Source organism: Streptomyces sp. NPDC091287, assembly GCF_044768525.1.
Taxonomy (GTDB): Bacteria; Actinomycetota; Actinomycetes; order Streptomycetales; family Streptomycetaceae; genus Streptomyces.
Map to the genome: position 1 here is coordinate 108,669 of NZ_JBIVUV010000005.1, position 221,702 is coordinate 330,370.

Consider the following 221,702-nt stretch of genomic DNA (forward strand, 5'->3'; position numbering starts at 1 on the left):
CCGGACGCCCGGGCCACCCCGTCCGGTGCCAGTGCTCTATGCGCCAGGACAGCCGCCGGGGCCACAGCGGGGTGGCGGGCAGGTGTTCCACCGGTATCCAGACCGGGGTGCCGCCGTAGTTGTCCAGCGTCTCGGGCCGGCCGATCTCGCCCGTCGCGGACACGGTGAAGTAGTGCTCGCGGCGTCCGCCCTTCCAGACGCGCGCCACCTCGGGCCCCACGGTCCCGGCCAGCCCGGTCTCCTCGTCGAGCTCGCGCACGACGGCCGCTTCCGGGGTCTCGCCCGCCTCGACCCCGCCGCCCGGGATCTCGTAGTACGGCGCGCCGTCCTCCTCGAAGCGGATCAGCAGCATGGCCCCGTCACGGATGACGATCGCCCCGGCCCGCACCCGTACCGGCGCCACCGCCGCGGGATCCTCCAGGGCCACCGGGCCCTGCGGGGGCGTGCCTTCCGCCCAGGCGCGCAGGACCCTCTCCGCCGTCCCGGTGGGCCGGATGCGCGCGTGCACGGCCTCCGCCAGGGACAGGGCGGCGCGCGGCGCACCGGGATCGCGGGAGCGCCCGTCGGGAAAGACGTAGTGCAGGCCCTCGGCGTCGTACCGGGGCTCCAGGACCAGCTTGTCGGAGTCGAACCGGACGGTCACCGCGCGAGGTTCGGCAGTCATCGACGGAGGCTAACAGCGCACCACGGCCGGCGGCTGCCGGAATGCCCTCGTCCGGGCAGGGCCGGACCTTACAGTCGCCGGATCGGAACAGCTGCCGGATCGGAACAGCTGCCGGCTCGGGACGGTCACCGGATCGAGTCCCGGTCCACGCCCATCGGCCAGGAGGCCCGCCATGGAACCGTCCACCACCCACCCAGGCACCGGCGAACGCCACGACCTGCTGGCCATGGTCGTCGACCAGCGCACCAACTTCCTCTACACCGTCGCCGGACTCACCGATGAGCAGGCCCGCGCCCGGTCGACGGTCAGCGAGCTGACCCTCGGCGGACTCGTGAAGCATCTCGCGGCGACCCAGCGGAGCTGGCTCTCCGTGATCGACGGCACCGCCGCCCCCGAGGTCGGCTGGGCCGACCTCGACCCGAACGGCAACCGGATGACCGACGACGAGACCCTCGCCGCCCACCTCGACGCGTTCCACGCCGCGGCGGAGGCCTTCGACCGCGCTGTCCGCGAGGAGCCCGATCTCGACCGGGAGGTCACGCTGCCGCGATACCCCTGGTCACCGCCGCAGCCCCTCGTCCGGACCGTACGGCACGTACTGCTGCACGTGTTCCGCGAGATCGCCCACCACAGCGGTCACGCCGACATCGTGCGCGAGGCGCTCGACGGGGTGAGCACCACCGAACAGATGGCGAAGGCGGCCATGGGCGGCGAGTGACGGGCGGCCGGGGTGACGCGATGCGCGTCACCCCGCGCACCCCGCACACCCCGGGCAGAAAATCATGCAAGCACGCTTGATTGTTTCCTGGTGCGCTGCCATGCTCCTGGGCACCACACCCGGTCCCGAGGGGAGCGCACGTGTCCGCTGTCGTAGCCGTGATCGACGATCTGCGCGAAGAGAGCGACGAACTCGACGCCCTGGTAGGGGAGTTGGGCGCGCCCGGCTGGCGCGGGCCGACCCCGGCCGAGCGGTGGACCGTGGCCCACCAGATCGCCCACCTCAGCTGGACCGACGAGGTCGCGCTGCTGGCGGCCACCGAGCCGGACCGGTTCGGGGACGAGGTGGTCAAGGCCCTCGCCGCGCCCGAGACCTTCGTCGACGAGGCGGCCGAAGCCCTGGTCGCCGCCCATGACCCGGACGCCCTGCTCGCCCGGTGGCGGGAGGGGCGGCAGCGGCTCGACAAGGTCCTGAGGGACGCCCCGGCCGGCACCCGGATCCCCTGGTACGGGCCGCCGATGAGCATCGCGTCCATGGCGACCGCCCGGCTCATGGAGACCTGGGCGCACGGCCAGGACATCGCCGACGCCCTCGGGGTGACCCGGGCCCCCACCACCCGGCTCCGGCACGTGGCGCGGATCGGCGTCCGGGCCCGGAACTACGCCTACGGGGTACGCGGGATCGCCGCGCCCGAGGAGGAGTTCCGCGTCGAACTCCACACCCCGGACGGCGAGATGATCACGTACGGACCGGAGGAGGCCGCCCAGCGGATCACCGGCCCGCTCCTCGACTTCTGTCTCCTGGTCACCCAGCGCGCCCACCGGTCCGACCTCGCGGTCACCGCCGAGGGACGCGAAGCCGACCAGTGGCTCTCCATCGCCCAGGCGTTCGCCGGCCCTCCCGGACCCGGCCGCCCGCCCCGCGCGGAGCGGGACGGTCACCGGTGAGCACCGCTCCCGGCCCCGCGCCCCTGCGGATCGGCAACGCCTCCGGCTTCTACGGCGACCGCTTCGACGCGCTGCGCGAGATGCTGACCGGCGGCCCCCTCGACGTCGTCACCGGCGACTACCTCGCCGAGCTGACCATGCTCATCCTCGGCCGGAGCCGCCTCAAGGACCCGGACAAGGGGTACGCCACCACCTTCCTGCGCCAGTTGGAGGAAGGACTCGGCCTCGCCCACGAGCGCGGGGTGCGGATCGTAGCCAACGCGGGCGGCCTCAACCCGGCCGGACTGGCCGACGCCGTACGGCAGTTGGCGGAGAAGGTCGGCGTTCCCGTCACCGTCGCCCATGTCGAGGGCGACGGTCTGCCCGTCCCGGACGGGTTCCTCACCGCCAACGCCTACCTCGGTGGCTCCGGGATAGCCGCCTGTCTGCGGGCCGGGGCGGATGTCGTCGTCACCGGCCGGGTCACCGACGCGGCCTTGGTCACCGGGCCCGCCGCCGCCCACTTCGGCTGGGGCCCGGACGACCTGGACGCGCTCGCCGGCGCCGTGGTCGCCGGGCACGTCCTGGAGTGCGGTACGCAGGCGACCGGCGGGAACTACGCGTTCTTCCGCGAGCACGACGCCCGCCTTCTTTGCCGCCCCGGCTTCCCGCTCGCCGAGATCCACGCCGACGGCTCCTCGGTCATCACCAAGCACGACGGCACGGGAGGGGTCGTCGACGTCGGCACCGTCACCGCCCAACTCCTCTACGAGACCGGCGGGCCCCGGTACGCGGGCCCCGACGTCACCGCCCGCCTCGACACCGTGACGCTGACCCCGGACGGCCCGGACCGGGTCCGTATCGACGGCGTACGCGGCGAGGCCCCGCCGCCCACCCTCAAGGCGGGGCTCACCCGGCTCGGCGGCTGGCGCAACGAGGTCGTCTTCGTCCTCACCGGCCTGGACATCGAGGCCAAGGCGGACCTGGTGAAGGACCAGTTCGCCGACGCCCTGGCACGGGCCGGCGGGCGCCCGCCGGCCGAGGTGCGCTGGGAGCTTGCCCGGACCGACCGTGCCGACGCCGACACCGAGGAGCGGGCCAGCGCCCTGCTGCGGCTCGTCGTCCGCGACCAGGACGCCGACGCGGTCGGCCGGGCCGTCTCCGGGGCGGCCGTGGAGCTGGCCCTCGGCAGCTACCCGGGCTTCCACGTCACCGCCCCGCCCGGAAAGGGCGCGCCCTACGGGGTGTTCGAGGCCAGGCCCGTACCGGCGGCGGGCGTCGAGCACACCGCCGTACTCCCGGACGGCCGCAGAGAGGTGCAGGAACCCCCCGCCCGCACCCGGGAGTTGGCCGAGCTCGACGCGCCGCCGCTCCCCGAGCCGTATCCCGTCGGCACCCCCACCCGGCGCGCACCCCTCGGCCTGATCGCGGGCGCCCGCAGCGGCGACAAGGGCGGCGACGCCAATGTGGGCGTCTGGGTGCGCGACGACGACGCCTGGCGCTGGCTGGCGCACGAGCTGACCGTCGAGCGGCTGAAGGAACTCCTGCCGGAGACCGCCGCTCTGAGGGTCGTGCGCCATGTGCTGCCGGGCCTCCGCGCCCTGAACTTCACCGTGCACGGCCTCCTGGGCGAGGGCGTCGCCGCCCAGGCCCGTTTCGACCCGCAGGCCAAGGCGCTGGGGGAGTGGCTGCGGTCCCGGTCGCTCCCCGTCCCCGTACCGCTGCTGGAAGGCGTCCCCCTCCCGGAGGTGACCGCATGACCGTCCTGCCCACCGGGCTCGACACCAACAGCCCGGAATACGAGACCAATCGGGCCACCATGATGGAGAAACTCGCCGAGTTGGAAACCGAGCACGCCAAGGCGCTCGCGGGCGGCGGCGAGAAGTACGTCGCCCGGCACCGGAAACGCGGCAAGCTCCCGGCCCGCGAGCGCATCGAACTGCTCGTCGACCCCGACACCCCGTTCCTGGAGCTGTCGCCGCTGGCCGCCTGGGGCAGCGATTACGCGGTCGGCGCCTCGCTCGTCACGGGGATCGGGGTGGTGGAGGGCGTCGAGTGCCTCATCACCGCCAACGACCCGACCGTGCGCGGCGGGGCCTCGAACCCGTGGACGCTGAAGAAGGCCCTGCGCGCCAACGAGATCGCCTTCGCCAACCGGCTCCCTGCCATCAGCCTGGTGGAGTCGGGCGGGGCCGACCTGCCGTCCCAGAAGGAGATCTTCATCCCGGGCGGGGCCCTCTTCCGTGACCTCACCCGGCTCTCCGCCGCCGGAATCCCCACCGTGGCCGTCGTGTTCGGCAACTCGACGGCCGGAGGCGCGTACGTCCCCGGCATGTCCGACCACACGGTGATGATCAAGGAGCGGTCCAAGGTCTTCCTCGGCGGACCGCCCCTGGTGAAGATGGCGACCGGCGAGGAGAGCGACGACGAGTCCCTCGGCGGTGCCGAGATGCACGCCCGCACCTCCGGGCTCGCCGACCACTTCGCCGTCGACGAGCACGACGCGATCCGACAGGCACGACGGATCGTCGCCCGGCTCAACTGGCGTAAGGCACACGCTGATCCGGGCCCCGCCGAGCCGCCGAAGTACGACGAGGACGAGCTGCTCGGCATCGTGCCCGGCGATCTGAAAGCGCCCTTCGACCCGCGCGAGGTCATCGCCCGGCTGGTCGACGGCTCGGACTTTGACGCGTTCAAACCGCTGTACGGGACGAGCCTGGTCACCGGCTGGGCGCGGCTGCACGGCTATCCGGTCGGGATCCTCGCCAACGCGCAGGGTGTTCTCTTCAGTGAGGAGTCCCAGAAGGCCGCCCAGTTCATCCAGTTGGCGAACCAGCGCGACATCCCGCTGCTCTTCCTCCACAACACCACCGGCTACATGGTCGGCAAGGAGTACGAGCAGGGCGGCATCATCAAGCACGGCGCGATGATGATCAACGCGGTCGCCAACTCGAAGGTCCCGCATCTGTCGGTCCTGATGGGGGCGTCCTACGGGGCCGGCCACTACGGCATGTGCGGGCGCGCCTACGATCCGCGCTTCCTCTTCGCCTGGCCGAGCAGCAAGTCCGCCGTCATGGGGCCGCAGCAGCTCGCCGGGGTCCTGTCCATCGTCGCCCGCGCCTCCGCCGCCGCCAAGGGGCAGCCGTACGACGACGAGGCGGACGCCGGGCTGCGGGCGATGGTGGAGCAGCAGATCGAGGCGGAGTCGCTGCCGGTGTTCCTGTCCGGGCGGCTGTACGACGACGGGGTCATCGACCCGCGCGACACCCGGACCGTCCTCGGCATGTGCCTGTCCGCGATCCACACCGCACCGGTCGAGGGCGCCCGCGGCGGCTTCGGCGTCTTCCGGATGTGACCGCCCATGAGGCCCACGAGGAACCTTCCGGATGTAACCCGCCCATGAGGAGTGACGTGATCCAGACCCTGCTCGTCGCCAACCGGGGCGAGATCGCCTGCCGGATCTTCCGTACCTGCCGTGACCTGGGCATCACCACCGTCGCCGTGCACTCCGACGCGGACGTCGGCGCCCTGCACGTACGGGAGGCCGACCTCGCCGTACGCCTGCCGGGCGCGGCCCCCGCCGACACGTATCTGCGCGGCGACCTCGTCGTGGCCGCCGCGCTGGCCGCCGGGGCGGACGCCGTGCACCCCGGGTACGGCTTCCTCTCCGAGAGCGCCGCCTTCGCCGCCGCCGTGCAGGACGCGGGCCTGGTGTGGGTGGGCCCGCCGGTGAAGGCCATCGAGCTGATGGCGTCCAAGACCCGGGCCAAGGAGCTGATGGCCGGGGCGGGAGTCCCGTTGCTGGCCCCCGTGGACCCGGCGACGGCCGGGGAGGACGACCTGCCGCTGCTGCTGAAGGCGGCGGCGGGCGGCGGCGGACGCGGCATGCGGATCGTCCGCGCACTCGGCGCACTTCCGGGCGAACTGCTGGCGGCCGCCGCCGAGGCCGCGTCCGCCTTCGGGGACGGCGAGGTCTTCGCCGAGCCGTACGTGGAACGGGGCCGGCACGTCGAGGTCCAGGTGATGGCGGACGAGCACGACACGGTGTGGGCGCTCGGCACCCGGGACTGCTCGCTCCAGCGCCGCCACCAGAAGGTCATCGAGGAGGCCCCCGCCCCGGGCCTGGACGACGCCCTGCGCACCCGGCTCCACGAGGCGGCGGTGGCGGCGGCCCGGGCGGTCGGCTACCGGGGCGCGGGGACCGTGGAGTTCCTGGTCTCCGCCGAGGGACGCCCGTACTTCCTGGAGATGAACACCCGCCTCCAGGTCGAACACCCGGTCACGGAAGCCGTGTTCGGGCTCGACCTGGTCGCGCTGCAACTGCGGATGGCGGAGGGCGAGCCGCTGGAGCCGACGCCCCCGTCGCCGTCGGGTCACGCGGTCGAGGCCCGGCTCTACGCCGAGGACCCCGCCCGTGACTGGCAGCCGCAGACCGGCGCGCTCCTCGCACTGGATGTGCCGGACGCGCCGGGCCTGCGCCTGGACACCGGGTACACCGGCGGCGACACCATCGGCGTGCACTACGACCCGATGCTCGCCAAGGTGATCGCCCACGCCCCGACCCGCGCCGGGGCCGTCCGGCTGCTGGCCCGCGGACTGGAGCGGGCCCGGATCCACGGCCCGGTCACCAACCGCGACCTGCTCGTACGGTCGTTGCGCCACCCGGACTTCGCTGCGGCACGCCTGGACACCGGGTTCTACGACCGGCACCTGGCTGCCCTGACCGCCCCGGCCCCCGGCCGGAACCCGGCGACGGCCGCCCTCGCCGCGGCCCTGGCGGCAGCCGTCCGCACCACCGCCTCCGGCGGCCCCGCCCCCACCCGCTTCGGGGCCTGGCGCAACGTGGCATCGGGGCCGCAGGTCAAGCGCTACCGGAGCGAGCCCGACGGGACCGAGTACGAGGTCGCCCACCGCACCCCGCGCACCGGCGTCCCGGAACCGCACGACGCCCCGGGCGTCCGGGTCCTCGCCGTCACCCCGGACCGGGTCACCCTCGAAGAGGGCGGTGTGGCACGGCACTTCACGGTCACGGCGGACCGCGACCGGGTGTACGTGGACACCGGGGCCGCCTCGTACGCCTTCACCGCCCTGCCCCGCTTCACCGACCCCGCCACGCACACCGAACCGGGCTCCCTGCTCGCCCCGATGCCCGGGACCGTCGTCCGCCTCGCGGAGGGCCTGGCCGCCGGGGTCCCCGTCGAGGCCGGGCAGCCGCTGATCTGGCTGGAGGCGATGAAGATGGAGCACCGCATCCTCGCCCCCGCCTCCGGCACCCTCACCGCCCTGCACGCCGCCCCCGGACTCCAGGTCGAGGTCGGCGCGCTGCTCGCCGTGGTCCAGGAGGACCCGGCCGCCATCCCCGTACCGGAGGAGACCGCATGAGCACCGCCCGCACCGCCGCCGGCACCGTCCTCGAAACCGAAGAGCACCAGGCCCTGCGCGCCGCCGTCGCCGCCCTCGGCAAGCGGTACGGGCGCGACTACATGACCACCGTCATCCGCGAGGGCAACCACACCGACGAGCTGTGGGCGGAGGCCGCCAAGCTCGGCTACCTCGGGGTGAACCTCCCCGAGGAGTACGGCGGCGGAGGCGGCGGCATGGCCGAACTCTCCATCGTACTGGAGGAGTTGGGAGCGGCCGGCTCGCCCCTCCTCATGATGATCGTGTCGCCCGCGATCTGCGGCACGGTCATCGCCCGCTTCGGCACCGACGGACAGAAGCGGACGTGGCTGCCGGGCCTCGCCGACGGAAGCCTCACCATGGCCTTCGGTATCACCGAGCCCGACGCCGGCTCCAACTCCCACCGCATCACCACCACCGCCCGCCGTGACGGCACGGGCCCGGACGCCGACTGGCTCCTCACCGGCCGCAAGGTCTTCGTGTCCGGCGTCGACATAGCCGACGCCACGCTGATCGTCGGCCGCACCGAGGACGCCCGCTCCGGGAAGCTGAAGCCCTGCCTGTTCATCGTCCCGCGCGACGCCGAGGGCTTCGGCCGGAACCAGATCGACATGGAACTCCACGCCCCCGAGAAGCAGTTCGAGCTGGTCCTGGACGACGTACGCCTCCCGGCCGACGCCCTGGTCGGCGACGAGGACGCGGGCCTCCTCCAGCTCTTCGCGGGACTCAACCCCGAACGGATCATGACGGCCGCGTTCGGCATCGGCATGGGCCGCTTCGCGCTCGGCAAGGCCGTGGAGTACGCCCGTACCCGCCAGGTCTGGAAGGCCCCGATCGGCTCCCACCAGGCCATCGCGCACCCGCTCGCCACCGCGCACATCGACCTGGAGCTGTCGCGCCTGATGATGCAGAAGGCGGCCCGGCTGTACGACGAGGGCGACGACGTCGGGGCGGGCGCGGCGGCGAACATGGCGAAGTACGCGGCGGGCGAGGCGTGCGTGAAGGCGGTCGACCAGGCCGTGCACACCCTCGGCGGCAACGGACTGACCCGCGAGTACGGCCTCGCGTCCCTGATCACCGCGTCCCGGGTGGCCCGGATCGCCCCGGTCAGCCGCGAGATGATCCTGAACTACGTCTCGCACCAGACGCTGGGCCTGCCGAAGTCGTACTGAGCCTTTCCCGATCCGCTTCCGTCCGACCTCTCCCCATCCCTCCCCCACAGGGGTGATTCTGACCCTCCACACCCGCACGGCGTCCCGCGCCGCCACCCGGGCGGCGCGGGCATCCGCGACGACAGGGGACCGCCATGGTGTTCCGCAGCGAGTACGCAGACGTACCGGCCCTCGACACGCCCATCCACGACGCGGTCCTCGGCGGGGCCGCCGGGTTCGGTGACACCGTCGCCCTGATTGACGGAACGAACGGCGCCTCCCTCACGTACGCCCAGCTCGACGGCTTCCACCGGCGCATCGCCGCCGCGCTCGCCGAGGCCGGTCTCCGCAAGGGCGACGTCCTCGCCCTCCACAGCCCGAACACCATCGCCTACCCGGCGGTCTTCTACGGGGCCACCCGCGCCGGGGCCTCCGTCACCACCGTCCACCCGCTGGCCACGCCCGAGGAGTTCGCCAAACAGCTCGCCGACAGCGGGGCCACCTGGATCGTCACCGTCTCCCCGCTCCTTCCCGCCGCCCGCCGGGCGGCCGAACTCACCAGCGGCATAAGGGAGATCTACGTCTGCGACCAGGCGGAGGGCCACACCTCCATCCTGGACATGCTGTCCTCCACCGCCCCCGAGCCTACGATCGCCATCGACCCCGGCGAGGACGTCGCGGCGCTCCCGTACAGCTCCGGCACGACGGGCACGCCCAAGGGCGTGATGCTGACGCACCGCTCGATCGCGACCAACCTGGAGCAGCTGAGACCGTTCATCCCGATGGGCGAGGGCGACCGCATCCTGGCGGTGCTGCCGTTCTTCCACATCTACGGCCTCACCGCCCTCATGAACGTCCCGCTCCGCTGCGGCTCCACCGTCGTCGTCCTGCCCCGCTTCGACCTGGCGCAGTTCCTGGAGGCCATCCAGACGCACCGGATCACCGGCCTGTACGTGGCCCCGCCGATCGTGCTGGCCCTGGCGAAGCACCCGCTGGTCGGGGAGTACGACCTCTCCTCGCTCCAGTACGTCGTCAGCGCCGCCGCCCCGCTCGACGCCGACCTGGCCGCCGCCTGCTCGGCCCGCCTGGGGGTGCCGCCGGTGCGGCAGGCGTACGGGATGACGGAGCTGTCGCCGGGGACGCACGTGGTGCCGCTCTCCGCCGAGCGGCCGCCGCCGGGGACGGTCGGCAAGCTGCTGCCGGGTACCGAGATGCGGATCGTGTCGCTGGCGGACCCGGCGAAGGACACGGAGGAGGGGGCGGACGGCGAGATCCTCATCCGCGGCCCCCAGGTGATGAAGGGCTACCTGGGCCGCCCCGACGCCACCGCCGACATGATCGACGCGGACGGCTGGGTGCACACCGGGGACGTCGGGCGGGTCGACGCGGACGGCTGGCTGTTCGTCGTCGACCGGGTCAAGGAGCTGATCAAGTACAAGGGCTACCAGGTGGCCCCCGCCGAGCTGGAGGCCCTGCTCCTCACCCACGAGCACCTCGCGGACGCGGCGGTGATCGGGGTGTACGACGCGGACGGCAACGAGGTCCCGAAGGCGTTCCTGGTCCGGAGCCCGGCGGCGGACGGCCTGACGGTGGAGGACGTCCTGGCGTACGTCGCCGAACGCGTCTCCCCGTACAAGAAGGTGCGGCAGGCCGAGTTCGTCGAGGCGGTGCCCCGGGCGGCGTCCGGCAAGATCCTCCGGCGCGAGCTGCGCGACCGGGAGAAGACGGAGGAGAAGTGACCCTGATCGACAGGCTCTGCGACCGGGGAGTGGCGACGCTGACCCTGGACTCGCCGGCCAACCGCAACGCGCTGTCGGCCGCTCTGGTGGGCGAGCTGCGGGAGTCGCTGGCGCGGTGCGCCTCGGACGACACCGTACGGGCGGTGCTGCTCACCCACACCGGCACGACGTTCTGTGCCGGGGCGGACCTCAAGGCGCCGCCGGACCCGGAGGCGTTCGTGGCCCTGATGCGGGAGATCGTGGCGCTGCCCAAACCGGTCGTGGCCCGGGTGGCGGGCCATGTCCGGGCTGGCGGCCTGGGCCTGTTGGCGGCGTGCGACATCGCGGTGGCGGGCCCGGCCTCGACCTTCGCCTTGACGGAGTCCCGCCTCGGCCTGGCCCCGGCGGTCATCTCCCTCACCCTGCTGCCCCGCCTGGACCGCACGGCGGCGAACCGCTACTACCTCACCGGTGAGCGCTTCGACGCGGCGGAGGCGGCCAGGATCTCGCTGGTCACGGTGGCCGCCGAGGACGTCGACCAGGCACTCGTCCCCATCCTGGACGGCCTGCGCCGAGCCTCGCCGCAGGGGCTGGCCGCATCGAAGGAGCTGGTCACGGCTACCGTGCTGAGGAGCTTCGACCAGTACGCCGAAGACCTCGTCGCCCGATCCGCCGCGTTGTTCGCCTCCGACGAGGCGAGGGAGGGGATGACGGCCTTCCTCGAACGACGGGACCCGGCATGGGTGCGGTGACACCTTCCAGCCCTTTGAGATCCGCTCACGCGCCGAAGCAGGACCGCAGCCGGGCGACCCGGCAGCGGCTCCTGGAGGCGGCGGTGGCCTGCCTGGCCGAACACGGTTGGGCGGGCTCCACCGTCTCCGTCGTCGCCGAGCGGGCCGGCGTCTCGCGCGGCGCGGCCCAGCACCACTTCCCGACCCGCGAGGACCTGTTCACGGGGGCGGTGGAGTACGTCGCCGAGGAACGCTCCGCCGCCCTGCGCGCGCTCCCCGTCCAGGGCCGCGCCGCGGTGGTCGCGGCCCTGGTCGACCTCTACACCGGCCCCCTGTTCCGGGCCGCGCTCCAGCTCTGGGTCGCCGCCTCCAACGAGGCCCAGCTCCGCCCGCGCGTGACGGAACTGGAGGCGCGGGTGGGCCGGGAGACGCACCGGATCGCCGTCGAACTCCTGGGCGCCGACGAATCCCGGCCCGGAGCGCGCGAAACGGTCCAGGGCCTCCTGGACATGGCCCGCGGCCTCGGCCTCGCCAACCTCCTCACCGACGACGCCGCCCGGCGGGCACGGGTGGTGGCGCAGTGGGCGGCGCTGGTGGAGGAAGGGCTGAGGTGAGAGCCCGGACGGGGCTCCGGGGCGTCCTCAGGAAGCGGCCGGGGTGGCCGGCTCCTGGGAGGCGCTGCCGTCGTAGACGTGGTCCGGGGTGGCGATCTGCGTGACCGCGCGGGCGAGCAGAGTGGACGGCTCCTGGCCATCGCTGAGGGAATCCGTGTTGATCATGATGACCATGGTGGCCTTCTGCGCGGGCAGGTAGACGGTGACGGTCTCGTACCCCGGCAGGGAACCGTTGTGCCCGATCCACCCGTCGGCGTCGAAGATCCCCAGACCGTAGCTGAGCCCCGGGAAGCCGGTCGGCAGGGTCTTGAGCCGCTGCGCCTGGGTCGCGGGGCTCAGCAGCTCCCCGGTGGCGACGATCTTGGCCCAGCGGCGCAGGTCGTGCAGATCGGAGATCATCGCCCCGGCGGCCCATGCCCAGCTGGGGTTCCAGTCCGTGGCGTCCTCGGTCTCGCCGCTCAGCGTCTGGTCGGTGTAGCCGCGGGCGTGCGGCTCGGGGAACTCGGCCCCGGTCGGGAAGAGCGTGTTGTGCAGGTGGGCGGGGCGGAGCACCCGCTCGTGGATGACCTGGCGGAGCTCCTGACCGGTGACCTTCTCGATCACCAGGCCGAGCAGGACGAGGTTGGAGTTGGAGTACTGGAACTCCGCACCCGGCTTGAAGGTGTTCTTGTGCTTCATGCCGTACGCGAGCACGCCCCGCGGGGTGAACGAGCGGTACGGATCGCTCAGCAGGTCGTGCACGAAGTCCGCGTCGGCGGTGTACGGGAACAGGCCGCTGCGCATCCCGGCGAGCTGGCGGAGCGTGATCCGGTCGCCGTTGCGCACGCCGGAGACGTAACGGGAGATCGGGTCGTCCAGCTTGACGAGCTTGTCGTCGACGAGTTGGAGCAGCGCGGTGACCGTGAACGTCTTGGTCTCACTGCCGATCCGGATCCGGGTGTCGGCCGACATCGGCTCACCGGTGACCTTGTTGGCGACGCCGTCGGCGTGGACGTAGCTGCCCTTCCCCGGCATCCACAGCCCGACGACGGCGCCGGGGATACCGGCCTGCTCACGGACGTCCGCGATGGCCTTGTCCAGCCTGGCGGTCAGCTCGGGACCGAGACCGCCGGGCGGACAGTCGTCCTGGCCGTGCCGGTCGTGTCTGCCGAGATGGTCGTTCCCGTGGTGCTGAGCGTGCTGATCGTGCCGGTCGAGGCCTGCGGCGTGGACCGCCTGGGCGGGAGCCACGGCCATCGGGGCCAGTACGGACGCCGCGAGCAGCATCGCGGCGTACAGACGTCGGGTGGGGGATCGTCGTCGCATGGGGGGCCTCTTCCGGACCGGGAGGGGGGAGGGGAGCGGAGCGACGGCAACGACACCACCCGGCCCCCGGACTCCGTACCGCATCCCGGCCGCGCCCTGCGAAGTCCACTCGTTCGGAGCCGCGCGGCACGGAGCCCTCGGGGCCTTCGGGACGGGCGGCGTTGAGGCCGTCGGGACCGGCGTCGGGCGGCGTTGGGCCGGTGTCAGCCGGAGTCGGACGGGGTGCGGTCCCGGGGCTCCTCACCGGCCGGAACCGGCGTCGCCTGGTGGTAGTACATCCGCCACGACGCCTCCCCGGCCCGCCTGCGCCACAGCGAACTCCGGCGGGCCCGGTCGCCGCCGATGACGGTCTCGTACGTGAGGTGCACCAGCCCGGGCCCCAGCACCACTCCGGTCATACCGGAGGGCTCGTAGCGCGGGCTGTCCGCGCCTCCGCCGTCCAGGTCGGGGAGGGCGATGAGCATCTCCTCGTACGTCCACCGCCTTCCGGAAGCCCCGATCTCGACGAACTCCGGGTCGAGCAGTGTCTCGGCGATGGACCGGGAGAGACGGACGGCGGGGTCCATCAGCCGCAACTCGCCGTCGATCGCCGCACTCACGTCTTCGTGTTCCTGACTCATTCGGCCATCGTCGCCGACGAGGAGGCCCGGGCGGGCGTCATCCGTCCCGGACGCCGTGAGCGTCAGGAGAGCATGGCGGCCCGGTCGGACGCACTCCGCAGGACGCAGAACTCGTTGCCTTCGGGATCGGCGAGGATCGCCCAGCCCGAACCATCGGGATTTCGGTGATCGCCGACGAACGTGGCGCCGAGCTCCAGCAGCCGTTCCACCTCCTGATCGCGCGAGGTCTCCGGGCGCAGGCACAGATGGAGTCGGTTCTTGATCGTCTTGGCCTCGGGCACCTGATTGAAGTGCAGCACCGGGCCCTCCGCCAGCAGCACCTGAGCCTCCCGGACACCCGGCCTGTCCTCCGGGTGCAGCGGACGCCCTGTCACACCGCTCCAGAACCGGGCCAGCTCATAAGCATCCGCACAGTCGATCGCCACGTTCTGCACTACCGAAACCATGCGCTCCAGCCTTCCTGATCTCCACGCCGAACGCCACCGAGCTGTGCCCATTCCTCGTGCGCGAGCAGCAGTCCGTTCGCTGCCGCCGATGAGGCCCTCACTCCTCGGCGGGGCGGCGGTAGGTGTTGATCAGGACGCCGGACGGTGTCGGCCGCATTGCGGTGAGGGACAGGCGACGAGGGCTCCTGCCATCGGCGAAGAGCCGCTTCCCACCGCCCAGGAGGAGAGGGAAGACGAGCAGCCGGTACTCGTCGACGAGGTCGTGCTCGCTCAGGGTCGCGAGCAGCTCTCCGCTGCCCAGCACCACCGTCTCGCCCCCGGACGCGGCCGTGATCCGCCTGATCTCCGCCACCGGATCGGCCCCGAGGAGGGTGGAGTTCGCCCAGCCCAGCTCCTTGAGCGTGCGGGAGGCGACGTACTTGGGCATCGCGTTCATCGCGGCCACAGCGGGGTCGTTCAGGTCGGCGTACGGCCAGGTGGCGGCGAAGATCTCGTAGGTCCTGCGCCCCAGGAGCAGAGCGCCGGCACCGGCCGTGGCCTCGCTCATGAACCGCTCGACCACCTCGTCGACGTACGGCAGCACCCAGCCGCCCTGATCGAACCCACCGTCCCGATCCTCGTCGGCCGAGAGGACCGACTGCATGACGCCGTCCAACGAGACGAAGTTGACCACGACCAGCTGACCCATGTGTTGCTGCTCCTGTCCGTGCGCGCGGTTGCCTTTGTGCGGTTGCTCTCATCGATGCTGACCGCACGCGGGACCGGGACTCATCGGTCACGGCGTCGCGGGTTACGGCTTCCTTCACACAGTGCGGTGCATGCCCACCGAGGCCGGTGCGGTCTCGCGGAAGCCGAACTTCTTGTAGAGATGCCGGGCGTCGCCGTCGGCGATGAGGGAGACATAGGCGCCGGTCGGGGCCCGGCGCTCCAGTTCGCCGATCAGCTCGGCCATGATGCGCTTCCCGAGCCCACGCCCCTGATGTTCGGGGAGGACACAGATGTCGACGACCTGGAAGAAGCAACCGCCGTCGCCGATCACCCGCCCCATACCGACCGGTTCACCGTCGTGGCGGACCTGAACCGCGTGCCAGGTGTTCGGCAAGCCCAGCACCGCTGCCTCGGAGGGCATCGCGCTAAGTCCCGCCCCGGGGCGCAGCCGCAGGTAGGTCTCGACGGTAGGCAGCTCGACGGACAGTTCGTAAGGGTCATAGCTCATCTGCATGCATTACATGCTAAGGGAGTCCGGCAGGCGCCACCCGAAACGGGTGGTGTGCGGGGGGCGACGGAACCGGGTAACGTCTTTGTCATTCCAGACGCCGATTTACGAGTGAGCGCGTGATGGGCCGCCGCTGACGTCCTGCCGACGTCGCCGCCCGTCCCCCACCGGTGAATCCGTAGATCACTTCACATCACTACCGGGAGAACCCGTGACCGTGAGCAAGAACATCAACAACCCTGTGGGCCAGGGTGGCGGCCAGCGCAAGAAGTTGTCCCGCGCCGAACGGCAGAACAACGGTCCGCACCGCAATCTCGACCGTCGGAGCGCCGCCGACCAGAAGGCGGAGCTGGTGCGCAAGATGCGCGAGAAGACCGGCGCGGCCGAGGGCACGGGGCAGTCGGGCGACGACACCGCCCAGGGCTGACGCACCGCCGCCGCAGCGGCACCGGACGGGGGCAGGGCGGCACCGCACGGGACAGGGCGGCACCGGACGGGGCAGGGCTTTCTGCGCCCGGCGGCCACCGAGTGATCGTTCGTCTTCGCGCGGCGTTCTGACTGAACGCCGCATTCCGATTGTTCGGCGCACCGGGGAAACGTAGCGTCGCGATCATGGGATCACCGATCGGAAACACCACCGACCAGGCGCCGGCGAACCCGGCCGCCACCGATGACATGCTGGCCACTCAGCCGATCGGCTACTGGAGCGGCCTGGCCCATGCGACCGTCACGCGGCATCTGCGTGACGCGATGGCCAGGATCGACGTCACGCAGCCGCAGTACTGGGTACTCAACAGCGTGAACGGCGGCGGCCCCGCGGCGCCGAGCCGCGAGGAGGTCGTTGACCGGCTGACGCACCTTGCCGACGGGCCGCACGAGATCGCCAGGGTCGTGGACCAACTGCTGCACCGTGCGTGGCTCAACCTCGAACTGCATGATGCCCGGGTCGGGTTGGTGTACGGGGCTCCAGCCCGGCAGGGCCCTCGGGGCAGCACGGGACGGGAGTCCTCGACCGTGAGCGCGGGCCGCTGGATGCGAGGGGCTGATTACCTCGGAGGTAATTGATGCCCTCCGTGAGGCCGCCTACCTTCAGCCTTGTCCGGAGGCCCCACGGAGGGGCCGCTTCCATCCGGGCAACTCCCTGGTGCACGAGAGGAAGACGACCATGACTTCGACGCAGTACGACGGGGTTACCTCCTACGCGAGGGCGACGGGATCCGACGGTTTCGCGAGGCTGGCGCTCAAGCTGGACGCGGTGGTCACCGGCCTCAACGGCATCGCGTACCTGGCACTCGCCACGGTCCTCGACTCCTTCTTCGGCGTCACGACGGCAGTCCAGTACCCGATCGGGGTGTTCCTGCTCCTCTACTCGCTGGGAGTGCTCGCCATCGGGACGCGGAAGGAGATCAACCGCACGGGGCTGGCGGCGGTCATCGTGGCGAACCTGCTGTGGGTTGTGCTGAGCCTGGTGGTCGTGATCTCCGGTGTGCTGTCCCCGACCGGCGTCGGCACGGTCTGGATCGTGCTGCAGAGCCTGACCGTCGGCGGCTTCGCAGCCCTCCAGTACGTCGGGCTCAAGCGGATGTGAGCGGGATCTTGAAGCCACGAGCAGCCGGTGGCACGCTCTCCCCCCATGATCGATGAATTCGCGAAGGACAACCTGCACAGGAGACTGCGACGGGACCGTGCGGCGCTGCTCTGGAAGCTCGACGGCCTGTCCGAATACGACGCCCGCCGACCTCTGACAGCGACCGGGACCAACCTCCTCGGCCTGGTCAAACACGTGGCCACCGTCGAGGCCAGGTACTTCGGCGAGGTCTTCGACCGCCCTTCCCCGGAACGGCTGCCCCGGTGGCAGGACCACGACGGCAGCGATCAGTGGGCGGCCGAGGACGAGACCCGCGAGCAGATCATCGGGTTCTGCCGGCGCACGTGGGAACACTCGGACGCGACGATCGACGGGCTTCCGCTCGACGCCCCCGGCCACGTGCCGTGGTGGCCGCAGCCTCACCACAACACGAACCTGTTTGCCGTCATGGTCCATGTCCTCGGCGAGATCAACCGGCATACCGGGCACGCCGACATCCTGCGCGAGGGCATCGACGGCCGGACCGGGGTGCGCGCCGAGCACGAGCAGCGGATCGACGAGAAGGCCAGGGCGGCCTACTGCGCGAAGATCGAGCGGGCCGCCAGGACGGCCGCACCGATCAAGGCCTAGGAAGGCATCTCCATCGGTAGGGGCGACCTGGCTGGTGGGGCCGGACGCCTGCCGAATCGGGCGCCGGAGCTTGACCCTGCTGCGAGACTTCCGGCATGGATATGGGGCGTGAGTCGCGGTGGGAAAAGGATGCGATGTCGGTGGAGATCGCCTTTGCCCTGGTGACCGCTGCTGCCCTTGCCGCGGCGGTCTTCGCCGTCGCGCTGACCCTCACTCTCGTCTTCGACCTCTCCGATGCTGCGTCCAAAGGCGTACGGACTGGGGGAGCCCTGGCCGGAGGGGCGGTCGGAGTATGGCGTCTGGTGCGGGTGCTGTATCGCTTCGACGTGGAGCGCCGTAAAGGCCACTGACGGCAAGGACCGATCCGTAGCCCGACGACGGCATGCTGTCCTGCCGGCGCCCCCCGCGTAGGTGCCGCCGGCTGTCGCAGGAGAAGACGCCAGCCCCGCCGGGTCTCGTCGCCGGTGGTGGGCCCGACCAGCTCGGCTTCGCCTCCGTACGCGTTCTCCAGTCACAGCCGGGCCTTGGCCACCGCCGCCTGTAGGCGGCGGTGGCGTACCACGGCAAGGAGGATCGCCGCGGCGAGCGCGTAGCGAAGGGCCTGGCCGCTGAGGACGGGGTAGTCGGCGATCGTCGCCGAGACGGCCGTCGAGGTACCGACGAGCAGCATCGCGACGGCGGCCCCCGCGGCGGGAACCGTGGAGGAACTCATGCCGCGTGCTCCTTCGGCTGCTCGACGGTGCCCGCGGGGCTGAGGACCTTGCGGGTGACACGCTCGGCGAGGGCGGCGACCAGAGTGCGCGGCCGGCGCGGCAGCAGGTGTGCGGCCAGGGCGTTGCCGAGTCCGGGGGTGACGTAGCCGCGGTCGCGGTCGAGTGCGCGCAGAGCGGCCCGTACGACCGGTTCCGGTGTGGTCATCGAGCCGTTGACGGCCGCCCTGCGGGTGCCGATGGCCTCGAAGAAGGGGGTGTCGACCGGGCCGGGGCACAGAGTGAGTACGCGGATGCCGCGCCCGCGGTACTCCTGGCGCAGGGCGAGGCCGAAGTTCAGTACGAAGCCCTTGGCTGCGCTGTAGACGGCGAAGTACGGGGAGGGCTGGAAGCCCGCGGTGGAGGCGACGTTCACGACCGCGCCCGTGCCGTGCCGCAGCATGGCGGGGAGCAGTGCGTGGGTGAGGCCGACGAGCGCGACGACGTTGACCATCAGTTGGTCGTGGTCGCGGTCCGCGGCGATGTCCTCGAAGCGGCCGCACGTGCCGAATCCGGCGTTGTTGACCAGCAGGTCGACGCTCAGGCCCCGGGCGGCGACGCTGTCGGCGATCCGCTGGGCCGCCTCGGGCTCGGCGAGGTCCTGGACCAGGACGTGGGCGCGGATGCCGTGCTCCGCGGCGAGGCGCTCGGCGAGGGCGGTGAGCCTGTCCTCGGAACGCGCCACCAGGACCAAATCGTGCCCGCGGGCGGCGAGCTGCGCGGCGAACTCCGCCCCGAGTCCGGATGAGGCACCGGTGATGAGCGCTGCACTCTGCACGGGGGGTCTCCTTCGTCCGTTGAGTAGATAGGGCAAGAGAGTATCCAATGACCCGTTAATTGCAACAGTGTAGATGCAGTTAAATCTGTTACGGCCCAGTGGTGTAACGTTTCGACGGTCACGTAGAGGAGTGGGAGGCGCCATGGGTGAGACAGCGGCACGGCCCTTGCGAGCGGACGCGGAACGCAGTGTGCGCGCGATTCTGGAGGCAGCCGAACGCGTCCTCTCGGTGGATCCCGGCGCGTCGATGGAGCAGATCGCGACTGCCGCGGGGGTGGCCAGGACAACGATCCACCGGCGCTTCGCCCATCGGCAGGTATTGATCGACGCCTTGGCCGCGTCAGCCGCCCGCCGACTCGTCCAAGCCGTGGAGGACGGCAGGCCGGACACCGCCCCTCCCCTGGTGGCACTCCACCGGATCACGGCCAATGTGCTGGAGGTGAAGGGCGCCTGGGCGTTCGCCCTGGAACTTCCGGCCGATCCCGGCAGCGAAGCGGCCACCCTCCACGAGGACATCGGCCGACGCTGCATCACCGTGCTGGAACGAGCCCGGGCGGAGAAGCTCATCGACGAGGCGGCCGACCTCCACTGGCTGCGGCGGGTCTACTACGCGCTCCTCGGGGAGTCACTGCGCGGAAGCCCGGACGACACCGGCATCGACACCGACACCCTCGCCGCCCGCATCATCGACACCTTGCTGCACGGCGCGGGCCCACGCGCCTGAACCGGCCGCCTACCGGTCACTCACCGTCGCCAGCGTGGCGCTCCCCGCACGAGAGACCTGGTCAGGGTGCGGTACATCGCTCCGGGTTTCGTGGAGTCCGGGTGGCGGAAGGCGGCGACCTTGAGTCGACGGATCTCGTCGCGGTGGTGTGCGATGTCCCGGGTGCGGTGGACCAGCGGGATGTCGGCCCAGGGCAACTTCTTGACCTGGGCTAACAGGCCGGGGTGGTTCTTCTTGACGATGGCGAGGTAGTGGGCGCCGCGTCGGCGGAGGTAGGTGCCGTGGGCGTGCTGCGTGTGCGGGGCATCGCCGGTCAGGACCGTGTGGGTCAGGTCGATGGTGTCCAGCAGGGGTGCGAAGGCGGGGATCTCGTTGCTCTTGGAGTCGACCTGCCGCTGGGCCGAGCCCACGCCGTGGTGGTCATCGCTGCCAGGAGTTGGATCGCCGTGGTGGTGGCGGTGCGTGAGCCGCGGATGGTCTTGCCGTCGACATGGTGGGGTAGCCGTTCCAGCCCGGAGGGCGTGGGAGATGTTGGAGAGGCAGGCGCGGTCTCGCTCGGTTCTCATGGGTCTCGACAACCACATGGTCACCGGCACCGTGCCTGCACTGTTTCCCGGACCCACCCGCCACGAACAGGGGCGTGACGTCACGTCACGGACGGGACCGGCGAACCGGACCAATCCTCTTTCCTGGGCGGCCAGTTGCCTGTGGCTTGTAGGGCCATGTATTCCTCTGTCGGCGGGAATGTAGGGGCGAAGTGCGCGGCGGATCGGTCGTGCGGGACCACGATCACGGCAGAGAAGGGGGCCTGAGTGAAATCCCCTGTTTCGATGTGCTCCTTGAAATCGAAGCAAACGGTCCAGCCGTAGTCGAAGAGAATCGCTGATTCCGGAAGTACCACCACGGAATCTGCCTTGTCTGGATAGGCAGTTCTCTTGAGGAACTCAGCTGCCGCGGTGATCGCTTCGTTTTTGGTTACCATCCAGGAAGCTCCATTGCGATAGGGGATCTGCCCGATGACGTCGTCGAGCAGACCCTCGCCCTGCTCCACCAGTTCAAACGGCTCGCCTGAACCGCTGGGCGGGAACCATCTCGACGACGCGCTCGCGGCAGCACTCACGTCAGGGACGACACACCCGCAAGGGTAGACCGCGTTCTCAGGGGGCCTTGAGCAAGTCACGGAGGGCGGCGACGTATGCCCCGATGTCGCGGGCGCCCGCCGCTGCCTCGGTGGTACCGACCGGGGAATCGGCCGACCCGGAGTGGTGGGCGGCGCGGCAGGGGCGGCAGAGTCCGTCGGGGAGGGCCTCGGGGCGTCCGGGGGCCCCGCAGTCGGTGCACTCCACCAGGACGCGGCGGGCGGGCGCGTCGGGCGGGGCGTGCTCGGCCGGAAGCCGGGGCGGGATCTTGTCGGCGAGTCGGCGGCGGACGAAGCCGACCGGGGAGTCGACGCGCGCGGGGAGCCCTGCGGTGAGGGCGGCGGTCAGGTAGTCGGCGTCGACACCCCGAGCGAGCCACTCCGCAGCCTGCGCCTCCAGCGCGGCGCAGTCGTCGGTGGAGAGCCCCAGACGGTGATCCGTACGGCCGAGCCGGGCCAGAGCGAGGTAGGCGGGAGAGCGGGGAGGTGTTGGTGCCGTCGAGTCCGTCGAGTCCGTTGGGCCTGTCGGTGCCGTCGCCGGAGAAGCGGTCTGGGCCGAGCCCGGCGCGGGTGCCGTGTACGGAGGGTCGGCCGGAGGGCGCTGGTGCGGTACGGAGGTGGGGGCCGGGGCCTCCGCAGGCTCTGCGGCCCCCGGGGTGGCGTCCGTGCGAGGTGGCTCCGGCGACTCCCGGACGGCTTCTTCTCGGGACCCCTCCGGCAGCGCGGGAGGCGGCGGGGCGTCGACCGGAACCCAGGGCGGCGGAGGGGCGGTGGCGGAAGAAGCCGTCACTTCGGGTGCGGGATGGGCGGCCAGGGCGGCCTGTTCCGTCGCGAGGTACGCGTTCCACCACTCGTTGTCGCGGGCGGTGCGGGACCAGAAGGTGCGGAAGACCCAGCGGGTCTCGTCGCCCGCGCCGATCGGGCACCGGACGCGCCGTAGGTGCCCGGCGACGGACAGGCCGGTCAGGGACGTGGACACGGCCTGCTGACCGTAGAGCGGGAGCTGTTTGGCCAGGGTCTTCACGCTCATCGCGGCACCCTCGGGGAGGTGGTCGATGAACCCGGCGACGTACCGCTCGCGGGTCGGCAGGAGAGCGAAATCGTGCTGTGTACGGGCCTGTTGGTCCGGCGCGGAGCGTTTGCCGTAGCCGGGCTTGGCCATCGGGTACGCGGCGGAGAGTGCGGGGGCGGGCAGGGCGGAGCTAGTGTGCTGGGTAGCCACGGGATCGACTTTCTCTCGATCGTGCGGTGAGACCCCGGCCTGGTGCTTCCAACACCGCGTCGGGGTCGCTTGGTTCTCGCACCGTAAGCAGTGCGGACGGTCCGCTGCAAGCTGCCGCGAATAGTCATACTTGCTGGCCGTCACGGGGGTGGGGAGGTGAGGGAGGTTTTCCCAACCCCCTCTTCTAGCGGCTTCACCCGCCCACGATCTGAGCTATACGGCCGCTCGCTGATCTTGTTCTCGGCGGAGCACGGGCCGGGGCGGTGGAGGTGGGCCGGGGCTCGGTGGCTACTCTCTCTCCGTCGACCCGGGGCGAAGGGAAGCAGTCTGTGCGAAGCGCCGTCGTGACACCCGAGGGTGGCCGGATCCGCTGGGTCGAGCTGCCGGGACAGGAGCCGTCGCGCGTCTACGTCCATGGTCTGGGCGCCACGTCGCCGGCCTACTTCGCGGAGGTGGCTGTTCATCCTCTGCTCGCCGGACGTCGATCGCTGCTGATCGACATGCTCGGACATGGCATCAGCGATCGGCCGACGGACTTCGACTACACCCTGGAATCCCACGCCGATGCCCTCGCCGCAGCCCTGACCGGCGCGGGTGCCACGGGCGCCGAGCTGATCGCGCACAGCATGGGGGGCTCGGTGGCTGTCGTCCTGGCCGCCCGACACCCCCAACTGGTCTCCCGCCTGGTCCTGGTCGACGCCAACCTCGACCCGATTCCGCCCTCACCCGGCTCCACGGGCAGCAGCGGGATCGCCGCGTACTCCGAGGAGGAGTTCCTGGCGGGCGGCTGGCAGGAGATTCGGGACCGGGCCGGTTCCCACTGGTGGTCCACGATGCGCCTGGCAGGCCGGGAAGCCCTGCACCGCAGCGCGGTCCACCTCACCCGAGGCACCACCCCCACCATGCGCGAGCATCTGCTGGACCTGAAGATTCCCCGCACCTATCTGCTGCCCGAGTCCGACGGCCCGCTCCCGGGCGCCGACGCGCTCATCGAGGCCGGGGTGTCCGTGATCCCGATCCCGGACTGCGGGCACAACATCATGCTGGACAACCCGGAGGGCTTCGCCCGCGCCACCGCGGCGGCGGTTGGCGAAGCCCTCCACGTCCTCACTCCTCGCGCAGGCTCATGACCAGCTCGCGGGGCAGCCCATGGGTGTCGTGGAGGTAGTGGAAGTCCTCCTCGGTCAGCGGTCCTTGGAACCGGGGCTTGGCGAGCACCCCTCGGCCGCGCTCCAGGAGCCCGCGGAACCGGTGCTCCTCTTCGAGCAGCATCCGGAGCACGTCGCCCGGGCGCAGGTCCTGCCGGAAGTGGTCCAGGGTGTGCTCGACCAGTTCCTCCGGCAGGTCCCCCACGCTGTGCGAGGGATCTTCGCGGCACAGCAATGTGAGTACCCGTCGTACCAGGCGGCGCAGCACGTAGCCACGCCCCGTGTTGGCCGGGCGTACGCCGTCGCCGAGTACCACGACGGCCGAGCGCAGGTGGTCGCAGACCAGGCGCAGGGACGGTTCGTCCAGCGGCCAGAGGGCGGGCACAAGGCGGCGCCAGGGGGTGAAGACGTCGCAGTCGAAGACGGACGACTTGCCCTGGAGCAGGGAGGCCAGCCGCTCCAGGCCGAGGCCGGTGTCGACGTTGCGCTGGGGGAGCGGGACGAGGGAGCCGTCACCGAGCCGGCGGTGGGTCATCGTGACGTGGTTCCACACCTCGACCCAGCGGTCGTCGCGGGTGGGCGTCGACTGCGGCGGGCCTTCGCCGGTCCACAGGAAGATCTCCGAGTCGGGGCCGCAGGGGCCGGCCGAGTCGTTGGGCCACCAGTTGTCCTCCACGGTGAGTTCCACGGGGACGCCGAGGCCCTGCCACAGGTCGACGGAGGCGGTGTCCGGCCCGGTTCGGCCGTCACCGGCGAAGGCGGTGGCGTGCAGCAGACCGGGATCGATGCCCAGGCCCTCGGTGAGCAGCCCGTACCCCCAGTCGAGACTGAGCGGGCCCCCGTAGTCGCCCAGCGACCAGGTGCCGAGCATTTCGAAGACCGTCAGATGGGTGGCGTCCCCGACCTCGTCCAGGTCCGTGGTGCGCAGGCAGCGCTGTACGTTCACCAGCCGTCGGCCCAGCGGGTGGGGGCGGCCCTCCAGATACGGCGTGAGCGGGTGCATGCCGGAGGTGGTGAAGAGTACGGGGTCGCCGTCGGGCGGCAGCAGGGTCGAGCCGGTGATGCGGCGATGGCCGCGCTCCTCGTAGTACTCGACGAACGTGCTGACCAGCTGGTCCGTACGCATGGGTGTGGCTCCTTCGCGTCGCAGCGGGGAGGCACCGGAGAACGGGACCGTTCGGTCACCCGGCCGGGGCCAGAGGCGCCACGGCACTGCCGACGGACCGTTTCCGGTCGCCGGGGGGAGAGTGAAGGTCAGGCGGCGGCAACCGGCGAGCTGGTCGCTCGCGCGGTCGCGGTGGTGCTGAGGCCGGTGACGTTCATGCGGCCGAGCCTAGCTCGCCCCGGCCACTGGGGCACGTGAATTCAGCGGGGGTAGCTCGCCCCGGCCACCGGGGCACGTGAATTCAGCGGGGGTAGCTCGCCCCGCCCACCGGGGCACGTGCATTCAGCGGGGGTGGGGAAGGGCGGGAGATGGGTGCCCGTGCCGTTGGCGGGCGACGGGGCTCAGGTCCTGCCCTCGGCCGGCCCCCGCTCCGGTCCCTGGCGGGCCCTCAGGTGGGCCCGCTCGCCCTGGTGGCCGAAGAGGACCAGGAGTTCCACCGTCCGGTCGTCGTCGGGGCCGAGCCAGTGCGGCACGTGGGTGTCGAACTCGGCGGCCTCGCCCGGCTTCAGGACCAGCGTCCGTTCGCCCAGGATCAGCCGCAGCCGCCCGGCCAGTACGTACAGCCACTCGAAGCCCTCGTGGGTCCGCAGGGTCGGCTCGGTGTCCGGGCCCGGCGGGATCAGCAGCTTGTGGGCCTGGACGCCGCCGGGGCGGCTGAGCGGTACGTAGGTGAGGCCGTCGCGGGTGACCGGGCGGAGGTGGATGCGCGGGTCGCCCGTGCGGGGCGCGCCCACCAGTTCGTCCAGCGGTACCGCGTGGACCTCCGCCAGCGGCAGCAGCAACTCCAGCGTCGGCTTGCGCGTGCCGCCCTCCAGGCGGGACAGGGTGCTCTCGTTGATCCCGGTCCGCTCGGCCAACTCGGCGAGGGTCATCCCGTGCCTGCGCCGCAGGTCGCGGAGGCGGGGGCCCACCGCGGCCAGGACGCCGTCCTTGGTGTTCCCGGGCGTCTGTCCTGCTGCGTCTTCTTCGGCTGCCATGTCTGCCAGGTTGCCGAAACGGCATGGGAGCTTGCAAGGGCGGCAGGCCGCAGCGCACCTTCCTGTGCAGCGGGGCGGCTCGTCCGGAGCGGCCTCCACGGGCACGAAGGGAACAGCCATGAGCAGCGACACCACCGGCGTCACCGACTCCGCCGCCTTCTGGGAGAACCACTACTCCGGCGTCGACGCACAGTGGGGCACCCGCCCCAACGCCGTCCTCGCCGAGGTCGTCACCGCCCTGGCCCCCGCGCCGGGCGGCGGCGGACGGGCACTGGACCTGGGCTGCGGGCACGGCGGCGACGCGCTCTGGCTCGCCTCGCTCGGCTGGGACGTCACCGCCGTCGACGTCTCGTCCACCGCCCTGGGCCGGGTCGCCGCCGGGGCCGCCGCGGCCGGGCTGACCGACCGCGTCCACCCGAGCCGGCACGACCTGGCCCGGACCTTCCCCGACGGGACCTTCGGCCTGGTGACCGCCAGCTATTTCCACACCCCTGTGGAGATCCCCCGCGAGCAGGTGCTCCGGCGCGCCGCCGAGGCCGTCGCCCCCGGCGGCCTGCTCGTGCTGGTCGAGCACGCCTCGCTCGCCCCCTGGTCCTGGCGGGACGGCCACGAGGACGTACGCTTCCCCGCCCCCGACGACGTACTCGCGTCCCTGCGGCTCGGCGACGGGTGGCGGACCGAGCTGTGCCACGCGCCCCGGCGGAGCGCCACCGGGCCCGCCGGCGAGACGGCGACCGTGACCGACAACGTCATCGCCGTCCGACGCGCCGAGACCCGGGACTGAGGCGCCCACCCGGACCGCCGCGGCCAAGAGGCCGCGTTCGGGCGTGGCAGGCGGACATCCGCCGGGCCCGGGTCAGGCAGGAGCGAGTTCGGCTGCCCCGAAGGAGACGCTGAACCGGGCGCACCAAATGCTCACGCCGGTGAACTCGTCGAGGTCGACGCCGGCCGGCAGGGCGTAGTTCTGGTCGCCCTTGTTGCCTTTGAGCTTGCCGAGGCTCTCGTACGCGCCGTCGTCGAACACGCTCCAGCCCGCCCTGCCCGCCTTCACCGGAGCGTCGGTGATCCAGACGTGCAGATCGGGGCCGTTGCTGGTGTCCAGGCCCTCCAGGCGCAGAGTGCGCGAGCCGTCGGGCAGCCGGACCACCTTGACCGTGCCGGTCGTGCGGTGCTCGTGGCTGATCAGCTCACCGGTTGCCAGGGTCTCCGGTCCCGGCGGCGCCGTGGACCGGGAGGCGCCGGGGGAAGGCGGCGCGGTCTCCGGCGGGGCGGTGGGGACGGCCAGTTCCTCGCGTACGGTCTCGTCCTGCCACAGCTTCCAGGGCTGGAACCAGTACAGTCCCGCGCTCACGGCCAGCGTGGCGGCGACCAGCGCGCCGGCGAGCACCGGCCCGCGCGATCGCCGTCGCTTCGGAGCGTCCGCGCGCTGCGGATCGTGCGTGGTCATGGTTGCCTCTCTTGGGGCCTGCCGGGTGTCGGGTGCGGGCCGTAACCCGGTGTGCATCGGGACGGGAAGGACGCCCGCGCGCCACCGGACCCAGTAGACGCGCCCGAACAGGGACCACCAGGGTCTTCGTATGCCGACGACGATTCCCGGGTTGTCGCCTTCCCGGTAGTGCAACACCTTGTCACCGACCCGTAACGCGACGGGTGCGGGCGTCCCCGACACCCGAGCCGGGGGCGTCGGGGTGGCGCTGTGGCAGGGGTCGTCGGCGCCGCTGGACTCGGTGAGGGGCATGGAAATCACCCTACGAAGGTGAAGTGGGCATAACGGACTTCCAGTTCTTACGAAAGCGGAACGTCGACGGCTGGACCAGGGCCGAACGCACCGGTCGCCGCCGACCGGTGCGAGGCTGGGACCATGCAGACACCATCGCCGGACGCCGGGCTTCGCGTGCTCGTCGGGGACGACGGCCCGACCGTGGCCGAGGCCGTCGCGGGACGCCCGGGCCGCGTCGGGTACGAGGTCACCCGCGCCGACGACGGACCGGCGGCCCCGGAGTGCGCCGCGCGGCACCGGCCCGGCCGACCGGGGCACTCGACGACGACCGAAGGCTGACGGACCCGTGCTGGACATACTCATCATCGCCCTGCTGGCCTTCCTGGGCGCCGCGGTCGCCGGTCTGCTCGGCGCCCTGGCGCTGCGGCTCCTGCGCCACCGTTCCCTCGTGGTCACTCTCGCCGTCGTCGCGGCCGTCGCGGTCCTCGCGATGCTGCTCGGAACCCTGGCCGTGGCCTGGGAGATGTTCCTGTCGCCGCACGACCTGAACGTGATCGTGATCGTCGTGGCGATGGCGGCCGTGGTCTCGCTGGCCACCGCGCTGCTGCTCGGCCGCTGGGTGGTCGCCCGCAGCCTGGCCCTGACCGAGGCGGCCCGCTCGTTCGGTGACGGTGGCAGCTTCGCCGCGCCCGCACGCGCGGCGACCGCGGAACTGATGGCGCTGAGCGCGGAGCTGGAGTCCAGCAGCGCCAAGCTGGCGGAGTCGAGGGACCGTGAACGTGCCCTGGAGGCGTCACGGCGAGAGCTGGTGACCTGGATCTCGCACGACCTGCGTACCCCGCTCGCCGGTCTGCGCGCCATGTCCGAGGCACTTGAGGACGGTGTGGCCACCGACCCCGACCGCTATCTGCGCCAGATCCGCTCCGAGGTCGAACGCCTCGACACCCTGGTCGGCGACCTCTTCGAGCTGTCCCGCATCCACGCGGGTGCCCTCGTTCTGAGTCGCGCCCGGATCTCCGTCTACGACCTGGTCGCCGACGCCATGGCCGGGGCCGACCCGCTCGCCCGGGAGCACGGAGTGCGCCTGGTCGGCGAGGCGGTCGACCGGGTGCCGGTGGAGGTCGACAGCAGGGAGATGAGCCGCGTCCTGGGCAACCTCCTCGTGAACGCGATCCATCGCACTCCCTCCGACGGCACGGTCGCGGTGGCCGCGCGGCGCACCGACGGTGGTGTCGTCCTGTCCGTCACCGACAGGTGCGGCGGTATCCCCGAGGATGAGCTGCCACGCGTCTTCGACACCGGCTGGCGCGGTAACCACGCCCGTACGCCGCCGGCGGGAGCAGGGCTCGGCCTGGCCATCGTGGCGGGCATCGTCGAAGCCCACCAGGGGCGGGCCGCCGTACGCAATGTGACGGGCGGCTGCCGCTTCGAAGTCACCCTGCCCGCGGCACGTCCTCGGGGGTGGCCGCCGGAAGCTCCGCCACCCGGTCCTCCGCCCCGATGTTCCGGGTCTGTTCCGCCACCCACTCGGGGCTGATCGCCGGAGTCCGGCCCGGGGCCGGGTCGTTGACGAACAGGCAGAACGGGTGGCCCACCGGGTCGAAGAGCACCCGTACGTCGGGCTGCGGCTGGAACTCCGCAGGTGTCGCGCCCTCCGCCACCGCATGGGCCACGCCCGTCTCCAGGTCCGTCACCTCGAAGTCCAGGTGCAGCATCATCAGCTGGTCGCCGGGGGACGCGGGCCAGACCGGAGGCACGTAGGCCTTCTCCGTCTGGAAGCCCAGGCCGGAGCCGCCGCCGGGCGGGAGGAGCTTTACCCAGCCCGGCTCCTCCTGCACCGGCTCCCACCCCAGGAGGCGGCGGTAGAAGTCAGCCAGCTCCGCCGCGTCCGGGGCGTCGAGCACCGTGCTGGAGAGGGTCAGGGACGGTCGGGGGGTGGTCACGGTGAGCCTCCTCGCTCCGGAGATGAGCCGGAGATGAGCCGGGGATGAGCCCCGGGGATGAGCCGGGATGAGCCGGGGACGTGCCGGTACGCATACCCCGTACCGGCGCGATCACCAGCCGCGAGCCCCCGCGTCCGTCCGCCCCCTCACCCGGCGATGTCCGCGTACCCCTCGATCTCGCGCGGGTTCCGCGTCCCCGGGCCGATGTACGTCGCCGACGGGCGCACCAGGCGGCCCGTGCGCTTCTGCTCCAGGATGTGCGCCGACCAGCCCGCCGTACGGGCACAGGTGAACATCGACGTGAACATGTGCGCCGGGACCTCCGCGAAGTCCAGCACGATCGCCGCCCAGAACTCCACGTTCGTCGCCAGGACGCGGTCCGGACGCCGCGCGTGCAGCTCCTCCAGCGCCGCCTTCTCCAGCGCCTCCGCCACCTCGTAGCGCGGGGCGGCCAGCTCGCGGGCCGTGCGGCGCAGGACGCGGGCGCGGGGGTCCTCGGCGCGGTAGACGCGGTGGCCGAAGCCCATCAGGCGTTCGCCCCGGTCCAGGGCCTGCTTCACGTACGCGCTCGCGTCGCCCGTACGCTCGATCTCCTCGATCATGCCGAGGACCCGGGACGGGGCGCCGCCGTGCAGCGGGCCCGACATCGCGCCCACCGCACCGGACAGTGCGGCCGCGACGTCCGCGCCCGTCGAGGCGATGACCCGGGCCGTGAACGTCGAGGCGTTCATGCCGTGCTCGGCCGCCGACGTCCAGTAAGCGTCGACCGCCTTCACGTGTTTCGGGTCCGGCTCGCCGCGCCAGCGGATCATGAACCGCTCCACCACCGACTGCGCCTTGTCGATCTCGCTCTGCGGCACCATCGGCCGCCCCTGACCACGTGCCGACTGGGCGACGTAGGACAGCGCCATCACGGCCGCCCGCGCCAGGTCGTCGCGGGCGGTCGCCTCGTCGATGTCCAGCAGCGGCTTCAGACCCCAGACGGGGGCCAGCATCGCCAGCGCCGACTGCACGTCGACCCGGATGTCACCGGAGTGCACGGGGAGCGGGAACGGCTCGGCGGGCGGCAGCCCGGGGTTGAACGCCCCGTCCACCAGCAGGCCCCACACGTTTCCGAACGAGACATGGCCGACGAGATCCTCGATGTCGACCCCGCGGTAACGGAGCGAACCGCCTTCCTTGTCCGGTTCGGCGATCTCCGTTTCGAACGCGACGACTCCCTCAAGACCGGGTACGAAGTCGGACATCAGGCGGCTCCCTCAGTTCGGCGGGCGGCGGGCGGGCGGCAGACCCGGTTCGGCGGCCGTGGCGTACGGAGTGTGCATGTACCCGAAGGCGCGTGCGTGTACCCGGGAGGCCGCCGCTGTGCGAAGACCACAGGGGCCTGCCCCAAGATATTGGCGGGTTCCCACGGAGCGGGGAAGCGTGACATCCGGCACAGGACTCCATTTCGGCGGTGCGTGGTTACGGGCCCTCCCCGCCGGGCACACTCCGCCGCTGCGGCAGGATGGGCCTGTGCCCACACCAGAAGATTCCTGGGGATCCCTCCCCGACGATTGCACCACCGATCCGGCGGCGATGCGCGAGCAGTACCGCTCGGAGGACTTCACCGAGCGCGACCTCAGCCCCGATCCGATGGACCAGTTCGCCCGCTGGTTCCGCCAGGTCGCCGTCGGCGGGGTGCTGCACGAGCCCAACGCGATGATCGTCTCCACCGCCGCCCCGGACGGCCGCCCGTCCTCGCGCACCGTGCTCCTCAAGCAGTACGACGACCGGGGCTTCGTCTTCTTCACGAACTACGACTCCCGCAAGGGCCGCGAGCTGGCCGCCAACCCGTATGTCTCGCTGCTGTTCCCCTGGCACCCCATGGCCCGCCAGGTCATCGTCACCGGCACCGCCCTGCGCACCTCCCGCGAGGAGACCGTGGGTTACTTCCGCACCCGCCCGCACGGCTCCCAGCTCGGCGCGTGGGCCAGCGCCCAGTCCACCGTCGTCGGCTCCCGCGAGGAGCTGATCCGCCGGTACGAGGAGCTGGCCGCCCGCTACCCCGAGGGCGAGAAGGTCCCGGCCCCGCCGCACTGGGGCGGCTTCCGGGTGGTGCCCGAGACGATCGAGTTCTGGCAGGGGCACGAGAACCGGCTGCACGACCGGCTGCGGTACGTGAGGGAGGGCGACGAGCCGGGCGCCGGAAAATGGCGCGTGGAGCGGCTCTGCCCGTGATCCGCACCCCGCGGGCCCTGAGGCGTGCGGGAGGTCGTGAGAGGGCCGGCCGGAAAACGCAGAAACCCGCAGGCTCTGGTTCCTCCGTGCACAGAGGAGCCGGCCGGACTTACCGGCGAGCCTGCGGGTCGGTGACTGCTTGGGATTGGCCGGCGTCCGGCCATGCACTGCAAAAGAGTGCGACGACGGGCGTCAGCCCGCAGTCACCTCACGAGTCCGAGAAGAAATCACTTCCGGAACACCTCCTTTCCTGTGTGCCCACAGACTAGGAGCGTCCCGGATCCCGGTTCAAGCTATTTATCCGGCGACTTCTCCTCGCCCGTCCGACCGCCCCGTTCTAACCGCCTGCCCCTTCACCGTCTACCCACCGGTTTTCCCACCGGTGCTCGTCAGGCCCAGTGCTCCCCGGGCCTTCCGCAGGTCGACGAATGTGAACCCGGTGGCCTCCCGTCCGTCCTGCGCCGGGGTGGCGCTGCCGTCCTGGACGACGAGCAGGCCGCCCGGGTACCGGCTGCCGAGCGGTTCGGATCGCACCGCCGCGCCGTCGCAGACCTCGGACCCGTCCAGCGTCGCCGAGGCCGCCGTCACGCGGAAGCCGCCCGCGTACCGAGGGATGGCCCGGTTCTCGCGGCCGGCCCCGTTCTCGCGGCCGGTCCGGATGGCGTAAGCGGCGAAGGTGTCGTCACCCTGGCTGGAGGCCAGCAGATAACGGTCGCCGTTCCGCTCGGGGAGCAGGGTCAGCCCCTCCACGTCGGCCGAGATCCGGGTGCCGCCGAAGCCCGGGTCCTCACCGGGGGCGCACTCCTCGCTCTCCTCGTCGTACGTCCCCGGCACGCCGTACTCGCGGACCTTGTCGACCAGCACCGGCTTCCCCCGCAGGTCGGCGGGGATCCGCCAGATGCCCACGTCCTCCTGGCCGGCGTAGAGCGTGCCGTCGGCAGGGTCGACCACCATCCCCTCGACCTGGGGCAGTTCGCCCGGTTCGCCGCACGGCGTCCAGGACGTGCCGTCGGGCAGCCGGAAGGCGGAGGGCAGGTCGAGGCTCCGGACCTTGCGGTACGCCACGGTGCCGGACCGGGTCGGGAGCAGTTCCAGCAGCGCGACCGAGGTGCGGTTGCGCCGGCTGGCCAGGGCGTACGAACGGCCGCTGCGGCGGTCCGTCCAGGTGGCCAGGCCGTACGCCGTCGCCTGCTCGTCGACCTCGTCCTGATCGGCGGAGAACACCCGGGGCGCGGCCGGGTCGGTGACGTCGGTCAGCGGGCCGCCCGGCCGGGACGGGTCGATGCGGTGGATACGCAGCCGGTCGTGCCCCCGGTCGGAGGTGACGGCCAGGTCCGCCGTCCCGCCCGGGGACAGCCGCAGTCCGTGCACCAGGTCGACGTTGTTGAAGCGGCCCGGGGCGTCGTCGGGGCCCGGCGCGGCGGGCGCGGGCAGCGACTGCACCAGGCGGGCGTCCAGGTCGTAGACCCGCAGCCCGCCCTCCTTGGCGGTGGCGATCACCAGGCTGTCGTCCGGGGCGGCGGGATCGCGCCAGATCGCGGGGTCGTCCGCGTTGGCGTTGCCGCCCTGCTCGTCGTCGTACAGCGTGGCGGTCTCGGCGCGCGGGGTGACGGCGGGGAGCGGCCCGGGGCCGTCCTGCCGGGCGGCGGGAACCAAGGGCGTGGCGGGGACCAGGGGCGCGGCGGGTGCGGGCGCGGCGGCGACGAGTGTCGCGAGCGCGGCGCAGACAGCGAGGGCGGTCGTCGTCGCCGTCGCCGTCGGACGTGCGGTGCGGAAGGGCGTCACGGAGGAGCTCCTTGCGGTCGAGGGTCGGAGGAGCGGGGCCGGGGGCGGCGGGGAGAGGCAGAGCGGGCGGGCGGGGCCGTGCGGGCGGGCAGGGCTGTGCGGGCGGGCGGGGCTGTGCGGGCCGGGAGCGACCGGGGCCGCAGCGTGCCGAGATGCCCGAGGCGACGCCGAGGCGACCCGAGGCGTGCGAAGACGACCCGAGGCGTACCAAGGCGGGTGCGAGGGCGGGTGCGAGGGCGACCCAAGGATGGGCGGGGCCGGTGGACTCCGTGTGACGTCGTCACCACGCACCGCCGTGCCGCCGGTGAACTCCCCACGCCGGAGGGCTCGACGTGGACCGGCCGCCTTCGCGGTGTGGCGCGAAAGCGAGGGGAAACGATCGGGAGTCCACCGGTGGGGAAACGATTTCGGCGAAGTTGATGTGTGCTGGGTCACGTTCGAGTTGAATGGTCTGACGTGCAGCAATACACGCGGCGACGCGTGGGAAAACGGCCGACACGTGTCGCGGGGGGTGCGGAGTGGGTGCTTTCAGCAGCAGCGGGACCACCGACGAGCTCGGGCCGGACGAGGATTCCGGCGGCGGGCCGCCCGGGCGCTCCGCGGACCCCGGGTCCCCGGCCGGCGAGGGCGCGGCCCCCGGTGAGCCTCCCGGGTCCGAACTGCTGGCGGCTTTGCTCGACGGCATGGACGCCGCGCTCTGCGCGTTCGACGCGGCCGGCACGGTCACCCACTGGAACCGCGAGGCCGAACGCGTCCTCGGCTGGACGGCGCGCGAGGCCGTGGGACGTGCCGGCTTCGCGGGCTGGGCGGTGCGCAGGGCCGACGCGGACGAGGTACGGGCGCGGCTGATGTCGGCCATGGACGCGCCGGGGCGGCAGGTGCACGAGTTCGCGCTGCTGCGCAAGGACGGCGGCCGGGTGCTGGTGCGGACCCAGTCGGCCGGGGTGCGCGGCGCGGACGGGAAGCCGGCCGGGGTCTACTGCGCGTTCAGCGAGGTGCACGCCCAGATCGACCTGGAGCGGGCCATCGCGCTGAGCGAGGCACTGCTGGAGGACGCGTCCTGGGGCGTGGTCCTCGTCGACGTCGACCTGCGTCCGACGGTCGTCAACGCGTACGCGGCCCGTGCGCTCGGCGGGGGCCGCACCGCTCTCCTCGGCCGTCCGCTCGGCGAACTGGTGGTCCAGGGCGTCGAGGAGCTGGAGGCCGCCCTGCACCATGTGCTCGCCGAAGGCGCCCCGACCGCCCCGGCCGAGCTGTGGGTGACCCTGCGGACTGCGGAGGGCGAACGACGCCGGTGCTGGCGCAGCGGGTTCCTGCGGCTGGCCTCGCCGCTGACGGAGGAACCGGTCCCGCTCGGGGTGGGGTGGCTGTTCCGGGACGTCACCGCCGCGAAGCTCGCGGAGCAGGAGGCCGACCGGCTGCGGTTCCGGACGAGCCAGCTGCACCGGGCCGCCCGTACGGCCTCCGAGTGCGAGGACCCGATGGAGGCGGCGACCTCCCTGCTGGACTACGCGCTCGCCGGGTTCGCCGACCACGTCCTGGTCGACCTGGTGGCGGGCGGCCCGACGGCGGACGGGCGCCTGGTGCGTACCGCCGGAACCCCCTCGGACGGGCCCGGCCCGTGTCTGCCGGTCGCGGGCGGCTCCACCCCCGTCCGCTACGGCCCCGGCCACCCGGCCCTCCAGGCAGTCGAGCGCACCGGCTCGGTCCGTACGAGCGCGGGCGCCGGGGTCTCCGGAGGGCAGGCCTGGGCGATCGAGCGCCGCTGGCCCGGGGATGCGGCCCACGCCCTGTGCACCGTGCTCCGGAGCCGGGGCCGGACGCTGGGCGTGCTGACGTTCCTCCGCACGGCGCACCGGTCCGCCTTCGAGCGCCCGGACGCGGCGTACGCGGAGACGGTCGCGGCCCGGGTCGCGGGAGCGGTCGACCTGGCGCAGGTGACGGCGGGGGCGTAGACGGTCTCCCACCGCACGCCGCCACCGGCCGGCCAGGTCCCTCGTAGCCGTCCTCACGCCGCGTGCAGCGCCAGGGTCGGGGAGAGGCGGGACGCCCGGACCGCCGGATACAGGCCCGCCACCGTGCCGATGACCAGCGTCGCGCCGAAGCCGCCGCCGACCGCCCACAGCGGGACCACCCAGGGCAGCCCGCCGGAGTGCGCGTACACCCCCGTCGCCGCCGCGCCCAGTGCCACGCCCGCCAGGCCGCCCAGGCCGGACAGCATCAGCGATTCCGTGACGAACTGGATGCGGATCTGTCCCCGGGTCGCGCCCAGCGAGCGACGCAGACCGATCTCGTACCGCCGCTCCAGGACCGAGATGATCATGGTGTTGGCGACTCCGACGCCCCCGACGAGCAGGGCGATGCCGCCCAGACCCAGCAGCAGGCTGCTGAACGCCCCCTCGGTCGCCGCCTTCGCACGGAGCGCCGCCGAAGGATCGGTGACCTTGACGTTCTGCGGGTTCCGCGGGTCGACCGTCGCCGCCATCACCTTGCGTACGTCCTGCACGGCCGCGTCCGTCGAGCGCTCGTACACCGACGTCGGGTGGCCCTCGAAGTCCAGCAGGCGCTTCGCGCCCTCCCAGCCGACCAGCGCGGAGCGCTCGATCTCCGGGGCGAGGGGGAGCGGGGCGAGGATGCCGACGACCGTGAAGTTCCGGTCGCCCAGCCACACTTGCTGCCCCGGGGCGGTGATGCCCAGGCGCTCCGCCGACACATGGCCGAGGACGACGGAGGGGTAGCGTCCGGTCGCGGCGTTCAGCCAGCTGCCGCTGCCGACCTCGCCGCGCAGTACGCGGAGCAGGTCACCCGTCGTCGCCTTGACCGTGATCCCGCCCGTATCGCCCTCGTCGATCTTCTCGTTGCGGCGTACGGTCGCCTCCAGGTCGGCCGTCGCACCGACGTCCCTCACGCCCTTGATCCGGCCCACCATGCCGACCGACTCCTCGGGCAGCTCCACCTCCTCCCCGGCGAACATCGACTCACCCGGGGAGGCGACGAGGAGGTTGGTGCCCAACTTGTCCAGTTCGCGCAGCAGTTGTGCCTGGCTTGAGGCGGAGATGCCGACCACCGAGATCATCGTGGCGATGCCGATGGCGATGCCCAGCGCGGAGAGCACCACGCGCATCGGCCGGCTGCGCAACCCCGCCGAGCCGACGTGGGCCACGTCCCTGGGGCCCAGCCGGGCTGCCTTCAGTCGGCCCCTGCCCGCGCGGCTCACAGGCCCGCCCCCGTCACCACGGACGGTACGGAAGAAGGATTCCGTACGTCCGCGACCACCTGGCCGTCCCGGATCCGCACTTCGCGCGGCAACTCCCTCGCGATCTCCGTGTCGTGCGTGATGACCGCGATCGTGGCCCCCTCCCGGTTCAGCGCCCGCAGCAGTTCCATCACCGCCGCCCCCGACTCCGAGTCGAGCGCCCCGGTCGGTTCGTCGGCCAGCAGCAGCGCGGGCTCGCCGACCACGGCCCGGGCGATGGCGACCCGCTGCTTCTGGCCGCCCGACAGCTGGTGCGGCTTGTGGTCGAGGCGGTCCGCGAGCCCGACCCGGTCCAGGGCCTCGGCCGCTCTGCGGCGGCGTACGGAGCGGGAGAGGCCGGAGTAGAGCAGGCCTTCCGCCACGTTGTCCCGGGCGCTGACGCCCGGCACCAGGTGGAACGCCTGGAAGACGAAACCGACGTGCTGGGCCCGCAGCGCGGAGAGCCTGCGGTCCGAGAGCGCCGCCACGTCGTGGCCCGCTATGTGGACGGAGCCCGCGGTGGGGCGGTCCAGGGTGCCGATGATGTGCAGCAGCGTGGACTTGCCGGAGCCCGAGGGGCCCACGATGCCCAGGAGTTCGCCCTCCTGGACGGTGAGGTCCACCCCGCGCAGCGCGGCGACCGGGCCCGGGTACTCCTTGGTGACGCCGGAGAGGGCGACGACCGTACGAGAGCCGGGGCCCGTGTCCGTACCGACGTAACGGCTCATATCTTCGGCACCCCGACCTTCGCGCCCTCGCGCAGACCGCCGCCGGACACCTCGACCCGGCCCTCGGCGAACATGCCGAGCTCGACCTTCACCTCACGGACCGTGCCGCCCTGGACGACCTGGAGGCCGAAGCCGCCGCCGGGCAGGGCGAGCAGCGCGTTCACCGGGACGGTCAGGACGTTCTCACGGGTCTCGCCCGTCAGGTTCACCGTGACCGGCGACTGGTCGAAACCGCCGACCTCGTCCGGATCGTCGAAGGATACGGTCAGGGTGACCTTGGGACTGTCGTCCTGCGGATCGTCGCCCGGCTTCGCGGTCCGACCGACCGAGGAGACCTTCCCCGGCGCGGTCGTGCCGTCCGGCAGGTCCACGGTGACCTTCGTGCCCACCTTCGCCAACTGGCTCTCGGCCACGTCCAGCAGGAACGTCACGATGCGCTCGGAACCGGTCGTTTCGAGGACCGGGGCGCCGGGCTGGGCCTGTTCGCCCACGCCCGCCCCGATGCTCTTGATCCGGACCTTCCCCGGGGCGAACGTGATGTCCGCAGGACCGACCTTCCCGGCCTGCTTCGCGTCGTGGGACTTCTGCCAGCGCTTGACGGCCGCCGCCGTCAGCTCGGTGTACTCCTCGTCCGGGGTGAAGCCCGTGTAGCCCAGCTCCGCGAGATTGCGCTCCAGCTGCTCCACGTCCCGGCCCTTGTCACCCGCCTCCAGCGTCCGGTACATGGGTCCGGAGCCGTACATCAGGCGCACCGGCCGACCGTCGATCTCGTACAGCCGCTCGTTGCGCTCCACGGCCGAGCCGGTGCGCGGCGTCCAGGTCATGGTGCCCACCGCGCCCGCGTTGATCTTGCGCTCCTTGTCGTAGCCGAGCGTCCCGTCGGCCTGGGCGCTGTCGCGCAGATCCCCGCGCTCGACCGGGGCGGTGGCCGGGGGCAGCCCGGGGTTCTTCGCCTCCCCGCCCTCCTCCCGGCCGCCGAGCTGGGTGAGTGCGAGGGAGCCGGCGGCCACGGCGAGGACCACCGCTGCTGCCGCCACGGCCCGTCCCCGCCTCATCGGCCGACGCTTTCGCACGCCTTGTTGGCCTTCTCGAACTTCTTCATGTCCTTCGGCTTCAGCGCGGGCGCCGCCTGCATCGCTCCGCCGTCGAACTTGGGGTCGGGCATGTCGAAGCCGTTCTTGCGCATGCACCGGGCGAAGGCGACCATCTTGTCCTTCTCCGCCTGCGTCAGCTCCTTGGCCCCTCCGCCGACCGCCTTGTCCTCGCAGGCCTTGAACGCCTTCTCCATCTCCTTCTTGTTCATGGAGCCGCCGTCGATGGTGATGCCGACACCGTCCTGGCCCGGCTTCGGCTCGGGGATGTCCAGGCCCTGGTCACGGAGGCACTTTCGGTGCTCCAGCGCCTGGTCCTCCTTCGTCTTCTTGCTGCCGGAGGCCGATCCACCGTTCTTCGTGCCGCTGCCGTCGCCGGAGCACGCGGTGGCCGTCAGAGCGAGGGCGGCGGCGATGACACAGGCGGTGGCGATGCCGCGGCCCCGCGAACGCGCGGCGGTCCGGCGGGAAAGGGTCTGGTCCATGGGGGCTCCTCGTCGGTTGCTGACAGGCCGGTTACGTCGGTCACGTCGGCCCGAGCGTGCGCGAGGACGCTGTTTCGTTTCTCTCAGCCCGGATGCTTACACCGACGAAACATCGCTTTCGGGTACACAGGGCCCATGCGCGTGCTGGTGGTGGAGGACGAGGAATTCCTGGCGGAGATGATCGCCGAGGGGCTGCGCCGTGACGCCGTCGCCGTGGACATCGCCCCCGACGGGCGGGCGGCGCTGGAGAGGCTGCGGTTCGGCGCGTACGACGTGATGATCCTCGACCGCGATCTGCCGGGACTGCACGGCGACGAGGTGTGCCGCCGCGTCGTCGACCTGCGCCTGCTGACCCGGATCCTGATGCTCACCGCCGCGGGGACCGTACGGGACCGGGTGGCCGGCCTCGGGCTCGGCGCCGACGACTACCTGACCAAGCCGTTCGCGTACGACGAACTCCTCGCCCGGGTCCTCGCCCTCGGCCGCCGCGCCCGCCCAGCCCTGCCGCCCGTCCTGGAACGGGCCGGACTGAGGCTGGACACCGCCCGCCGCCAGGTCTGCCGCGACGGGCGCTTCCTCTCCCTCTCCCGCAAGGAGTTCGCCGTGCTGGAAACCCTGCTGCGGGCCGAGGGCGCCGTCGTCAGCGGTGACGACCTGATCGAGGAGGTGTGGGAGGAGGACACCAGCTACCGCACCAACGCGGTCCGCGTCACGCTCTCCAAGCTCCGCGCCAAGCTCGGCGCGCCCCCGGTGATCGAGACGGTCCCGGGCGCCGGCTACCGCATCGGGGATACCCCCGAGGCGGGTACGGGGAGCGACCGGTGAACAGCGAGCGCGCCCGTATCGCCGCGCTGTACGGCGGCCTGCTGGTCATGGCCGGCGTCCTGCTCATGGCCATCGTCTACCTGCTGGTCAGCGAGGGCGTGTACGCCAGCATCGGCACCGCCGTGGCCCCGGCGGTCCCCGCCTCCCGGATGGACGCCTCCGTCACCGCCCCCATGCTGCCGTCGTCGGACTGGGCGCGGGCCACGACGCTCGAACCCGGCCAGATCGCGGTCGCGCGGAAGGTCAGCACCGCCGCCGGGGACGCCGCGCTCAGCCAGTTGCTGACCGTCTCCGGGGTCTCCCTTGCCGTCTACTCCGCGCTCTCCGTCGCCCTCGCCTGGTGGATGGCGGGCCGGGTGCTGCGGCCGGTCGGCGTCATCACCGCCCGCGCCCGCCGGCTGTCCGGCAGCAACCTGCACGAACGCCTCGCGCTGAAGGCTCCGCCCGGCGAGCTGAAGGAGCTGGCCGACACCTTCGACGGGATGCTCGACCGGATCCAGGAGCTGGTCGCCGCCCGGCAGCGGTTCGCCGCCAACGCCGCCCATGAGCTGCGCACCCCGCTCGCCGTGCAGCGGGCCGCCGCCGAGATCGGGCTCGCCGACGATCCGCCGCCCGAGAAGGTCGCCTGGATCCGGGACAAGCTCATCGACACCGCCACGAGCAGTGAGCGGCTCATCGAGGGGCTGCTGCTCCTCGCGGTCTCCGACGAGGGCCTGCGGCGGCGGGAGCGGGTCGCCCTGGACGAGACCACCACCACGGTCACCGAGGCGCTGGCCGCCGAGGCGAAGGAACGGTCCATCAGCGTCGAGGTGACGGCCCGGCCGGTGACGGTCGAGGGCGACGCGGTCCTGCTCGACCACCTCGTGCACAACCTGGTCGCCAACGCGCTGCGCCACAACCACCCCGGCGGGACCGTACGGGTCCGGGTCGGGCCGGACGGACTGGAGGTCGCCAACACCGGGCCCGTGGTGGACCCGGCGACCGTGCCGCTGCTGTTCGAGCCGTTCCGCCGTGCGCGGGCCCGCCGCCACGCGCCCGGCGAGGGCGCGGGCCTCGGGCTCTCCATCGTGGCGTCGGTGGCACGGGCGCACGGCGGGGACGCCGGCGCGAGCGCCAACCTGGGCGGGGGGCTGACGGCCCGGGTCGTGCTGCCGACGCGCCCCCCGGAGGCCCGGGCGCAGGGTCGGGACACCGGGCGGGTCCCGGCGGCAGGGGCTCAGTGGCGGTAGAAGATCCGGTCCCGGTACTCCGTCATGACCCGGCCGTTCCACTCGTGGCCGCCGTCGACGTTGCCCGAGCGCAGCATCGGCGGCTCGATGCCCCGGGCCACCAGCTGCTCGACGGCGGCGGCCAACATCGCCTGCATGATCGCGCTGGTCACCACGGTCGAGGCGGGGGCGAAGGGGGCGTCGACGCCGGGGGCCGTCAGCTCCGCGTCGCCGATCGCGATCTTGCTGTCCAGGACGATGTCGCAGTGGTCGCGCAGGAAGCCGCCCGAGGCGTGCCGGGAGCGGGTGCTCTCCGCGTACGCGACCGAGGTGAGGCCGATGACCTTCAGTCCGAGGGCGCGGGCGTTCTGCGCCATCTCGACCGGCAGGGCGTTGCGCCCGGACAGCGAGACGATCACCAGGAGGTCCCCGGCGGTGGCGGGGCTGGAGTCCAGGACGGCCGAGGCGAGCCCGTCGACCCGCTCCAGCGCCGAGCCGAGCGTGGCGGGCATGACGTCCACGCCGACCACGCCGGGCACGGTGAGCAGGTTCATCAGCGCCAGGCCGCCCGCGCGGTAGACGACGTCCTGGGCGGCCAGTGAGGAGTGGCCCGCGCCGAAGGCGAAGAGCCTGCCACCGGACTCGACGGTGTCCGCGACGGCCGCGCCGGCGGCGGCGATGTTGTCCGCCTCCTCGTCCCGCACCCGCGTCAGCAGGCCGATCGCCGCATCGAAGAACTGACCGGCCAGCTTGCTGTCGCTCATCGGGGGAGCCCTTTCGACGGGGGATGGGGCGGTGCGGGAATGCCGGTGCCGCCGATCACGTTGCGGTCTGGACCAGTGGACTGTCAATAGCGCCCTGTGGCCCCGGCCGCACGCATTTCCCCCGGATTCCTCCCCCGCCTTCCTCCCGTCTTCCGCCGGGGCGGCACGGTTGTCGGCGCTATGCGTCAGAATTGGTGCAGGGCCATCGCACGACGTTTTCTAGTCACAGCATCGAGGGGCACGAATGTCCGGACTGATCGACACCACGGAGATGTATCTCCGCACCATCCTCGAACTGGAAGAGGAAGGCGTGGTCCCCATGCGCGCCCGCATCGCCGAACGGCTGGACCAGAGCGGTCCGACCGTCAGCCAGACGGTGGCCCGCATGGAGCGCGACGGACTGGTCCAGGTCGCGGGGGACCGCCATCTGGAGCTGACCGAGGAGGGCCGCCGCCTCGCCACCCGCGTCATGCGCAAGCACCGGCTCGCCGAGTGTCTGCTCGTGGACGTCATCGGCCTGGAGTGGGAGCAGGTCCACGCCGAGGCCTGCCGCTGGGAGCACGTGATGAGCGAGGCGGTGGAGCGGCGGGTGCTGGAGCTGCTGCGTCACCCGACCGAGTCGCCGTACGGGAATCCCATCCCGGGCCTGGAGGAGCTGGGCGAGAAGGCCGGGGCCGACCCGTTCCTGGACGACTCCATGGTGAGCCTGGCCGAGCTCGACCCGGGCACGGAGGGCAAGACCGTGGTCGTGCGCCGGATCGGGGAGCCGATCCAGACCGACGCCCAGCTGATGTACACGCTGCGCAGGGCCGGGGTGCAGCCCGGGTCCGTCGTCAGTGTGACCGAGTCGCCCGGCGGGGTGCTGGTCGGCTCCAGCGGGGAGGCGGCCGAGCTCGACTCCGAGGTCGCCTCGCACGTCTTCGTCGCCAAGCGCTGACCCGGCTTCCGCCCGTTGCTGACGCGTTCGTCGCCCCGTATCGGCCCGGTGGCCGACCGTGTGTCGGTCGCGGCAACACAACCGTGATGTGTGCTTGCCGATTTCCGTCCGGAACGCCAGCGGCCGGACGCGTCACATGCCAGGCTGAGGCCAGGCAGAGGACCTGAGGGTGTCGGCCGGCTCCGGCCGGCACGGTCGGGGAGGGAGCAGGGAATGCGCCCGTCGTACCAACACGCGCACCGCACGGTGCCCGGCGCGCTTCTCAACGCCCTGAGGAATGCCCTGAACCCGGCAGGTGCGGGGCGGTTCGCGCTGCGGCCTGCCATCGTTGTCGAAAGTGTCGGGCGCGGTGCCAGGACAGGGGGCGGCCCCGGCGTCCGAAGGCGCCGGGGCCGTTCCTCCCCTGTGCTGACCTGGAGCCCCGAGCTCTCAAGGTCAGTTCCCGCGGGCCCCTGTCCCCGAGCGGCCCGCCTCCCGCTGAAGATCTCCCCAGGCCGGTCGGCATCAATCCTCAACGGGTGTCACTCGAACGTGGGGTCTTCGGTGGCGGAGCCTCATTTTCGAATAAGAGTTCGATAGCCTGGCGGGGTGCGACCACACGGTGATCGAGGACCAGAAGGGGGTGCCAGGACTATGGTGCGGCGCATCGATGTGACCGGAACCGACGGCGTACGCCTCGCGGCATGGGAGTTCGCCGATCCGCCCAAGGGGCGCGCCGAAGCGGACACCGCGCCCGGGGTCTTACTGCTGCACGGGCTGATGGGCCGGGCCTCGCACTGGGCCCCGACCGCCCGCTGGCTGTCCGAACGGCACCGCGCGGTCGGCCTCGACCAGCGGGGCCACGGCCGCAGCGACAAGCCCGCCGACGGCCCGTACACCCGCGACGCCTACGTCTCCGACGCCGAGGCCGCGATCGAACAGCTCGGGCTCGGACCCGTCACCGTCGTCGGCCACGCCATGGGAGCGCTCACAGGCTGGCAGCTCGCCGCCAAACGCCCCGACCTCGTCCGTGCCCTCGTCGTCTGCGACATGCGGGCCTCCGCCCTCGGGGCGGCCTCCCAGCGCGAGTGGAGCGACTGGTTCGACTCCTGGCCGCTGCCCTTCGCCACCCTCGCCGACGTACGGAAGTGGTTCGGCGAGGACGACCCCTGGGTGGAGCGGCCGAACCCCTCGCGCGGCGAGTTCTACGCGGAGGTGATGGCCGAGCGGGAAGACGGCTGGCGCCCCGTCTTCTCCCGCCACCAGATGCTCCGCACCCGCGCCACCTGGGTCTTCGACGCCCACTGGGAGGAGCTGGCCCAGGTCCAGTGCCCCGCGCTGGTGCTACGCGGCCTCGACGGGGAGCTGGGCCGCGCCGAGGCCCAGGAGATGGTCCGGGTCCTGCCCCGCGGCCAGTACGCGGAAGTGGCGGACGCGGGCCACCTCGTCCACTACGACCAGCCGGAGGGCTGGCGGGCCGCGGTCGAACCCTTCCTGGAACAGCTGAGGGCTGTCCCGTAATCCGAGGGCAACCGGGACGACCGCGAACCGGTCTCCCCGTAGCCCCGGCGGATCGGACCGGAACCGGCCGGACCGGCGGACCTGACCGGCCCGGCAGCCCTCGGCCCTCAGCCCTTGCTGACCGCCGCCAGGATCTCCGGCAGCCGGGCCGCCGTGCGCCGCGCGGCGATCCGCAGCCCCACCCACCCGACGAGCGCCCCGTACACGAGCCCGCCCGGCACCAGGAGCCACAGCGCGTCGTGGTGGTCCGTGACGTGCATCCAGACGGTCGGCGCGATCACCGGCGCGGCCAGCAGCGCGGCGGCCACCATCCCGCCGAGGATGGAGATCCAGGCCAGGCCGCCCTGCCCCGGCACCACGTTCTTGAACGCGCCCTCCTGCGGAATCGAGTACGGGAACAGCGCCGAGGCCACCGCGCCCGTCGCCAGCATCGAGCCCAGCAGCGCGAACGACAGGCCGAGCGCCCCCGGCAGCGCCTGCCAGTCGCCGATCACCGCCGCCGTCACCGCACAGACGAGCAGCGTGAACGGCAGGGTGAGCAGCAGCAGGACCAGCGCCCGCGCCCGCAGTTCGACGTACGCGTCCCGGGGCGAGGAGATCGTCAGCGCCACCATCCAGAAGGCCGAGGTGTCCTGGCCGAACTGGTTGTACATCTGCATGCCGAGCATCCCGGCGGCGAAGCACGCGAAGTAGACCGAGCCGGTGCCCTGGACCGCGTTGAGCAGCGGCACGATCGCCCCGACCGCCAGCGCCGTCACCCAGGCCGCCTTGGTCTTCGGGTCCCGGGCCACGTACCGCAGGCTGCGCTGCATCACCGTCGCGGTGCGGCCCTCCGGCAGCAGCGCCGACAGACCGCCCCGGCCGGACTCCTTACGGGCCGGCTCGGCCGCCGCCAGGGTCGAACCGTCCGGCGAGGTCATCAGCCTCACCAGGGTCCGCTGCCACATCCACATCAGCGCCGCCAGGGCCACCACCGTGATCAGGAGCTGGGCGACCGCGACCCCGTACGCGCCGTCCGAGGCCGCGTCCACCGACGCCACGGCGGAGGCGCCGGGCAGCCAGCGGACCACGTCGCCCGCCGGTTCCAGCGTGGACAGCCCGCCCGCCCGACCGAGCCGCTGCGCGCCGAAGTTGACGAACTGGATGCCCACCGCGATCACCAGCCCGCTGAGCACCGCGAGGTCGCGGCCCTTGCGGGAGTTCAGCAGCCGGACGTTGGCCGTGGCCACCGCCCGGGACAGCGCCACGCAGAGCAGCATCGTCAGCGGGACCGCGAGCACCGCGAACACCACGCCCGCCGCCCCGTGCGCCAGCGCGATGACCGAACCGACCACCAGGCACAGGGTGAACAGCGGGCCGATGCCGATCATCGAGGACACCAGCAGGGCCCGGATCAGCGGCTCCGGCCGCAGCGGCAGCATCACCAGCCGGGTCGGGTCGAGGGTGTCGTCACCGCTCGGGAAGAACAGCGGCAGCACCGCCCAGCCGAGCGCCACGACACCGGTCAGCAGCACCACGACGGTGCCCGCGTGCGCGTTGCCGCGCAGCAGCACCAGGCCGAGCACCTGACCCGCGGCGAGCAGCAGCGTGAAGACCAGGGAGGTGATGAACACCGCCTTGCGCCCGGAGGACTGCCGCAGTCCGTTGCGCAGCAGCGTCAGCTTGAGCCGGACGAAGACCGGGGTCAGGCCCGTCGTCGGCGCCGCGGGGACGGCCGAGGTGACCGGGGCGTCCAGCACGCTCATCGGGAGCCGCCCAGCCAGTCGAGGGAGTCGCCGGCGTCCCGGCCGCCCGCGCCGACCAGTTCGAGGAAGGCGTTCTGCAGCGAGGGGGCGTCGCCGCGCACCTCGGCCAGTGTGCCCTGCGCCTTGATCCGGCCCGCCGCCATCACGGCGACCCAGTCGCACAGCGACTCGACCAGCTCCATCACATGGCTGGAGAAGACCACGGTCGCCCCGGACCGGGTGTAGCGCTCCAGCACCCCCCGGATGGTCTGCGCCGAGACCGGGTCGACGCCCTCGAACGGCTCGTCCAGGAAGAGCACTTCGGGGTTGTGGAGCAGGGCCGCCGCGAGCCCGATCTTCTTCCGCATGCCGGTCGAGTAGTCCACGACCAGCTTGTGCTGCGAGCCCGCGAGATCCAGCACGTCCAGCAGCTGGGTGGCCCGCTTGTCCACCTCGTCCCCCGGCAGGCCGCGCAACCGCCCGTTGTAGGCGAGCAGTTCACGCCCCGAGAGCCGCTCGAACAGCCGCAGCCCCTCCGGCAGCACCCCGATCCGGGACTTCACCTCGACCGGGTCCGTCCACACGTCGTGGCCCGCGACCTCGATCTTTCCCAGGTCGGGCCGCAGCAGCCCGGTGACCATCGAGAGCGTCGTCGTCTTGCCCGCCCCGTTGGGTCCCACCAGGCCGATGAACTTCCCCGCGGGCAGCTCCAGATCGATCCCCGCGACGGCGACCTGATCCCCGAACCGCTTCCACAGCCCCTGTACGCGGACGGCGGGCCGCGCCTCCTGGGCACCGCCCGCCGCGTCTGTCTCCGCGTCTGTCTCCACGCCTGTGTTCGTACGTGCATCTGCCCGGTCCGGCATGGCACAGCCTTTCGATATCCCCATAGATGGGGACCACCCTACGAAAGGGCTGACCGGGGCCCCGGGAGACGCCGTCCGGGCTCTTTACGGAACGCGCGTACGGGCGTCGGCCGCCTCGCGTGCGCAGGCGTACGCCAGCGGGGTGATCAGCTCGTCCACATCGGGCAGCCAGCGGTTGGCATGGGTGGGCTTCCGGGCCCACTGCACGGCACCCCGGGCGCCGACCCGGGTGGGCGGTGCGGCGACGTAGTGGCCCTCGCCGCGGCCGGTCAGGTCGATCGCCTCGGCGTTCCAGCCGAGCCCGCGCACCAGCTCGGAGGCCTTGGCGGCGGCGCCCGGCAGCACGAAGAACAGCATCCGGCGGTCGGGTGTGCAGGTGACCGGGCCCAGCGTCAGGTCCATCCGCTCCATCCGGGCCAGCGCCAGGAACCCCGCGGACTCCGGGACCTCCAGCGCGTCGAAGCTCCGGCCGGTCGGCAGCAGCACCGAGGCGCGGGGCTGCCTGCTCCACATGCGCCGGGCGGCGGCCCCGCTGCCGGTCGCCCGGCCCGCCCAGTCGGGTCGGTCCGCGTGGGCCCCCGGCAGGGCGCAGCCGACGTCGCCGCACGAACACCGCTCCCCGCCGCCCACCGCCTCCAGCCAGGTGCCGGGGAACACGTCCCAATGGCGCTCTTCCGCATACCGCACCGCGGCGTCGAGCAGATGCTCGCCGCGCTGCTGAGGGACCTGCGCGGCTTCCGTGACTCCCATGGGCTCTTCCACGCCCAGCACAACTCCCGCCGTCACCTGGGGTTACGGCCTCCCCTGAACCGGGGCCCGGCGCATTGACCTCGCACGCGGGGCGCATCGGTGCACGGGCGGGGGCGCGCGTGAGGCGTCGCACCGAAGGGCGGGTAACCACCTCCAGGACCGCCGCCCAGGGCCGCTCCCGGACCTCCGTGACGGTGCAACGCGCCATGGCCGTACCGAATGCCGATGGAATATGCGCATTTCTTGAGTATGTGACGGGCAGTGATCCCTTCCACCGATCACTGCACATAACCGATGTTTCAGGGGGACATATGGCTGCAAGGCCTCTCGTAGCCCGCCAGCCCAACGAACGGCTCCAGACGCTCATCCAGGAAGCCGCCTGTTCCAACGCGGGCCTGGCGCGCCGCGTGAACATGGTCGGGGCCGAGCGGGGTCTCGATCTGCGCTACGACAAGACCTCCGTGGCCCGTTGGCTGCGGGGGCAGCAGCCCCGGGGCCGGGCGCCGGGGATCATCGCCGAGGCGCTCGGCCGCAAGCTCGGCCGTACGGTCACGATCGACGAGATCGGCATGGCCAACGGCAAGAACCTGGCCTCCGGCGTCGGCCTCCAGTACGCGCCGACCGTCGCCGGGGCCGTCGAGCAGGTCTGCGAGCTGTGGCGCAGCGACGTGGGCCGCCGCGATCTGCTCGCCGGGTCGGCGGTCGCCGCGTCCGCGCTGGTCGAGCCCAGCCGGGACTGGCTGATCTCGGGCCCGGACGCACAGGTCGAGCGGACGGCGGGGGCCCGGGTCGGGATGTCCGACGTCGAGGCGGTGCGGGCGATGACCACCGCGCTGACCGACCTCGACCACCGCTTCGGCAGCGGCCATGTGCGGCCGGTGCTCGTGCACTACCTCAACAGCGTGGTCTCCGGCCTGCTTTCGGGGGCGTACCGCGAAGAGGTGGGGCGGCAGCTGTTCGGCGCGGTGGCCCGGCTCGCCGAGCTGGGCGGCTACATGGCGGTCGACACCGGCCAGCCCGGCCTCGCCCAGCGCTACTACATCCAGGCGCTGCGGCTCGCGCAGGCGGCGGGCGACCGGGCGTACGGCGGCTATGTGCTCGCCGCGTCGATGAGCCATCTCGCCGCCCAGCTCGGCAACCCCCGCGAGATCGCCCAACTGGCCCGCGCCGCGCAGGAAGGGGCCCGAGGGCATGTCACGCCCCGCGCCCAGGCGATGTTCTACGCGGCCGAGGCCCGGGGGCACGCGCTGCTCGGGGACGCCAGGACCTGCCACGCGGTGTCGGGGCGGGCGGTCGCCGCGCTGGAGCAGGCGGGCCCGGAGTCGGGGGACGACCCGGTCTGGATCGCGCACTTCGACGCGGGGTATCTCGCGGACGAACTGGCCCACTGCCACCGGGACCTGGGGCAGCCGGAGCAGGCGGCCCGGCGGGCGAAGGAGGCGCTGGCCGCGCTTCCGGAGACCCGGGCCAGGCGCCGGGGCATCGCGCTGGTGCTGCTGGCCTCGGCCCAGGTGCAGCAGCGGGAGGTGGAGCGGGCGTGCCACACGGGCACCCGGGCGATGGAGCTGCTGGCGACGGTGCGCTCCAGCCGGGGCGCCGAATATCTCGACGACCTCCAGCAGCGGCTCACGCCCTACGGTGAGGAGCCAGCGGTGCGGGAGTTCGGCGAGCGGCTGGAGCTCCAGGCGGCTTGAGGACACGTGGTCGCCGATGCGGTCCGGGCCGTGTTCGTGGCGGTCCGGCCGTTAACAGCGTCGCGGGGCGGCGGGGTGTTACCGGCCCTGTGAAGGGGTCGTGAGGGGCACCACGCGCTTGGCGGAGGCGGGTGACCACCCGATAGCGTGAGCCGACGGTTCCGTAGGTTCACACGTAGGAGTCCTGGTGACGCAGAGCGGACAGGGCGGCGAGCACGAGCTCCCCGCCGCACGACCCGCGCACGAGGGTGTCGTGCTGCCTGCCGACGGCGGAGCCCCCTGGACCCCCGGGGCGGCGCCCGGGCCCGGGCAGGGCGGGCAGCAGGGCGAGCAGGCGGCGCCCGCGGGCGGTCAGCCGTGGGGCCGGCAGTGGGGGCCGCCGGAACCGCAGCAGCAGCCGGACGGGGGCTACGGCTACCCGCCCGCGCAGCCCCTGCCGCCCGCGCAGCAGTCGCCGGGCCCGGAGGCGTACCAGTCGGGCCCGGAGGCGTACCAGCAGCCCGGGGCGTATCAGCAGCCTCAGCAGCCGGGTGCGTACCAGCAGCCTCAGCGGCCCGGCTCCTACCAGCAGCCTCAGCAGCTGCCGCAACAGCAGTCCCAGCAGCAGCCCGGCGCGTACCCGCCGCAGTACCCCCAGCACCAGCAGCAGCACCAGCACCAGCAGCACCAGCAGCCTCAGCCTCAGCCGCCCCAGCCCCAGCCGTACGCGCAGCCGCTGCCGCCGGAGGCAGGGCCGGGTGCTCAGGGCGGGCAGGGTGTTCCCGGCGGTGACGCGGACGCCACGCAGTACATCGCGCCCGTCCCGGGCGGTCCCGGCCCCGTGGGGCCCTCGCAGGGCGGCGGGGACGCCGACGCGACCCAGTACATACCCCCGGTGCCCGGAGGGGCCCCGTACGGGATCAGGCCGGGCGCGCCGGGGGACCGGCAGCCGCCCGCGGAGTTCGACAACCTGTTCCGTTCCGAGGAACCCGCGGGCGCCACGCAGCAGATGCCGCAGTTCGACGCGGGGCAGCAGCCCCCGTCCCCGTACCAGCAGCAGGGCTATCAGCCCCAGCAGCACCAGCAGCAGCCCCAGCAACCCCACCAGCCCCAGCGGCAGCCCCAGGGCGGCCAGTTGCCGCCGCAGGCGCCCGGGGGCTACCAGTCCGGCCTCCAGGGCTTCCAGGGCCGTGCGGAGCAGGACGGGCCGGTCCCGCAGCAGAGCGGCGACGCCCCGCGTCGGCGGTCCGCGCATGTTCCGCTGATCGCCGCGGTCGTCGTGGGCTGCGCCGTCATCGGACTCGGCGCGGGCGCGCTGCTGAGCGGCGGCGACGATTCCGGTGAGGACGACAAACAGCCGGTCGCCTCGCAGAGTTCACCGGTCACGGAGCCCACCGCCAAGGCGGCGCCCGATCCGGCGAAGCCGCAGGCCGAGGCGCTGGACAAGCTGCTGGCCGACAGCAACAACAGCCGGGCGGCGGTGATCAGCGCGGTCGAGAAGATCAAGTCCTGCAAGGACCTGGACCGGGCCGACGCCGACCTCAAGGGCGCCGCCCAGCAGCGCCGTGACCTGGTGACCCGGCTCGAAGGGCTGTCCGTGGACAAGCTCCCGCAGAACGCGGAGCTGACCGCCTCGCTGAACCGGGCGTGGAAGGCCTCGGCGGCGGCCGACGAGCACTACGCGACCTGGGCGCGGCAGGCCAAGAAGAACAAGTCCGTCTGCAAGGGCGGCCAGGCCCGGTCGACGAGCGAGACGGCCAAGGCCAACCAGCAGAGCGGGGTCGCCACCCAGGCCAAGCGCGAGGCGTCCAAGCTCTGGAACACGATCGCGGCGAAGTACGGCCTGACCAAGCACGGGTTCACCGAGCTCTGATCCAGCCGGGAGGCGCTAGGTCGTGTCCGCAAAGTCTCGTCTGGCCCACGACGCCTGGCACGCACTCTCGCGGCGTTGCCGAAATGCCCGAGTAGCTCCGCTACTAGGACACTCCGGCGCCTTGCGAGAGCACGCACCAGACGCCGCGGGCCCCGCCCAGAGGGCGGACGACGATACTTTGCGGACACTCCCTAGCTGCGCGGGGCGTCCGTCAGGGCGTCCGAGACGTCGACGAAGCCCTTCTTCTGGGCGGTGAGCCGGCCCTCGCGGACCACTTGGAACGTCACCTTCGTGTTGACGATGCGCGGGTAGCTCAACGTGCCGACCAGGTCCTCGAAGCGCCAGCGGAGCGTCGGGGTCAGGCCGCCGGTGTCGACCTCGACGCCCCGGTTGAGGGTGGCCACGACCCGGCCCGGGGTGACCTTCTCGTCGTCGATCGCCCGGACGGCCGCCCGCAGCGCCGTGTACGCGATCCAGGTCGTCTGCACGGCGGTGTCGTCCGGGTCGATGCGGTTGTCCCCGAAGGCGTACTCACCGATCACCTCGCGCATCTCCTTCCAGCGCGCGTTCCTCGCGTCCGGGTACCAGCCGGTGACGTAGGCGCCCTCGAAGGGGCTGTTCGGGCCGCCCGTGCGGTCGATGAGCGGCTGGCTGACGCTGCCCAGCACGGAGGAGATCCTGACCTGCTCGCCGTCCGGCTCCAGGCGGCGGAAGGAGTCGAAGAACGTCTCCGTACGGGCGCCGAGCACCGCCGTCACACAGCCGCCGTCGGACCGTTCCAGCGCCTGCGCGGCCTGCTCGTCGTAGGACGTGGCGTCCAGCGGGGCCAGGATGTCGGTGGAGGCGGGCCGGTCGGCGGCCATCAGCCCGTTGTTCAGGAGCGGCGGCATGCCGTCGCCGCCGATCGAGTCGGGCCGCACCAGCGAGACCCGCTCGCAGCTGCGGCTCAACTGCTGTCCGTGACCGGCCAGCAACGCCGGCTGGCCACCGTTGACGGGGTACGAGAGGTAGCTGCTGAACTCCTCGGTGGAGGCGCCGTAGCCGCCGATGTACGGGACGCCGCCCGCCTCCAGCGCCGGCATGAAGCTCTGGCCGTGGCGGCTGTACGAGCCGACGACGGCGGCCACCTTCTTCTCGACGGCCTCCCGCGCGCACCGCTCGGCGCCCAGCGGGGTGTCGGCCTCGTCGCAGACGACCACCTTCAGCTCGCGTCCGTCGATGCCGCCGGTGTCGTTGACCCAGCGGGCGTACGTCTGCGCCATGGCGGGCACCCCGGCCATCTTCACCGCGTTGATGTCCTCCGACCGGTCGGGCGCCCACGTCATCACGGTGACGGGCTCCCTGGACCCCCCCGAGGCTCCAGGGAGCACACCGCAGCCGGACAGCAGCACCGCCCCCGCCGCCGCCGCGCTGATGACGCCCGGGAAGGGGCGGGAAAAGGTGGGGCGTCGCCGTCCGGTCATGGACCTGAACCCTTCCGGGCACCGGGTAACTGCGCGGTGTGCCGTTCTCAACGCGCGGTGACGTCCAGGTGAATTACGGGGGCCTGTGCGGGGGCGCGGTGAAGGAACGTACGATCGACGACCGTGCAGCAAGGTTCGGAGAACTCTTCCCGTCGCGGCCGTCGCTCCTCCACCATGGGCGGCATGCCGCTCACTGACATGCCGTGGTGGCGCTGGCGCACCAACGTGCGCTCGGCGCTGCACATGCTCTCCGACCCCGCCTTCCACCACGAGTGCTGGCTCGCCGGCCGGGAAGGGTACGGGGACGTCACCGACGCCGTGTACCGCCTGGTCGAGGACACCTGGCTCGACAACTGGTCCGCCGAGAAGTACGTCGGCACCATATTCAGGGACTCCGCCGAGGCCGCCGCCGTGGACGCCGCCGCCCTGCGGGTGCTGCGGATCATGCACCAGGTCGGTGCGGACGCCCCCGTCTCCGCCTATCTGGAGCACCACGGCTGGCCCGAAGCCGTCCACGCGGCCCGCGAGGCCCATGTGATGCTCGCCACCAACGACGCGGAGGATCCGGACATACCGCCCCGATCGCTGGATGTCATCCGCATGATGACCAGGGCCGCCTGACCACGGGGCGGGTGTGGCACCCTACGAGGATGACCGCGCCGCAGCCCGCCCCCTCCGCCGCCTCGGACGCCGCCGCGACCGAGCAGTACGTCCTCACGCTCTCCTGCCCCGACAAACAGGGCATCGTGCACGCCGTGTCGAGCTATCTCTTCATGACCGGCTGCAACATCGAGGACAGTCAGCAGTTCGGGGACCACGACACGGGTCTGTTCTTCATGCGCGTCCACTTCTCGGCCGACGCCACCGTGACGGTGGACAAGCTCCGCGCCAGCTTCGCCGCGATCGGGGAGGCCTTCCGGATGGAGTGGCAGATCCACCGGCCCGCGGAGCGCATGCGGATCGTGCTGATGGTCAGCAAGTTCGGCCACTGCCTCAACGACCTGCTGTTCCGCTCCCGCACCGGAGCGCTGCCGGTCGAGATCGCGGCCGTCGTCTCCAACCACACGGACTTCGCCGAGCTCGTCGCCTCGTACGGCATCCCCTTCCGGCACCTCCCGGTGACGAAGGACAACAAGGCGGAGGCCGAGGCGCGACTGCTGGAGCTGGTCCGCGAGGAGGACGTCGAGCTGGTCGTCCTGGCCCGCTACATGCAGGTCCTCTCGGACGACCTGTGCAAGCAGCTGAGCGGCCGGATCATCAACATCCACCACTCGTTCCTGCCGAGCTTCAAGGGCGCCAAGCCCTACCACCAGGCGCACGCGCGCGGGGTGAAGCTGATCGGCGCGACCGCGCACTACGTCACCGCCGACCTCGACGAGGGCCCGATCATCGAGCAGGAGGTCGAGCGCGTCGGTCACGGCGTGACGCCGGACCAACTGGTCGCCATCGGCCGGGACGTGGAGTGCCAGGCACTGGCGCGCGCGGTGAAGTGGCACGCGGAGCGGCGCATCCTGCTCAACGGCCGCCGTACGGTGATCTTCGCGTAGGACCCGGCGCCGTTCGGCGGGCCCTACAGCCGGCTGAGCGAGGCCGTCGCGAACAGCACGTCGCGGATGGCCTCGCGGTCGCCCTCCTGGCCCGCCGCCGCTTCCACCGGCGAGATGTGGCCCGCGGCGAGCCGGCAGAACTCGACCCCGTCCAGGGCCACCTGCGCCACCGTGCGCTCGGGCGAGCCGAGGGCGGCCGGCGAGTCCAGCGGGATGTACCAGTCGCCCCCGCCGTGGCCCTCGATCTCCAGATGGACCGAGCGGCCCGGCGCACCGGCCGTGACGAGCTCCTTCGCGGGCCCGGCCAGTCCGGCGCGGCGGCGTCCCGCCATGGCGGCCGGAAGCAGCCGGGCCGCCAGGTCGATCATCCGGTGCAGATGGGCCGCCGTCGGGGCCTGGTACGGATAGTCGACGGCGTCGGCGATGTCCCCGCCGTGCACCCAGCACTCGAAGGCGCGGTCCAGCAGCGCGTCCGGGAGCGGCAGGGCGAAGGCCCCGTAGGAGACGGAGGTCTCGGCGACGTTCCGCCCGGCGAAGGACGCCGTGCGGATCAGCTCGTGGCTCTGGGCCCGCCAGGGCTCGCGGACGGCCCGGGTGGGCGGCCGGTGCGCCGCCGACCAGTACCTCTCGGTGCGCTCGGAGGGGCCGAGCAGCGCCTCGCCGCCGCCGAGCGGGTCGTCGAGGCCGAGCGCGGCGGACAGCAGCCCGTCGACCGCCATCAGATGGCCGATCACCCCGGCCACCGTGGTCCTGCGGGTGACCTCGCGCTCCTCCTCGAACCACCGCAGGCGCACCGGCGCGTGCCACTCCGAGTCCCCGATGTCGCGGAGCAGCGCGTCGAGCCGGGCGGTCTCGGCGTCGTACGCGGCGGCGTACTCCGGCACCGGGATCCGGGCCGGCCGACGGCCCAGGCAGCCGTCCATCACCCGGGACCGGAGCGACGGATCGAGATCCAGGGAGCCGTCGGTGTGCAGCAGCCCCACCGCGTCCCGCAGCCGCAGCGCCTCGTCCGCGCACGGGGCGCACACGGTGAGGTGGTCCTCCACGGCGGCGGTCTCCTCGGCCGAACAGGCGGACAACGCCCAGGCGCCGAGGAGGGCCTTGAGGACCCGGTGGGGGAGGTCGAGGCCCGAGGCGGAGGCTGAGGCGGAGACGGAGGTCATGAGCGGCTCCGGGAGGGCCTGTCCGGGGGCGGCCTCTTCCGGGGCGGCCTGTTCCGGGGCGGCCTGTTCCGGTCCGCCCTCTTCCGGCACGGACTCCAGGTCGAGGTCGTCCGCCGCCCCGCGCGGGCCCGGTATCCGGCGGGCGCCGCGCACCTCCTCCTCACGTCCCTCGCTCTCGCGTCCGTCGCCGCTCACCGGACCCGTCCGTAACCGGGTGGCGAGGCCCCTTCGAGCGGGCGGGCGTTCGCCGTGGAGAGCAGTTGCAGCCCCAGCCTGAGCCGACGGCGCGCCTCGTCCTCGGTCACCCCGAGGTCGGCGGCCGTCTGCCGGTAGTCCCGGCGATGGACGTACGCCAGCTCCAGGGCCTGCCGCAGCGGCGCGGGCATCGAGGAGACGATGTAGTCGGCGCGGGCGGCGGCCGTGGCGCTGCGCACCCGCCGCTCCAGCTCCTCCGGGTCGGGCGCCGCGCCCTCGCCGTGCTCCGCCGCGTACGAGGAGACCGCCGTGCGGCGCAGCCGCTGGACGGACTGGCGGTGGGTGAGGCGGGCCACCCACGAGCGCATCGAGCCCTGCTTCGGGTCGTACGCCTCGGGGTTCTCCCAGATCTGGGCGAAGACCTCGCGGGTCACCAGGTCGGCGGCGTCCTCGTCGTCGAGCATCCGGTGCGCCTGGCTGTGGACGAGGGCCGCGAACCGGTCGTAGAGCTCGCCGAGCGCCGCCGCCTCACCGCAGGCCAGCCTCTGCTGCATCCTGCGGTCCCAGCGGGGTGCTGTCTCCTTCGCCATGAACCCCCCAGTCCCCGGCCCTGTCCACCCGACTCCGTGATCCACCCTGTGCCCGTGAGGACCGAATGTAGTCCGCCGGGCGGGCGGTGCACGCGCCTTTGCGGCAACTCTCTTCCCGCGGCGCGTGGCCGACGACGGTAGTCGATTTTCGGCCCGGATGCCCGTGCTGTCCGCTCGCTGTCGGCTTGCTACCCGCTCTGAGCAGCGGAAACGGTCCGAAGTGCTCCTTTCACCGGAAATCTCCTGGGCGTCGGTCGGCGCGCCGGTGTTTCATGGGGGTGCGGTTGGGCAGCCGCGAGGAGGAACGGAAACTTCCGGATTGCCGGGAGCCCCGGAACGAGAGGTCCAGTCGCGTGACCCTGAAGGTGGACGAGGCGGAGCAGGGCTCCTGGACCGTGCTGCGCATGAGCGGCGAACTTGATCTGGTGACCTCACCCGTCGTGCGCCAGTCCGTCCACGAGGCGGTGGCGGAGGGGCAGCACGATGTGGTGCTCGATCTGTCCGAGGTGTTCTTCTGCGACTCCAGCGGCGTCGGTGTACTGATCGCCTCGCGCCGGCTGATGAAGTCCTGCGGCGGCCGGCTGCGGCTGATTCTCCCGGCCCGGGGCGCGGAGGACGGTTCGCACGTCAACAAGGTGCTCGGGGCGCTCGGGGTGCGCCGGCTGTTCGACGTCTACCCGGACGCGCGGTCCGCCACCGACGAGGAGTGCAGGCCGCTGAGCGCCTGAAGCGGCTGCCTCCGATGCGAGGTTGTCACACAGGAGGCGCTGCTCGGTGACACGTGAGCGTCCCGGGCGTCGTACGCTCCCCGCATGGACAGCGCAGAGTACGAGCGAAAGATCGCGCACCGCTTCGCAGCCTTCGACCAGGACGGCAACGGCTATATCGACCGTGCCGATTTCAACGCCGCGGCGGCCCGTCTGCTCACCGAGTTCGGTACGACGGCCCGCTGCGACAAGGGCCAGGCGCTCTACACCGGTGCCGAGGCCTTCTGGCAGGGCATGGCGGGGATCGCCGATGTGGACGGGGACCAGCGGGTCACCCGTGAGGAGTTCGTGGGCGGGGCGGTGAAGCGGCTCCGGGACAATCCCGGGCGGTTCGCCGAGATCGCCCGCCCGTTCCTGCGGGCGACCATCGCGGTCGCGGACGGCGGGAACGACGGCAGGGCGTCGGTGGCGGACGTGGAGCGGGCGCTCCGGGTCCTCGGGGCCAGCGGCGAGATCGCGGGCATCGCCGCCCAGAGCCTGGACACGGACCGGGACGGCCTGATCGCGGAGAGTGATGTGGTGGCGGCGTTCGCCGTGTACTTCACGGTGATCGAGCCGGACGCGTAGTGATCCCGGGCGTTACGGGGACGGCCCACCGCTCCCGTGACGCCCGCCGCCCTCGCCCGTGACGCCCGCCGCCCCCGTGCCGGCTGTGGCACCCGGCTCCGCCCGCCTCGTCGGCCTCACCCGCCGAACCGTTCCCGCAGCCGGTACTTGAGCACCTTGCGCAGCGTCTCGTTGCGGGGCAGTGCGTCGAGGACCTCCAACTGCTCGGGCACCTTGTGGACGGACAGTCCCGCTTCCCGCAGATGGGCGGAGAGCGCGGCCAGGGTCAGGGGCGGTGCGCCCGGCGGCTGTTCTACCACCGCGCAGACGCGTTCGCCGCGCTCCGGGTCGGGCAGCCCGATGACCGCCGCGTCGGCGACGGCGGGGTGCGTGTGGAGCAGGTCCTCGATCTCCTTGGCGGAGATGTTCTCGCCCTTGCGGATGATGATGTCCTTCAGCCGGCCGGTGAGCGTGAGGTGTCCGCTCTCCTGGAGCCGCCCCAGGTCCCCGGTGATCAGGAACCCCTCGGCGTCGAAGGCCGCGGCGGAGGCCCCGGCGTCCAGATAGCCCCGGCAGACCGCCTCCCCGCGCAGCCGCACCTCGCCCTCGGCGCCGTACGGGAGGGGCTTGCCGTGTTCGTCGGCGATCCGGATCTCCATGCCCTCCGGGGGCCGTCCCTCGGTCAGGGCCAGGTGGTCGGGGGTGTCGTCCGGGGCGCCCATGGTGATCATCGGGACCTCGGTCATGCCGTAGCCGTGGGTGAGCCGGACCCCCATCTCCCGCACCACCGCGTGGTAGACCTCCGGTGGTTTCGGCGCTCCGCCGCCCGCCAGCAGACGGAGGGTCGGGATGAGCGGCCGGTCGGGGGCCTTGCGCTGTTCGGCCAGGAACATCGCGTAGAAGGCGGTCGAGCCGCCGGCCACCGTCACCCCGTGCCGCCGGTACTCCGCCAGCGCGTCCGGCAGCGCGAACTGCTCGAACATCACCGCGGGGAACCCGTACAGCAGCAGCATCACCGTGTAGTCGGGCCCGGCGACATGGGCGTACGGGAACGCCATCGAGCCCACGTCGTCGGCGGAGAGCTTCAGGGCGTGGGCGAGACAGGAGCCGCCCGCGATCAGGGAGCGGTCGGTGTGCAGGACGCCCTTGGGGTCGGAGGTGGTGCCGGAGGTCCAGTAGATCCAGCGGACCTCCTCGCCCGAGGAGGGGGCGGGCGGGGGCGGCAGGACCGTCGGGTCGCCGTCGGGGAGGGTGTCGTACGCCTCGAAGACCCGTGGCGGGTCGGCGAGTTCACCGACGATCCGCTCGGCCATCGCCGTGTGGTCGAAGCCGCGCCACACGCCGGGCACGGCGAAGAACGCCGCCCCCGACTCGCGCAGCGCGAACCGCACCTCGCGGTCCCGGTAGAACGGGATGACCGGCGTCTGAACGGCCCCGAGCCGGGTCAGGGCGAAGGAGAGCAACGCCGTCTCCAGCCGGGTCGGCAGCTGCCAGGCCACCACGCTGCCCGCCCGCACGCCCATCCCGTACAGCCCGGCGGCGACCCGCTCGGCGCGGTCCCTCAGCTCGCCGAAGGTCAGGCGCCGGTCCTCCTGGAGCAGGACCGGGCGGTCGGGGGTGAGGGCGGCGCGGCGTTCGATCAGCTCCCAGAAGGTGTGGGAGGCGCCCAGGGCGTGGGCGGATGCGGTCACGTCGTTCACGGCGGTCACAGCGGTCCCTCCGAACTGACGGCCAGTCAGATAATGCGGAGAGCGTAGGGCTCCGCGCCTTGTCGGTCCAGGGGTGCGGGGCTAGCCTGAGTGCCGCAAGCGAATCTGACGGGCCATCAGAAATGCACCATCAGAGATGCACCATCAGAAATCCATCATCAGAGATCCATCGGAACATGCCCGCACCCGGGACCTCGCCGGGGGCGCCGGAGGGGACGACACCATGACGGATACGGAACTGCCTCGGATCGTCAGCGTCGACGACCATGTGATCGAGCCCGCGCACCTCTTCTCCACCTGGCTGCCCGCGAAGTACCGCGAGCGCGGGCCGCAGCCGCTCACCGCGGGCATCGGGGAGCTGGCGTACACGGGCGGGAAGTACGTCATCACGATGGACCCGGACGGGCCGCCCACCGACTGGTGGATCTACGAGGACCTGAAATTCCCGTACAAGCGGAACATCGCCGCCGTCGGCTTCGACCGCGACGACATGACCCTGGAGGGCATCACCCGCGCCGAGATGCGGCCCGGCTGCTGGGACCCGGCCGAACGCCTCAAGGACATGGACCTCAACCATGTCGAGGCCTCGCTCTGCTTCCCGACCTTCCCGCGCTTCTGCGGGCAGACCTTCGCCGAGGCGCACGACAAGGAGGTCGCCCTCGCGTGCGTGCGCGCCTACAACGACTGGATGGTCGAGGAGTGGTGCGGCGACAGCGGCGGCCGGCTGATCCCGCTCTGCATCATCCCGCTCTGGGACATCGGCCTCGCCGTCGCGGAGATCAGGCGGAACGCGGCCCGGGGCGTCCGCGCGGTCACCTTCTCCGAGATCCCGACCCACCTAGGGCTGCCGTCCATCCACACCGGCTACTGGGACCCGTTCTTCGCCGTCTGCCAGGAGACCGGCACGGTCGTCAACATGCACATCGGCTCCAGCTCCCAGATGCCCGCCGCCTCCCCGGACGCGCCGCCCGCCGTGCAGGCCTCGCTCTCCTTCAACAACGCGATGGCCTCGATGATGGACTTCCTCTTCAGCGGGGTCCTGGTGAAGTTCCCGGCGCTGAAACTGGCGTACAGCGAGGGCCAGATGGGGTGGATCCCGTACGCCCTGGAGCGCGCCGACGACGTCTGGGAGGAGCACCGCGCCTGGGGCGGGGTGCGCGATCTGATCCCCGAGCCGCCGTCCACGTACTACTACCGGCAGATGTTCTGCTGCTTCTTCCGCGACAAGCACGGGATCGCCTCGCTGGACGTCGTCGGCCGCGACAACGCCACCTTCGAGACCGACTACCCGCACGTGGACTCGACCTTCCCGCACACCAAGGAGGTCGCCCTCGACCACGTCAAGGGACTGGACGAGGAGACCGTCCACAAACTGATGCGCGGAAACGCGATCCGGATGCTCGGCCTGGACCTGGACAAGTAGGCGGGGCGGCGGTGGATCTCGCGTACACGGAGGCCGAGGAGGAGTTCCGGGGGCGGCTGCGGGAGTGGCTGGCCGGCGCCCTCCCCGGCCTGCCCCCGAAGCCCTCGCCCGACGACTGGCCCGCGCGCCGGGCGTACGACACCACCTGGCAGCGGATGCTGTACGACGCCGGGTACGCGGGCCTGCACTGGCCGGTGGACGCGGGCGGTCGGGGCGCCACCCCGACCCAGCACCTGATCTACCTGGAGGAGACGGAGAAGGCCGGGGCCCCCTACGTCGGGGCGAACTTCGTCGGGCTGCTGCACGCCGGACCGACCGTCGCCGCCGAGGGCACGGCCGAGCAGCGGGCCCGCTGGCTGCCGCCCGTGCTGCGCGGCGACGAGATCTGGTGCCAGGGGTTCAGCGAGCCGGACGCGGGCTCCGACCTGGCCGCCCTGCGCACCCGGGCGGTGCGCGACGGCGACTCCTACGTGATCAGCGGCAGCAAGATCTGGACCTCGCACGCCGAGGTCGCCGACTGGTGCGAGCTGCTGGTGCGCACCGATCCGGACGCGCCGAAGCACCGGGGGATCAGCTGGCTCGCGATGCCGATGGACGCCCCCGGCATCACGGTCCGGCCGCTGCGGACCCTGGCCGGGTCCACGGAGTTCGCCGAGATGTTCCTCGACGAGGTCCGGGTGCCGGCGCGCAACCGGGTCGGGGCCGAGAACGACGGCTGGCGGGTCACCATGGTCACCCTCTCCTTCGAACGCGGCACGGCCTTCGTCGGCGAGGTCGTCGCCTGCCGCCGCACCCTGGACGCCCTCGCCGACGAGGCCCGGCGCAACGGGCGGTGGGACGACGCGGTGCTGCGCCGGCGCCTCGGCAGGCTCAACGCGGAGTTCCGGGCCCTGTGGCGGCTCACCCAGTGGAACGTGGCGGAGTCGGAGCGGACGGGCCCAGTCCCCGGCACCGGCGGCTCCGTCTTCAAGCTGCGCTACTCCGGGGCCCGTCAGGAGCTGTACGAGGCGGCGGCGGAGGTGCTGGGGGCCGACGCGTTCGACGTCGACCGGGAATGGGTCCTGGACCGGCTCTCGTCCCTCTCGTACACGATCGCCGCGGGCACCTCCCAGATCCAGCGGAACATCGTCGCCGAGCGCATCCTCGGTCTGCCGAAGGGGCGCTGAGGCCACCGTGGACTTCCAGCTCTCGGACGACCAGCGGGCCCTGAGGTCCGGTATGCGCGACCTGCTCGACGCGGTGTTCGACCGGGGCCGGCTGCGGGCGGCGGTGGAGCGGGGCGGGGCCCTGGACCGTTCGCTCTGGCGGGAGCTGGGCGCGGCCGGCTTCTTCGCGCTCCGGCTGCCGGAGGAGGCGGGCGGGGTGGGCCTCGGGCTGCCCGAGGCGGTGCTGCTCTTCGAGGAGGCGGGCCGGGCGCTGCTGCCGGGCCCGCTGGTCGCCACCCACCTGGCGGCGGGCCTGGTGAAGGGGGCCGCCGAGGGCGAGGCGGTGGTGACGGCCCTGGACGGGGACCTGCCGGTGGCCCACCTGGCGGAGGCGGACGCGGTGCTGGTGGGCGCCGACGCCCTCGTAGGGGAGCCGCTGCGCGCCTTCGTCGCCGCCGCCCGGCCCGTACGGTCGATGGACCCGCTCACCCCGCTGCACCGGACGGGGGTGAGTACGGGAGCCGCGGGGGCGCGAGCGGTGTCGGGGCCGGCGGGTACGCGGGCTGTGACGGAGCGCACTACGGCGCACGCGGAGCGGATTCGCTTCGAAGGGGCGCTGCTCATCGCCGCCGAACAGCTCGGCAGTGCCGCCCGGACCACCGAGACGGCCGTTCAACACGCCGGGGACCGACAGCAGTTCGGATCGCCCATCGGATCGTTCCAAGCGGTCAAACACCTCTGCGCCGACATGCTCGCCCGCACCGAACCGGCCCGCGCCGCCGTGTACGCGGCCGCCGTGACCGGCGACCCGGTGGAGATCGCGGCGGCCAAACTCCTCGCCGACGAGGCGGCCGTACGCAACGCGCGCGACTGCCTCCAGATCCACGGCGGGATGGGCTTCACCTGGGAGGCAGATGTTCACCTCCACCTGAAACGGGCCTGGCTCCGGGCCGCGGCCCGGCTCGACGGGGCCGCGGCGGAGGAGCTCCTGGCCGCCGGCCTGGGGGCCGCGCGGCCGCATTCCGGCAGCTCGGCGGCGCCCGGCGGAGGAGCCCCGGAAGCAGGGGGCGGAGGGTGACGCAGCGCAGCCGTGCGGCGTCGACACCGGCTTCTGTCCTTTGCGTGATTCGTCACCGGGTGGAGTCGGTGTCCCGCTCGGGTACGCTCCGTGGGATGCGAGTGGTTCTGGAACCGGGCGATCCGGGGGCGGCCTGTGCGGCGGCCCCGGTCCGGGGCGAGGGCTCTCGTCGGAGATGTGCCGGGCCTGCCCGAAGAGCGTTTCTCGCGGTCTCTGCGCGCTCCTGTTCGACTCCCCGCAGCGTGCGTCGCACAGTATGCACCACGCGTACTCCTTCGCGCTGGAATATGCCCGAAGCGCTTGTTGCGGTGACTGTACGTCAACCATGCTGTCGCGTAAGGGAATCACGTTCCGTGACCCTGAGGAGGCGCGAGGCGATGTGTCCGCCGGTTCGGATGGTGTGAGCGGTGCAGGTGCTTCAGGTTCAGCTGGAGGTCGGTCCGGATCCCGCGGAAGTGGGGCGGGCCCGTAGGTGGGCGCGGTCGCGTCTGGTCGGTTCCGGGATAGGGGATGACGAGCCTCTCGCGGAGACGCTCATCCTGCTGATCTCGGAGCTGGTCACCAACGCCGTCGTCCACACGGGCTGTCCCGCGGTGCTGCGGATGCTCTTCGGCGGGTCCGGGGCGTCCGGCGCGGCAGGGACCGTCCGGGTCGAGGTCGCGGACGCCAGCGACCGCCCGCCGCTCCAGCGGCACGCGGAGGGCGACGACACGGGCGGCCGGGGCCTGGAGCTGGTGGACGGCCTCGCGGACCGCTGGGGCTGGCTGCCGGAGGGGGCCGGGAAGCAGATCTGGTGCGAGGTCGACCGGAGCGGCCCGGTGCGGCTCCCGGAGGCGCCCTCGGGCGTCGGCCAGGGCGGCGAGGCGTACGAACCGCCCTCCCGCCTCTTCACGAACCTGGCCTGAGCCCGATCTCTTCCCTGCCCCAGTCTCTGTCGCTTTCCCTACCCTCTTCCTCTTTTTCCTCTTCCTCTTCCCCTTCCCTTTCGCGGAGGCCGTTCACAGGATCGCCACCGGGGCGACCGGCGAGCCGGTGGCCCCGGCGAACGGCTCCGGTGACGCGGTGAGCAGGAAGGCGTGCCGGCCCTCCTCCGCGCAGGCCTCGGACAGCGCCTCCAGGTTCCAGTTCTGGCCCTGCGGCATGCCCATCTCGACCAGATGCAGCGCGTGCACCGGCATCCACAGGTCCTCGATCTCCGGCGGGAAGATCTCGAAGGTCAGGGTGTCGTTGGCGACGGCCGCGACATCCCGGGCGTGGAACCACTCGGGCGTGCGCACCGAGAGCCCCGGCGACGGATAGCCGTACGCCTGCCGGTCCCCGGCCAGCGCGAGACGCACCTGCCCGGTCCGTACGAGCACGATGTCCCCGGCCCGTACGCGTACGCCCCCGAAGTCCTCCGCCGCGGTCAGGTCGTCCGGCGTCACGGCGTGATCGCCGGGCAGCCGGTCCACCCCCCGGGCGCGGGCCACGTCCAGCAGCACCCCGCGCGAGACGAGGTGCTCCACGGTGGCGATCGAGGAGAACCGGGCCCCGCCATGGGCGGTGATCGTGTCCGCCGGGCGGCCGTTGTAGATCTTCCCGCTGTGCGAGACATGGGTCAGGGCGTCCCAGTGGGTCGAGGCCTGGAGCCCCATCGTGACGGCGTCGTCGCTGGTGGCGACCGTGCCGGGGCCGAAGATCTCCTGGTTGATCTGGACCATCGTGTGCAGCGGATTGATCCGGCCCGGGATGAGTCCGCTCTGCACCCCGTCCTGTTGGAGCGGCAGCGCGAGCGGTATCCGTCGGCCGGTGCGGACGGTGGCGACGGCCTCGCGCACGACGGCGTCGGTGATCAGGTTGAGCGTCCCGATCTCGTCGGCCCCGCCCCAGCGGCCCCAGTTGTTCACGCGCTTCGCGATCTCGTGGAACTCGGCCGGCAGGGACATGGGGACCTCCTGGGTCTTGTGCCGGAGCATCTGACTGCCCGTAAAATCTAACGGTCCGTCAGAAACCGCGGGAAGGGGCCGGGCATGGGGAACTTCTTGGCAGGCAGGGTGGTCGCCGTGACAGGGGCCGGCCGGGGCATCGGGCGGGCGGTCGCGCTCGCCGCGGCGGGAGAGGGGGCGCGGGTCGTCGTCAACGACTACGGAGTCTCCGTCGAGGGTTCCGAACCGACCAGCGAGATCGCCCGGTCCGTCGTCAAGGAGATCGAGGCGGCGGGCGGCGAGGCGGTCGCGGTCGCCGACGACATCTCCACGATGGCGGGCGGGCAGCGGATCGTGGACACCGCGCTGGCGGAGTACGACCGGCTCGACGGGGTGGTCTGCGTGGCCGGGATCCTCCGTGAGCGGATGCTGTTCAACATGTCCGAGGAGGAGTGGGACCCGGTCCTCGCCACCCACCTCAAGGGCACGTTCACGGTCTTCCGGGCCGCCTCGGCGGTCATGCGGAAGCAGGAGGGCGGGGGCACGCTGATCGGCTTCACCAGCGGCAACCACCAGGGCAGCGTCTCCCAGGCCAACTACAGCGCGGCGAAGGGCGGGATCATCTCGCTGGTGCGCAGCGCGGCGCTGGGCCTGCACAGGTACGGGGTCACGGCGAACGCGGTCGCGCCCGTCGCCCGGACCCGGATGTCGGCCGGCGTGCCGATGGAGCTGAAGGAGATCGGGGAGCCGGAGGACGTGGCGGCCCTGGTGGTCTACCTGCTCAGCGAGCGGGCGCGGGCCGAGCGGATCACCGGGCAGGTGTACACGATCGCGGGCCCGAAGATCGCGGTCTGGGCCCAGCCGAGGGAGTTGCGGGCGGCGTACGGGGAGGAGCCCTGGACCCCGGAGAGGATCGCGGACTTCCTGCCGGGGACGGTGGGGGTGGACCCGATGCCGATGCTGGCGCGGCTGGAGGAGATGGCGGCGGCGAGGTCGGGCGACCGGCCGAACGCGCCCAGCCCCTCCGGCGACTGAGGAGCGGGACCCGAGCCATTCAGCCTTTCCGGCGGGCTGGAGATGGCGCCCCGGTCCTCAGAGGCTCGGCCGAGCACATGCAAGCCCCTCCGGCGATTGAGGAGCGGGGGTCCGGGGGCGGAGCTCGGGGGGGGGGGGGGGGGGGGGGGGGGGGGGGGGCGCCGCCGGGGGGGGGGGGGGGGGGGGCGCGCCCCCCCCCCCCCCCCCGGCCGCGGGGGGGGGGGGGGGGGGGGGCCCCCCCCCGGCCCCCCCCCCGCGCCCCCCCCCCCCCCCCCCCCCCGCGGGGGGGGGGGGGGGGGGGGGGGGGGCCCCCCCCCCCCCCGGCGCGGCCCCGGGCCCCGGTCCTCAATCGCCGGACGGGCTTGATCAGGGGCTCCGCCCCCGAACCCCCGGTCCTCAATCGCCGGACAGGCTTGATTTCTGGAGGCACGTATGGACTTCCGTACTGAGGTGGACTTCCGTACTGAGGCGCGCACCTGGCTGCGCAGCCACCTCGCCGACACCCCCGCTCCCGACCCCCGCACGTGGGAACGCGAGCTCGGGCGCGCCGGGTGGATCGGGATCGGCTGGCCCGGCGAGGACGGGGAGAGTTACGGCAACCGCCGGGCCACCCTCGCCGAACAGGTCGTCTGGGCCGAGGAGTACGCCCGCTCCGCGGCCCCCGCCCGGATCGGCCACATCGGGGAGAACCTCCTCGCCCCGACGCTGATCACGTACGGCACCGAGGAGCAGAAGCAGCGCCATCTGCCCCCCGTGGCCCGGGGCGAGACGCTGTGGTGCCAGGGGTACAGCGAACCGGGCGCGGGCTCCGACCTCGCCGGGGTGCGCACCGCCGCCGTGCCGGACGGGACCGGCGGTTACGCCGTGACCGGGCAGAAGATCTGGACCTCGCTCGCCCTGGACGCCGACTGGTGCTTCGTCCTCGCCCGCACCGACCCCGGATCCACCCGCCACCACGGGCTGTCGTTCCTGCTGGTGGAGATGGACCAGCCGGGCCGGATCGAGGTGCGGCCGATCCGGCAGCTGACCGGGACCAGCGAGTTCAACGAGGTGTTCCTCGACGGGGCGCGGGCCTCGGAGGTCGTCGGGGGCGAGGGCAACGGCTGGCAGGTCGCCATGGGCCTCCTCGCCCTGGAACGCGGGGTCTCCACCCTCGCCCAGCAGATCGGGTTCGCCGAGGAGCTGGACCGGGTGGTCGCCGCAGCCGTGGCGAGCGGGGCCGCCGACGACCCGGTCGTCAGGGCCCGGCTCGTCCGGCAGTGGGCGGAGCTGGACACGATGCGCCGCCACGCCCTGCGCACCCTGGGCTCCACCGGCGACCCGGGCGCGCCCAGCGTGGCGAAGCTGCTGTGGGGCGGCTGGCACCAGCGGCTCGGCGAACTGGCCGTGCAGGTCGCGGGCGAGGCGGGGGCCGTCGGCCCCGAGCCCTGGTCGGAGCGGCGACCGTACGAACTCGACGGCGCACAGCACCTGTTCCTCTTCAGCCGGGCCGACACCATCTACGGCGGCTCCGACGAGATCCAGCGGAACATCATCGCCGAGCGGGTGCTCGGCCTACCGAGGGAGCCCAGATGAGAGGCGTCGTCTTCGACGGCACACGGACCGAGGTCGTGGACGACCTGGAGATACGGGACCCGGGCCCCGGGGAGGTGCTGGTGGCGGTCGCCGCCGCCGGACTCTGCCACAGCGATCTGTCGGTGATCGACGGCACGATCCCCTTCCCGGTCCCCGTCGTCCTCGGCCACGAGGGCGCGGGCGTGGTGGAAGCGGTCGGGCCCGGCGTCGGTCACGTGAGGCCCGGTGATCACGTCGCGCTCTCCACCCTCGCCAACTGCGGGGCCTGCGCCCAGTGCGACCGGGGGAGGCCGACCATGTGCCGGAAGGCCATCGGGCGGCCGGGGCGGCCGTTCTCGCGGGGCGGGAAGCCGCTGTACCAGTTCGCCTCCAACTCCGCGTTCGCGGAACGCACGGTGGTGCGGGCCGTCCAGGCCGTGAAGATCCCGGACGACCTGCCCCTCACCTCGGCCGCACTGATCGGCTGCGGGGTCCTGACCGGCGTCGGGGCCGTCCTCAACCGGGCGAAGGTCGGCCTGGGCGACACCGTCGTGGTCATCGGGACCGGCGGCATCGGGCTCAACGTGCTCCAGGGCGCCCGGCTGGCCGGTGCGCTCACCGTCGTCGCCGTCGACAGCAACCCGGCGAAGGAGGCGGTGGCCCGGCAGTTCGGCGCCACGCACTTCCTGACGAGCGCGGAGGGTGTGCGCGACATCCTGCCCGACGGGGCCGACCACGCCTTCGAGTGCGTCGGCCGCACCGAGCTGATCCGCCAGGCGATCGACCTCCTCGACCGGCAGGGGCAGGCCGTGCTGCTGGGCGTACCGGCGGCGAGCGCCGAGGCGTCGTTCCTGGTCTCCTCGATGTACCTGGACAAGTCGATCCTCGGCTGTCGCTACGGCTCCGCACGGCCGCAGCGCGACATCGCCCTGTACGCGGACCTCTACCGAGAGGGCCGGCTGCTGCTGGACGAACTGGTCACCGAGACGTACCCGGTGGAGGACTTCGCCAAGGCGGCCGACGACGCGCACCACGGGCGGGTGGCCCGGGGGGTCCTGGTCTTCTGAGCCGCGTCTTCTACGGGTGCCCCTGGGCCGAGGCGCGAGGGCCTCGGGGCGCGGTGTCCGCCGAGGGCCGGAACGTACGCCGGTAGGCCGTCGGCGGCACGCCCAGCGCCGCCTGGAGGTGCTGGCGCAGCGAGGTCGCCGTGCCGAAGCCCGCGTCCCGGGCCACCTGGTCGATGGACAGGTCCGTCGACTCCAGCAGGTGCCGGGCCCGTTCCACCCGTTGCTGGGTGAGCCACTGGCCGGGGCTGATCCCGACCTCCTCGCGGAAGCGGCGCGTGAACGTCCGTACGCTCATCGCCTCCTGCTCCGCCATGTCCCGCAGCAGGATCGGCCGGTCGAGACGGGCCAGCGCCCAGGCCCGGGCGCCGGTGGTGGTCGCGAACTGCGGCTCGGGGACGGGGCGGTGGATGTACTGGGCCTGCCCGCCGTCCCGGTGCGGGGGCACCACCGTGCGGCGCGCGATCTCGTTCGCGACGGCCGTCCCGTGGTCGCGCCGCACCAGGTGGAGGCAGAGGTCGATCCCGGCGGCGACCCCGGCGGAGGTGAGGACGTCGCCGTCGTCGATGAACAGGACGTCCGGGTCGACGCGGACCTGCGGGAAGGTCCGCTGGAAGTGGTCGGCCGATGACCAGTGCGTGGTGGCGGGGCGGCCGTCGAGGTAGCCGGCCGCCGCCAGGACGTAACTGCCGGTGCAGATGGAGACCATCCGGGTGCCGGGCCGGACCAGGGCGAGCGCGGCGGCCAGCTCCTCGGTGAGCCGGCCCTCCTCGAAGACCGGTCCCAGCTCGTAGGAGGCGGGGATGACCACCGTGTCGGCGGTGGCGAGCGCCTCCGGGCCGTGCTCCACGAGGATGGAGAAGTCCGCGTCGGTCCGGACCGGGCCCGGCGGGCGGATGGAGCAGGTCACCACGTCGTACAGCCTCCTGCCCTTCCCGCCCGCCTCCGTGCCGAGACTGCGGCCGAAGATCCGCTGCGGAATACCCAGTTCGAAGGGGAGCAGCCCGTCGAGGGCCAGAACGACGACGCGGTGCTCCACGAAGACCTCCTCGAAGATCACAGGAAATTGCAGTAGTGGTATAGACCACAAGCTGGTACAGGTTAGCGACGTGATGGAGAAGCCGACAGAGCGCGCGTCCATTCCCGACGCCGCGTGCGACACCCGAACGACCCCGACCCCGACCCCGCTCCCGGACCCGAACCCGCTCCGGACGCTGCCCCCGCTCGATCCCGGCGGACCGGGCGGCCCCGCCGGGACGGGCCTGGGCGCCGGGTCGTCCTTCGGTTCGGCCCCCGGCCCCGCGCGGCTCTGGAACCGTAACTTCCGCTACTTCTTCGTGGCCCGTACGGTCGCGCTCTTCGGCGACGGCATGATCCCGGTGGCCCTGACAGCCGGGCTGCTGGGCGCGGGGCGGCCCGCCTCCTCGGTCGGCTTCGCGCTCGCCGCCTGGATGGGGCCGCTGGCGGTGTTCGTCCTGTTCGGCGGGGTGCTCGCCGACCGGTTCACCCCGCGCCGCATGATGATCATCGCTGACGCCCTGCGGCTGATCGGCGCCTCCGTGCTGGCCGTGACCTTCGCGACGGGCAACCCGCCGCTGTGGGCGGTGTACGTCCTCAGCTCGGTGGCCGGCGTCGGCGCGGCGCTCTTCCAGCCCGGGGTCGCCTCGACCGTGCCGCGCGTCTCCACCGACGTCCAGCGCGCCAACGCGGTCCTGCGGGTCGCCGAGGCGCTGATGACCATGGCCGGGCCCGCCTTCGCCGGAGTGCTCGTCGGCCTGGCCAGCGCCGGCGCCGTCTACGCGGCGAACGCGGCGACCTTCGCGGTCTCCGGGGTCTGCCTCTTCCTGATGCGGCTGGCCCCGGCCCCGCACGACGACGCGGCGCGCGGCACGTTCGCCGCGGAACTGGTCGACGGGTGGCGGGAGTTCCGGGCCAGGTCCTGGCTGTGGGGAGTGATCGCGGTCTGGACGGTGTACGGCTTCGCGGTCCTCGGCCCGATGCTCCCGCTGACCGCCGTCCTGGTCACCGAGGCGCACGGCTCGGGGGCGTACGGAATGCTGATGGCGGTGAACGGGGCGGGCAGCGTCGTCGGCGGACTCCTCGCCCTGCGGCTGCGCCCGTCGCATCCCCTGGCGGCGGGGGCGGTGGCGCTGCCGCTGGTGGCGGTGAGCCTGCTGGTGCTGGCGCTCGGGATGCCGGTGCCGGTGCTGGCGGCGGGGCAGTTGCTGGCGGGCGGGTCGGCCGCGTTCTGGCTGGTGATGTGGTCCACGACGGTCCAGACGCACGTCCCGCCGGAGGCCCTGAACCGGCTGCACGCCTACGATGTGGCGGGCTCGCTCCTGATGGTCGCGGCGGGCCGCGCTCTGGCGGGCCCGGTGGCCGAGGCGGTCGGGGCGCCGGAGTTGCTGGGGGTGGCGGCCGTGATCAACATGGGGGTGGTGGCGGTGCTGCTGGTGGCCCGGCCGATCCGGCAGCTCAAGAGGATCGGCCTCGGATGAGGGCCTCGGCCCGGCCCCCGGAGCACGCGGACGATTCCACGACGCGACGCCCCTCCACGGCCCGCCCCTCCACGGCCCGCCCCTCCACGGCCCGTGCGGTCGCGGCGGGGGCGGCCGTCGTCACCGTCGCCGCGGGCCTGGCCGTGCGCGCCGGGGCGGACGGCGCCTTCGCCAAGTACGCGGGGAGCGCGCTCTACACGGTGCTGCTCTGCACCCTCGTCGCCTTCTGCGCGCCCCGCGCGCGGCCGGCCGTGGTGGCCTGGGCGGCGCTCGGCCTGAGCTGGGCGGTGGAGTTCGCGCAGCTCACCGGCGTACCGGCGGAGTGGTCGGCGCACAGCACGGCGGCCCGGCTGGTGCTCGGCTCGACCTTCAACCCACCGGACCTGCTCGGGTACGGGGTTGGTGCGGCGGCGGCCTGGGCCGTTCACACGGGGGTCCGGCGGCGCGCTCCGCGTTAGCCTCGGGCTTTCACGACATGTCTGCGTCGAGGGCGGCGGCTGGGCCGGGGGTGCCCCAGGCCAGGGGCGTACTGCTGGTCGAGACCGTCCGCAAGCCCGGCTTGGACACGGCGATAACGGCGGCGCCGGCCCCGTGGCGGCAAGCTTGGGCGGTGCCGTTGCAGGCAGAAGCGCGCTGGATGTGGCCCTACCCAATGTTTCTGCGGCCGGCCGCCCCGGCTGACGCAGGTCGATACGCTCGGGACCATGACTGAATTTGTACAGGTGTCGACAGCAACGCCGACTCGTGAGCAGGCAGTTGCCCTTGCAGGCCCCGCAGTCCAGCAGCGGCTGGCGGCAGGGGCCCAGATCGTCGGTCCCGTCACGAGCGTGTTCTGGCACCTGGAAGAGTTCGGCACCGGCGAGGAGTGGCAGCTGCTGCTGAAGACGACTGCTGACCGGTACCCGGAGCTGGAGGCGTACCTCCTGGAGGCACATCCGTGGGATAACCCGGAGGTCTGCGCCGTGCCCATTGCGGCCGGTGCCGACAGGTGCCTGACGTGGATCCGGAAGTCGGTAGCCCGTCACTAGGCGGCTGTGCTCTCCAGGAGTTCACGGACTGCGGGGAGGCCGGCGTGCGGGCGCAGACGTTCGATCAGCGGGACGAGACGCTGCGCCGGGCGTTGAGATGCGACCCCACGGGCAAGGGTGGCCGCGCGGCCGACGTGCCGCGCGGCCACCTCGACCTCGTCGGCGGCGAGGTAGGCCTGAGCCAGCCAGGACAGGTAGAGGGACTTGTCGCGCGCGTGGTCGTCGCTGTACTGGCCGAGGGCGCGGGTGAGGGCAGGGACGGCGCGGAGCGGTCGTCGAAGCTCCGTCCAGCAGCGGCCGGTCATGATGTCCAGCTCGACGTGGTCGACCCAGGCCGCCCAGTCAGGCTGGGGCTCGTCCTTCTGCGTGCTGTCGAGAGCCTCATGGGCCGCCTCCAGTGCACGCTCCGTGCCCCCGATCTGGCCGTCGACAGCGCAGGCCCAGGCGTGGCGCTCGTGCAGCAGCGCGCGGACGGTGGACGGGGTCCGAGCCGTGATCGTGGCACAGGAAGCCTCTGCGACGGCTACGGCAGCCTGTCGATCGTCGGGTCCGATCTTGTAGGCGAGGAACGCGAGCGCGTTGCCGTAAAGGTCCGCGTCCCGGGCTTCGCGCGCGAGGTCGCGGCTCTCCTCGTACAGGTCCACCGCTTCCCGAGTACGGCCGCCGTCGAATGCGGACCATCCCGCCTGCTGTGCCTGCTCGGCAAGGAGCGCCGTCGCCCTCTGGCGCGCATCGTCGGTGAAAACGGACGCGCGCAGAAGGGACTTGGTGCGCTGGACCTCCGCGAGGTACACCCGATACGTGTCGCCACCGCCGAGGTATATATCGAGGCGCCGGAGGCGGGCTGCCCGCGCGCGAAGCTCCTCAACGTAGACCGGGGTGATTCGGTTCGGTGGCTCCGGGTGGTGCAGGGCGGGGAGCGCTGCGGCGAGGCCGGTGGCGGTGGCTGCCTGGAGGATGGTTCGACGTCGCACGTGCGGTCCGATCTCTTCACTGGAATGACCAGGAGAGTCCCCCTCCCAGGGGCGGGGAGCCAAGCCGAGCACGCGCCCTGGGACGCGTAATGCGTCGGCGATCTGGACGATCTTCTCGAAGGTCGTGATGCGCCCGCGGCCCTTGGCGAGTTCTCCCACGCGATTCGGCTTGATGTCGCACTCCGTGGCGAGCTTGGAATACGAGATACCCGCGTGCTCGCGCGCGAGACGGAACACTGCCCCGAAGTCATGACTCACCAACGCGCGGTGCATCTCCTCCTGGTCGACGAGGTCGCGCGGTAGAGCTGTCGGCGGCTGGTAGGTCATTCGGCTCTCCTGCCTGCTCGTCCCACTGTGCACGGGGGACGCCCCCGGGGTGTACCCATCATGGGTACACCCGCCATGGGCAGGCGGGGCTCTCGCAGGAAAAGGACTCTCGGACGTCAAGGCCCCGGGAGCGGTGACGCCCGCCTACCCGGGGCGACGACTGACTAGGAGTCGCCGTGCGTGAGAGTACTCATTTCCGTATCGCGGAGTTGACGCGATGACTGATCTGACTGGAAAGGGCGCGTTGGCACGGGAGCGGACGCTCGCCGGCGAGCACTGGCTGCTGGGGGCGGCTTCGTCGGTCCGGGCGGCACGAGCCGACTGGGCCGAGAACGGCACCACGTTCCTGACGCCCGGTGCCCTGTTCGGCGCAGTCCTCGTCCGGGCCGCCGTGGTGCACGCCGCGCTTCTCCTGGACGACCCGGTCAAGTGCGCTGCTCCGTTGCGGACGCGCCTGGGTGGCGGGCCGGTCTTCTACGCCGAGCAGAAGTTTGGCCGAGAGGCCGGCTACGTCGCCTTGGTCCCAGCATCCGTGGCCATGGTGTGGAGTGTCCCCGGCTCCGTGACGCACCACCGCAACGCGCTCCTGCAGATCCCGGCCCCGGGGAACGTCCGCTCCGATCAGGGTGCTGCGTGGTGGGTGGTGCCCCTGGACGGCCCCGGGGTGCTGTGCGACCCGCAGCCGTTCGCCACCCTGATCAGCCACGGTCATGGCGTCCTCACCGGCAGCCTGGGCGGCGGCCGTGGTGCTTGAGACGCTGCTTCGCGTGGCCGTGCCCGTGGTGTCGACACCCCCGGCGGTCCCCAGACGCTCGTCCAGAAGGATCGGAGCGCTCGTCATGATCGAGACAGGGGCGGGCCGGGTGCCCGCGTACACCGAGACGCTGCCGAGAGTCGCCGACTCCGTGCACCGGGCGCGGCACCTGGTGCGCCTGGCCCTGGACGTGTGGGGCTTACCGAGTTGCAGGAAGACGCCGAGCTGGTCGTCAGCGAGCTGCTGACGAACGCCGTGCTCCACACCCGCCGGGGGGACTCGGTCCGGGTGACCGTGACCCGACTCGGGGAAGGGCGGGCCCGGGTCGCCGTGGTCGACCTGTCGAAGGACCGGCCGGCGCCACGTGATGCTGGTGGCGATCAGGAGTCCGGGCGGGGCCTGGAGATCGTGGAGGCGCTGAGCGGTGGCCAGTGGGGTGTCGACCTCCAGCTGTGGGGGAAGTGCGTGTGGGCCACGCTCAGCCTGGAGTCCGAGCCTGATGAGTGAGCGAACAGCACAGGTCCTGTACTGGGCGGCCCTGGCCTCGCTCCTCACGGCGATCTGTCCAGGCACCTCCCAGAACGAGCCGTACGTGGCCCGGCTGCGCCGTGCGCGGCCGACACCTGAACGCGATGGACGGAGCGGTTGATGACGCTGACCACGAGCGGGGACACAGCGGTGAACGCAGAGCAGCTGTATGAGGCGAGCCGGAGGGCGATCACCCTCACGGTTGATGACCTCTGGCCGGGCCGTGGCGCTGTCCTGGGGCCGCAGTGCCCGAGCGTCACCTCCTACGTCTGCCCGGTGACGGTCGACGGCGAGGTGATGTATGCCAAGTACAGCTGGCTGGGTTCGTCGCTGGTGTCGATCCTGCGCGGCGCGCGAGGGGCGTGGGACGACGTCTTGGAGGCACAGCATCCGTTCACCAAAAGCGCCGACTCGGTAACACGAAGGGAGTACCAGCACCTGGAGTTCCTGCGGGAGCTGGGCCGCCCCCGGGTGTGCGAGGACGCCGAGTTCCGCGCAGGGGTCTTGTTCACCAAGGCGGTGCCGGGGACGACGGTTGCGGAGGAGCTCACCGCGCGACCGTGGGACACGGCCGTCTTGCTGGACTCGGTTCTGCTGTCGCTGAAGGAGCTGCACGGCGACCCGGGGGCGAGGTATCTGCGGGGGGCGTGGCCGATAAACGAGCGCAACATCGTGGACGTGTTCTTCCGGAAGTTCAAGGGCCCGAACGCAGGTGGGTACGTCGCCGACCTCGGCCGGGACAGCGGGTTACCGGAGGGTGAGCGCCTGGTGGTCGTGGGCCTGGTCGAGAACGCGGTACGCCGCCTGCTGCGGCTCACGGCCGCGCTCCCCGCCCGGCACCGGACTGCCGTGTTCGGGGACCTCAAGCCCGAGCACGTCTTTCTCGGCGGCCACCGGCTGACGTTCATCGATCCGGCGCTCCAGTGGGCGGCCGGACCGCAGCCCGACGTGGCGAAGCTCTGCGGCCGAACTCTGATGCTGGCCCTGTGCCACCACGAGCTGCGCGCCGAACAGCAGATCACACAGGGGGTGTTGAACACCTTGAGCCACCACCTCGCAGGGCTGACCAAGACGGATCGGGCCGAGCGGCTGCGTGAGATCATGGTCCTGTGGCTGATGGACACCACGAACTACCTGACGTCGTGCCTGAGTGCTCCGTCTGGCCTCCCCCTGTCGGCCCATCAGCGGGCGCTGACCTCAAATGGGCGTCGGATCGCGACGGTCGTGGACCGGGTCAGCGGCCTCCTCATCGGGTCGATGACGGGACTCGGCCTGATCGACGCCATCTTCAACGAGGTTGAGCACACCACTCAGGAGCTGCGGTGACCGGGCCGGTGGTGGGAGTCGTCGGCGCGGGCGCGGTCGGTCAGGCCCTGGCAACCAGCCTGGTGTCGTTGGCGCTTGCCGAGCGACTCGTCGTCGTGTCCAGGCGGGAGGAGCAGACGCGCGGGCTGGTCGCCGATCTCCAGGACTTGGCCGTGGCCGCCCGGTCGCGCACTCAGGTCGAGGCCGGCGAAACCGCGGATCTCCGCGGGTGCGACGCCGTCGTGGTCACCCTGCGCACCGACTTCACGAACACGAACGCCCGGGACATACGGCGCGGCGGTGCCACGGCGAACGCACCCGCGGTAGCCACCCTGGCCAAGGAGCTGCACGGGTATCAGGGCGCCGTCCTCGTGGTCACCAACCCGGTGGACCTGATGGCCCGCCGCTTCGCCCAGGTGTCCGGGTGCGCTCGGGTCTACGGGATCGGATCGAACCTCGACTCGGCCCGGTACCGGCTGCTCCTGGCTCGGTTCGCCCAGATCTCCCCGGAACGGGTCGAGGGCCACGTGATCGGGGAGCACGGCGACCGTGCGGTGCCGTGCCTGTCCACCACGACCGTGGACGGCCACCCGGTGACGGCCCCTGCCCGCGCGATCGTGGAAGACCTCCAGCAGCGTCCCGCGCTGATCCGGGCCGGGATCTGCCGCACGCGCTGCGGCCCCGCCGGTGCTGTGCTGTCGACGCTCCGCAAGGTCCTCGGCCTGGTCGACGGCATCGAGGAGCTGTCCGTCCCGTACGGGGACGTGTGGCTAGGCATCCCGATGGACTTCACCGGGGGCGTGGCCACCCCGCGCCTTCCCGCACTCACTCGTCACGAGCTTCTGCGTCTGGACTCTGCGGCCAGCAGTCTCCGCGACGCCTACACCCACCTGCCTGCCCCGACCGAGAGGACCCCCGCATGATCACCGCTACCCGGCTGGAGGCCGCTGCTGCGGCCGTCACCGTCATGAGCAACCGATCGGAGGTGACGGACTGGGCGGCCCGGTACTTCGGCCAGTGGTGGAACGCCTCCTCCATCGAGGCCGCCACAGTGTGCGCGGGTGCTGTCCTCGTAGCGGACGTCGACCCGGAGGCGTACGCGGCGCTGACCCTCCTGGTCCACGACGGGCGGCACACGGAAGAGGTCGAGTACGCGCGGCACCGGATGCTCGTGGCCCGGGACGGCGAGGACATCATTGCGACGTCGCCGGACGAAGCGATCGCGTACCGCAGCAGCCCCGTCTCCGGCCGGCTCGCGCTCACCGGCGTCGGCGTGATGGAACTCTCCCTTGCCGCCGCGCGCTTGGCCCGTGAGGTGATCCGGGGTCAGCTCCTGCGGGACGGGTGGGCGGTGCTTCACTCCTCCGCGGTCGTACGCCCGGAGGACGGGGCGACGCTCCTTGCGTTCGGCGGGAAGGGCGCGGGGAAGACCACGACGGCCCTGCTGTTCGCCTCGTCCGGTTGGCGGCTCCTGGCCAACGACCGGGTGCTGGTCCGGCCGACCGGTATGCGGGGCGTGGAGGTGGTGCCGTGGCCGTCTGCCGCTGCTGTCGGCCTCGGCCTGTTGGACTCGTTGGGGTGGAGTGCCGCTGCGAGCGGCCACGTGAAGGTGGGCGGAGCCTTCCACCCGACGCAGCACGACGCGGTGACGGCAGCACTCCTCGCCGGCGACTTCACGCCGCTGTGGGAAGACGAGAAGCGGCGGGAGAAGAAGGTCCAGGTGTTCCCGGACCAGTTCGCGAGCCTGTTCGGGGTCGAGCTGGCCACCGGCGGCCGCGCTGCTGCGCTCCTCTTCCCTCGGGTCGACGCCGAGTCCTCGCCCGATGTGGTCGGAGGTGCGGTGCACACGTTGGGGGACGACGACTTCATGAGCGGTGCCACGGAGGACCGCTACCCCGACATCTTCGAGCTGGCCGGGGGTGTGGACGGTGGCGGGCGGCGAAGCGCTCGGGATGAGGTATCGGCCCGGCTCGCCGTACTGCCTCATCAGACGATCCGGCTGAGCCACGACGTTCCGGCGAGCGTTGCCGCGCTCCGGAAGGTCGCAGAAGCGATCTGACGCCCGACGCAAAGCCCAAACAGACTCCCGCCCTCGGTCGCGCTGCGGTCGCCGCGCGGCCGGGGTGCGGGCTCCATCGGACTACACGACGATCGACGGAGGACAGGATGACCATCGCAGCTCAGCCGCCCACCCTCGCCCGTACCAGCGACCCGGAGCAGACCCTCAACGCCGTGGCGCCGCACATCGAGCACCTGACGGTGAACGTCATGGACGGCGGCCCACTGTGGGAGCGGGAGATCGCCCTGCTCCTCCGGGACAACACCATGGTCAGGAACATGGCCGAGCGGATCCTCGGCCAGGCCGTGGCGTACACCGTGTGCGCCATGGAGAACCCGGACGTGCACCTGGGTGTCGGGAAGCTCGTCGACATCGGGGTGCATCAGCTCATCCTCGACACCCCGATCTACTGGGCGCTCTGCAAGGTGCACAACGGTGGGACGTACAAGCACCACGCCCCGTTCATCCAGCGCCGGTCTGACGGCCTGTGCCTGCGTACCGCGGACTTCCTCGCGGCCGACGGCTGGGACGTCGACGCCGAACTGTGGGAGATCGACGGAGCCGACTGCTCGCCGTGCGACAGCAAGGTTCCCGACAGCCACTGACCCGGGCTCCAGCCCTCTACGCTCGCCCCTGCTCTCCTCTCGCGGCGGAGGGCAGGGGCCCTTCCCCGTCAACCCATCGAGAGAGGCACTGTGCCCGCACGACACGACATCGCAGCCGAGACCGAGCTGTGGGACACCTACGCCGGCTCCGCGTTCCAGGACGACATGGAACCCGCCTTCTGCTGGACGCAGTACGCCGGGCACGGCCCCGGGCCGGAGCTCCTCGGCGATCCGGCGACGGCGCTGGAGATCGGTTGCGGCACCGGCCGGGCGCTCGCCCTCCTCGCCGGGCGCGGGATCAAGGCGACGGGCATCGACCTGTCCCCGGTCATGGTGGGGAAGGTGACCGAGAGATGGGCCGGTACCGGGGCCGACTTCATCTGTGGCGAGGTGCTGGAGATGCTCGCCGCCGACACCGCGACCTACGACACCGTCTACTCGATCTTCGGTGCGGTGTGGTTCACCGACCCGGCCCGCCTGTTCCCGCTCGTCGCGGAGCGGCTCCGGCCAGGTGGGGTGCTCGCGTTCTCGCACCCGCCCGCGATCCCCGGGGCATACGGGCCGCAAGGCATGTACAAGGGCGGGTTCGCAGGGAAGGCGATGTTCACCTACCGGTACAGCTACACGCCGCGACGCTGGACGGGCTTCCTCGAGCGGGCGGGCTTCCGAGACGTCGACGCCCGGGTCCTCGATGCCCCGGAGGCCGGGCACATCGGGACGCTCCTGGTGACCGCACGTCGCTGACCGGGCCGGAGCGGAGCGTTCAGTGGAGGCTCGCAGCTGTGGGCGGCGGGCGAGGATGCGGAGGTCACGGACGATCCGCTGCGAGATCGGACGCTGGCGAGCGCCCCAGGCGGCGAGCAGGGTGGCCTCCTTCTGCTCGGCCAGGCCGGGGAGGGCCGCCCGCCGACGAGGAACCAGTCGTGGCCCGATCCCTGCGAACCGTGCCCTCCGGGCCACTCGTCACGAAGCGGGCGGGCCGAGAAGCTGGTCCATGTGACAGAAACTGTGGAAACCGCCGCGCGGGACGACCGGCGCCCGCCCCGCGAGAAGCGTCGACGTCCCCGCGTCCACCGGGCGTGGATCGTCGCCGCCGTCACCTTCGTGACGATCATCGGCGGTGCGGCGTTCAACTCCCTGCCCGGGCTGCTCATCAACCCGCTCCACGACGCGTTCGGCTGGACCCGGGGCGAGATCGGGCTCGCGGTCTCCATCGACATGGCGTTGTACGGGCTGACCGCGCCGTTCGCCGCCGCGCTCATGGACCGCTTCGGCATCCGGCGGGTGGTGGCGATCGCGCTCACCATGGTGGCGGCCGGGGCGATCGCCAGCGTCTGGATGACCGCCTCCTGGCAGCTGATGATCTACTGGGGACTCCTCGTCGGCCTCGGCACCGGGTCGATGACGATGGCCTTCGCCGCGACCGTCACCAACCGGTGGTTCGTGGCCCGCCGGGGCCTGGTCACCGGCATCCTCACCGCGGCGGGGGCCTCCGGGCAGCTCGTCTTCCTTCCGCTCTGCGCCTGGATCGTCGACAGACACGGCTGGCGACCCGCCTCGGTCACCGTCGCCCTGGCCGCCCTCGTCGTCGTCCCGTTCGTCTGGCTCCTGATGCGCGACCACCCGGCCGATGTGGGGCTCGCCCCGTACGGCGGGGACTTCGTGTCCAAGCCCGCGCCGGTCCGGGGCGCCGCGCGCCGGACGGTGCGCGTGCTGTTCGACGCGGCCCGCACCGGCCCGTTCTGGCTGCTGGCGGGTGCCTTCGCGATCTGCGGGGCCTCCACCAACGGCCTGATCCGCACCCACTTCGTCCCGTTCGCCCACGACAACCACATGCCCGTCGTTGTGGCGGCCTCGCTGCTCGCGGTGATCGGGGTCTTCGACGTCATCGGCACGATCTTCTCCGGCTGGCTCACCGACCGCTTCGACGCCCGCAGGCTGCTCGCCGTCTACTACGCGCTGCGCGGGATCTCCCTGCTGTTCCTGCCGTTGCTGATCGGCCCCGAGGTTCAGCCCCCGATGATCTTCTTCATCGTGTTCTACGGGCTGGACTGGGTCGCCACGGTCCCGCCGACACTGGCGCTCTGCCGCGAGCAGTACGGCGACGACAGCGCGATCGTCTTCGGCTGGGTGCTGGCCTCGCACCAGGTGGGCGCGGCGGTGGTGGCGTTCCTCGGAGGGGTCGCGCGGGACGTGTTCGGCGGGTACGACGTGGTCTGGTACGCGGCGGGGGCGCTGTGCGCGATGGCGGCCCTGATGTCCCTGGTGATCCGCCGCCGCGCCCCGGAGGACGCGGGCGGGGTCCCGGGCCGGGCGGAGCCGGTGGACGCGGGCGGGCTCAGCGGCTGAACCGGCCGAACGCTCCCCGGTGGAACAGCAGCGGCTCCCCCTCGTCCGCCGCCCCCAGCGCCTCCACCCGGCCGACCACGATGAGGTGGTCGCCGCCGGTGTGGACGGCGTGGATGCGGCAGTCGATCCAGGCCGGCACGGAGTCCAGCAGCGGAGACCCGGTCGCCGGGGCGCCCTCGTGGGCCACGCCCGCGAACTTGTCGGCGCCGCTCACCGCGAACGCCCGGCACAGCGCGCCCTGTTCCGCCCCGAGGATGTTCACGCAGAACGCCCCCGCGCGGGCGATGCGCGGCCAGGTCGTCGACGTACGGGCGACCATGAAGGACACCAGCGGCGGGTCCAGCGAGAGCGAGGCGAAGGACTGGCAGGCGAAGCCCGTCGGCCCGTCCGCGTCGCGGGCGGTGACCACGGTGACGCCGCTGGCGAAGTGCCCCAGCACGCGCCGGAATTCGGCCGGGGCGACGAGCAGCCGCTCATCGTCCCGGACGGCCCTCAGGTCCGGCCGGGGCAGCGCCTCGGGCGGTGCCCCGGCCGGTGTCCCCGGTGCGGCTGTCGTGGCGGCGCCGACGGACCTGAGGTACCGGACGGCGGTGGCGGCCATGCCTGCGTGTCCCATCACGCCGTCCATTAGAGCTGACGGTTCGTCAGATGTGAACCCGTGCGGCCGTTCGGGCCGGATGGGGCCGACAGGGCCGGGCGTCAGGCTCCGGAGCGCCGGGCGTAGTGGCGCTGTGCCTTCGCGCGGTTGCCGCAGCCCGCCATGGAGCACCAGCGGCGCGTCCCGTTCTTGGAGACGTCGTAGAAGTGCAGGACGCAGGCGTGGTTCGCGCAGGGGCGGATGCGGTCGGGCCGGTCCGCGATCAGGCGCAGCCAGTTCTCCGCCGCGTACCAGGCGGGGGCCCAGGACGGATCGTCCACCTCCACCGCCGACGCCGGCGCCCCGTCGGGCCCCAGCGTGCGGTGGACGCGCCCGTGGGAGAGAACCTCGTTCAGCCGGTCGGCGCTCTCGGGGGTGGCCGGATCCTGACGGGCGGCCGAGGCGGCCAGTGTGTCGAGCGCCGTCCGGGCGAGGAGCAGCCGGTCCAGGGTGGCGCGGCCGGCGGTCGGGGTGGGGGCCGGCCCGAGCTGTCCGCGCACCGGAGGGCTGTTCAGCCAGACGGTCAGGCCGGCCACGGAATCCAGCAGGTCGTGCGGGCCGCCCCCGTCGATCCAGCGGGTGTTGAGCAGGTCGAGGGCGAGCGGCTCGCCGGTCAGTGGCCGGGGGTCCGCGCCGGGGGGATGGGACACGGCTGGACTCCTTCTGTCGCGCGGGAGGGGGTGGCGGGCCCGTCAATCATAACCGGCCAAATGAAGATCACCGGTTGACCTGGTTCGATCTAACCCTCAAACTCGATCTCAGTGGTTACGAGATCTCCTCGCGACCCTGAGTGGAGGAGTGGGATCGATCATGGGCAAGGCGAAGAACCTGTCGACCGGCCACGTCGGCCTGAACGTCACCGACCTGGAACGCTCGGCCGCCTTCTACCGCGAGGTCTTCGACTTCGAGGTGCTGGCCGAGGGCAAGGACGCCGATCGCCGCTGGATCTTCCTGGGGCGCGACTCCCGGCTCATGGTGACCCTGTGGCAGCAGAGCGAAGGCACGTTCGCGACGGCCCTCCCCGGCCTCCACCACCTCTCGTTCCAGGTGGACTCCGTCGAGGAGGTGCGGGCCACCGAGGAGGTCCTGCGCGGGCTGGGCGCGGAGTTCGCCCACGAGGGCGTCGTACCGCACGGCGAGAGCGGCACCTCGGGCGGCATCTTCTTCACCGACCCCGACGGCATCCGCCTGGAGGTCTACGCGCCGACCGGGGCCGACCCGGCGGACGCACCGACCGCAGGTGCTCCCACCTGCGGCTTCTTCTAGGCGCCTGCGGAACGGAAAGGCAGGGGGCAGGACCATGAGCGGATATCACCGGGGTGAGGTCGCCGTGCAGGAGCGGGCCGGGCTCGCCCGGCGGGCGGCGAGCGCGGGGCGGGCCATCCGCTCCGACATCCCCGAGGTGGCGGCGGACTTCCTCGCGCAGCAACCCTTCCTGGTGGTGGGCGGCGCGGACGACCGGGGGCGGATCTGGGCGACCCAGCTCACCGGTGAACCGGGATTCCTGAGCGTTCCCGCGCCGGACACCCTGGCCATCGGGGCCCTGCCGTCGCCCGGCGACCCGCTGGCGGGTCTGCTGTCCGGAGCCGGCACGGACGGGTCCGCCCCCGCCCGCGTCGGCATGCTCGCCATCGAACCGGCGACCCGGCGCCGGATGCGGATGAACGGCCGGGCGGTCCGTGACGGGAACGGGCTCCGCGTCGACCTCGACCAGGCCGTCGCCAACTGCCCCAAGTACATCCAGGAGCGTCGGCACCGCCGGATCGCGCCGGGCGAGGAGACCGGGCAGCGGCCCACCGTCACGGACGGCGACGCCCTGAGCCCCGCGCAGCAGGAGGCGCTGCGGACCGCCGACACCTTCTTCGTCGCCACCGCCTCCGACCGGGGCGACGCCGACGCCTCGCACCGGGGCGGCAACCCGGGCTTCGTCCAGGTGCTCACACCCCGGCTGCTGCGCTGGCCCGACTACGCGGGCAACGGCATGTTCCTGACCCTGGGCAACCTCGAACTCCACCCGGCCGCCGGTCTCCTCGTGCCCGACTGGGACACCGGGGCCTCCCTCCACCTGACCGGCACCGCCCGCACCGTCTGGGACGGGGACGCGGTGGCGCGGGTACCGGGGGCGGAGCGGCTCGTGGAGTTCGAGGTCACCGCCGTACGGGAGATCGCCGCCGCCTCCCCGCTGCGCTGGTCGGAACCGGCCTTCCACCGCTTCAACCCGCCGGTGGCCGGCTGATCTGATCCCCACGGCCGGGGACGCCTCTCTCAATGGCCCCGGTACTCCGGCGCGCGGCGCTCGACGAAGGACGCCACGCCCTCGTTGGCGTCGCGCGTGGTCATGTTGATCTCCTGGGCCGCGGCCTCCGCCGCGAACGCCGCGGCCCGGTCGCCGTCCAGCGAGGCGTTCACCAACTGCTTGGTCAGAGCGAGGGCCCGGGTGGGGCCGGCCGCCAGCCGGCCCGCCCACTCCTTGGCCAGGACCTCCAACTCCCCGCCCGGCACCGTGCGGTTGACCAGGCCCAGCCGCTCGGCGTCCGCCGCGGTGAGGGCGTCCCCGAAGAACATCAGCTCCTTGGCGCGCTGCGGGCCCACCAGCCGGGGCAGCAGATACGCGCCGCCGCCGTCCGGGACGAGCCCCCGGCGTACGAAGACCTCGACGAACTTCGCCGTGTCGGCCGCCAGGACCAGATCGCACGCGAACGCCAGGTGCGCGCCGATCCCGGCCGCCGTCCCGTTGACGGCGGCGATCACCGGCTTCTCGCAGTCCAGCACGGCGGCGATCAGCCGCTGCGCCCCGAGCCGGATCGTCCGGGCGACGTCCCCGGGGACCCGTTCGCGTGTCGGGGCCGGGGTGCCGCGCAGGTCGGCGCCCGCGCAGAAGCCGCGGCCGGTGGCGGTGAGCACGACGGCCCGTACGGCGGGGTCGGCGGAGGCCTCGGCCAGCAGGGCGATGATCCGCTCCCGCTGGTCCCAGGTGACGGCGTTCATGACCTCGGGCCGGTTGAGGGTGATCCAGGAGACACCGCCGTCGAGGAAGTGCAGGACGGTCGCGTCCGGGGGAGCGGCCTCCGCCCTGTCCGGGGGAGCGGCCTTCTGGGGAGCGGCCTCCGCCCCGTCCCGGGGAGCGGACTCCGTCGCCTCCCCGCTCACCGGCACACCGCCAGCGCGTCCAGGGCCACCGCGCCCTGCCCGCGCCCCAGCACCACCAGCGGGTTGATGTCCAGCTCCGTCAGGTCGTCGCCCAGCTCCAGGGCCATGCGCTGGACCCGCAGCACCACTTCGACGAGGGCGTCCACATCGACGGGGGGCCCGCCGCGCACCCCCTCCAGCAGGGCCCGGCCGCGCAGCTCGCCCAGCATGTCCCGGGCCTGCTGCTCGCCGAACGGCGGCACCCGGACCGCCGCGTCGTGCAGCACCTCCACCAGGACCCCGCCGAGCCCCACCGTGACGGTCGGGCCGAAGAGCGCGTCGTGGGTCACCCCGACCATCATCTCGACGCCCCGGTCGATCATCTGGCAGACCAGGATGCCGTCCAGGTCCACGGACTCGTACCGGGCGATGTCGGTCAGCTCGCGGTAGGCGTCGCGGACCTGACTGGCCGAGGTGAGGCCGACCTTCACCAGGCCCAGCTCCGTCTTGTGGGCGAGCCGGGGCCCGGAGGCCTTCATCACCACCGGGTAGCCGACCGGGCCGGCCGCCCGGACCGCCGCCGCCGCGCTGGTCACCAACTGCTCGCGCGGCACCCGGATCCCGTACGCGCGCAGGAGCTGCTTCGCCGCGTGCTCGCTGAGCTGCTGTCCCGGCCGCAGCAGACCCCGCGCCTTGCGGAAGGAGGGCGACGGGGTGCGCGGGGCGTCCTCGAAGGGGGAGCGGTAGCGGTCGGTGAAGCGGTGGTGGTCCAGATAGGCCTTCACGGCGGTGACGCAGTTGCGAGACGTACGGAAGGTGGCGAGCCTGGAGGAGCCCAGCAGGGTGGTGCGGTAGGCGTCCTCGGTGCCGACGGGGGAGCCCCAGATCACGCAGACCAGCTTGTCCGTGGCCTCCGCCGCGTCCGCCAGGTCCTGGGCGAGCCGGTCGCTCATCGGGGGGAAGGGGCCGGTGATCGGGCAGATCAGCACCCCGACCGACGGGTCCGCGAGGATCGCGTCGATGATCTTCCGGCCGCGCCAGTCGCCGACCGGGTGGCCGCCGTTGTCGATCGGGTTGGCGACGTTCAGGTAGCCGGGTATCCAGGTGTGCAGCTCTTCCTGCTTGGCGGCGGAGAGGGCGGGCAGCGAGAGCCCCGCCGCCGTCGCCAGGTCCGCGAAGTGCGCGCCGGTGCCGCCGGAGATCGAGTACACGGCGATCCCCTCGGCCTGCGGTGGCCGGGCCCGGGCCAACAGGGCGGCGGTGTCCTGGAGTTCGTCCAGGCCGTTCACCCGGATCACCCCGAACTGTCGCATCGCCGCGTCCACCACGTCGTCCGCCCCGGTCAGCTTGCCGGTGTGCGAGGCGGCGGTCCTGGCCCCGGCCTCCGTGCGGCCCACCTTGACGGCGACGACGGGGACCTTGGCGCGGGCGGCCCGGTCGGCTGCGAGCAGGAAGGAACGGCCGTCCCTGAGCCCCTCGACGTAACAGGCGATGGCTCCGACCTCGGGGAGCTGGGCGAAGTACGCGAGGAAGTCGGCGGTCTCCAGATCGGCCTCGTTGCCCGTGGGGGCCCAGTGGGAGAGCCGGATACCCAGCTCCTGGAGGGCGTGGAGCGGGCGGCCCTGGTGGCCGGACTGGGTGATCAGGGCGATGGCGGGGCCTTCCAGGTCCTCCCGGAACCTCTCGAAGGCGTTCAGATTGGTGTTCGGCCCGAGCAGGCGCAGCCCGGAGCGTTCCACGGCCGCCGCCAGCCGGGTCTGGGCCTCCGCGCCCGCCTCCCCGGTCTCGGCGAACCCGGAGGCGAAGGCGACGGCGAAGGGCACCTTGGCCTCGCCCAGCTCCTCGATCACCGGGAGCGGGTCGGCGACCAGCAGGACCGCGAGGTCGACCGGCTCGGGCACGTCGGCGACCGAGGGGAAGCAGTCCCGGCCGAACACGGTCCGCCGGGTCGGGTGCACCGGGTGCAGCCGGGCCCCGACCCGGTCGGCCCAGGCGATGAGCTGCCGGGTGATGCCGGTGTTGGGGCGGCCCTCGGCGTCCGAGGCGCCGACGACGGCCACGGACCGGGGCCGGAAGAAGCGGTCCAGGTCGGGCACGGGCAGGTGCAGCGGTCGCCCGCTGACGTCGAGGCCGCCCCGGGCCGAGGCCGTGGGAAGGCTGACGACGGCGGCGTGCGGCTCCTCGCCGCAGGCCACCACCCGGGCACGGAAGTCGGTGGTGAGGGTGCCGTGAGTCGATCCAAGCATCGTTCCGCCCACTCCTGCTCGATGGCCCACCGGTGAACAGGCGGGGCCGGCCGGTTTGCTGACACACTGTCAGTTTACTGAACTGACGCTGCGTCAGGAATGGGTGTGCAGGCAAAGGCTCGTGGGAGCGCCGGTCGGCTGTGCGGGCTGAGCCTCTCGTGGTCACGGAGAGGCATTCCGTGGCGTAGGGTGGTGTTTACCGACGCGGGGTGGAGCAGCTCGGTAGCTCGCTGGGCTCATAACCCAGAGGTCGCAGGTTCAAATCCTGTCCCCGCTACTGAAGAACACGGCTGAGGCCCGGATCCCTGTGGATCCGGGCCTCAGCCGTGTTCCGCCACGGAACGCCTCGCCTCCGCCGGACGCTCGAACATTCCTTCCGGACGCTGAGTCATGGGCAGGGGCCGCCCCGCCGGGTGAGGCTGGTGCCATGACCAGGACGCACATGACTCAGACACCTACGACATCCACGCGGGAACCCGTACTCGTGACCGGCGGCACCGGCAAGACCGGCCGCCGGGTGGTGGCCCGGCTCCGTGAGCTGGGGGTGGAGACCCGGGCGGCCTCGCGGTCCGGCGACACCCCGTTCGACTGGGCGGACCCCACCACCTGGGCGGCCGCCCTGGACGGGGCCGCCGCCGTCTACATCACCCCGCTCGACGCCTCGCCCTCCCCGACGCCCGCCTTCGTCGAGCAGGCCGTCGCGAGCGGGGTGCGGCGGCTGGTGCTGCTCTCGGCCCGGGGCACGGACGAGCCCGGCTACTTCGGCCCCGGTTACGAGGACGGCGGCCCGCACGGCGAGGGGGAGCGGGCCGTACGCGCCTCCGGGGCGACCTGGACGATCCTGCGGCCCGGCTGGTTCGCCCAGAACTTCAGCGAGGGCGTCTTCCTCGACGGCGTACGCGATGGCGAACTGGCGCTGCCCACCGGGGACGGGAGGGCCGCGTTCGTCGACGCCGACGACATCGCGGCGGTGGCCGTCGCGGCGCTCACCGAGGACGGTCACGCGGGCCAGGAGTACGGGCTCTCGGGCCCCCGCGCGCTCGGCATCGACGACGTCCTGGACGAGATCGCGAAGGAGACCGGGAAGCGCGCCGCGTACGTCCCCGTCGACACGGCCGCCTTCCGTGCCGGGCTGGTCGCCCAGGGCTTCACGGACGAGGAGGCCGGCCTCTGGACGGACGCGCTGAAGCCGATCACCACGAGCCGGGAGGCGCCCGTCCTGGACGGGGTGCGCCGGGCGCTCGGCCGGGAGCCGCGCGACTTCGCCGTCTTCGTCCGGGACGCGGCGGCGCGGGGTGTCTGGGGCTGAGCCCCTCGGCATCCGGGGGGCCGATCTCCCGACGCGGGCGTGCCGGTGACCGGCGAGTCGTACCCTTCGCACATGCGTGCTGGGTGGGTGGGAGCCGTTCTGACGGCGGGGCTGGTGCTGTGGTTCGGCTGGGGACTGGCCGGGCTGGTGGACGTGGGGTGCGACTGGGACGCCAGGGGCTGCCGTGTCCCGGACGGGGGCGGTACGTACTTCGCCGCGTTCATGGCCGCGCCCTGGCCGCTGGGAATCATGGTCAAGGCGGGGTTCTACCGAAAGGACTGGCGCCGCACCCTGGGCTACCCGGCCGGCGCGGTCGCGGGGGCGGGGGTCGCCCTGGGCATGGGCACTTCCGCCGGCCACTGGGTCGTGGCGATCCTCCTCGTGCTGATCGGCGTCCTCGTTCCGTGGCTGGCCCGGTACAACACCGAAGCGGCCCGTGAGGTCAGGCGCCTGGAGCGCGAGCGCCGCGCGCGCGAAGAGCGGCGGGAGCGGGCGCGGGTGCGGAGGAGGGAGCGCCGACGCGAACGGCGGAGGAGCCGGAGCAGCGCAACGTAACGGCAGCCGGCCCGCCCACGCGCCCCGTCGTAGCGGCTGGCTCGCGGCTCACGCGCCCCGTCGTAGCGGCCGGCTCGCGGCTCACGCGCCCCGTCGTAGCGGCCGGCCCGCCTCCCCTCAAGCCGCAGGGGCGGCCGGCTCGCCGCCCCCTCACCCCGCCGGGGCGGCCGTCTCCACCGGGTCGGCGGCCGCGGCCGCGCGCCGGAACGCGGTCGGGCTCTCGCCGCGCAGCCGCTTGAACGCCGCGCTGAAGCCGAACGCGTCCGCGTAGCCGACCCGCCGGGCCACGGCCGCCACCGTCAGCTCCGGGCGGGTCAGCAGGTCGGCCGCGAGCGTCATCCGCCATGCGGTCAGATAGGCCACCGGGCCCTCCCCGACCAGCTCGGTGAACCGCTTCGCCAGGGTCGTCCGGGAGACCCCCGCCCGGACCGCCAGCTCCGCCGTCGTCCAGGGATGCGCCGGGTCCGCGTGCATCGCCCGCAGGGCCGGCCCCGCCACCTGGTCACCGAGCGCCCCGTACCACCCCGGCGGATCTGCCTCCGGCCGGTCGAACCAGTCGCGCAGCGTGCACACCAGCAACCAGTCCAGCAGCCGGTCGAGCACGATCTGCTCGCCCGGCCGCCCGCCGCCGATCTGCCCCTCCAGGTAGTCGCGCATCGGCCCGCAGTCCTGCTCGTCGGGGACCACGAGGGCCGGCGGGAGCGCCTGGAGGAGCCGCTGGGGCACCTGCGCCCGCACGTCGTAGGTGGCGGCCAACAGCACGGTGGGGAAGCCGGGTTCGGATCCGGACCCGGGTCCGGCCTCCGGTGCGGGAGCGGTGTCGCGGGCCACGCCCCTGCCCACCTCGCGTACGCCACCGGACCGGCCCGGCCCCGTACCGTCCGCCGGGTCGTCGGTGAAGACGAACGGGGCCGGACCGCGGACGATCGCCGCCTCGCCGACCTCCACCCGCAGCGGTTCGCCGCCCTCCGGCACGATCCAACCCCCGCCCCGCATCGGCAGGCACAGGGTCAGATACGCCCCGTCGGTGAACCGCACCGACCACGGCGCGAGCAGCACCGATCGGCCGAACACCGCGCCACTGCCCCGCACGCCCCGCAACAGCTCGTCGAACACGTCCATGACGCAACTGTAGGCAGAGCGGGCCGTGCTCCGGACGCTCACCTATGCACGGCGGACGGACGCCCATGGGTCCGGCGGGTCCGCCGCGATGGACTGGGCCCATGACGACGAAGAGCACGCACCTCGGTCCGTCCGGGATCCTCGTCCTCGGCGGCACCGGCAAGACCGGCCGCCGGGTCGTGGACCGGCTGCGCACCACCGGAACCACCACGGTCCGCCCCGCCTCCCGCTCCGGCGAGGTCCGGTTCGACTGGACCCTCCCCGACACCTGGGAGCCCGCCCTCGCCGGGGCCGAGGCGCTCTATCTGGTCGCCCCCGACGACCCCTCCCCCGTAAGTGAGTTCGTGACCCGCGCCGAGGCCTCCGGGGTCCGCCGCTTCGTGGTCCTGTCCGGCCACGGCATCGAGCACGCGAAAGAGGGCTTCGGCCGGGGCATGGCGGCGGCGGAGGACGCGGCCCGGGAGTCCGGGGCCGAGTGGACCCTGCTGCGCCCCAACAACTTCTTCCAGAACTTCGACGAGGACCTGTGGCGGGCCCCGCTCCGCGAGGGCCGCCTCGGCCTGCCGATCGGGGACGTCCCCGAACCCTTCGTCGACGCCGACGACGTGGCGGCGGTCGCGGTGGCCGTCCTCACCGAGGACGGCCACGCGGGCCGCACGTACACACTGACCGGCCCCCGCGCCCTCACCTTCGCCGGGGCCGCGGAGACCATCGCCCGCGCGACCGGCCGCCCCGTCCGCTACGAGGAGCTGAGCCCCGGGGCGTACCGTGCGGAACTCCTCGCCCAGGGATGGCCGGAGGCCGCCGCCGACTCCCTGGGCGCGATGTTCGCCCTGCACCGGGCGGGCCACTCGGCCGAGGTGACCGACGGCGTCCGCCAGGTGCTCGGCCGGGAGGCGGCGGACCTGGAACCGTGGGCGCGGCGCATCGCGGCCACGGGGGTGTGGGCGTAGGCCGGGGCCGACATGGTCCGCCCCGGTCCGACCCGGGTCGCCCGGTTACGCGAACTGGCCCACCTGGTAGCCGCCGGCCGGCTGCTGGAGGATGACGTTCAGCCGGTTGAAGGTGTTGATCAGCGCGATCAGGGAGACCAGGGCGAGGAGCTGCTCCTCGTCGTAGTGCTTGGCGGCGTTCGCCCAGACGTCGTCCGGGACCCCGCCCGCCGCGTCCGCGATGCGGGTGCCCTGCTCCGTCAGCTCCAGCGCGGCGCGCTCGGCGTCGGTGAAGACGGTCGCCTCCCGCCACGCGGCGATCAGGTTCAGGCGCAGCGAGGTCTCCCCGGCCGCGGCGGCCTCCTTGGTGTGCATGTCCAGGCAGCCGCCGCAGCCGTTGATCTGGCTCGCGCGGATCTTCACCAGCTCCTGCGTCGCCGCGGGCAGCGTCGTGCCCTCGACGACCTTGCCCGCCGAGACCAGGTGCTTCACGAGCTTGCCGGTGACCGGGCTGGCGAAGGCGTTGAGTCGGGCGTTCATGGTGTGCTCCCTCTGCTGTCGTCCGTGGCTACACACACAGGACGGAACAGGCCCCGAGGATGTGACATCCGGGGGAGGGGAGTGACGGGCGTCACCCGGAGGAGCGGTGGGGGAGGCCGCTCATGCCCGGGGCGGGGGATTCAGTTCCGCGAGGGCGGCCTCGGCGCGGTCGGCGTGGCCCGAAGCGTGGCTCTTGGCCCGTGCCCGGTTCAGGTGGTGCCCGGCGGCGTCCAGGTCGCCGCGGAGCCGTGCCGCGTGTCCCAGCCCGACCTCGGCACGGATCTCGCCCGCGCTGTGGGCGCGTTCGGCCGACACGGACAGCGCGCGCTCGTACAGCTCCGTCGCCCGCTCGGCGAGGCCGCCCGCCAGCGCGCTCCTGCCGAGCCGGATCAGCGCCTCGACGACCTCCGTCCACAGACCGAGTTCCTCGGCCATCAGGAGACCTTCCCGGTGCAGCCGTTCCGCCCGTACGCGCTCACCCCCGCGTTCGGCCGCGAGCGCCAGGGCCTGGGTGGCCCGCAGCCGGCCCCAGCGGTCGCCGGCCTCCACGAACAGCGCGGCGCCCAGCTCCGCGGACGCGTCCTCGCCCGGGGTGTGGCTCGCGAGCTCGACCAGTGCCGCGGCCTCGCCCCAGCGGTCCCGGGCGGCGCGCGCCCCGGCCAGACCCGCCGCCACCAGCCGGCACCCCTCGCGGTGGTGGCCGGCGCCGGTCAGCCCGGTGCCGACGAACCACTGCAGCCGGGCTCTCAGCACGGGATCCTCGACGCCGGCGGTGGGGTCCCCGCCCCCCGGGGCCGCTGCCGCACCGGGCTCCGATGTGCGCAGCTCGATACCGGCCAGCCAGGCCCGTGCCGCCACGCGCGCGGCCGGGGCGGACTCGCCCCCGGCGGCCAGCGCCGTCCGGAACGACCTGCGGGCCTCGGTGAGCCGGCCGCGCAGGAACCAGTACCACGCCTGCGCGTTCACCAGCCGTACCGCGTATCCGGCGGTGTCCTGGGCGACCGCGAGATCCAGGGCGCGGCGCAGGTTGACGGTCTCCGCGTCGAGGCGCTCCAGGCCGCACCGCTGGTCCGGGCCGCGCAGCCGCTCGCTCTCCCGCTCGGCCAGCTCGGCGCAGTGGCGTACGAACCGGGCGCGTACGGCGGTCTCCTCGCCGGCCTCCACCAGCCGTTCGGCGCCGTAGGCGGCCACGGACTCCAGCAGCCGGAACCGGTCTCCCTCACGGACCACCAGCGAGCGGTCCACCAGCCGGGACAACAGGTCGGGGATCCGCCCGGCGCCCAGCCCGGCGTCGGCGCAGACCGCCTGGGCGGACGCCATGACGCAGCCGTCGGCGTGCACGACCAGGCGTCGCAGCACGGTGCGCTCGTCCTCGGTGAGCAGCTGCCAGCTCCAGTCGAGCATGCCCCGCAGCGTCCGCTGGCGGTCCGGAAGTCCGCGCACCCGGACGTCGGGCCGGGCGAACCGGTCGTCCAGGCGGGCGGCGAGCTCGTGCGGGCTCAGCGTCCGCAGCCGGGACGCCACGAGTTCCAGGGCGAGCGGAATACCGTCGAGGCGACGGCAGATGGTGGCGACGGCCTCCGCGTTGTCCGCGTCGAGGACGAAGCCGGGCGCCGCCGCCGCTGCTCGTTGCACGAACAGTTCGACGGCGCCGGCCTTGGCGATCGCCCGCGGATCGGTGTGGTCCGGCAGCGTCAGCGGCGGCACCGGATGGACCACCTCGCCGGGGATGTCGAGGGGTTCCTGGCTGGTGAGCAGGAGGTGTGCCGCGGGAACGGCCGACAGCACGGCGCCCGCGAGCACGGCGACCGGCTCGACGAGGTGCTCGCAGTTGTCCAGCAGGATCAGCAACCGCCTGTCGGCCACGGCCCGGCAGAGCCAGCCCACCAGGTCGTCCAGATCCGGCTCCGTCGCCGCGGTGTCGCACAACCCGAGTGTCGTGATGACCCGTTCGGCGATGTCGTCCGGGGCCGACGTGGCGCCCAGCCCCGCCAGTTCGACCAGCCACACCCCGTCGGCGAACCGGCCGAACGCGTCGCGTGCCGCGGCGACCGCCAGCCGTGTCTTGCCCACTCCGCCGAGGCCGGTGAGGGTGACGAGACGGGTGTTCCCGCCGGGGGCCAGTCGGGCCAGGACCCGATCGGCCGCCTCGCGCCGGCCGATCAGCGGAGTGAGCGGGGTGGGCAGGTTGGTGCGGCACGACAGCGATCCGACGGCGGGTGTGGCCAGTTGCGTCTCCTGGCGCAGGATCGCCTCGTGCAGTGCGGCGGCTTCCGGACCGGGTGACGCCCCGAGCTCCTCGGCGAGTTGCCGCCGCAGGTCCTGGAAGCTCCGCAGGGCGTCGCCCTGTCGCCCGGCCCGGTACAGGGCGCGCATATGGGTCATGCGCAGCCGCTCGCGCAGCGGGTGGCGCCCCACGAGTGTCCCCAGCTCCGCCGCCAGCGCGGTGTGTTCGCCCCGGGCGAGGCGCGCCTCGGCGTGGTCCTCGACGACGTTGAGGCGCAGCTCCTCCAGCCGGGTGATCTCGCCGCGGGCGAACAGGGACTCGGCCACATCGGCGTAGGCCGGGCCCCGCCACAACGCGAGCGCTTCGGCGAACAGGTCGGCCTGGACCGCCGGTTCCCGGTGGGCGCGGGCGCGCTCGGCCAGCTCCTGGAACTCCAGGGCGTCGACCGTGCCAACCACGTCACGCACGTCACGCACGTCGTTCACGTCACGCACGTCACGCACGTCACGCACGTCACGTACGTCGTCCGCGAGCAGCAGCCGGTAACCGGCGGGCTCGCGGACCACCCGTTCCCGGCCCAGTACCCGGCGCAGCTGGGAGACCTTGGTCTGGAGCGTGTTCGCCGAGCCGCCCGGCGGGCAGCTCGGCCACAGGTCCTCGATCAGGCGGTCCGCCGGCACCGGCCCGCCGCCGTGGACGAGCAGATTCGCCAGCAGGGCGCGGACCTTCGCTTCGGGAACCCTGACCGGCCGCCCCTCGGCGTCCCAGACGGCCAGTGGGCCGAGCACCCCGTAACGCATGGCCGGAGTCTAACGCCGGTCCGCATGGCCGGGCCCGGCGCCGGACGACCGTCAGGAAACCGTGCGTGGGGGTCGGCACTGTGGCGCGTGCACGTTGCCGAGACGCGAAACGCAGGGGAGTGCCATGAGGACAACGTCCGTACGCGGAGCGGGTGCCCGGGAGTGGGGAGGACTGGCCGTCCTCGCGCTGCCCACCGTGCTGCTGGGCCTCGACGTCACCGTGCTGTACCTGGCCCTCCCGTCGCTGGCGGAGGATCTGCGGCCGTCCGGTACCCAGGAGCTGTGGATCATGGACGCCTACGGCTTCCTGATCGCCGGCTTCCTGCTCACCATGGGCACGCTGGGGGACCGGATCGGCCGTCGCAAGCTGCTGATGATCGGAGCCGCGGCCTTCGGTGCCGTCTCGGTGCTGGCGGCCTGGGCCACCAGCGCCGAGCTGCTCATCGTCGCGCGTGCGGCCCTGGGGATCGCCGGGGCCACACTGATGCCGTCCACGCTGGCCCTGATCAGCAACATGTTCGCCGATCAGCGGCAGCGCTCCCTGGCCATCGGGGTCTGGGCGACGAGCTTCGCGCTCGGTATGGCGCTCGGGCCGGTGGTCGGCGGAGTGCTGCTGGATCACTTCTGGTGGGGTTCGGTGTTCCTCCTCGCGGTTCCGGTCGCGATCGTGCTGCTGGTGGCCGCTCCGGTTCTGATCCCCGAGTACCGGGCGCCGCGGAGCGGCCCGTTCGACCTGCTCGGCGTCGCGCTCTCGCTGACCGCGATCCTGCCGGTGGTCTACGCGGTGAAGCGGTTCGCCGAGGACGGCCCCGACGGATCCACGATCGCCGCCGCGCTGACCGGAGTCGTCTTCGCGGTGCTGTTCGTCCGGCGCCAGGCCGGGTCGGCGAACCCGCTGCTGGACGTGCGCCTGTTCGCCGACCGGACCTTCAGCGCCGCGCTGAGCGTGCTGCTCGTGGGCCTCGTCGGCGTCGGCGGCTCGATGCTGCTGATCACCCAGCAGCTCCAGTTCGTCGAGGGGCTGCCTCCCGTCGAGGCGGGCCTGTGGATGGGGCCGCCGGCCCTGCTGATGTTCCTGGCGGCGATCGGGTCACCCCTGGTGGCCCGCCGGGTGCCGCCGGGGATCGTGGTGGCGGCCACCCTGGCGCTGTCCACGGTCGGTTACGTGCTGCTCGCCCTGGTGGACGCCTCGGACGGCATCGCCCCCATGGTGATCGGTTTCGGCCTCGTCTACCTCGGGCTCGGGGCGATCGCGGCCCTGGGCACGGACCTGGTGGTCGGCGCCGCACCGGCGGAGAAGGCGGGCTCGGCCTCGGCGATGTCGGAGACCGTGCAGGAGCTGGGCCTCGCGCTGGGTGTGGCGGTCCTGGGCAGCCTGGCCACCGCGGTCTACCGCGACCGGATCGACGACGCGATGCCCGCCGGTGTCCCGTCCGAGGTGGCCGACGTCGCGGGCGACAGCCTCGCCGGCGCGGTCTCCTCGGCACAGCGGATGCCCGCCGGCTGGCTCGACCACGCCAAGGAAGCGGCCACCAGCGGGATGAACACCGCGATGGTCGTCGCCGCGGTGTGCACCCTGCTGCTCTCGTTCGTGTCCGCCGTCGTGCTGCGGCGCGTCGGCGTCATCGGCGGCGGCGACGTGCCGGAGACCGACGGGGAAGACCCGACGACCGACGGGGAAGACCCGACGACCGACGGGGAAGACCCGGCGGAAACGGCCCTGTCGGAAGCATGACCGGGGCTGTGCCCGCCCTCCGGTCCACGGCACGCGCCCCGCGGCACAGGTGCGCGGGGCTCTCAGCGCGACGCCCGGGCCACCCTCTTCGCGATCTTCTCGGCGTCCAGGGCCATTTCGCGGAGCATCCCGCTGATCGGGTTGGTGAAGCCGGTGAAGTAGAGCCCCGGGGCGCCCTTCGGTGAGCGTCCGCCGTGGGCGACCGGGCGGCCCCGCCCGTCCAGGACGTCCAGGTGGCCGAGCAGCGGCTCCAGCGCGCGGTCGTAGCCGGTGGCGGCGATGACGGCGTCCGGGGTGAGGCGGGTGCCGTCGGCCAGGACCACCGTGTCCTTGTCGAAGGAGGCGACCGTCGCCACCGGGGTGACCGCGCCGGTCCTGACCGCGTCGATCAACCCCACGTCCTGGACCGGGATCGCGCCCTGGCGGACCCGGGAGTACAGGCCGGTGTTGGGGCGGGGGAGGCCTTGGGCGGCCAGGTCGGGCACGGCTATCCGGCACATCACGGCCCCCGCGCGGTCGACGAGCCGCACCGGGAGGCGGCGGACCAGGATGCCGGTGGCCTGGGCCGGCCAGCCCGCGGTGGAGCGGCGGACGATGTGCGGGACCGTCCGGACCGCGATGCGCACCCGGGAAGCTCCGCCCTCCGCGAGGTCCGCGGCGATCTCCGCGCCCGTGTTGCCGATGCCGACGACCAGGACGTCCCGGTCGGCGTACGGGGCCGGGGCGCGGTACGCCGCCGCGTGCAGCAGTTCGCCCGTGAACGTGTCGCGGCCCGGCCAGTCGGGGATGCGCGGGGTGTGGTTGAAGCCGGTGGCGACGACGACCGCGCGGCCCCGCAGGACCCGCCCGCCCGTCGCTGTGAGCTGCCAGTGGCCGGAGCCGTCGGGGGCCTGGTCGATCCTTGTCACCTCGACGCCGGTGACCACTTCCAGCTCGTGGTGCTCGGTGTACTTCTCCAGGTACCGCACCACGTCGTCCCGGCCCACCCAGCGCCCGAACCTGCGAGGCATGCGCAGCCCCGGCAGCGCCGACCAGCGGCGCGTGGTGTGCAGGTGCAGCCGGTCGTAGTGGCCGCGCCAGGAGGCGCCGACGCGGTCCGACTTCTCCAGGACCACGGTCCGTACGCCCCGGGCGCGCAGCGCGGCGGCGGCGGCGAGGCCTCCGGGGCCGCCGCCGATCACGTAGACGGGGCGGTCGTCCGTACGGTCGGTGAGGGCGGCGGCGTCACTGCCTGTGGGGGACGGGCTGTTGGGCATGGTTCGGAGCGTAATCGTCCGCTCTGTTGATGGGTCTCGGTCAAGAGCGAAATCGATTGCGAATTGATCACGGGCGGGGGTCGGTTGATCACGGGCGGGGGCCGGGGGCGGTCAGAGCCGCTGCCAGCGCCTCGGCCCGGGCGGCGGCGACGGCCGGTTCGGCGCCGGTCGCGGCGACCATGGCCCACCGTCGCGGTACGCAGGCCACCGCCTCCAGCAGGGTGCCGGGCACCGCCTTGGACCGGGCCGTCGCGGCCATCTGATGGAGCGTCCGGTCCGCCGGCGGCAGGAAGACGCGGGTGGCCGCGTACGGCTCGTCGATCCCCTGTTCCCGGGCGCGGTCCCGGAAGGTGCGCAGGCTCTCGGCGCCGTGCGCGGAGAGGTTGAAGTCGATCGCCCCGACGAGGAGACGGTCGCCGAACGCGCCGCCGAGCCAGCCCACGGCGAAGTCGATGCCGCCGGTGACCAGTCCCCCGTGGCTGCCGTCCGCGACGCTCTCCGGGCCCTGGAAAGCCGCGCGGACGGCCTCCAGCGCGGCGCGGACGGTCCGGTAGGCGTCCCGGGGCAGCCCGAGAGCGGTCCAGCCGGCCTCGTCGACGTAGTCGTTGCCCCGCCAGGAGTAGCCGTCCAGCATCTGGAGGGTCAGCCCTTCGGCGACCTGCCCGTGGCGGATGTGCCCGGACGGCACGACCGGGACGCGGCGGGCCGCCGGGGAGCCGGGCCCGGGGGTTCCGGTGCGTGAGGAGCCCGGCGCGGCCTCCTCGTCGCCCTCCTCGTCGCCCAGGGAGACGGTGAGGAAGGTGACCCAGGCCTCCAGGAGGTGGTCGTCCCCGACCGCGTGCGCGGTCCGGGCCTCCGCGGCCAGCCGGCCGGTGTCGGCGAGGTCCAGGTTTCCCACGATGCGCGCCCCGTCACCCGCGTCCGCGGGCTTGAGCGCGGCCCGGCTCAGGCCGTACCGGGTGCGGAGCAGGGCGGCCGCGTCGAGCACGCCGGCCACGAACGCGTCCCGGTCGACGCCGGTGCGGGCGATGGTGTAGCCCGGCAGGACCGGGACGGTCAGCCCCAGCCGCTGATGGGCCCGGCCGAGCCGCTGCTCGGCGGCGAGCAGTTCCTCGGGGGGCAGTTCCAGCGCGGACGCGGGCATCGCACGGGCGGCGGCCACCGTGGGGTGGATGTGGTTCTTCCGGTTCCACTCGGTGGCGACCGCCGGGCTGTTGGCGTCCGTGGCCAGCTCGGTCAGCCCGGTCCTGCGGAGCAGCCAGAGCAGGAAGATCTGCGTCTCCACGTCCAGCGCGTACAGCCGGACCACCGCGTCGGGCCGGTCGCGCAGCCAGTCGATGACGTGACGCAGGGGGGTGTCCGCCCGCTCCTCGTGGGCCTCCGCCATCAGCAGCAGGGCATGGGTCAGGTAGTAGTGGTCCAGGTCGCCGATGTCGACGGCGGGGACGCCCCGGAGCGCCGCGGCCTCGGCCCAGGGCGCGGTACGGCCCAGGGTGAGGTCGTCGGGGGTCCCCAGATACACCGATCGGGCTTCGACGTACGTGGTCACGTCGTGGGGTTCCTGACCGCTCAGCAGAGCGGCCAGGTCCCCGTCGAACGCCTTGAGCAGGGGCGTGGTGGTGTGCAGCAGGAGCGACGGGGCGGTGCTGCCCGGCTGGGCCCGGTACGGCCGCACCACCTCGCCGGCGGCCCTCGCCACGGCCGCTGTGTCCATGCCGAGAAGCCGTTTGGCGCTCTCCGCGACCCGTGTCCCGTCCCAGACCCGGTGTCCGGTGAAGAAGCCTTCCCAGCGTGCCTTTCCGCCGTCCGGTGCGGAGCAGACGGACGCGGCGACGGGTGAGAGCACCGTTTTCCCTTTCGGCGATGACGTTTCCGGTTTCCCGGGCTCCGGCTTCCCGGTTCCTTTGCATTCCAGGTTTCCGGGTTTCCCGGTGTTCCGGTGTTCCGGTGTTCCGGTGTTCCGGTGTTCCGGTGTTCCGGTGTTCCGGTGCGGTCCGTCAGTTGCGGACCGTGGTGAATACCACCGTCACGTAGGGTAGCTCGAAGGTGTTGCCGCTTTTCAGTTCCGGATGCACGGTGGCGAGTTCACGTATACGTTCCTCGATTTCCCGGCGGCGGTCCGGAGAGGACGTCAGGTAGTACGACCGTGATTTTATGAGCGTGATGAGGGACTCGATCGTCTTCGGCTCCGAGTGCGGGAAGAATCCCTGTTCGACGGCTCCGAAATCCGGCCCGAACGTGGGATCGCGCAGCCAGCCGGTGAGCCATGCGGTGTCCTGGGCCCGCAGCGCCTTCAGCGCGCCGTGCAGCATGATCGCCGCGGGGGTGCGCGGGTCGGTCCCGGTGTCCTCGTCGGCGAGGATCCCGGACAGATCCGCCGACCAGGGGACCTCTTCGTCGCGGAGGTTCCAGAGGGTCGCCAGGACTCCGCCGGGGCGCAGTACCCGCGCTATCTCGGCGTGGGCGGGGGCGGGGTCGAACCAGTGGTAGGCATGGCTGACCAGCACCGCGTCCAGGCTGGCGTCGGGCAGCGGGATGCTCTCGGCGCTGCCGGCCAGGGCCACGGCCCCGGGGGCGGTGGCGGTGATGCGGTCGCGCATCGCGGCGTCCGGCTCGACCGCCCGGGTGCGGTGCCCCTCGGCGGCCAGGACCCGGGTGAGCAGGCCGGTGCCCGCGCCGAGGTCCAGCACGTCCCGCGGTTCGGTCCCCAGGACCCACCGGACGCTCTCGACGGGATATCCCGGCCGGGTGGTCTCGTAGGCGTCGACCCCGTCACCGAAGGAACTGCCTCGCTGCTGCCATGCTTTCGTGTCGGCCGTGGCTTGTTCGTCCGTCATTCGGGGAGCCTCGCATCCTTTTGTCCGTAGAACATACGGAGTCGGTTCGGGTGATAGTCGATGTGCATCGGGTGGCTTTCCCCGCGAAGTGCCGCGGCCACCGCCTCGGCGGTCACGGGGGCCTGGGCGAATCCGCCCGTGTTGTGACCGCCGGTGATGAGGAGGAGCCCGCCTCCGGCGGTCCTCGTGGTCTCGAAAACCGGAAGGCTCGAAGCGGTCCAGGGCCGCACGCAATATCTTCTGCTCCGCTCCAGCAGGCCGGATCGGCGGGCCTCGTCGAACGCGTCGGGGAAGAAGGAGGAGGCCGTGTCCTCGACCGCCGCGTAGAGCGCTTCGAGCTGTGTCGGATCGAGGTTGTCCGGGTCGGCGCCCGTCCAGCCGTAGCCCGATCCGACGGTGAGGAGGGAGCCGCCGTCCGGCCCCTCGGTGACGGTGACGTTGGCGTCGGCCGCCGTGTGCCCGCTCCTGGTGATCTTCAGGGAGTTCCTCAGCCCTCGGCCGGGATCGGGGAGGGTGAGCCAGGCGCCGACCATGCCGTGGATCAGCCCGGCGGAGGCGGTGCCGCGCAGTAGCGCCTCCCCGTAGGCGCCGGGGGAGAGGACGTAGTGGTCGGCGCGGACCGTCTCACCGTCGCGGCAGCTGATCCCGTCCGGCGCGCCGCCCTCGCCCGGGACGAGGGCGGCCACCGGCCGCCCCCAGTGGAAGACCGCACCCGCCCGCTCGGCCGCGTCGGCCACGGCGCCGAGGAACCGGTGCACCTGCACGGTGAACCCGTTCACCTCGATGCCGCCGACGAAGGACCCCGCCCGGTGCGCCGCAGCCAGCGCCGGGTGCCGGGCGCTGATCCGGTCGGCGGACAGGATCTCGAAGTGCCGTTCGTGGAGGGAGCGTTGACGCGCCACATGGGCTTCCAACACGTCCTGATCGCTGTAGACCCGCAGGATGCCCTCCCGCAGGCCCACTCCGTCGAACAGCTCCGGAGCGTCGCGCCGGAGCTCCCGCCACAGCCGGTCGGACGCGAGGTTGTAGCCGAGGACGTCCTCGGTGAAGGACCGGGCCAGCCAGTCGGGCACCCGGGCGTTGTCCTCGGTCCAGGCCCGCTCCGCCGGTCCGAGGCGGGCCAGGTCGGCCAGGCCCCAGCCCTGGTCCTTCACCGGCTGGGCGAAGGGCGGGGGCCCGCCCCCGGGGCTCCCGAAATAGCCGTCGGCCTCGGTGAGCGTGAACATCCGGGCGTCGCCGCCGCCCCTGCTGCATCCGAAGGATGTCCACGGCGCGTCGGACCGGGGGTCGGGGCCGCTGTCGTAGAAGGTCACGCGGTGACCGGCCCGGAGCAGCCGCAGCCCGGTCAGCAGGTTCACCACGCCGGCGCCCACCAGGACGACCGAGGCCGCTTCCGGTCGGACGGCGCCGAGGTGCCCGGCGAGCACCGGGCCGACCCGCTCGGCCAGAAAGCGGCGTTCGGCCGTGGCGAGCGCCCGTGCGTAGAGGTCCGCCGGAGGCTCGGCCGCCCCGGCCGACGGGCACGCGGTCACGCGTAATCGGGATCCGGCCGGTCCGGCCCCGGGTAATCGGCGGGCGGACGGGCGGCGGGCGCGCGCGGTGCTCCTTCGTGTTCCGCCCGGTCCGGCTGCCCGGTCCAGGAGGACGACGACGAGAGGGCGCTCTCCCGCCGCCGCACCCCAGGCGGCCGTCTCGGCGGCCGCGGGCATGGACCGGGTGAGCAGGACGTCCGGCCGGTCCCGGGCCAGCGCCCGACCGCGGAGGGCACCCGGCCGAGCCCCCAGCGTGGGGCGGTGCAGTACGTGGGCGCCGCTCAGCAGCGGCTCGACGGAGGTCGGCACTGGATGATCCAGCAGAACCAGCAAGGGGCCTCCTCTGCAGGCTGGTTGGTCAGTTTCCAACCGGTCGGGCGGCGAAACGCCGAGGGGGCCCGGTGGCCGGATTTACGGCGTACTACGTCTCGGAATCCCGAGACCGGGCCGTCCGCGCCGCGTGTCACGGCCGGCGCCGAGCGGCGCCCCCACATGCTCCCGGCACGTGCCACGCCTGGACGCCGGGTGCGGGTGCGGGGGCGGTGTCCGGGGTGGAGGCCGAACCTCGCCCTCCCCCTTGCGCCGGGCCCCCATGTCCGCTGAACTGACGTACCGTCAGAAACATTTCTCCGGAGGCCCGATGCGGACGATCTGGCTCAGCGGCGCCGAATGGCTCGCCGTCCTGCGCATAGGCCTCGGCCTGTGGTGGCTGGAGAGCTGGCGGCACAAGGACAAGAAGGGCTGGTTCGAGCGCGGCACGGGCATCGCCTGGGCGGCGGACGTCGCGGGCAAGCATCGCTGGGGAGTGGTGCGCACGGGCTTCCGGCGGGTCGTCGAACCGCGCCCGAAGGTGATGGCGTACCTCGTCGTCTACGCGGAACTCGCCCTCGGTCTCGGCCTGGTGGCGGGATTTCTGACCCCGGTCGCCCTCGTCGCCGGCCTGCTCCTCAACCTGCTCTACCTGGTCCTGATGATCCACGACTGGGCCGAGCAGGGACAGAACGCGATGATGGCGCTGATCTCCCTGGTGGCCCTGTTCGCCATGGCCTGGCAGACCTGGTCCCTGGACTCCGCCCTCGGACTGTTCCCGTGACCCCGCGGCGCGCGGCGCTCCCGCGCTTCGACCTCCCCGAGCCGGACGCCTTCACCCGCCCCTACTGGGACGCGGCGGCGGAGGGACACCTGCTCCTGCGCCGCTGCGGCGGGTGCGGCCGGGCCCATCACTACCCGCGTGAGTTCTGCCCGTACTGCTGGAGCGAGGACGTCGGGTGGCAGCGCGCGAGCGGGGAGGCGACCCTCTACACCTGGTCCGTCGTCCACCGCAACGACCTGCCGCCCTTCGGCTCCCGCGTCCCGTACGTCGCGGCCGTCGTCGACCTCGCCGAGGGCCCCCGGATGATGACGGAGATCGTGGAGTGCGCGCACGCCGACCTCCGCATCGGACGGCGGCTGACGGTCACGTTCCGGGAGGGGAGGGGGGACGGCGGGGAGGCCGTACCGGTCTTCCGGCCCGCCGCGGGCTGAGGGCCCCCGAAGCCGGATGGCGGTCGCGACGGACTGATCACAACCCCGGCGCGCCCCACACCGGGAACCACCGGGACAGGTCCTTCTCCACCCGGAGGTCGTCCCCGAGGACGCCCCGCACCTGGAGCTCCAGTTGGTTGTCCCGCTTCTCGGCCTCGCCGGGGAGCGGGGCGAACGGGTAGAACGTGCCGCGCTTGTAGAGGTAGACCAGCGCCAGCGACCGCCCCTCCGCGCCCTCCGCGGCCTCCGCGTCCCGGAAGCCGATCAGCGAGCACAGCAGGTGCGGGCCGAATCCGCCGTCCTGGAGCAGGGTGTTGACCGCGTGGAGGTCGTTGACCAGGGCGGCGGAGTCGTCGGCCGGGTGGCGGGCGAGCAGCCAGGTGTAGCCGTACGCGTCCCGGCTGAACTCCACCGGGATGCCGCCGCGCTCCGTGTCCGCGTCCAGCAGTTCGCGTACGCCCTCCTGGAGCCGGGCGAAGCCGCCGCCCTCCACGCCCGCGAAGCACACCGAGCCCAGGCCGGTCGGGGTGAAGCCGGCGGCGGCCTGGAGGGTGAGGGCGGCGGAGGGGACGGCGAAGAGCTGGTCGAGGTCGGGGCGGACCGGTTTGCTCCGGCCGAGGATCGCGTCGAGCAGGCCCACGGGCGTCACTCCTCTTGTCTGCGTCAGCGGGACAGGTCGGCGGAGATGCGGGAGAGCTGGTCCAGGCGCTGCTCCAGCGTCGGATGGGAGGAGAACAGCCGGCCCAGGCTCTCCTTCGCGGAGAACGCCGGCATGAAGTAGAACGCGTTGTACGGCTCCGCCTTCCGCAGGTCCTCGGTCGGGATGCGGGCCATCTGCCCGCTGACCTTCGTCAGGGCGGAGGCGAGCGCGGAGGGCCGGCCGGTGAGCAGGGCGGCGGCCCGGTCGGCGGACAGCTCGCGGTAGCGGGAGAGCAGCCGGGTCAGCAGGAAGCTGATCGCGTACACGACGGCGCTGATCAGCGGGATCAGGAGCAGCAGGATGCCCGCCGGGTCGTTGCCGGGCCTGCTGCGGGCGAACCCGCCCCACAGGGCGATACGGGTGACGATGCCCGCCAGCACCCCGAGGAACGAGGCGATCGTCATGACGGCCACGTCCCGGTGCGCGACGTGCGACATCTCGTGGGCGAGGACGCCCTCCAGCTCCTCCGGCTCCAGTCTGCGCAGCAGGCCCGTCGTCGCGCAGACCAGGGCCGTCTTCTCGCTCCGGCCGGTGGCGAACGCGTTCGGTACGTCGCTCTCGGCGATGGCCACCTTGGGCTTCGGCATGTCCGCCAGCGCACAGATCCGGTCGATGGTGCCGTGGAGCTCGGGGGCCTGCTCGGGGGTGACCTCGCGGGCCCCCATGCCGTACGCGGCGATGCGGTCGCTGAACCAGAACTGGGCGATGAAGAGGCCGCCCGTGATGATCAGGATGATCGGCCAGGAACCGCGCAGGGCCGCGAGGAGCACGCCCACGAAGACGACGTACAGCAGACCGATCAGGAACATGGTGGTGACCATGCGACCGGTCAGGCCCCGGTCGGGGGCGTAGCGCGAACGGGCTCGTGGCATCGGTGCCTCCCAACAGCTCACCTCTCACCTGACTCCCATAGTGCCCCTTTACGGTGAGAACCGGATAAAGGTGCTGTCTGCACCGGTCGCGGGGCGGACGGCTCGGGGGCCGCCCGCACCGGTCGGCGGCGGAACGGGCTCGGGCCGCGCACCGGTCGCGGCGGAACGGCTCGGGGGCCCCGCGCCGGTCACGGCCAGAGCAGCTCGCGCGCCCAGTCGCCGTCCTCCTGGCGCCGGTAGCGCAGCCGGATGTGCCGGCGCCTGGCGTCGCCCTGGAAGAACTCGACCTCGGCCGGTTCGACCACGTACCGGGTCCAGGTCGGAGCCTCCGTGTCCGGTTCCGCCCGGGCCCGGTCCCAGGCCGCGTCCGCCGCCCGGTGCAGCTCCGCCACGGAGCCCACGACCTCGCTCTGCGCCCCGGTCAGCGCGGCGGCGAGCGCTCCCGTGGACCGGGCGTGCAGGTCGGCGTGGCTCTCGGCGGGCGTGCAGCGGACGACGGGTCCCCGGACCCGTACCTGCCGACCCCGCGCGGGCCAGTAGAAGCCGAGCGCGGCGTGCGGGCGGACGGCGAGCTGGTGGCCCTTGGCGCTGGTGGCGTGGGTGGCGAAGTGCCAGCCCCGCTCGTCCGCGTCGTGCAGCATCAGCGTCCGTACGTCGGGCAGCCCCTCGGCGTCGGCGGTGGCGAGGCTCATCGTGTGCGGCTCGGCCTGCCCGGCGGCCACGGCCTCGGCGAACCAGGTGTGGAAGAGGGGGACCGGGGTGGGCGGGGCAGACGCCGGATCGAAGGACGGCAGCTCGATGTCCCAGACGCGCTGGGCATGCAGGAGGTCGCGGAAGCCGGGGGAGGGAGGCCGTGCGGCGGCGCTTTCGTCTGTCATGGGTCCATTGGATCCCATGCCCCACCAGGCCCACCGGCCACCGCGGCGACACCCCCGTGCCGGGTCACTCACCCCCGCTGTGCCGGGTCACTCACCCCCGCCCCAGCACCACCGTCCCCGACGAGCAGAACCAGCCGCCCGTCCCCGAGGCCACCGCCAGCTCCGGGCGTCCGCCCCCCGGCCGGCGCACCTGGCGCTCGCCGGCCTCGCCGCGCAGTTGCCGTACCGCCTCCACCAGCAGGAACAGCCCCCGCATCCCGGGGTGGCAGGCGGACAGGCCGCCGCCGTCCGTGTTCACCGGGAGCTCGCCGCGCAGCCCGGTGCGGCCCTTCTCGACGAACGCGCCGCCCTCGCCCTTCGCGCAGAAGCCCAGGTCCTCCAGGGTCACCAGCGTCATGTACGTGAACGCGTCGTAGATCTCGGCCAGGTCGATGTCGGCGGGCCGCACCCCGGCCCGTTCGAAGGCCAGGCGGCCGGAGACGGCGGCGGGCGAGACCGTGAAGTCCTCCCACTCGGACATCGTGGAGTGCGAGACGTGCTCCCCGGTCCCCAGGATCCAGACGGGCCCTTTCGCCGTGTCGGGTACGTACTCCTCGGCGGCCAGCAGCACCGCGCAGCCCCCGTCGCTGCGGATGCAGCAGTGCAGCTTGGTGAACGGGTCCGCGATCATCGGGCCGGAGAGGACGTCGTCGACCGTGATCGGGTCCCGGAACATCGCCTCCGGGTTCGCCGCCGCGTTCGCCCGTGCCGTCACCGCCACCTCGGCGAGCTGTTCCAGCGTCGTGCCGTACTCGTGCATGTGGCGGCGGGCGGCCATGGCGTACTTGGCGATCAGCGAGTGCCCGTACGGCACTTCGAACTGCGCCGGCCCCCGCGCCCCGAACGACAGGTTCGAGGTGCGGCGGCCCGCCTTGATGTCGGCCCGCGCCGTCGATCCGTACACCAGGAGCACGGCACGGGCCCGGCCCGCGGCGATGGCGTCCGCAGCGTGGGCGGCCATGACTTCCCAGGTGGCGCCGCCCACCGCCGTGGAGTCGACCCAGGTGGGCCGCAGCCCCAGATACTCGGCGACCTCCACCGGGGCGAGTGTCCCGAGCCCGGCCGAGGCGAAGCCGTCGACGACCGAGCGGTCGAGGCCGGAGTCGGCGAGGGCGCGGCGGGCGGCCTGGGCGTGCAGGGCGTACGGAGTGGCGTCGTCGACACGGCCGCAGTCCGCGAGCGCCACGCCGACGACGGCGACCTTGCGCGGACGGCGGGAGGCGGCCGGGGCGGAGCGGTTCGGGGCGGCGGATGCCTGGCGGGAGGAAGCCGGGCCGGGGGGAGCCGGGTCGGGGGAAGCCGGGGCTGGGGAAGCGGGGTCGTGGGAAGCCGGGGCTGGGGCCATGAATCTGACGGTACATCAGATAGTGGTGGTCGCCGCAACCGTTCGCGCACGACGGCTTCCCCCGTCCACGGGTGTGCGGGACTCTGGGAATTACCGCCCCTCGCACCTAACATGACGGATCGTCAGATCCGGGGCTGGCCGTCGGCCCCTGGGTGGAAGGAGCCCGCAGATGGACGCCGCCTTCACCGCGGAACAGCACGAGATCCGCCGCACCCTGCGCGAACTGCTCGCCCGGAGCGCGGGCCCCGACGCGATCCCCGCCGCCGTGCGCACCGCCGAGGGCTACGACCCCGCCCTGTGGCGCAGGCTCGCCGGGGAGCTCGGGCTGCCGGGCCTCGCCGTCGCGGAGGAGTACGGCGGGGCCGGGTGCACGGCCACCGAGCTGGCCCTCGCCTGCGAGGAGACCGGGCGCGCGCTGCTGCCCACACCGCTGCTCGCCACGGCCGCCCTCGCCGCACCCCTGATCGCCGCTCTCGGCACCCCGGACCAGCGGGCCGCCCTGCTGCCCCGGATCGCCGGGGGAACCCTGACCGCCGCCCTCGCCGTCCCCGGCGGCTCGCTCGCCATCGCCCTCGGCCTCACCGGTGACAACGCCGACGGGGCCTGGGCGGGCGGCGGCCGGGCCGGCGGCATCCAGGCCCGCGGGCCCGGGGAGGACGGCGGCCGACGGCTCTACGGGGAGGCCGACCGGGTCCTGGACGGGCACAGCGCGGGGCTACTCCTGGTCGCCGCCCACGCCGGGGGCTACCCGCGCAGCCGTACGCTCCTGTTCCTGGTCGACTCCGGAGCGGCGGGGCTGGCACGCACCCGGCTCACCGCGCTCGACGAGACCCGCCCGCTGGCCCGCGTCGAGCTGCGCGACACCCCGGCCGAGCTCCTCGGCGCGGACGACACCGCCGACGCGGCCGCCGCGCTCGCCGCCGCCGGACGCACGGCCGCCGCGATCCTCGCCGCCGAGGCGGTCGGGACGGCGGCGAGCGCCCTGGAGCGCACCGTGGAGTACGTGAAGGCGCGCGAGCAGTTCGGCAGGGCCGTCGGTTCGTTCCAGGCCGTCAAGCACCGCCTCGCCGACCTCTACGTACGCGTCGAGGCGGCCCGCTCCGCCGCGTACCACGCCGCCCGGGACCCGGAGGCCGGACCCCTCGCGCTCGCCCAGGCCCTGGAGGCGGCCCGGATCACCACCGGTGAGGCCGTCCAGCTGCACGGCGGCATCGGCTTCACCTGGGAGCACGAGGCGCACCGGTATCTGAAGCGGGCGGCGGGCGACGAACTGCTCTTCGGCCCGGTCCACCGGCTGCGCGACCACGCGGCGCGGCGGGCCGGACTCTTCGGGACCGCCGCCGCGCCCCGGCCGCCCGTCGGCATCGCGTACGGGGCAGGCGTCTGATGGACCACTCCCGCTCCCGCGCCCCCGTACCCGCCCGTGGTGTGCGTCTGGTCCAGAAGGTCTCCTCGACCCGCGCCTTCGGGCGGATCGCCCCGCACGTGGTCCCCGCCCTGGACCGGGCCGTGCACCGGCTCACCCGGGGCAAGGTGCTGCTCAGTGCCCGGATGCTGCCGGGGCTCGTCCTCACGGTGCCGGGGGCGCGCACGGGCCGGCCGAGGACCACGCCGCTGGCCTGCATGCCGGAGGGCGAGGTGGAGGGCAGCTGGATCCTGGTCGGCAGCAACTTCGGGCGCCCGGGTCACCCCGCCTGGACCGCGAATCTGCTGGCCCGCGGGGGCGAGGCCGTCATCAACTGGCGCGGCCGGGACATCCCGGTGCGCGCGAGCCTGCTGGAGGGCGAGGACCGGGAGCGGGTATGGGAGGCCGCACTCGCGTTCTGGCCGCCGTACGCGGCGTACCAGCGGCGGCTGGAGCGGCAGATCCGACTGTTCCGGCTGGAGCGGCGGTAGCGGCGGGCAGGGGGCCCCGGCGGCTCCTCCGGGAACGGGGCAGGGCGGTCCCCGGCGCGGCCCCTCCTCCGGGAACGCCGACGGCGGACCACCCGCAGGGGCGCGTGGGTGGTCCGCCGTCGGTGAGACAGGACGTGGGGCGTCCGGGTGGGCGGGTGCCCGCCCGGTGGCGTGGGGCGTCCGGGGCCGGTCGGCCTCCGGTGCCCCGGGCCGCCTACTTCGTCGGCTTCTTGCCGGTGATGCCGAGGTGCACCAACAGGGCGAGGTTCGGCCGCAGTTCGGCCTGCTTCACACCCCAGGTGGTGAAACCCTTCTGGTGCGAGGCGACCGCGGCCAGCATCGCCACCAGGGAGCCCGCCATCGCCGCCGGACTGATGTCCTTGTCGACCTTGCCCTTGCTCTGGAGCTCCTTCACGGAATCCGTGAGGGAGTTGGTGACCGAGTTCAGGATCTTCATACGGATCTTGTAGAACCGCTTGTCCCCCTCGGCCGCTCCGAGGTCGATCACGCGGAGGATCGCGTCGTTGTGCCGCCAGAAGTCGAGGAATCCCTCGACGAGTTGTTCGGAGGTGGTCCAGCCGGCCTTGCCGACCCAGGAGCGTCCGGCGACCAGTTCGGTCAGTCCGGCGCCCTCCTTGGCGACCTCCTCGGCGATTTCGAGGACGGCGCCCTCCACGTCGGGGAAGTACTGGTAGAAAGTCGCGGGTGAAGTCCCGGCCTTCCGGGCGACGTCGATGACTTTGACGTCCCGGTACGGCGAGGAGCTGAGCATCTCGCTGAGGCAGTCGAGCAGCTTCTGCCGCGTCGCCTGACCGCGTCGACCGGCCACGCGGCCGTCGACGGTGCGTACTTGTCCTGTCATGCCGTCAGCTTACCGAGGGGTGATGGGAGCGCGATTCGGCCGACTGCAAATGGGGAACGCCGCAGGACCGGCGGGGTGCGCAGCGGCGATGAGCGGCGTTTTTCGGCCGCCGTGCGCGAGGGCTCGGAGCCCGGAGCGCGGCCGGGGTGAGGCCGGGGTGAGGTCAGGCTCGCAGCCGGAGTAAATGTTATCAACAGCCTGTGGACAACTTCGGTGGACAACTTTCGTCCACATGGTGAGAGTGCCCTTCATCAATCGGTCAAAGGTTTCCTTTAGGTGCGTCCGGGGCGCGCGGGGCCGGACGCGACGTTACGTTGACTGTGACGGGCGTCACTGCTACGGAAGGACCCGGTCCCATGGCCGCATTCGCGCATTCCGCGCCGTGCTGGGCGGACGTGCAGCTCTCCGACCTCGAAGCGGGCAAACGCTTCTACGGCGGGCTCTTCGGCTGGACCTTCCGGGCCGGCGACGGCATGCCCTTCGCGGACGCGCTCAGCGACGGCCGCCTCGTCGCCGCCCTCGCCGCCAAGAAGGACGGCCGGATGCCCACGGCCTGGGGCGTCTACTTCGCCACCGACGACATCCGGGCCACCGTCGCCGCGATCCGCGAACACGGCGGCCAGATCATCACCGACCCCGTACGGGCGGGGCGCGCCGGGATCGTGGCGCAGGCGGCCGACCCCGGGGGCGCCGTCTTCGGGCTCTGGCAGCCGGAGGAACGCGCGGGCTTCGAGAAGCAGAACCACCCCGCCTCCTTCTGCTGGACCGAGGTCTACACCCGGCAGCCGGACCGGGTGGACCCCTTCTACGAGAAGGTCTTCGGCTTCCACGGCACCGACCTGGACGAGGCGGGCCACGACGTCTCCGGCGACTCCGAGGCGCTGGTCGACTTCCGGATGTGGTCCCCCGAGGGCGTCGAACCGGGCCCGGACACCGCTGTCGGCGGACGCAGCGTCATCACGGACGCGTTCCCGGCCGAGATGCCGAGCTACTTCCTCGTCTACTTCGCCGTCGCCGACTGCGACGCCGCCGCCGAACTCGCCGTACGGCTCGGCGGCCGGGTGGCCCAGCCGCCCTTCGACATCCCCTACGGGCGGATGGCCGTGCTGCACGACGACCAGGGGGCCGCCTTCGCCGTGCTGGAGCCCGGCGAGCCGCGTCCGTAACCCCGGCTTCCGTACCCGTCGGCCCCCTTCCGCACCCCGGTGTGGGGGGATACCGCCCGAAGTGACATGAGACACCCCCATCCGCCCCCGGGTTCGCAACCGGGGCCCGGGCCAGGAAGAATCGGGGTGCGTACCGCCAGGTGATGCCCAGTGGTGAGACCCTGCACAGGGCGCGCTGCGCAGTGCGGGACCAGACCGGGCGGTAATTCGCGGACTTCGTCGCCGAGGTCCGTTTACGGGGAGGTGGCAGGCAAGTGGTGGAGCAGCTGACGCAGCACGACCCGAGACGGATCGGCCCGTTCGAGGTGCTGGGACGGCTCGGGGCCGGCGGCATGGGGCTGGTCTATCTCGCGCGGTCGGCGTCCGGCCGACGGGTGGCGATCAAGACGGTGCGGACCGAACTCGCCGAGGACCAGCTCTTCCGGGTCCGCTTCACCCGCGAGGTCGAGGCCGCCCGTGCGGTCAGCGGCTTCTACACCGCCGCCGTGGTCGACGCCGACCCGCGGGCCGCCGTGCCCTGGCTCGCCACCGCCTATGTGCCCGCACCCTCGCTCGAAGAGATAGTGAACGAGTGCGGTCCCATGCCGACCCAGGCGGTGCGCTGGCTGGCCGCCGGCATCGCCGAGGCCCTCCAGTCCATCCACGGCGCGGGCCTCGTCCACCGCGACCTGAAGCCGTCCAACGTCCTCGTCGTCGAGGACGGCCCCCGGGTGATCGACTTCGGCATCGCGTCCGGCGTCTCCAACACCCGGCTGACCATGACGAACGTCGCCGTCGGCACACCCGCGTACATGTCGCCCGAGCAGGCCCGGGACTCCCGCAGCGTCACCGGGGCCAGCGACATCTTCTCCCTGGGCTCCACGCTCGTCTTCGCCGCCACCGGGCACGCCCCCTTCCACGGGGCCAACCCGGTCGAGACGGTGTTCATGCTGCTGCGCGAAGGCCCCGACACCGAGGGGCTCCCCGACGACCTGCGGCCGCTGATCGAGTCCTGCATGCAGATGGACGCCACCCAGCGGCCGAGCCCCGCCGACCTCCAGGCCCAGCTCGCCCCGCACCTCTTCGCCTCCGGCAGCGACGACAGCGGCACGGCCTCGGCCTGGCTGCCGTCCCTGGCCACCGCGATGATCGAGCGGCGCAGGGGCGGCGGGCGCACCGCGCCGCCCGCCCCCGCGGCGCCCCCGCCCCCGCCGCGGCAGCCCCCCAGGGCTCCGGAGCGGGACACGGCCTGGCGCAGCGGGGCGGATCTGCGTTCGCCCTCCCCGCTGTCCTCGCCCTCGCCGCTGTCCGGCGCGTCCGGCCCGGCCGGGGGCCGTTCCGCCGCCCCCGACGGCGGGCCCGTCCAACTGCCCGGCGCAAAGGTGCCGATCGGCCCCGGTCCGCGTGCGGGGGAGGGGCGCGGGGCCGCCGCCGCACACCCGGCCGCCGCGACCGGCTGGGTCCGGCCGCCCGCCGGAGTGAACGGTTCGTCGGCGGTCACGGCCCCCACCGCACCCGTCCCGGCCCCGGCCGCCGCCCCGGACGGTGCGGCACCCGCCCCCGACCGCTGGCGGCCCTGGCGCTTCCGCATGTCCAACGACGTGTGGGGCACTCCCGTCGTCTCCGGCGACCTGCTGTACGTGACGTCCTTCGAGGTCCACGCGCTGGACGTGGGCAACGGCCGACGCCAGTTCAAGACCCGGGACGTGGCCTGGGCGATGGCCGTCGAGGGCGGCAGGATCCACGCCTCGGACGGCCCCTCGCTGTACGCGCTGGACGCCACGACCGGCGCCGAGCAGTGGCGGCTGGCGACCGACGCCTGGGTGTACGCCCTCAAGGCCGACCGGGGCACGGTCCTGACCGCGACCCGGGGCGGCGGCGTCCAGGGCTGGGAGGCGTCCAACGGCGAGAAGCTGTGGGAAGTCACCGGTGCGCAGAGCGACTTCGAGACGGCGGAGGCCGGCCCGGTCATCCACGACGGCACGGTGTACGTCTGGCAGGACGCCCGGTTGCGCGCGCTGGACGCCCGTACGGGCATCGAGCGCTGGTCGTACCCGATCGGCGACGCGGCCTCCTGCGGCGGCGTCCCCGTCCGGGTCACTCCGGCCCCCGACGGCTACGTCTACATCGCGGCGGGCACCCGGGTGCTGGCGGTGGAGACCGGCTCCGGCCGGGTGCGCTGGCACTTCGAATCGCCCGCGGTCTTCCTCTCGCCGCCCGCGTTCGCGCCGGGTCCGGCGGTGACCGGCGGCGGGGTATACCTCGCGGACTACCTCGGCACGGTGTACGCGCTGGACGCGACGACCGGCAAGGACCGCTGGCGGATCGCCACGGAGGCCCGCTCCTCCATCGAACCGGTGCTGGTCGCGGTGGGCAACGTGCACGTCGGCAGCGGCAGCGCGCTGTACACCCTGGACGCGGTCACCGGCACCCCGAAGTGGCGCTTCGCGGCGGGCGGCGACGTGGTGGGCTCCCCGGTGGTGGCGGACGGCCGCGTCCACTTCGGCTCGGCGGACCACGTGCTCTACACCCTGGACGCGGCGGGCGGCCAGCTGCGCTGGAAGCTCGCGACGGGGGGCGAGATCACGGGGTCGCCCGTGGCGCAGGCGGGCGTGGTCTACGCCTGCAGCAAGGACCGCTGCGTGTACGCGCTGGACGCGCTGAAGGGAACGGGCACGGGGAACAGGGCCCGGACCTGATCCGGGTTCTGTCCTCAAGCGCCGGACGGGCTCGAAGGATGTCCTCAAGCGCCGGACGGGCTTGATTTCAGCCCGCCCGGCGCACACCCACCCAGCCCGTCCGGCGTTTGAGGACGGAACCCTCGACGGGTGGCCGTCATCCCTGCGGCGGCCGGTGCGGGTGCGGCGGGTGTACCGGGTCTCGGGGGTCGGCCTCCCTCGGCGGCACCTGGGGATAGGACCGCGTACGGGGGTCACGGGGGTCGGGCCCCGTGTACGGGTCCACCTCCGGCTCCGGCCACGGCGACGTCTGCACGGACATCCCCGGCTCCTGCGTCGGCGGCCAGGTGTCCACCTGATCCGCCCCCGGCGCGGCATACGGCTCCACCGGCTCCCGCTCCCGCCGGCTCCGCCGGCCACGCCCACTCATCAGCAACGCCCCGATCAGCATCAACAGCCCGCCCGCCAACGCGTTCACCACGCCCACCTGGAGCCCGGACCCGTCCCCGGCCACCACCAGCGACCCCGCGGCCTGCCCCTGGCGGACCATCCACAGGATCGTGAAGCCCAGCACCACCAGACCCGCGACGGCGACCACGAGCCGCGAGCGGAGCACCACGCCCACGATCACCAGCAGCGCCGCGGCGAGGAACGGCAGCAGCATCGAGACCAGTACCCCCGACTCCGCGGCGGTGATGCCTCCGAAGAGGTCCTCCACCCGGTAGTCCTGCCCCGCCCGCCCGGCGTACCAGTCGCGGAACGGGCTCAGCACGGCCGAGGCCGCCCCGGCCAGGGCGACGAGGGAGCCGAGGACGTTGCGGATCATCGTCAGCCTCCAGGGCGCGTCGTCCCGCGTACACGGGCATCCCCCGCAGCCGACGCTACGCCGGGACGGTCACCCCCGCCACGCGGACGATGACGGGACCGTGACAGGGTCATGACTTGGACATGGGGTCGCGTGCGGCATGCTGAGGGTGACGACGCACGCCATCGGCGCGACGTACCGGCAACGAAACTCAAGGGGGGCTGCATCCATGATGCGGCGACAGACGAAGCTCGCGGCGGTCCTGGTCGTGGTGGTGCTCGCGCTCACCGGGTTCTCCACCTCCACCAGCGGCGGCAAGGGCAAGAGCGGCAAGAGCAGCAGCTCGGGCGGCGGCTGCTCCAGCTCGAAGAAGAGCAACAACGGCTACCGCGACACGGACTACAACGACGACTACGACGACTCCTCGTCCTCCTCCGGCTCGTCCGGCTCCTACGGAACCCCGACGCCCACCGCGTCCGACGCCCCCGCCGTCCGGGTGATCCGCTGCGCCGTGCCGCGCAAGGGCAAGCGCAAGGCGGTCACCTCGTCGCTGGTCGAGGTGCGGTCGAACTACCCGGGCACGCAGGCGTACGAGATCGACGTGCGGTTCGTCGACGGCCTGGGCAACACCGTGGACACGGCCGAGGCCACCACGATCCTCGACGTCGACGAGGTGGACACCCTCACGGTGCGGATGGAGAGCCCCGGCAAGGTGTCCCGGGTGAAGCGCTGCGTCGTGACCGCCGAGGCGGTCTGACCCGGCTCCGGCCCTCAGGCCAGGGGAGGGCAAGGGCAGGGGACAGGGTGCTCACCGCACCCGCGGCTCCCCACCCCCGCCCCGCCCCTCGAACAGCTCCGCCTGCCGCTCCGGGGGCAGATTGCCCAGGGCGATCAGCGCCGGGGCCTGGGACATCGCCTGGGTCCTGGCCGCCTCCTTCGCGGACCACACCGCCCGGACCGTGCCCTGCACCGCCTCCGTCGGGTAGCGGGCGATCACCGTCGCCGACCGCATTGCCGCCGCCACCGCGCCGCCCGGCTCCGTCACCTCGCTGACCAGCCCGATTTCGTACGCCCGTCCGGCGCTCAGCCGTTCCGCCGTGCCCATCAGCGACATCCGGGCGACCTCCCCGAACGGCATGCGCTGGGCCATCGCGATGGCCTCGTACGCCGAGACCATCCCGTACGTCGTGTGCGGGTCGAAGAAGGTCGCCTCCCGGGACGCGACCACGAACTCCGCCTCGCCCAGCAGATAGAACGCCCCGCCGCACGCCATCCCCTCCACCGCCGCGATCACGGGCTTCCACAGATCGTTCGCCTTGGGGCCGATCCGCAGGAGGGGATCGTCGACGGCGTACGGGGACGGGGGCTGCGGTACGGTGACGCCCCGGTCGATCCCCGTACAGAAGGCACGCGTCCCGGACCCGGTGAGGACGACCGCCCGCACCGACTCGTCGTACCGCAACTCCCGCCAGAGCGCGGCGAGTTCCGCGGCCGTCTCCAGGTCGATCGCGTTGAGTTTCGCCGGTCGGTCCAGGATGACGAGCGCGACCCCCGTCCCCTCGTCCCGCTCGAAGCGCAGGGCCATCCGCTCACCGCTCCAGGAGCCAGCGGACGAGCGTGACACCGCCGCCGGGCCCCACCGGGCAGAACGCGGCCCGCACCGGAGCCCCGATCCGCAGCCGCGCCGGATCCACCGAGTTCAGCGGGGCGTCCGGGGCGGCGACGACGTTCCCGGCCAGCCGGATGTGCGGGGCCTCCGACAGCTCGACCAACACCGCGTTGTACGGGGCATGTTCGGCGTAGGCGGGGAGCAGCGGCGGATGCGGGACGACGTACGACCAGAGCCGGCCGCGCCCGCTCATCTCCCGCCACTCGCTCTCGAAGGACCCGCAGTGCGGGCAGCAGGGCCGGGGCGGGAAGCGCAGTTCGCCGCAGGCGGGGGAGGCGCAGGCCTGTACGCGCAGTTCGCCGCGTGCGGCGTACTCCCAGAAGGGTGCGCCGTCCTCGTCGGGGACGGGAAGCAGCAGGGAATCGTTCACGGCCATGTCCTCAACTCCTCAGCAGTACGGCCGACGTCGGTACGCCCTCACCGGCGGTGACCAGACAGGTGGCCGCGTCGGGAACCTGGGCGGTGGAGGTGCCACGCAGTTGTTTCACGCCCTCGGTGATGAGGTTGAAGCCATGGACGTACGCCTCGCTGAGTCCGCCGCCCCCGGTGTTGATGGGGAGCCGCCCGCCGCTCTCCAGCGCCCCGCCCTCGGTGAACGCGCCGCCCTCACCGCGCCCGCAGAAGCCGTAGCCCTCCAGGGAGAGCGGGACGAGCGGGGTGAACGCGTCGTAGATCTGCGCCACATCGACGTCGTCGGGCCCGAAGTCGGCCTGCTTCCACAGCTGTCGGGCGGCGGTCCAGGCGGGGCCGGTCAGCGGGTCGTCGTTCCAGTAGTTGACCATCCCGTGGTGCTGGGCGGGCAGTCCCTGGGCGACGGAGTGGAGGTAGACGGGCTTCCGCCGGCAGTCGCGGGCGCGTTCGGCGGAGACGATCACGCAGGCCAACGCCCCGTCGGTCTCCAGGCAGTTGTCGAAGAGGCAGAGGGGTTCGCTGATCCAGCGGGAGGTCATGTACATCTCGCGGGTCAGCGGGCGGTCGTACATGATGGCGGCCGGGTTCTGGTTGGCCCGGTTGCGGCAGGCGAGCGCCACGTTGAAGAGATGGTCGCGGGTGGTCCCGTACTCGTGCATGTAGCGCCGGGCCAGCATGCCGATCTCGTCGGCGGGCCGCAGCAGTCCGTAGGGGCGGGTCCACTGGGCGGGCGTGGGGAGCTGGACGGCGGTGTTCTTCCACGGCCGGGGCCCGGAGCCGCGTTTGCGCGACCGCCAGGCCACGCCGACGCTCGCCTGTCCGGTGGCGACGGCGGCGGCGAGGTGGGCGAGCGTGGCGCAGGAACCGCCGCCGCCGTAACCGACCTTGGAGAAGAAGGTGACGTCCCCGGCGCCGATCGCCTTGGCGACCTCCACCTCGTCGGTCTCCTCCATCGTGTACGAGGCGAAGCCGTCGACCTCGGCGGGGGCGATGCCCGCGTCGTCGAGGGCCGCCAGGATCGCCCGGCAGGCGAGGGTCTTCTCCGACTCGGGGAGCCGTTTCGCGAACGCCGTCTGCCCGATCCCGGCTATCGCCGTCGCGTCCTTGAGCGTTGCCATCCGCTGACCTCCCGCACCGTCGCCCCTGCTGACAGCGGCAGAGGCTACCGCTAATCTGACGGATAGTCAGCTAGTGCGGCGGCAGGAGGGCGCGTGATGCGAGGCGACGAGGAATGGGGCAGCATCCCGGAGCTGGTGCGGGCGGCGGCGCGGCGGTACGGCTCCGCCGAGGCGGTGGCCGACGGCCGTACCCGGCTCTCGTACGCCGAGCTCGGCGAGCGGGTGGAGCGGGCCGCGGCCGCGTGCCTCGCCTCCGGTGTGGAGCCGGGGGACCGGGTGGCGATCTGGGCCCCGAACACCCCGGACTGGATCGTCTCCGCGCTCGGGGCGGTGACGGCCGGCGCGGTGCTGGTCCCGCTGAACACCCGCTTCAAGGGCACGGAGGCGGCGTACATCCTGCGGCGCAGCCGGGCCAGGCTGCTGTTCGTCACCGGTACGTTCCTGGGCACCTCGTACGTGGCGTCGCTGCGGCGGGCGGAGGTGCGGCTGCCGGACCTGGAGCGGGTGGTGGTCCTCGCGGACACGGCACCCGAGGACTACACGAGCTGGCCGGACTTCCTGGCGGCGGGGGAGAGCGTCCCGTCCTCCGCGGTACGGGAACGGGCCGCCGGCATCGCCCCCTCGGACCCCTCCGACATCGTCTACACCTCCGGTACCACAGGCCGCCCGAAGGGTGCGGTGATCACCCATGCGCAGACGCTCCGCGCGTACGCGATCTGGAGCGACCTGGCGGGCCTGCGCGAAGGCGACCGCTACCTCATCGTCAATCCCTTCTTCCACACCTTCGGCTACAAGGCGGGGATCATCGCCTGTCTGATGCGGGGGGCCACGATGGTGCCGCAGCCGGTGTTCAACGTGGACACGGTGCTAGCGAACATCGCGGCGGAGCGGATCTCGGTCCTGCCCGGCCCGCCGACCCTCCACCAGTCGCTCCTGGACCACCCGGCACGCGACGCGCACGACCTCTCGGCCCTCCGCCTGGTCGTCACCGGCGCGGCGGTGGTCCCCCTCCAGCTGGTGGAGCGCCTGCGCGAGGAACTCCGCATCGCGACGGTCCTCACCGCGTACGGCCTTTCCGAGGCGAGCGGCATCGTCACCATGTGCCGCCGGGGCGACGCGCCGGAGGTCGTGGCCACCACGTCCGGCCGCGCGATCCCCGGCACCGAGCTCCGCGTCCTGGCGGAGCCGGGAGCCCCGGGCGAGGTCCAGGTCCGCGGCTTCCACGTGATGGGCGGCTACTTCGAGGACCCGGACACGACGGCCGCCACGATGACCGAGGACGGCTGGCTCCGCACCGGCGACGTGGGCGTCCTGGACGCGGCGGGGAACCTGCGGATCACGGACCGGATCAAGGACATGTTCATCGTGGGCGGCTTCAACGCCTACCCGGCCGAGATAGAGCAGCTCCTCGGCCTCCACCCGGACGTGGCCGACGTCGCGGTCATCGGCGTCCCGGACCCGAGGCTCGGCGAGGTCGGCAAGGCCTACGCGGTCCGCCGCCGGGGCGCGACGCTCACCGCGGACGACCTGATCGCCTGGTCCCGCCGCGAGATGGCGAACTTCAAGGTGCCGAGGGCGGTGGAGTTCCTCCCGGAGCTGCCGCGCAACGCGAGCGGCAAGGTGGTGAAGGGGGAGCTGCGGGGGCGGTAGACCTCGGGTTGCGGACGTTCGTTCGGATTCGCTGCATGGGGTGAACGAGGAGGGCGTCGCGACCCTCGTGGCGGTATGGTCGAGGGTATGGCAACCAAGAAGTACACGGTCACCCTGCCGGAGGAGCTGGCGGAGGAGATTCGCAGCGAGGTGGGCCCCGGCGCGTTCAGCGCGTATGTCACGCGGGCCATAGAGCGACAGCGCGAACATGACCGGCTGGGGGAGCTGGTCTCCTGGATGCAGGACAAGGACGGCCCGCTCACCGAGGAGGAGCAGGCCGCGGCCGCCGCGGAGCTGCGCGACATCGAGCGGTGGTTCGAGGAACGGGAAGCCGACGGCCGTGGCGATCAGGCGGCTGCCGTCTGATGAAAGACATCTGCTTCGTCCTTGACAGTGAGGCGCTTTCCAGGATCGCGCTGCGGGATCGCACGTTCACGGGCATCCTGACGAAAGCCCACCAGTCGGGCATCCGGGTGGTGACCGGTTCCATGACGCTCATTGAGGCGTATCACGGCAAGATCCGCATGCCGGCGTGGAACTGGGCGATGGCACGGGTGGTCGTCGAACCTGTCACCAAGGACATCGCCGACGAGGCGATCCGTCTCCTGCGCGATGCCGGACTGCACGGCCACAAGTACGCCATCGACGCCGCGCTCGCCGCGATCGCGAACCGTCAGCCGGGCCGGACGGCGCTGTTCACGTCCGACGTGGACGACCTGGGGAAGCTGTGCGGGGCGAGGGTGCAGCTGAGGAAGGTGTAGTGGCCTGGATTGTCAGATCTTCTCCGCCGTCACGCGAGGGTGGTCGGTGGTGAGGAGCCCGATGTCCTCGACATCGGACGTCAGAATCGTGACCCGGCCCGGGTGCGCCAGGGCGGTCGCACAGAGCAGCGCATCGATGGCGTACTTGTGACCGTGCAACCCGGCGCCCATGAGCAGGGTTGCGGCGGACTGCGCGATGGCTTGGCTGACCGGTTCGACGCGCAGGCGTGACAGTGTCCACGAGAGTGCGGCGGGGTTGATCCGCGGATGGATCACCTCGACCAGAACCACTGCCGAGGTGATGACCGGGATGTCGGCGTTGTGGGCTGCCTCCAGCCATTCCTGAACCTCTCGGTTCCGGTGGACGGCCTGCGCGAGTCCTTCGCTGTCGAGGACCAGCGCACCGCTCACGCGGCTGCTCCGGCCTCGGGCGGGTTGCTCGTCAGCCTGGCGCGCTTGTCGGCCACCGAGGTGGGGTCGGCAGGCCCGTTGGTCTTCTCGAAGTCGGCGAGGAGCTCGTCCAGGCCGTCCCGCTCGATCTGTCGCTGTGCGGCCATTTCGAGATAGGCCGAGACGCCGCGTTTGCCGACCCGCTCGCGGATCGCGTGCAGGGTACCGGCGGTGAGGGAGACGGAGATGCCGCTGCTGGGGCCGTCTCCGGGGGACAAGTCGAGGGCTTCCGTCATGCGTTTACTATAGCATTTTCAATGCTACACGGCCCCGGGCGGGTGCTTCGGGGCGGAGGCGGAGATGGTGCGCAGAGGGGTCTGAACGCACCTGTGGGCAAGCCCCTCTGCGCGTTTCGCTCAGGTGGCGTGCTGGTCCTGCGTGGTGGCATCGCCGCCGGTCGCGTGCTGGTCCTGCGTCGTGACGGGGGTGCCGCCGGTCGCGTGCTGGTCCTGCGTCGTGACGGGGGTGCCACCGGTCGTGTGGCTGTCGGCCAGGGCCGGTGAAGCAGTACCGAGGCCGAGGGCCACCGCGAACGCGGCGGCGACTAACGTCTTCTTGGTGCGGGTCATTCCCACTCCTGTGGTGTAGCGAGCTTCTGGACGTGAAGTGACGCTAGTGACAGGGGGGGGCGATTGCGGTACCCCTGTGGCGGGAAGCGGTCGAACGTTGGCGCGATTACGTGAGCAGGTCGTTCCTGGACATGCTGCGGCCGCGGCGGCTCCCCCTCGGTGCCACCGCGGCCGCTCCCCCGTTCCCCGTCGGGAAGGTCTAGGCGGGCTCGCCCGTCGCGTGGTTGTCGAGCGGCTTGACCGTGCCGCCGGTGGCATGGTTGTCCAGCGGCTTCAGCACACCACCCGTCGCGTGGTTGTCCTGAGTCGTGGCTTCCCCGCCGGTGGCGTGGTTGTCGAGCGGCTTCACGACCGGCTTCTTCTGCGCATCGCTCATGGTGTTCTCCAGCTCCCTGAATGGCTGTGCTCGGACTCGACGAGCCCGCCCGGCAACTCCCCCGTCGGGTTGCCGGGCGGGTGTCGTTCGGCCGTTCAACCTACCTTTTACGGCCGAGGCCGACCCGTCTGCCCCCCGACGCGACGGAACGACTGGAACCACCATGTCGGGGCGCGATAAACGAATGATGAACGCCTCGCGGGCTCAGGCGGGCAGCGTCAGCGCCAGCAACTTCCGTACGGCTTCGACCTCCGCCGAACCGAGCGCCTCGTATATGTCCAGCGCCTCACGCCAGCACACCGCGGCCCGTCCCGGCTGGCCGATGCCGTTCAGCGCCTGGCCCAGGACAGTGAGGACGTTGCCGCGCCGCCACTCCCCGCCGATACCGCGCAGCACCGCGAGCGCCTGCTCGGCCTTCGCGGCGGCCTGTGCCGGAAGCCCTGCGGCCAGATCCACCTCTGCCAGACGGAAGGTCGCCATCCCCTCCCAGAGGCGCTGCCGGCTGTCCCGGAACACGGCCAGCGCCGCGTGGAGCTGTTCCGTCGCGTCGGTGAGCCGCCCGCTCTGGGTGAGGGCGAGCCCCAAGGCGTACCGGCCGTTCGCGCCGCGCAGCGCGTGGCCCAGTTCGTCGTATATGTCGATGCCCTGCTGGGCCAGGGCCACCGCACTGGCCGTGTTACCCACCGCGAGGTGGATACGGGAGAGGTTGCACAGGGCGCTCGCCTCGCCCGGGCGATTGCCATCGGCCCGGAAGTTGGCGATGGCCTTTTCGAGGTAGGCCTCGCCCTCCGCGTGGCGGTTCTGGTACAGCGCGATGATGCCGAGGTCGTTGGGGGCCCAGCAGCTCGGCAGTGGATCGCCCACCGCGTGGGCGAGCCGCATGGCACGCTGCGCGTCCCGCTCCGCCTGGTCGAACCGGCCCGCGACGAGACGGGCGTTGGTGAGGGTGATCAGCGCCCGCCCCTCGGCCCGCGCGTCGTTACTGGACCGGGCCAGATCGCGCATGGTGATCGCCGCCGCCTCGTACTGCTTGGAGTTCGCGCCCGACTCCGCGAGGTCCTTGGTGGCCCAGAGCAGGTCGACCGCTCGGCGTACCCCTCCTGCCCCCGACGCCTGACGTACGCACGCGAGCAGGGAGTTGGCCTCCGTGTAGAGCCAGTCCTGCGCGGTGTGCCGGTCGGCGAAGGTCAGGCCGCTGTACTGGGTGGGCTCCCGATGGTCGGCCAACCGATCCCCCGGCCGCTCCAGCGCGTACACCCCCGCCGCCGTGGCCAGATAGAAGTCCAGCAGCCGCGACAGCGCCAGCTCCCGTTCCACCGGCGGCTGTTCGTCCCGCTCGGCGCACGCACGCGCGTAGAGGCGTACCAGGTCGTGGTACCGGTAGCGGCCCGGGGCGGCGGACTCCACCAGGCTCGTGTCGACCAGGGCCTCCAGGAGGTCCTCCGCCGCGTGCGGGTCCAGGTCAAGCAGGGCCGCCGCCGCGGCCAGGGAGATGTCCGGGCCGTCCGCGAGGCCCAGGAGGCGGAAGGCGCGGGCCTGGGCCGGTTCCAGCTGGCCGTAGCCGAGTTCGAACGTGGCCTTCACCGCGAGGTCGCCCGCCTGGAGCTCGTCCAGACGGCGGCGCTCGTCCGCGAGCTTGACGGCGAGGACCGAGACCGTCCAGGTGCGGCGTGCCGCCAGGCGCGAGGCCGCGATACGGATGGCCAGGGGCAGGAAGCCGCACGCGGCCACCACGTCCAGTGCCGCCTCGCGTTCCGCGCCGACCCGTTCCGCGCCGACGATCCGGGTGAAGAGCTGGAGCGCCTCCTCGGGCGACATCACGTCCAGGTCCACCAGATGCGCCCCGGCCAGGTCGACCATCCGTACCCGGCTCGTCACCAGCGCCGCGCACCCCGGCGTACCGGGCAGCAGCGGGCGGATCTGGGCGGCGTCGTGGGCGTTGTCGAGGAGGATCAGGATGCGGCGGCCGTCCAGCGTCGAGCGGTACAGCGCGGCCCGCTCGTCCAGGGTGTCGGGGATCGCCGAGTCCGCCGTGCCGAGCGCCCGCAGGAACGAGCCGAGGACCGTCTCCGGCTCGGCCGCCCGCGCCCCCGCGCCCTGGAGGTCGACGTAGAGCTGCCCGTCGGGGAAGTGCCGGCGGGCCTGGTGGGCGACGTGCACGGCCAGCGTCGTCTTGCCGACGCCGCCGATCCCGGCGACCGCGGAGACGGCCATCACCGAGCTCTCGGCGGTGGCCAGCCGGCTGCCCAGCTCGGACACGAACGCGGACCGGCCGGTGAAGTCCGGCACCGTGGCGGGAAGCTGCGCGGGCCGCAGCGGGGCGGGCGCGGGGGCCGGCTCGTCCGCCGGGCGCGCCAGTTCCTCGTCGGCGCGCAGGATCCGCTGCTGGAGCTGGGCCAGTTCGGGGCGCGGGTCGACGCCCAGCTCCTCCGCGAGGAGCCGGCGGGTGTCCGCGTACACCGCGAGGGCCTCGGCCTGCCGGCCGCTGCGGTACAGCGCCACCATCAGCAGCTCGCGCAGCCTCTCGCGCAGCGGGTGCGCGGCGGTGAGCGCGGTCAGCTCGGAGACGGCCTCCGCGTGGCAGCCGACCTCCAGGTCCAGGTCGAGCCGCGCCTCGGTGAGCTGGAGCCGCCACTCCTCCAGCCGGGTCCGCTGGTTGTCCGCGTACGGGCCCGGCACCGAGGCCAGCGCCTCGCCGTCCCACAGGCCCAGCACCTTGTTGATCAGGGTGCGCGCCTGGCAGCGGTCACCGGCCGCGCGGGCCTTCTCCGCCTCGGCCGCCAGGTCCTGCGCCAGTGTCAGGTCGAGCGCCGAGCGGTCGGTCCGGATCGCATAGCCGCCGGACTCGCTCACCAGGGTGTCCTGGCCCAGGATCTTGCGCAGCCGCGAGGCGTACGTCCGGATCGTGGCCAGCGCCTGCGAGGGCGGGTCCTCGCCCCAGAACGCGTCGATCAGCTCGCCCGCGGTGGCCGTCCGGCCCTCGCGCAGCAGCAGCGCGGCCAGCAGGGCACGCTGCTGGGGCGAGCCGGAGGAGAGCAGCTCCGAGCCCCGCCAGGCCCGTACGGGGCCGAGCACGGTGAACCTGAGGGCGTCCGCCGTAACCGGTTCCTCCGGAGCTCGCTGCTCCGGTACGCGCACGCGTGGCCCGTTGTCACGGTCCATTGATGCCCCCTGTCCTGCTCGCCTGCCGGTCCCGCTCGTCTGCGGATCCTGCCGGTGCTGCCCGCGTCCGTATGTCCGCCCGTGCGTCGAAGTGCGGTATGCATCCGGATGGCGCGGTACCGCTGGTATCGCGCTCAACAGTCTGCCTTGTCTCGGGCGGACTCGTCAGCAGTGGGTGACGCTCTGCACAAGCCCTCGACAACGATTCGGGAACCGTGCCGCGTGCCGTGCCCTCGCCATGAGCCATGTCAATGCGCGCACGGTAGCTGACGGTTCGTCAGATCGACGCTACCGTGGAACGCATGGAGACCTTCCCGAAGATCATCTCGGTGGACGACCACACGGTGGAGCCCGCTCATGTCTGGCGGGACCGGCTCCCGTCCAGGTACGCGGACTCCGGGCCGCGCGTCGTCCGCGCACCGCTGAAGGAAATGACCTTCATGGGCGGCAAGTTCGCGCCCGTGATGGGGGCGAAGGGCGACGACGGGCCGGTCGGCGACTGGTGGGTGTACGAGGATCTGCACCGCCCGCTCACCCGCCTGGACACCGCCGTCGGCTACGACAGGGACGAGATCAAACTGGAGATCATCACCTACGAGCAGATGCGGCCGGGCTCGTTCTCGGTGCCGGAGCGGCTCGCCGACATGGACGTCAACCACGTGCAGTCCGCGCTCTGCTTCCCGACCTTCCCCCGCTTCTGCGGGCAGACGTTCACCGAAGCGAAGGACCGCGAACTGGGGCTGCTCGGCGTGCGCGCGTACAACGACTGGATGGTGGAGGAGTGGTGCGGCCCCGAGGCGCACGGCCGCCTCATACCGCTCACGCTCGTCCCGCTGTGGGACGCGGAGCTCGCCGCCGCCGAGGTCCGGCGCAACGCGGCGCGGGGCGTGCGCGCGGTCGCATTCTCCGAGATACCTCCCCATCTCGGGCTTCCGTCCATACATGCGGACGACTGGGATCCGTTCCTGGCGGCCTGCGACGAGACGGGCACCGTCATCGCCATGCACATCGGTTCCTCGTCGAGGATGCCGTCCACCTCCGCCGACGCCCCGCCCGCCGTCGGCTCCACCATCACCTTCGCCAACTGCTGCTTCTCGATGGTCGACTGGCTGATGAGCGGCAAGTTCGAACGCTTCCCCAACCTGAGGATCATGTACGCGGAGGGGCAGATCGGCTGGATCCCGTACATCCTGGAGCGCGCCGACGTGGTCTGGGAGGAGAACCGGGCCTGGGGTGGCGTCGCCGAGAAGGTCCACCGGCCGCCGTCCGAACTGTTCGCCGAGCATGTCCACGGCTGCTTCTTCGACGACGCCTTCGGGCTGAAGAACCTCGACGCGATCGGCGTCGGCAACGTGCTGTACGAGACGGACTACCCGCACTCCGACTCCACCTGGCCCCGCTCCCGCGAGGTCGGCGAGGAGCAGATGGGCCACCTGGCCCCGGACGTCGTCGACCGGATCGTGCGCGGCAATGCGATCGAGCTGCTGGGGCTCACGGAGGACGGGCTGTGGGCGGGGGCGTGACGCCTGGGCGTGGGTGCGCGTCGCGTACGGGGGTGAGCCGCCGCCCCTCCCCGTACGCACCGGATCAGGCCTTCGCCACCGGCTCCTGGAGCTCCGTCACCCACTGCTCGCGGTCCGGCGGGCACTCCAGGTTGACCTCGCGGGTGTAGCCGGTGGAGCGGTAACCGTTGGCGTCCAGCCAGCGGGCCAAGGTGTGGGTCGTCGACAGGACGTCGTCCATCGCGCCCCGGTGGACGATCGTGGCCGCATCGAACGGCGGCAGCTCCACCACCCGCACCTCCGTGTCCCCGACCGCACCCACCGGGGCGGACACCGTCACCCCCGCGTGCACGACGATCGCGCCGCCGCCCTCGGGGGCGTCCTCGTAACGTGCGATCCCGGGGCCGGTGGGCCGGAGGCCGGCGCCCTGAAGGAGCGGGAAGAGCCGCTCGTACAGCGGGCCGATCACCGGCCCGATGTCCTGCGGCTGGTAGCTCGCGGCCGTCCCGGTCAGCTCGGCCACCCGGACCGCCGGTACGGCTCTGATCACGACGTCGTCAGCAGGCATGTGCCCCTCGCTCTCGATCGACCGGAGCCTCGCCTCGACCCGGGCCAGCCGCGCCGACGCGGCCGCCACCGCCTCCGCCAGCTCCGCCCGGCGCAGCCGCAGCATGCCGCGCAGCTCCTCCGGGCCCACCCGCTCGTCCAGGACCGCCCCCACTTGCTGGAGCGTGAAGCCGAGGTCCTTGAGCGCGATGATCCGGTTGAGTTGGGCGAGCTGGGCCGCGCCGTAGAGGCGGTAGCCGGTGGCGGGGTCGGTGCGGTCGGGGCGCAGCAGTCCGATGGCGTCGTAATGGCGCAGCATCCGGGGCGACACCCGTCCGTACCTGGCGAAGTCTCCGATGGTCAACATGATGGCTCCCACTGCACCCCTTCACACGGGGTCAAGGTCAAGCCCGATCCCGGGGAAGCCGCCGTCGCTGGCCGACGCCTTCGCGGGCTGCCCCTTCGCGGAGCGCTGCCCGGACGCCGAACCGGAGTGCGCGACCTGGCGGCCCGAGCCGGTGGCCCTCGCGGACGGCGGTACGGGCTCCGCCTCCTGCCGCCGGCTGCCCGAACACGTCCCCGTACCGCAGATACCGCAGATATCGCAGATTCCGCAGAAGGGCCCCGACCGATGACGATCCCCTCAGGGCAGGACCCCGCGCCGCTGCTCGCGGTCGAGGGGCTGCGCAAGACGTACCCGCTGCCCGGAAAGGGCCGCCTGACCGCCGCCGACGGCATCGGCTTCACCGTCCCGGCGGGCGGTTCGCTCGGGATCGTCGGGGAGTCCGGCTCCGGCAAGACGACCGTGGCCCGGATGCTGGTGGGCCTGGTCCGCCCGGACGCCGGAACGGTCCGGGTCGCGGGCCGGGTCCGGGGACTCACCGCCCCGCGCGGCAGGGCGGCCCGGCTGGCCCGTGCGCGGGAGATCCAGATGGTCTTCCAGGACCCCTACCTCTCGCTCGACCCCCGGCTCACCGCCCGCCGTTGCCTCACCACGGCGCTGCGGCTGCACGGCCGGCCGGCGGAGCTGGCCGACGGCCTGCTGGACCGGGTGGGTCTCGGCGCGCGCGAGGCCGAGGCCCTGCCGCACGGGCTCTCCGGCGGCCAGCGGCAGCGCCTGGCCATCGCCCGCGCGCTCGCCGTCGACCCGAAGGTGCTGGTCCTGGACGAGGCGGTGGCGGCGCTCGACGTGTCGATCCAGGCCCAGATCCTGCACCTACTCGACGGGATCCGCCGGGACACCGGGGTCGCGCTGGTCTTCGTCAGCCACGACCTGGCGGTGGTGCAGCACATCACTGACGAGGTCGTGGTGATGCGGCGGGGAACAGCCGTCGAACAGGGCCCGACCGCCGAGGTGCTCGCCGACCCCCGCGACCCCTACACCCGCCTGCTGCTGGCCTCGGTGCCGCGCGCCGGCTGGGACCCGGCCGACGCGGTCGCCGCCCGGTCCGCCGTGGCCTGACGGATCCGGTCGTACACGGATCCGGTCGCACACAGGCAGGAGCCCCGTTCCTCCGCCGAAGCGGGGGAGCGGGGCTCCTTGGGTACTGCTATGAACGGCCGCGATCGACCGACCCGGGCAACTAGGCCGGGGTGACGTTCTCAGCCTGCGGACCCTTGGGTCCCTGAGTGACGTCGAAGTTCACGACCTGGTTCTCCTCGAGGGAGCGGAACCCGGACGCGTTGATCGCGGAGTAGTGAACGAAGACATCCGGGCCGCCGCCGTCCTGGGCGATGAAGCCGAAGCCCTTTTCAGCGTTGAACCACTTGACGGTTCCGGTAGCCATAAGCCCTCCTTGGGCCAAAGGGTTGCCCTGCTCCAGAACCTGCAAACAAGTCTGAAAACTACAAAAGCCTGCGGGTTACATGCTCCGCAGGCTCTGTACTGCAAGGGAAACCAAACTGCAACTTGCGGGCGAGCCTAGCACGCAGTCTCCGGCGAGCGGTAGAGGGAAAGATCACTTCACCCGAATGTTTGACGGCCCTCCCCGGGCTCCGGCGGGAGGCCCCCGGAAAGGGGGCGCGGACCGGGGTGCGAGCGGGGCGTGGGACGGGGCGTGCGGGCCCCGGTGATGCTCGCGGGCGGCTGCGGGTCTAGCCTCGCGATGTGGACAATTCAACCGTCTCCCCCCGTGAAGGCGACGACGACCGTCGCAGTCGGCCCCGCGTCGGCCACATCCAGTTCCTGAACTGCCTCCCGCTGTACTGGGGTCTGGCGCGGACGGGAACCCTGCTCGACCTGGAGCTCTCCAAGGACACCCCGGAGCGGCTCAGCGAGCAGCTGATCAGGGGGGACCTGGACATCGGCCCGGTCACCCTCGTGGAGTACCTGCGCAACGCGGACGACCTGGTGGCCTTCCCCGACATCGCGGTCGGCTGCGACGGGCCGGTCATGTCCTGCGTGATCGTCTCCCAGCTCCCGCTGGAGCAGCTCGACCGGGCCCGGGTGGCGCTCGGCTCGACCTCCCGCACCTCGGTGCGGCTGGCGCAGCTGCTGCTGGCCGAGCGCTACGGCGTCCGGCCCGACTACTACACCTGCCCGCCCGACCTGGGCCTGATGATGCAGGAGGCGGACGCCGCCGTGCTGATCGGCGACGCCGCGCTGCGCGCCAACCTGCACGACGCCCCCCGGCTCGGGCTCCAGGTCCACGACCTGGGCCAGATGTGGAAGGAGTGGACGGGGCTGCCGTTCGTCTTCGCCGTCTGGGCGGCCCGCAAGGACTTCCTCGCCGCCCACCCCGAACAGGCGGCCCAGGTCCACCAGGCGTTCCTGGCCTCCCGGGACCTCTCCCTGGAGGAGGTCACCAAGGTCGCGGAGCAGGCGGCCCGCTGGGAGGCCTTCGACGCGGAGGTGCTGGAGCAGTACTTCACGACGCTCGACTTCCGCTTCGGCCCGGACCAGCTGGCCGGCGTCCGCGAGTTCGCCCGTCGCACGGGCCGGGACACCGGTTACCCGGCCGACGTCCACGTGGAGCTGCTCGGCGACTGAGCGACTGAGCGACTGAGCGGCTGAGTGGCTGGGCGGCTGGGCGGCTGAACCGGGGAATGGAGGGAATTCCCTTTCCGTACCCGTAAAGGGAATGGGAGAGGCCGTGCAACAACACATTCGCGCCTTTCCCCGGGGCGAAAAGATCCCCTCCTGACCGGAGAAGGGGGAATGGTCCGGCCGTTTCCCGGTGACCGCGCCGTTGGCGCCCCCTAGGCTTCGGTCCGGGTCCGGACCGTCCACCGGGTTTACCGTCCACGGGTTCACCGTCCGCAGGGTTCACAGGGGGAGTCCATATGCAGCCGCTGGAAGCGGGCGAACCGCGCACCATCGGTGCCTACCGGCTGCTCGGCAGGCTCGGTGCGGGCGGTATGGGCCGGGTCTATCTCGGCCGCAGCGCGGGCGGGCGCACGGTCGCGGTCAAGGTCGTCCACCCCCACTTCGCCCTCGACGAGCAGTTCCGCGCCCGGTTCCGGCGCGAGGTGGAGTCCGCCCGGCGCATCGGCGCCCAGTGGACCGCCCCGGTCCTGGACGCCGACCCGGACGCCCCGGTGCCCTGGGTGGCCACCGGATACGTCGCCGGGCCGCCGCTCTCGCAGGCGATCACCGAGCACGGCCCGCTGCCCGAACACGCGGTGCGCACCCTGGGCGCGGGGCTCGCCGAGGCCCTCGCCGTCGTCCACGGGCAGGGCATCGTCCACCGTGACGTGAAGCCGTCCAACGTGCTGCTCGCCCTCGACGGGCCCCGCCTCATCGACTTCGGCATCGCACGGGCCCTCGGCGCGACCGTCTCGCTCACCTCCACCGGGGTCTCGGTCGGCTCGCCCGGCTACATGGCGCCCGAGCAGATCCGGGGCCGGGACGTCTCCGGCGCGGCCGACGTCTTCTCGCTGGGCGCGGTCCTCGCGTACGCGGCGACGGGCGCGGCCCCCTTCCCGGGCGACTCCTCCGCCGTACTCCTCTACAAGGTGGTCCACGAGGAACCCGAACTGGGCGACCTGGAGGGCGAACTGCGCGAGGTGGTCGAGGGCTGCCTCGCCAAGGACCCGGCGGCCCGGCCCGTCCCGGCCGATCTCGCCCGGGTGCTCGCGCCCGGCGGGGCGGCGGCGATGGTGGCGGGCGGCTGGCTGCCGGGCGGGCTGGTGCGCGAGGTGAGCCGGTCCGCGGTGGCGCTGCTGGACCTGGAACCGCAGGACGCGCCGGTCCAGTCGGGACCGGTGCCGTTCAGCAGCGCGTCGCTGGGGGCGCTCCCGGGAACGGCCGCACCGAGCAGGGGCGGGCAGTTCGGCCCGCCCGCCCCGGGCCCGCAGGATGCGCCGTACGGGACACCCCGTCCGCAGGAAGCGGCACAGGAAGCGCCACAGGAATCGCCGTACGGGACACCGCGCCCGCAGGAAGCGACGCAGGACGCGCCCTACAGGACCCCGCATCCGCAGGACGACGCGTACGGCACGCCGCATCCGCAGGACGACATGTACGGGACGCCGCCCCCGCCCCCGCCCCCGACGCCTCCGCGCGCGAAACCCGCCTCCACCGTGCCCCCGCCGCCCACGCACGCCGGGACCTACCGCCAGGGCGGCGACGGGGCGCACGGCGCGCACGGACTGCCGGGCCAACGCGCCGGCGACCCCCGCCTCTCCCTGACCGTCAGCGCCGAGAACCGGCCGGCCTCCGGGGAGCGCCGAGGCCGCCGCGTCAGCTGCACGGTCGCCCTGGCGGTGGCGGGGGCGCTCGCGGTCGTCACCTTCGGCACGGGCCTGCTCGACGGCTTCTTCCCGGGCGGCGACGCCGACCGGAACCGGGGCAACGACGCCGCGGCGACCCCGTCCGGCTCCGCCTCTCCGCCCGCCTCCGGGAAGCCGACGCCCGCCGAGTCCGCCGACGCGAGCGGGGCCCCGGTCGGCGAGCTGCCGAAGGCCTACGTGGGCACCTGGGAGGGCCCGGTCACCGAGAAGACGACCGGCCAGCCGCACGGCACCCTCACCGCCGTCTTCACCGAGGGGAAACGCGGCGAGCGGGTCGTCCGGATGAGCACGACGATCTCCCAGCTCGGCCTCACCGTCACCTGCAACAGCGTCGGCACCCTCGCCTCCGGCACCGCGAAGGAGCTGAACATCCGCGAGGCCACCGACCCGGACCGCCCCAGCACGCCCGGTCTGTGCACCGGCACCGAGGCCGACCTGGTCTTCCGCCTCGCCGACGACGGCACCCTGGACTACCGCTCGAAGGAACGCGCCGCGGGTCTCCCGTACGGGAAGCTCACCAGGTCCGGCGGCTGACGGCGCCCGGGGCTGGCGTACGCTGGATCGGTCCGAGGATCCGTAGAAAAACCGCCGAAAGGTGACAGCCCGGTGACCGAGAAGGCCGACCTTCAGCCCGTCCTCGACCGAGCCGCCGAAGGCGGTCGGATCACCCCGGAGGAGGCGCTCGACCTCTACCGGTCCGCGCCCCTGCACGCGTTGGGCGCCGCCGCCGACGCCGCACGCCGCCGCCGCTACGCCGGTACGGAGCACATCGCGACGTACATCATCGAGCGGAACATCAACTACACCAACGTGTGCGTGACGGCCTGCAAGTTCTGCGCCTTCTACGCCCCGCCCAAGGACACCGCCAAGGGCTGGACCCGCGACCTCGACGACATCCTGCGCCGCTGCGCGGAGACCGTGGAGCTGGGCGGCACCCAGATCATGTTCCAGGGCGGCCACCACCCGGACTTCGGCGTCGAGTACTACGAGGAGCACTTCTCCGCGATCAAGAAGGCCTACCCGCAGCTGGTCATCCACTCGCTGGGCGCCTCCGAGATCGAGCACATGGCCCGGATCTCGAAGGTCTCCGCCGAGGAGGCCATCAGCCGGATCCACGCCGCCGGGCTCGACTCCTTCGCCGGCGCCGGCGCCGAGCTGCTGCCCGCACGGCCGCGCACCGCCATCGCCCCGCTCAAGGAGTCCGGCGAGCGGTGGCTGGAGATCATGGAGATCGCGCACGGCCTCGGCGTCGAGTCCACCTCCACCATGCTGATGGGCACCGGCGAGACCAACGCCGAGCGCATCGAGCACCTGAGGATGATCCGGGACGTCCAGGACCGTACGGGCGGCTTCCGCGCCTTCATCCCGTACACCTACCAGCCGGAGAACAACAAGCTGAAGGGCCAGACGCAGGCCACGCTCTTCGAGTACCTGCGGATGATCGCCATCGCCCGGCTCTTCCTCGACAACGTCGCCCACATCCAGGGCTCCTGGCTGACCACCGGCAAGGAGGTCGGCCAGCTGTCGCTGCACTACGGCGCGGACGACCTCGGCTCGATCATGCTGGAGGAGAACGTCGTCTCCTCGGCCGGCGCCAAGCACCGCTCCAACCGGCTGGAGATCATCGACCTGATCCGCAAGGCGGACCGGGTCCCCGCGCAGCGCGCCACGACGTACGAGCACCTCGTCGTGCACGACGACCCGGCGATGGACCCGGTCGACGAGCGCGTCGTCTCGCACATCTCCTCGACGGCGATCGAGGGCGGCACGGCCCACCCGGAGCTGAAGCTCCTGAACGCCAACTAGGCCTCGGCTTCCCATGCTGACGATCCACGCCGCGCCCCTGGTCCTCCCGGTGGGCGCGGCGGCCGTCGTGGACGGCGCCGTCGCGGTGGACGGGGAGCGGATCGCGGCCCTCGGCCCCTACGAGGAGGTCGTCGCCGCGCACCCTGCGGCCCGGGTCCGCCGCTGGCCCGGCCTCCTCACACCAGGACTGCGCCAGGACCGGGCCCGGGAGCTGCTCACCCGCTGCTACCACCCCGATCCCCGCGAGGCCGACGAGCTGGGCGAACTCCCGCTCTGGGGCGAGGAGTTCGAGCGGCTCGCGGCGACGATGGACACCGCCCGACGGGCCGGGTCCGTCCGGCGCGGGCTCCAGCGGATGCTGCGGCACGGCACGACGCACCTGGCGGGCCCCCTGGACGCGGAGGACCCCGCGCTGCGCACGGCCGTCGCCCGGTCGGGCCTCGTCCGGGTCCCGCCGCCGCCCGCGACGCCCGGACCGCCGGACCTGGACCCCTTCGCCGCGGGCGGCGACCTGGCCCGCACGGCGGGCGCCCCGCTGACCGTGGGCGGCCGGGCGGACCTCGCGGTCTTCGACGTACCCGACGAGACGGCCCTCCGCGCGGGCGGGGCGCGCGCCTGCGTGGCGACGGTCCTCGCGGGGCGACTCGTGCACCGCGCCCGCTGAGGGCCTGTCAGGGGCCACCCGACAGGCTCTTGGAGCGGCGATCAGCCGTCGACGCGCGTGTAGGTGAGGAACACCGCGCCGCCCTTGAGGACGGTGTGGTCGGCGAGCGTCCAGGTGCGCGGATCGAAGGCAGCCTTGCGGGAGAACAGCGGGATGCCGTCGCCCATGGTCAGCGGGCCGATCTTGAGGATCAGCGTGTCGATCTCGGCGTACAGGGAGCCCGCCAGCTCGGCGCCGCCGATCAGCCAGATGTCCTTGCCGTCCTGCTGCTTGAGCTCCCGTACGGTCGCCACCGGGTCCTCGGCGACCAGTTCGACAGCGGGGTCCGGGCTCTCGGTCAGGGTCCGGGAGAACACCAGGTGACGCAGGTGGGGGTAGGCGTCGGTGATTCCGGCCGCAAGACCGATCTCGTAGCTGCGCCGCCCCTCGACCACGGTGTCGAAGCGCGTGCCCGCCGCCGTGACGGACAGTGCCTGCCGGACATGGACGGGCAGCGTCTCCGGGTACTCGGCCACGAGGTGCTGGATGTAGTCCTCCGGTATGGGCCAGAAGCCGTTCGGACCGGTGGGGTCCGCGCCGTCCGGGCCCGCGATGAAGCCATCGAGAGTGGTGGCGATGTAGTGGACGAGTCTGCGCATGCCAGTTCCCTTCTTCCAGCCCGCTGTCGCGGTACGGCCCGGGCCGCCGGTTGGCGTGCCAGGGTGCGAGGCCGCTGAGTGATCATGACACCAGACCGACCAGGACGTGTCCGGCCGATCATGTGACTGCTTGGCTCCGGGCGTTGTGGAAGGTGGCGGGATCGCCGACAGGTGATCGACCGGATGACATCGGGGTGCATCAGCTCATCCTCGACTTCGTACGCTCCCTGCGGGACGGTCACGGCACCTTCGGACCGCCCAGGTACCGTCCCTTCGCGTCGTACGGCCAGGCGTTGGCGACGCAGCCCTTCAACCCGTCGATCTGCTGCATCATCGCGGGAGCGGGGCGCCCCTTCCCCGGGCAGGTCTCGTGGCCGCGCCCCAGCCAGTGGCCGACCTCGTGGTTGACGATCAGCGCCCGGTACTCCGCTACGGGCCCGTCGAACTGCGGCGAACCGAGCTGCCAGCGCTTCAGGTTGACCATCACCTTCTCGCCGCCCCGGCAGTTGACCTCGCCGCGCGTCTTCAGGCCGTACTCGCCGCAGATCCGGTCCGTGGTCGCCGGGGTGGCGATCTTGATCACGAGCCCGGCCGGTCCGTCGGCGACCTGACGGAACGAGCGCTCGCCGCCGTGGCTCCAGCCGCGCGGATCGGCGAGGACGGCGGCGATGTCCTCGGCGGCCCGGTCGGGGTCGACGCCGCTGCCGTCCTCCACCTCGACCCGGTAGGCGCTCCCCTTGCCCTTCGCGTCGACCCCCGCACGGGCCACGGTGAACGTGCCGGGACCCGAGGCGGGGATGTCCTCGGCCCGGACATCGCCGTCCTTCTTGTCCGAGGCCGCGGCGGAGGCGGAGGGCGTCGGGGACGGCGGGGGAGTGGACGGAGGCGGGTCCGCCAGCGGCTCCGACGCGTTGTCCGGTCCGCCCGCCGGGGCCGTACGGGACGAGCCCGGCGCCGCCGTGTCCGCCGGGCCGCCCCCGTCCTGCCAGGGGCGGCCGACCAGCAGGGCCGCGCCCGCCACGACCACGAGGGCCAGCACGGCGAGCGAGGCCGCCCGACGCCGGTTGCGGCGTCTGCGGCGCACCCGGGAGCGGGCCGTCGACCGCGAGCGGCCCGGTGCGCGCCCCGGGGCCCGGGGCGGCGGCACGCGCAGCCGGAACGTGTCCTCGTCGCGGTCCGGTTCCCCGTACGCGCGCGGCAGGGTGCCCGTGGGCCGGCGGCGCGTCACGAGGCGGCCCCGCTCCGCGGCACGGGGTTCTCGTCGGCGTACGCGATCAGCTCCCGGAACCGCAGGCTCTGGGCGACCCGGACAAGGTCCCCGGCGGTGACGGGAGCACCGCCCGCCCCGGACGGCGCGGGTGAGACGGACAGGGCCACCGTGCTGCGGCCGGAGCGGTACTGGAGGGAGACCTCCGTGCCCGTCCCGCCCTCGGCGGGCTGCCGGTACACCCGGGCGGGCGTGCCGTCGTCCAGGGCGAGGCCCTCGCAGGTCAGCCCCTTCTCCGGGATGTCGCGGCAGGCGGGCGCCGCGCTCCCCGGCTCCGGACGCACCGACAGGCGGACGGCGCGCACGACGGAGCCGCGCCGCCCCTGGTAGCTCTCCGGGTCCTCGCCGACCGGCAGGACCGTCCCGATCGACGCGGGCAGCAGGGCGTCCAGTGTCCCGGCCACCTGCTGCCGGAACTCATCCAGCCGCTGGGCCTCCTCAGGACCGAGACCGGGTGGGGCCGACGCGGAGGGCGTCGCGAGGGGGGGTGTCGCGGGAACGGCCGCGGACTCCGTCGGCACGGGGGTGGACGTGGGGCTCGGCATGTCGGGGCGTGGCTCCGTACGTTGGGGGGACGGGGTGGGCGCGGGCAGGAAGAGGGACGGGCCGGCGGGCGCGGCGGGCCCGGTGGGGCCCGAGTCCGGTCCCGCCAGCAGCCAGGGGCCGAGCACGGCGAGGCCCAGGGTCACGGCGGTGACCGCGACGAAGGTGCCCGCGACCGCGAACGCCCGGGTCCTGGCCCGCCGCCGGCGCCCCTCCCGGACGGCGTCGGGGACGAGATCGGGCTGGAGGGACAGCGGGCCGACGGTCCGGTGCAGGGCGTCCCGGAACAGCTCTTCGTCGTGCGTGCGGGGCGGCAGGTGCTCGTGCGGTTCAGGGATCATGACCGGCCCTCAGCTTCCGGAGGAGTAGAGCTGGACGTCGCCCATCCGGGCGCGCAGTCGGACGAGCGAACGCGAGCACTGGCTCTTCACCGTGGACTCGCTGCACCGCAGCAGCGAGGCGACGGTCTCCACGCTCAGGTCGTCCCAGTAGCGCAGGACGACCATCGCCCGTGCCCGGGGCGGGAGTTCGGCGAGCAGGGCGAGCAGCGTGACCCGGAGGTCGGCACCCGGCGCGGGGTTGGGTTGCGGGCGGGGCGCGTTGCGCTTGTGGGCGAGCAGATCGGCTACGGTGCGGCGGCGCTCGGCCACGAAGGTGCGGACGAGCACGGTCTTGGCGTAGGCGTCGAGGTTGTCCGCCCTGCTCGCCTTCCGCCAGTGCTGGAACAGCTTGGCGAGCGTCGTCTGCGTCAGGTCCTGCGCGCCCTCGACGTCTCCGCACAGCAGGTAGGCCGTCCGGTACAGCCGGCGCTGCCCGGTCCGGGCGTACGCCTCGAACGCGGCGCCCTCGCCGTCGGCCATGGCGGGCTCAGCCGCTGCCGGCATCCGCCCTCCCCTCTCCTCGCGCTTCCGTGCTCCCCCGAAGCTCCGCCCTGGGCGGACTCCCACCCCTTACAGAGCACCCGTGTGCCGAAAAGGTTGAAGAGAAGTGAAGATCAGTTCGAGAGAGGCCCGGGCCTCGGGAGACCGCCCCCACGGACCCGTGACGCCGGGCTGCTTGAATGGAAGGGTGACCCGAGCCTCCCTGGAAAAGCAGCCGCACGAAGTCGCCTCGATGTTCGACGGTGTGGCGGCCAACTACGACCTGACCAACGACGTGATCTCGCTCGGCCAGGCCCGGCTGTGGCGCAAGGCGGTCGCCCGGGCGGTCGACGCCCGCCCCGCGCAGAGGATCCTCGACCTGGCGGCCGGTACGGCGACCTCCTCGCAGCCCTTCGTGAAGGCGGGCGCCTACGTCGTACCGTGCGACTTCTCGCTCGGCATGCTCAAGGTCGGCAAGGAGCGCCACCCCTGGATGCCGTTCACCGCGGGCGACGGGATGAAGCTGCCGTTCAAGGACGAGACGTTCGACACCGTCACGATCTCCTTCGGGCTGCGCAACATCCAGGACACCGAGGTCGCGCTGCGCGAGCTGTACCGGGTGACGAAGCCCGGCGGACGCGTCGTGATCTGCGAGTTCTCCCAGCCGACCTGGACCCCGTTCCGCACGGTCTACACGGAGTACCTCATGCGGGCGATCCCGCCGGCCGCCCGCGCGGTGTCCTCCAACCCGGACGCGTACGTCTACCTCGCCGAGTCCATCCGCGACTGGCCCGACCAGCCCGCCCTCGCCGCACTGCTCCAGAAGGCCGGCTGGTCGAAGGTCGCCTGGCGCAACCTGACCGGCGGCGTGGTGGCCCTGCACCGGGCCACCCGCGCCTGACGTTCCCGTAACGGCCCGGGACTACGGCCCCGGGCTCACAGCTCCAGCCGGAAGCAGACGGCCTCCTGGCCGCGCGGGGTGGCGTACGACTCGGCCCGCCGCATCCCGAGCCGCTCCGCGACCGCCATCGACCGGGCGTTGCGCGAGTGGACCATCGCGACGACCTCGCCCACCCCCGCCGCCCGTACCCGCTCCAGCGTCGTGCGGGCGGCGGCGGAGGCGTACCCCCGCCCCCACGCCGCACGCCCCAGCCGCCAGCCGATCTCGGTCGCGCCGACCGGCCCGTAATGCGTGTGCGGCCACGGCTGCGCCCCGGTGAAGCCGAGGACGGCGTCCTCCTCGTCCGTGATGGTCCACAGGCAGTAGCCCAGCTCCGCGTCGTGCCGCCGCTGGCGGGCGGTGAGCTCCTCGTACGCGGACAGCTCCGCGCTCCGCCCGCCGAAGAACTCCATGACCTGCGGGTCGTCGAAGACCCGGTGCCAGGTCAGGGCGTCCTCGTCGGTCGGAACACGGAGGCGTACGGCGGGGGCCGAAGCAGGGGGCGTGACAGGTGCTATCGACATGAGGGAGCCCTTCGGAGGGTTGGTTCGCAGGCCCCCATAGACTGCACGGGACATGTGCCGCGCGGCACGCGAATTCGAGTCTTCGGGAGATCCGACCGTGACCGAGCCCCTCTCCGAGAACAGCGCGGACGTGATCGTCGTCGGAGCGGGCCCAGCCGGCTCCACGACCGCCTACTACCTCGCCAAGGCCGGACTCGACGTCCTGCTCCTGGAGAAGACCGCCTTCCCCCGCGAGAAGGTCTGCGGCGACGGGCTCACGCCCCGCGCCACGAAACAGCTCGTCTCCATGGGGATCGACATCTCCGAGGAGGCGGGCTGGCTGCGCAACAAGGGCCTGCGCATCATCGGTGGCGGAGTGCGGCTCCAGCTGGACTGGCCCGACCTCGCCTCCTACCCGGACTACGGCCTGGTCCGCAAGCGCGACGACTTCGACGAGCAGCTGGCCCGGCAGGCGCAGAAGGCCGGCGCCCGGCTCCACGAGCGCTGCAACGTGGGCGCGCCGATCAGGGACGAGCGCACCGGCCGCATCACCGGCGTCGAGGCGAAGATCGGCGAGGAGAAGACCCCGGTCACCTTCCACGCCCCGCTCGTCGTCGCCGCCGACGGCAACTCCACCCGGCTCTCCGTGGCGATGGGCCTGCACCGCCGCGAGAACCGCCCGATGGGCGTCGCCGTGCGGACCTACTTCACCTCGCCCCGCCACGACGACGACTACCTGGAGTCCTGGCTGGAGCTGTGGGACAAGCGCGGCGCCGAGGACCGCCTGCTGCCCGGGTACGGCTGGGTCTTCGGCATGGGCGACGGCACCTCCAACGTGGGCCTCGGCATCCTCAACTCCTCCTCCGCCTTCAAGGAGCTGGACTGGCGCGAGGTCCTCAAGGCCTGGTGCGCCTCGATGCCGGAGGAGTGGGGCTACACCCCGGACAACATGACGATGCCGATCCGCGGCGCGGCCCTCCCGATGGCCTTCAACCGCCAGCCGCACTACACCAAGGGCCTCCTCCTCGTCGGCGACGCGGGCGGCATGGTCAACCCGTTCAACGGCGAAGGCATCGCGTACGCCATGGAGTCGGGCCAGATCGCGGCCGACGTCATCGTCCAGGCCCACGCCCGCGCCACCCCCGCCCAGCGCGAACTGGCCCTGAACAACTATCCGAAGGTGCTCAAGGAGACGTACGGCGGCTACTACACGATGGGCCGCGCCTTCGTGAAGCTGATCGGCAACCCGAAGATCATGAAGATCGCCACCCAGCGCGGTCTGACCCACCCGCTGCTGATGAAGTTCACCCTCAAGATGCTGGCCAACCTGACCGACCCGCAGGGCGGCGACGCGATGGACCGCATCATCAACGGCCTGTCGAAGGTGGCTCCGAAGGCCTGAGGCCGCTCAGGAAGGGTCCGCCGCACGCGTGCGTTCGTAGTGGCGGGCCACCCGGGCCCGGTTGCCGCAGGAGGGCTTGCACCACTCCTGCCGGCCGTGGCTCCTGATGAAGTACCGCACGCAGCGCGGCGCGTGACAGGCCCGTAGCCGCTCGCACTCCGGGCCGCTCAGAAAGTCGACGGCATCGCGCGCCAGCGCCGCGACCAGCCGTACGCGTGGGTCGGCCTCGGCCGACAACAGGCGGCTCGCCGGGGCCTCTCCCACCCGCTGCCGGACGCCGGGATGCTCCAGGAGCCCGAGCGGCTGGCCGCCCTGCTCGCCGCCCACCCGCGGGTCGTCGCCGTCCTCACCGGACACGCCCACACGGCCGCCGCCTCGGTCTTCGGCGGCCGCCCCCTGATCGTCGGCCCCGCCGTCACCTGGACCCTGCGCCTGCCCTGGGAGGGGGACCGCCCGGCGGACCGGGACCAGCCGCCGGGCCTGGCGTTCCACGTCCTGGGCGAGGACCGGCGGCTGACCACGCACTTCCGCGTCATCCCCTGAGCACCAGGAACCAGGCGCTCCGCTTGCCCCCGGTGTTAATCCTCATCTCCCCAGGTGATCGTGTGCGATGATTTGCGCGCCCCCGGTCGTCGGCAGTTCCGGACCGGACGGCGCCCGCCCGCCCCCGCCCGCAGTGGCGGCACGCGGTGCGTGCCACTTCTCTTGACGCACGCTCACATCGAACGCAGGCCAGCGGGGTACGGAACAAGCCGATACAGCGCTGCTCGACCCCAAGGACAGACAGCCATGACCACCGCCTCCCTGCCCCAGCACCACGGGCTCTTCCTGGAGCCCCGCTTCGCCGTGGACCCGACCGCGACGGACGAGGACGAGGACTTCGACGCCGCGTACGACGCGCTGCCCGCGCCCACCACCTCGGCCAAGGAGCCGGAGCGGACGACCCGCCGCCCGCGCCGCCGCTGATCCGGGCGGCGGCGGTCCCCTCCGGCCCGGAAAACCGCTGGAGGCCCCGCCGCCCGACCGGTAGCCTCTCTCCCATGGCCTGCCCCGAGTCCGACAGACTCCGGCCACCGGTGCGCCGGTGGCCGTGTTCGTGCTGAGCGTCGCCGGCTGACCCACGGGTCACCGGCCCCCTTCACCACGGTTCCACGCCCCCTGCTCACCGCGGGTACGGGCCGTTCCCCCTCGCGTACGCGTTGAAGCACCGCCGTACGCGGGGTACGTGCCACCGGCCGATCGTCACCGCAGGGCACTTCTCCGTGCCACCGGCCGATCGCCGCCGGGCACTTCTCCGCACCGTCCCGCCGGACCACCGGCGGGACGTCTCCGCGGCCCGCATCCCCGCACTCCGGTCTGTCTGTCCACCCGACGGTTCCGTACAAGGGGCTACTCACCCATGCCATTCGCCGTTTACGTCCTGGGGCTCGCGGTCTTCGCCCAGGGCACCTCCGAGTTCATGCTGTCCGGGCTCGTCTCCGGCATCGCCGCCGACCTCGACGTCTCCCTCTCCGCCGCCGGCCTCCTCACGTCCGCCTTCGCCATCGGAATGGTCGTCGGCGCACCTCTGATGGCGCTTGCCGGCCGCGCCTGGCCCCGCCGCCGCGCCCTGCTCCTCTTCCTCGCGGTGTTCGTCGCCGTCCATGTCGTCGGCGCTCTCACCCCGAGTTACGAGGTGCTCCTGGTGACCCGCTTCGTCGGGGCCCTCGCCAACGCGGGCTTCTGGGCGGTCGCGCTGACCACGGCCATCGCGATGGTCCCGGACCAACTGAAGGGCCGGGCCACCGCCGTGGTGGTCGGCGGCGTGACCATCGCCTGCGTCGTGGGCGTACCGGCCGGCGCGGTGCTGGGGGAGCGCTGGGGGTGGCGGTCGGCCTTCTGGGCGGTCGCGATCGTCTCGCTGCCCGCCTTCCTCGCGGTCCTGCGCTCCATCCCGGGCGGCCGGGGTACGGACCCGGGCGCCGCTCCCGTACCCGTGCGGGACGAACTGCGCGCGCTGACCGGCCCCGGGCCGCGGCCGGTCCTGCTCACGATGGCCCTGGTGCAGGGGGCGACCTTCTGCGCCTTCTCCTACCTGGAGCCGCTCCTCACCCGGGAGACGGGTCTGGGCGCGGGGTGGGTGCCGGTGTCCCTGGCGCTGTTCGGGGCGGGGTCGTTCGCCGGTGTCACGGTGGCGGGCCGGTTCGCCGACGCCCGCCCGGTCGCCGTCGTCGCCACGGGCATGAGCGCCCTCACCGTCGGCTGGGCGGCCCTCGCCCTGACGGCGGGCCGCCCGGTGCTCGCCCTGGCGCTGATCCCGCTCCTCGGCATGCTCGCCTTCGGTACGGGCACCGCGCTGATCACCCGGGTCCTGGGCCTCGCCTCCGGGGCCCCGACGCTGGCCGGCGCCTTCTCGACGACCGCGTTCAACCTGGGGGCGGCGGTGGGCCCGTGGGCGGGCGGCCTGGCCCTGGACGCCGGGTTCGGCTACCGGGCCCCGGTCTGGGTGAGCGCCCTGCTGATGGTCCTGGCCCTGCTCGTCGCCGCGACGACGGCGAAGGGCCGCCGCCCCCGAGCGGGGGAGCGGCGGCCCTCAGAGGCTGTCGACCTGAGCGCCCACGGGCGCTTGTGAATCAGAGAACGCGGACCGCGCCGGTCGGCCGGTCGTAGTCCATGGAGCGCTGCACCGTGCCGGTGCTGGAGTTCTGCGCACCGACGAACTCGCCGCCGCCGACGTAGATCGCGACGTGGTACGCGCTGCCGGCGCCACCCCAGTAAAGGATGTCGCCGGGCTGGAGGTTGTCCAGGGAGACCTGGGTGCCGAAGGTCGACTGGGACTGCGAGACGCGCGGCAGGTCGATGCCCGCCGTGCGGTACGCGGCCTGGACCAGACCCGAGCAGTCCCACGCGTTGGGGCCGGTGCCGCCGGACACGTACGCGTCGCCGACCTGCGCCTTGGCGAAGGCCACGATGGAGGCGGCGGAACCGCTCACGTTCGAGGAGGAGGGGGCGGAGGCGGAGCTGCCCGAGTCCGAGGAGTCCGACGAGCCGGAGGAGGCGCTGAGCGTCGTGCGCTCGGAGGTCCGGGAGGCGCGCTCGGCGCGCTCCTCGGCCTCCGCCTCGGCCTTGGCCTTGGCGGCGGCTTCGGCCTTCTTCTTGGCCTCGGCCTTGCGGACGGCCTCGGCGTGCGCCTTCTTGGCCGCCTTCGCGGCCTTCTCGGCCGCGGCGTCCTCGTCGGCCTGCGTCTCCAGGTCGAGGGCGACCTGCTGTGTGGCCTGGGCGGAGGCGGCCACAGCGGTGGAGAAGCCGGACGTGATCGTGGGCATCTCGATCGTCTGGGTCACCGGCTCGGCCTGGGCCGGACCGGCGGCACCCGCGACCGCGATGGTGCTGAGGACGCCACCGGCAACTCCGGCTCGCAGTGCCGACTTCGAGGCGCGCTGACGGGGCTTCCGGTGGCTGGGTATGTGAGCGGTGTGGGACATGGGTACTAGCGCTATCAGGGCTGTAGGGGTCCCATCAAGAAACGTGTGTTGCGACACAGTTACGTTCGGAATCTGTGAATCCGCTTTCTGGGCACCTTTATTGACGCCGTAACGGGCAAATCGGTCAGCGTCCATCAGGCCCGTGATCATTGTCTTTCGGTAATACGCCCGAATTGCCCGTCGCTTACCATCCGTTCGCACCGATGGCCAAGCCCGGCTTTCCGGGGCGAGGGGTCGAGTGGCGCAGGTCACAGTGTTGGTCCGCCGGAACGGGCAACCCTCGCGGCTGCGATCCGCGTGGGCACCCCGCGGCGATCGACGGGCCCCCGTGGTCGCCCCGTGTCGACGGATGCGGTGACTCCGCCCGTGTGCCGGGCCGGCGCGGGGTCGGCCTCCGGGTGCTCGATCCGGAAGTTCGTGAATGCGTGCACATGTCCACATCGGTCCCCACCGCCCCTCGTGCGGGCGGTCATCGATCTTGGTCGACGCCCTTATCACCCCTGGGCGTTCCATCGCCAATTTGCTTGTACGGGCCGTCGATTGATAGCGCGGCACGCCTTTGACCAGCGGTAACACCATCGAATGTCACGTCTCGTGATCACTCGGCCGCTTCGCGTACGAAGATCACCGCTCATACGACTTCATGATCCTTCGTCAGGTGGTGGAGATCACAAAGCCGTTGTCGCACCCCGTGTCGCAGATCACAGGGGGCCGGGCATAGGATGCGGGGCAGTCGGGCTTGTGAACTGCCTCACATGTGCACGATCTTGGTGAGGCAGCGAGCCGGTCGCCCGATGCGGTCCACAGGTCAAGGACGACTGGAAGGAGCGAGGAGCGTGAATGCCTACGCGCCCATCCTCGTGCTCGGCGCCCTCGGGGCAGGGTTTGCGATCTTCTCCGTGGTCATGGCCACGCTTATCGGCCCCAAGCGGTACAACCGGGCAAAGCTCGAAGCGTACGAGTGCGGTATCGAACCCACCCCGACTCCCGCCGGAGGCGGCCGCTTTCCGATCAAGTACTACCTGACGGCGATGCTTTTCATCGTCTTCGACATCGAGATCGTCTTCCTCTATCCCTGGGCGGTCTCCTTCGACGCCCTGGGGATCTTCGGGCTCGTGGAGATGCTGCTCTTCGTGCTCACCGTCTTCGTCGCCTATGCGTATGTATGGCGTCGCGGCGGCCTGGAATGGGACTGAGGGGCTGAGGGGCACACCATGGGACTCGAAGAGAAACTGCCGAGCGGCTTCGTTCTGACCACGGTCGAGCAGGCCGCGGGCTGGGTGCGGAAGTCATCCGTCTTCCCGGCCACGTTCGGACTGGCCTGCTGCGCCATCGAGATGATGACGACCGGCGCGGGCCGCTACGACCTGGCCCGGTTCGGGATGGAGGTCTTCCGCGGATCGCCGCGACAGGCGGACCTGATGATCGTCGCGGGGCGGGTGAGCCAGAAGATGGCGCCCGTCCTGCGGCAGGTCTACGACCAGATGCCGAATCCCAAGTGGGTCATTTCCATGGGAGTCTGTGCGTCATCGGGTGGGATGTTCAACAATTACGCCATTGTGCAGGGTGTTGATCACATTGTCCCGGTCGATATCTATTTGCCGGGTTGTCCGCCTCGCCCCGAGATGCTGCTGGACGCCATCCTCAAGCTCCACCAGAAGATCCAGACCTCCAAGCTCGGGGTCAACGCGGAGGAGGCCGCCCGCGAGGCGGAGGAAGCGGCCCTCAAGGCACTGCCCCTGATCGAGATGAAGGGGCTGCTGCGGTGACCGAGAACTCCGACGCGAACGGCGAGCGGAACGGCAACGCCGTACCCGCCCCGCGCGACACCGGCGGCGAGGTCATCCGCGTCCGCAAGGGCATGTTCGGCGCGAACAACGGCGGCGACACCTCCGGCTACGGCGGCCTCGTCCGCACCATCACCCTGCCGGGAGCCGCCTCCCGGCCGTACGGCGGCTGGTTCGACGAGGTGGCCGACGAGCTGGAAGGGGCCCTGGAGGAACAGGACCTGCTCTCCTCCAACGCCATCGAGAAGACGGTTGTCGACCGCGACGAGCTGACCTTCCACATCGCCCGCGAGCACCTGGTCCAGGTCGCCCGCACGCTGCGCGACGACCCCGCCCTGCGCTTCGAACTCTGTACGGGCGTGAGCGGCGTCCACTTCCTGGGCGACAAGGGCCGCGAGCTGCACGCCGTCTACCACCTGCGGTCCCTCACCCACGGCCGGCTGATCCGGCTGGAGGTGTCCGCCCCGGACAGCGACCCGCACATCCCGTCGCTCGTCGAGATCTACCCGACCAACGACTGGCACGAGCGCGAGGCGTACGACTTCTTCGGGCTCATCTTCGACGGGCACCCGGCCCTGACCCGGATCATGATGCCGGACGACTGGCAGGGCTTCCCGCAGCGCAAGGACTACCCGCTCGGCGGTATCGCCGTCGAGTACAAGGGCGCCCAGATCCCGGCTCCGGACCAGCGGAGGTCGTACTCCTGATGACCACTCCCCACGCGACACCCCGTGCCACGACCGAGGGGACTGTATATACAGTCACCGGCGGCGACTGGGACGAGGTCGTCGAATCCGCGGTGAAGTCCGACGACGAGCGCATCATCGTCAACATGGGTCCCCAGCACCCGTCCACGCACGGCGTGCTGCGCCTCATCCTGGAGATCGACGGCGAGACCGTCACCGAGGCCCGCTGCGGCATCGGCTACCTCCACACCGGCATCGAGAAGAACCTCGAATTCCGCAACTGGACGCAGGGCACCACCTTCGTCACGCGGATGGACTACCTGACGCCGTTCTTCAACGAGACGGCGTACTGCCTGGGCGTCGAGAAGCTCCTCGGCATCGAGGACCAGATCCCCGACCGGGCCACCGTCCTGCGCGTGCTGCTGATGGAGCTCAACCGGATCTCCTCGCACCTGGTGTGCGTCGCCACCGGCGGCATGGAGCTCGGCGCGACCACGATCATGATCTACGGCTTCCGCGATCGTGAACTGGTTCTCGACCTCTTCGAACTCTTCACCGGCCTGCGGATGAACCACGCGTTCGTCCGCCCCGGCGGCCTCGCCCAGGACCTGCCCCCGGGCGCGATCGACCGGCTGCGCGAGTTCATCAAGACCATGAAGAAGAACCTGCCGGAGTACGACAAGCTCGCCACCGGCAACCCGATCTTCAAGGCCCGTATGCAGGACGTCGGCTACCTCGACCTCTCCGGCTGCATGGCGCTCGGCGCCACCGGCCCGGTGCTGCGCTCCGCCGGACTCCCGCACGACCTGCGCAAGAGCGACCCGTACTGCGGCTACGAGACCTACGACTTCGAGGTCCCGACCGCCGACACCTGCGACTCCTACGGACGCTTCCTGATCCGCCTGGAGGAGATGCGCCAGTCGCTGCGCATCATCGAGCAGTGCATCGACCGCCTGGAGCCCGGGCCGGTCATGGTCGCCGACAAGAAGATCGCCTGGCCCGCCCAGCTCGCCCTCGGCCCGGACGGACTCGGCAACTCGCTCGACCACATCCGGAACATCATGGGCACCTCCATGGAAGCCCTGATCCACCACTTCAAGCTGGTGACCGAGGGCTTCCGGGTCCCGGCCGGGCAGACGTACACCGCCGTCGAGTCCCCCAAGGGCGAACTCGGCGTGCACGTCGTCTCCGACGGTGGCACCCGCCCCTACCGGGTCCACTTCCGCGACCCGTCCTTCACCAACCTCCAGGCCATGGCGGCGATGTGCGAAGGCGGCCAGGTCGCCGACGTCATCGTCGCCGTCGCGTCCATCGACCCCGTGATGGGAGGCGTCGACCGGTGACCACATCACGCCAAGACGTCAGTCTGGGGATGCCGCAGCTCCCCGCCACCCCCTACCCGGCCGAGGTGCGCGCCCGGCTCGACGCGGACGCGAAGGAGGTGCTCGCCCGCTACCCCGGCAGCCGCTCCGCCCTGCTGCCGCTGCTGCACCTCGTGCAGTCCGAGGAGGGATACGTCTCCCGTACGGGCATGGCCTTCTGCGCCGAGACGCTCGACCTCACCACCGCCGAGGTCACCGCCGTCGCGACGTTCTACTCCATGTACCGGCGCAGGCCCAGCGGCGACTACCAGGTCGGCGTCTGCACCAACACCCTGTGCGCGGTCATGGGCGGCGACGCCATCTTCGACACGCTCAAGGAGCACCTCGGCGTCGGCAACAACGAGACCACCGACGACGGCAAGGTCACCCTCGAACACATCGAGTGCAACGCCGCCTGCGACTTCGCGCCCGTCGTGATGGTCAACTGGGAGTTCTTCGACAACCAGACGCCCCAGAGCGCCACGCAGCTCGTCGACGACCTGATCGCCGGCCGGACCGTCGAGCCCACCCGCGGCGCGCCGATCTGCTCGTACAAGGAGACGGCCCGCATCCTGGCCGGCTTCCCCGACGAGCGGCCCGGCGCCGTCGAGGCGACCGGCGGCGCGGGCCCCGCCTCCCTCGTCGGGCTGAAGCTCGCCAAGGGCGAGGCGCTTCCGCAGGCGCGCGTGGTCTCCCCGCGCGCCGGACAGCCCCAGGACGCGCAGCCGCACGACGCGCAGCCGCAGGACGGACAGCCGCACGACCCTTCGCCGTCCGAGCACCTCAGCTCGCACGACGCACCGCAGCAGACCTCGGCCTCGGACCCGGAGCACCCGGCCGGGCCCGCAGCCGAGGAGGGGGAGTGATGACCTTGGCCGCCGAGATCGACCACAACGGGACGAGCCCCGAGAAGCTGCTCGCACCCGTCCTCTCCGCCTTCTGGGACCAGCCCGACTCCTGGACCCTGGACACCTACCGCCGCCACGACGGCTACGAAGGGCTGCGCAAGGCACTCGCCATGGCGCCCGACGACCTCATCGCGTACGTCAAGGACTCCGGTCTGCGCGGACGCGGCGGCGCGGGCTTCCCCACCGGGATGAAGTGGCAGTTCATCCCGCAGGGCGACGGCAAACCGCACTATCTGGTGGTCAACGCCGACGAGTCGGAGCCGGGGACCTGCAAGGACATCCCGCTCCTCTTCGCCAACCCGCACAGCCTCATCGAGGGCATCGTGATCGCCTGTTACGCGATCCGTTCGTCGCACGCGTTCATCTATCTGCGCGGTGAGGTCGTCCCCGTGCTGCGACGACTGCACGAGGCCGTACGAGAGGCGTACGAGGCGGGTTATCTGGGGACGAACGTCCTGGGTTCAGGACTCGATCTGGAACTCACGGTGCACGCGGGCGCCGGTGCGTACATCTGTGGTGAGGAAACCGCGCTGCTCGACTCTCTCGAAGGACGGCGTGGCCAGCCCCGGCTGCGGCCCCCCTTCCCTGCGGTCGCCGGTCTGTACGCCTGCCCCACTGTGGTGAACAACGTCGAGTCCATCGCCTCGGTTCCCGCGATCCTGAACAAGGGCAAGGACTGGTTCAAGTCGATGGGCAGCGAGAAGTCCCCGGGCTTCACGCTCTACTCGCTCAGCGGCCATGTCACCAGCCCCGGCCAGTACGAGGCCCCGCTCGGCATCACGCTGCGCCAGCTCCTCGACATGAGCGGCGGCATCCGGGCCGGTCACCGCCTGAAGTTCTGGACCCCGGGCGGCTCCTCCACCCCGATGTTCACCGAGGAGCACCTCGACGTCCCCCTCGACTACGAGGGCGTCGGCGCCGCCGGCTCCATGCTCGGCACCAAGGCGCTCCAGTGCTTCGACGAGACGACCTGCGTCGTGCGGGCCGTCACCCGCTGGACCGAGTTCTACGCCCACGAGTCCTGCGGCAAGTGCACGCCCTGCCGCGAAGGGACGTACTGGCTGGTCCAGTTGCTCCGCGACATCGAGGCCGGCAAGGGCGAGATGGCCGACCTCGACAAGCTCAACGACATCGCCGACAACATCAACGGCAAGTCGTTCTGCGCGCTCGGCGACGGCGCGGCCTCGCCGATCTTCTCCTCGCTCAAGTACTTCCGCGAGGAGTACGAGCAGCACATCACCGGCAAGGGCTGCCCCTTCGACCCCGCCCGGTCCACGGCCTGGGCCGACGACAAGAACACCGACGGCAAGAACGCTCACCGGGGGGTGAACGCATGACAGTCACCACGAGTGCGCCCTCCGGGGGCGGCGAGGCGGCGATCCCGCCCGAGGACCTGGTCACGCTGACCATCGACGGCATCGAGATCAGCGTCCCCAAGGGGACCCTGGTCATCCGCGCCGCCGAGCTCCTCGGCATCGAGATCCCGCGCTTCTGCGACCACCCGCTCCTCGACCCCGCCGGCGCCTGCCGCCAGTGCATCGTCGAGGTCGAGGGCCAGCGCAAGCCCATGGCCTCCTGCACCATCACCTGCACCGACGGCATGGTCGTCAAGTCGCAGATCACCTCTCCTGTCGCCGAGAAGGCGCAGAAGGGCGTGATGGAGCTCCTGCTGATCAACCATCCGCTGGACTGCCCCGTCTGCGACAAGGGCGGCGAGTGCCCGCTCCAGAACCAGGCGATGTCGCACGGCGCCGCCGACTCCCGCTTCGACGGCAAGAAGCGGACCTTCGAGAAGCCGGTCGCGATCTCCACCCAGGTGCTGCTGGACCGCGAGCGGTGCGTGCTCTGCGCGCGCTGCACCCGGTTCTCCAACCAGGTGGCGGGCGACCCGATGATCGAGCTGATCGAGCGCGGCGCCCTCCAGCAGGTCGGCACCGGCGAGGGCGACCCCTTCGAGTCGTACTTCTCCGGCAACACCATCCAGATCTGCCCGGTCGGCGCGCTGACCTCGGCGGCGTACCGATTCCGCTCCCGTCCCTTCGACCTGGTCTCCACGCCCTCGGTGTGCGAGCAGTGCGCGGGCGGCTGCTCGACCCGCACCGACCACCGGCGCGGCAAGGTCATGCGCCGCCTCGCGGCCAACGAGCCCGAGGTCAACGAGGAGTGGCTCTGCGACAAGGGGCGGTTCGGCTTCCGTTACGCCCAGCAGCGCGACCGGCTCACCACCCCGCTGGTCCGCAACGCCGAGGGCGTCCTGGAACCGGCGAGCTGGCCCGAGGCGCTGGAAGCCGCGGCGGCCGGGCTCCTCGCCGCCCGCGGCCGTACCGGCGTCCTGACCGGCGGCCGGCTGACCGTCGAGGACGCCTACGCGTACAGCAAGTTCGCCCGGGTCGCCCTCGACACCAACGACGTCGACTTCCGCTCCCGGGTCCACAGCGCCGAGGAGGCCGACTTCCTGGCCGCCCGGGTCGCCGGACGCGGCCGGGACCTGGACGGCGAGGGGGTCACGTACACCGCGCTGGAGAAGGCCCCCGCGGTCCTGCTCATCGGGTTCGAGTCCGAGGAGGAGGCGCCCGGCGTCTTCCTGCGGCTGCGCAAGGCCCACCGCAAGAGCGGCCAGAAGACCTTCGCGCTCGCCTCGCACGCCACCCGGGGCCTGGTGAAGGCGGGCGGCACCCTGCTGCCCGCCGCCCCCGGCACCGAGACCGAGTGGCTGGACGCGCTCGCGGGCGGCGTCGGCCTGGAGGCCGAAGGGGCCGCCGCGGCCGAGGCGCTCCGCGCCGAGCACTCCCTGATCATCGTCGGTGAACGGCTCGCCGGAGTGCCCGGTGCGCTGTCCGCCGCCGTCCGCACCGCCACCGCCACCGGCGCACGCCTGGTGTGGATCCCGCGCCGGGCGGGCGACCGGGGCGCGGTGGAGGGGGGCGCGCTCCCCACCCTGCTGCCCGGCGGCCGCCCGGCCACCGACCCGCGGGCCCGCGAGGAGGTCGCGGAGCTGTGGCGTGTGGCCGAACTGCCCACCCGCCACGGCCGCGACACCGACCAGATCGTCGAGGCCGCGGCCACCGGCGAACTGGGCGCGCTCCTCGTCGCCGGGGTCGGCGTCGAGGACCTGCCCGACCCGAACCGTGCCATCCAGGCGCTGAACGAGGTCGGCTTCCTGGTCTCGCTGGAACTGCGGCCGAGCGCGGTCACCGCCCGGGCGGACGTGGTCTTCCCGGTCGCCGCCGTCGCGGAGAAGTCCGGCACCTTCCTCAACTGGGAGGGCCGGGTCCGGATGTTCCAGGCGGCGCTGAAGCCGGAGCAGATGCCCCGGACGCTGGCGCCGACGGACTCCCGGGTGCTGCACATGCTGGCCGACGCCATGGACGTGCACTTCGCCCTGCCGGACCTGACCGCCGCCCGCCGCGAGCTGGACCGGCTCGGCGGCTGGGAGGGCGGCCACGCGGAGGACCCGCGCGAGAGCGCCCAGCCGCTGCCACGGCCCGGCGACGGCGAGGCGGTCCTCGCGGGCCACCGGATGCTGCTCGACCTCGGCCGGCTCCAGGACGGCGACACCGCGCTCGCCGGGACCCGGCACGCGGCCGTCGCCCGGCTCTCGCCGGTCACCGCCGCCGAGTCCGGTGTCAAGGACGGCGACCTGCTCGCCGTCACCGGCCCCGCGGGCACCGTCGAACTGCCCCTCGCGGTCACCGACATGCCGGACCGGGTGGTCTGGGTGCCGCTGAACTCGGTGGGGCGCGGCATCCCCGCCGACACCGGCGCGAACCCCGGCGGCCTGGTGCGGATCGGTCCCGCCGCCGCACCGGGTGCTCCCGTCGAACCATCGGAGGTACGAGCGTGACTGGCCTCGCCGCATTCACGACGGCGCCCGAGGGCGTCGTCCTCGCCGCCGAGGATCTCTCGATGTTCGGCACCGACCCCTGGTGGCTCGTCGTCATCAAGGCGGTCTTCTGCTTCGCGTTCCTGATGGTGACCGTGCTGTTCTCCATCGTGTGGGAGCGCAAGGTCGTGGCCTGGATGCAGCTGCGCATCGGCCCCAACCGCAACGGCCCCTGGGGCATGCTCCAGTCGCTCGCCGACGGCATGAAGCTCATGCTCAAGGAAGACGTCGTCGTCAAGCGGGCCGACAAGGTCGTCTACATCCTGGCGCCGATCATCGCGGCGATCCCGGCGTTCATGGCGATCGCGGTCATCCCGTTCGGCCCCGCCGACAACCAGGTGTCGATCTTCGGGCAGCGCACGACGATGCAGTTGACCGACCTCCCGATCGCGATGCTCTACATTCTCGCGGTCGCCTCGGTCGGCATCTACGGCCTCGTGCTGGCGGGCTGGTCCTCCGGATCGACGTACCCGCTGCTCGGCGGTCTGCGCTCCGCCGCCCAGATGATCAGCTACGAGATCGCGATGGGCGCCGCGTTCGCCTCGGTGTTCCTCTACTCCGGGTCGATGTCGACCTCGGCGATCGTGGAGGCCCAGGCGGACCGGTGGTTCGTGATCCTGCTGCCGGTCTCCTTCATCATCTACATCATCACGATGGTCGGTGAGACCAACCGGGCGCCGTTCGACATGCCGGAGTCCGAGGGCGACCTCGTCGGCGGGTTCAACACCGAGTACTCCTCGATCAAGTTCGCGATGTTCATGCTCGCCGAGTACGTCAACATGGTCACCGTCTCCGCGGTCTCCGTGACCCTCTTCCTGGGCGGCTGGCGGGCTCCGTACCCGATCAGCACCTTCTGGGAGGGCGCGAACCAGGGCTGGTGGCCGATGCTCTGGTTCGTCCTCAAGGTCCAGCTGCTGCTGTTCTTCTTCATCTGGCTGCGCGGCACCCTGCCCCGGGTCCGCTACGACCAGCTGATGAAGCTCGGCTGGAAGGTCCTCATCCCGGTCTCCGTGGTCTGGCTGATGCTCGTCGCCACCGTTCGCGCCCTGCGCAACGAGGGCTACGACTTCTCCCGGATCGTGCTGTACGTCGGAGCGGCCGTGCTCGCGATCCTGCTGATCTCGTTCATCGTCGACATGTTCCGCGACCGCAGGAACCGGGCCGAGGAGGAAGCGGCCGGGCCGGAGCCCGCCTTCGATCCGATGGCGGGCGGGTTCCCGGTGCCTCCGCTGCCCGGACAGACCCTGCCGCCGGTGCCCAGGCGCACACCACGACGGGAGCGGGAGCTCGTTGTCAGTGGTGGACCGGATACTCAGAGTGACGGAAACGCGAGTGACGGAAAGGAGGCCGGCGGTGTCTGAGAAACCAGAGCTCACGGGCTCATCGGGATCCGCTGGATCCTCGGGCCGGGCGGGGGAGTCGGGGGACAAGTTCCAGAACCCCGTGGCCGGCTTCGGCGTGACCTTCAAGGCCATGTTCAAGAAGCGGCTCACCGAGCAGTATCCGGAGACGCCGAAGGTGACGGCGCCCCGCTTCCACGGCCGCCATCAGCTCAACCGCCACCCGGACGGCCTGGAGAAGTGCGTCGGCTGCGAGCTGTGCGCCTGGGCCTGTCCGGCGGACGCGATCTACGTGGAGGGCGCGGACAACACCGAGGAGGAGCGCTACTCCCCGGGAGAGCGCTACGGCCGCGTCTACCAGATCAATTACGCGCGCTGCATCCTGTGCGGACTCTGCATCGAGGCCTGCCCCACCCGGGCACTGACGATGACGAACGAGTTCGAGCTGGCCAACACCACCCGCGAGAGCCTCATCTACACCAAGGACGAGCTGCTCGCGGGCCTGGAAGAGGGCATGGTCGACAGCCCGCACGCGATCTTCCCCGGCATGGACGAGCAGGACTACTACCGGGGAGTGGTCACCGAGGCCGCCCCCGGCACGGTCCGTCAGACGGCCGTGTCCAAGGGCGAGGGCGACAAGCCCGACGAGGACCCCATCGAGTCCACCCGGGCCGCCGACGCCACCCGGCAGGACAAGGGGGTGGGGGCGTGAACGCGCTGGCCGCAGCCACCACCACCTCGACGGGCGAGGCCTTCCAGTTCTGGATCCTGGGCACCGTCGCCGTGATCGGCGCGCTCTCCACGGCCCTGCTGAAGAGGGCCGTGCACAGCGCGCTCTCGCTCGCCGGCACCATGATCGTCCTGGCGGTGTTCTACCTCGCCAACGGGGCGTATTTCCTCGGCATCGTCCAGATCGTCGTCTACACCGGCGCGATCATGATGCTGTTCCTCTTCGTCGTCATGCTCGTCGGCGTCACCGCCGCCGACTCCCTCAAGGAGACCATCAAGGGGCAGCGCTGGCTGGCCCTCGGCTGCTCCCTCGGATTCGGCATCCTGCTGATCGCCGGCATCGGCAACGCCTCCCTCAGCACGTTCGAGGGGCTCGGCGCCGCCAACGCGGCGCACGGCGGCAATATCGAGGGGCTCGCCAACCTCATCTTCACGAAGTACGTCTTCGCCTTCGAGATCACCGGCGCCCTGCTGATCACCGCGACGGTCGGCGCGATGGTGCTCACGCACCGCGAGCGCACCGAGCGGGCCAAGACCCAGCGGGAGATGTCCGAGGAGCGCGTGCGCGGCAAGCACCTCCCGCCGCTCCCCGCACCCGGCGTCTACGCCCGGCACAACGCGGTGGACATCCCCGGTCTGCTCCCCGACGGCACGCCGTCCGAGCTGACCGTCATGCAGACGCTGCGTCGGCGCGGCCAGATCCGTGATGTCTCGCAGCAGTCCCTCGCCGATCTCAAGGCCCTGGAGCAGCGCTCCGGGGAGCGGCTCGGACGTGAGGACGCGGACGCCGTGGCACGCGGAGCCAATCCCCCGTCCGCGGCGGAGAATTCGGAGGCCGCCAAGTGAACCCGGTCAACTACCTCTACCTCGCGGCCCTGCTGTTCGCGATCGGCGCCTCCGGGGTGCTGGTCCGGCGGAACGCGATCGTGGTGTTCATGTGCGTCGAGCTGATGCTCAACGCCTGCAATCTGGCGCTCGTCACGTTCTCCCGGATGCACGGCAACCTCGACGGGCAGATCGTCGCGTTCTTCACGATGGTCGTCGCCGCCGCGGAAGTCGTCGTCGGACTCGCGATCATCGTGTCGTTGTTCCGCTCCCGCCACTCGGCCTCGGTCGACGACGCCAGCCTGATGAAGCTGTAAGGGGTCGGAAACGTGGAGAACCTGATTGCGCTGCTCGTCGCGGCGCCCCTGCTCGGAGCGGCGGTCCTGCTCTGCGGCGGACGCCGACTGGACAAGACCGGCCACTGGCTCGGCACCGTCCTCGCCGGAGCCTCGTTCGTCGTCGGACTGATTCTGTTCACCGACATGCTGGGGAAGGACGCCGAGGACCGGGCCCTGCACCAGCACCTGTTCAGCTGGATTCCGGTGGAGGGCTTCCAGGCCGACATCGCCTTCCAGCTCGACCAGTTGTCGATGACGTTCGTCCTGCTCATCACCGGTGTGGGCACCCTGATCCACATCTACTCCATCGGCTACATGGAGCACGACGAGCGCAGGCGCCGCTTCTTCGGCTACCTCAACCTGTTCCTCGCGGCGATGCTCATCCTGGTCATCGCCGACAACTACCTCCTGCTGTACGTCGGGTGGGAGGGCGTCGGTCTGGCGTCGTTCCTGCTCATCGGCTTCTGGCAGCACAAGCCCACCGCGGCCACCGCCGCGAAGAAGGCCTTCCTGGTCAACCGGGTCGGCGACATGGGCCTGTCGATCGCCATCATGCTGATGTTCACCACCTTCGGCACCTTCGCCTTCGGGCCGGTGCTGGAGTCGGCGGGCGAGACGAGCCAGGGCAAGCTGACCGCCATCGGGCTGATGCTGCTGCTGGCCGCCTGCGGCAAGTCGGCCCAGGTGCCGCTGCAGTCCTGGCTCGGCGACGCGATGGAGGGCCCGACCCCGGTCTCCGCCCTCATCCACGCCGCGACCATGGTCACCGCCGGCGTCTATCTCATCGTCCGCTCCGGCGCGATCTTCAACGCCGCCCCGGACGCCCAGCTGGTCGTCGTCATCGTCGGCGCGGTCACGTTGATCTTCGGTGCGATCGTCGGTTGCGCGAAGGACGACATCAAGAAGGCCCTCGCCGGCTCCACGATGTCGCAGATCGGCTACATGATCCTGGCCGCGGGCCTCGGCCCCATCGGCTACATCTTCGCGATCATGCACCTGGTGACGCACGGCTTCTTCAAGGCCGGGCTCTTCCTCGGCGCGGGCTCCGTCATGCACGGCATGAACGACGAGGTCGACATGCGCAAGTACGGCGGCCTGCGGAAGTACATGCCGGTCACCTTCGTCACCTTCGGTCTCGGCTATCTGGCCATCATCGGTTTCCCCGGCCTGTCCGGCTTCTTCTCCAAGGACAAGATCATCGAGGCGGCCTTCGCCAAGGGCGGCACCGAGGGCTGGATCCTCGGCTCCGTGGCCCTGCTGGGCGCCGCGATCACCGCGTTCTACATGACGCGCGTGATGCTGATGACGTTCTTCGGCGAGAAGCGCTGGCGGCCGGACGCGGAGGGCCACGAGCCGCACCCGCACGAGTCCCCGAAGTCGATGACGATCCCGATGATCGTGCTGGCCTTCGGCTCGGTCTTCGCCGGCGGGTTCTTCGCGATCGGCGACCGGTTCATCAACTGGCTGGAGCCCGTCACCGGTTACGACCACGGGCACGCCCCGCTGAGCGCGACCACGGTCACCGGAGCCACCGTGGTGGCCCTGGTCGTCGGCGTCGGGATCGCCTGGGCGATGTACGGGCGCAAGCCCGTGCCCGTCGTCGCCCCGCGCGGCTCGGTCCTCACCCGGGCCGCCCGCCGCGATCTCCTCCAGGACGACTTCAACCACGTGGTCCTGGTCCGCGGCGGCGAGCACCTCACCCGCTCGCTGGTCTACGTGGACCACTCCCTGGTCGACGGCGTCGTCAACGGCACGGCCGCCTCGGTCGGCGGGCTCTCCGGCCGGCTGCGCAAGCTGCAGAACGGCTACGCCCGCACCTACGCGGTCTCGATGTTCGGCGGTACGGCGGTCGTCATCGCCGCGACCCTGCTGATGAGGGCGGTCTGATCACATGTCCTTTCCCCTCCTGACCGCGACGGCGGCGCTCCCGGCGATCGGCGCCATCGCCACCGCCGCCGTCCCCGCCGCGCGGCGCACCGCGGCCAAATGGCTCGCGCTGCTCTTCTCGCTCGGCACGCTGGTCCTGGCGGCCGTCGTCTTCCTCCGCTTCGAACCGGGCGGCGACCGCTACCAGCTCACCGAGTCCCGGTCCTGGATCGCCGACTTCGGCGTCCGCTACGAACTGGGCGTGGACGGCATCGGGGTGGCGCTCCTCGGCCTCACCGCGCTGCTGATCCCGTTCGTCATCGTCGCGGGCTGGCACGACGCCGACCCCCTGGAGACGAAGTCCTCGCGCTGGCGTCCGACACAGGGCTTCTTCGCCCTGATCCTCATGGTCGAGGCCATGGTGATCCTGTCGTTCGTCGCCACGGACGTCTTCCTCTTCTACATCCTGTTCGAAGCCATGCTCATCCCGATGTACTTCCTCATCGGCGGCTTCGGCGACCGGGCCCACGCGGGCACCGACGAGAACGCCGCGGCCCAGCGGTCGTACGCGGCGGTCAAGTTCCTCCTCTACAACCTGGCCGGCGGTCTGATCATGCTGGCCGCGGTCATCGGCCTCTACGTGGTCGCGGGCAGCTTCTCGCTCTCCGAGATCACCGAGGCCCGGGCCAACGGCTCCCTGGAGATGGCGACCAGCACCGAACGGTGGCTGTTCCTCGGGTTCTTCTTCGCCTTCGCGGTGAAGGCCCCGCTGTGGCCGCTGCACACCTGGCTGCCCAACGCGATGGGCGAGGCGACCGCCCCGGTCGCCGTGCTGATCACCGCGATCGTCGACAAGGTCGGCACCTTCGCGATGCTCCGCTTCTGCCTCGGGCTCTTCCCGGAGGCCAGCAAGTGGGCGACGCCGGTGGTCATCACCCTGGCGCTGATCTCCATCGTGTACGGGGCGCTGCTCGCGGTCGGCCAGCGCGACATCAAGCGGCTCATCGCCTACGCCTCGATCTCGCACTTCGGCTTCATCATCCTGGGCATCTTCGCGATGACCAGCCAGGGCCAGTCGGGCGCCACGCTCTACATGGTCAACCACGGGATCTCGACGGCCGCGCTGCTGCTGGTCGCCGGATTCCTCATCACCCGGCGCGGATCACGGCTCATCGCGGACTACGGCGGGGTGCAGAAGGTCGCCCCCGTGCTGGCCGGGACGTTCCTCATCGGCGGGCTCGCCACCCTGTCGCTGCCCGGACTCGCCCCGTTCGTCAGTGAGTTCCTGGTCCTCGTCGGCACGTTCAGCGCGTATCCGGTGGCCGGCATCATCGCCACCTCCGGCATCGTGCTCGCCGCGCTCTACGTCCTGGTCCTCTACCAGCGCACGATGACCGGCCCGGTGAAGGAATCGGTCCGGTCCATGCCGGACCTCAGGGCCCGGGAGCTGGCGGTCGCGCTTCCGCTGATCGCCGTGCTGATCTTCCTGGGCGTCTTCCCGAAGCCGCTCACCGAGGTCGTCAACCCGGCGGTGGAGCACACCATGTCCGACGTACAGAAGAAGGACCCCCAGCCCGAGGTGGAGGCCGCCAAGTGAGCGCAACAGCTGTCCACAGTCTGTGGACGACGGCGAGCGGGGTGACATCGGCGGCACCGGGCAACTCGTTCACGGCGCCGAAGATCGAGTACACCCAGCTGATGCCGGTCCTGATCATCGTGGTCGCCGCCGTCCTGGGCATCCTGGTGGAGGCCTTCGTGCCGCGCCGGGCCCGCTACCACGCCCAGCTCTTCCTGACCGTGGTGGCGGTCGCCGGCTCGTTCGCCGCGATCGTCGGCCTCGCGGCCGGCGGATACGGCACCACGGACGCCGGGATCGTGGCCATGGGCGCCATCGCGATCGACGGCCCCACCCTGTTCCTCCAGGGCACCATTCTCCTGGTCGCCATGGTGGCGGTGTTCACCTTCGCCGAGCGCCGGCTCGACCCCACCACCCACGGCAACCGGGTCGACTCGTTCGCCGCGCAGGCCGGTTCCGTACCGGGCGGCGAGGGCGAGAAGGCCGCGGTGCGGGCCGGGTTCACCACCACCGAGGTCTTCCCGCTCCTGCTCTTCTCGGTGGCGGGGCTGCTGGTCTTCCCGGCCGCCAACGACCTGCTGACCCTCTTCATCGCGCTGGAAGTCTTCTCGCTCCCGCTCTACCTCCTGTGCGCCGTCGCCCGCCGCAAGCGGCTGATGTCGCAGGAGGCGGCCGTGAAGTACTTCCTGCTCGGCGCGTTCTCCTCGGCGTTCCTGCTCTTCGGGATCGCCCTCCTCTACGGCTACTCGGGCTCCCTCGGGTACGCGGAGATCGCCAACGTCGTCGACGGCTCGGTCCTGGAGATCGACCCGGCCCTCGCCGACACCATGGGCAACGACGCACTGCTGCTCATCGGCGGCGCGATGATCCTGACAGGCCTGCTCTTCAAGGTCGGCGCGGTCCCGTTCCACATGTGGACCCCGGACGTCTACCAGGGCGCCCCGACCCCGGTGACCGGCTTCATGGCCGCCGCGACGAAGGTCGCCGCGTTCGGCGCCCTGCTGCGCCTGCTGTACGTGGCGCTGCCGGGCCTCGCCTGGGACCTGCGGCCGGTCATGTGGGGGGTGGCCATCGTCACGATGCTGGGCGGCGCGATCGTCGCGATCACCCAGACCGACATCAAGCGACTGCTGGCCTACTCCTCGATCGCGCACGCGGGCTTCATCCTCGCGGGCGTCATCGCGGCCAGCCCGGAGGGCATCTCCTCGGTCCTCTTCTACCTGCTGGCCTACTCCTTCGTGACGGTCGGCGCGTTCGCCGTCGTCACCCTGGTGCGGGACGCGGGCGGCGAGGCCACCCACCTGTCGAAGTGGGCCGGGCTCGGCCGGCGCTCCCCGCTGGTCGCCGCGGTCTTCGCGGTGTTCCTGCTGGCCTTCGCGGGCATCCCGCTGACCTCCGGGTTCTCCGGGAAGTTCGCGGTGTTCAAGGCGGCCGCCGAGGGCGGGGCCGGCGGGCTGGTCGTCGTCGGTGTGCTCTCCTCGGCCGTCGCGGCGTTCTTCTACATCCGCGTGATCGTCCTGATGTTCTTCAGCGAGCCGAAGGAGGACGGCCCCACGGTCGCCGTACCGTCCCCGCTGACCATGACGACGATCGCGGTCGGCGTCGCCGTCACCCTGGTGCTGGGCCTGGCCCCGCAGTACTTCCTGGACCTGGCGAGCCAGGCGGGAGTGTTCGTGCGGTAGCCCGCGCAGTATGCGGGTCAGCAGCGCCGGACGGTCGGTTATCCACAGACCGTCCGGCGTTGTCGTTGCCTCCGCCTATCGTGGACGGGGACGAGAGCAGGACGGACAGGGCCGGGCGTGCGGACCTCGGGGGACAGAGCATTGGGTGTGACCATGGATGTGACCGGGACGGTGACCGACACCGGCATCGACACGGACGGCGAGAGCGAGGCGCGGCGGACGCTGCACCGCGTCTTCGGGTACGAGGCGTTCCGCGGCGAGCAGGGTGCGGTCATCGAGCATGTGGTGGCGGGCGGCGACGCGGTCGTGCTCATGCCCACCGGCGGTGGAAAGTCCCTCTGCTACCAGATCCCGTCCCTGGTCAGGCGGGGCACCGGCGTCGTCGTCTCCCCGCTGATCGCCCTCATGCAGGACCAGGTCGACGCCCTGCGGGCGCTCGGCGTCCGGGCCGGCTTCATGAACTCCACGCAGGACTTCGACGAGCGCCGCTCGATGGAGGCGCAGTTCCTCGCGGGCGAGCTGGACGTGCTCTACCTCGCGCCGGAGCGGCTGCGGCTGGACTCCACCCTCTCCCTGCTGGCCCGGGGCGAGATCTCCGTCTTCGCGATCGACGAGGCGCACTGCGTCGCCCAGTGGGGCCACGACTTCCGCCCCGACTATCTGGCCCTGTCCGTGCTCGGCGAGCGCTGGCCGGACGTTCCGCGCATCGCCCTGACGGCGACCGCGACCCACGCCACGCACGAGGAGATCACCCGCCGCCTCGGCATGCCGGACGCGAAGCACTTCGTCGCGAGCTTCGACCGGCCGAACATCCAGTACCGGATCGTGCCGAAGTCCGAGCCCAAGAAGCAGCTCCTCACCTTCCTCAAGGAGGAGCACGCCGGGGACGCGGGCATCGTCTACTGCCTCTCGCGCAACTCCACCGAGAAGATCGCGGAGTACCTCTGCCGCAACGGCGTGGAGGCCGTGCCGTACCACGCGGGCCTGGACGCCGGGACGCGCGCCACCCACCAGGCGCGCTTCCTCCGCGAGGAGGGGCTCGTCGTCGTCGCGACGATCGCGTTCGGCATGGGTATCGACAAGCCGGACGTCCGCTTCGTCGCCCATGTCGACCTCCCCAAGTCCGTCGAGGGGTATTACCAGGAGACCGGCCGCGCGGGCCGTGACGGGGAGCCGTCGACTGCCTGGATGGCGTACGGACTCCAGGATGTCGTCCAGCAGCGCAAGCTCATCCAGGGCAGCGAGGGCGACGAGGCGTTCCGCCGCCGGGCCGCCTCCCATCTGGACTCGATGCTGGCCCTGTGCGAGACGGTCCAGTGCCGCCGGGCCCAGCTGCTGACCTACTTCGGCCAGGAACCCACGGCCCCCGCCTGCGGCAACTGCGACACCTGCCTGACCCCGCCGGAGACCTGGGACGGCACGGTCGTCTCGCAGAAGCTGCTCTCCACGGTGGTGCGGCTGAAGCGCGAACGGAACCAGAAGTTCGGCGCGGGCCAGATCATCGACATCCTGCTGGGCCGCAAGACCGCCAAGGTCATCCAGTTCGACCACGACCAGCTCTCCGTCTTCGGCATCGGAGAGGATCTGGCGGAGGCGGAGTGGCGCGGTGTGGTGCGCCAGCTGCTGGCCCAGGGGCTGCTCGCGGTCGAGGGGGAGTACGGCACGCTGGTCCTGACCGACGAGAGCGCGACGGTCCTGGGGCGCGAGCGGGACGTGCTGCTCCGCAAGGAGCCGAAGAAGCCGACGTCCCGGTCGTCGTCCTCCGCCGACGGAGCCAAGGGCGCCAAGGGCAAGGCGGCCGCCGCCGATCTCCCCGAGTCCGCGGTCCCGGTCTTCGAGGCGCTGCGGGCCTGGCGCGGGGCGACAGCGAAGGAGCAGGGCGTCCCGGCGTACGTCATCTTCCACGACGCCACGCTGCGCGAGATCGCGACGCTGCACCCGAGCTCCCTCGCGGAGCTGGGCGGCGTCAGCGGCCTGGGCGAGAAGAAGCTGGCGACCTACGGGGAGGGCGTGCTGGAGGTCCTGGCGCAGACGTCCCCGGGGGCGGCGGCGGAGACTCCCGCACCGGCGGTCCCTGCGCCGACTGCCCCGGCTCCCGCACCACGTGCGGCGGCCCCGGCCCGTACGCAAGCCGCGGCTCCGCAGCACAGCGACCCCGAGTTCGGCTGGGACGAGGAACCGCCCGAGTACGAGTGAGGCGTACCGGGCGGTGGGAGAGGGGTGGCGGGACCTATCCCAGGTCCGCCGCCCGGCGGCGGGGTGTGATCGCCGTGAGGTCCAGGTCGACGGGGAAGGGCACCGACACCTTCATCCGGTCGTGGAAGATCCCCGTCGAGGTGTAGGCGCCGGTGGCCGGCTCCCGCTCGAAGACGTACACCACGGCACGCCCGTCGTGGTTCTCCACCCGCCAGTAGTGGGGGATCGTCGCCCGGGCGTACTTCACGGGCTTGGTCTCCCGGTCGCGGGTCAGCGAATCCTCGGAGACCACCTCGACGACCAGCAGCACGGCATCGCCGGGCAGCCGTGTCTGGTCCATGTCCCGGATGACTTCTTCGGGCACGACGATCACATCGGGTTCGGGACGGTTGAGTTGGTCGATGTCGATGGTGAAGCGGCTGATCGTGTCGGTGCCGGAAGGGGCGGCGTCCCGCAGACGCTCCTCGAAGAAGCTGATGGCGCGCGCGTGGAAGTACGTCTGAGGGCAGGGGAACATAAGGCTCCCGTCGATCAGCTCCGTGTGCGGAGGCAGATTCGGGAGTGTGTCCAGGTCATCGGCGGTCCAGCCGCCCTCGGGCGGGACCGCCCACCGCGGCTCCGAGGCCTCGGGTTCGATGCTCATCATTGCTCCCGTCCCTGATCTTGCGTGGGCATCCCCGGCTTCAGCCGGGGTGGGAAACGCATCCTAAGGCCGGAGGCGTGGAGCGCCGGAGTTGTCTGCGCCTCCGTAGTGACGGTCAGGCGGGCCGTTTCTGGTCCTCGATGTACTGACGGATCACGGTCAGTGGTGCCCCGCCGCAGGACCCTGCGAAGTAGGAGCGGGACCAGAACACCGAGCCCATGCCGATCCGGTTGATTCGGCCGGTGTACTCGGCCCGGAGGTACCGGGAGCTGACGCCCTTGAGGGAGTTGATCAGCTTCGACAGGGCGACCTTCGGTGGGTAGTGCACCAGCAGGTGCACGTGGTCGGCCTCGCCGTTGAACTCGCGCAGCTCGGTCTCGAAGCCGGCACACACCCCGCGCATGATTTCTTCGCAGCGCTTGAGCATGGCGTCATCGAACACGTCACGCCGGTATTTCGTCACGAACACCAAGTGGGCATGCAGGTGGTAAGCGACATGACGACCCGTACGGACATCGGGGTTTGGTTCCCAGCGAGGTGACATACCCCAAGCGTAGTATGCTCATCGAATCGACGTGGAGAGGGGGTGGGGCGGGTGATCCGTGCGTACAAGTTCCTCATGCGGCCCACCGTGGGCCAGGCGATTGCGCTCGGCGAGATGCTGCGTGACCACTGCTCCCTCTACAACGGCGCGTTACAGGAACGCCGCGACGCCTATCGGCACGTGTCGAGGACGAGCATCAAGTACGGGATGCAGTCGGCACAGCTCAAGGACATCCGGTCGTTCGACCCGGAGCGGCAGGGCCGCTGGTCCTTCTCGTCCCAGCAGGCGACGTTGCGCCGACTCGACAAGGCATTCGCCGCGTTCTTCCGCCGGCTCAAGTCCGGCGAGACCCCGGGCTATCCCCGCTTTCGCGGGATGAACTGGTTCGACACGGTGGACTTCCCCAAGGACGGCGACGGCTGCCGCTGGGACGCCACCCCGCACAACCCCGTCACTCGCGTGCGGTTCCAAGGTGTCGGACACGTCAAGGTCAACCAGCACCGGCCGGTCATCGGCAAGGTAAAGACCGTCAGCGTCAAGCGCGAGGGAAACCGCTGGTATGTCGTCCTGACCGCAGAACAGGCGGCCCCCGAGCCGCTGCCCGCGACCGGGTCCGTGGTCGGTATCGACCTCGGGATCGTCAACTTCCTCGCGGACTCCAACGGCGAGTTCATCCCCAGCCCCCGCCACGGCCGCACGGCCGCCGCGAAACTGGAGACCGCACAGCAGGCGCTCAGCAGGTTCCCGCGTGTCCGCCGTGACAAGCGCACCGGCAACCACCGCAGGGCTGTCGAACGCGTCGCTACCCTGCACCGCAAGGTTCGCCTCCAGCGCCTCGACCACGCGCACAAGACCGCCTTGGATCTCGTCCGCGCACACGATTTCATCGCGCACGAAGACCTCAAGATCCGCAACATGAGCAAGGCCCCCGCACCCAAGCCCAACCCTGGGGCACCAGGCAGTTTCCTGCCCAACGGGGCCACCGCGAAGACCGGGCTCAACCGCTCGATCAACGATGCCGGATGGGGGGTGTTCCTCGCGATCCTGAATGCCAAGGCTGAGAGTGCCAGGCGGGAAGTGGTGGCCGTCGACCCCCGCAACACCTCCAGGCAGTGCCCCGAATGCGGGCACACCGCCAAGGAGAACCGGCCCACACAGGAGAAGTTCCACTGCCAGTCCTGCGGCCACATGGCGCACGCGGACACGGTGGGCGCCCTGAACGTACTACGGGCCGGGCTGGTCCGTCGCAACGCCAACCAGGCATAGCGAGAAGCCCCCTCCTTCAGGAGGGGGAGGAGTCACGGGGAGGAGTCTCGCGGGCCAGCGTATCCGTCGGGAACCGGATGAGGCCCCCCGAACGTGTGAACGCCTCGCGCACCGCTGACCGGGCCCCGCGCCCCCTCAGTCCCCGCCCCCGCCGCAGCCACCCCCGCCCCCGCTGTCGCCGCCGCTCCAGCCGTTGCCGGACTCGTTCTGCTTCACGTTGTAGTGGACCGCTGCGGCGGTCCACTCGGAGCGGCGCATGACCTTCATCACCGTTCGGCCCGTGCGGCCGAGGCGGGTCAGGTCACCGGCCAGGCCGATGGCGGAGGCCAGGGCGGCCAGTACCCGGTCGCGGTGGTCGGGATATCCCGCCGCCTCGGCCGCCGCGAACCGGTCGAGGACGCCCGGCGCGAGGTCCGGCACGCCCGGGTAGTGGCGGTGGTACGGGATGACGCCGAGGAAGCGGTGGGTCTTCCGGGACAGGACGGAGCGCTCGACCAGGGAGTCCAGGTACTTCTCCTGTACGTACCGGTCGTAGTCGCCCACCCAGCGCCGGGCGCGGATCCCCGGGCGGCGGCGGCCCTTGGCCGGCGGGTCCAGGGTGCGGAGCAGGGCGGCGAGGAGCGGGTCGGCCGGTTCCAGCGGGTTCACCACCTGGATCCGGCCGCCCTCCTCCCGTATCCGGCCCTGGATCTCCAGCTCCGCGAGGGCCGCCCCGGCGGTTCCGTACGCCAGATCGCGGGCCCCGCACGTCGGCTTGCCCCGGTTGGGATCCAGGGCGAGCAGGATCAGCTCCTCGGGCAGCGTCAGCGCGGGGGCGTCATGGGTCATGGCGCGGTGACGATCCTTCCGGTCACGTCGCCGAGGCCCACCCGGGTGCCGTGCGGGCCGGGGGCCCAGGCGGTCAGCGTGACCGTGTCCCCGTCCTCCAGGAACGTCCGCTTGCCCTCGGGGAGTTCGAGCGCGTCGCGGCCGTTCCAGGTCAGCTCCAGGAGCGAGCCGCGCTGGGCGGGCTCGGGGCCGCTGACGGTGCCGGAGCCGTACAGGTCGCCGGTGCGCAGCGACGCGCCGTTCACCGTCATATGGGCGAGCTGCTGGGCGGCCGTCCAGTACATCGAGGCGAACGGCGGTTCGGCGACCACCTGCCCGTTGATCTCGACGCTGATGCGGATGTCGAAGCCGCCCGGCTCCTCGTCCGCCGCGTCGTCGAGGTAGGGGAGCAGGGGGACGTCGCGGGCCGGGGGCGCGGTGCGGGCGGCGTCCAGGGCCTCCAGCGGGGTGACCCAGGCGGAGACGGAGGTGGCGAAGGACTTGCCGAGGAACGGACCGAGCGGCACGTACTCCCAGGCCTGGAGGTCGCGGGCGGACCAGTCGTTGAGGAGCGAGAGGCCGAAGACGTGCTCGCGGAACTCGGCCAGCGGCACCGGCGTGCCCTGCGCGGAGGGGACGCCGACGACGAACCCGACCTCGGCCTCGATGTCGAGCTTCACCGAGGGCCCGAAGACGGGGGCCGGGTCGGCGGGGGCCTTGCGCTGGCCGCTGGGGCGCACCACGTCGGTGCCGGAGACCACGACGGTGCCGGAGCGTCCGTGGTAACCGATCGGCAGGTGCTTCCAGTTGGGGGTGAGCGCGTCGCCGTCCGGCCGGAAGATCTGTCCGACGTTGGTGGCGTGGTGCTCGCTGGCGTAGAAGTCGACGTAGTCCGCGACCTCGTACGGCAGGTGCAGGGTCACCGCGTCCACCGGGTGCAGCAGCGGCTCGATGTCCGCGCGGTGGGCGGGGACCGTCAGCCAGGCGGTGAGCGCGCGGCGCACGTCCCGCCAGGCGGTGCGGCCCGCGGCGAGCAGCGGTGTCAGGCTCGGCTGCGCGAGCAGCCCCGCGTAGGGGGAGCCCAGCGCGTGGGCGGCGGCCCCGGCGTCCAGGACGTGGTTGCCGATGCGGACGCCGACCCGGCGGTCGTCGGGGTGGTCGGGGGTGGAGAACACACCGTACGGAAGGTTGTGCGGGCCGAAGGGGTCGCCCTCGGCCAGATCGAGCGGGCTGCTCTGCTCGGGCATGTGGTGCTGCCTCGCTTTCCAGGTCGCGTTGAGGACACGTTACGTCGGTGCCCCTACCCAGCGGCAGTGCCCCGACTATCCCCAACTGTGCGCATTGCCCGGAAAGTTCGTCGGGTCCCCCGGAAATCCGGGGGACCCGAACAGGAAACCCGCGCGCCACTCAGCCCGCCGTGCGCGGGATGCGCTTCTCCCAGGTGCGGTGGAAGACGACCTCTCCGCCGTCCTTGCAGATCACCTCGTTGGAGGTGATGAAGTCCTGGTCGTCGGCGGCGATCTCGGAGCGGGTCTCGATCTCCACGTCCCAGGCCATCTCCGGGCGGTGCAGCCGGATCCGCCAGTCGGAGCGGGTCCGCGCGGAGAGCGGGTCGTCCTGCTGGATCGTGTACGTCTCCAGGGCGTCCTCGGTGAATTCGAGGCCGTCGGGGTAGACCCGCGTACCGCCGTAGCGGGGGTCGACCTCCATGCGCCATTCACCCTTGGCGACATCGCGGACGACGAGGCGTTCGGGGCGGGGCTCCTCCAGGGTGACCGGGTAGACCACGCCGAGCGGTTCGGACTGCTCGGGCTCGCCGAAGGTGATCGCCGGGTCCTCGGTGTGGCGGCGCACCGGGAGCTCGACGAAACTGCCGTCCGCGTCCAGGGTGAAGCCCGCCGAGCCGGCCTGCGGCCAGATCCAGGGCCAGTAGGAGGAGGAGACGGCGAGCCGGATGCGGTGGCCGGGCGGGAAGGTGTGCCCGATGCCGTTGAGGTCGAAGACCACGTCCTCGGTCTCGCCGGGGGGCCAGTCGTCGGTGCGGTCGCGGCCGTGCCGGGCCGCGAGGTTGAGGACGCCCCGGGTGACCAGGGTGGAGGATCCGTCGGGCCCGACGTCGCAGAGCCGGGCGATGGCCTGGCCGCGGGGCGCGTCCATCCGGACGCGGAGCTTCACCCGGGGGCGGCCGAGGATCTCGATCGGCGCGTCCTCGACGGGGAATTCGAAGGACACCGACTTCGCGTCCTCGTCCCGCTGGTCCGGCGGGAGGTCCGCGTCGTTGCCGAACGGGAAGAAGCGGCCCGCGTCCACGCCGGTCTGCTGCGGCGAGGCGACGATCCGCTCGCCGCCCTGGAGGGCGTACGCCACCGGGGAGACGTTCTCCGAGGGCCAGCTCGCGTCCCCGACCCAGCGGCCCGGCAGCGTCTCGTACACCGTGGCGGGCGGGTGGGAGCCGCTGATCCAGGACCGCAGCAGCGGCTCCCGCATCACACCCGTCTCCTGGCCCTTGAGGTGCTGGTCCCACCAGCGCAGCGTCTCCTGGAGGAAGCCGATCGCGGGCCCCGGCGGCAGCCCCCGGTCGGGGTACTGGTGCGACCAGGGGCCGATCAGCCCGCGCACCTGCTCCGGATCCAGGTGCTCCACGAGCCGCAGGACGGTGTCCCGGTACGGGTCGTGCCAGCCGCCGACCGCGAGGACCTTCGCCTTGATCGCGCCGTAGTCCTCGCAGACGCTGCCGTGCTTCCAGTAGTCGTCGCGGCTCTGGTGGGCGAGCCAGGTGTGGATGAAGGGGTCGACGGCCTCCAGCCGCTTCAGCCACATCTCCTTCCAGTCGTCGCCGACCTGCGCCGGGTCCGGCGGGCGGCAGACGAAGGCGAGCATGGTGGCGGCCCAGGCGTGCATGTCCACGGCGAGGACGGAGCCGCCCATGTAGTGGACGTCGTTGTCGTAGCGGTCGTCGGCCGAGCAGACCGTGACGATCGCCTTCAGCGGCTCGGGGGCGAGCGCGGCGATCTGGAGCGAGTTGAAGCCGCCCCAGGAGATGCCGAACATCCCGACCCGGCCGGAGCACCACTCCTGCTGGGCCAGCCAGTGGATGACGGCGACCCCGTCCTCCAGTTCCCGCGCGTCGTACTCGTCGCCCGGCAGCCCCTCGCTGTTGCCGTGGCCGCGGACGTCGACCCGTACGGAGGCGTAGCCGTGGCCCGCGTACCAGGGGTGGCGCTGCCAGTCGCGGGGCGCGGTCCAGTCGCTGAGCCGGTAGGGCAGGTACTCCAGCAGGGCCGGGACCGGTTCGTCGGTCAGCGGCCGCCAGATCCGGGCGTAGAGCCGGGTGCCGTCGGAGAGCGGGATGTACACGTCCTCGCGGGTGGTCTCGTACGGGAACTCGGTCGTGATGTTCATGGGTCACCTCGATGTACGACGACGGGGTGCGAAGGCGCGCTCAGTGGACGGGGTGCATGGTGCGTTTCAGCCACGGGGCCGCGGCGATCATCGCCACGCCCGCCGCCACGGCGATCGCGCCGTTGACGCCGAAGTAGGCGGGGTTGGAGACCTCGCCGTACAGCTTCACGATCTGGGCCTGGATGCCGTTGGCCAGGGCGAGCGAGAGGAACCACAGGGCCATCGTCTGGCTGGCGAACGCCTTGGGGGCGAGCTTGGTGGTGGCGGACATGCCGGAGGTCTCCAGCAGGATGTCGCCGAGCCCGAGCAGCAGGTACGAGCCGACGATCCACCAGGCCGCCATGCGGTACGTGTCGTCGGCGTGGCCGGAGGTCGGCAGGACCATCAGCAGGAAGGAGAGCCCGCCGAGGATCACCCCGAAGGCGATCTTGTTGGAGGCGTGCGGCTGGCGGGGGCCCATCTTCGCCCAGACCGCGGCGACGACCGGGGCGAGCGCGACCTCGAAGGCGCCCAGCGCGGAGGCGTACCAGCTGGCCGGGAAGGTGAAGCCGAGGATCTCGGTCCGGGCGTTCGTCGACGCGAGCAGCATCATCGTCGAGTACGCCTGGAAGAGGATGAAGTTGAAGACGACGGACCCGAGGAAGAGGACGACGTACGGGCGGAGCCTGCCGCGTTCCTCGGCGGTGACCCGGGGGGAGCGGAACATCACCGCGAAGTAGACGATCGGCGCGATCACCGAGATGACGGTGAGGACGTCGACGAACCGGTCCATCGTCAGCCAGCCCGCCAGGGCCAGTGCGGTGGCCACCACGGCGACCGCGACGGCCCCGCCGATGATCAGCCGGACCGCGCGGCGCATCGCGTCGGGGGCCAGCGCGAATTCGGCGGCGTGCTTACGCCCGGCCAGGTGACGGCGGCCCGCCACGTACTGGATCAGACCGAAGGTCATGCCGACCGCGGCGGCCGAGAAGCCCCAGTGCCAGCTGACGTGCTCGCCGAGCCAGCCGGTGATCAGCGGTCCGGCGAAGGCGCCGATGTTGATGCCCATGTAGTAGAGGGCGAAGCCGGCGTCGCGCCGCTCGTCGTCGGTGCGGTAGAGCTTGCCGACCATGGAGGCCACGTTGGGCTTGAGCAGGCCCGTTCCGGCGCTGATCAGGCCGAGGCCCACCCAGGTCATGGCGTCGGTGGGAACGGCCATGCTGTAGTGGCCGCACGCGATGAGGACGCCGCCGTACAGCACGGCCCGGTACGAGCCGAGGATCCGGTCGGCCAGCCAGCCGCCCGCCACGGAGACCAGATAGACCAGTGTTCCGTAGGCGGCGGAGACGGACGCGGCCGTTCCGGGGTCCATGTCCATACCGCCGTTCGCCACCGTGTCGGCGAAGAACAGCACCAGGATGGCCTGCATGCCCAGGAACGAGAACCGCTCCCAGACCTCCAGGCCGGACAGGGTCATCAGCCCCCGTGGCTGCCCGAAGAAGGCGTGGTCGTCCTCGGGAGGGGGCTGCGTCGGCTCGGTGCCGGTGGTGCTGTGCGACAAAACGGGGACTCCTGATCGTATGAGCTGATCCCGAACATACCGGCGGTCATGGGAAGCCGCCCACGGTGATCCATAGCGGACCGGATACGCTGAAGTTGATTCGAGACTCAGCGACACATCGACATTGCGTGTGATCGTCAGCAGACAGGAGATGCCCTCGTGACCGTCGTCGGGCCGTTCGGACTGCACGTGCGGGACCAGGCTCTTGAGGCCGATGTCCAGTCGGGCCTGGCCGCTGTCGAGGCGGGGCTGCTCGAAGCCACCAAGAGCGACGTGCCCTTCATCACGGAAGCCGCCCAGCACCTCGTGCGCGCGGGGGGCAAGCGGTTCCGCCCGCTGCTGGTCATGCTCGCGTCACAGTTCGGCGATCCCGACGCGCCGGGAATCGTCCCCGCCGCCGTCGTCGTCGAACTGACCCACCTGGCCACGCTGTACCACGACGACGTGATGGACGAGGCCGACGTGCGGCGCGGGGTGCCCAGCACCAACACCCGCTGGGGCAACTCCGTCGCCGTCCTCACCGGCGACTTCCTCTTCGCCCGCGCCTCCCACATCCTGGCCGACCTCGGCCCCGAGGCCGTCCGCATCCAGGCGGAGGCCTTCGAGCGACTCGTCACCGGCCAGATCCTGGAGACCGCGGGCCCGCGCGACGGCCGCGACCCGGTCGACCACTACCTGGACGTCCTCAGCGGCAAGACCGGCTCGCTGGTCGCCGTGTCCGGCCGCTTCGGCGCGATGATGTCCGGCGCCGACGAGCGGACCGTGGACGTCCTCACCCAGTACGGGGAGCGGCTCGGCATCGCCTTCCAGCTCGCCGACGACGTCCTCGACATCGCCTCCGACTCCCACGAGTCCGGCAAGACCCCAGGGACCGACCTGCGCGAGGGCATCCCGACACTCCCGGTCCTGCGGCTGCGCGCCCAGGCGGCGGCCGACGGCAAGCCCGACGATCTGGAGCTCGTCGAGCTGCTCGACGGCGACCTCGGCGACGACGCCGCGCTGGAGGAGGTGCTGCGCCGACTGCGCGCCCACCCGGCGCTGGAGCAGGCCCGCCAGGACACCGTGCACTACGCCCAGGCGGCGCGCGCCACGCTCGCACCGCTGCCCGAGGGGTACGCGAAGTCTGCGCTGGAAGAGCTGTGCGACGCCGTGGTGCACCGCGCGGGCTGAGAGCCCGCCGCGGTGACCTGCTCCGGGTTCTCGCCGCGGTGTCCTTTGTCCTCGGGGTGGTGCCCGAGGCCTCGCCGTGGTGCGCTGGACGCTGACGGCGCGTCATCCGGTGGGGGCGTACCCCTACTGGATGGCGTACACGCCCCTCCCGGTTGTCATACCGGAGCAGTACGTGGAGTTGATTCCCCGGGCTGACGCTTCGGACCGTCTGATTTGGTCAGATGGTTAACAACGGAAGCCGCCGACCACGGAGGTAGGGCACACCATGGCACCGAACGACAGCGCAGAGACCACCGGCGAGGCCACGAGCACTGTCGTGGGCCGCCGGAAGGCGGCACGCTACATCGTCCCCGTCGCGGTCGCGGGGGTGGCGGCCGCGACCATCGGACTCGTCCCGGCGCTCGCCAGCACCGGCGACCCGGATCTGCCCAAGATCAGCGCACAGCAGCTCATCGAGAAGATCGCCGCTTCCGACGAGGAGCAGCTCTCCGGCACGTTCAAGATCAGCACCGACCTGGGCCTGCCCCTCGACGGCCTCGCGGGCTCGCTCGTACCGGGCGGAGCGGGCGGGGACAAGGACGGCGGCGCGGCGGCCCCGCAGGACAAGCTCATGGAGCTGACGTCCGGCACGCACACGCTGCGCGTGGCCGCCGACGGTCCGGAGCGGCAGAAGCTCTCCATCCTCGGGGACGCGTCCGAGTACAGCCTCATCCACAACCAGGGGGAGGTCTGGGCATACGACAGCGAGTCCGACGAGGTCTACCACGCCGAGGCTCCCGAGGGCCGGGACGGCGACGGGCGCGCGGAGAAGGCCCCGAAGGCCCCCAAGGGCGCTCCGGCCACTCCGAAGGACTTCGCCGAGCAGGCGCTCGCGGCGGCCGGGGACACCACATCGGTCACCGTGGACGGCACGGCGCAGGTCGCCGGGCGGGACGCGTACCAGCTGCTGATCAAGCCGAAGCAGTCCGGTTCGACGATCGGCTCGGTCCGTATCGCCGTGGACGCCGAGAACGGCGTACCGCTGAAGTTCACCCTGTCGGCGGCGAGCGGCGGCAAGGCCGTGGTCGACGCCGGGTTCACCAAGGTCGACTTCTCCAAGCCCGCCGCGTCCACGTTCGACTTCACCCCGCCCAAGGGGGCCGAGGTGACCGAGGCCGACGAGCTGGAGACCGGCAAGGACGAGCACGGCGCGGCGCAGCAGGCGCTCCCCGGGCAGCTGGCCGAGCTGGACGGCTTCGAGGGCCTCAACGTCATCGGTAAGGGCTGGACCTCGATCGCCGAGATCAGGACCCCCGGCGGCACGGGTCTCCCCGCGGCCGGCTCGGGCGACGTCCCGGCCGAGGCGCAGGGCTTCCTCGACGCGCTCGGCGACAAGGTCACCGGAAAGTTCGGTTCGGGCACGGTCTTCAAGACGCGCCTGGTCAACGCCCTGCTGACGGACGACGGCAGGGTGTACGTCGGAGCGGTGACGAAGGACGCGCTGGTCCGCGCCGCCGACGCCGCCAAGTAGGACACCCCGGCGCCCGTCCTGCCGGACGACCGGCGCCGGACACCCCGCCCCGTCGCACACCGTGCGGCGGGGCGGCAGTGCCGCACAGGCGCTGCCAGCCGCGCGGACGGGAGAGGTGCGACCGGGATGACGACGACGGGGACGGCCGGGGCGGCGGGGGAGCGCGCTGCGGGCGCGGCGGGAGGGAAAGCCGCGGCGGACACGGCGCGGACGTCCGGCGCCGCGGGTGCGGAGGAGGTGCGGACGTCCGGCGCCGCGGGGGCGGAGGAGGCCGGTCCGGTCATTCGCACCCGTGGTCTGACCAAGCGCTACCGGGGCGGCCACCTCGCCGTGGACAGCCTCGACCTGACCGTGCCCGGCGGCAGCGTCTTCGGCTTCCTCGGCCCCAACGGCTCCGGGAAGACCACCACGATCCGGATGCTGATGGGCCTCATCACCCCGACGTTCGGCACCGCGGAGGTGCTCGGCCGCCCGATGCCGGGGGCCGTTCGTACGGTGCTGCCGGAGGTCGGCGCGCTGATCGAGGGGCCCGCGCTGTACGGCTTCATGGACGGCCGGGAGAACCTGCTGTGCTACGACCGGGCCGACCCCACCGCCGACCCGCGCACCCGCAGGGCCCGCGTCGACGAGGCCCTGGAGCGGGTCGGCCTCTCCGCCGCCTCCGGGAAGAAGGCCAAGGCGTACTCCCTCGGCATGAAGCAGCGCCTCGGGCTCGCCGCCGCGCTGCTCCGGCCGCGCCGGCTGCTGGTCCTGGACGAGCCGACCAACGGCCTCGACCCGCAGGGCATGCGCGAGATCCGTTCCCTGGTCCGGGAGCTTGCCGCCGAGGGCACCACGGTGTTCCTCTCCTCCCATCTGCTGGACGAGATCGAGCAGGTCTGCACGCACGCAGCGGTGATGGCCCGGGGCCGCCTGATCGTCCAGGGCACGGTCGCCGACCTCGCCGCGGGCACCCGGGGCCGGCTCGCCGTCACGACCCCCGACCCCGGGGACGCGGTCCGCATCCTCAAGGAGCACGGGCTCACCGGCCTGAGCGCCGACGGCGACCGGCTGACCGCCGACACTCCGCCCGCTGACGTGGACCTCGCCGACCTCAACGCGGCGCTGGTGTCCGGCGGGGTGCGGGTGCGGTTCTTCGGCGTCGAGCGGGGATCGCTGGAGGACGCCTTCGTCGCACTCACGGGAGAGGGATTCGATGTCGCAGGCTGAGACGGCACCGCAGGCCGGGGCAGCACCGCAGGCCGGAACAGCACCGCAGGCCGGAACAGCACCGCCGGCCGGGGCAGCGGGAGCCGGCGATCCGGCGGGTTCCCGTGATCCGGCGGGTCCTCGTGATCCGGCCCGTCCCCGCCATCCGGTGCGTCCCCGCAACCCGTTGTGGACACTGGGTCTCCTCCGGTCCGAGATCACCACGCTGCTCCGCCGCCACCGGACCTTCGCCCTGCTCGGCGTGCTCGCCGCCGTACCCGTACTCATCGGGATCGCGGTCCGGATCGAGACGGGCGGCGGCGGTGGCGGGGCGGGCGGCCCGGACGGCGGGGCGGGCCCGGCGTTCCTCGCCCAGGTCACCAACAACGGCCTGTTCCTCGTCTTCGCCGCCCTCGCCGCCACCCTGCCGGTCTTCCTGCCGATGGCCGTCGGCGTCGTCGCGGGCGACGCGATCGCGGGCGAGGCGAGCAGCGGCACCCTGCGCTATCTGCTGGTCGCCCCGGCGGGCCGGACCAGGCTGCTGCTGGTGAAGTACGCCTCCATCCTCACCTTCTGCCTGGTCGCGACCCTGGTCGTGGCGGCGTCGGCGCTGGCGGTGGGTGCGCTGCTGTTCCCGGTGGGCGACGTCACCACGATCTCCGGGACCCGGATCAGCTTCGGCGAGGGGCTGGGGCGGGCGGCACTGACGGCGCTGGTCGTCGCGGTCTCCCTGACGGGGTTCGCCGCGCTCGGGCTGTTCGTCTCGACGCTGACCAGCAGCGGGATCGGGGCGATGGCGGCCACGGTCGGGCTGCTGATCACGGTGCAGATCCTGGACAGCATTCCGCAGCTGAGCGGCGTGCACCCGTACCTGTTCGCGCACTACTGGCTGTCCTTCGCGGACGTCCTGCGCGAACCCGTCCACTGGGACGACCTGATCAAGAACTTCCAGCTGCAGGGGCTGTACGTCGCGGTGTTCGGCTCGGCGGCCTGGGCGCGCTTCACGGCCAAGGACATCACGGCCTGAGAGACGATCCGGGAGAGCGTGTCTCCTGGCTGGATCGGATCGGCGGGAGGCCGTCCGCGCCGTCGGCCGGGCGAGCCGTCCCCCGATCGGCTCGTCGCGGCACGAACGGCACGAACGGTGCGGACACCGGGAACGACACGACACGGTACGTTCCGTTTCCGCCTGGGTATTGTTCGGTCTTTGGCGACGAGATGTCAACAAGAGATTGGCTGGAACCCCCCTATGCTCACCGAATGATCACATCGCCCAGCAGTGTGCGCCGCAGCGAAAGGTCACGCCGCGCGATCCTGCGGTCCGCTCTCGATCTCTGTACGGAGCGGGGGTACGGGCACGTCACGATAGAGGCCATCGCGGCCGGGGCCGGGGTCAGCAAGAAGACGATCTACCGCTGGTGGCCGTCGAAGGGCGCGGTGCTGCTGGAGGCGTTCGCGGACGCCCTGATCGACGCGACGCCGTTCGTGGACACCGGCGACATCGGCGCCGATCTGCGCGCCCACGTCGCCGGCGCGGTGAGACTGCTCTCGGTCCCGCCGTTCGGCCCCGCCTACGCGGGCATCCTCTCCGAGCTGCACCACGACGACCTGCTGGCCCAGCAGCTGCGGGAGGAGCTGGTCGACCCGCGCGTCGAGAAAGCGATCGGCCGACTGCGCAGCGCCCAGGAACAGGGCCAGATCCCGCCCGGTGCGGACCTCCCGCTCGCCGTGGAGATGCTGTACGGCCCGGTCTACTACCGCCATGTGCTGCGCAAGCCCGTCCAGGACGAGGAGACGATCGCCACCCTGGTGAACCACGTACTGCGCTCGCTGCGCGCGCCGGGGTACTGAGGCCGGAAGGGCATCGGGCCGCGCCCCCGGAAGAGTGATGTCACATCCATCATGACAGGTCAGAGGGCGCTTTCGTAGGAGTAACGGCACAGCTGGACAACCTTGTCGGGCCCCTGCCGGGGCGCCCACAATTCCCGCTGTGAATCACTCTCGGAAAGTCGATCAGGACGACATCGTGCGGGCGCGGAACGTGCTGCTCGCGTCGGGACGCCGCACTCCGCGGGAGGAGGTCGACGCCTACCGGGTGCTCGCCCAGGTCAGCCCCGCCTCGTACTTGCCGCTCCTGGCCGAGGCGCTCCAACGTCTCAGCTACGACACCGGCTCCCTCACACGGCACGCGTCCGCCCCGGAGCTGTGCGAGGAGGCGGTGGCCGTGGCGCGGTGCATCGATCCGGCCGAACCCGCCCGAGCGGATGTCCTCTACCGGGCGCTCGACAGCCACCGGAGAGAGCTGTACCGCCTGGGCCGGCGCACGGAAGGCCTCGCACGGTGCGCCGAGATGCTCGACATCAGCCGCGCCCAGGCCGAGTCGGCCGGATCCCCGGTGGTCAAAGGGCTGGACAAGTGGGCTGCCGGACTCTCCGAGGAAGGCCGGTACGCCGAGGCCGCCGACGCCATGGACGAGTTGGTCGCGGCGCTCCTGCCTCAGGGGCCCCGCAGCGGGGGCCTCGCCTGGACACTCCTGGACTGGATCGCCGCTCTCCACGACGCCGGCCGAATAGATGACGCGCTCGCCGCGTTCGAGGAATCCGTCACCATGGAGGCGGCCGAAGCCGCGGCCGACCGCGGCCCGATGGCCTGTCACCTTTACGCGCTCATCGGGCACGCCCAGCTGCTCGACACCCACGGTCGGGACGAGCGCGCGGCCCAGGCACGGCAAGAGGCACTCGCCGTGCTGACGGAGTTGGCCGACACCGGTGAGCGGAAGACCTGGAGCGGCTACCAACGGAGCTTCTGGGCGGCGCTGGTGACCCTCTCCGGTACCTACAGCGACCGCCCGCCCGCGCCCGATGAACCGCGTCCGCCTTCGGGCACGGCGCCGATGCGAGGGTCGCCCCGTGCCCAGTGGCGCGACGTCGACAGCCGTCATGCCCTGCGCGCCCGGGTGGACGCCCTCACTCCACGCGCCGCCGAAGACCCGGACCGCTACCTGGCCGAACTGGTCCGCCTGCATCGGGACCTCACCCTCCGCACCGCCGTCTTCCAGGAGAACCGCACGCGTCTGATCGCGGACGACCTGCGCTCCCTGTACGACGAGGGAGTGGACCTGGCCCGTCGACTGGCTCGGCACGACCCGGCGGAGGGTCCGCGAGCGCTGGCCGGAAGGCTGATCGACCGGTCGACCCTGCACACCGTCGCCCACGATTTCGGCCCCGCCCTCGACGACTTCCGCCAAGCCTTGACGTGCCTGGGGGAGCCCGCCTGAACCCGAGCCGGTCGGCGAGACCGGGCCCGGCGGCGCCCATCCCCTGACCAGCGCGAGCCCTCCGGCGGTGCGCTCGCCGCTCACGCCGCCACGGCTCCACGTGTCCGCCGTCCCTGCCGCTGCCGTTCACGCCTCTGCCCTCCACCGGTGGCCGGGCCCGGTGCGGCGGGCGATGCTGGTCCGGCGCGTGCCGGCACCGGTGCACCGGTGCGCCGGAGCCGGAGGGCGGGTGGAGCCGTGGCGGACGCCGAGACTCCGGCCGGGCGCGGAACGCCCCGGGGCGTTCCGGACCAGCCGGCCGCGGCACTGCTGGACGAGGCGCTGCTGGCGACCCTGTTCACCCAGTCCGCCGTCGGCCTGGTCGTGCTCGACCCGCAGCTCCGTCTCGTACGGGCCAACTCACTCGTCGACGGTGTGGAGACCGGGGAGTACATCGGCCGCCGGTTCACCGAGGCCTTCCGGCTCGACGACCCGGACGGCGCCGAGCAGCTCATGAAGCGGGTGCTCGCCGGCGAAGGCCCGGTGCGCGACCACCTCGTGCGCGGCCGGCTGCGCGAGATCCCCGGCGACCGGGAGTTCCTGGTCTCCTCCTACCGCGTCGACGGCCCCGGCGGCCCCGCCGCACCCGCCCTCGGCCTGCTGACCGCGGTCGTCGACGTCACCGAGCGCCAACGGGCCCGCGCCCGGGAAGCCGCGCTCGCCGCCGTGCGGGACGCCGTCGGCGGCTCCCTCGACGTCGCCGCCACCTGCCGCGCCTTCGCCGACGCCCTGGTGCCCGGATTCGCCGACCTCGCCGTCGTCGAGGTGGTGGACGACGTCCTGCGCGGCGCCGAACCACCGGTGGGCCCGTTGCCGCCCGGCACCCCGCTGCGCCGCGCCGCGAGCGGCCGGTGCGACGCCGGCCGGGACACGGCGGAGGGCGAGGGGGAGGGCGGGGGCCGCGAGTGCTCGGCGGGGGTGACCCGCCGCCTCCCCGCCCGTACGCCGTACGCGCTCGCCACCACCGACCTGCGGGCCCGGCTCGTCCCGCTCGGGCCCGGCACCCCGTGGCCGGACACCGATCCGGACGGGGTGCGCGCCGTCGCGGAGACCGGCGCGCACTCCCTGATCGTGGTGCCCCTGACCCTGCGGGGCGCGGTCCTCGGGCTGGTCAGCCTCTACCGCTGCGGAGCGGCCGAGCCCTTCGACGACGACGACGTCTCCCTCGCCGTCGCGGCGGCCACCCGGGCGGCCCTCGGCATCGACAACGCCCGCCGCTACGAGCGCGAGCACGTCATCGCCTCGACGGTCCAGCGGCGGCTGCTCCCGCAGGCCGAACGGCAGCAGGCCGCCGTCGACACCGCGCACGTCCTGCTGCCCGGCCGGGACAGCGGCTGCTGGTTCGACACCATCGCCCTGTCCGGCGCCCGCACCGCGCTCGTCGTGGGCGGCGTCGCGGGCGAGGGTCTCCAGTCGGCCATCGCCATGGGCCAGTTGCGTACGGTCGTCCAGGCGCTGGCGGGTCTCGACCTGGAGCCGGAGGAGGTCCTCGCCCGGCTCAAGGAAACCGCCGACCGCCTCGCCCACGAACGCGCCACCCTGCCCCCGGCCGACGCCCTCCGGGGCGAACCCCTGAGCGCGGGCTGCGTGTACGGGGTCTACGACCCGTTCACCCGCACCTGCACCGTGGCGCGCGCCGGGCACCCCGCGCCGTTGATCGTCGGCCCCGACGGACGGGCGGTCGCCCTCGACGTGCCGGAGGGGCCCGGACTCTTCTCCACGGACAGCGCTCTCTTCGCCCCCGCCACCGTCACCCTGGAGGAGGGCAGCCTCCTCGCGTTCTGCACCGCCGACCTGCTCTCCGGCGACCACGCCGCCGAGCGCATCACGCAGACCCTCGCCCGGCCGGGCCGAAGCCTCCAGCAACTGGGCGACGACATCGTGTACGCGCTGCCGGACGACACCCGCTCCGCCGGTGCGGCCCTGCTCCTGGCCCGTACGGGTACGGTCTCCGACCATCTGGTCGCCACCTGGGACCTGGCCCAGGACCCCACGACGCCCGCCACGGCCCGGGTGTTCGTACGCGACCGGCTCCAGGGCTGGGGGCTGGACGAGGACACCGTCGAGGCGACGGAGCTGATCGTCAGCGAGCTGGTCACCAACGCCGTCCGCTACGGCACCCCGCCGCTGCGGCTGCGCCTCCTGCTGGACTCCACGCTGACCTGCGAGGTCCACGACGGCTCCACGGCCTCCCCGCACCTGCGGCACGCCCGGACCGTCGACGAGGGCGGCCGGGGCCTGTTCATCGTCTCCCGGCTCGCCTCCCACTGGGGGGCCCGCCACGGGCCGGACGGCAAGGTGCTGTGGACCGAGCAGGATCTGTCGAGCGACGATTCCGATTCCGATTCCGGACCGCTCCCGCCCTCGCCCTCGTTCCCGCCCTCGTTCCCGCCGAGCTGATTTCGCCCGAGGCGCACGGTGTCCGCGCCGATCGCGCAGAGTGGTCCGTATGACGACTCCCGCGGAGCTGCTGCGCTCCTTCGCCCGTACCCGTGCTTCCCTCGACGGCGAGGAGGTCACGTACTGGTGGTCCGGAGACGTGTACTCCTGGGCCCCCGACGAGCCCTACCGCCGGATCTTCGGTTTCGAGGGCCTCAACGTCTCGCGGCTGGTCCAGGACGCGGAGGCCGGGCCGGACGCGTACCAACTGCTCACCCGTGAGGCCGCGTTCTATCTGGACCCCGTCAGCCGCGAGATCCTGGAGACCTGGCAGGACCTGCCGGTGGTGCACGTCTGGAACGACCCGGCCAACCAGAAGTGGCGCCCCTTCCCGATCCCGACGACCGACCTCGGGGACCAGGTCTGCTTCAGCCTGGAGATCCCGCTCGCCTACCCGTCGCCGCTGCCGGTGGCCGAGTATCCGGTGCACTCGGCGGGGGACACGTACAAGGCCCTGGAGCTCTTCCAGTTCTTCGCCGACCGCGCCGACCTGGCGGGCCCGGCCCCCGGTGTCCCGGCCACCATGTCGTGGAGCCGGATGTCCCCGTGGCTCCCGTGGATGGCCCGGGGGCAGCGGCCCGGCGGCCTCACCTTCCACTGCCGGGGCCGCAAGCTCGGCGCGTACGCCGAGGTCCCCGAGCGCACCCGCGCGTACATCGCCGCCCACCATCCGGAGTTCGCCCACGCCCCGGAGAGGTGGAGCGAGCCGAACGAGACCAGCTGGACCTACTTCCGCAAGCTCAACCCGCCCCAGGGCTGAGGGCTGAGGGCCACGGGGCCCGGGCTCCGTGGCCCGCCCCCCCGGCCTCGCCTACCGGAGGACGATGTTCCGGCCGGGGCCGCCGTCGACACTGTCCTTGCCGGGGCCGCCGACGATCAGGTCGTCGCCGTCCTCGCCGTGCACCATGTCGTCGCCGGAGCCGCCGAACAGGAGGTCGTCGCCCTCACCGCCCATGACGTGGTCGTCGCCCGGGCCCGCGTACACGAGGTCGTTGCCGTCGTACGCCTCGATCATGTCGTCGCCCCGGCCGCCCCACAGCCGCTGGTCACCGTCGACGGGCATCAGGTGGTCCATGCCGTCGCCGCCGTCCAGGACCACGCGGCCCATGACCATGTCGTTCCCCGCGTCGCCCCGTACCGTGTGCGCGGTGTGGGCGTGCAGCATGTCGTCGCCGGTGCCGCCGCTGACGGTCGCGACCCCGGGGTCGCTGGTGGCGATCTCGTCGTCGCCGTCGCCGAGGAAGACGTCGATCCGGTCCGGCCGGGAGCTGTCGGTGGGCAGTTCGCAGACGACGTAGGTCTCGTCCCCGGGGGTGAGGTAGGTGCAGTGGTCGCCGGGTACGAGCGGGACCGCGTCGCGGAAGCCGATCCGCCGGACTCCGTCGCCCCGGTCCATGGGAACCACGTGGAGGTCGTTCACCTGTCCCGCGCCCGCGGTGAAGGTGATCGACTGTTTCGCCCAGTCGGCGCCCACGCGGGCCTTCGCCCCGGTGCCGGTGGGGGCGGCGACTGCCGGGGAAGCGGCGAGGCCGGTGGCGAGCAGGGCCACGACGGCCGCGCGGGCGGTGAGTCGGTGTCGGTTCATGGGACCTCATCTCGGTGGGGCGGCCGGTGGGTCGGCCTGCCGGCGGGGGCCTGCCCGGGGTACCGGCGACCGCGGTCGCGAGGGCGGCGTCCTCACGACCGCGACCGGCGCGTTCCGGTACCCCGGGCAGGCTCTGTTCGTCCCGGCGGGGCCGGGCGGGTGCGGTACCGCGTCAGCTCACGTTCACGCGGTGCCGCGTCAGCTCACGTTCACGTCCACGCAGGCGTAGAACGCGTTGGCGGTGTCGGCGATGTTCCACACGGCCAGCACCTTCTGCTTGCCGGACAGGCCGCCGAAGCTGACCTGGTGGGTGACGGTCTCGCCGGGCCGTGCGCCGCCGTCGTTGAACTCGGCGATCTTCCGGCCGCCCGCGTAGTACTGCCAGGTGCTGGTGGCGTGCCGTGCCGTCAGCCGCCAGTTGAAACTGGTCGTCCGGCCGACCGGGGTGACCTTCCAGCCCTTGTTGTCATTGTTGAGTTCGGCGAAGCCGGCGTTCCCTCCGCTGCAACTCGACAGTCCCTTGGGGCCCTCGACGCTCTGCGGCTCGTACTTGATGGCGCCGCAGGAGACCGTTCCGGCGGCGCACTGGGCCTGTCGGCTGGGGGGTGATGAGATGTAGCCGTGCGCGCTCGCGCTGCCGGCCGGCAGGCTGACGGCCAGGAGCGGGGCGATTCCCGCGCCGATGGCGACGGCTAAGAGCCTCTTGCTTTTCATGACAACTCCTCTGTGGGGGTCCGTGCCCGCCCGCGCGAAGACGGGGCAGGCATGCGCATGTCAAGCAGCCACGCCGTGGCGGTGGGGCTGCCACGAGTAGCGACGGAAGCGTACCGCTCTTGGTCTAGACCAAGCTAGTGCCCGGGTGTGACCTCTGTGCCCGACTGTCGGGCGTCGGTCGTGCCGAACAGGCGCTCCAGGACCACCGCGACCCCGTCCTCCGCGTTCGACAGGGTCACCTCGTCGGCCGCCGCGCGCAGCTCCGGATGCGCGTTGCCCATGGCGACCCGATGGCCCGAACCGGCGAACATCGGCAGGTCGTTGGGCATGTCCCCGAACGCGACGATCCGCTCCGCCCCGACCCCCAGCAGCCCGGCGGCCACCGCGAGCCCCGTGCCCTTGTCCACCCCGCGCGGGGCCAGCTCCACCGTGCCGGGACCCGCCATGGTCACCGTCGCCAGATCGCCCACGGCCCCCCGCGCGGCCGCGGCCAGCGCGTCGTCGCCCAGGTCGGGATGGCGCACCAGCACCTTGATCACGGGCCGCTCCCACAACGCGGCCCGGGAGCCGACGCGTTGGGCGGGAAGCGTCGGGTTCGGCATCCGGTACCCGGCCTCGATCAGGGTCACCCCGTCCACGCCGTCCTGGTCCACGGCGGCGAACACGGCTCCGACCTCCGCCTCGATCTTCCCGAGCGCGGTGTCGGCGGCCTCCCGGTCCAGGGCGACGGACCGCAACAGCCGCCCGCCGCCCGCCCCGGCCTCGTAGAGCTGGGTGCCCTGCCCGCAGACGACGAGCCCGGTGTACGCCAGGTCCGCGAGCAACGCCCGTATCCCGGGCACGGGCCGCCCGGTGACGACCAGGTGCCGGGCACCGGCGGAGGCGGCGAGGGCGAGCGCGGCCCGGGAGCGGGCGCTCACGGTGTCGTCCGGACGCAGCAGGGTGCCGTCCAGGTCCGTGGCGACGAGGGCGTGTGCGGGGGTGATGCCGGGGGCGTATGCGGGTGGCGTGGGCATGGGCCCCAGCCTAGAAGGGCCCGGACGGCCGCTTGCCCGCCAGGGGCGGATCGGGTAAAGACCCAGCGGCGGGGTCCCGGCCGGGCCGCGTCGGCCGGGAGCCGCGATGTCATCAGGGGAAGATGCCGCTGTAGGCGTTGAGTGCGGGCCGGCTGCCGAGGTGCGCGTACGAGTTTGATGGCGTCCACCTCGAAGGCGTCGTCGGCCTCCAGCGCCGCCTCGGCGTCGTTACGCCGCAGAGCGTCGGCGAAACGGGCGTTCGCCTCAGATGGCGAACAGAACGGAATGTCGGGTCGCGTGGGTGCGGACTCGTGGATTCACGCGTCGGCAGGGGATGAAATGCGAACGGTGATTTCTACAGTCTCTTCGGTGTTCTGTTAAAACTTCCCCCCGTCAATCACCTTGATGGCGCACCGCCGTTGGGTCAAAGTTCATGTCGCGGCGGGCATCGCTCCCGCCGCCCGGCGAAACTCACCCCCGGCGACACGCGCTGACGTATCGCCGAATCCACCCCCCTCGCGAGTTTCTGCCTGCCATCCGGAAGGAATCAGCGTGCGTAATTCCAGCAATTCCCGCAATTCCAGCAAGTCCAGCAAGTACAGATTCGCCTTCGTGGCCGCCGCACTCTCGGCCTCCGTGGTCATGGGAACCCAGGCAACCGCCCAGGCCCAGGACGCCGCCCCCGCCGGGGACTCGTCCGCCCCGCTCTACCAGCCCGAGATGGTGCGGGCCCTCGCCGCGTCGCTGGGCGTGGACGCGAAGGCGGCGACCGGCCGTCTGGACCGGCAGAACGCCCAGCAGAAGCGGCTGGCGGAGCTGCGCAAGGGCGGACTGGCCGACGACGGCGCGTTCTTCGACGCTTCCGGCGACCTGACCGTCAACGCCGAGGACCGCGCGGACGTCGCCCGGTTCGAACAGGCCGGACTCGAAGCCCGGTTGCCCGCCCGCGGCGAGAGCACCCTCGACCGGATCAAGGCCCAGCTCGACGCCTCCGCCGCCAGGAGCGTCCCCACCGGAGTGGTGGCCTGGTCAGTGGACCTCGCCGCCGACCGGGTCGTCGTCAAGGTGAACAGCGACCGATCCGCCCCCGCCAAGGCATTCCTCGCCGCAGCGGCCAAGCACGGCTCCGCCGTCGAGATCGTGCGCGGCGAGGAGAAGCTCGCACCCCAGGCCGCGATATACCCCGGCAGCAAAATGACGATCAACAGCACCACCGGCTGGTGTTCCGTCGGATACGGGGCCCGCGACCGGTCCGGCAACCAGTACCTGGTGACCGCCGGCCACTGCGTCGCGAACCTTCCGACCCTGCGCTACGACGGCACCGCCTTCGCCAAGGGCACCAAGACCCGCTACGCCCTCGGCACCCGCAGCGTCGACATGGGCATCGCCTCCATCAACTCCGGCCACTCCATCACCACCAGCGTCGGCACCTGGGGCAACACCAACCCGATCGCCGTCCGCGGCAGCAGCCGGGCCGCCTCCGGCGCCTCGCTCTGCAAGTCCGGTGCCACCACCGGTTGGACCTGCGGCACGGTCGGCTCCTACAACGTCTCGGTCACCTACGTCGACCTCAACGGCGGACCCGACACCGTCGTCACCGGCCTCGCCACGTCCAGCGTCTGCACGGAGGGCGGCGACAGCGGAGGCGCGTACATCTCCGGCAACCAGGCCCAGGGCATGACCTCCGGCGGCCCGACCAACCAGCGGTGCACCGGAGGAGTCAACTCCCGCGGCTCCTCGTACTTCCAGCCGCTCGACGACACGCTCGCCTATTACGGGCTGACTCTCAACACCAACTGACCTGCGGCAGAAGGGCTGACCAGGGGCCGTCCACCGGGCTAAGGTGGGCGGCCCCCCGCGCCGCCGGTGCACGCAGATCGTTGAGAGACGCCATGCCGCATCCCCTCCACGACGTCGACCACGTCGAAGACCTCCCAAGGGCCGACGCGACTTTCGCCGCCGTGTTCCGCCAAGCCCTGCGCCGACGCGGACTCCCGCTGGAACGCATCCGCGACCATCTGCGCGCCCAGCACATATCCGTCAGCCTCGCCACGCTCAGCCACTGGCAGCGCGGTCGCAGCCAGCCGGAGAAGGCCCAGTCCCTGCGCGCCGTCGACGCCCTGGAACCGCTGCTGGATCTTCCCACCGGAACCCTGCGCTCGCTGCTCGGACCGCACCGCCCCCGGGGTGGTGCCCGGCCGCCCGACCCTGCCGCGGCCCGGGGCGTCTTCGGCGAGGACTCCGATGTCGAGCGGGCCCTCGGCGACGCCTTCGCCCACTTCAACGCCGGTCTGCGCGCGCTCACCGTCCAGGAGACGGTCTGCCTGGACGAGCACCGGACCATCCGCGAGACCTCGGTGACCACAGTGGTGCAGGCCGTCCACGACGGCGTCGACCACCTCAGCGTCGTCCACTTCCTCGACTCGCCGAAGGCCGGTACGGCCGTCCTCTCCGTCCCCGGCAGCCCCGAACCGCGCATCCGGTTCCTGGAGGAGTTGGGCTGCGTGGCGGCAGACATCCCGCTCGGCCGCCGACTGGCCCGCACGGAGACGGCGGTCGTCGCCTACACCCTCCGCGCGGAGGGGCAAGCCTCCTGGCAGCATGAGCGCCGCGTCACGGTTCCTCTGCGTGCCTATCTGCTGCACGTGCGCTTCGACCCTCGGGCGGTGCCCACCCGCTGCTGGGGGTACCGCCGCGAGCGAATCGGCGCCGACCCCTCTCACCGCCACCGCACGGCGCTCGACGACTTCCACTCGACCCACCTCATGCCGACGCGGTGCGTACCGGGCGTCTACGGGATCGAGTGGAGCTGGCCCGACTGAGCGACGGAAGGCCCCACCGCGTGTGCCTGCGTGCGCGGTGGGGCCTGCCTGTACGGCTCCGGGTGCTCAGCCGGTGCCGAAGCCCCCGGCCCGGACGCCCGCCACGAAGGCGGTGAACGCGGTGACGGGGACATCGAGGACCGGGCCGCTGACGTTCTTGGAGTCGCGGACGGGGACGATGCCGTGCGGGGCGGCGAGGTTGGTGGCGACCTCGACGCACTGGCCGCCGTTGTCGCTGTACGAGGACGTGAACCAACGGGGGGTCTCGGTTGTCACTGGATGCCCTTTCGCAACTGCCTGAACATGTCTACGGACGCGGCCTGGGAGGGCGCTACCGCCTGCATCTGATGGTAGGCCGTCAGATGCGGAAGCACAGAGCCACTTTCTCGCTCCAAGTAACCCTGCTGGGCGGACTCGGCGTACGACATGAGCGAGCGGTCGGGCATGGTCAGGATGGTGACCGGCAGGTTGAATGGGCGGAGTTCACCCATGTCGAACGTGGCCACCTGGATCACGGTGTTGGGCTGCTCCGCGAACTCGATCAGGCGGTCCATCTGCGCCCTCATGACCTCCGGCCCGCCGACCGGCCTGCGGAGGCAGCTCTCGTCCAGCGTCGCGAAGACCAGCGGCGGCTTCTCCCGGACGAGGGCCGCCTGACGCTCCGCGACCAGCGCGACGCGCTCTTCTGCCTGGTCGGCCGTGATCGCCTGTCGCCTGACGGCGCTGTCGGCCAGGACCCTGGCGTACTCCGGGGTCTGGAGCAGGCCAGGCATGACGCCGACCTCGTACAGCCGGATCTCCGCCGCCCGGCGCTCGTAACCGAGGAACTCCGGGAAGCCCTCCAGCAGGCTGCCGTGCTTGATCTGGCCCAGCTCGCGCTCGAACGACGCCTCGGTCCCGGTGAGCCCCAGCACCCGGTCCGTACTGCGCGAAAAGCGCAAGGTAGCGAGTTTGCGACCAGTTTCCACGGACGAGATGTGCGTGCTGGAGTAGCCGTTGTGGTCCCCCAGCACTTCCTGCGTCCAGCCCCGCTTCTCCCGTAAGCCCCGCAGACGTGCGCCGTAGGCCGCCTGCGCCGAGCTTTCCGGATTCAACTCCTTGATGTTCACGGACCCCAGCCCCGATCTTCCGTGCCGAATGGGCAAGTTGAATGGCTCCTGACGTTAGGTCACGCTGAATCGCCCCGGTAGTCAAACGGCTACAGAGAGGAGCGATAGGTGTACGGCGAGAACGTTTGCCCGAACGCGCAGCAGCCTCCCGACCCTCCGGCCCCCGGCACGCTCATGGTGGACACCGGTCGCGGTGACCGCGTGGGGGAGTTCCGCGGGGTCGCCGGCCCCTACTGGTCGCTGCGGCCCGTGGGCGGCGGGGCCGAGTGGGAGGCCGAGCCGCACCGGGTCCGGCCCGCGCTCCTCATAGAGCAGCTGAGGGCCAGGACCGCACGGCTGAATGCCCGCAGCCGGGGTGAGGTGCTGTGAACCTCCCTCACCAGCAGCCCATTTGGTACGTCGCCGAGAGCCACGGCGGCGACGCGGCGCGCTCCGTCCGGCTCGGCGGGATCCTCGCACCGACGCGACGGCTGGCCCTGCGCTGGCTGCGGCGGCAGGCCCAGCGCTTCGCGGACGCGCTCGACCCGGACCCGTACGCCCCCTGGGCCCCGGCCCGTGCGCTGTACCCGGTCCCCGCAGGCGGCCGACGCGACGCACCGGCCGAACTCCGTTCCTGGGCGAACAGTTTCCGCGAGCACGACTACGCGCTGACGCGGCTCGCGGACGGGCTGCCGTACGAGTTCGTCGCCCGGGACGCCGGGTCCTGGTACGGGCTCGTCATGCGCCCCCTGGCCGTCGCCTCCCGTACTTCCCCTCCCCACCGGCAAGGATGAGCGCCATGTTGCAGTGCACCGCCTTCACCGAACTCCCCGAGATGGGTGCGCGCGTCGCGCTCATGGGCCTGGCGGGCGGGCCCGGCCAGGGTGTGGAAGCGCCCGACCTGGACGAATTCCTGCTCTGTGAACTCGGCGAGCACGAGGAGGCGATCGAGCACGCTGCCCAGCTCTGGTCGGCCTCGGCTCCGGCCGGGCGGGATCTGTGGATGTTCTGGACCGACACCGGTGGGCGGCGGAAGTTCCGCTTCACGGAACTGCTGCCCTGTCCGGCCGTCATTCACCGGCTGTCCGTCAAGGAGGGGGATGCCTGCGTGCTGTACGACCGGCACCCGGCCGCGCACTCCTGGGACGTGACGGACCCGCTCGCCGATCTGATGGCGGAGCGAATCCGGGAGGACGTACGACGCGACCGGGGGGACGGAGGCGGAGGGGAGAGGCTCTGACGCTGTGCGCGCCCGCCCGCCCGCCGGGCCGTCCGGGCGCGCCGAATTCTGCCGATCGGCAGATGTGCCGGGACGCCCCGCGCGGCAGCCTCGATCCATGACGACAGGCATCGGGCACCGCTCCGAGAGGTGCGGCGGATGCGAGCGGCGAAGCAGAGGAAGTCGGTCATGCCGAACACGGTCACCGGAACGCGTACCGGGGAGGCCTCCCCGGATGCCGTGCCCCGCCGACGCTGGTGGTCCGGCTGGCCGGACTGGTCCGCCTGCCTGGCGGTCGTATGGTCGGCGCTCTACGGGGCGGCGGCGCTGTACTGGGCGCTCGGCGGGGACGGTTACCCCTTCGAGCGGGTCCACGAGGACCGGTCCTCCGGGTCGATCCTGGAGCCGAGCCGGGCCGAGGCCGTCGCCCCGGTGCTGGCCCTGTTCTGCGCCCTCGGGGTGGTCGCCGGTGTCCTGATGCTGAAGAACCTCGGGACCGGCCGGGTCCGCAAGGCCCTCCTCGCCTACGGGTGGGCGGCCGGTATCGCCCTGACCCTCCTGATCCCCGACTACTCGCTGCTCGGTCTGCTGGCGTTCTCCCCGGCGCTGATCGTGTTCGTCTTCACCGGAGTGCCGGGCCCGCAGGACCTGGGCGACATCATGTACTGGCACCGCGGAAACCTGATGATCGTCTTTGTCGGCGGGCTGCTGTGGGTCGCCGCGACGCTCGCGTACCAGCGGCGCACCAACGGGCAGTGCGTGTACTGCGGCCGGGCCCCGCACGCGCCCGGCCGCTGGACCGACGCCGCCAGGCTGCGCACCTGGGGGCGTCGGGCGGTCTGGCTGGCCGTGCTCTCGACCCTCCCGTACGACATCACCCGCATCGCCTGGTACTTCGGCTGGCCGCTCGGCATCACCGACGAGTTCCTGAAGGAGATGCAGGACACGCCCAGCATGCTGGAGTTGGGGCTCGCGCTGGGAGTGGTGTCGACCCTGGGCAGCCTGCTGACGCACGGGCTGATCGCCAGGTGGGGCGAGGTGTGGCCGCGCTGGGTGTGGTGGAGGAAGGGGCGGACGATTCACCCGGCGACCGCCGTCGTACCGGCCGGATTCGTCGCGGTCGTGCTCATTCCGGGCGGCCTGATGGCGGTGCGTGGCTTCGAGCTGACCTCGTGGGGGGAGACCGGTCCCGCGATCCTGTGGGCGGTCTGGGGTGTCGCCCTGGGCGCCGCCACCTACCTGTACTACCTGCGCCGCCGAGCCGTCTGCCGCAGTTGCGGGCAGGGCTGACGGGCAGTCGGTACCCCCCGCGTCAGCTGAGGCAGAACTCGTTGTCCTCGGGGTCCGCCATGAGGACCCAGCTCCCGCCCTGTTCGTCGAACGTGCGCACCGCCCGCGCGCCCAGCCCCACCAGCCGTGCCTCCTCCGTGTCGCGCTGCCCCGGCGCGGAGTGCACATCGATGTGGAGGCGGTTCTTCACCGTCTTCGGCTCCGGTACCCGCTGGAACAGCAGCCGCCGCCCCTGCCCCGTACCGCTGACCTCGTCGTACGGGTCGTCCGGATGCCGGGCCGCCGCGAGGTCGAGCCAGGCGCGGCGACCGTGGGCGTGGGTCGTGATCGCCTCCGGTACGGCTCCGGCCGCGAGCAACTGCTCGACCAGCGGGCGTACTTCGAGGTGCTGCGCGAGTCGGCCGACCTGGTGAACTGGGCGGAGGAGAGCCGGCTGCCGGGCGGGCTCGGTCCGGGCGGCGGGCCCGGTTCCGGTCCGGGCCCCGCGCTCGTCGTGAGCGCGGGGGAGGTGGCGGAAGCGCGTGTTCTGCGCGACGCGCTGTGGCGGCTGGCGGAGGGCCATGTCGAGGGGACGCCTCCCGGCCCGGACGACCTCGCCATCCTCAACGACGCAGCGGCGCACCCGCCCTGGCGGCCCGGCTGACCGCGGGCGGGGGTCGGGAGTGGGCTCCCGGGGGCACCGGGACCGGGCTGCTGTCCACCGTCGCCCGCGATGCGGTCGACCTGTTCACCGGGGCGTATGCCCACCGGATCCGCACGTGCGGCGCGCACGGCTGCCGCCTGATGTTCGTCGACACCTCCCGCCCCGGCAGGCGCCGCTGGTGCTCGATGGAGCGCTGCGGCAACCGCCACAAGGTCCGGGCCCACCGCGCCCGGCTCACCGCCGCCGACGAGTGAAGAGGGCTCTGCGTCCGTCCCGTGATCGATGCCGACTGTCTCTGTGCATGGGGCACGAAAATCTATGTTCGCCAGAGTAGACATTGGGTGGTGCTGTGGTTATGGTTTCTCTTGTAGCCCAAAGAGACAGCAGGGCCCGGCAGAGACGAACTGCCGGGCAGCAGTGCAAGCAGTTGCCGTTCGAAAGACGGTGCGGTGGCGGAGTTTCGAAGCCAGGGTTGTTGCAGGACGGCGACGGGGCTGGCGACCGCACTGGGTGGCCCGCAGTGATCAGGGGCCGCCGTCAGCAGTACCGCGTTTCACGCAGGAGCAGTACCCAGCAGTAAGCAAGTGATTCATTTCAGAGGGAAGAACGGAGGGGCGAGGCGCCATCAGGATCGCCCGGGCGGAGTCGTGAGCCCGGGTACCGCAGGACATCGATAGTGAGGTGGTCTCCGGTCAAGCAACCGCGATCCCCGCGACCCCGGCAAGTTTCAGGCCGGGTCAGCGGAAACAGAAGGCCGGCGCAGTACCAGGTCGGCGGATGGTGTTAGCAGTTCCTTCGGGGCCCGAGTGCCGTACGGCACTCGGGCCCCTCCACGCGTTCCACAGAGAGGTGCAAATGACAGCAGGCGACTCGTTCGGACGTCTCGACGACGACGACTATCCCGCCTACACGATGGGCCGGGCCGCCGAGATGCTCGGTACCACACAGGGCTTTCTCCGAGCCATCGGAGAAGCCCGCCTCATCACCCCGCTGCGTTCCGAGGGCGGGCATCGCCGCTACTCCCGCTACCAGCTGCGCATCGCCGCACGTGCTCGGGAACTGGTCGACCAGGGCACCCCCATCGAGGCCGCCTGCCGCATCGTCATCCTCGAAGACCAGCTCGAAGAAGCCCAGCGCATCAACGCCGAATACCGCAAAGCCGCCGCATCGGAGAACCCGACGACCGCAGGCTGAGGTGGTGTCGACCCCCGCCGGCGGCTCGCTGTCGTGCCGCTCGTCGACGAGCACGGCAGCGCCCGCCAGCAGGAAACGGTGCGGCCCGAGCGGCAGGCGCCGGTCGGGCCCTCGCCGCGGGCAGGGTTCCGTCAGAGCGCGGTGCCGTATCTCAGTGGTCGGATTTCAGTGGTCGGAGTAGCTGAAGTCGCCCATGGTCCAGGCGCTGACGTCATCGATCGCCACGCGGTACATCCCGCCCGTGTCCGGGATCCCCACCGTTCCCTGCAGAATCCGCGCCACATGGAAATGCAGATGCGTGGGTGCTTTCTCCACGGGCGTCGGGGCGGTGAAGACGGCGGAGAATTCGCTCAGGCGGGCCGAGTCGGCCAGGACCTCCGACACCCGCTGCCGCCAGACCGCTTCGGGAGCCAGCCGACCGGTGATGACAGCACCACCGGCGACCACGGTCAGAGTCATCTGATTGCTGTGCCCGGACTCCACCAGGGCAGCGATATCAACAAGCAGTTCGTCAGGTTTCGACATGGGGCCAACTCTATGCACCACCGTCCGGCCGGTTCGAGGGGTGTGCCCTCACCGGCTTCGACAATGCCGGGTCAGTGCACCTGGGCCTCGCGCGGGCGGAGACCGGCGCAGGCCGGGCAGGCGTGCCGGTCGATCGCGGCCAGCAGGCGGGTGGCGGCCGTGCGTACGGTCCGCGCCGGGGAAGGCCCCCCGGCCTCGGGCGTCTCGGGCGTGCCGGGCGCGGCGCCCAACCGGGCGGCCGTGGCGCGGCCCGCCACCACCGCGTCGTGCGCGGCGCGGGTCCACGCGGGGTGCTCGGGGTTCCCGGCCGCCAGGATCGTGGCGAGCAGGTCCAGGACGCCCGCCCGGTCCCTGACCGTGTCCGTCGCCGCCAGCTCCCAGAGGAACGGCACCGTCGCCGCCGTCGAGTCGAAGACGGGCGGGGTGCCGATCCAGCGCTCCAGATCGCTCAGCGCCTCGTCCGAGGTCGGCGCGTCCCCCCAGGCGATCCGCGACAGCACCCCGGGAACCTGGGACGCGGAGCCGTACGCGTGCTGCAGCTCGTGCCACCGCACGTTCCTCATGGCCCCCAGGACAGTCCCCATCCGGGCACTCAATCAGCCTTTACCGCACGGCGTCCACCATGCCGGGGGACCGTTCCGCTGACCGGCCCGTTCCGTGGAGCCTGCGCAGATACTCCCGTACGGAGCGGGCACCGTCCGCCGGGGCGACAAGGCCCACGTGGTGGTCGGGGCGGACGACCACGACGGTGCCCGTTCCGGTACGACCGGAGGCTTCCGTTCCGTACGCGGCGGCCGCGTGGCCCGCGTCGTCGACCACCGCTCCCGGCTCCACCCCTGTCCGGTCCTCGTGCGCCGCGTACACCCGGCAGATCCGCACCCCGGCGTCGCCGTACGCGTCCGCTGTCCCGCGCAGGACCGCCGCGCTCCCGGGGCCGAAACCGAGGACCGTGGTGCGGGGGCCCGCGAAGACGCGGTGCAGCCGGGTCCGTGCCCCGGTCGCGGCGTCGGCGCAGGGGGCGTCCGGGGCGCGGTCCCCGGCGGCCGGGGTTGCGGGCGCGTCGGCGTGGTGGGCGGCCAGGGAGCTCCAGCGGTAGCCGACGTCCAGGCCGGTGGTGTCGGGAGTGATCGCCGCGTCCAGGCCGCCGCCGGGGCGGCGGATCGCCTCCAGGGTGGCCCGCAGCCGCTCCGATGTGAGGTCCAGGGTGCGGGCGGCCACCGGGAGGCGCTCCTCCTCGTAGGTGTCCAGCAGCCTCGTGTCCGCGTGACCGGCGAGCACCAGCCCCAGCTTCCAGCCCAGGTTGAACGCGTCCTGGATACCGGTGTTCATCCCGAGGCCGCCGGCGATGGCGTGCACGTGCGCCGCGTCGCCGGCGAGGAGGACCCGCCCCGCGCGGAACCGGTCCGCCATCCGTACGTTGACCCGGTACGTCGACAGCAGCTCCGCCCGCGTCAGGGCCCGGCCGGGCAGGGCGGTGTGGTGGGCGAGCAGCCGCCGGAACCCGTCGGCGGTGGGCGCGAGCGGCCGTCCCCGCCCGTCCCGCTCCGGCCCGGCCTGGAACCACCAGCCCGTCCGCGTGCCGGGGATCGGGCAGAGCATCACCGCGCCGTCCTCGTCGAACCACTGGTGCCAGCGGGTGCGGTCCAGGGCGCCCTCGGCCAGGTCGACATCGCCGCAGACCATCACCTGGTCCTCGTCGGTGGTCCCCTCGAACCCGATCCCGAGCAGCTTCCGTACGGAGCTGTGGGCGCCGTCGCAGCCGACGACGTACCGGGCCCGCCCGGCCGGCCCATCGGCGTACGTGACGTCGACGTGGCCCCCGTCGCCCCTGTTGACCTCGTTGCCTCCGCCGTCATCGTGACGTGCCTGCGTCAGCCCCACGACCTCGCGGCCGGGCTCGACGCGGACGCCGTACCCGGCCAGCCGGTCGCGGAGGATCCCCTCCAGCCGCCACTGGGCGATCAGCCACCCCCGGTCGTAGGGGGCGTCCGGCGACGGCGCGGTGTCCGCCCACGGATCGGCCTCCGCGACCGGGAGACGGTCGCGGTACTTGAGCATCGGCAGCGGGGCCGAACCGGCGGCGAGCACCTCCTCGACCACTCCCAGATCGTCCAGGATCTCCAGCGACCGGGGGTTGGGGCCCTTGGCCCGCGAGGTGCGCGGCGGGGCGGGGGACCGGTCCACGATCCGTACGGCCGCGCCGCGCCGGGCCAGGTCGCAGGCCAGCACCAGCCCGGTGGGTCCCGCTCCCACGATGAGTACGTCGGTCATGCCCATGCCTCTCCTTCGGTCACGCTCCCGGTCCATCCAGGACCAGGAAAACGTAACCGAGTAAGAAAGGCAACTAGGTAATCTTTTGTTCTGCGGGGCTGTCCTGCGGCGTGGGCGTGGGGTCCGAGGTCATGGCTGCGGGGCCCTCGGTCGTGGCCGCGGGGTCCGGGGTCATGGCCGCGGGCGCGGCTGCCGCCGTCGCCAGCAGCTTCAGGGCGAGCGCCCGGTTGCGTCGGGCGGTCCGCAGCGCGTCCCAGGTCAGCAGCGACAGCGCCAGCCAGACCAGGGCGAACCCGGCCCACCGCTCGGGCGGCATCGACTCGTTGAAGTACAGGACGCCCAGCCCGAACTGGAAGACCGGGGCCAGGTACTGGAGCAGCCCCAACGTGGACAGCGGCACCCGGACCGCCGCCGCACCGAAGCAGATCAGCGGCACCGCCGTGACGATGCCCGTCGCGGCGAGCAGGAACCCGTGCCCCGCGCCCCCGGTCGTGAACGTCGACCCGCCGGTGGCGGCGAGCCAGAGCAGGAAGCCGAGTGCGGGCACGAAGAGCACGGCGGTCTCGGCGGCCAGCGACTCCAGGCCGCCCATGTTGACCTTCTTCTTCACCAGCCCGTACGTGGCGAACGAGAACGCCAGCACCAGCGAGACCCAGGGCGGCTTGCCGTAGCCGATCGCCAGGACGAGGACGGCGACGAGCCCTGTGGCGACCGCGGTCCACTGGACCGGCCGCAGCCGTTCGCCCAGCAGCAGGACGCCCATGGCGATGGTGACCAGCGGATTGACGAAGTAGCCGAGCGAGGCCTCGACGACCTGGCCGTTGTTCACGGCCCAGATGTAGAGACCCCAGTTGACGGTGATGGTTGCCGCCGCGACCGATATCAGGCCCAGTTTGCGCCGGTCGCGGACCAGTTCGCCGATCCAGGCCCAGCGGCGTACGACCAGCAGGGCGACGGCGACGACGCCGAGCGACCAGACCATCCGGTGCGCGAGGATCTCGATCGCCCCGGACGGCTTGAGCAGCGGCCAGAACAGCGGGACCAGGCCCCACATCCCGTACGCGCCGATTCCGTACAGCAGGCCTGCCCGCTGTTCGTTCTTCCCCTCCACGTGCCCTCCCGGCCCGCCCACGCCGGCGGATCCGCCGACGGCACGACGGTAGCGCCGGAAGGGCTTCGTGTCATAGCCGTCTCACGGAAACACTCATGACACTGATGACACTTGACACCGATGACGCTCATGGCAGGGCGCGGGGCCGCGCTCGGCACGGTGGGGAAGAGGTGCGCCGAGGGTCAGGCGGTGGCCAGGGCGGCGCGCACGGTCTCGGCGAGGGGTGTCGTCGGGCGGCCGATGAGCCGGGCGAGGTCGCCGCTCGTCCCCGCGAGCCGTCCCCGTCCGATCGCCTCGTCCACGTCCACGAGGATCGCGGCGAAGCCCTCGGGCAGTCCGGCACCGACCAGGGCCTCCTGGTGCGCGGCGGCCGGGACGTTCTTGTACGTGATCTCCTCGCCGGTCAGCTCGGACAGCAGCGCGGCGTACGAGGCGAGCGACCAGGCGGTGTCGCCGCTCAGCTCGTAGGCGGTGTTCAGGTGGCCCTCGCCGGTCAGCACGGCGGCCGCCGCGGCGGCGTAGTCGGCCCGGGAGGCGGAGGCGACACGGCCCTCGCCCGCGTTGGCGAGCACCGTGCGGTGCTCCAGGACCGGGGCCAGGTTGCCGGTGTAGTTCTCGGTGTACCAGCCGTTGCGCAGGAACGTGTACGGCAGCCCGGAGTCGAGGATCAGCTGCTCGGTGGCCTTGTGCTCGTCGGCCAGCGTGAAGTCCGCGTCCGGCCCGCCGAGCACGCCGGTGTACGCGAGCTGGGCGACGCCCGCCGCCTTCGCCGCGGCGACGACCGCGGCGTGCTGCGGCACCCGCTTGCCCACCTCACTGCCGGAGATCAGCAGTACCCGGTCGCCGGACCGGAAGACTCCGGCGAGGGACTCGGGGCGGTCGTAGTCCGCGATGCGCAGCTCCACGCCCCGGGCGGCGAGCGCGGCGGCCTTCTCCTTGTCGCGCACGACCGCGACGACCTCGCCGGCCGGGACCTCGGCCAGCAGGGCGTCGACGACGAGGCGGCCGAGTGCGCCAGTGGCTCCGGTGACAACGATGCTCATGAGGGGTCTCCGATTCGGTGGTTCGATGACGCGGTTTCGGTGGTTCAGTCCGCTTCTGCGCTTCGGTTACGACCTTACGGGTAGCGCTAACTGTAAGAAAGTACCCACTTTGAAGTAAGGTACTGGCATGGCAGAGAGTGCGGAGGTTCCACGACCGAGTCGTCCGGGTGAAGGCCGTAGTGCGGCCTTGTCCTCTCTCCTGGCCTGGGACGTCAACCAGCCCATGTGTCCGTCCCGGCTGATCCTGGAACACGTGACGAGCCGCTGGGGCGTCCTCGTACTGGCGGCGCTGCTGGAGCGTTCGTACCGCTTCAGCGAACTGCGCCGCGCGGTGGGCGGGGTCAGCGAGAAGATGCTGGCCCAGACCCTCCGGACGTTGGAACGCGACGGCTTCGTCCACCGGGACGCGAAGCCGGTGATCCCGCCGCGGGTCGACTACACGCTCACCCCGCTCGGCATCGAGGCCGCCGAGCAGGTCTGGGCGCTCGCCCGCTGGACCGAACGCCAGGTGGGCGCGGTGCAGGCGGCACGCGAGGCATACGACGGGGCCCGGGCCTGACCCCGTGGGGGATCGGGCCCGGGCCCCGGGCGGTACGCGTACGGTCCTCGCCCGGCCTCAGCCGACGACGGTCCAGGTGTCGCTGCCGGCGAGGAGTGAGCCGAGGTCGCCCTTGCCGTTCTGCTCGACGGCGGCGTCGAGCTGGTCGGACATCAGCGTGTCGTAGACGGGCCGTTCGACGCTCCGCAGCACCCCGATGGGGGTGTGGTGCAGGGTGTCCGCGTCGGCGATCCGGGACAGCGCGAACGCTGTCGTCGGCGATTCCGCGTGGGCGTCGTGGACGAGGACCTGCGAGCGGTTCTCCTCCGTGACGGCCACGACCTTCAGATCGCCGGTGGCCGGATCGCGCACGACGCCCTTGGGCTCCTGGGAGCCGAAGAGGATCGGCTGACCGTGTTCGAGGCGGATGACGGCCTCGGCGGCCTGTTCCTTGTCCTTGAGGACCTCGAAAGCGCCGTCGTTGAAGATGTTGCAGTTCTGGTAGATCTCCACCAGCGCCGTGCCCGAGTGCTCGGCGGCCGCGCGCAGCACGCTGGTGAGGTGCTTGCGGTCGGAGTCGACCGTGCGCGCCACGAACGTCGCCTCCGCGCCGATGGCGAGGGACACAGGATTGAACGGCGCGTCGAGCGACCCCATCGGCGTCGATTTGGTGATCTTGCCCAGCTCGGACGTGGGGCTGTACTGGCCCTTCGTCAGCCCGTAGATCCGGTTGTTGAAGAGCAGGATCTTGAGGTTGACGTTGCGGCGCAGGGCGTGGATGAGGTGGTTGCCGCCGATGGAGAGGGCGTCGCCGTCGCCGGTGACGACCCAGACCGACAGGTCACGTCGCGAGGTGGCGAGCCCGGTCGCGATGGAGGGGGCGCGGCCGTGGATGGAGTGCATCCCGTAGGTGTTCATGTAGTACGGGAAGCGGGAGGAGCAGCCGATTCCGGAGACGAAGGTGATGTTCTCCTTCGCGAGGCCCAGCTCCGGCATGAACCCCTGGACGGCGGCGAGCACCGCGTAGTCGCCGCAGCCGGGGCACCAGCGGACCTCCTGGTCGGACTTGAAGTCCTTCATGGACTGCTTCGCCTCGGCCTTGGGCACCAGCTGGAGCAGGTCGTTGTGGCGCAGTTCCTCGGTGTCAGGCATCGATGGCCTCCTTGAGGGCCGTCGCGAGCTGCTCGGCCTTGAACGGCATTCCGTTGACCTGGTTGTAGCTGTGGGCGTCCACCAGATACTTCGCCCTGAGCAGCATGGCGAGCTGGCCGAGGTTCATCTCCGGGACGACGACCTTGTCGTAACGCTTCAGCACCTCGCCGAGGTTCTTCGGGAAGGGGTTGAGATGGCGCAGGTGGGCCTGGGCGATGGGGGCCCCCGCGGCCCGCAGCCGGCGCACCGCCGCGGTGATCGGCCCGTACGTCGATCCCCAGCCGAGCACCAGGGTGCGGGCCCCGGCGGGGTCGTCGACCTGGAGGTCGGGGACCTCGATGCCGTCGATCTTGGCCTGGCGGGTGCGGACCATGAAGTCGTGGTTGGCCGGGTCGTAGGAGATGTTGCCCGTGCCGTCCTGCTTCTCGATCCCGCCGATACGGTGCTCCAGACCGGCCGTCCCGGGGACCGCCCACGGGCGGGCCAGAGTCTGCGGGTCGCGCTTGTAGGGCCAGAACACCTCCGTCCCGTCCGCCAGCGTGTGGTTCGGGCCGGTGGCGAAGGGGGTCTGCAGGTCGGGCAGGGTCGACGTCTCCGGGATCCGCCACGGCTCGGAACCGTTGGCGAGATAGCCGTCGGAGAGCAGGAAGACCGGGGTGCGGTAGGTCAGGGCGATCCGGGCCGCTTCGATCGCGGCGTCGAAGCAGTCGGCCGGAGTCCGCGGAGCCACGATCGGAACCGGGGCCTCACCGTTCCTGCCGAACATCGCCTGCAATAGATCGGCCTGCTCGGTCTTGGTCGGCAGCCCGGTCGACGGCCCGCCCCGCTGGATGTCGATGATCAGCAGCGGCAGCTCCAGGGAGACCGCGAGACCGATCGTCTCCGACTTCAGCGCCACCCCCGGGCCGGACGTCGTCGTGATGCCCAGCGCCCCGCCGAACGCCGCGCCCAGCGCCGCACCGATCCCGGCGATCTCGTCCTCCGCCTGGAACGTCCGCACACCGAAGTTCTTGTGCCGCGACAGCTCATGCAGGATGTCCGACGCCGGAGTGATCGGATATGACCCCAGATACAACGGCAGCTCCGCCAGCTGCCCGGCCGCGATCAGCCCGTAGGACAGGGCGAGGTTCCCCGAAATGTTGCGGTAGGTGCCGGTGGGGAAGGCCTGCGAGGCCGGGGCGACCTCGTAGGAGACCGCGAAGTCCTCGGTCGTCTCACCGAAATTCCAGCCCGCCCGGAAGGCCGCCACGTTCGCCTCGGCGATCTGCGGCTTCTTCGCGAACTTCTGCCGCAGGAACGTCTCCGTCCCCTCGGTCGGCCGGTGATACATCCACGACAGCAGGCCCAGCGCGAACATGTTCTTCGACCGCTCCGCCTCCTTACGAGGCAGCCCGAACTCCTTCAACGCCTCCAGCGTCAACGTCGTCAACGGCACCGGATGGACGTTGTAGGCCTCCAGCGAGCCGTCCTCCAACGGACTGGTCGCGTACCCCACCTTCGCCATCGGCCGCTTCGTGAACTCGTCGGTGTTCACAATGATCTCCGCGCCGCGCGGCACGTCGTCGATGTTCGCCTTCAACGCGGCCGGGTTCATCGCGACCAGGACGTTGGGGGCGTCGCCCGGGGTCAGAATGTCATGATCGGCAAAGTGCAACTGGAAGGAAGAGACCCCCGGCAGGGTGCCTGCGGGGGCGCGGATCTCGGCCGGGAAGTTCGGCAGCGTGGAGAGATCGTTGCCGAAGGAAGCGGTCTCCGAGGTGAACCGGTCACCCGTGAGCTGCATACCGTCACCCGAGTCACCCGCGAAACGGATGATCACCCGGTCCAGGCGACGGATCTCCTTCCCCTCGCCGCCCGTGGTTCCCGTCGTACCTGACAGGGGGGCTCGCTGACCCCCGAGGACGGCGTCGTTGGCCTCTTCGGCCTTTTCTGCCGCGCTACTGACCTGGCTCGTCACTGAACTGGACCTCCCTTGGGCGGCGGTTCGGAACCGTCCGGCCAGCCGGCGATCCCAGAAGCCACCCTACGTCCGCGTAGGTGGCCTCCCAGGGACCGATCATATGGTGGACGCTGTTTTGAGCCACCCTTTGAGTAGGATTTGGCACGTTTTGCAAGCCCCCCGATCGCGGGACGAAGGCGGTCGCTCCCTGGGTCTTTCGCCCTAGGCCTCCCCTGGGTCCCCCTCGGCCGCCCGGGCCTCCGTCGACCCTCCTTGATCAGAGGTGCCCGTCCGGCACCCGCCGGACACCCTCGGACCCGCACGATGCCCGCAATGCCCCCGGGGCGCTCCCGGGGTGCACCGGGGGTACTCCGGGAGCGCCCCGGGAGCGCCCCGGGGGCGCCCCTGGAGCGTCAGTCGGCGTAAGGCGCCTGCGGCTCGCATTCCGCTCCCGTAAGTATCTGACGGGGCGTCAGGCGTCCAGGGTGTCAGATGTCTAGGAATTCAGGTAGGTCAGCACGGCGAGGACGCGCCGGTGGTCCCCGTCGCTGGGCGAGAGCCCCAGCTTCTGGAAGATGTTGCTGACATGCTTCTCGACCGCCCCGTCGCTCACCACGAGCTGGCGGGCGACCGCGGAGTTCGTCCGGCCCTCGGCCATCAGCCCCAGGACCTCCCGCTCGCGAGGCGTCAGCCCGGCCAGCACGTCCTGCTTGCGGCTGCGGCCCAGCAGCTGCGCCACCACTTCCGGGTCCAGCGCCGTCCCGCCCTGCGCCACCCGGACGACGGCGTCCACGAACTCGCGGACCTCGGCCACCCGGTCCTTCAGCAGATACCCCACCCCGCGGCTGCTGCCCGCCAGCAGCTCGGTGGCGTACTGCTCCTCCACGTACTGGGAGAGGACCAGCACCCCGATGTCCGGGTAGTCCTTCCGCAGCCGCACCGCCGCGCGCACGCCCTCGTCGGTGTGCGTCGGCGGCATCCGCACATCGGCGACCACCACATCGGGAAGCGCCTGCTGGGCGTCGAGGTCCGCCACGGTCTTGAGCAGCGCCTCCGCGTCCCCGACCCCCGCCACCACGTCGTGCCCGAGATCGGTGAGCAGACGGGTGAGCCCCTCCCGGAGCAGGACCGAATCCTCGGCGATGACCACGCGCACCCTGTTCTCCACGTTCTCCACGACTGCGAGTCCCCCACTGTTCCGAATATGCCGCGTTCCCCGCGACCCCGCACGCACCACGCCCGACCACCGCGCACCGCGCCCCGACCGCACAAGCATCCCAGGACCCGGACACGGATGGGGGCCCTGTGGATAACCCAGGCGGGCCGGCAGCACGGCCCCACACGCCCCGGGCACGGGCGGCCGCGCACCTCGGGCACGGGCGGCCGCGTGCCCCGGGCATGGGCGGCCACGTGCCTCGAACGATCATGGCTGTGCGCGTCTGACGATCACGGGCGTGCGCCCTGGCAGTCGCGGTCGTACGCCCCGTCGCCGGACCGGGAGGCCGGGCGACGGGGCATACGCACGCGGGGAGGGACATGACGGGGGAGCGGGGGAGCCAGGAGGAGCGGGGAGCCGGGAGGAGCAGGGAGGAGCAGGAAGGAGGTGGGAGCAGGGAGGAGCAGGAAGGAGGTGGGAGCAGGGAGGAGTGGGGAGGAGCGGGGAGAGGGCGCGGGAGACCGGTGGAGACCGGGAGAGGCGTGAGGCGCCGCGTTCGGGGTCAGCCGCGCCAGGGCAGCTCGGCCGTGACCGTCGTCGGGCCGCCGGCCGGGGAGTCGACCACGAGGACCCCGTCCACGGCGTCCAGCCGCTCCGTCAGCCCCGCCAGGCCGCCGCCCGAGGCCGGTGACGCCCCGCCCCGGCCGTTGTCGGTGACCTGGAGCATCAGCCGGTCGGCCGCCCGCCACACGTCGACCGTGGCCCGGGTCGCACGGGCGTGCTTGCTGATGTTCTGGAGCAGCTCGGAGACGGTGAAGTACGCGATGCCCTCGATCGCCTGCGCGGGCCGCGAGTCCAGGTCCACCTCGACCGTCACGGGCACGGTGCAGCGGGAGGCTATCGCGGAGAGCGCGGCGTCCAGGCCCCGGTCGGTGAGGACGGCGGGGTGGATCCCCCGGGCCAGATCGCGCAGCTCCTGAAGGGCCACCTTCACCTCGCCGTGGGCCTCGTCGACCATGCGGGCCGCGGCCTCGGGGTCGTCGGTGAGCTTCTCCTTCGCCAGACCCAGATCCATGGCAAGCGCGACCAGGCGGGCCTGGGCGCCGTCGTGCAGGTCGCGCTCGATGCGGCGGAGGTCGGCGGCGGCGGTGTCCACGACCACGCCCCGGTCCGACTCCAGCTCGGACACCCGGGTGGCCAGCCGGGACGGCCCCAGCAGACCGGTGACCATCAGCCGGTCCACCGACAGCAGCCCCCGCACGATCCACGGCGCGGCCAGGACGAGCGCCAGGCCCACCGCCCCGGTCACCGCCAGCTCGCCCGGCGAGTCCAGATACTCCTGGTGGGTGCGGTCCCCGTACAGCTGGAGACCGTCCTGCCCCCCGAACACGGGAAAGAGCCAGAACCACAGCGGGTACGTCAGCGCCGCCAGTCCGTACGTCCAGAACGTGATCGCGACGACGAACGTGAACGTGGCCCACGGGAAGTGGAGCAGTGTGTACAGCAGGTGCCGCCAGGACACCCCGCTCTTGAGGACCGCGCCCATCCAGGACAACGGGCCGCCGGTCTTCCCCCGCACCCGCTCCGGATCCGCGACCTCCACCCGCAGCAGCCCGCGCGCCCGGTGCCGCTCCAGCGCACCGAAGCCCCGGCAGACGGCGAGACCGGCGGCGAGGACCGGTATCCCGATGAAGGTGACCAACAGGCCCGCGCTCAGCGACGTCATGGTGACCGCGAAGACGAACGCCGCCGTGGCGAGCGGGAAGCTCAGCAGCGTGTAGAGCAGCTCGCGCCAGGCACGAGCCTCCAGCGGCGCACGCAGCGGCGCCGGGAGGAAATGCTTCGCCGTGGTCTTCGCTGGGGTATTCGCCCCGAAGCCGGGGCCGGAACCCTGATGCCGCCGGTCCCGCGTGTCCGGTCCGTATGCCGTGGCCATGAGTCCCGTCCGTTCCGTCTCTGTCTGAAGTCTCTCAGTGGGTTGTGCGTGGGGCAGTGGGCTGTGCGTGGGGCCGCGCCGCGATGGCGCCGGAGGCGGCCCGTCACCCCGGACCGTTCTCCCTCAAGGGTCCTGGCCGGCGGCCTTCCGCGCCATGAGGTCCCTCTCCGTATCCGCCCGGGGGTTTTCCCCACCCCCGGGCGTCGGGCGGTCAGGCGGCCGGCCGCGCTGCGGCCCGGTCGCGCCAGGGCAGCTCGGCGGTGACGGTCGTCGGCCCGCCCTCCGGCGACTCCAGGACGAACACCCCGTCGACCGCGTCGAGCCGCTCGGCGAGCCCCGCGAGACCCGTACCGCCGCCCATCCGGGCTCCGCCCCCGCCGTCGTCCGTGACCTGGAGCATCAGCCGGTCCGCCGAACGCCACACGTCGACGGTGGCGGACCGTGCGCCGCTGTGCTTGCTGACGTTCTGCAGCAGCTCCGAGACGGTGAAATACGCGATGCCCTCGATGGCCTCCGCCGGCCGCCCCCGAAGCCCCACCGACACCTTGACCGGAACCGTGCACCGGGAAGCGATGGCGGAGAGCGCGGCGTCCAGGCCGCGGTCGGTGAGGACGGCGGGGTGGATCCCCCGGGCGAGATCGCGCAGCTCCTGGAGGGCGACCTTGATCTCGCCGTGGGCCTCGTCGACCATGCGGGCCGCGGCCTCGGGGTCGTCGGTGAGCTTCTCCTTCGCCAGGCCGAGCCCCATGGCGAGGGCGACCAGGCGGGCCTGGGCGCCGTCGTGCAGGTCGCGCTCGATGCGGCGGAGGTCGGCGGCGGCGGTGTCCACGACCACGCCCCGGTCCGACTCCAGCTCGGCGATGCGCCGCTCCAGCTCGTCCGAGGGCGACAGCAGCCCGCGCGCCATCGCCCGGTCCACCGTCGTCAACCCCCGCGTGATGAACGGCAGCACCGGCCACAGGACGAACAGGCTCGCCAGCGTCACCGCGAACGTCAGCACCCCCCACGGCAGTCGGATGAACCCGTACAGCAACGCCCGCCAGCCCACCGGGTCCTTGAGCCCCGCCCACAGCCGGACGAAGAACCCCTGCCCCTGGTGAGCGCGCGCCAGCGGACTCGGCTCCTCGACCCGTACGCCGAGCATCCGCCGCGCCCGCCACCGCTCCATCCGGCCCAGCAGCCGCGACCCCTGGAGCCCGCCGACCAGCAGAGGCAGCCCGATCACGGTGACGGAGAGCCCGGCGCCGACAGCTATCACGACCACCGTGTAGACGAACCCGACGACGGCCAACGGCAGATTGGCGAGCAGATACGCGATCTCCCGCCAGGTCCACCGGTCGAGGGCGAAGCGGGCGGGCGGCGGCCGGTCGGGATCCGGCACGGAAGGGCTCATGGTCATACACACAGCCTGCCGGGCCACACCCGCGCACACCATGGGGCTCATGGGTGGGGTGAAGTAGGGATAACCCCACCTGATGTCCGACGCGGCTGCTTACGCTCCGTTTATCAGGCCCTAGACTCCCGTGCGTACCGAACAGAACAGGTACACGGGACAGATGCGGACGACGAGGGAGCGAGGGGCGGACGTGACCGACGTTACGGACGTGACCGGCGTGGCGGACGCGGTGGGCACGATCGGGGTATCCGGCGCGTCCGGGGTGTCTGGCGAGTCCGGGGTGCCCGATGTGTCCAGGGTGTCCGGAGTTCCGGTGGACGGACCCACCGCACTCGCCTCGGAGTACTTCCAGAGCTATTCGGTCATCGGCCTGCTCGCCCTGGTCGGCGTCCTGTTCGTCGCCGTGGCCTTCGGGGCCGGACGACTGCTGCGCCCCGTCGTCCCCACCCCGGAGAAGCTCCTCACCTACGAATGCGGCGTCGACCCGGTCGGCGAGGGCTGGGCGCACACCCAGGTCCGCTACTACGTCTACGCGTTCCTGTACGTGATCTTCGCCGTCGACTCCATCTTCCTGTTCCCGTGGGCCACGGTGTTCGCGGCGCCCGGATACGGCGCGACGACCCTGGTCGAAATGTTCATCTTCCTCGGCTTCCTGGCCGTGGGACTGCTCTACGCATGGAAGAAGGGCGTCCTCGCATGGGCCTGACGAGCCGGCCGACCCCCGCGTCGCAGCAGCCCGCGCCCCCGCCCCCGTCCTCGTCCGAGCCGGTCCTCCTCCCGGAGCCGAAGCGCCTCGGCGTGCTCTCCCGGCTCGCACCGGAGCCGATGAAGGTCGTCCTCAACTGGGGTCGCCGCTACAGCCTCTGGGTCTTCAACTTCGGACTCGCCTGCTGCGCCATCGAGTTCATCGCCGCGTCCATGGCGCGCCACGACTTCATCCGGCTCGGCGTGATCCCGTTCGCCCCCGGCCCCCGCCAGGCCGACCTCATGATCGTGTCCGGCACGGTGACGGACAAGATGGCCCCGGCCGTGAAGCGGCTCTACGAGCAGATGCCCGAACCGAAGTACGTCATCTCCTTCGGCGCCTGCTCCAACTGCGGCGGTCCCTACTGGGACTCGTACTCCGTGACCAAGGGCGTCGACCAGATCATCCCCGTCGATGTGTACGTACCCGGCTGCCCGCCCCGGCCCGAGGCGCTGCTCCAGGGCATTCTCAAGCTCCAGGAGAAGATCGCGCGCGAATCCCTCGCCGAGCGGTACGCCACCGGGGCCACGGGCGGGGGCCCGTCACCCGATGCCCTGCGCAGCGGCCTGGTGGCCGCGCCGACGGCACCGGCCCCGACGGCCCCGACGGCCCCGGCCCCGACCTCGACACAGGAAGAGGAGCGGCGATGAGCGACAGCGACCAGCACACGGAATCCGCGGCCGACGCCTACGACCGGCTGCCGGACGCGGTCACCGACCTGTTCGGCGACGAGGCCACGGCGGAGTCCGCGTACGACCTGCTGACCGTCGACGTCCCCGCCTCCGCCTGGATCACCGCGCTGCGGACGGCCCGCGACGAGCTCGGGTGCAGCTACTTCGACTGGCTCAGCGCCGTGGACGAACCGGGCACGGGCTTCCGTGTCTGCGTCCATGTCGCGGCCCTGGGCACGGGTACGGTGCGGCGGCTGATGGTCCGCACGACCGTGCCGCACGACGCGGCGGTCCTGCCCAGCGCCATCGACGTCTACGCTGGCGCCGCGTGGCACGAGCGCGAGACGCACGAGATGTTCGGCGTCGCGTTCGACGGTCACCCCCACCTCGTACCGCTGCTCCTGCCGGAAAACTTCGAGGGCCACCCGCTGCGCAAGGACTTCGTCCTGGCCGCGCGCGTCGCCAAGGCCTGGCCCGGGGCGAAGGAACCGGGGGAGCCGGCGGAGGGCCACACCGGTCCCAAGCGTCGCGCGATGCTCCCGCCCGGGGTGCCCGACCCGAACGAATGGGGCCCTTTGAAGGGCCAGCTCCCCCCGGCCGCCGCCCGCCCGGGCCGAGCCGCCCGCCCCGCGACCGACCGCCCGCCCCGCCGCACCCGTACCGCGGGCGAGGGCTCGGCGGCACAACGCCCCACGGCGAGCGCGGCGGAGACACCCGCGGCGACCGGCACGGAGGCCGCCCCTACGGCAACCGGTGCGGAGAGCCCCGCGGCGACCGGTACGGAGGCCGCCCCTACGGCAACCGGTGCGGAGAGCCCCGCGGCGACCGGCACGGAGGCACCCACGGTGGCCGGCGCTGAGCCCCCCGTAACGCCGGAGGCGTCCGCGCCCCCGCAGGCGCCCCCGACGACCCGCCCGCGCCGCTCCCGGTCGGCGTCCGAGGGCTCGGCCAGCCAGCAGCCGGTCCCGGACGCCCCTGCGGCGGCCCCGTCCGCTCCGGCGCGCCGTTCCCGGTCGGCTTCGGAAGGTTCGGCGAGTCAGAGCCTGGAACAGGGCGCGCCGACGACGCCACCGGCCCGGCCTGCACGTCGCGCCCGCTCCGCCTCGGACGGCTCGGCCAGCCAGCGTCCGGCGTCGGACGGGCCCGGGGACGCCCCGGCGCCGCCGCCCCGGGTGCGCAGCACAGACGCACCGTGGCACGACGCCCAACCGGCCTTCGCCGACGAACCCTCCACCACCGGCGAGGCCGCCGAGTCCGAGGGCGAGCCCGCACCCCCGGACGAACCCACGCCCACCCCGGACGAACCCACCCCCGACAAGCCGGCCCCCGCCCCTGAGCGGCCCGCCCCAGACCACCCCGCCGGAGGCGATCCCGAGTGAACGACGTTCTCGACGTCGCCCTCCGTCTGGCCATCGTCTTCGTCGTGTTCCTGGTCGCCCCCCTCCTCGTGGGCCAGACGGAACACAAGGTGATGGCCCACATGCAGGGCCGCCTGGGCCCCATGTACGCAGGCGGCTTCCACGGCTGGGCCCAGCTCGTCGCGGACGGTGTGAAGTTCGCGCAGAAGGAGGACGTGGTCCCGGCCGCCGCCGACCGCCGCGTCTTCCAGCTCGCCCCCGCCGTCGCCCTCCTCCCGTACCTCCTCGTCCTCGTGGTCATCCCCGTCGGCCCCGGCGACGGCGCGGTCGGTCAGGCCGTCGACGCGGGCATCTTCTTCGTGCTCGCCGTCCTGGGCGTCGGCGTTCTCGGCTCGCTCATGGCGGGCTGGGCCTCCGCCAACAAGTTCTCCCTCCTCGGCGGCCTCCGTACCGCCGCGCAGCTCCTCTCCTACGAGCTGCCGATGCTCCTGACCGCCGCCTCCGTGGCCATGGCGGCCGGGACGGTCTCGCTCACCGGAATCCTCGACGCCTTCGAGTGGTGGTGGCTGCCCTGGCAGATCGCCGGCGCGCTGGTCTTCTTCGTGGCCGGTCTCGCCGAACTCCAGCGCCCGCCGTTCGACATGCCGGTGGCCGACTCCGAGATCATCTTCGGCGCGTACACCGAGTACACCGGTCTGCGCTTCGCCCTCTTCCTCCTCGCCGAGTACGCGGGCATCGTCGTCCTGTGCGCGCTGACCACCGTCCTGTTCCTCGGCGGCTGGCACGGCCCGTTCGGCGCCGAGGGACTCGGCTGGCTCTGGACCATCCTCAAGACCGCCCTTCTCGCGTTCGTCGTCATCTGGCTGCGCGTCAGCTACCCGCGCCTGCGTGAGGACCAGTTGCAGAAGCTCGCCTGGACCACCCTCGTCCCGCTCGCCCTCGCGCAGATCGCGCTCACCGGCATCGTGAAGGTGGCGATCAACTGATGCCCCCGATCCCCGGATCCGGCCTGGCCAAGGGCCTTGCCGTCACCCTGCGCACGATGACGAGGAAGACCGTCACCGCGCAGTACCCGGACACTCAGCCCGAACTCCCGCCGCGCTCCCGCGGCGTCATCGGGCTGTTCGAGGAGAACTGCACGGTCTGCATGCTCTGCGCCCGTGAGTGCCCCGACTGGTGCATCTACATCGATTCCCACAAGGAGACGTCGCCGCCCGCCGCCCCCGGCGGCCGTGAGCGCAGCCGGAACGTTCTCGACCGCTTCGCCATCGACTTCTCCCTCTGCATGTACTGCGGCATCTGCATCGAGGTGTGCCCCTTCGACGCACTGTTCTGGTCGCCCGAGTTCGAGTACGCGGAGACGGACATCCACGAACTCACCCACGAGCGCGACAAGCTCCGCGAGTGGATGTGGACCGTGCCGGAGCCGCCCGCCCTCGACCCCGGCGCCGAGGAGCCGAAGGAGATCGCCGCAGCCCGCAAGGGAGCGGACAAGCTCGCGGCGCAACGCGCGCAGGAACAGCAGGAACAGCAGGAACAGCAGGAACAGCAGGAACAGCGGAACCAGCAGGAACAGGCAGACGAGAAGGGAGGAACCCCGTGATGCTGCTCACCGCCACCGCCACCGCCACCGCCACCTCCGCCGTGGGCACCACCGCTGCCGGCGACCACCCCGGCTTCCTCTCCCCGTCCGGCGTCGAGATCGCGTTCCTCCTCGTCGGCCTCGCCACCCTCGGCGCCGCCGTCATCACCGTCACGACCCGGCAGCTGGTGCACGCCGCGCTCTGGCTCGTCGTGGCGCTCGGCGGACTGGCCGTCGAGTACCTCCTGCTCACCGCGGAGTTCATCGCCTGGGTCCAGGTACTGATCTACGTCGGTTCCGTCGTCGTCCTCCTCCTCTTCGGCCTGATGCTCACCCGGGCCCCCATCGGCCGTTCCCCGGACGCCGATTCGGGCAATCGGTGGGTCGCCCTCGGGGTGGCCGCCACTGCGGCGGCGGCCCTCGTCTGGGTCGTGGTCGACGCCTTCCGCACCACGTGGATCGAGCTCGACGGGCCGGCCCAGGGCTCCACCGAGGTCACCGGCGCCTTCCTGTTCCGGAACTGGGTGCTGCCCTTCGAGGCGCTCTCCGTCCTGCTGCTCGCCGCCCTCGTCGGTGCGATCGTCCTGTCCCGCAAACGCGACACGGACACCACCGTCCGCCCCGGCACCAACGGGACGGCCAGGCCCAGGACCGTGAGGCCGGGCCCGCCCGCCTCGCCCGGCACACCCGGCCACGAGGAGCAGAGCTGATGCACCTCGCCTATCCCGCCGTGCTCGCCGCCCTTCTCTTCTGTATCGGCCTCTACGGCGTCCTCGCCCGCCGCAACGCGATCCTGGTTCTGATGTCCGTCGAGCTGATGCTCAACGCCGTCAACCTCAACCTCGTCGCCTTCGACGTCTGGCTCCGCGACACCCTCCACTCCGGCCAGGCGCTCACCCTCTTCACCATCGCCATCGCCGCCGCCGAGATCGGCATCGGTCTCGCGATCGTCCTGGCCGTCTACCGGAACCGGGGCACCTCCGACATCGACCGGCTCCGCGACACCGCCGAGACCGACGCCGCCGAGACGCTCCCCGACACCGCCGAGACCGACAGCGCCGAAACCGCCGACACCGAGCCGACCTCCGGCCGGGCCGACGGGAAAACAGGGAAGACGAAGAAGGCAGAGGCCACCACGTGACCACCACGACCCTCGCCGCCCTCGTCCCTCTCCTCCCGTTCCTCGGGGCCGTCGCCGGGCTCGCCGTCGGCCGCACCGCCCCCGGCTTCGTCCGCCCGCTGGCGATCCTCCCGACCCTCACCGCGGCCGTGCTCGCCGTGATCGTCGCCGTCCGCCAGGGCGGCGGCCGGGCCATCGACGCCGCGACCCAGCTCACGCCCACCGGCTCGGTCCCGATCGACCTGGCACTGCACCTCGACGGCTTCGCCGTTCTGGTCGCCGTCCTCGTCACCGTCGTCGCCACCTGCGTACAGCTCTATTCCACGGCCTACCTCCGCGACGACGCCCGCTACCCCTCCTACGCGGCCCTCGTCTCCCTCTTCACCTCCGCGATGCTCCTGGTCGTCTACTCCGGCGACCTGATGGTGCTCCTGGTCGGCTGGGAGATCATGGGCATCTGCTCGTACTTCCTCGTCGGCCACTACTGGGAGACCCCCGAGGCCCGGGCCGCCTCCCTCAAGGCCTTCCTGGTCACCAAGCTCGGCGACGTCCCCTTCCTGATCGGTCTGTTCGCGCTCGCCGCCGACACCGGCAGCTTCCGGATCACCAAGATCCTCGCCGCCGTCGGCAACGGTGGGCTCGACCACCCCACGGTCATCGCCCTGCTGCTCCTCGCGGGCGTCGCCGGCAAGTCGGCCCAATTCCCCCTGCACACCTGGCTGCCCGACGCGATGGCCGGCCCCACCCCCGTCTCCGCGCTCATCCACGCCGCGACGATGGTCGCCGCCGGCATCTACTTCGTGGCCCGTATGCTGCCCGTCTTCGCGGCCTCCGGCGCGGCGCTCGTCGTCCTCGCCGTGATGGCCGCCGTCACGATGATCGGGTCAGGGCTCGCCGCCCTCGCCCAGGACGACATCAAACGCGTCCTCGCCTACTCGACCATCGGCCAGCTCGGCTACATGTCCGGCGCCCTGGCCGTCGGCGACCGGGGCGCGGCCGTCCTCCACCTGATCTCGCACGGTGCGTTCAAAGCGGTCCTCTTCCTCGCCGCTGGCGTCGTCATCCACGCCGCGGGTACCAACTCGCTCGCCGCCATGTCCCGGATGGGAGGCCTCGCCCGCCGCATCCCGGACGCCTTCTGGACGATGACCGTCGCGCTCCTCGCGCTGGCCGCCATCCCACCGTTCGCCGGCTTCTTCTCCAAGGAAGCCGTGCTCGTCGCCGCCGAGCACACCGCACTCGGGGACCGGAGCGTCGCCCCGGCCGCCGCCGGCTGGACGATCCTGGTCGCCGGGCTCCTCGCCGCAGTCCTGACCGCCGCCTACGCCGTACGCCTCTGGCTCCTCGCCTTCCGCGGGCGCGGCGCGGAAGTCCCCGACCACGGCAAGCAGCCCGCCGCCATGACCTCCGTCCTGTGGATCCTGGCCGTACCCACCCTCGCCTTCGGCCTCACCGTCGGCATGATCGGCGACTGGTTCGACGGGCACGACCTCACGCCGTCCCTCACCACCGCCGTCCTCTCCACCGGCGTCACGCTCGTCGGCGGCCTTGTCACCTACGGCGCGTGGCGGCACACCGCCGCCCTCGCCGCGCGCACCCCCATCGGCGCCGTCGCCGCCCACCCCGGTGTCGAACCCGCCCTCGTCGAAGCCGAGGCCATGACGTCCCACACCGCCGTCTACGGCACCATCGCGGACGCCCCCGACCCGGCCGACCCCGGCAGGCTCCTCCTCGGCCGGTTGCACCGCCACGCGGTCACCGGCTTCCACCTCGACGCCCTGTACACAGTGCTGTTCGTCCGGCCCATTCAGGGAGCCGCCCGCCTCGTCCGCTTCCTGGACCGCGAGGTCGTCGACACCTACGTCAACGGATCGGGCGCCGTCACGCGCCTCCTCGGCACCGCCGTCCGCCGGGCCCAGACCGGCAACGTGCAGACCTACGCCGGCGCCCTGCTCGCCGGGTCCCTCGTCCTGGCGATCGCCGCCGTCGTCTTCGCCAACGTCAACGCGGGGTCGTGACCGTGATCGATATCAGTGCGTCCGTGATGCAGTTCCTTCTGGCGTTCGTCGTCGTCGCCCCGCTCCTCGGCGCCGTCGCGGCCCTGCTCCCCGCCCCGCCCGGACTCAAGGGGAAGAACCCCGACCAGGCCGTGCTCCGCCACGGCGTGACCATCACCGGCGCCGTCCTCATCGCCGCGATCGTCCTGGCCGTCGGCTTCGACCACGACCACCCCGCCACGATGCAGGCGACGACCGACATCAGCTGGATCCCGGCGCTCGACGTCCGCATCCACCTCGGCATCGACGGCATCTCACTCCCCCTCCTGGTCCTGACCGCGCTGCTGACCTTCCTCTGCGCGCTGTACAGCTACTTCAAGCTGCCCGCGGGCCCCTCACCGAAGGCCTTCGTCGCCCTCGTCCTCGTCCTGGAGTCCGGCACCCTCGCCACCTTCGCCGTCCTCGACCTGCTGCTCTTCTTCCTCGCCTTCGAGATGGTCCTCATCCCGATGTACTTCCTCATCGCCCGCTGGGGCAGCGGCCAACGGCAGGCGGCCGCCTGGAAGTTCATCCTCTACACGCTGCTCGGCTCGGTCGTCATGCTGCTCGGCATCCTCCTCATCGGGCTGAAGAGCGGCACCTTCGACATGGTGGCACTCGCCACTGACAACGGCCGGGGCCTCACCACATCCGTGCAGGTCATCGCCGTACTCGCGATCGGTCTCGGCCTCGCCGTGAAGACCCCGATGTGGCCCCTGCACAGCTGGCTCCCCGACGCGCACACCGCCGCCCCCACCATCGGGTCGGTGCTCCTCGCGGGCGTCCTGCTGAAGATGGGAACGTACGGATTCGTCCGGATCCTGCTCCCCATCGCGCCCGACGGCATGCGGACCTTCGCGCCCTACCTCGCGGCGTTCGCCGTCGTCGGCATCGTCTACGGCTCGCTCGCCTGCCTGGCCCTGGCCCGTACCGGCGCCAAGGGCGACCTCAAGCGGCTCATCGCCTACTCGTCCGTCGGCCACATGGGCTTCGTCCTGCTCGGCATCGCCACGATGACCCCCACCGGAGTCAACGGCGCGCTCTTCGCCAACATCGCCCACGGCCTCATCACCGGCCTGCTGTTCTTCCTGGTCGGCGCCATCAAGGACCGCTACGGCACCGCCGACCTCGACGCCCTCGCCGGAGCGACCGGGGCCGCCCTCTACGGCCGGGCGCCCCGCCTCGGCGCCCTGCTCGCCTTCGCCGCCATCGCCTCGCTGGGCCTCCCCGGACTGGCCGGATTCTGGGGCGAGATGCTCACCCTGTTCGGCGCGTACAGCCCCGCCGAAGGTCTCAGCCGCCCCGCGTTCCGCACCTTCATGGCCATCGGGGCGTTCGGCACCCTGCTCACCGCCGCGTACATGCTGATCGTGGTCCGCCGCGTCTGCATGGGCGAGCACCCGCCCCACCCCCAGCTGTCACCCGACGACCCGGCCCCGCAGGCGGCGGACGGCCCGCAGGCAGCGGACGGCCCCCGGCCGTCCGAGGCCACCGGCACCCGGCCCGCTGCCTCCACCACCCCGCAGCTCGCCGACATCCAGACGTACGAAGCCGCCACCTGGACCCCGCTCGCCGCGCTCACCGTCCTCGCCGGCCTCTGGCCCGCAGTCCTCCTCGGCCTCACCGACCCGGCCGTGCAGCAGCTCCTCGCAGGAGGCAAGTCGTGACCGCGGACCTCAGCACCGCCCCGAGCCCCGCCCCCGGCACCGGCGACACCGCCGGAAGCCTCGTCGCGGCCGACGCCCCCAGCCTCGTCCAGTCCATCGACTGGCTCGCCATCGCGCCCCCCACCCTCACCGCGCTGGCCGCGCTGGTCGTCCTGGTCGCCGACCTGTTCCTGCCCGCGCACCGCAAGCGGCTCCTCGGCTACGGCGCCCTCACCGCCCTCGCCGCCGCCCTGGCGCTCCTGATCCCCCTGCGCGCCGGGGACCGGGCCACCTTCTGCGTCACCACCGGCACCCAGGCCTGCAGCTACACCGCCGACCACTTCACCCTCGTCATCCAGGCCCTCGTCCTCGGCGGCGCGTTCCTCACCGTCCTGCTCTCGCTCGACGACACCCGGAAACTGCCGGCGGGGGAGTACTGGTTCCTGCTCCTGGCCTCCGCCGCCGGGGCCGCCCTGCTGCCCGCCTCGCGCGACCTCGCCACGCTCGTCGTCGCCCTCGAAGTCGCCTCGCTGCCCGCGTTCGCCCTCGTCGGCATCGTGCGCGGCGACCGGCGCTCCTCCGAGGCCGCGCTGAAGTTCTTCCTCTCCTCCGTCGTCGCCACCGCCGTCATGCTGCTCGGCGTCAGCTTCGTGTACGCGACCACCGGCACCCTGCACCTCACCGAGATCGCCACCCGCCTCGACGACGTGCCCCTGGTGCTCGACACCCTCGCCAAGACCGGCGTCGCCCTCACCCTCGTCGGCTTCGCCTTCAAGACCGCCGCCGCGCCCTTCCACTTCTGGGTCCCCGACACCTACGTCGGCGCGCCCCTCCCGATCGCCGCGTATCTCTCCGTCGTGGGGAAGGCCGTCGGGTTCTCGGGGCTCATTCTGGTCACCGTCGTCGCGTTCCCCTCCTACGCCGACGTCTGGGGGCCCGCACTCGCCGTCCTCGCCGCCCTCACCATGACCGTCGGCAACGTCGCGGCCCTCCGCCAGAACGCCGCCCGCGCCCGCAGCGCCGTCCGCCTCCTCGCCTGGTCCTCGATCGCCCAGGCCGGCTACCTCCTGGTCCCGATCGCCGCCGCCGCGTACTCCAGCGACGACCAGATCGGCTCCACCGTGGCGTACGCCCTCATGTACGCCGTCGTGAACCTGGGCGCGTTCGCGGTCGCCGCAGTCGTCGCCCGTACCCACCCCGGCAACCGGCTCTCCGACTACCGGGGTCTGTACGCCACCCGCCCGCTCGCGGCCCTGGCCCTCGGGTTCTTCCTGCTCTGCCTGGCCGGACTGCCGCCCGGCATCATCGGGCTCTTCGCGAAGGTCACTGTCTTCTCCGCGGCCGTCGACGCGGGCCTCGGCTGGCTCGCCGTCGTCATGGCCGTCAACGTGGTGATCGCTCTCTACTACTACCTTCAGTGGACCGCGATCCTCTTCCGGTCCCCCGAGGGCACCCGGGAAACCACCGGGGCCGCCACCGGATCCACGGGCTCCGTTCCACCACGCCGATTCCGGTTCCCCACCCCGCTCACCACGGCGATCGTGCTCACCGCCACCGCCGGAATCCTGCTCTCCGGGGCTCCGCAGGCCGTCCTGCGCTTCGCCTCCGTCAGCCTTTTCTGAAGCCTCCCGGCCCCGGAAGATCGGTTTGCCCACGGCCCCCGCCACAGGGCATGGTCTTGGCTGCATACGTCACGTAATCGGCGTGGACGTGCCGGGAGCAAGAGGAAAGAGAGAGCAGTGCTGAACGGGTTCAAGGACTTCATCCTGCGCGGGAACGTCATCTCGATGGCGATCGGTCTCGCGGTCGGGGCCGCCTTCACCGCCGTCGTCACGGGCTTCAGCAATGCCTTCATCACGCCGCTGATCGGCCTCGCCACGCGCGGCACGGGAGACTTCAGCAAGGCCTCCTACGAAGTCGACGGCGTCGTGTTCCCGTACGGCCTCTTCATCGCCGCCGCGATCGCCTTCCTGATCACCGCCGCGGTGCTGTACTTCTGCGTCGTGGTCCCCATGGCCAAGGTGCAGAACCGCTTCGCCACGGAAGAGGAGGAGCAGGCCGCCGACATCAAGGCCGCCCTCCGCGACTGCCCGCGCTGCTTCAGCGAGATCCCCGCCGTCGCCTCCCGCTGCGGCCACTGCACCAGCGAGGTCGAGCCCGACCCCGAGGCGCTCTCCCTCGCGAAGCTCCCCGCACAGCAGCACTGATCGCACAGCGGCACTGACCCGCGCACAGCGGCACTGACCCGCAGAGCAGCACTGATCGCACAGCGGCACCGACCCGCCGCACAGCAGCACCGACCGCCGCACAGCCGAACCGAGCGCACAGCGGCGCAGGAACACCTGTAGGACCGTCGCACCACCAGGGACCCCGCCACCCGTACGGCCCAGCGCCACTCCGTACGGGGCCGGGTGCCCGACCGGCGCGAACACGCGGCACAGCCCCCGCCCTCCGGCCGCACGCACAAGGGAACTAGCTCCTCTCGCCTGGCGTTGACCAGTACAGGAGGCTCCACTGGGGAGTGGAGCACCACCATGCAAAGGGTTCCCCTGCTGCACCACTTGGAGGGCGTACCGTGCACCGCCGGCACAACGGGCTGAAGACCGCCGTACTCCTCGGGGGACTGTCCGCACTCATCATCGTCATCGGCAGCTTCTTCGGACGCACGGGCCTCGTCGTCGCGCTCCTGGTAGCCGTCGGCACCAACGCCTACGCCTACTGGAACAGCGACAAGCTCGCCCTGCGGGCCATGCGCGCCCGACCCGTCAGCGAGTTCGAGGCGCCGCAGCTCTACCGCATCGTCCGCGAGCTCTCCACGGCGGCCCGCCAGCCCATGCCGCGCCTCTACATCTCCCCGACGCAGGCGCCCAACGCGTTCGCCACCGGCCGCAACCCGCGCAACGCCGCAGTCTGCTGCACCGAGGGCATCCTCCAGATCCTCGACGAACGCGAGCTGCGTGGCGTCCTCGGCCACGAGCTGAGCCATGTCTACAACCGGGACATCCTCATCTCGTCCGTCGCCGGAGCCCTCGCCTCCGTCGTGATGTTCCTGGTCAACTTCGCCTGGCTCATCCCGGTGGGCCGCTCCAACGACGACGAGGGGCCCGGTCTCCTCGGCATGCTCCTGATCATGATCCTGGGACCGCTCGCCGCCTCCGTCATCCAGCTCGCCGTCAGCCGCTCCCGGGAGTACGAGGCCGACGCCTCCGGGGCCCAGCTCACCGGCGACCCCCTGGCCCTCGCCAGTGCCCTGCGCAAGCTCGACGCGGGGACGAAACAACTCCCGCTGCCGCCCGAGCCCAGGATCGAGACCGCGAGCCACATGATGATCGCGAACCCGTTCCGTCCCGGCCAGGGAATGGCGAAGATGTTCTCCACCCACCCGCCGATGGCGGAGCGGATCGCCCGACTAGAACAGATGGCAGGTCATCGCCCGTGAAAACCATCCTGAACGTCATCTGGCTGATCCTCTGCGGATTCTGGATGTTCCTCGGCTACCTGCTCGCGGGCCTCCTGCTCTGCATCACCATCATCGGTATCCCCTTCGGGCTCGCCGCCTTCAGGATCGGCGTCTACGCCCTCTGGCCGTTCGGCTACACCGTCGTCGACCGCCGGGACGCGGGCTCGCCCTCCTGCGTGGGGAACGTCCTCTGGCTGATCCTCGCCGGATGGTGGCTCGCCCTCGGCCACATCACCACCGGCATCGCGCTGTGCATCACGATCATCGGCATTCCCCTGGGCATCGCCAACTTCAAGCTGATCCCCGTCTCCCTCATGCCCTTCGGCAAGGAGATCGTCCGCACGGACCAGCCCTTCGCCGCCCGGTAGCCCGGCGAGGCCCAGGCCCCGGCTTCCCGCCTCGGCCGGCCCCGGGGCAACCGAACACCGGCCCCCGACGTCTTGGACTTCAGGACGAAGCAAGGGGTAGGTGCAGCGGCATGGGCATCATCAGTTGGATCATTCTCGGGCTGCTCGCCGGAGTCATAGCGAAAATCCTCCTCCCGGGACGTGACCCGGGCGGCATCATCGGCACCACCCTGATCGGCATCGCCGGGGCCTTCGTCGGAGGCTGGCTCTCCAGCAAGTTCCTCGACCGCCCCATCAGCAACGACTTCTACGACACCGCGACCTGGATCGCCGCCATCGCCGGTTCACTGGTCCTGCTCATCGCCTACCGGCTGCTGTTCGGCAACTCCCGCGAACGCCGCTGACCCGGGACGGCCCCGGGCCCGTGAACGGCAGGCGCACCGCTCCCTACCGCACGTCCCGTGACGTCATCCCGGTCTCCCGCAACGTCAAATTCAACCGGCCGGCCCGCAGCCCCGCGGCCGGGTCGGCCGGTCCCGCGTACACCTTCGGCACCCCGTGGAACGCGAAACGCGACGGCCCGCCGAAGACGAACAAATCACCGGACGCCAACTCCACATCCGTGTACGGCTGGCCGCGTCCCTCCGTGTTCCCGAAGCGGAACACACACCTCGCCCCGATGCTCAACGACACCACAGGAGCGCTCGACCGCTCCTCCTTGTCCTGATGCATCCCCATCCGCGCGGTGTCGTCGTAGAAGTTGATCAGCGCGGTATCCGGTGCGAACGCCTCCGCCGCAGCCTCGTCCCCGTACGCCTCGGCCACCGCCGCCCGCCCCAGGTCGCCCAGCCACTCCGGGAACGCGGCCACCCGGGCGCCGTTCACGTCGTCAGCCGTACGCGCGTACCGGTACGGCTGCCAGTGCCACCCCAGGCACACCGTCCGCACCGACATCACCCCACCGCCCGGCAGCACCGTGTGCCGCAACGGGACCGGCCCGGACGCCCACTGACGGCACGCCGCGACCAACTCCGCCCGACGCTCCACCGGCAGCCACTCCGGGACATGGACGGCCCCCGGCGCGACCACCCTCCGCGGCCGCCGGAACAGGCCGTCCGAGGACGGCGGAAGCCCTGGCGCCACGGCTCAGCCCGCCCCGCCCTCGATCCCCAGGAGCAGCTTCTTCCGCTCCAGCCCGCCCTCGATCCCCAGGAGCAGCTTCTTCCGCTCCAGCCCGCCCGCGTACCCCCGCAGCGCCCCGTCCGCCCCGATCACCCGGTGACACGGACGTACGACCAGCAACGGATTGCGCCCGATCGCCGTGCCCACCGCCCGCACCCCCGCACCCGAGGCCCCGACCAGCGCCGCGACCTCCCCGTACGACACCGTGCTCCCGTACGGGATCGACTCCAGCACCGCCCAGACCCGCCGCTGGAACTCCGTGCCCGTTCCCTCCGCCAGCGGCACGTCGAACCGCGTCGAGCGCCCCGCGAAATACGCCTCCAACTGCCGGGCGACCTCCGCGAACGCCTCAGGGGCGTGCCGCCAGCCGTCCTGGACGACCGTGCCGCCCTTCTGGCCGGGCATCGACAACGAGAGCAACCGGACACCGGCCACCTCGGCCGCCGCCCCAGCCGCCCCCGGGCCGTCGTCCGCCGCCGTCTCGCCGACCAGCAGCAGCTCGCCCAGCGGGCTCTCCACCCGCGCGTACACCGTCGTCGTCATGCCTTCTCACTTCCCCGGTCGGTACGGCCAGTCTGCGCCCGATCACCGCACCCCCACCGGCGGTATTCGGACATCGCACCCGCGCCCCGGGGCCCGGCACACGAAGAGGCACGCCGTCGAGGTCGGCCTCGGCGGTGTGCCCCCGATGTGCTCAGCTCAGCTCAGTTCGGCTCAAGCGATCCGGCAACGCCCGTACGGATCGAAGCGGTTGATCACCGGTAGTTCACGAACTGCACCGCGAAGTCGAAGTCCTGCCCCTTCAGCAGCGCCTGTACGGCCTGGAGGTCGTCCCGGCTCTTCGAGCTGACCCGCAGCTCGTCACCCTGGACCTGCGCCTTGACACCCTTGGGCCCCTCGTCGCGGATGATCTTCGCCACCTTCTTGGCGTTGTCCTGGGAGATGCCTTCCTCGATCGTGGCGAAGATCTTGTACTCCTTGCCGGAGAGCTGCGGCTCACCGGCGTCCAGCGACTTCAGCGAGATACCGCGCTTGATCAGCTTGGACTGGAAGATGTCGAGGATGGCCTTGACGCGCTCCTCGCCGTTCGCCTCCATCAGAATCTTCTCGCCCGACCACGAGATCGAGGCGCCCGTGCCCTTGAAGTCGTAACGCTGGGAGATCTCCTTGGCGGCCTGGTTGAGGGCGTTGTCGACCTCCTGCCGCTCGACCTTCGAGACGATGTCGAAACTGGAGTCGGCCATGACGTGTGGCTCCTTGCGTCGAATGCTGGGGATACAGCGCAAGCCTAGCCACCGCCGTCCCCTCCGGCCGCTGATCAATCAGGTGGCGGAGCACCCCTGGCCATCAGGTATCGTTTACGTCGTCGCCAAGGAGCTCACCACGAGATCCAACGCGTCGTTCGAGGCGGTGTGCCCGAGTGGCCAAAGGGAGCAGACTGTAAATCTGCCGGCTCAGCCTACCCAGGTTCGAACCCTGGCGCCGCCACGCGAACGAAGCCCCCGACCGGTTCTTCCGGTCGGGGGCTTCCTCGTTGTCCGGGCGCGGAGTTCCCGCCAGGAGTCCCGCCGCTGATCAGTTGCCCGCGACGTCCTTCACGGCCACCATCACCGGCACGTTCCCGGAGATCGCTTCGAGGGTGAGGCCCGCCGTCGCCGGGGTGTCCAGCAGCTCCAGCAGCGTGGCCGCCACGTCGTCGCGGGGGATCGGGCCGCGGCCCGTCGAGGCGGCCAGGACGACCTGCCCGGTGCCCGCGTCGTTGGTCAGCATGCCGGGGCGCAGAATCGTCCAGTCCAGTGCGGTGCGGGAGCGTACGTCGGCGTCGGCGGCGCCCTTGGCCCGCAGATACACGTCGAAGACCTCGTCGCCGGGGTGGTCCGGGTCGGCGCCCATCGAGGAGACGACGAGATAGCGGCGGACGCCCGCCGCCTCGGCCGCGTCGGCGAACAGCAGGGCCGCGTCGCGGTCGACGGTGTCCTTCCTGGCGACACCGCTGTTCGGCCCCGCGCCCGCGGCGAAGACGGCCGCGTCCGCGCCGCGCAGCACCTCCGCGGTCTGCTCCACGGTGGCCGATTCGAGGTCCAGCACGGCGGGTTGGGCGCCGGCTTCGGTCAGGTCCTGACTCTGTTGGGGGTTGCGGATGATCCCTACGGCTTCATCCCCGCGTGCGGCGAGCAGCCGCTCCAGCCGCAGTGCGATCTGTCCGTGTCCACCTGCGATGACAATGCGCATACCACCGACCGTACGCCCGGGAACCTGGTCGCGCTCAGTTCCTCGGCCCGGCGCCGGAGTCGGGCCGCCCCTGCCGCGGGAGTCCGCCGAGCCCCGTGGGGGCGTCTCCATCGGAGTCGCAGTACTCGCGCACGGCGCTGGTGCGGGCGACGACCCGGCCGCCGTGGATGACGATGCGGCTGTAGGCGAGGGAGAGCACCGCGGAGAGCCGTTCGCCGCGTACGGCGAGGAGTTCGGCGGGAAAGCCCGCCTCGACGCGCACGTCGGGAAGGCCGAGGGCCGCGCGGGCGGCCGTGGAGACCAGCACGTACGCCTGTTCGGCGCGGAGACCCGCCTGTGAGGCGAGGAGGTAGGCGGCTTCGAGCGGATCGCCGCGACCGACCGGGTTGGCCGTGTCCCGCAGCGCACCGCTGCCCGCCGCGACGCGCACGCCGGCGGAGCGCAGCAGGCGCACGGGGGCGGTCGTACGGCACTCCGCGCCCGCG

At 72.1% G+C, this 221,702-nt stretch carries 213 protein-coding genes, 2 tRNA genes and 5 pseudogenes (2 of these 220 cut by a window edge); 127 read left to right on the forward strand and 93 right to left on the reverse strand.

What is annotated here, in order from left to right:
* A protein-coding gene (locus ACIQRW_RS09385) for an NUDIX domain-containing protein (RefSeq protein WP_403756698.1) crosses the window boundary here: on the reverse strand, positions 1-664 show its 5' portion. Its footprint begins 50 nt before the window's first position; only the first 664 of its 714 coding nucleotides appear in the window; the start codon lies at positions 662-664; the stop codon falls past the left edge of the window.
* A gap of 172 nt (positions 665-836) precedes the next feature.
* Here ACIQRW_RS09385 and ACIQRW_RS09390 point away from each other — a divergent pair, with 172 nt between their 5' ends.
* The 9 genes from ACIQRW_RS09390 to ACIQRW_RS09430 all read left to right on the forward strand — a co-directional run bounded on the left by ACIQRW_RS09390 (position 837) and on the right by ACIQRW_RS09430 (position 11,922).
* Positions 837-1,382, forward strand: a complete 546-nt coding sequence (locus ACIQRW_RS09390) for a DinB family protein (protein ID WP_403756701.1) — start codon at positions 837-839, stop codon at positions 1,380-1,382.
* A 140-nt stretch (positions 1,383-1,522) separates the two neighbouring features.
* Positions 1,523-2,329 (forward strand): TIGR03084 family metal-binding protein, encoded by an 807-nt coding sequence (locus tag ACIQRW_RS09395; protein WP_403756703.1) that lies wholly within the window; start codon positions 1,523-1,525, stop codon positions 2,327-2,329.
* The gene (locus ACIQRW_RS09400) at positions 2,326-4,068 is read left to right on the forward strand and encodes an acyclic terpene utilization AtuA family protein (protein WP_403756706.1); all 1,743 of its coding nucleotides are present in this window, start codon (positions 2,326-2,328) and stop codon (positions 4,066-4,068) included. The genes ACIQRW_RS09395 and ACIQRW_RS09400 overlap by 4 nt, the downstream gene beginning before the upstream one ends.
* Positions 4,065-5,663: an acyl-CoA carboxylase subunit beta gene (locus tag ACIQRW_RS09405; RefSeq protein WP_403756709.1), complete on the forward strand. Its 1,599-nt coding sequence runs from the start codon at positions 4,065-4,067 to the stop codon at positions 5,661-5,663. Before ACIQRW_RS09400 ends, ACIQRW_RS09405 begins: the two co-directional genes overlap by 4 nt.
* A gap of 44 nt (positions 5,664-5,707) precedes the next feature.
* Complete coding sequence (locus ACIQRW_RS09410) at positions 5,708-7,690, forward strand: biotin carboxylase N-terminal domain-containing protein (RefSeq protein ID WP_403756712.1); 1,983 nt, start codon at positions 5,708-5,710, stop codon at positions 7,688-7,690.
* A complete protein-coding gene (locus tag ACIQRW_RS09415) occupies positions 7,687-8,880 on the forward strand; it encodes an acyl-CoA dehydrogenase family protein (RefSeq protein ID WP_403756715.1) in 1,194 nt (397 codons plus the stop codon). Before ACIQRW_RS09410 ends, ACIQRW_RS09415 begins: the two co-directional genes overlap by 4 nt.
* A 134-nt stretch (positions 8,881-9,014) precedes the next feature.
* Positions 9,015-10,598: a 4-coumarate--CoA ligase family protein gene (locus ACIQRW_RS09420; RefSeq protein WP_403756718.1), complete on the forward strand. Its 1,584-nt coding sequence runs from the start codon at positions 9,015-9,017 to the stop codon at positions 10,596-10,598.
* Positions 10,595-11,329 (forward strand): enoyl-CoA hydratase family protein, encoded by a 735-nt coding sequence (locus tag ACIQRW_RS09425; RefSeq protein WP_403756721.1) that lies wholly within the window; start codon positions 10,595-10,597, stop codon positions 11,327-11,329. The genes ACIQRW_RS09420 and ACIQRW_RS09425 overlap by 4 nt, the downstream gene beginning before the upstream one ends.
* The gene (locus ACIQRW_RS09430; RefSeq protein WP_403756724.1) at positions 11,317-11,922 is read left to right on the forward strand and encodes a TetR/AcrR family transcriptional regulator; all 606 of its coding nucleotides are present in this window, start codon (positions 11,317-11,319) and stop codon (positions 11,920-11,922) included. Before ACIQRW_RS09425 ends, ACIQRW_RS09430 begins: the two co-directional genes overlap by 13 nt.
* A gap of 27 nt (positions 11,923-11,949) precedes the next feature.
* On the opposite strand, the gene ACIQRW_RS09435 is transcribed toward ACIQRW_RS09430, so the two are convergent.
* From ACIQRW_RS09435 to ACIQRW_RS09455, 5 genes are all read right to left on the reverse strand, one after another.
* Positions 11,950-13,227, reverse strand: coding sequence for a serine hydrolase domain-containing protein (locus ACIQRW_RS09435; RefSeq protein WP_403756727.1), 1,278 nt, complete (start codon positions 13,225-13,227; stop codon positions 11,950-11,952).
* Between the two features lie 203 nt (positions 13,228-13,430).
* Positions 13,431-13,847: a DUF4440 domain-containing protein gene (locus ACIQRW_RS09440; protein WP_403756730.1), complete on the reverse strand. Its 417-nt coding sequence runs from the start codon at positions 13,845-13,847 to the stop codon at positions 13,431-13,433.
* A 62-nt stretch (positions 13,848-13,909) separates the two neighbouring features.
* Positions 13,910-14,293 (reverse strand): VOC family protein, encoded by a 384-nt coding sequence (locus ACIQRW_RS09445; RefSeq protein ID WP_403756732.1) that lies wholly within the window; start codon positions 14,291-14,293, stop codon positions 13,910-13,912.
* 97 nt (positions 14,294-14,390) lie between these two features.
* Complete coding sequence (locus ACIQRW_RS09450) at positions 14,391-14,981, reverse strand: dihydrofolate reductase family protein (protein ID WP_403756734.1); 591 nt, start codon at positions 14,979-14,981, stop codon at positions 14,391-14,393.
* Positions 14,982-15,095: 114 nt separating this feature from the next.
* Positions 15,096-15,515, reverse strand: a complete 420-nt coding sequence (locus ACIQRW_RS09455) for a GNAT family N-acetyltransferase (RefSeq protein ID WP_403756737.1) — start codon at positions 15,513-15,515, stop codon at positions 15,096-15,098.
* Positions 15,516-15,720: 205 nt separating this feature from the next.
* Between ACIQRW_RS09455 and ACIQRW_RS09460 the strand changes: the two genes are divergently transcribed.
* The 5 genes from ACIQRW_RS09460 to ACIQRW_RS09480 all read left to right on the forward strand — a co-directional run bounded on the left by ACIQRW_RS09460 (position 15,721) and on the right by ACIQRW_RS09480 (position 18,077).
* The gene (locus ACIQRW_RS09460) at positions 15,721-15,936 is read left to right on the forward strand and encodes a DUF6243 family protein (RefSeq protein WP_361329997.1); all 216 of its coding nucleotides are present in this window, start codon (positions 15,721-15,723) and stop codon (positions 15,934-15,936) included.
* Positions 15,937-16,121: 185 nt separating this feature from the next.
* Positions 16,122-16,574 (forward strand): MarR family transcriptional regulator, encoded by a 453-nt coding sequence (locus tag ACIQRW_RS09465; protein WP_403756740.1) that lies wholly within the window; start codon positions 16,122-16,124, stop codon positions 16,572-16,574.
* A 100-nt stretch (positions 16,575-16,674) separates the two neighbouring features.
* A complete protein-coding gene (locus ACIQRW_RS09470) occupies positions 16,675-17,097 on the forward strand; it encodes a hypothetical protein (RefSeq protein WP_398601983.1) in 423 nt (140 codons plus the stop codon).
* Positions 17,098-17,142: 45 nt separating this feature from the next.
* Entirely contained in the window at positions 17,143-17,727 is a 585-nt protein-coding gene (locus ACIQRW_RS09475) for a DinB family protein (RefSeq protein WP_403756743.1), read from the forward strand.
* 95 nt (positions 17,728-17,822) lie between these two features.
* Positions 17,823-18,077: a DUF6332 family protein gene (locus tag ACIQRW_RS09480; protein ID WP_403756746.1), complete on the forward strand. Its 255-nt coding sequence runs from the start codon at positions 17,823-17,825 to the stop codon at positions 18,075-18,077.
* Positions 18,078-18,238: 161 nt separating this feature from the next.
* Here the strand turns inward: ACIQRW_RS09480 and ACIQRW_RS09485 are convergent, their stop codons facing one another.
* Positions 18,239-18,439: a hypothetical protein gene (locus ACIQRW_RS09485; RefSeq protein WP_403756748.1), complete on the reverse strand. Its 201-nt coding sequence runs from the start codon at positions 18,437-18,439 to the stop codon at positions 18,239-18,241.
* Positions 18,436-19,254 carry an SDR family NAD(P)-dependent oxidoreductase gene (locus ACIQRW_RS09490; RefSeq protein WP_403756751.1) on the reverse strand — a complete coding sequence of 273 codons (819 nt, stop codon included), beginning with the start codon at positions 19,252-19,254 and terminating at the stop codon, positions 18,436-18,438. The genes ACIQRW_RS09485 and ACIQRW_RS09490 overlap by 4 nt, the downstream gene beginning before the upstream one ends.
* Before the next feature lie 142 nt (positions 19,255-19,396).
* Between ACIQRW_RS09490 and ACIQRW_RS09495 the strand changes: the two genes are divergently transcribed.
* Positions 19,397-19,978 carry a TetR/AcrR family transcriptional regulator gene (locus tag ACIQRW_RS09495; RefSeq protein ID WP_403756754.1) on the forward strand — a complete coding sequence of 194 codons (582 nt, stop codon included), beginning with the start codon at positions 19,397-19,399 and terminating at the stop codon, positions 19,976-19,978.
* Between the two features lie 20 nt (positions 19,979-19,998).
* Here ACIQRW_RS09495 and ACIQRW_RS09500 read toward each other — a convergent pair whose 3' ends face one another.
* The 3 genes from ACIQRW_RS09500 to ACIQRW_RS09510 form a co-directional block, all read right to left on the reverse strand.
* Positions 19,999-20,388, reverse strand: a complete 390-nt coding sequence (locus ACIQRW_RS09500) for a transposase (protein WP_403756757.1) — start codon at positions 20,386-20,388, stop codon at positions 19,999-20,001.
* 236 nt (positions 20,389-20,624) lie between these two features.
* Complete coding sequence (locus ACIQRW_RS09505) at positions 20,625-21,098, reverse strand: YrhB domain-containing protein (protein ID WP_403756760.1); 474 nt, start codon at positions 21,096-21,098, stop codon at positions 20,625-20,627.
* A 37-nt stretch (positions 21,099-21,135) separates the two neighbouring features.
* On the reverse strand, positions 21,136-22,338 hold the full coding sequence (locus ACIQRW_RS09510; RefSeq protein ID WP_403756763.1) for a MarR family transcriptional regulator: 1,203 nt from the start codon (positions 22,336-22,338) through the stop codon (positions 21,136-21,138).
* A gap of 329 nt (positions 22,339-22,667) precedes the next feature.
* Between ACIQRW_RS09510 and ACIQRW_RS09515 the strand changes: the two genes are divergently transcribed.
* A complete protein-coding gene (locus tag ACIQRW_RS09515) occupies positions 22,668-23,468 on the forward strand; it encodes an alpha/beta fold hydrolase (RefSeq protein WP_403756765.1) in 801 nt (266 codons plus the stop codon).
* Here ACIQRW_RS09515 and ACIQRW_RS09520 read toward each other — a convergent pair.
* Positions 23,446-24,612, reverse strand: a complete 1,167-nt coding sequence (locus ACIQRW_RS09520) for an alanine--tRNA ligase-related protein (protein WP_403756767.1) — start codon at positions 24,610-24,612, stop codon at positions 23,446-23,448. The two genes, ACIQRW_RS09515 and ACIQRW_RS09520, sit on opposite strands and share 23 nt — an antisense overlap.
* A 380-nt stretch (positions 24,613-24,992) precedes the next feature.
* Positions 24,993-25,628, reverse strand: coding sequence for a helix-turn-helix domain-containing protein (locus tag ACIQRW_RS09525; RefSeq protein ID WP_403756770.1), 636 nt, complete (start codon positions 25,626-25,628; stop codon positions 24,993-24,995).
* 118 nt (positions 25,629-25,746) lie between these two features.
* Between ACIQRW_RS09525 and ACIQRW_RS09530 the strand changes: the two genes are divergently transcribed.
* Entirely contained in the window at positions 25,747-26,412 is a 666-nt protein-coding gene (locus tag ACIQRW_RS09530) for an SAM-dependent methyltransferase (protein WP_403756772.1), read from the forward strand.
* A gap of 72 nt (positions 26,413-26,484) precedes the next feature.
* On the opposite strand, the gene ACIQRW_RS09535 is transcribed toward ACIQRW_RS09530, so the two are convergent.
* Positions 26,485-27,075, reverse strand: a complete 591-nt coding sequence (locus ACIQRW_RS09535; protein ID WP_403757423.1) for a DM13 domain-containing protein — start codon at positions 27,073-27,075, stop codon at positions 26,485-26,487.
* Positions 27,076-27,489: 414 nt separating this feature from the next.
* Between ACIQRW_RS09535 and ACIQRW_RS09540 the strand changes: the two genes are divergently transcribed.
* The gene (locus tag ACIQRW_RS09540) at positions 27,490-27,687 is read left to right on the forward strand and encodes a hypothetical protein (protein WP_403756775.1); all 198 of its coding nucleotides are present in this window, start codon (positions 27,490-27,492) and stop codon (positions 27,685-27,687) included.
* A 7-nt stretch (positions 27,688-27,694) separates the two neighbouring features.
* On the forward strand, positions 27,695-28,885 hold the full coding sequence (locus ACIQRW_RS09545) for a sensor histidine kinase (RefSeq protein WP_403756777.1): 1,191 nt from the start codon (positions 27,695-27,697) through the stop codon (positions 28,883-28,885).
* Here the strand turns inward: ACIQRW_RS09545 and ACIQRW_RS09550 are convergent.
* Both ACIQRW_RS09550 and ACIQRW_RS09555 read right to left on the reverse strand, forming a co-directional pair.
* Positions 28,782-29,291 (reverse strand): VOC family protein, encoded by a 510-nt coding sequence (locus ACIQRW_RS09550; protein WP_403756779.1) that lies wholly within the window; start codon positions 29,289-29,291, stop codon positions 28,782-28,784. The two genes, ACIQRW_RS09545 and ACIQRW_RS09550, sit on opposite strands and share 104 nt — an antisense overlap.
* 146 nt (positions 29,292-29,437) lie before the next feature.
* A complete protein-coding gene (locus ACIQRW_RS09555; protein ID WP_403756781.1) occupies positions 29,438-30,538 on the reverse strand; it encodes a citrate synthase 2 in 1,101 nt (366 codons plus the stop codon).
* A gap of 331 nt (positions 30,539-30,869) precedes the next feature.
* Between ACIQRW_RS09555 and pdxH the strand changes: the two genes are divergently transcribed.
* On the forward strand, positions 30,870-31,511 hold the full coding sequence (pdxH, locus tag ACIQRW_RS09560) for a pyridoxamine 5'-phosphate oxidase (protein WP_403757426.1): 642 nt from the start codon (positions 30,870-30,872) through the stop codon (positions 31,509-31,511).
* Between the two features lie 360 nt (positions 31,512-31,871).
* Here pdxH and ACIQRW_RS09565 read toward each other — a convergent pair whose 3' ends face one another.
* Positions 31,872-33,296: a phytase gene (locus ACIQRW_RS09565; RefSeq protein WP_403756784.1), complete on the reverse strand. Its 1,425-nt coding sequence runs from the start codon at positions 33,294-33,296 to the stop codon at positions 31,872-31,874.
* A gap of 518 nt (positions 33,297-33,814) precedes the next feature.
* Between ACIQRW_RS09565 and ACIQRW_RS09570 the strand changes: the two genes are divergently transcribed.
* Complete coding sequence (locus ACIQRW_RS09570; RefSeq protein ID WP_403756787.1) at positions 33,815-35,251, forward strand: PAS domain-containing protein; 1,437 nt, start codon at positions 33,815-33,817, stop codon at positions 35,249-35,251.
* Between the two features lie 53 nt (positions 35,252-35,304).
* Here ACIQRW_RS09570 and ACIQRW_RS09575 read toward each other — a convergent pair whose 3' ends face one another.
* From ACIQRW_RS09575 to ACIQRW_RS09590, 4 genes are read right to left on the reverse strand one after another with little or no spacing between them, the layout of a single operon-like run.
* A complete protein-coding gene (locus ACIQRW_RS09575) occupies positions 35,305-36,513 on the reverse strand; it encodes an ABC transporter permease (RefSeq protein ID WP_403756790.1) in 1,209 nt (402 codons plus the stop codon).
* Positions 36,510-37,259 (reverse strand): ABC transporter ATP-binding protein, encoded by a 750-nt coding sequence (locus ACIQRW_RS09580; RefSeq protein WP_403756793.1) that lies wholly within the window; start codon positions 37,257-37,259, stop codon positions 36,510-36,512. Before ACIQRW_RS09580 ends, ACIQRW_RS09575 begins: the two co-directional genes overlap by 4 nt.
* Entirely contained in the window at positions 37,256-38,314 is a 1,059-nt protein-coding gene (locus ACIQRW_RS09585; RefSeq protein WP_403756796.1) for an efflux RND transporter periplasmic adaptor subunit, read from the reverse strand. The genes ACIQRW_RS09580 and ACIQRW_RS09585 overlap by 4 nt, the downstream gene beginning before the upstream one ends.
* Positions 38,311-38,835 (reverse strand): hypothetical protein, encoded by a 525-nt coding sequence (locus tag ACIQRW_RS09590; protein ID WP_403756799.1) that lies wholly within the window; start codon positions 38,833-38,835, stop codon positions 38,311-38,313. Before ACIQRW_RS09590 ends, ACIQRW_RS09585 begins: the two co-directional genes overlap by 4 nt.
* Positions 38,836-38,970: 135 nt before the next feature.
* Between ACIQRW_RS09590 and ACIQRW_RS09595 the strand changes: the two genes are divergently transcribed.
* On the forward strand, positions 38,971-39,660 hold the full coding sequence (locus ACIQRW_RS09595; protein ID WP_403756802.1) for a response regulator transcription factor: 690 nt from the start codon (positions 38,971-38,973) through the stop codon (positions 39,658-39,660).
* Positions 39,657-40,889 (forward strand): sensor histidine kinase, encoded by a 1,233-nt coding sequence (locus ACIQRW_RS09600; RefSeq protein ID WP_403756804.1) that lies wholly within the window; start codon positions 39,657-39,659, stop codon positions 40,887-40,889. Before ACIQRW_RS09595 ends, ACIQRW_RS09600 begins: the two co-directional genes overlap by 4 nt.
* Here the strand turns inward: ACIQRW_RS09600 and ACIQRW_RS09605 are convergent.
* The gene (locus ACIQRW_RS09605) at positions 40,877-41,632 is read right to left on the reverse strand and encodes an SIS domain-containing protein (RefSeq protein WP_279566717.1); all 756 of its coding nucleotides are present in this window, start codon (positions 41,630-41,632) and stop codon (positions 40,877-40,879) included. The two genes, ACIQRW_RS09600 and ACIQRW_RS09605, sit on opposite strands and share 13 nt — an antisense overlap.
* A 244-nt stretch (positions 41,633-41,876) precedes the next feature.
* Here ACIQRW_RS09605 and ACIQRW_RS09610 point away from each other — a divergent pair, with 244 nt between their 5' ends.
* Positions 41,877-42,569: a metal-dependent transcriptional regulator gene (locus ACIQRW_RS09610; RefSeq protein ID WP_361875138.1), complete on the forward strand. Its 693-nt coding sequence runs from the start codon at positions 41,877-41,879 to the stop codon at positions 42,567-42,569.
* A 633-nt stretch (positions 42,570-43,202) separates the two neighbouring features.
* Entirely contained in the window at positions 43,203-44,069 is an 867-nt protein-coding gene (locus tag ACIQRW_RS09615; protein ID WP_403756807.1) for an alpha/beta fold hydrolase, read from the forward strand.
* A 107-nt stretch (positions 44,070-44,176) separates the two neighbouring features.
* Here ACIQRW_RS09615 and ACIQRW_RS09620 read toward each other — a convergent pair whose 3' ends face one another.
* From ACIQRW_RS09620 to ACIQRW_RS09630, 3 genes are all read right to left on the reverse strand, one after another.
* Positions 44,177-45,814: a transporter gene (locus ACIQRW_RS09620; RefSeq protein WP_403756810.1), complete on the reverse strand. Its 1,638-nt coding sequence runs from the start codon at positions 45,812-45,814 to the stop codon at positions 44,177-44,179.
* Positions 45,811-46,659, reverse strand: a complete 849-nt coding sequence (locus ACIQRW_RS09625; RefSeq protein WP_403756813.1) for an ABC transporter ATP-binding protein — start codon at positions 46,657-46,659, stop codon at positions 45,811-45,813. Before ACIQRW_RS09625 ends, ACIQRW_RS09620 begins: the two co-directional genes overlap by 4 nt.
* 84 nt (positions 46,660-46,743) lie before the next feature.
* Positions 46,744-47,430, reverse strand: a complete 687-nt coding sequence (locus tag ACIQRW_RS09630) for a bifunctional DNA primase/polymerase (protein ID WP_403757429.1) — start codon at positions 47,428-47,430, stop codon at positions 46,744-46,746.
* A gap of 290 nt (positions 47,431-47,720) precedes the next feature.
* Here ACIQRW_RS09630 and ACIQRW_RS09635 point away from each other — a divergent pair, with 290 nt between their 5' ends.
* Together ACIQRW_RS09635 and ACIQRW_RS09640 are read left to right on the forward strand one after the other, a co-directional pair.
* Complete coding sequence (locus tag ACIQRW_RS09635) at positions 47,721-49,103, forward strand: transcriptional regulator (RefSeq protein WP_403756815.1); 1,383 nt, start codon at positions 47,721-47,723, stop codon at positions 49,101-49,103.
* Between the two features lie 187 nt (positions 49,104-49,290).
* Complete coding sequence (locus ACIQRW_RS09640) at positions 49,291-50,955, forward strand: hypothetical protein (RefSeq protein WP_403756818.1); 1,665 nt, start codon at positions 49,291-49,293, stop codon at positions 50,953-50,955.
* 191 nt (positions 50,956-51,146) lie between these two features.
* Here the strand turns inward: ACIQRW_RS09640 and ACIQRW_RS09645 are convergent, their stop codons facing one another.
* Positions 51,147-52,418 carry an ABC transporter substrate-binding protein gene (locus ACIQRW_RS09645; RefSeq protein WP_403756821.1) on the reverse strand — a complete coding sequence of 424 codons (1,272 nt, stop codon included), beginning with the start codon at positions 52,416-52,418 and terminating at the stop codon, positions 51,147-51,149.
* A gap of 174 nt (positions 52,419-52,592) precedes the next feature.
* Here ACIQRW_RS09645 and ACIQRW_RS09650 point away from each other — a divergent pair, with 174 nt between their 5' ends.
* Both ACIQRW_RS09650 and purU read left to right on the forward strand, forming a co-directional pair.
* Positions 52,593-53,039, forward strand: a complete 447-nt coding sequence (locus ACIQRW_RS09650; RefSeq protein WP_403757432.1) for a hypothetical protein — start codon at positions 52,593-52,595, stop codon at positions 53,037-53,039.
* 29 nt (positions 53,040-53,068) lie between these two features.
* Positions 53,069-53,965: a formyltetrahydrofolate deformylase gene (purU, locus tag ACIQRW_RS09655; RefSeq protein ID WP_403756824.1), complete on the forward strand. Its 897-nt coding sequence runs from the start codon at positions 53,069-53,071 to the stop codon at positions 53,963-53,965.
* Between the two features lie 23 nt (positions 53,966-53,988).
* Here purU and ACIQRW_RS09660 read toward each other — a convergent pair whose 3' ends face one another.
* Both ACIQRW_RS09660 and ACIQRW_RS09665 read right to left on the reverse strand, forming a co-directional pair.
* Positions 53,989-55,323 carry a zf-HC2 domain-containing protein gene (locus tag ACIQRW_RS09660; RefSeq protein ID WP_403756827.1) on the reverse strand — a complete coding sequence of 445 codons (1,335 nt, stop codon included), beginning with the start codon at positions 55,321-55,323 and terminating at the stop codon, positions 53,989-53,991.
* The gene (locus ACIQRW_RS09665; protein WP_403756830.1) at positions 55,320-55,913 is read right to left on the reverse strand and encodes an RNA polymerase sigma factor; all 594 of its coding nucleotides are present in this window, start codon (positions 55,911-55,913) and stop codon (positions 55,320-55,322) included. Before ACIQRW_RS09665 ends, ACIQRW_RS09660 begins: the two co-directional genes overlap by 4 nt.
* Positions 55,914-56,266: 353 nt before the next feature.
* Here ACIQRW_RS09665 and ACIQRW_RS09670 point away from each other — a divergent pair, with 353 nt between their 5' ends.
* Together ACIQRW_RS09670 and ACIQRW_RS09675 are read left to right on the forward strand one after the other, a co-directional pair.
* Positions 56,267-56,641 carry an STAS domain-containing protein gene (locus ACIQRW_RS09670; protein ID WP_007454150.1) on the forward strand — a complete coding sequence of 125 codons (375 nt, stop codon included), beginning with the start codon at positions 56,267-56,269 and terminating at the stop codon, positions 56,639-56,641.
* An 84-nt stretch (positions 56,642-56,725) separates the two neighbouring features.
* Positions 56,726-57,247 carry an EF-hand domain-containing protein gene (locus tag ACIQRW_RS09675; protein WP_403756833.1) on the forward strand — a complete coding sequence of 174 codons (522 nt, stop codon included), beginning with the start codon at positions 56,726-56,728 and terminating at the stop codon, positions 57,245-57,247.
* 116 nt (positions 57,248-57,363) lie between these two features.
* Here ACIQRW_RS09675 and ACIQRW_RS09680 read toward each other — a convergent pair whose 3' ends face one another.
* The gene (locus ACIQRW_RS09680; protein WP_403756835.1) at positions 57,364-58,935 is read right to left on the reverse strand and encodes a class I adenylate-forming enzyme family protein; all 1,572 of its coding nucleotides are present in this window, start codon (positions 58,933-58,935) and stop codon (positions 57,364-57,366) included.
* A 223-nt stretch (positions 58,936-59,158) separates the two neighbouring features.
* Between ACIQRW_RS09680 and ACIQRW_RS09685 the strand changes: the two genes are divergently transcribed.
* From ACIQRW_RS09685 to ACIQRW_RS09700, 4 genes are all read left to right on the forward strand, one after another.
* Positions 59,159-60,358, forward strand: a complete 1,200-nt coding sequence (locus ACIQRW_RS09685) for an amidohydrolase family protein (protein ID WP_403756837.1) — start codon at positions 59,159-59,161, stop codon at positions 60,356-60,358.
* Positions 60,359-60,369: 11 nt separating this feature from the next.
* On the forward strand, positions 60,370-61,524 hold the full coding sequence (locus tag ACIQRW_RS09690) for an acyl-CoA dehydrogenase (RefSeq protein ID WP_403756839.1): 1,155 nt from the start codon (positions 60,370-60,372) through the stop codon (positions 61,522-61,524).
* A gap of 7 nt (positions 61,525-61,531) precedes the next feature.
* Positions 61,532-62,581 carry an acyl-CoA dehydrogenase family protein gene (locus ACIQRW_RS09695; RefSeq protein ID WP_403756841.1) on the forward strand — a complete coding sequence of 350 codons (1,050 nt, stop codon included), beginning with the start codon at positions 61,532-61,534 and terminating at the stop codon, positions 62,579-62,581.
* Positions 62,582-62,988: 407 nt separating this feature from the next.
* On the forward strand, positions 62,989-63,486 hold the full coding sequence (locus ACIQRW_RS09700; RefSeq protein ID WP_403756844.1) for an ATP-binding protein: 498 nt from the start codon (positions 62,989-62,991) through the stop codon (positions 63,484-63,486).
* Between the two features lie 93 nt (positions 63,487-63,579).
* On the opposite strand, the gene ACIQRW_RS09705 is transcribed toward ACIQRW_RS09700, so the two are convergent.
* Positions 63,580-64,506, reverse strand: a complete 927-nt coding sequence (locus ACIQRW_RS09705; RefSeq protein ID WP_403756847.1) for a cyclase family protein — start codon at positions 64,504-64,506, stop codon at positions 63,580-63,582.
* An 84-nt stretch (positions 64,507-64,590) separates the two neighbouring features.
* Between ACIQRW_RS09705 and ACIQRW_RS09710 the strand changes: the two genes are divergently transcribed.
* From ACIQRW_RS09710 to ACIQRW_RS09720, 3 genes are all read left to right on the forward strand, one after another.
* Positions 64,591-65,520 (forward strand): SDR family oxidoreductase, encoded by a 930-nt coding sequence (locus tag ACIQRW_RS09710; RefSeq protein WP_403756850.1) that lies wholly within the window; start codon positions 64,591-64,593, stop codon positions 65,518-65,520.
* Positions 65,521-65,952: 432 nt separating this feature from the next.
* On the forward strand, positions 65,953-67,095 hold the full coding sequence (locus ACIQRW_RS09715; protein WP_403756853.1) for an acyl-CoA dehydrogenase family protein: 1,143 nt from the start codon (positions 65,953-65,955) through the stop codon (positions 67,093-67,095).
* Positions 67,092-68,141 (forward strand): Zn-dependent alcohol dehydrogenase, encoded by a 1,050-nt coding sequence (locus ACIQRW_RS09720; protein ID WP_403756856.1) that lies wholly within the window; start codon positions 67,092-67,094, stop codon positions 68,139-68,141. Before ACIQRW_RS09715 ends, ACIQRW_RS09720 begins: the two co-directional genes overlap by 4 nt.
* Before the next feature lie 10 nt (positions 68,142-68,151).
* On the opposite strand, the gene ACIQRW_RS09725 is transcribed toward ACIQRW_RS09720, so the two are convergent.
* Entirely contained in the window at positions 68,152-69,177 is a 1,026-nt protein-coding gene (locus ACIQRW_RS09725) for a GlxA family transcriptional regulator (RefSeq protein ID WP_403756859.1), read from the reverse strand.
* 73 nt (positions 69,178-69,250) lie between these two features.
* Here ACIQRW_RS09725 and ACIQRW_RS09730 point away from each other — a divergent pair, with 73 nt between their 5' ends.
* The 3 genes from ACIQRW_RS09730 to cutA all read left to right on the forward strand — a co-directional run bounded on the left by ACIQRW_RS09730 (position 69,251) and on the right by cutA (position 71,664).
* Positions 69,251-70,636 (forward strand): MFS transporter, encoded by a 1,386-nt coding sequence (locus ACIQRW_RS09730; RefSeq protein WP_403756861.1) that lies wholly within the window; start codon positions 69,251-69,253, stop codon positions 70,634-70,636.
* The gene (locus ACIQRW_RS09735; protein ID WP_403756864.1) at positions 70,633-71,094 is read left to right on the forward strand and encodes a DUF2809 domain-containing protein; all 462 of its coding nucleotides are present in this window, start codon (positions 70,633-70,635) and stop codon (positions 71,092-71,094) included. Before ACIQRW_RS09730 ends, ACIQRW_RS09735 begins: the two co-directional genes overlap by 4 nt.
* Positions 71,095-71,340: 246 nt before the next feature.
* Positions 71,341-71,664: a divalent-cation tolerance protein CutA gene (cutA, locus tag ACIQRW_RS09740; protein ID WP_403756867.1), complete on the forward strand. Its 324-nt coding sequence runs from the start codon at positions 71,341-71,343 to the stop codon at positions 71,662-71,664.
* On the opposite strand, the gene ACIQRW_RS09745 is transcribed toward cutA, so the two are convergent.
* Complete coding sequence (locus ACIQRW_RS09745; RefSeq protein WP_403756870.1) at positions 71,661-72,965, reverse strand: helix-turn-helix domain-containing protein; 1,305 nt, start codon at positions 72,963-72,965, stop codon at positions 71,661-71,663. The two genes, cutA and ACIQRW_RS09745, sit on opposite strands and share 4 nt — an antisense overlap.
* A 217-nt stretch (positions 72,966-73,182) precedes the next feature.
* On the opposite strand from ACIQRW_RS09745, the gene ACIQRW_RS09750 reads away from it, so the two are divergent.
* From ACIQRW_RS09750 to ACIQRW_RS09790, 9 genes are all read left to right on the forward strand, one after another.
* Positions 73,183-73,719, forward strand: coding sequence for a hypothetical protein (locus tag ACIQRW_RS09750; RefSeq protein ID WP_403756873.1), 537 nt, complete (start codon positions 73,183-73,185; stop codon positions 73,717-73,719).
* Positions 73,720-73,911: 192 nt separating this feature from the next.
* Positions 73,912-74,226 carry an ATP-binding protein gene (locus ACIQRW_RS09755; protein WP_403756876.1) on the forward strand — a complete coding sequence of 105 codons (315 nt, stop codon included), beginning with the start codon at positions 73,912-73,914 and terminating at the stop codon, positions 74,224-74,226.
* Positions 74,219-74,368, forward strand: coding sequence for a hypothetical protein (locus ACIQRW_RS09760; protein WP_403756879.1), 150 nt, complete (start codon positions 74,219-74,221; stop codon positions 74,366-74,368). The genes ACIQRW_RS09755 and ACIQRW_RS09760 overlap by 8 nt, the downstream gene beginning before the upstream one ends.
* The gene (locus ACIQRW_RS09765) at positions 74,368-75,573 is read left to right on the forward strand and encodes a hypothetical protein (protein WP_403756881.1); all 1,206 of its coding nucleotides are present in this window, start codon (positions 74,368-74,370) and stop codon (positions 75,571-75,573) included. Before ACIQRW_RS09760 ends, ACIQRW_RS09765 begins: the two co-directional genes overlap by 1 nt.
* The gene (locus tag ACIQRW_RS09770) at positions 75,570-76,475 is read left to right on the forward strand and encodes an NAD-binding protein (protein ID WP_403756883.1); all 906 of its coding nucleotides are present in this window, start codon (positions 75,570-75,572) and stop codon (positions 76,473-76,475) included. The genes ACIQRW_RS09765 and ACIQRW_RS09770 overlap by 4 nt, the downstream gene beginning before the upstream one ends.
* Positions 76,472-77,611 (forward strand): hypothetical protein, encoded by a 1,140-nt coding sequence (locus ACIQRW_RS09775; RefSeq protein WP_403756886.1) that lies wholly within the window; start codon positions 76,472-76,474, stop codon positions 77,609-77,611. Before ACIQRW_RS09770 ends, ACIQRW_RS09775 begins: the two co-directional genes overlap by 4 nt.
* Positions 77,612-77,718: 107 nt before the next feature.
* Positions 77,719-78,216: a hypothetical protein gene (locus tag ACIQRW_RS09780; RefSeq protein ID WP_403756888.1), complete on the forward strand. Its 498-nt coding sequence runs from the start codon at positions 77,719-77,721 to the stop codon at positions 78,214-78,216.
* Positions 78,217-78,306: 90 nt separating this feature from the next.
* Complete coding sequence (locus ACIQRW_RS09785) at positions 78,307-78,960, forward strand: class I SAM-dependent methyltransferase (RefSeq protein WP_403756891.1); 654 nt, start codon at positions 78,307-78,309, stop codon at positions 78,958-78,960.
* Positions 78,961-79,212: 252 nt separating this feature from the next.
* The gene (locus ACIQRW_RS09790; protein WP_403756894.1) at positions 79,213-80,565 is read left to right on the forward strand and encodes an MFS transporter; all 1,353 of its coding nucleotides are present in this window, start codon (positions 79,213-79,215) and stop codon (positions 80,563-80,565) included.
* On the opposite strand, the gene ACIQRW_RS09795 is transcribed toward ACIQRW_RS09790, so the two are convergent.
* Entirely contained in the window at positions 80,555-81,166 is a 612-nt protein-coding gene (locus ACIQRW_RS09795) for a flavin reductase family protein (protein ID WP_403757435.1), read from the reverse strand. The two genes, ACIQRW_RS09790 and ACIQRW_RS09795, sit on opposite strands and share 11 nt — an antisense overlap.
* Positions 81,167-81,264: 98 nt before the next feature.
* On the reverse strand, positions 81,265-81,852 hold the full coding sequence (locus ACIQRW_RS09800; protein WP_403756897.1) for a CGNR zinc finger domain-containing protein: 588 nt from the start codon (positions 81,850-81,852) through the stop codon (positions 81,265-81,267).
* Positions 81,853-82,012: 160 nt separating this feature from the next.
* Here ACIQRW_RS09800 and ACIQRW_RS09805 point away from each other — a divergent pair, with 160 nt between their 5' ends.
* Together ACIQRW_RS09805 and ACIQRW_RS09810 are read left to right on the forward strand one after the other, a co-directional pair.
* Complete coding sequence (locus tag ACIQRW_RS09805; RefSeq protein WP_403756900.1) at positions 82,013-82,468, forward strand: VOC family protein; 456 nt, start codon at positions 82,013-82,015, stop codon at positions 82,466-82,468.
* Positions 82,469-82,502: 34 nt separating this feature from the next.
* Positions 82,503-83,438 carry a pyridoxamine 5'-phosphate oxidase family protein gene (locus ACIQRW_RS09810; RefSeq protein WP_403756902.1) on the forward strand — a complete coding sequence of 312 codons (936 nt, stop codon included), beginning with the start codon at positions 82,503-82,505 and terminating at the stop codon, positions 83,436-83,438.
* Positions 83,439-83,467: 29 nt separating this feature from the next.
* Here the strand turns inward: ACIQRW_RS09810 and ACIQRW_RS09815 are convergent, their stop codons facing one another.
* Both ACIQRW_RS09815 and ACIQRW_RS09820 read right to left on the reverse strand, forming a co-directional pair.
* Positions 83,468-84,358 carry an enoyl-CoA hydratase/isomerase family protein gene (locus tag ACIQRW_RS09815; protein WP_403756905.1) on the reverse strand — a complete coding sequence of 297 codons (891 nt, stop codon included), beginning with the start codon at positions 84,356-84,358 and terminating at the stop codon, positions 83,468-83,470.
* Positions 84,349-86,577: an acetate--CoA ligase family protein gene (locus ACIQRW_RS09820; RefSeq protein ID WP_403756907.1), complete on the reverse strand. Its 2,229-nt coding sequence runs from the start codon at positions 86,575-86,577 to the stop codon at positions 84,349-84,351. Before ACIQRW_RS09820 ends, ACIQRW_RS09815 begins: the two co-directional genes overlap by 10 nt.
* 203 nt (positions 86,578-86,780) lie before the next feature.
* Between ACIQRW_RS09820 and ACIQRW_RS09825 the strand changes: the two genes are divergently transcribed.
* From ACIQRW_RS09825 to ACIQRW_RS09835, 3 genes are all read left to right on the forward strand, one after another.
* Positions 86,781-86,854 (forward strand) — tRNA-Met (locus ACIQRW_RS09825).
* 150 nt (positions 86,855-87,004) lie between these two features.
* A complete protein-coding gene (locus ACIQRW_RS09830; RefSeq protein ID WP_403756910.1) occupies positions 87,005-87,886 on the forward strand; it encodes an NAD(P)H-binding protein in 882 nt (293 codons plus the stop codon).
* 72 nt (positions 87,887-87,958) lie between these two features.
* Entirely contained in the window at positions 87,959-88,441 is a 483-nt protein-coding gene (locus ACIQRW_RS09835) for a hypothetical protein (RefSeq protein WP_403756913.1), read from the forward strand.
* Positions 88,442-88,591: 150 nt separating this feature from the next.
* Here ACIQRW_RS09835 and ACIQRW_RS09840 read toward each other — a convergent pair whose 3' ends face one another.
* The gene (locus tag ACIQRW_RS09840) at positions 88,592-89,563 is read right to left on the reverse strand and encodes an AraC family transcriptional regulator (protein ID WP_403756915.1); all 972 of its coding nucleotides are present in this window, start codon (positions 89,561-89,563) and stop codon (positions 88,592-88,594) included.
* Positions 89,564-89,664: 101 nt separating this feature from the next.
* Between ACIQRW_RS09840 and ACIQRW_RS09845 the strand changes: the two genes are divergently transcribed.
* Complete coding sequence (locus ACIQRW_RS09845; RefSeq protein ID WP_403756918.1) at positions 89,665-90,516, forward strand: NAD(P)H-binding protein; 852 nt, start codon at positions 89,665-89,667, stop codon at positions 90,514-90,516.
* 45 nt (positions 90,517-90,561) lie between these two features.
* On the opposite strand, the gene ACIQRW_RS09850 is transcribed toward ACIQRW_RS09845, so the two are convergent.
* Together ACIQRW_RS09850 and ACIQRW_RS09855 are read right to left on the reverse strand one after the other, a co-directional pair.
* Complete coding sequence (locus tag ACIQRW_RS09850; protein WP_403756920.1) at positions 90,562-91,035, reverse strand: carboxymuconolactone decarboxylase family protein; 474 nt, start codon at positions 91,033-91,035, stop codon at positions 90,562-90,564.
* A 120-nt stretch (positions 91,036-91,155) separates the two neighbouring features.
* The gene (locus ACIQRW_RS09855; RefSeq protein WP_403756922.1) at positions 91,156-94,062 is read right to left on the reverse strand and encodes a BTAD domain-containing putative transcriptional regulator; all 2,907 of its coding nucleotides are present in this window, start codon (positions 94,060-94,062) and stop codon (positions 91,156-91,158) included.
* A 124-nt stretch (positions 94,063-94,186) separates the two neighbouring features.
* Between ACIQRW_RS09855 and ACIQRW_RS09860 the strand changes: the two genes are divergently transcribed.
* Entirely contained in the window at positions 94,187-95,797 is a 1,611-nt protein-coding gene (locus ACIQRW_RS09860; RefSeq protein WP_403756925.1) for an MFS transporter, read from the forward strand.
* Positions 95,798-95,859: 62 nt separating this feature from the next.
* On the opposite strand, the gene ACIQRW_RS09865 is transcribed toward ACIQRW_RS09860, so the two are convergent.
* From ACIQRW_RS09865 to ACIQRW_RS09880, 4 genes are all read right to left on the reverse strand, one after another.
* Entirely contained in the window at positions 95,860-97,053 is a 1,194-nt protein-coding gene (locus ACIQRW_RS09865; protein WP_403756928.1) for a flavin-containing monooxygenase, read from the reverse strand.
* 88 nt (positions 97,054-97,141) lie between these two features.
* Positions 97,142-98,899 carry a hypothetical protein gene (locus ACIQRW_RS09870; RefSeq protein WP_403756930.1) on the reverse strand — a complete coding sequence of 586 codons (1,758 nt, stop codon included), beginning with the start codon at positions 98,897-98,899 and terminating at the stop codon, positions 97,142-97,144.
* Between the two features lie 151 nt (positions 98,900-99,050).
* A complete protein-coding gene (locus ACIQRW_RS09875; RefSeq protein ID WP_403756933.1) occupies positions 99,051-99,890 on the reverse strand; it encodes a class I SAM-dependent methyltransferase in 840 nt (279 codons plus the stop codon).
* A complete protein-coding gene (locus ACIQRW_RS09880; protein WP_403756935.1) occupies positions 99,887-101,731 on the reverse strand; it encodes an NAD(P)/FAD-dependent oxidoreductase in 1,845 nt (614 codons plus the stop codon). The genes ACIQRW_RS09875 and ACIQRW_RS09880 overlap by 4 nt, the downstream gene beginning before the upstream one ends.
* A 331-nt stretch (positions 101,732-102,062) precedes the next feature.
* Between ACIQRW_RS09880 and ACIQRW_RS09885 the strand changes: the two genes are divergently transcribed.
* Both ACIQRW_RS09885 and ACIQRW_RS09890 read left to right on the forward strand, forming a co-directional pair.
* The gene (locus tag ACIQRW_RS09885; protein ID WP_403756937.1) at positions 102,063-102,515 is read left to right on the forward strand and encodes a DoxX family protein; all 453 of its coding nucleotides are present in this window, start codon (positions 102,063-102,065) and stop codon (positions 102,513-102,515) included.
* Positions 102,512-102,946 carry a Zn-ribbon domain-containing OB-fold protein gene (locus ACIQRW_RS09890; protein ID WP_403756940.1) on the forward strand — a complete coding sequence of 145 codons (435 nt, stop codon included), beginning with the start codon at positions 102,512-102,514 and terminating at the stop codon, positions 102,944-102,946. The genes ACIQRW_RS09885 and ACIQRW_RS09890 overlap by 4 nt, the downstream gene beginning before the upstream one ends.
* 37 nt (positions 102,947-102,983) lie before the next feature.
* Here ACIQRW_RS09890 and ACIQRW_RS09895 read toward each other — a convergent pair whose 3' ends face one another.
* From ACIQRW_RS09895 to ACIQRW_RS09910, 4 genes are all read right to left on the reverse strand, one after another.
* Positions 102,984-103,586: a hypothetical protein gene (locus ACIQRW_RS09895; protein WP_403756942.1), complete on the reverse strand. Its 603-nt coding sequence runs from the start codon at positions 103,584-103,586 to the stop codon at positions 102,984-102,986.
* A 23-nt stretch (positions 103,587-103,609) separates the two neighbouring features.
* Positions 103,610-104,518 (reverse strand): zinc metalloprotease HtpX, encoded by a 909-nt coding sequence (gene htpX, locus ACIQRW_RS09900; RefSeq protein ID WP_069756136.1) that lies wholly within the window; start codon positions 104,516-104,518, stop codon positions 103,610-103,612.
* A gap of 188 nt (positions 104,519-104,706) precedes the next feature.
* Positions 104,707-105,414 carry a pyridoxal 5'-phosphate synthase gene (locus tag ACIQRW_RS09905; RefSeq protein ID WP_403756945.1) on the reverse strand — a complete coding sequence of 236 codons (708 nt, stop codon included), beginning with the start codon at positions 105,412-105,414 and terminating at the stop codon, positions 104,707-104,709.
* A gap of 73 nt (positions 105,415-105,487) precedes the next feature.
* On the reverse strand, positions 105,488-106,621 hold the full coding sequence (locus ACIQRW_RS09910; RefSeq protein WP_403757438.1) for a thiolase C-terminal domain-containing protein: 1,134 nt from the start codon (positions 106,619-106,621) through the stop codon (positions 105,488-105,490).
* Positions 106,622-106,949: 328 nt separating this feature from the next.
* Here ACIQRW_RS09910 and ACIQRW_RS09915 point away from each other — a divergent pair, with 328 nt between their 5' ends.
* Both ACIQRW_RS09915 and ACIQRW_RS09920 read left to right on the forward strand, forming a co-directional pair.
* A complete protein-coding gene (locus tag ACIQRW_RS09915) occupies positions 106,950-108,167 on the forward strand; it encodes an acyl-CoA dehydrogenase family protein (RefSeq protein WP_403756948.1) in 1,218 nt (405 codons plus the stop codon).
* Positions 108,167-108,676, forward strand: a complete 510-nt coding sequence (locus ACIQRW_RS09920) for a nitroreductase family deazaflavin-dependent oxidoreductase (protein ID WP_403756951.1) — start codon at positions 108,167-108,169, stop codon at positions 108,674-108,676. Before ACIQRW_RS09915 ends, ACIQRW_RS09920 begins: the two co-directional genes overlap by 1 nt.
* A 214-nt stretch (positions 108,677-108,890) precedes the next feature.
* On the opposite strand, the gene ACIQRW_RS09925 is transcribed toward ACIQRW_RS09920, so the two are convergent.
* Positions 108,891-109,538, reverse strand: coding sequence for a TetR family transcriptional regulator (locus ACIQRW_RS09925; RefSeq protein ID WP_403756954.1), 648 nt, complete (start codon positions 109,536-109,538; stop codon positions 108,891-108,893).
* A gap of 356 nt (positions 109,539-109,894) precedes the next feature.
* Here ACIQRW_RS09925 and ACIQRW_RS09930 point away from each other — a divergent pair, with 356 nt between their 5' ends.
* Together ACIQRW_RS09930 and ACIQRW_RS09935 are read left to right on the forward strand one after the other, a co-directional pair.
* Entirely contained in the window at positions 109,895-110,704 is an 810-nt protein-coding gene (locus tag ACIQRW_RS09930; protein WP_403756956.1) for a VOC family protein, read from the forward strand.
* Positions 110,705-110,958: 254 nt separating this feature from the next.
* Complete coding sequence (locus ACIQRW_RS09935; RefSeq protein ID WP_403756959.1) at positions 110,959-113,382, forward strand: PQQ-binding-like beta-propeller repeat protein; 2,424 nt, start codon at positions 110,959-110,961, stop codon at positions 113,380-113,382.
* A gap of 136 nt (positions 113,383-113,518) precedes the next feature.
* Here ACIQRW_RS09935 and ACIQRW_RS09940 read toward each other — a convergent pair whose 3' ends face one another.
* The gene (locus tag ACIQRW_RS09940; RefSeq protein ID WP_403756962.1) at positions 113,519-114,187 is read right to left on the reverse strand and encodes a hypothetical protein; all 669 of its coding nucleotides are present in this window, start codon (positions 114,185-114,187) and stop codon (positions 113,519-113,521) included.
* Between the two features lie 208 nt (positions 114,188-114,395).
* Here ACIQRW_RS09940 and ACIQRW_RS09945 point away from each other — a divergent pair, with 208 nt between their 5' ends.
* Positions 114,396-114,923: a hypothetical protein gene (locus tag ACIQRW_RS09945; protein WP_403756964.1), complete on the forward strand. Its 528-nt coding sequence runs from the start codon at positions 114,396-114,398 to the stop codon at positions 114,921-114,923.
* A gap of 51 nt (positions 114,924-114,974) precedes the next feature.
* Here ACIQRW_RS09945 and ACIQRW_RS09950 read toward each other — a convergent pair whose 3' ends face one another.
* The 3 genes from ACIQRW_RS09950 to ACIQRW_RS09960 are packed head-to-tail and all read right to left on the reverse strand — an operon-like array spanning position 114,975 to position 117,364.
* Positions 114,975-115,751, reverse strand: a complete 777-nt coding sequence (locus ACIQRW_RS09950; RefSeq protein WP_403756967.1) for an enoyl-CoA hydratase/isomerase family protein — start codon at positions 115,749-115,751, stop codon at positions 114,975-114,977.
* A gap of 4 nt (positions 115,752-115,755) precedes the next feature.
* Complete coding sequence (locus ACIQRW_RS09955) at positions 115,756-116,211, reverse strand: Zn-ribbon domain-containing OB-fold protein (protein WP_403756970.1); 456 nt, start codon at positions 116,209-116,211, stop codon at positions 115,756-115,758.
* Between the two features lie 4 nt (positions 116,212-116,215).
* Positions 116,216-117,364, reverse strand: a complete 1,149-nt coding sequence (locus tag ACIQRW_RS09960) for a lipid-transfer protein (protein WP_403756973.1) — start codon at positions 117,362-117,364, stop codon at positions 116,216-116,218.
* Positions 117,365-117,460: 96 nt separating this feature from the next.
* On the opposite strand from ACIQRW_RS09960, the gene ACIQRW_RS09965 reads away from it, so the two are divergent.
* The 3 genes from ACIQRW_RS09965 to ACIQRW_RS09975 all read left to right on the forward strand — a co-directional run bounded on the left by ACIQRW_RS09965 (position 117,461) and on the right by ACIQRW_RS09975 (position 119,775).
* Entirely contained in the window at positions 117,461-119,014 is a 1,554-nt protein-coding gene (locus ACIQRW_RS09965; protein ID WP_403756975.1) for a FadD3 family acyl-CoA ligase, read from the forward strand.
* Positions 119,015-119,101: 87 nt separating this feature from the next.
* A complete protein-coding gene (locus ACIQRW_RS09970) occupies positions 119,102-119,380 on the forward strand; it encodes a hypothetical protein (protein WP_403756978.1) in 279 nt (92 codons plus the stop codon).
* Entirely contained in the window at positions 119,380-119,775 is a 396-nt protein-coding gene (locus ACIQRW_RS09975) for a hypothetical protein (protein WP_403756981.1), read from the forward strand. The genes ACIQRW_RS09970 and ACIQRW_RS09975 overlap by 1 nt, the downstream gene beginning before the upstream one ends.
* Before the next feature lie 12 nt (positions 119,776-119,787).
* Here the strand turns inward: ACIQRW_RS09975 and ACIQRW_RS09980 are convergent, their stop codons facing one another.
* The 5 genes from ACIQRW_RS09980 to ACIQRW_RS10000 form a co-directional block, all read right to left on the reverse strand.
* Positions 119,788-120,186, reverse strand: coding sequence for a type II toxin-antitoxin system VapC family toxin (locus ACIQRW_RS09980; RefSeq protein WP_403756983.1), 399 nt, complete (start codon positions 120,184-120,186; stop codon positions 119,788-119,790).
* Positions 120,183-120,461 (reverse strand): hypothetical protein, encoded by a 279-nt coding sequence (locus ACIQRW_RS09985; protein ID WP_403756985.1) that lies wholly within the window; start codon positions 120,459-120,461, stop codon positions 120,183-120,185. The genes ACIQRW_RS09980 and ACIQRW_RS09985 overlap by 4 nt, the downstream gene beginning before the upstream one ends.
* A 120-nt stretch (positions 120,462-120,581) precedes the next feature.
* A complete protein-coding gene (locus ACIQRW_RS09990) occupies positions 120,582-120,794 on the reverse strand; it encodes a hypothetical protein (RefSeq protein WP_403756988.1) in 213 nt (70 codons plus the stop codon).
* Between the two features lie 199 nt (positions 120,795-120,993).
* Positions 120,994-121,170, reverse strand: a complete 177-nt coding sequence (locus ACIQRW_RS09995) for a hypothetical protein (protein WP_007451789.1) — start codon at positions 121,168-121,170, stop codon at positions 120,994-120,996.
* A 204-nt stretch (positions 121,171-121,374) separates the two neighbouring features.
* A complete protein-coding gene (locus ACIQRW_RS10000; RefSeq protein ID WP_403756991.1) occupies positions 121,375-124,332 on the reverse strand; it encodes an AfsR/SARP family transcriptional regulator in 2,958 nt (985 codons plus the stop codon).
* A gap of 302 nt (positions 124,333-124,634) precedes the next feature.
* Between ACIQRW_RS10000 and ACIQRW_RS10005 the strand changes: the two genes are divergently transcribed.
* Entirely contained in the window at positions 124,635-125,855 is a 1,221-nt protein-coding gene (locus ACIQRW_RS10005; RefSeq protein ID WP_403756994.1) for an amidohydrolase family protein, read from the forward strand.
* Between the two features lie 64 nt (positions 125,856-125,919).
* Here ACIQRW_RS10005 and ACIQRW_RS10010 read toward each other — a convergent pair whose 3' ends face one another.
* Positions 125,920-126,747: a MerR family transcriptional regulator gene (locus tag ACIQRW_RS10010; RefSeq protein WP_403756997.1), complete on the reverse strand. Its 828-nt coding sequence runs from the start codon at positions 126,745-126,747 to the stop codon at positions 125,920-125,922.
* Positions 126,748-126,772: 25 nt separating this feature from the next.
* Here ACIQRW_RS10010 and ACIQRW_RS10015 point away from each other — a divergent pair.
* Positions 126,773-127,015 (forward strand): annotated as a pseudogene (locus ACIQRW_RS10015) (oligopeptide/dipeptide ABC transporter ATP-binding protein); the annotation flags it as partial.
* Entirely contained in the window at positions 127,012-127,842 is an 831-nt protein-coding gene (locus ACIQRW_RS10020; protein WP_403756999.1) for an ABC transporter ATP-binding protein, read from the forward strand. The pseudogene ACIQRW_RS10015 and the gene ACIQRW_RS10020, both read left to right, overlap by 4 nt.
* Positions 127,843-127,963: 121 nt before the next feature.
* Here the strand turns inward: ACIQRW_RS10020 and ACIQRW_RS10025 are convergent, their stop codons facing one another.
* Entirely contained in the window at positions 127,964-128,167 is a 204-nt protein-coding gene (locus tag ACIQRW_RS10025) for a cold-shock protein (protein WP_003967102.1), read from the reverse strand.
* Between the two features lie 320 nt (positions 128,168-128,487).
* Here ACIQRW_RS10025 and ACIQRW_RS10030 point away from each other — a divergent pair, with 320 nt between their 5' ends.
* The 4 genes from ACIQRW_RS10030 to ACIQRW_RS10045 all read left to right on the forward strand — a co-directional run bounded on the left by ACIQRW_RS10030 (position 128,488) and on the right by ACIQRW_RS10045 (position 133,581).
* Complete coding sequence (locus ACIQRW_RS10030; protein ID WP_403757002.1) at positions 128,488-129,369, forward strand: menaquinone biosynthetic enzyme MqnA/MqnD family protein; 882 nt, start codon at positions 128,488-128,490, stop codon at positions 129,367-129,369.
* Between the two features lie 293 nt (positions 129,370-129,662).
* Complete coding sequence (locus ACIQRW_RS10035) at positions 129,663-131,645, forward strand: protein kinase (RefSeq protein WP_403757004.1); 1,983 nt, start codon at positions 129,663-129,665, stop codon at positions 131,643-131,645.
* 72 nt (positions 131,646-131,717) lie between these two features.
* A complete protein-coding gene (mqnC, locus tag ACIQRW_RS10040; RefSeq protein WP_069756823.1) occupies positions 131,718-132,917 on the forward strand; it encodes a cyclic dehypoxanthinyl futalosine synthase in 1,200 nt (399 codons plus the stop codon).
* A gap of 13 nt (positions 132,918-132,930) precedes the next feature.
* Positions 132,931-133,581, forward strand: coding sequence for an imidazolonepropionase-like domain-containing protein (locus ACIQRW_RS10045; RefSeq protein ID WP_403757007.1), 651 nt, complete (start codon positions 132,931-132,933; stop codon positions 133,579-133,581).
* 41 nt (positions 133,582-133,622) lie between these two features.
* On the opposite strand, the gene ACIQRW_RS10050 is transcribed toward ACIQRW_RS10045, so the two are convergent.
* The 4 genes from ACIQRW_RS10050 to ACIQRW_RS10065 all read right to left on the reverse strand — a co-directional run bounded on the left by ACIQRW_RS10050 (position 133,623) and on the right by ACIQRW_RS10065 (position 136,889).
* The gene (locus tag ACIQRW_RS10050; protein WP_403757010.1) at positions 133,623-134,219 is read right to left on the reverse strand and encodes a dihydrofolate reductase family protein; all 597 of its coding nucleotides are present in this window, start codon (positions 134,217-134,219) and stop codon (positions 133,623-133,625) included.
* A gap of 238 nt (positions 134,220-134,457) precedes the next feature.
* A complete protein-coding gene (locus tag ACIQRW_RS10055) occupies positions 134,458-135,447 on the reverse strand; it encodes a DUF3152 domain-containing protein (protein ID WP_403757013.1) in 990 nt (329 codons plus the stop codon).
* The gene (locus ACIQRW_RS10060) at positions 135,444-136,370 is read right to left on the reverse strand and encodes a hypothetical protein (RefSeq protein ID WP_403757016.1); all 927 of its coding nucleotides are present in this window, start codon (positions 136,368-136,370) and stop codon (positions 135,444-135,446) included. Before ACIQRW_RS10060 ends, ACIQRW_RS10055 begins: the two co-directional genes overlap by 4 nt.
* Before the next feature lie 9 nt (positions 136,371-136,379).
* Complete coding sequence (locus ACIQRW_RS10065; RefSeq protein ID WP_403757441.1) at positions 136,380-136,889, reverse strand: SigE family RNA polymerase sigma factor; 510 nt, start codon at positions 136,887-136,889, stop codon at positions 136,380-136,382.
* A 208-nt stretch (positions 136,890-137,097) separates the two neighbouring features.
* Here ACIQRW_RS10065 and ACIQRW_RS10070 point away from each other — a divergent pair, with 208 nt between their 5' ends.
* Positions 137,098-137,790 carry a demethylmenaquinone methyltransferase gene (locus ACIQRW_RS10070; RefSeq protein ID WP_403757018.1) on the forward strand — a complete coding sequence of 231 codons (693 nt, stop codon included), beginning with the start codon at positions 137,098-137,100 and terminating at the stop codon, positions 137,788-137,790.
* A 35-nt stretch (positions 137,791-137,825) separates the two neighbouring features.
* Here the strand turns inward: ACIQRW_RS10070 and ACIQRW_RS10075 are convergent, their stop codons facing one another.
* The gene (locus ACIQRW_RS10075) at positions 137,826-138,353 is read right to left on the reverse strand and encodes a GNAT family N-acetyltransferase (protein WP_403757021.1); all 528 of its coding nucleotides are present in this window, start codon (positions 138,351-138,353) and stop codon (positions 137,826-137,828) included.
* A gap of 97 nt (positions 138,354-138,450) precedes the next feature.
* Here ACIQRW_RS10075 and ACIQRW_RS10080 point away from each other — a divergent pair, with 97 nt between their 5' ends.
* The gene (locus ACIQRW_RS10080; RefSeq protein WP_403757024.1) at positions 138,451-139,734 is read left to right on the forward strand and encodes a geranylgeranyl reductase family protein; all 1,284 of its coding nucleotides are present in this window, start codon (positions 138,451-138,453) and stop codon (positions 139,732-139,734) included.
* A 6-nt stretch (positions 139,735-139,740) separates the two neighbouring features.
* Here ACIQRW_RS10080 and ACIQRW_RS10085 read toward each other — a convergent pair.
* Positions 139,741-139,989 (reverse strand): annotated as a pseudogene (locus ACIQRW_RS10085) (CGNR zinc finger domain-containing protein); the annotation flags it as partial.
* Between ACIQRW_RS10085 and ACIQRW_RS10090 the strand changes: the two are divergent.
* The 3 genes and pseudogenes from ACIQRW_RS10090 to ACIQRW_RS10100 form a co-directional block, all read left to right on the forward strand.
* Positions 139,990-140,277: pseudogene (locus tag ACIQRW_RS10090) on the forward strand (phosphodiesterase); the annotation flags it as partial.
* Positions 140,278-140,523: 246 nt separating this feature from the next.
* Positions 140,524-140,700, forward strand: coding sequence for a hypothetical protein (locus ACIQRW_RS10095; protein WP_274344021.1), 177 nt, complete (start codon positions 140,524-140,526; stop codon positions 140,698-140,700).
* 433 nt (positions 140,701-141,133) lie between these two features.
* A complete protein-coding gene (locus ACIQRW_RS10100) occupies positions 141,134-142,345 on the forward strand; it encodes a Cmx/CmrA family chloramphenicol efflux MFS transporter (RefSeq protein WP_403757027.1) in 1,212 nt (403 codons plus the stop codon).
* Position 142,346: 1 nt separating this feature from the next.
* Here ACIQRW_RS10100 and ACIQRW_RS10105 read toward each other — a convergent pair whose 3' ends face one another.
* Complete coding sequence (locus tag ACIQRW_RS10105; protein ID WP_403757030.1) at positions 142,347-143,198, reverse strand: C40 family peptidase; 852 nt, start codon at positions 143,196-143,198, stop codon at positions 142,347-142,349.
* Positions 143,199-144,034: 836 nt separating this feature from the next.
* Between ACIQRW_RS10105 and ACIQRW_RS10110 the strand changes: the two genes are divergently transcribed.
* The 15 genes from ACIQRW_RS10110 (at position 144,035) to recQ (ending at position 162,375) form a co-directional block, all read left to right on the forward strand.
* Positions 144,035-144,394, forward strand: a complete 360-nt coding sequence (locus ACIQRW_RS10110) for an NADH-quinone oxidoreductase subunit A (protein WP_003967084.1) — start codon at positions 144,035-144,037, stop codon at positions 144,392-144,394.
* 18 nt (positions 144,395-144,412) lie between these two features.
* Entirely contained in the window at positions 144,413-144,967 is a 555-nt protein-coding gene (locus ACIQRW_RS10115) for an NADH-quinone oxidoreductase subunit B family protein (RefSeq protein ID WP_003967083.1), read from the forward strand.
* Positions 144,964-145,692, forward strand: a complete 729-nt coding sequence (locus ACIQRW_RS10120) for an NADH-quinone oxidoreductase subunit C (RefSeq protein ID WP_403757033.1) — start codon at positions 144,964-144,966, stop codon at positions 145,690-145,692. Before ACIQRW_RS10115 ends, ACIQRW_RS10120 begins: the two co-directional genes overlap by 4 nt.
* Complete coding sequence (locus ACIQRW_RS10125) at positions 145,692-147,014, forward strand: NADH-quinone oxidoreductase subunit D (RefSeq protein WP_403757036.1); 1,323 nt, start codon at positions 145,692-145,694, stop codon at positions 147,012-147,014. The genes ACIQRW_RS10120 and ACIQRW_RS10125 overlap by 1 nt, the downstream gene beginning before the upstream one ends.
* Before the next feature lie 29 nt (positions 147,015-147,043).
* Positions 147,044-147,898 carry an NADH-quinone oxidoreductase subunit NuoE gene (nuoE, locus tag ACIQRW_RS10130; RefSeq protein ID WP_403757039.1) on the forward strand — a complete coding sequence of 285 codons (855 nt, stop codon included), beginning with the start codon at positions 147,044-147,046 and terminating at the stop codon, positions 147,896-147,898.
* Positions 147,895-149,277 carry an NADH-quinone oxidoreductase subunit NuoF gene (nuoF, locus tag ACIQRW_RS10135; RefSeq protein ID WP_403757042.1) on the forward strand — a complete coding sequence of 461 codons (1,383 nt, stop codon included), beginning with the start codon at positions 147,895-147,897 and terminating at the stop codon, positions 149,275-149,277. The genes nuoE and nuoF overlap by 4 nt, the downstream gene beginning before the upstream one ends.
* On the forward strand, positions 149,274-151,784 hold the full coding sequence (locus ACIQRW_RS10140; protein ID WP_403757045.1) for an NADH-quinone oxidoreductase subunit G: 2,511 nt from the start codon (positions 149,274-149,276) through the stop codon (positions 151,782-151,784). Before nuoF ends, ACIQRW_RS10140 begins: the two co-directional genes overlap by 4 nt.
* Positions 151,781-153,184, forward strand: a complete 1,404-nt coding sequence (gene nuoH / locus ACIQRW_RS10145; protein WP_403757047.1) for an NADH-quinone oxidoreductase subunit NuoH — start codon at positions 151,781-151,783, stop codon at positions 153,182-153,184. Before ACIQRW_RS10140 ends, nuoH begins: the two co-directional genes overlap by 4 nt.
* Entirely contained in the window at positions 153,177-153,875 is a 699-nt protein-coding gene (gene nuoI / locus ACIQRW_RS10150) for an NADH-quinone oxidoreductase subunit NuoI (RefSeq protein WP_403757050.1), read from the forward strand. Before nuoH ends, nuoI begins: the two co-directional genes overlap by 8 nt.
* A complete protein-coding gene (locus ACIQRW_RS10155) occupies positions 153,872-154,738 on the forward strand; it encodes an NADH-quinone oxidoreductase subunit J (protein WP_403757053.1) in 867 nt (288 codons plus the stop codon). Before nuoI ends, ACIQRW_RS10155 begins: the two co-directional genes overlap by 4 nt.
* On the forward strand, positions 154,735-155,034 hold the full coding sequence (gene nuoK / locus ACIQRW_RS10160; protein ID WP_003967074.1) for an NADH-quinone oxidoreductase subunit NuoK: 300 nt from the start codon (positions 154,735-154,737) through the stop codon (positions 155,032-155,034). Before ACIQRW_RS10155 ends, nuoK (ACIQRW_RS10160) begins: the two co-directional genes overlap by 4 nt.
* A gap of 12 nt (positions 155,035-155,046) precedes the next feature.
* Positions 155,047-156,942 carry an NADH-quinone oxidoreductase subunit L gene (gene nuoL, locus ACIQRW_RS10165; protein ID WP_403757055.1) on the forward strand — a complete coding sequence of 632 codons (1,896 nt, stop codon included), beginning with the start codon at positions 155,047-155,049 and terminating at the stop codon, positions 156,940-156,942.
* Between the two features lie 4 nt (positions 156,943-156,946).
* On the forward strand, positions 156,947-158,518 hold the full coding sequence (locus ACIQRW_RS10170; RefSeq protein WP_403757058.1) for an NADH-quinone oxidoreductase subunit M: 1,572 nt from the start codon (positions 156,947-156,949) through the stop codon (positions 158,516-158,518).
* Positions 158,515-160,179 (forward strand): NADH-quinone oxidoreductase subunit NuoN, encoded by a 1,665-nt coding sequence (nuoN, locus tag ACIQRW_RS10175; RefSeq protein ID WP_403757060.1) that lies wholly within the window; start codon positions 158,515-158,517, stop codon positions 160,177-160,179. The genes ACIQRW_RS10170 and nuoN overlap by 4 nt, the downstream gene beginning before the upstream one ends.
* A 153-nt stretch (positions 160,180-160,332) precedes the next feature.
* Complete coding sequence (gene recQ, locus ACIQRW_RS10180; RefSeq protein ID WP_403757063.1) at positions 160,333-162,375, forward strand: DNA helicase RecQ; 2,043 nt, start codon at positions 160,333-160,335, stop codon at positions 162,373-162,375.
* A gap of 34 nt (positions 162,376-162,409) precedes the next feature.
* Here recQ and ACIQRW_RS10185 read toward each other — a convergent pair whose 3' ends face one another.
* Positions 162,410-163,018 (reverse strand): Uma2 family endonuclease, encoded by a 609-nt coding sequence (locus ACIQRW_RS10185; protein WP_403757445.1) that lies wholly within the window; start codon positions 163,016-163,018, stop codon positions 162,410-162,412.
* A gap of 115 nt (positions 163,019-163,133) precedes the next feature.
* Complete coding sequence (gene tnpA / locus ACIQRW_RS10190; RefSeq protein ID WP_403757066.1) at positions 163,134-163,562, reverse strand: IS200/IS605 family transposase; 429 nt, start codon at positions 163,560-163,562, stop codon at positions 163,134-163,136.
* A gap of 51 nt (positions 163,563-163,613) precedes the next feature.
* Here tnpA and ACIQRW_RS10195 point away from each other — a divergent pair, with 51 nt between their 5' ends.
* The gene (locus ACIQRW_RS10195) at positions 163,614-164,828 is read left to right on the forward strand and encodes an RNA-guided endonuclease InsQ/TnpB family protein (RefSeq protein WP_403757069.1); all 1,215 of its coding nucleotides are present in this window, start codon (positions 163,614-163,616) and stop codon (positions 164,826-164,828) included.
* A gap of 135 nt (positions 164,829-164,963) precedes the next feature.
* Here the strand turns inward: ACIQRW_RS10195 and ACIQRW_RS10200 are convergent, their stop codons facing one another.
* The 4 genes from ACIQRW_RS10200 to ACIQRW_RS10215 all read right to left on the reverse strand — a co-directional run bounded on the left by ACIQRW_RS10200 (position 164,964) and on the right by ACIQRW_RS10215 (position 170,577).
* Positions 164,964-165,656, reverse strand: coding sequence for a GPP34 family phosphoprotein (locus ACIQRW_RS10200; protein WP_403757072.1), 693 nt, complete (start codon positions 165,654-165,656; stop codon positions 164,964-164,966).
* Positions 165,653-166,882 carry a fumarylacetoacetase gene (gene fahA, locus ACIQRW_RS10205; protein WP_403757074.1) on the reverse strand — a complete coding sequence of 410 codons (1,230 nt, stop codon included), beginning with the start codon at positions 166,880-166,882 and terminating at the stop codon, positions 165,653-165,655. The genes ACIQRW_RS10200 and fahA overlap by 4 nt, the downstream gene beginning before the upstream one ends.
* 160 nt (positions 166,883-167,042) lie before the next feature.
* Positions 167,043-169,037, reverse strand: a complete 1,995-nt coding sequence (locus tag ACIQRW_RS10210; protein WP_403757077.1) for a CocE/NonD family hydrolase — start codon at positions 169,035-169,037, stop codon at positions 167,043-167,045.
* 40 nt (positions 169,038-169,077) lie between these two features.
* Complete coding sequence (locus tag ACIQRW_RS10215; RefSeq protein ID WP_403757079.1) at positions 169,078-170,577, reverse strand: peptide MFS transporter; 1,500 nt, start codon at positions 170,575-170,577, stop codon at positions 169,078-169,080.
* Between the two features lie 159 nt (positions 170,578-170,736).
* On the opposite strand from ACIQRW_RS10215, the gene ACIQRW_RS10220 reads away from it, so the two are divergent.
* The 8 genes from ACIQRW_RS10220 (at position 170,737) to ACIQRW_RS10255 (ending at position 180,960) form a co-directional block, all read left to right on the forward strand.
* Complete coding sequence (locus ACIQRW_RS10220; protein ID WP_403757082.1) at positions 170,737-171,747, forward strand: polyprenyl synthetase family protein; 1,011 nt, start codon at positions 170,737-170,739, stop codon at positions 171,745-171,747.
* 265 nt (positions 171,748-172,012) lie between these two features.
* Positions 172,013-173,257: an outer membrane lipoprotein carrier protein LolA gene (locus tag ACIQRW_RS10225; RefSeq protein WP_403757084.1), complete on the forward strand. Its 1,245-nt coding sequence runs from the start codon at positions 172,013-172,015 to the stop codon at positions 173,255-173,257.
* A gap of 126 nt (positions 173,258-173,383) precedes the next feature.
* Positions 173,384-174,466 (forward strand): ABC transporter ATP-binding protein, encoded by a 1,083-nt coding sequence (locus ACIQRW_RS10230; protein ID WP_403757087.1) that lies wholly within the window; start codon positions 173,384-173,386, stop codon positions 174,464-174,466.
* Entirely contained in the window at positions 174,453-175,472 is a 1,020-nt protein-coding gene (locus ACIQRW_RS10235) for an ABC transporter permease (protein ID WP_403757090.1), read from the forward strand. The genes ACIQRW_RS10230 and ACIQRW_RS10235 overlap by 14 nt, the downstream gene beginning before the upstream one ends.
* Positions 175,473-175,705: 233 nt before the next feature.
* A complete protein-coding gene (locus tag ACIQRW_RS10240; RefSeq protein ID WP_403757093.1) occupies positions 175,706-176,296 on the forward strand; it encodes a TetR/AcrR family transcriptional regulator in 591 nt (196 codons plus the stop codon).
* A gap of 139 nt (positions 176,297-176,435) precedes the next feature.
* Positions 176,436-177,722: a hypothetical protein gene (locus ACIQRW_RS10245; RefSeq protein WP_403757096.1), complete on the forward strand. Its 1,287-nt coding sequence runs from the start codon at positions 176,436-176,438 to the stop codon at positions 177,720-177,722.
* A gap of 237 nt (positions 177,723-177,959) precedes the next feature.
* Positions 177,960-180,161 (forward strand): SpoIIE family protein phosphatase, encoded by a 2,202-nt coding sequence (locus ACIQRW_RS10250; protein ID WP_403757099.1) that lies wholly within the window; start codon positions 177,960-177,962, stop codon positions 180,159-180,161.
* 49 nt (positions 180,162-180,210) lie between these two features.
* Complete coding sequence (locus tag ACIQRW_RS10255; RefSeq protein WP_403757102.1) at positions 180,211-180,960, forward strand: DUF1838 family protein; 750 nt, start codon at positions 180,211-180,213, stop codon at positions 180,958-180,960.
* A gap of 51 nt (positions 180,961-181,011) precedes the next feature.
* Here ACIQRW_RS10255 and ACIQRW_RS10260 read toward each other — a convergent pair whose 3' ends face one another.
* The 3 genes from ACIQRW_RS10260 to ACIQRW_RS10270 all read right to left on the reverse strand — a co-directional run bounded on the left by ACIQRW_RS10260 (position 181,012) and on the right by ACIQRW_RS10270 (position 183,515).
* Positions 181,012-181,785, reverse strand: a complete 774-nt coding sequence (locus ACIQRW_RS10260; RefSeq protein WP_403757104.1) for a calcium-binding protein — start codon at positions 181,783-181,785, stop codon at positions 181,012-181,014.
* Between the two features lie 198 nt (positions 181,786-181,983).
* Complete coding sequence (locus ACIQRW_RS10265) at positions 181,984-182,499, reverse strand: lytic polysaccharide monooxygenase auxiliary activity family 9 protein (protein WP_403757107.1); 516 nt, start codon at positions 182,497-182,499, stop codon at positions 181,984-181,986.
* Between the two features lie 134 nt (positions 182,500-182,633).
* Positions 182,634-183,515: an HAD family hydrolase gene (locus tag ACIQRW_RS10270; protein ID WP_403757110.1), complete on the reverse strand. Its 882-nt coding sequence runs from the start codon at positions 183,513-183,515 to the stop codon at positions 182,634-182,636.
* 642 nt (positions 183,516-184,157) lie between these two features.
* On the opposite strand from ACIQRW_RS10270, the gene ACIQRW_RS10275 reads away from it, so the two are divergent.
* Together ACIQRW_RS10275 and ACIQRW_RS10280 are read left to right on the forward strand one after the other, a co-directional pair.
* Entirely contained in the window at positions 184,158-185,315 is a 1,158-nt protein-coding gene (locus tag ACIQRW_RS10275) for a S1 family peptidase (protein ID WP_403757448.1), read from the forward strand.
* 92 nt (positions 185,316-185,407) lie between these two features.
* Complete coding sequence (locus ACIQRW_RS10280) at positions 185,408-186,337, forward strand: hypothetical protein (RefSeq protein ID WP_403757113.1); 930 nt, start codon at positions 185,408-185,410, stop codon at positions 186,335-186,337.
* Between the two features lie 66 nt (positions 186,338-186,403).
* Here ACIQRW_RS10280 and ACIQRW_RS10285 read toward each other — a convergent pair whose 3' ends face one another.
* Positions 186,404-186,613 (reverse strand): DUF397 domain-containing protein, encoded by a 210-nt coding sequence (locus tag ACIQRW_RS10285; RefSeq protein ID WP_403757116.1) that lies wholly within the window; start codon positions 186,611-186,613, stop codon positions 186,404-186,406.
* Positions 186,610-187,446 (reverse strand): Scr1 family TA system antitoxin-like transcriptional regulator, encoded by an 837-nt coding sequence (locus tag ACIQRW_RS10290; RefSeq protein WP_403757451.1) that lies wholly within the window; start codon positions 187,444-187,446, stop codon positions 186,610-186,612. The genes ACIQRW_RS10285 and ACIQRW_RS10290 overlap by 4 nt, the downstream gene beginning before the upstream one ends.
* Positions 187,447-187,554: 108 nt before the next feature.
* Between ACIQRW_RS10290 and ACIQRW_RS10295 the strand changes: the two genes are divergently transcribed.
* The 4 genes from ACIQRW_RS10295 to ACIQRW_RS10310 all read left to right on the forward strand — a co-directional run bounded on the left by ACIQRW_RS10295 (position 187,555) and on the right by ACIQRW_RS10310 (position 189,934).
* Complete coding sequence (locus ACIQRW_RS10295) at positions 187,555-187,815, forward strand: hypothetical protein (RefSeq protein WP_403757119.1); 261 nt, start codon at positions 187,555-187,557, stop codon at positions 187,813-187,815.
* On the forward strand, positions 187,812-188,219 hold the full coding sequence (locus ACIQRW_RS10300) for a hypothetical protein (protein ID WP_403757122.1): 408 nt from the start codon (positions 187,812-187,814) through the stop codon (positions 188,217-188,219). The genes ACIQRW_RS10295 and ACIQRW_RS10300 overlap by 4 nt, the downstream gene beginning before the upstream one ends.
* Before the next feature lie 5 nt (positions 188,220-188,224).
* On the forward strand, positions 188,225-188,665 hold the full coding sequence (locus ACIQRW_RS10305; protein WP_403757125.1) for a hypothetical protein: 441 nt from the start codon (positions 188,225-188,227) through the stop codon (positions 188,663-188,665).
* Positions 188,666-188,833: 168 nt separating this feature from the next.
* A complete protein-coding gene (locus ACIQRW_RS10310) occupies positions 188,834-189,934 on the forward strand; it encodes an NYN domain-containing protein (protein ID WP_403757127.1) in 1,101 nt (366 codons plus the stop codon).
* Positions 189,935-189,956: 22 nt separating this feature from the next.
* On the opposite strand, the pseudogene ACIQRW_RS10315 reads toward ACIQRW_RS10310, so the two are convergent.
* Positions 189,957-190,307, reverse strand: a pseudogene (locus ACIQRW_RS10315) (VOC family protein); the annotation flags it as partial.
* On the opposite strand from ACIQRW_RS10315, the pseudogene ACIQRW_RS10320 reads away from it, so the two are divergent.
* Together ACIQRW_RS10320 and ACIQRW_RS10325 are read left to right on the forward strand one after the other, a co-directional pair.
* Positions 190,308-190,831 (forward strand): annotated as a pseudogene (locus ACIQRW_RS10320) (CGNR zinc finger domain-containing protein); the annotation flags it as partial.
* 601 nt (positions 190,832-191,432) lie between these two features.
* On the forward strand, positions 191,433-191,771 hold the full coding sequence (locus ACIQRW_RS10325; protein ID WP_403757130.1) for a MerR family transcriptional regulator: 339 nt from the start codon (positions 191,433-191,435) through the stop codon (positions 191,769-191,771).
* A 165-nt stretch (positions 191,772-191,936) separates the two neighbouring features.
* Here ACIQRW_RS10325 and ACIQRW_RS10330 read toward each other — a convergent pair whose 3' ends face one another.
* The 5 genes from ACIQRW_RS10330 to ACIQRW_RS10350 all read right to left on the reverse strand — a co-directional run bounded on the left by ACIQRW_RS10330 (position 191,937) and on the right by ACIQRW_RS10350 (position 196,721).
* Positions 191,937-192,296 carry a hypothetical protein gene (locus tag ACIQRW_RS10330; RefSeq protein WP_403757133.1) on the reverse strand — a complete coding sequence of 120 codons (360 nt, stop codon included), beginning with the start codon at positions 192,294-192,296 and terminating at the stop codon, positions 191,937-191,939.
* 71 nt (positions 192,297-192,367) lie between these two features.
* Complete coding sequence (locus tag ACIQRW_RS10335; RefSeq protein WP_403757136.1) at positions 192,368-192,880, reverse strand: hypothetical protein; 513 nt, start codon at positions 192,878-192,880, stop codon at positions 192,368-192,370.
* A 19-nt stretch (positions 192,881-192,899) separates the two neighbouring features.
* Positions 192,900-194,573, reverse strand: coding sequence for an FAD-dependent monooxygenase (locus ACIQRW_RS10340; RefSeq protein ID WP_403757139.1), 1,674 nt, complete (start codon positions 194,571-194,573; stop codon positions 192,900-192,902).
* Between the two features lie 67 nt (positions 194,574-194,640).
* Positions 194,641-195,678: an EamA family transporter RarD gene (gene rarD / locus ACIQRW_RS10345; RefSeq protein ID WP_403757142.1), complete on the reverse strand. Its 1,038-nt coding sequence runs from the start codon at positions 195,676-195,678 to the stop codon at positions 194,641-194,643.
* A gap of 182 nt (positions 195,679-195,860) precedes the next feature.
* Positions 195,861-196,721 carry an NmrA family NAD(P)-binding protein gene (locus ACIQRW_RS10350; protein ID WP_403757145.1) on the reverse strand — a complete coding sequence of 287 codons (861 nt, stop codon included), beginning with the start codon at positions 196,719-196,721 and terminating at the stop codon, positions 195,861-195,863.
* 223 nt (positions 196,722-196,944) lie between these two features.
* On the opposite strand from ACIQRW_RS10350, the gene ACIQRW_RS10355 reads away from it, so the two are divergent.
* On the forward strand, positions 196,945-197,280 hold the full coding sequence (locus tag ACIQRW_RS10355) for a winged helix-turn-helix transcriptional regulator (RefSeq protein ID WP_398065640.1): 336 nt from the start codon (positions 196,945-196,947) through the stop codon (positions 197,278-197,280).
* A gap of 57 nt (positions 197,281-197,337) precedes the next feature.
* On the opposite strand, the gene ACIQRW_RS10360 is transcribed toward ACIQRW_RS10355, so the two are convergent.
* The 5 genes from ACIQRW_RS10360 to ACIQRW_RS10380 all read right to left on the reverse strand — a co-directional run bounded on the left by ACIQRW_RS10360 (position 197,338) and on the right by ACIQRW_RS10380 (position 204,841).
* Positions 197,338-198,411, reverse strand: a complete 1,074-nt coding sequence (locus ACIQRW_RS10360) for a 2-oxoacid:ferredoxin oxidoreductase subunit beta (RefSeq protein WP_403757148.1) — start codon at positions 198,409-198,411, stop codon at positions 197,338-197,340.
* The gene (locus ACIQRW_RS10365; protein WP_403757151.1) at positions 198,404-200,368 is read right to left on the reverse strand and encodes a 2-oxoacid:acceptor oxidoreductase subunit alpha; all 1,965 of its coding nucleotides are present in this window, start codon (positions 200,366-200,368) and stop codon (positions 198,404-198,406) included. Before ACIQRW_RS10365 ends, ACIQRW_RS10360 begins: the two co-directional genes overlap by 8 nt.
* Positions 200,369-200,846: 478 nt before the next feature.
* Positions 200,847-201,506 carry a response regulator transcription factor gene (locus tag ACIQRW_RS10370; RefSeq protein WP_265603865.1) on the reverse strand — a complete coding sequence of 220 codons (660 nt, stop codon included), beginning with the start codon at positions 201,504-201,506 and terminating at the stop codon, positions 200,847-200,849.
* A gap of 562 nt (positions 201,507-202,068) precedes the next feature.
* Positions 202,069-203,442 (reverse strand): sensor histidine kinase, encoded by a 1,374-nt coding sequence (locus ACIQRW_RS10375; RefSeq protein WP_403757154.1) that lies wholly within the window; start codon positions 203,440-203,442, stop codon positions 202,069-202,071.
* 211 nt (positions 203,443-203,653) lie between these two features.
* Entirely contained in the window at positions 203,654-204,841 is a 1,188-nt protein-coding gene (locus ACIQRW_RS10380) for a sensor histidine kinase (protein ID WP_403757156.1), read from the reverse strand.
* A 187-nt stretch (positions 204,842-205,028) separates the two neighbouring features.
* On the opposite strand from ACIQRW_RS10380, the gene ACIQRW_RS10385 reads away from it, so the two are divergent.
* The 14 genes from ACIQRW_RS10385 to ACIQRW_RS10450 all read left to right on the forward strand — a co-directional run bounded on the left by ACIQRW_RS10385 (position 205,029) and on the right by ACIQRW_RS10450 (position 218,207).
* Positions 205,029-205,544 (forward strand): NADH-quinone oxidoreductase subunit A, encoded by a 516-nt coding sequence (locus ACIQRW_RS10385; protein WP_403757159.1) that lies wholly within the window; start codon positions 205,029-205,031, stop codon positions 205,542-205,544.
* The gene (locus tag ACIQRW_RS10390) at positions 205,535-206,233 is read left to right on the forward strand and encodes an NADH-quinone oxidoreductase subunit B (protein WP_403757162.1); all 699 of its coding nucleotides are present in this window, start codon (positions 205,535-205,537) and stop codon (positions 206,231-206,233) included. The genes ACIQRW_RS10385 and ACIQRW_RS10390 overlap by 10 nt, the downstream gene beginning before the upstream one ends.
* Positions 206,230-207,633 carry an NADH-quinone oxidoreductase subunit C gene (locus tag ACIQRW_RS10395; protein WP_403757165.1) on the forward strand — a complete coding sequence of 468 codons (1,404 nt, stop codon included), beginning with the start codon at positions 206,230-206,232 and terminating at the stop codon, positions 207,631-207,633. The genes ACIQRW_RS10390 and ACIQRW_RS10395 overlap by 4 nt, the downstream gene beginning before the upstream one ends.
* Entirely contained in the window at positions 207,630-208,598 is a 969-nt protein-coding gene (locus tag ACIQRW_RS10400; protein ID WP_403757168.1) for an NADH-quinone oxidoreductase subunit H, read from the forward strand. The genes ACIQRW_RS10395 and ACIQRW_RS10400 overlap by 4 nt, the downstream gene beginning before the upstream one ends.
* Positions 208,598-209,215 carry a NuoI/complex I 23 kDa subunit family protein gene (locus tag ACIQRW_RS10405; protein ID WP_403757171.1) on the forward strand — a complete coding sequence of 206 codons (618 nt, stop codon included), beginning with the start codon at positions 208,598-208,600 and terminating at the stop codon, positions 209,213-209,215. The genes ACIQRW_RS10400 and ACIQRW_RS10405 overlap by 1 nt, the downstream gene beginning before the upstream one ends.
* A complete protein-coding gene (locus ACIQRW_RS10410; protein WP_403757455.1) occupies positions 209,215-209,904 on the forward strand; it encodes an NADH-quinone oxidoreductase subunit J in 690 nt (229 codons plus the stop codon). The genes ACIQRW_RS10405 and ACIQRW_RS10410 overlap by 1 nt, the downstream gene beginning before the upstream one ends.
* The gene (gene nuoK, locus ACIQRW_RS10415) at positions 209,904-210,335 is read left to right on the forward strand and encodes an NADH-quinone oxidoreductase subunit NuoK (protein ID WP_403757174.1); all 432 of its coding nucleotides are present in this window, start codon (positions 209,904-209,906) and stop codon (positions 210,333-210,335) included. The genes ACIQRW_RS10410 and nuoK (ACIQRW_RS10415) overlap by 1 nt, the downstream gene beginning before the upstream one ends.
* Positions 210,332-212,332: an NADH-quinone oxidoreductase subunit L gene (locus ACIQRW_RS10420; protein ID WP_403757177.1), complete on the forward strand. Its 2,001-nt coding sequence runs from the start codon at positions 210,332-210,334 to the stop codon at positions 212,330-212,332. Before nuoK (ACIQRW_RS10415) ends, ACIQRW_RS10420 begins: the two co-directional genes overlap by 4 nt.
* A gap of 26 nt (positions 212,333-212,358) precedes the next feature.
* Positions 212,359-214,017 carry a NuoM family protein gene (locus ACIQRW_RS10425; protein ID WP_403757458.1) on the forward strand — a complete coding sequence of 553 codons (1,659 nt, stop codon included), beginning with the start codon at positions 212,359-212,361 and terminating at the stop codon, positions 214,015-214,017.
* Positions 214,014-215,618 (forward strand): NADH-quinone oxidoreductase subunit N, encoded by a 1,605-nt coding sequence (locus ACIQRW_RS10430; RefSeq protein ID WP_403757179.1) that lies wholly within the window; start codon positions 214,014-214,016, stop codon positions 215,616-215,618. The genes ACIQRW_RS10425 and ACIQRW_RS10430 overlap by 4 nt, the downstream gene beginning before the upstream one ends.
* A gap of 117 nt (positions 215,619-215,735) precedes the next feature.
* Positions 215,736-216,203 carry a large conductance mechanosensitive channel protein MscL gene (mscL, locus tag ACIQRW_RS10435; RefSeq protein ID WP_403757181.1) on the forward strand — a complete coding sequence of 156 codons (468 nt, stop codon included), beginning with the start codon at positions 215,736-215,738 and terminating at the stop codon, positions 216,201-216,203.
* A gap of 368 nt (positions 216,204-216,571) precedes the next feature.
* Positions 216,572-217,435 carry a zinc metalloprotease HtpX gene (gene htpX / locus ACIQRW_RS10440; protein ID WP_215111173.1) on the forward strand — a complete coding sequence of 288 codons (864 nt, stop codon included), beginning with the start codon at positions 216,572-216,574 and terminating at the stop codon, positions 217,433-217,435.
* Positions 217,432-217,824, forward strand: a complete 393-nt coding sequence (locus ACIQRW_RS10445) for a YccF domain-containing protein (RefSeq protein ID WP_265599899.1) — start codon at positions 217,432-217,434, stop codon at positions 217,822-217,824. The genes htpX (ACIQRW_RS10440) and ACIQRW_RS10445 overlap by 4 nt, the downstream gene beginning before the upstream one ends.
* A 110-nt stretch (positions 217,825-217,934) precedes the next feature.
* Positions 217,935-218,207: a GlsB/YeaQ/YmgE family stress response membrane protein gene (locus ACIQRW_RS10450; protein WP_097870170.1), complete on the forward strand. Its 273-nt coding sequence runs from the start codon at positions 217,935-217,937 to the stop codon at positions 218,205-218,207.
* A gap of 43 nt (positions 218,208-218,250) precedes the next feature.
* On the opposite strand, the gene ACIQRW_RS10455 is transcribed toward ACIQRW_RS10450, so the two are convergent.
* The 3 genes from ACIQRW_RS10455 to ACIQRW_RS10465 all read right to left on the reverse strand — a co-directional run bounded on the left by ACIQRW_RS10455 (position 218,251) and on the right by ACIQRW_RS10465 (position 220,229).
* The gene (locus ACIQRW_RS10455; protein ID WP_403757461.1) at positions 218,251-218,892 is read right to left on the reverse strand and encodes an alpha-ketoglutarate-dependent dioxygenase AlkB family protein; all 642 of its coding nucleotides are present in this window, start codon (positions 218,890-218,892) and stop codon (positions 218,251-218,253) included.
* A 57-nt stretch (positions 218,893-218,949) separates the two neighbouring features.
* Positions 218,950-219,528, reverse strand: coding sequence for a methylated-DNA--[protein]-cysteine S-methyltransferase (locus ACIQRW_RS10460; RefSeq protein ID WP_403757185.1), 579 nt, complete (start codon positions 219,526-219,528; stop codon positions 218,950-218,952).
* A gap of 212 nt (positions 219,529-219,740) precedes the next feature.
* Positions 219,741-220,229, reverse strand: a complete 489-nt coding sequence (locus ACIQRW_RS10465; protein ID WP_006126857.1) for a YajQ family cyclic di-GMP-binding protein — start codon at positions 220,227-220,229, stop codon at positions 219,741-219,743.
* A 162-nt stretch (positions 220,230-220,391) separates the two neighbouring features.
* Between ACIQRW_RS10465 and ACIQRW_RS10470 the strand changes: the two genes are divergently transcribed.
* A tRNA-Tyr gene (locus ACIQRW_RS10470) sits at positions 220,392-220,473 on the forward strand.
* An 87-nt stretch (positions 220,474-220,560) separates the two neighbouring features.
* Here ACIQRW_RS10470 and ACIQRW_RS10475 read toward each other — a convergent pair.
* Both ACIQRW_RS10475 and ACIQRW_RS10480 read right to left on the reverse strand, forming a co-directional pair.
* Positions 220,561-221,217: an NAD(P)H-binding protein gene (locus tag ACIQRW_RS10475; protein ID WP_403757188.1), complete on the reverse strand. Its 657-nt coding sequence runs from the start codon at positions 221,215-221,217 to the stop codon at positions 220,561-220,563.
* Positions 221,218-221,251: 34 nt separating this feature from the next.
* On the reverse strand, positions 221,252-221,702 hold the end of the coding sequence (locus ACIQRW_RS10480; RefSeq protein WP_403757191.1) for an amidohydrolase family protein. 845 nt of this gene lie beyond the right edge of the window; 451 of the gene's 1,296 nt are visible here — the last part of the coding sequence; the start codon falls outside the window, past its right edge — the gene reads right to left on this strand; it ends in the stop codon at positions 221,252-221,254.

Excerpts from the sequence above, each read along its gene's own strand:
- ACIQRW_RS09875 (WP_403756933.1), bottom strand. The coding sequence starts at position 99,890 with ATGACGGACGAACAAGCCACGGCCGACACGAAAGCATGGCAGCAGCGA.
- ACIQRW_RS09405 (WP_403756709.1), top strand. The coding sequence starts at position 4,065 with ATGACCGTCCTGCCCACCGGGCTCGACACCAACAGCCCGGAATACGAG.
- ACIQRW_RS09650 (WP_403757432.1), top strand. The coding sequence starts at position 52,593 with ATGGGCGGCATGCCGCTCACTGACATGCCGTGGTGGCGCTGGCGCACC.
- ACIQRW_RS09675 (WP_403756833.1), top strand. The coding sequence starts at position 56,726 with ATGGACAGCGCAGAGTACGAGCGAAAGATCGCGCACCGCTTCGCAGCC.
- ACIQRW_RS10050 (WP_403757010.1), bottom strand. The coding sequence starts at position 134,219 with ATGCGCAGACTCGTCCACTACATCGCCACCACTCTCGATGGCTTCATC.
- recQ (WP_403757063.1), top strand. The coding sequence starts at position 160,333 with ATGGATGTGACCGGGACGGTGACCGACACCGGCATCGACACGGACGGC.
- ACIQRW_RS09970 (WP_403756978.1), top strand. The coding sequence starts at position 119,102 with ATGGCAACCAAGAAGTACACGGTCACCCTGCCGGAGGAGCTGGCGGAG.
- ACIQRW_RS09885 (WP_403756937.1), top strand. The coding sequence starts at position 102,063 with ATGCGGACGATCTGGCTCAGCGGCGCCGAATGGCTCGCCGTCCTGCGC.
- ACIQRW_RS10210 (WP_403757077.1), bottom strand. The coding sequence starts at position 169,037 with ATGAACATCACGACCGAGTTCCCGTACGAGACCACCCGCGAGGACGTG.
- ACIQRW_RS09530 (WP_403756772.1), top strand. The coding sequence starts at position 25,747 with ATGAGCAGCGACACCACCGGCGTCACCGACTCCGCCGCCTTCTGGGAG.
- ACIQRW_RS10140 (WP_403757045.1), top strand. The coding sequence starts at position 149,274 with ATGACAGTCACCACGAGTGCGCCCTCCGGGGGCGGCGAGGCGGCGATC.
- ACIQRW_RS10380 (WP_403757156.1), bottom strand. The coding sequence starts at position 204,841 with ATGACCATGAGCCCTTCCGTGCCGGATCCCGACCGGCCGCCGCCCGCC.
- ACIQRW_RS10230 (WP_403757087.1), top strand. The coding sequence starts at position 173,384 with ATGACGACGACGGGGACGGCCGGGGCGGCGGGGGAGCGCGCTGCGGGC.
- ACIQRW_RS09580 (WP_403756793.1), bottom strand. The coding sequence starts at position 37,259 with ATGAGCCGTTACGTCGGTACGGACACGGGCCCCGGCTCTCGTACGGTC.
- ACIQRW_RS09635 (WP_403756815.1), top strand. The coding sequence starts at position 47,721 with ATGGCTGCAAGGCCTCTCGTAGCCCGCCAGCCCAACGAACGGCTCCAG.
- ACIQRW_RS09390 (WP_403756701.1), top strand. The coding sequence starts at position 837 with ATGGAACCGTCCACCACCCACCCAGGCACCGGCGAACGCCACGACCTG.
- ACIQRW_RS10305 (WP_403757125.1), top strand. The coding sequence starts at position 188,225 with ATGTTGCAGTGCACCGCCTTCACCGAACTCCCCGAGATGGGTGCGCGC.
- ACIQRW_RS09430 (WP_403756724.1), top strand. The coding sequence starts at position 11,317 with ATGGGTGCGGTGACACCTTCCAGCCCTTTGAGATCCGCTCACGCGCCG.
- ACIQRW_RS10325 (WP_403757130.1), top strand. The coding sequence starts at position 191,433 with ATGACAGCAGGCGACTCGTTCGGACGTCTCGACGACGACGACTATCCC.
- ACIQRW_RS10240 (WP_403757093.1), top strand. The coding sequence starts at position 175,706 with ATGATCACATCGCCCAGCAGTGTGCGCCGCAGCGAAAGGTCACGCCGC.
- ACIQRW_RS09780 (WP_403756888.1), top strand. The coding sequence starts at position 77,719 with ATGACCATCGCAGCTCAGCCGCCCACCCTCGCCCGTACCAGCGACCCG.
- ACIQRW_RS09920 (WP_403756951.1), top strand. The coding sequence starts at position 108,167 with ATGGACCACTCCCGCTCCCGCGCCCCCGTACCCGCCCGTGGTGTGCGT.
- ACIQRW_RS10060 (WP_403757016.1), bottom strand. The coding sequence starts at position 136,370 with ATGATCCCTGAACCGCACGAGCACCTGCCGCCCCGCACGCACGACGAA.
- ACIQRW_RS10375 (WP_403757154.1), bottom strand. The coding sequence starts at position 203,442 with ATGGCCACGGCATACGGACCGGACACGCGGGACCGGCGGCATCAGGGT.
- ACIQRW_RS10350 (WP_403757145.1), bottom strand. The coding sequence starts at position 196,721 with ATGAGCATCGTTGTCACCGGAGCCACTGGCGCACTCGGCCGCCTCGTC.
- ACIQRW_RS09455 (WP_403756737.1), bottom strand. The coding sequence starts at position 15,515 with ATGCAGATGAGCTATGACCCTTACGAACTGTCCGTCGAGCTGCCTACC.
- ACIQRW_RS09765 (WP_403756881.1), top strand. The coding sequence starts at position 74,368 with ATGACGCTGACCACGAGCGGGGACACAGCGGTGAACGCAGAGCAGCTG.
- ACIQRW_RS10460 (WP_403757185.1), bottom strand. The coding sequence starts at position 219,528 with ATGACGACGACGGTGTACGCGCGGGTGGAGAGCCCGCTGGGCGAGCTG.
- ACIQRW_RS09715 (WP_403756853.1), top strand. The coding sequence starts at position 65,953 with ATGGACTTCCGTACTGAGGTGGACTTCCGTACTGAGGCGCGCACCTGG.
- nuoE (WP_403757039.1), top strand. The coding sequence starts at position 147,044 with ATGCCGCAGCTCCCCGCCACCCCCTACCCGGCCGAGGTGCGCGCCCGG.
- ACIQRW_RS10450 (WP_097870170.1), top strand. The coding sequence starts at position 217,935 with ATGGGCATCATCAGTTGGATCATTCTCGGGCTGCTCGCCGGAGTCATA.
- ACIQRW_RS09730 (WP_403756861.1), top strand. The coding sequence starts at position 69,251 with ATGGAGAAGCCGACAGAGCGCGCGTCCATTCCCGACGCCGCGTGCGAC.
- ACIQRW_RS10275 (WP_403757448.1), top strand. The coding sequence starts at position 184,158 with ATGGGAACCCAGGCAACCGCCCAGGCCCAGGACGCCGCCCCCGCCGGG.
- ACIQRW_RS09615 (WP_403756807.1), top strand. The coding sequence starts at position 43,203 with ATGGTGCGGCGCATCGATGTGACCGGAACCGACGGCGTACGCCTCGCG.
- ACIQRW_RS09810 (WP_403756902.1), top strand. The coding sequence starts at position 82,503 with ATGAGCGGATATCACCGGGGTGAGGTCGCCGTGCAGGAGCGGGCCGGG.
- ACIQRW_RS09475 (WP_403756743.1), top strand. The coding sequence starts at position 17,143 with ATGATCGATGAATTCGCGAAGGACAACCTGCACAGGAGACTGCGACGG.
- ACIQRW_RS09990 (WP_403756988.1), bottom strand. The coding sequence starts at position 120,794 with ATGACCCGCACCAAGAAGACGTTAGTCGCCGCCGCGTTCGCGGTGGCC.
- ACIQRW_RS10185 (WP_403757445.1), bottom strand. The coding sequence starts at position 163,018 with ATGAGCATCGAACCCGAGGCCTCGGAGCCGCGGTGGGCGGTCCCGCCC.
- ACIQRW_RS09470 (WP_398601983.1), top strand. The coding sequence starts at position 16,675 with ATGACTTCGACGCAGTACGACGGGGTTACCTCCTACGCGAGGGCGACG.
- ACIQRW_RS09605 (WP_279566717.1), bottom strand. The coding sequence starts at position 41,632 with ATGAGCGACAGCAAGCTGGCCGGTCAGTTCTTCGATGCGGCGATCGGC.
- cutA (WP_403756867.1), top strand. The coding sequence starts at position 71,341 with ATGACTGAATTTGTACAGGTGTCGACAGCAACGCCGACTCGTGAGCAG.
- ACIQRW_RS09720 (WP_403756856.1), top strand. The coding sequence starts at position 67,092 with ATGAGAGGCGTCGTCTTCGACGGCACACGGACCGAGGTCGTGGACGAC.
- ACIQRW_RS10465 (WP_006126857.1), bottom strand. The coding sequence starts at position 220,229 with ATGGCCGACTCCAGTTTCGACATCGTCTCGAAGGTCGAGCGGCAGGAG.
- ACIQRW_RS09960 (WP_403756973.1), bottom strand. The coding sequence starts at position 117,364 with ATGGCAACGCTCAAGGACGCGACGGCGATAGCCGGGATCGGGCAGACG.
- ACIQRW_RS09415 (WP_403756715.1), top strand. The coding sequence starts at position 7,687 with ATGAGCACCGCCCGCACCGCCGCCGGCACCGTCCTCGAAACCGAAGAG.
- ACIQRW_RS09445 (WP_403756732.1), bottom strand. The coding sequence starts at position 14,293 with ATGGTTTCGGTAGTGCAGAACGTGGCGATCGACTGTGCGGATGCTTAT.
- ACIQRW_RS09610 (WP_361875138.1), top strand. The coding sequence starts at position 41,877 with ATGTCCGGACTGATCGACACCACGGAGATGTATCTCCGCACCATCCTC.
- ACIQRW_RS10095 (WP_274344021.1), top strand. The coding sequence starts at position 140,524 with ATGACCACCGCCTCCCTGCCCCAGCACCACGGGCTCTTCCTGGAGCCC.
- ACIQRW_RS10225 (WP_403757084.1), top strand. The coding sequence starts at position 172,013 with ATGGCACCGAACGACAGCGCAGAGACCACCGGCGAGGCCACGAGCACT.
- ACIQRW_RS10075 (WP_403757021.1), bottom strand. The coding sequence starts at position 138,353 with ATGTCGATAGCACCTGTCACGCCCCCTGCTTCGGCCCCCGCCGTACGC.
- ACIQRW_RS10100 (WP_403757027.1), top strand. The coding sequence starts at position 141,134 with ATGCCATTCGCCGTTTACGTCCTGGGGCTCGCGGTCTTCGCCCAGGGC.
- ACIQRW_RS10260 (WP_403757104.1), bottom strand. The coding sequence starts at position 181,785 with ATGAACCGACACCGACTCACCGCCCGCGCGGCCGTCGTGGCCCTGCTC.
- ACIQRW_RS10010 (WP_403756997.1), bottom strand. The coding sequence starts at position 126,747 with ATGTTGACCATCGGAGACTTCGCCAGGTACGGACGGGTGTCGCCCCGG.
- ACIQRW_RS10390 (WP_403757162.1), top strand. The coding sequence starts at position 205,535 with ATGGGCCTGACGAGCCGGCCGACCCCCGCGTCGCAGCAGCCCGCGCCC.
- ACIQRW_RS09535 (WP_403757423.1), bottom strand. The coding sequence starts at position 27,075 with ATGACCACGCACGATCCGCAGCGCGCGGACGCTCCGAAGCGACGGCGA.
- ACIQRW_RS09485 (WP_403756748.1), bottom strand. The coding sequence starts at position 18,439 with ATGAGTTCCTCCACGGTTCCCGCCGCGGGGGCCGCCGTCGCGATGCTG.
- ACIQRW_RS09860 (WP_403756925.1), top strand. The coding sequence starts at position 94,187 with ATGAGGACAACGTCCGTACGCGGAGCGGGTGCCCGGGAGTGGGGAGGA.
- ACIQRW_RS10170 (WP_403757058.1), top strand. The coding sequence starts at position 156,947 with ATGTCCTTTCCCCTCCTGACCGCGACGGCGGCGCTCCCGGCGATCGGC.
- ACIQRW_RS10020 (WP_403756999.1), top strand. The coding sequence starts at position 127,012 with ATGACGATCCCCTCAGGGCAGGACCCCGCGCCGCTGCTCGCGGTCGAG.
- ACIQRW_RS09925 (WP_403756954.1), bottom strand. The coding sequence starts at position 109,538 with ATGACAGGACAAGTACGCACCGTCGACGGCCGCGTGGCCGGTCGACGC.
- ACIQRW_RS09685 (WP_403756837.1), top strand. The coding sequence starts at position 59,159 with ATGACGGATACGGAACTGCCTCGGATCGTCAGCGTCGACGACCATGTG.
- ACIQRW_RS09710 (WP_403756850.1), top strand. The coding sequence starts at position 64,591 with ATGGGGAACTTCTTGGCAGGCAGGGTGGTCGCCGTGACAGGGGCCGGC.
- ACIQRW_RS09850 (WP_403756920.1), bottom strand. The coding sequence starts at position 91,035 with ATGAACGCCCGACTCAACGCCTTCGCCAGCCCGGTCACCGGCAAGCTC.
- ACIQRW_RS09495 (WP_403756754.1), top strand. The coding sequence starts at position 19,397 with ATGGGTGAGACAGCGGCACGGCCCTTGCGAGCGGACGCGGAACGCAGT.
- ACIQRW_RS09950 (WP_403756967.1), bottom strand. The coding sequence starts at position 115,751 with ATGGCCCTGCGCTTCGAGCGGGACGAGGGGACGGGGGTCGCGCTCGTC.
- ACIQRW_RS09865 (WP_403756928.1), bottom strand. The coding sequence starts at position 97,053 with ATGCCCAACAGCCCGTCCCCCACAGGCAGTGACGCCGCCGCCCTCACC.
- ACIQRW_RS09595 (WP_403756802.1), top strand. The coding sequence starts at position 38,971 with ATGCGCGTGCTGGTGGTGGAGGACGAGGAATTCCTGGCGGAGATGATC.
- ACIQRW_RS09915 (WP_403756948.1), top strand. The coding sequence starts at position 106,950 with ATGGACGCCGCCTTCACCGCGGAACAGCACGAGATCCGCCGCACCCTG.
- ACIQRW_RS09410 (WP_403756712.1), top strand. The coding sequence starts at position 5,708 with ATGAGGAGTGACGTGATCCAGACCCTGCTCGTCGCCAACCGGGGCGAG.
- ACIQRW_RS09820 (WP_403756907.1), bottom strand. The coding sequence starts at position 86,577 with ATGCTTGGATCGACTCACGGCACCCTCACCACCGACTTCCGTGCCCGG.
- ACIQRW_RS09585 (WP_403756796.1), bottom strand. The coding sequence starts at position 38,314 with ATGAGGCGGGGACGGGCCGTGGCGGCAGCAGCGGTGGTCCTCGCCGTG.
- ACIQRW_RS09845 (WP_403756918.1), top strand. The coding sequence starts at position 89,665 with ATGACGACGAAGAGCACGCACCTCGGTCCGTCCGGGATCCTCGTCCTC.
- ACIQRW_RS09420 (WP_403756718.1), top strand. The coding sequence starts at position 9,015 with ATGGTGTTCCGCAGCGAGTACGCAGACGTACCGGCCCTCGACACGCCC.
- ACIQRW_RS10340 (WP_403757139.1), bottom strand. The coding sequence starts at position 194,573 with ATGGGCATGACCGACGTACTCATCGTGGGAGCGGGACCCACCGGGCTG.
- ACIQRW_RS10265 (WP_403757107.1), bottom strand. The coding sequence starts at position 182,499 with ATGAAAAGCAAGAGGCTCTTAGCCGTCGCCATCGGCGCGGGAATCGCC.
- ACIQRW_RS10475 (WP_403757188.1), bottom strand. The coding sequence starts at position 221,217 with ATGCGCATTGTCATCGCAGGTGGACACGGACAGATCGCACTGCGGCTG.
- ACIQRW_RS10200 (WP_403757072.1), bottom strand. The coding sequence starts at position 165,656 with ATGACCCATGACGCCCCCGCGCTGACGCTGCCCGAGGAGCTGATCCTG.
- ACIQRW_RS09745 (WP_403756870.1), bottom strand. The coding sequence starts at position 72,965 with ATGACCTACCAGCCGCCGACAGCTCTACCGCGCGACCTCGTCGACCAG.
- ACIQRW_RS10270 (WP_403757110.1), bottom strand. The coding sequence starts at position 183,515 with ATGCCCACGCCACCCGCATACGCCCCCGGCATCACCCCCGCACACGCC.
- purU (WP_403756824.1), top strand. The coding sequence starts at position 53,069 with ATGACCGCGCCGCAGCCCGCCCCCTCCGCCGCCTCGGACGCCGCCGCG.
- ACIQRW_RS10235 (WP_403757090.1), top strand. The coding sequence starts at position 174,453 with ATGTCGCAGGCTGAGACGGCACCGCAGGCCGGGGCAGCACCGCAGGCC.
- ACIQRW_RS09855 (WP_403756922.1), bottom strand. The coding sequence starts at position 94,062 with ATGCGTTACGGGGTGCTCGGCCCACTGGCCGTCTGGGACGCCGAGGGG.
- ACIQRW_RS09735 (WP_403756864.1), top strand. The coding sequence starts at position 70,633 with ATGAGGGCCTCGGCCCGGCCCCCGGAGCACGCGGACGATTCCACGACG.
- ACIQRW_RS09620 (WP_403756810.1), bottom strand. The coding sequence starts at position 45,814 with ATGAGCGTGCTGGACGCCCCGGTCACCTCGGCCGTCCCCGCGGCGCCG.
- ACIQRW_RS10005 (WP_403756994.1), top strand. The coding sequence starts at position 124,635 with ATGGAGACCTTCCCGAAGATCATCTCGGTGGACGACCACACGGTGGAG.
- ACIQRW_RS10425 (WP_403757458.1), top strand. The coding sequence starts at position 212,359 with ATGCAGTTCCTTCTGGCGTTCGTCGTCGTCGCCCCGCTCCTCGGCGCC.
- ACIQRW_RS09775 (WP_403756886.1), top strand. The coding sequence starts at position 76,472 with ATGATCACCGCTACCCGGCTGGAGGCCGCTGCTGCGGCCGTCACCGTC.
- ACIQRW_RS09520 (WP_403756767.1), bottom strand. The coding sequence starts at position 24,612 with ATGCGTACGGACCAGCTGGTCAGCACGTTCGTCGAGTACTACGAGGAG.
- ACIQRW_RS09540 (WP_403756775.1), top strand. The coding sequence starts at position 27,490 with ATGCAGACACCATCGCCGGACGCCGGGCTTCGCGTGCTCGTCGGGGAC.
- ACIQRW_RS09985 (WP_403756985.1), bottom strand. The coding sequence starts at position 120,461 with ATGACGGAAGCCCTCGACTTGTCCCCCGGAGACGGCCCCAGCAGCGGC.
- ACIQRW_RS10360 (WP_403757148.1), bottom strand. The coding sequence starts at position 198,411 with ATGCCTGACACCGAGGAACTGCGCCACAACGACCTGCTCCAGCTGGTG.
- ACIQRW_RS10310 (WP_403757127.1), top strand. The coding sequence starts at position 188,834 with ATGCCGAACACGGTCACCGGAACGCGTACCGGGGAGGCCTCCCCGGAT.
- ACIQRW_RS10115 (WP_003967083.1), top strand. The coding sequence starts at position 144,413 with ATGGGACTCGAAGAGAAACTGCCGAGCGGCTTCGTTCTGACCACGGTC.
- ACIQRW_RS09525 (WP_403756770.1), bottom strand. The coding sequence starts at position 25,628 with ATGGCAGCCGAAGAAGACGCAGCAGGACAGACGCCCGGGAACACCAAG.
- ACIQRW_RS09840 (WP_403756915.1), bottom strand. The coding sequence starts at position 89,563 with ATGGACGTGTTCGACGAGCTGTTGCGGGGCGTGCGGGGCAGTGGCGCG.
- ACIQRW_RS09955 (WP_403756970.1), bottom strand. The coding sequence starts at position 116,211 with ATGGCCGTGAACGATTCCCTGCTGCTTCCCGTCCCCGACGAGGACGGC.
- ACIQRW_RS09435 (WP_403756727.1), bottom strand. The coding sequence starts at position 13,227 with ATGCGACGACGATCCCCCACCCGACGTCTGTACGCCGCGATGCTGCTC.
- ACIQRW_RS09905 (WP_403756945.1), bottom strand. The coding sequence starts at position 105,414 with ATGGGATCCAATGGACCCATGACAGACGAAAGCGCCGCCGCACGGCCT.
- ACIQRW_RS09705 (WP_403756847.1), bottom strand. The coding sequence starts at position 64,506 with ATGTCCCTGCCGGCCGAGTTCCACGAGATCGCGAAGCGCGTGAACAAC.
- tnpA (WP_403757066.1), bottom strand. The coding sequence starts at position 163,562 with ATGTCACCTCGCTGGGAACCAAACCCCGATGTCCGTACGGGTCGTCAT.
- ACIQRW_RS10125 (WP_403757036.1), top strand. The coding sequence starts at position 145,692 with ATGACCACTCCCCACGCGACACCCCGTGCCACGACCGAGGGGACTGTA.
- ACIQRW_RS09930 (WP_403756956.1), top strand. The coding sequence starts at position 109,895 with ATGGCCGCATTCGCGCATTCCGCGCCGTGCTGGGCGGACGTGCAGCTC.
- ACIQRW_RS09965 (WP_403756975.1), top strand. The coding sequence starts at position 117,461 with ATGCGAGGCGACGAGGAATGGGGCAGCATCCCGGAGCTGGTGCGGGCG.
- fahA (WP_403757074.1), bottom strand. The coding sequence starts at position 166,882 with ATGCCCGAGCAGAGCAGCCCGCTCGATCTGGCCGAGGGCGACCCCTTC.
- ACIQRW_RS09995 (WP_007451789.1), bottom strand. The coding sequence starts at position 121,170 with ATGAGCGATGCGCAGAAGAAGCCGGTCGTGAAGCCGCTCGACAACCAC.
- ACIQRW_RS10035 (WP_403757004.1), top strand. The coding sequence starts at position 129,663 with ATGCAGCCGCTGGAAGCGGGCGAACCGCGCACCATCGGTGCCTACCGG.
- ACIQRW_RS10255 (WP_403757102.1), top strand. The coding sequence starts at position 180,211 with ATGACGACTCCCGCGGAGCTGCTGCGCTCCTTCGCCCGTACCCGTGCT.
- ACIQRW_RS10280 (WP_403757113.1), top strand. The coding sequence starts at position 185,408 with ATGCCGCATCCCCTCCACGACGTCGACCACGTCGAAGACCTCCCAAGG.
- ACIQRW_RS09835 (WP_403756913.1), top strand. The coding sequence starts at position 87,959 with ATGCGTGCTGGGTGGGTGGGAGCCGTTCTGACGGCGGGGCTGGTGCTG.
- pdxH (WP_403757426.1), top strand. The coding sequence starts at position 30,870 with ATGCGCGAGCAGTACCGCTCGGAGGACTTCACCGAGCGCGACCTCAGC.
- ACIQRW_RS09760 (WP_403756879.1), top strand. The coding sequence starts at position 74,219 with ATGAGTGAGCGAACAGCACAGGTCCTGTACTGGGCGGCCCTGGCCTCG.
- ACIQRW_RS09750 (WP_403756873.1), top strand. The coding sequence starts at position 73,183 with ATGACTGATCTGACTGGAAAGGGCGCGTTGGCACGGGAGCGGACGCTC.
- ACIQRW_RS09975 (WP_403756981.1), top strand. The coding sequence starts at position 119,380 with ATGAAAGACATCTGCTTCGTCCTTGACAGTGAGGCGCTTTCCAGGATC.
- ACIQRW_RS09940 (WP_403756962.1), bottom strand. The coding sequence starts at position 114,187 with ATGATCCGCAACGTCCTCGGCTCCCTCGTCGCCCTGGCCGGGGCGGCC.
- ACIQRW_RS10355 (WP_398065640.1), top strand. The coding sequence starts at position 196,945 with ATGTGTCCGTCCCGGCTGATCCTGGAACACGTGACGAGCCGCTGGGGC.
- ACIQRW_RS10025 (WP_003967102.1), bottom strand. The coding sequence starts at position 128,167 with ATGGCTACCGGAACCGTCAAGTGGTTCAACGCTGAAAAGGGCTTCGGC.
- ACIQRW_RS09590 (WP_403756799.1), bottom strand. The coding sequence starts at position 38,835 with ATGGACCAGACCCTTTCCCGCCGGACCGCCGCGCGTTCGCGGGGCCGC.
- ACIQRW_RS09625 (WP_403756813.1), bottom strand. The coding sequence starts at position 46,659 with ATGCCGGACCGGGCAGATGCACGTACGAACACAGGCGTGGAGACAGAC.
- ACIQRW_RS10045 (WP_403757007.1), top strand. The coding sequence starts at position 132,931 with ATGCTGACGATCCACGCCGCGCCCCTGGTCCTCCCGGTGGGCGCGGCG.
- ACIQRW_RS10065 (WP_403757441.1), bottom strand. The coding sequence starts at position 136,889 with ATGGCCGACGGCGAGGGCGCCGCGTTCGAGGCGTACGCCCGGACCGGG.
- ACIQRW_RS09945 (WP_403756964.1), top strand. The coding sequence starts at position 114,396 with ATGATGCGGCGACAGACGAAGCTCGCGGCGGTCCTGGTCGTGGTGGTG.
- ACIQRW_RS10330 (WP_403757133.1), bottom strand. The coding sequence starts at position 192,296 with ATGTCGAAACCTGACGAACTGCTTGTTGATATCGCTGCCCTGGTGGAG.
- ACIQRW_RS10410 (WP_403757455.1), top strand. The coding sequence starts at position 209,215 with ATGCTGCTCACCGCCACCGCCACCGCCACCGCCACCTCCGCCGTGGGC.
- ACIQRW_RS09645 (WP_403756821.1), bottom strand. The coding sequence starts at position 52,418 with ATGACCGGACGGCGACGCCCCACCTTTTCCCGCCCCTTCCCGGGCGTC.
- ACIQRW_RS09665 (WP_403756830.1), bottom strand. The coding sequence starts at position 55,913 with ATGGCGAAGGAGACAGCACCCCGCTGGGACCGCAGGATGCAGCAGAGG.
- ACIQRW_RS09555 (WP_403756781.1), bottom strand. The coding sequence starts at position 30,538 with ATGTCCGACTTCGTACCCGGTCTTGAGGGAGTCGTCGCGTTCGAAACG.
- ACIQRW_RS10335 (WP_403757136.1), bottom strand. The coding sequence starts at position 192,880 with ATGGGGACTGTCCTGGGGGCCATGAGGAACGTGCGGTGGCACGAGCTG.
- ACIQRW_RS09805 (WP_403756900.1), top strand. The coding sequence starts at position 82,013 with ATGGGCAAGGCGAAGAACCTGTCGACCGGCCACGTCGGCCTGAACGTC.
- ACIQRW_RS09450 (WP_403756734.1), bottom strand. The coding sequence starts at position 14,981 with ATGGGTCAGCTGGTCGTGGTCAACTTCGTCTCGTTGGACGGCGTCATG.
- ACIQRW_RS09830 (WP_403756910.1), top strand. The coding sequence starts at position 87,005 with ATGACCAGGACGCACATGACTCAGACACCTACGACATCCACGCGGGAA.
- ACIQRW_RS09440 (WP_403756730.1), bottom strand. The coding sequence starts at position 13,847 with ATGAGTCAGGAACACGAAGACGTGAGTGCGGCGATCGACGGCGAGTTG.
- htpX (WP_069756136.1), bottom strand. The coding sequence starts at position 104,518 with ATGCCACGAGCCCGTTCGCGCTACGCCCCCGACCGGGGCCTGACCGGT.
- ACIQRW_RS09795 (WP_403757435.1), bottom strand. The coding sequence starts at position 81,166 with ATGGCCGCCACCGCCGTCCGGTACCTCAGGTCCGTCGGCGCCGCCACG.
- ACIQRW_RS10000 (WP_403756991.1), bottom strand. The coding sequence starts at position 124,332 with ATGGACCGTGACAACGGGCCACGCGTGCGCGTACCGGAGCAGCGAGCT.
- nuoK (WP_403757174.1), top strand. The coding sequence starts at position 209,904 with ATGCACCTCGCCTATCCCGCCGTGCTCGCCGCCCTTCTCTTCTGTATC.
- ACIQRW_RS09480 (WP_403756746.1), top strand. The coding sequence starts at position 17,823 with ATGGATATGGGGCGTGAGTCGCGGTGGGAAAAGGATGCGATGTCGGTG.
- ACIQRW_RS09465 (WP_403756740.1), top strand. The coding sequence starts at position 16,122 with ATGGGATCACCGATCGGAAACACCACCGACCAGGCGCCGGCGAACCCG.
- ACIQRW_RS10105 (WP_403757030.1), bottom strand. The coding sequence starts at position 143,198 with ATGTCCCACACCGCTCACATACCCAGCCACCGGAAGCCCCGTCAGCGC.
- ACIQRW_RS10405 (WP_403757171.1), top strand. The coding sequence starts at position 208,598 with ATGCCCCCGATCCCCGGATCCGGCCTGGCCAAGGGCCTTGCCGTCACC.
- ACIQRW_RS10395 (WP_403757165.1), top strand. The coding sequence starts at position 206,230 with ATGAGCGACAGCGACCAGCACACGGAATCCGCGGCCGACGCCTACGAC.